The organism is Lentzea sp. NPDC059081 (genome assembly GCF_042738015.1).
GTDB lineage: Bacteria > Actinomycetota > Actinomycetes > Mycobacteriales > Pseudonocardiaceae > Lentzea.
In genome coordinates, this window is record NZ_JBHYGW010000003.1 from 67,511 (window position 1) to 237,178 (window position 169,668).

Below are 169,668 nucleotides of genomic sequence, written 5' to 3' on the forward strand. Positions count from 1 at the left end.
TCCTCCCCCCTCCACCCTTTCCCCTTCCACGCCTCCCCCGTACATCCACACCCCCTCCCTACGCCCCCAACCCCCTTCCACACGCTCCCCCCGTGAAGCCGTTCAGGCGGCTTCACGGCGACCTCGCGTCATCTCAATCCTCGACCCAGTCGAAGGTCTTGGACACCGCCTTCTTCCAGTTCTTGTACTCCGAGTCGCGACGGCCGGAGTCCATCTGCGGCTCCCACTTCTTGTCCTCGGCCCAGTTCTCCCGGATGTCGTCCTCCGACTTCCAGAACCCGACCGCGAGCCCGGCCGCGTAGGCCGCACCGAGCGCCGTGGTCTCGGACACGACCGGCCTGATCACCGGCACGCCGAGGATGTCGGCCTGGAACTGCATCAGCAGCTCGTTCACGACCATGCCGCCGTCGACCTTCAGCGCCGTCAGGTCGACGCCCGAGTCGGCGTTCATCGCGTCGAGCACCTCACGGGTCTGGAACGCCGTCGCCTCCAGCACGGCCCGTGCGAGGTGGCCCTTGTTGACGAACCGCGTGAGGCCGACGATCGCGCCGCGGGCGTCGGACCGCCAGTAGGGCGCGAACAGGCCGGAGAACGCGGGCACGAAGTACGCGCCGCCGTTGTCCTCCACCGACTTCGCGTGCTCCTCGATCTCGGCGGCCGACGAGATCATGCCGAGGTTGTCGCGCAGCCACTGCACCAGCGAGCCGGTGACCGCGATCGAGCCCTCCAGCGCGTAGACGGGCGCCGCGTCGCCGATCTTGTAGCAGATCGTGGTGAGCAGGCCGTTCTCGCTCATCACCTTCTCGGTGCCGGTGTTGAGCAGCATGAAGTTGCCGGTGCCGTAGGTGTTCTTGGCCTCGCCGGGCGAGAGGCAGGCCTGGCCGAACGTCGCCGCCTGCTGGTCGCCGAGGATGCCGGCGATCGGGATGCCGGCCAGCGCGCCGCGTTCGCGCACCTGGCCGTAGACCTCGGACGACGACCTGATCTCCGGCAGCATCGACATCGGGATGCCCATGTCCTCGGCGATCGAGGAGTCCCACTGCAGGGTGTCGAGGTCCATCAGCATGGTGCGCGAGGCGTTCGTCGGGTCGGTGACGTGCACGCCGCCGTCGGTGCCGCCCGTCATGTTCCACAGCACCCACGTGTCCATGTTGCCGAACAGCAGGTCGCCCGCCTCGGCCTTCTCCCGCGCGCCCTCGACGTTGTCGAGGATCCAGCGGACCTTGGGGCCGGAGAAGTAGGTCGCGAGCGGCAGGCCGACCCTGGCCCGGTAGCGCTCCTGCCCGCCGCCCAGGTTGCCCAGCTCGGTGACGATCTTGTCGGTGCGGGTGTCCTGCCAGACGATGGCGTTGTAGACGGGCTCGCCGGTGTTCTTGTCCCACACCACGGCGGTCTCGCGCTGGTTGGTGATGCCGACGGCGACGATGTCCGAAGTGGACAGATCGGCCTTCGCGAGCGCGCCGGCGGCGACCTGGCGGGTGTTCTGCCAGACCTCCTTCGGGTCGTGCTCGACCCAGCCGGCCTTCGGGAAGATCTGCTCGTGCTCCTTCTGGTCGACCGACACCACCCGGCCCGAGTGGTCGAAGATCATGCAACGCGTCGACGTGGTGCCCTGGTCGATCGCGGCCACGTACTGGGTCATGCGGGAAGTCCTTTCAGACCGGGAGAACCAGGTAGAGCAGCGCGGCGAGCGCGCCACCCACGAGCGGGCCCACGACCGGGACCCACGAGTAGCCCCAGTTCGCGTTGCCCTTGTTGCGGATCGGCATGAGGAAGGCGTAGGCGATGCGCGGACCGAGGTCGCGCGCCGGGTTGATGGCGTAACCGGTCGGGCCACCGAGCGACGTACCGATCACCAGGACGACGAACGCGACGGCGGCGTACCCGAGCGCCGAGTTGCCGAACGTCGGCACGCCGTCGACCGCCACCTTGGCGCCCGGCGACAGCAGGATCCACGCCACCAGCACGAACGTGCCGATGATCTCGGAGACGAGGTTCCACGGCGCGTTCGGCACCGTCGGACCGGTGGAGAAGATGCCGAGCGTGTTCTGCGGCTCGTCGTGCGTGTCGAACTGGAGCTTGTAGGTCGCCCAGCAGAGCATCGCACCGATGATCGCGCCGACCATCTGGCCGAGGATGTAGACGGGGACGTCGCTCCACGGGGTCTTGTCCGCGATCGCGAGTCCGAGGGTGACGGCGGGGTTGAGGTGCGCCCCGCTCGGGTTGGCGATGCTGGCGCCGGTGAAGACGGCGAAGGCCCAGCCGACGTTGACGAACAGGAACCCGGTGCTGTTGCCGAGTGTGTCCTTGAGCACCTGGTTCGCGACGACACCGGTGCCCAGGAGGATGAGGACGGCCGTCCCCAGCATCTCCCAGACGAAGATCGAGCCTGCACTCATTGCCGACCTCCCGTGCTTTGCGGCCTGAGGAGGGCGCGCACACCTGAGGTCAGGGCCGCGCTGCCCGCCTACAACGAGGTCGGACGCTATTACCGAGCTGATCAGTTGTCCATGCCAAGTGCCTGTGCATGGGCCGTTTTCAGGCCGTTGGGACCTGTCCGGCTCGCCCATCGGCGGACGGCCGTTGCTGCAGGTAACGTGATCCGCGAGTCGTCACAGGGAGGCGCCTGTCGTGGCCACGCGAAAGAACCCAGCAGCACCGAGCACCCCCAGCGCTCCGCCGATCACCGGCAGGCTGGGCCCCGCCGAGCGCGAGGAGTCGTGGCAACGGCTGGGGGCCGAGACGTTCGACCTCGTCGTGGTCGGCGGCGGGGTGGTCGGCGTGGGCGCCGCGCTGGACGCCGCCACGCGCGGCCTGCGGGTGGCGCTCGTCGAGGCCCGCGACCTCGCGTCCGGCACGTCGAGCCGGTCCTCGAAGCTCTTCCACGGCGGTCTGCGGTACCTGGAGCAGCTCGAGTTCGGTCTGGTCCGCGAGGCACTGCGCGAACGCGAGCTCATGCTGACGCGCATCGCCCCGCACCTGGTGAAGCCGGTGCCGTTCCTCTACCCGCTGTCGAACAGGATCTGGGAGCGCCCGTACACGGCGGCCGGCCTGTTCCTCTACGACACGATGGGCGGAGCCCGGTCCGTCCCCGGCCAGAAGCACCTGACCCGCGCGGGCGCGTTGCGGCTGGTCCCGGCGCTGAAGCGGGACGCGTTGATCGGCGGCATCCGCTACTACGACGCCCAGGCCGACGACGCCCGCCACACGATGATGGTCGGCCGCACCGCCGCCCACTACGGCGCCGTCGTGCGCACGTCGACGCAGGTCGTCGGCTTCCTGCGGGAGGCGGACCGGGTGTCCGGCGTGCGGGTGCGCGACGTCGAGGACGGCCGCGAGGTCGACGTGCGGGCGCACGCGGTGATCAACGCGACCGGCGTCTGGACCGACGAGCTGCAACGGCTCTCCGGCTCGCGCGGCCGGTTCCGCGTGCGGGCGTCGAAGGGCGTGCACATCGTCGTCCCGCGCGACCGGATCGTCGCCGAGTCCGGGATGATCCTGCGCACCGAGAAGTCCGTGCTGTTCGTGATCCCGTGGCGCAACCACTGGATCGTCGGCACCACGGACACCGACTGGAACCTCGACCTCGCGCACCCCGCCGCGACCAAGCACGACATCGACTACATCCTCGAACACGTCAACTCGGTCCTCGCGACCCCGCTGACGCACGAGGACATCGAGGGCGTCTACGCGGGCCTGCGCCCGTTGCTCGCGGGCGAGTCCGACTCGACGTCGAAGCTCTCGCGCGAACACGCCGTGGCACGGGTCGCGCCCGGCCTGGTGGCGATCGCGGGCGGCAAGTACACGACGTACCGGGTGATGGGCGCGGACGCCGTGGACGCGGCGCACGTCGACCTACCGGGCCGCATCCAGCCGTCGATCACGGACAAGGTGCCGCTCGTCGGCGCCGACGGCTACCACGCCCTGGTCAACCAGGCCGACCAGCTGGCGGCCAAGCACGGCCTGCACCCGTACCGCGTCCGGCACCTGCTTGACCGCTACGGCTCGCTGGTGCACGAGGTGCTGTCGCTGGCCGCCGACAACCCCGACCTGCTCAAGCCGATCCCGGCCTCCCCCGACTACCTCCAGGTCGAGGCGGTGTACGCGGCCTCGCACGAGGGCGCGATGCACCTGGAGGACATCCTGACCAGGCGCACCCGCATCTCCATCGAGTACGCCCACCGAGGCGTCGACTCGGCGGAAGCGGTCGCCCGGCTCGTCGCACCGGTGCTCGGCTGGGACGAGGACGCCATCAAGCGCGAGGTCGAGGTCTACAACGCCCGCGTCGAGTCCGAACGCACCTCCCAGACCAAGGCGGACGACCAAGCGGCGGACGCGGTCCGTGCCGCGGCGCCGGAAGCCCGTCCGCAGTTGACCGAGCCGGTGAGCTGACCCGGGCATGCTGACGCGGCATGCCCGGGGTGGACCGCAGGACATTCCTGATCGCGACGTCCGCCGCACTCCCAAGCGATGCCGAAGGCGAGCCGTGCAGACCTGACGCCGCTGGGCAGCGGTGCACCCAATCGCAATCGTCGCGAAGCGGCGATGAACCCCGCCGCTGCGTCCGAGGTGCATGCCCACGCTGGAACAGGCACCCGCCCGCTCAGCTGAACCACGCTGGAACTCGCACGGCGACCACGCCGGAACAGCAACGGGCCCCCGAACCCAAAGGATCCGGGGGCCCGTCCAAGCAAAATCAGGCCAAAGCGGCCAGAGCCGTGTGAACCATCACCCGAACCCCGACCAGCAACGCCCGCTCATCCAGATCGAACGTGGGCTGATGCAGATCCCGCTGCTTCTCCACCCCGTTCCACACCCCGAGCCGAGCGAACGACCCGGGAACGTGCTCCAGGTACCACCCGAAGTCCTCCCCACCGGAAGACTGCTCGGTACCGGCCAGCGCGTCGTCCCCGAGCGCGGCCTCGATCCCAGCGCGAAGGATCTGGGTCGACTCCCGCTCGTTCACCACAGGCGGCACCCCCCGCCGGTGGTGCAGGTCGAACCCGACACCGGTAGGCGCCAACAACCCGGTGACCAGGTCCTTGACCAACGGCTCCAGCTCGGCCCAGATGTCGCGGTCCCCGGTCCGCAGGGTCCCGCGCAGCAGTCCGTCCTGCGGCACCGCGTTGGGCGCCTCACCGGCGTGCACCGCGCCCCACACCAGCACCGTCCCGGAACGGGGGTCGACGCGGCGCGAGAGCATCGTCGGCAGGCCGGTGATGACCGTGCCGAGCGCGTGGACCAGGTCCGCGGTCAGGTGCGGGCGCGAGGTGTGGCCGCCCGGCGAGTTGAGCCGCAGCTCCAGCAGGTCGGAGGCCGACGTGATGGCGCCGATGCGGGTGCCGATGCGGCCGACCTGCAGGCGCGGGTCGCAGTGCAGGCCGAAGATCCGCTCCACGCCGTCGAGGCCGCCCGCCGCCAGCACGTCGAGCGCGCCGCCGGGCATGACCTCCTCCGCCGGCTGGAACACCAGGCGGACACGGCCGGGGAGCTCGGTGGCCGAGGCGAGCGCGAGGGCCGCGCCGAGCAGGACCGTCGTGTGGGCGTCGTGGCCGCACGCGTGCGACACACCGTCCACAGTGGACCCGAACGGGAGGCCCGTGTTCTCCTGCAGCGGCAAGGCGTCCATGTCGGCGCGCAGGGCCACGCAGCGCGGGCCGCTGCCGATGTCGCACACCATGCCGGTGCCGCCGGGGAGGATGCGCGGCTTGAGGCCGACCTCGCGCAGCAGCTTGGCCACCAGCTCGGTGGTGTTGTACTCGCGGCGGGACAGCTCGGGGTTGGCGTGGATGTGCCGGCGCCAGGCGACCACGTCGCCGGCGTGCACCTTCAGCCAGTCGTCGAGCCACGCGGGGCCGCGGCCGTCTCCGAGATCATCCACAGGAGACATGCTCACCCCGGTGGGGTCGACGAGCATCTCAGGGGACGTCTTCACAGTTGAGGAGCCCGAAGGCCGGGAGTCCAGGACCGTCATGCCGCACCTCCGCGGGCCAGCAGCCGTGCTCGCTGCTGGGAATCGGTGGCTGTCGCGATCGTCGTCCAAGCCATGGCAAGTGCTCCGTCGAGGAGCGCACGGTCGGCCGACGCCGAGGCACAGGCGGTCGCGAACTCTTGTTGGTGGTTCACCGCGTCTCCGCAGTCGATGGCGATGGTCGGGTGGATGGCGGGCAACACTCTTGTCACGTTGCCCATGTCGGTGCTGCCGATCTTCTCCCGCTGCTCCTGCTCCGGCGAGAGAGGGCGTCGTCCCAGCTCAGTGGCCGCGCGCCGGTAGGCGTCCGCCAGCCACGGGTCGGGAGTCAGCTCGGCGTAGATCGGCGAGACCTGCTCGACCTCATGGGTGCAGCCGGTCGCGAGCGCGCCGGCTCTGAAACAGTCCCGGATCCGGTTCTCCAGGCGCTGCAACGATTCCAGGTTCTCCGCCCTCACATCGAACATCGCCGATGCGCGGGCGGGTATTACGTTCGGCACGGTACCGCCGTTGGTCACGATGCCGCTGACCATCTGGCCGGGCTCGAAGTGCTGCCGCAGCAGGCTGATCGACATCTGGGCGATCGTCACCGCGTCCGCGGCGTTGATGCCCAGGTGCGGAGCGGCGGCCGCGTGCGACGGCTTGCCCGTGTAGTGCACCTTCAGGTCGGTGATGGCCAGTGACTTCGCGGCGCACGACTCGTACGGCGCCGGGTGCACCATCATCGAGAGCGAGACGCCGTCGAACACGCCCCGTTCCAGCATGAGCACCTTGCCGCCGCCGACCTCTTCCGCTGGAGTTCCGATCACCTTCACGGTGATACCCAGTCGGTCGGCGATGTCACGCAGAGCGAGCGCGGCACCGACGGACGCGGCCGCGATGACGTTGTGCCCGCAGGCGTGCCCGACCTCGGGCAGGGCGTCGTACTCGGCGCACAGGCCCAGCACGAGATCACCGTCCCCGAAGGTCGCGACGAAGGCGGTCTTGAGGTCAGCCACCCCTCTGTCGACCTTGAAACCCTCTTTGACCAGCAGAGACGTGATCTTCTCGACGCTGCGGTGCTCCTCGAAGGCCAGCTCTGGTTCGGCGTGGATCGAGTGCGAGAGGTCCAGCAGGGCATCCGAGTACCGCTCGACGGCCGAGCGCGTGCTGATCTTCAAGTCGGTACCCATTTGCCACCATCCTGCATCACCACCCGTGGGACGCGGCGCGCTGATGATGATCAACCGGACGGCCGGTCGCAGCGCTGCGCCGAGCGGCGAGCGAGTTTCGGTCTGACCGATCAACGATGACGCAAATGGTCGAGAGGCACGCTTAACTTTGGCTATTACGTCTCAAAGGGTGAGACGAACCATCCCACGCACGCTCAGCCCTTCTTCGCCCGCCACATCGCCCAGCGCTTCTTGTTGCGGAGGTAGACCAGCCCGAACAGCACGAGGGCGATGCCGCCCATCCACAGCTTCTTCCTGGTTTCCGCCCGCTCTTCCGGAGACTGCTCCTGCGGCGCGTTCACGCTGGGAGCAGGGTTCACGGCGGTCGTCTGCTGCGCGGCCAACGGCGCGTTCGCAGCCTCTTGCGCGGACGCCACACCGGCGATCCCGACAACGCTCATCAGCGCGAACACGCAGGCCAGCAGCAACCTCGACATGGCCTGAACTCTACCTCGAATACCACGTTCGATGGTCACCCAAACTAGTTAAGCGCCTACCGAGAGTCCGATTGGAACGCCGTCAAAATCTGCTGCGCGGCGAGGGTCGCGGTGAGCTCCCCCGACCGCACCCTGTCCTCCACAGACGGCGCCAGCGACCGCACGGCGGCGCTCTCGCGCACCTGCCGGCGCAGCTCGTCGTGGACCATCATCCAGGTCCAGTCGACCTGCTGACGGCGTCGACGCTCGTCCAGCTCACCGGCGTCCTTGAGCGTCCGCTGGTGTTCCAGCACGCGGGACCAGAGCTCGTCGAGGCCGGCCCCGGTCAGGCCGGAGCAGGTGAGCACCGGCGGGTGCCAGAGCGCGTCCGGCGGGCGCAGCAGCCGGAGCGCTCCCGCCAGCTCGCGGGCGGCCTTGCGGGCGTCCAGCTCGTGGTCGCCGTCGGCCTTGTTGACCGCGATGACGTCCGCGAGCTCGAGGATGCCCTTCTTGATGCCCTGGAGCTGGTCGCCGGTGCGCGCGAGCGTCAGGAACAGCGAGCAGTCCGTCATGTTCGCGACGGCCACCTCGGACTGCCCGACGCCGACGGTCTCGACCAGCACGACGTCGAAGCCCGCGGCCTCGACCAGCACGATCGTCTCGCGGGTGGCCTGCGCTACACCGCCGAGCGTGCCGGAGGTCGGCGAGGGCCGGATGAACGCGTCGTCGTTCACCGACAACCGCTGCATCCGCGTCTTGTCGCCCAGGATGCTGCCGCCGGTGCGGGTGGACGACGGGTCGACGGCGAGCACCGCGACCCGGTGCCCCTGCCCGGTCAGCGCGGTGCCGAGGGCGTCGATGAACGTGGACTTGCCCACGCCGGGCACGCCGGTGATGCCGACGCGGACCGCGTCACCGGACTTCGGCAGCAGCTCGACCAGCAGCTCCTGCGCCAGGGCCCGGTGGTCGGCACGGGTCGACTCGACCAGCGTGATGGCGCGGGCGAGCACGCCGCGGTTGCCGCCGAGCACGCCCTTCGCGTACTCGGCGACGTCGATGCTCCTAGGCATCGTGGCCGAGCTGTGCGGCGAGCTTGACCAGCAGGTCCTTGGCGGCGTCCGCGATCACGGTGCCGGGCGGGAAGATCGCCGAGGCACCCGCCGCGTACAGCTCGTCGAAGTCCTGCGGCGGGATCACACCACCGACGACGATCATGATGTCCTCGCGGCCGAGGTCGGTGAGCGCCTGCTTGAGCGCCGGGACCAGGGTGAGGTGCCCGGCGGCCAGCGAGGACACGCCGACGATGTGCACGTCGGCCTCGGTCGCCTGCCGGGCGACCTCCTCGGGCGTCTGGAACAACGGGCCGACGTCGACGTCGAAGCCGAGGTCCGCGAACGCCGTGGCGATGACCTTCTGGCCGCGGTCGTGCCCGTCCTGCCCCATCTTGGCGACCAGGATGCGCGGACGACGGCCTTCCTCCTCCGCGAACGTCTCGACGACCTCGCGACAGGCGTCCACGTTGGACACTTGGCCGACCTCCTGCCGGTAGACACCGGTGATGGTGCGGATCTGGGCGGAGTGGCGGCCCCAGACCTTGCCGAGCGACTCGGAGATCTCGCCGACGGTGGCCTTCGCGCGGGCGGCGTTGATCGCCAGTTCGAGCAGGTTGCCCTGCCCGCCGGCCGCGGTGGTGAGCGCCTCCAGCGCACTGTCCACAGCGGACTGGTCGCGTTCTTCCCTGAGCCGGCGGAGCTTGTCGAGCTGCTGGGCGCGCACACCGGCGTTGTCGACCTTGAGGACCTCGATCTGCTCGTCGTTGGTGACGAGGTACTTGTTCACGCCGATGACGGGCTGGCGGCCGGAGTCGATGCGCGCCTGGGTGCGGGCCGCGGCCTCCTCGATGCGCAGCTTGGGGATGCCCTCGTCGATCGCGCGGGCCATACCGCCGGCCTTCTCGACCTCGGCGATGTGCTCCCAGGCCTTCTTCGCGAGCTCGTTGGTGAGGCGCTCGACGTACGCGCTGCCGCCCCACGGGTCGATCACGCGCGTGGTGCCGGACTCCTGCTGGAGGAGGAGCTGCGTGTTGCGGGCGATGCGCGCGGAGAAGTCGGTCGGCAACGCCAGCGCCTCGTCGAGGGCGTTGGTGTGCAACGACTGCGTGTGTCCCTGCGTCGCCGCCATGGCCTCGACGCACGTGCGCGCGACGTTGTTGAACACGTCCTGCGCGGTGAGGCTCCAGCCGCTCGTCTGGCAGTGCGTGCGCAGGCTGAGCGACTTGGGCGACTTGGGCTCGAAGTCGTTGACGAGCTTCGCCCAGAGCAGGCGCGCGGCCCGCATCTTGGCGATCTCCATGAAGTAGTTCATGCCGATGGCCCAGAAGAAGCTGAGCCGCGGCGCGAACCTGTCCACGTCCAGCCCGGCCGCCTTGCCGGCGCGGATGTACTCGACCCCGTCCGCCAGCGTGTAGGCCAGCTCCAGGTCGGCGGTCGCTCCGGCCTCCTGCATGTGGTAGCCGGAGATCGAGATGGAGTTGAACTTCGGCATGTGCGTGCTGGTGTAGCTGAAGATGTCGGAGATGATCCGCATCGACGGCTGCGGCGGGTAGATGTAGGTGTTGCGGACCATGAACTCCTTGAGGATGTCGTTCTGGATGGTCCCCATGAGCTGCTCCGGCTTCACCCCCTGCTCCTCCGCCGCCACGACGAACAACGCCAGGATCGGCAGCACGGCGCCGTTCATCGTCATCGACACGGACATCTTGTCGAGCGGGATGCCGTCGAACAGCGTGCGCATGTCGTAGATCGAGTCGATCGCCACCCCGGCCATGCCGACGTCACCGGCCACACGCGGGTGGTCGGAGTCGTAGCCGCGGTGCGTGGCCAGGTCGAACGCGACGCTCAGGCCCTTCTGCCCGGCCGCGAGGTTGCGGCGGTAGAAGGCGTTCGACTCCTCGGCCGTGGAGAAACCCGCGTACTGGCGCACGGTCCACGGCTGGTTGACGTACATCGTCGGGTACGGGCCACGCAGGAACGGCGCGACGCCGGGATAGGTCTCCAGGAAGTCGAGACCGTCCACATCGGACTGCCCGTAGACCGGCCTGACCGCGATGCCCTCCGGCGTCTCCCAGCTGGGGAGGTCCGTCTCGTACTTGGCCGACGGGAGCGGGCCGAGGTCGACGTCCGCGAAGTTGGGGATCAACGCTCCACTCCCAGGTGCTGGTAGGTGCCGGTCAGGATCTCCAGCGCGGGACAGCCCGCGTAGACCCGGCCGTCGACGTCGGCGTCCGTCTTCTTGCCCGCGAGGAACACCCGGTCGGCGCCGGCCTCGCGCAGTGCCTTGACGGTGTCGACCGCCTGGTCGGCGTAGCTGCTGTCGCTGCCGCAGAGGACGGCGATCCGGGCTCCGCTGGCCTTGAACCTGTCCGCGACCTCTTGCGCGGACTTCGTCGCGCCCGCGGCAGGGGTGGCGAAGCCGCCGGCGTTGAACAGGTTGGCGGCGAAGGTGGCTCGGGCGGTGTGGGCGGCCACCGGGCCGAGGGTGGCGAGGAAGACCTGGGGTCGGGTCTCCTGGGCGTCGGCCAGGTCGCGGAGCTCTTCGAAGGCCTGTGCATAACGGACGCGCGGCAGGCCGAAACTGTCAGACCCGCTTGAGACACTTGGGATGGGGGGCGCATCCCCCCTGGGGGCCGGTGAGTCGGAATCGATTCCGGAGGCGGGGGCGGCGGTCTCCCGGGCGGACGCGGGATTGGCAGACGCGGCACTGGAGCCAGCGGGTGCCGGGTCGCGGGCAACGAGCTGCTCGCCGGATGCGGAGCCAGCGGGAGCGAGGGCGGGTTCACCAGCGGAAGCGGAGACAGAACCGGCGGACGCGTCAACAGACTCGGCACCGGCGGGCGTCTGAGCAGGCGCGGCACCGGAACCAGCGGCACCGGAGCCAGCGGGCGCCGGGTCGCGGACCACGGGCTTCTCCCCCAGGTTCGGGAACTCGCTCACCCCCGTGATCGGATCGCTCCGATCCGCCAGCCGAGCCGACCGCGCGGCCCAGGTCGACGCGATCCGCGAGCGAACCGACGAAGCAGCCGCAGGCAACCCACCGGCACGTTCCAGCTCCTGGAACCAGGCCCAGGCCGACACCGCCAACTGCTCGGTCAGCTGCTCCACGTACCAGGACCCGGCGGCGGGGTCGATCACCTCGCCGAGGTGCGACTCCTCCAGCAGCAGGTTCTGCGTGTTGCGGGCGATGCGGCGCGCGAACTCGTCCGGCAGGCCGATGGCCGCGTCGAACGGCTGCACGGTCACGGCGTCGGCGCCGCCCAGGCCGGCGGACAGGCAGGCGACGGTCGTGCGCAGCATGTTCACCCACGGGTCGCGGCGCGTCATCATCGCCGACGACGTCACGGCGTGCTGCACCTGCACGGCGTCCGCGCTGGCGACGCCGGACACCTCGGCCACGCGCGCCCACAGGCGGCGGGCGGCGCGCAGCTTGGCGATGGTCATGAACTGGTCGGCGGTCGCGGCGTAGCGGAACTCCAGCTGTGCGAAGGCATCCGAAGCCGAGAAGCCGGCGTCCGTCAGGACCCGCAGGTACGAGACGGCCAGCGCCAGGGCAGCGCCGAGCTCCTCGGTGTCCGAGCCGCCCGCGTCGTGGAACGGCAGCGCGTCGACCACGACGGTCCGCAGCGACGGGAACTCCGAACGCGCCTGCCTGATCACGTCCAGAGCTTCACCCGAAGGTGTCAGCGCCAGGTTGCCGCGCACGTCAGCGGCCAGCACCGGCGCCTGGTCGTAGATCCGCAGCAGCGCGCGGGCGGCGTCCACGGAACCGTCGAGCACGATCGGTGCGAGGTCCAGGTAGACGCCGTCGAGCAGGCGCTCCAGGGCGGGGGCGGGCACGGCGAGCCACAGCGACGTGACGCCGCCCTCCAGGTCGTTCAGCAGAGCGACCGGATCGGGCACTGAGTGGCGTTGACGAACGTCCCAGCCCTGCTTCGCGGGCACCAGCGCGTAGGGCGGCAGCGCGTCGTCGAGGGTGTAGAGCGGCTGGAGGTTGATGCCGTCGTACGTCTTGGTGACCAGCGAGTCGTAGCTCGCGCCGGTCTTGCTCAGGACGGCGTCGACCAGGTCACGCCACTGTTCCCTCGTCGCCGGGGGGAACTCGTTCGGGCGGAATTCGGCGGTCAATGCCAACTCCATCATGCGTTGCAGTTTTACCGCTCGGTACCGGCACGGGCTATGTGAGGTTCACCGCCGTTAACGATGCAGTGAAGTCCCTCCGAGTGTCTCAGGAATGATGAACCGGTGGAGAACGGTGACCAGGAGCGCTTGATCGCGGCCAGATATCGGCTGCTGCACCTGCTCGGTCAAGGCTCGATGGGCACCGTCTGGGCTGCTCACGACGAGGTGCTGCGGCGCCAGGTCGCGGTCAAGGGCATCCTGCGGCCGCCGGGCATGCCCGACGTGGCCGCCGACGAGCTGCGGGAACGGACGATGCGCGAGGCCCGTGCCGTCGCCGCTCTCTCCCACCCGAACCTCGTGACGCTCTACGACGTCGTCCAGCACGAGGGCGACCCGTACGTGGTGATGGAGCTGGTGCCGTCGCGCAGCCTCGGCGAGGTGCTGCAGGAGCAGGGCTGCCTCACCGAGAAGCAGGGCGCCGCGGTGCTGGACGCGGTCGCGGCGGCGCTGGCGTCCGCGCACCGGGTCGGCATCACGCACCGGGACGTGAAGCCCGGCAACGTGCTCATCGCGGACGACGGCCGGGTGAAGCTCACGGACTTCGGCATCGCGCGCAACGTCGCCGAGGCCACGATGACCGCGCGCGGCATCACGCTCGGCACGCCCGCCTACATCGCGCCCGAGGTCGCGCAGGGCGGTGACGTGTCGGAGGCCGCGGACCGGTGGTCGCTCGGCGCGACGATGTGGGCCGCGATGGCCGGCGAGCCGCCGTACGTGGGCAAGAACGTCATGCAGACGATCAACGCGGTGATCAACGGCGACGTGCCGGTGCCGGCGGGCGCTGGGCGGCTCACGCCGCTGATCAGCGGGCTGATGCGCAAGGACGCGGCCGAGCGGATGTCGCTGGTCGACGTGCGCAAGCAGGTCTACCCGCTGCTGCCGGAACCGGGCACGGACGCGTTCGAGGTCCGCGAGTCGGTGCGGCTGCCGGTGGTCGTGCGGCCCAAGCCGAAGATCGAGCCGGACGCGCCGCTCGCCGACGATCCCGGCCCGCTGCCGTTCCTGGTCACCGCACCGCTGCCGCCCGAGCGACGTGGACGCGTCGCGTCGACGTTCTTGCTGGTGGCGGCCATCCTGCTGTTCGTCGCGGGGTCCGGCGGCGGGTTCGCGCTGACCAGGCTGGCGGCGGGCGCGACGCTGCTGCCGCCGACCCAGCAGACCCAGCAGACGCTGCCGACCCTGCCGTCGTCGGCGCCGCTCGAACCCCGGACCGCGTCGGCGGTGAGCGCGAACGGCGAGCAGGGTGGCAGGTTCACCGTGAACGTCGACCAGAGCTGGACCACCTACACCGAGCAACGCGCCGCGGACACGCGGTTGCCGCTGTCCGCGGTGGTGCACTTCGTGTCCGGCAGCGGCGCGTACGAGGCGGCCGTGCACCGGTTCCCGGACTTCTACCCGAAGCGCGACCTCAAGGTGTACTTCTCGGGCGTGCAGGCGCGCTGGCCCGGCCGGTTCTTCGGCGGCGAGCGGGTGCCGACGCCGAACCTCGCGGGGCCGCGCTTCGAGGACAGCGTCCAGTTCATCTACCGGACGGTCGAGGGTGACGGCGCCACGGCGCTGCGGCGGTCGCACCTGTCCCGCGTGCTCCCCTACGGCAACGACCTGTGGGTGGTCGAGGTGGTCGTTCCCACGGAGCAGGAGGACGAGGCGCGCGCGAGGCTGTTCGACGCGATCGCCTCGACGTTCGCCCCGGTGTAAGCCGTGTCGTGGGGGTCACGTCCGCGATAGCCGCGCCCGAGCGGACACGACTCTCATCGAACAGACCCCCACGACACGGCTTAAGCTCTCGCGGTGACTCCAGAAGAGCTGGCCGGCAAGGCCGCGGAAGAGATCCAGAGCCGCACCGGCATCGACAAGCACGACATCGCCATCGTGCTCGGCTCCGGCTGGCGGCCCGCCGCCGACGTGATCGGCGAGCCGGTCAGCGAGGTCCCGGTCGGTGAGCTGACGGGCTTCGAGGCGCCGACCGCGCTCGGCCACGGCGGCACCATCCGCTCCGTCGAGGTGGGCGGCAAGAAGGTCCTCGTCGTCCTCGGCCGCACCCACGGCTACGAGGGCAAGGGCGTGCAGAAGGTCGTGCACGGCGTGCGCACCGTCGCCGCGGCGGGCGTGTCGACGGTCGTGCTGACCAACGCCGCCGGTGGCCTGCGCCAGGGCATGTCCGTCGGGCAGCCGGTGCTGATCTCCGACCACCTCAACCTGACCTCGCTGTCGCCGCTGGTCGGCGCGCGGTTCGTCGACCTCACGGACCTGTACTCGCCACGGCTGCGCAAGCTCGCGCAGGAGATCGACTCCTCGCTGGAGGAGGGCGTGTACGCGGGGCTGCCCGGCCCGCACTTCGAGACGCCCGCCGAGATCCGGATGCTGCGCACCATGGGCGCAGACCTGGTCGGCATGTCGACGGTGCACGAGGCGATCGCCGCACGCGCCGAGGGTGTCGAGGTGTTCGGGCTGTCGCTGGTCACGAACCTCGCGGCGGGTATCACCGGTGAGCCGCTGAACCACCAGGAGGTGCTCGACGCGGGCGCCGCCGCCGCCGAGCGCATGGGCACGTTGCTGCGCGAGCTGGTGGACCGCGCATGAGCCTGACGCCGGCACTGCGCGACGCGACGTTCCGGTGGATCGCCGACGACCCGTCCCCGGCCGCTCGTGAGGAGCTGCAAGGGGTTCTCGCGCGGGCGATGGGCGGTGACCCGGCCGCGTTGGAGGACCTCCAGGACCGCATGGCGGGACCGTTGACGTTCGGCACCGCCGGGCTGCGCGGTCCGGTGCGGGCGGGCACGAACGGCATGAACGTCGCGACCGTCGTCCGCGCGACGGCCGGTCTCGCGTCGTGGCTCGGGGCGTCGCGCGGCGTGGTCTTCGTCGGGCGCGACGCCCGGCACGGGTCGGAGGAGTTCGCGGTCGCCGCCGCCGAGGTGATGGCGGCGGCCGGCTTCGACGTGCGGGTGCTGCCGGGGCCGTTGCCGACGCCGGTGCTGGCGTTCCTGGTGCGGGCGCACGACGCGGTGGCGGGGATCCAGATCACCGCGTCGCACAACCCGCCCGCGGACAACGGCTACAAGCTCTACCTGGCCGGTGGTTCGCAGATCGTGCCGCCGTCGGACGGCGAGATCGAGAAGGCGATCGAGTCGGTGCCGGCGGCGGTGTCCGTGCCCAGGACCTCCTCGTACAGCACGGTTTCGGACGCCGAGGTCGACGCGTACCTGGAGCGGGTGGCGCAGCTGCCCACCGGCCAGGCGCGGACGTTGAAGATCGCGCTGACGCCGATGCACGGGGTCGGGGGCGCGTTCGCCGTGGAAGCGTTGCGGCGCGCGGGTTTCACCGACGTGCACGTGGTGCGGTCGCAGGCGGTGCCGGACCCGGACTTCCCGACCGTGGTGTTCCCGAACCCGGAGGAGCCGGGCGCGTCCGACGAGCTGCTTTCCCTTGCGGCGTCGGTGAACGCGGACCTGGCCATCGCGCTGGACCCGGACGCGGACCGGTGCGCGCTGGGCGTGCGGGACGGCGACACGTGGCGGATGCTGCGCGGCGACGAGACGGGCGTGCTGCTCGGCTCGCTCGTGTTGTCCACCACGGAGTCCGCGGACCCGTTGGTGGCGACGACGATCGTGTCGTCGTCGCTGTTGAAGTCGATCGCGTCGGCGCACGGAGCCCGGTACGCGGAGACGTTGACGGGCTTCAAGTGGCTGGCGCGGGCCGGTGACGGACTCGTGTTCGCCTACGAGGAAGCGCTCGGCAACTGCGTCGACCCCGTGCACGTGGCGGACAAGGACGGCATCTCGGCCGCCGTCGTCGCCGCGGACCTGGCCGCTGGCCTGAAGGCGTCCGGGCGCACGCTGCTGGACGCGCTGGACCAGCTCGCGGTGGACCACGGCCTGCACCTGACGGACCAGGTCTCGTTGCGGTACACCGACTTGAGCCTGATCGGCGCGACGATGTCCCGCCTGCGCGCGACGCCGCCGTCCGGCTTCGCGTCGGAGGACCTGCTCCCCGGCGCCGACGTGCTGCGGTGGACGGCCGACGGGGTGCGCGTGATCGTGCGCCCGTCCGGCACCGAGCCGAAGCTGAAGGCGTACCTGGAGGTGGTCGAGCCCGTCACGGACGGACTGGAGTCCGCCCGCGCGTCCGGCAAGGCTCGGCTGGCTGAACTGCGGGAACGGGTTACTGCGCTGGTCAGCTAGCTCAGCCGGCGAGTGCGATCGCCAGGCAGAGCGCAGCGAGGACGAAACCCCCGCCGGCTACGAAGTACGCCCTTCTGGTCGGCGGGGTCACCGCGTTGCGACGTCCCTCGGTGACCGCCGCGACGGCGATCCGCCCGAAGATGTACGCGATCGTGCAGAGCCCCACGCCGAGTCCGAGCAACATCGTGTTGACGTCCCACGGGCTGTGGTCGAACCCCGGCCACAGCGACGCGAACAGGGGCCCGAACCCGATCATGCCGATGCCGACGGCCAGGCCGAAGCCCCAGGTGATGCGACGCTGACGAGGACTGGTGGTCATAAGGGCGGTGGTCTTCATGGTCCCTCCTGTGTACACCCGTTAAGACGTCCTTCCGGCACCGGGGTTCCGCTTCCGGAGCAACAAGAACGCCTGCGGTCCCCCTTCTCCCGCACCTTTCTGACGTTGCAGCCGCGCCACTTCGTTGAACCCGGCTCGCGTCGCGTTGGTCACGGTCTCGTCGATGTCGTGCCAGTAGACGTCGAGGTCCACGTCGTGGCCGTACGCGTGGACGAGGTGGTTCTTCTGATTACCCAGTTTGAAGGCGTGCAGCAGGTATCCGCCAGGTTTCACCACACGGTGGAACTCCTGCCACGGCACCTCCTCGACGGGCATGTGGACCGTGGAGTACCAGACGACAGCTGCGCCAAGGCTGTCGTCTTCCAGGTCCAGCTTGGTGATGTCGCCCTGCTGGAACGTGAGGTGCGGGTAGAGCTGTTTCGCCTGGTCGAGCATGCCGTCGGAGAGGTCGATCCCGAACGCGTCGAGGCCCAGTTCGTGCAGGTGCTGCGTGATGCGGCCGGTGCCGCAGCCGAGGTCGCCGACCGGACCCTCCGCCAGCTCGGCGAACGCCCGCATGATCGCGGCGTCGAGGGGGCGGCCGTCGTGGGCGTCCGGGATGAGGCGGGCGTAACTGGCGGCGACGAGGTCGTAGGAGGCGCGGGTCATGGACGTTATGTTGCTCGGCGTGTCCAGGTTGTTGATCGTCCACCACACCCCGTCGCCCGCCCTCCAGGCGATGTTCGAGGCGGTCGTCGCGGGCGCCACCACCCCCGAGATCGAGGGCGTCGAGGTGGTCAGGCGAGCCGCGTTGTCCACAACCGCTGTGGACACCTTGGCAGCCGACGGCTACCTGCTCGGCACGCCCGCCAACCTCGGCTACATGAGCGGCGCGCTGAAGCACTTCTTCGACACCGTCTACTACCCGTGTCTCGACTCGACGAGAGGTCGCCCGTTCGGGCTTTACGTGCACGGCAACAACGACACGACCGGTGCGGTGCGCAGCGTGGAGACGGCCACGACCGGGTTGGGCTGGGAGAAGGCCGCCCAGCACGTCGTCCTCACGGGTGAGCCGACGAAGGCGGACCTGGAGGCGTGCTGGGAGCTCGGCGCGACTGTTGCGGCCCAGTTGTCCACATGAATCCCGGGTTGTCCACAGCTTCTTGCCCCCACCCTGTGGACAACCCTGGGGATGGATTCGAACGTGTGTTCTAGCGGGCTACCGCGCTCATGTCGGGGTAGCGGTCACCGGCCACCGCGGACGCCGGGACGGCGGCCTCGATCGCGGCCAGGTCGTCGGCGGACAGCTCCAGCGACGCCGCCGCGACGTTCTCCTCCAGGTACTTGATCCGCTTCGTGCCCGGGATCGGCACGACGTCGTCGCCGCGGTGCTGCACCCACGCCAGTGCGAGCTGACCGGCCGTGACGCCGCGTTCCTCGGCCAGTGCGCGCAGCTCGGCCACCATCTTCAGGTTCGCGTCGAGGTTCGAGCCCGAGAAGCGCGGGTTCGTGGCGCGGAAGTCGCCGTCGCCGAAGTCCGCTGACGACGCGAAACGGCCGGTCAGGACGCCGCGACCCAACGGGGAGTACGGCACGATGCCGACGCCCAGCTCTCGGGCCGTGGGCACGATCTCGGCCTCGAGCTCGCGCGTCCACAGCGACCACTCGCTCTGCAACGCGGTGATCGGGTGCACGGCGTGCGCACGGCGCAGCGTCTCGGCACCGGCCTCGGACAGGCCCAGGTGGCGCACCTTGCCCTCGGCCACCAGCTCGGCCATCGCGCCGACGGTCTCCTCGATCGGCGTGTCGGCCGGAACCCGGTGCAGGTAGTACAGGTCGATCACGTCCACGCCGAGCCGCGACAGCGAGCCCTCGACCGACGAGCGCACGTACGCGCGGTCGCCGCGGATGGAACGACCGCCGCCCTCCTCGCGCACGATGCCGAACTTCGTGGCCAGGACGACGGACGAGCGGCGATCCGCGATGGCGCGGCCGACCAGTTCCTCGTTCACGTGCGGGCCGTACATGTCGGCCGTGTCGATCAGCGTGACGCCGAGGTCGAGGGCGCGGTGGATGACCGCGATCGACTCCTTCTCGTCGCCGGCGCCGTAGAACTCCGACATCCCCATGCAGCCGAGGCCCTGCGGCCCGACCTCGAGCGATCCCAATGAACGGCTCACGCCGTCGCCTCCAAGTCCTGCTCGACCACCGCGTAGTGGTCGATCTTGTAGTCGAGCACCTCCAGGCACGTCTGCAGCTCCGCGATGCGGGCGCGGACGTCGGTCCGGTGGTCGACGAGGATCTGCTTGCGGCGGCCCGCCGTCAGGTCGCCGCGGTGTCTGAGCTGCGCGAACTCGCGCATCATGCGGATCGGCATGCCGGTCGTGCGCAGGCGCGTCACGAACCCCAGCCAGCCGAGGTCCTCGTCCGAGTAGCTGCGGCGCCCGCCCGAGTCCCGCGCGGGCGGGTCGACGAGCCCGATTCGTTCGTAGTAGCGCAAGGTGTCGATGGACAACCCACTGCGCTGTGCGGCTTGGGCTATCGAGTAACTCACGAGCTCGACGCTAAGACCTGGAGTGCGCTCTAGGTCAAGCGGAATCCTTCGGGAGTCCCCACGCTTCGAGGTGACCGGCCATCTCGGCGACGTCGATCTTGTCGCGGCCGAGCGAACGGACGAGGTCGAGCGCGTCGTCCTCGTCGGCGTCGATCCAGTAGCCGTTGATGTCGCACATCGTGACGGCGGCGACCCAGCCGAGGCGCCAGTTGCCCTCCACCAGCGGCCGGGTCCGGACGATCGAGTCGAGCAGGGCGGAGGACTTCATCCACAGCGTGTTGTACGCCTCCACGCCGAGGACGGTGGCGCGGGGACGGTATGCGGCCGTGTCCAGCAGACCGATGTCCCGGACGACGAGGTCGCCGCCGGTCACGGCCGTGGCCAGCACTAACAGGTCCCCGGCGTCGAGGTAGGAGATCACAGCACCCAGTTGATCAGAGAGGTACGACAGTTTCAGGAAGAACCGAGCCTATCCAAAAGACCTCGGTACTTGGGCAGGACTCTCTGAAGTACCTCGCCGAGCTGCTCTTCCTGCTGCATCCGCCGGTAACGTTCCGCGATCGCGAGCCGCACGACCTCCTGCTTGGACCGGCCCTCGGCCTGGGCCAGTTCAGCGAGCCGCAGGTTCTCCTCTTCGGTCAACCGCAAGGTCATCGCCATTCGAGCCACGGTACCAATGTGATACCACCGAGGCCAGTGCCCATTAGGATTGCCCGATGCCCAGGCCGAGGACCCACGACGACGCGCTGCGACGGCGTCTGCTCGAACGGGCGGGCGAGCTCCTCAGCACCGAGGGCCCTCATGCAGTGAGCCTCCGCAAAATCGCCACGGACGTCAACACCTCGACGACGGCGGTCTATTCCCTCTTCGGCGGGAAGCCGGCGCTGCTGGAGGCGCTCTACGACGAGGCGTTCACGAGGTTCGGGACGCACCTGGCGGCGGTGCCGATCACGGGCGACCCCACCGAGGACCTGTTCCGGATCGGGCTGGCGTACCGGCGCAGCGCGCTCGCGGACCCGCACTTCTACTCGGTGCTGTACTCGAAGGTCGTCGAGCCGACGAAGGAGATGAGCCGCGCGGCCGGCCGGACGTTCGCGCCGGTGCGCAACGCGGTGCGGCGGGCGGTCGAGACGGGCGTGTTCCGCGACGAGGACCCCGAGCAGATCGCGATGTCGATGTGGGGCATGGTCCACGGCCTGGTGAGCCTGGAGCTCAACGGCAACCTGCCACCCGGTGTGGACGCCGCCGCCACGTACGAGCTGGCGTTGCGCGCGCACGGCCGCGGATGGCTGGCCTGAGCCGGAAACCACGGAATCCGGGGAGGCGGCCGCCGCGAAACCTCCCCGGACCCGCTGAACTGTCCGATTAGGACAGCCCGTCTATTTTCCCTGTGCGGCCTTACTTCAGGGCGCCGTCGAGCGCCTTGACGAGCTCGCCGTCGGCGGTGTCGCCGTCGAGCGACCAGATCATGGCTCCGCCGAGCCGGTGGTCGTTGATGAAGCGGGCCTTGCGCTTCATCTCGGTGGCGTCGTCGTAGGTCCACCACGTCGTGCCGTCGTAGATCCACGCGAAGCCGGCGCGCTCATCGCGGTAGACCTTGTACTTCGGGTCGGCGAGCTTCGTCTTGATGACCTTGAAGTCCTCGTAGCCGGCTTCGTAGGTGGCCGGCGCGGGCGTGCCCGTGCCGAACAGGCCGTTGCGCGCACCGGGTGCGACGCCGCTCCAGCCGCGACCGTAGAACGGGACGCCGAGCACGGCCTTCGAGCGCGGGGCACCGCGGCGCAGCCACGCGTCGACCGTCACCTCGGAGCTGAACTCGAACGGCGCCGGGTCGGCCTTGGGGACCCGCAGCGCGGACTGCTGGTTGGCCTGGGCGTCCCACGCGCCGTGGTAGTCGTAGCCCTGCAGGGTGCCGAAAGTGAGGTAGCAGAACACCTTCGCGACCTCGAAGCCCGCGTCGACCTGCTTCGGGTCGGCCGGCAGGAACGCGGTCAGGTCGCGGTTCCAGCCCATCTGCCTGCGGTACTCGGCGAGCAGCTTGGTGAAGTTCTGCCTGTCCTCGGGACGCACCACGTTGGGCGGTTCCATGTTGCCGTTGGAGCCGGGCCACTCCCAGTCGAGGTCGACGCCGTCGAAGACGCCCTTCGCGGCGCCCTCCGGCAGACCCGGCAGGTTGCCCTTGATCCACATGTCGGTGCACGACTTGACGTGCGCGGCGCGCGACTCGGGGGTCAGCGCGGCGTTGGAGAAGTAGCGCGAGCCCGTCCAGCCACCCAGCGAGATGTTCACCTTCAGCTTGGGGTACTTGGCTTTGAGCTGCTTGAGCTGGTTCAGGTTGCCCATCAGCACCTGGCCGGCCTCGTCGGCCTTGCCGTTCACGGACTGCTCCGCGGTGAAGGGCATCTGCCAGTCGGCCCACGGGTCGGCGCTGACGCACTTGCCCGACTCGTCGAGGAAACCGAAGGCGTAGTTCAGGTGCGTCAGCCGCGCCGCGGCCCCGCTGTCGACGAGGTTCTTCACGCGGAAGTTCCGGCCGTACACGCCCCACTGGATGAAGTACCCGACGGTGCGGGCCTTCGAGAATCCGTGGTGCCCACTGGTCTCGACATCGGCGTTCGCCGGCGCAACGGCCAGCGACGCTGACAGGGCGCCGACCGCGAGCGCGGCGACACCCCATCTCCGTCTGGACATGTGACTCCCTAGATCAGATCGCGGCGGCGGCGATGTGGTCCACAGCACGATAGGCCTGAGGTCTAGACCACTGCTACGTCCGATCGGAGGTATGTCCTAAACCGCCCCGTACAGACGGTCACCGGCGTCGCCGAGGCCCGGCACGATGTAGCCGGAGTCGTTGAGCCGCTCGTCGACCGACGCCGTGACGAGCCGCACCGGCAGCTTCGAGTCCTCGAGGTGGTTGATGCCCTCTGGCGCCGCGAGCACGCACACGGCCGTCACGTCGGTCGCGCCGCGCTGGGTCAGCAGCCGGATCGTGTAGGCCATCGAGCCACCGGTCGCGAGCATCGGGTCGAGGACGAACACCGGCCGTCCCGCGAGGTCCTCCGGCAGCGACTCCATGTACGGCGTCGGCTGCAGCGTCTCCTCGTCGCGGGCCAGGCCCACGAACCCCATCTGGGCGTCCGGGATGAGCTTGTGCGCCTGGTCGGCCATGCCCAGACCGGCGCGCAGCACGGGCACGAGCAGCGGCGGGTTTGCCAGCCGGTAGCCGGTGGTACGTGCCACCGGGGTGTGCGTGCGGTCCTCCGCCAGCGGCGCCTCGCGCATGGCCTCGTAGACCAGCATGACGGTCAGTTCCTGCAGCGCGGCACGGAATGCGGCATTGTCCGTACGCGCGTCGCGCATGGTTGTGAGTCTCGCCTTGGCGAGTGGATGATCGACGACCAGGACGTCCATGCCCGACACCGTAACCGCTGGGAGGAGCTAGGGGTGTTCGAAGAGATCTACCGCGAGGCGCGTCAGCGCGTCATCGGTCTGACGATGGGCCTGAGCGCGGAGGAGCTCGCCCGCACCGTGCCCGCCTGTCCTGAGTGGACCGTGCACCAGGTGATCGCGCACCTGTCGGGCGAGGCGTCCGATCTCGTCAGCGGCCGCATGGAGGGCGCGCCGTCGGACGAGTGGACCGCGCGGCACGTCGCGGAGCGGGCGGACGTCCCGGCGGACGACCTGCTGGAGCAGTGGAACGTCTTCGGCGACAAGATCGCCGAGCTGATGCCGCGCCTGCCGTACCAGCTCGCGCTCGACGCGATCACGCACGAGGCCGACCTGCGGGCCGCGCTCGGCCGCGAACGCCTCCCCGACTCGGTGTGGCAGCCCACGCTGGTGTGGATGGCACCGCGGCGGCTGCCCTCGGTGACGGTGAAGACGGAGCTCGGCGCCATCGGCGACGGCCCGATCACGCTGGAGGTCGACGGCTACGAGCTGTGGCGCGCGTTCTTCGGCAGGCGCTCGCGGCGGCAGATGGAGTCGTGGGGCTGGTCGGACCCGTCGCCGATCGACGACATCCCGTTCTTCCCGTGCCGGGCCACCGATCTGGAGGAGTGAACGCCGTTAACTCGCCGGTGTAGGGTCGGCCGCGTGACAGACCACGTGCGCATCGGAGTGCTCGGCGCGGCCAGGATCGCGCCGACCGCCGTCCTCGACCCGGCCCGCTCCTCCACCGTCGCCGAGGTCGTGGCCGTCGCCGCGCGCTCGGCGGAGAAGGCCAGGGCGTTCGCGGACGAGCACGGCATCGCGCGCGTGCACGGGTCGTACGAGGAGCTGCTGGCGGACCCGGCGGTCGACGCCGTCTACAACCCGCTGCCCAACGGCCTGCACGGCAGGTGGACGCTCGCCGCGCTGGAGGCAGGCAAGCACGTGCTGTGCGAGAAGCCGTTCACCGCCAACGCGGCCGAGGCCGCCACCGTCGCGGCGGCGGCGAGCGCCTCCGGGCTCGTGGTGATGGAGGCGTTCCACTACCGCTACCACCCGCTGGCCGTGCGGGTGGACGAGATCATCCGGTCCGGCGTGCTGGGCCCGTTGCGGCACGTCGAGGCGTCCGTCTGCTTCCCGCTGCCGCTGTTCTCCGACATCCGCTACGACTACTCGCTCGCGGGCGGCGCGATGATGGACGCGGGCTGCTACGCCGTGAACATGGTGCGGCTGCTGGGCGGCGAGGAACCCGAGGTGCGGTCGGCGACGGCGTTGCTGCGCGGGCCCTCCATCGACAGGGCGATGCGCGCGACGCTGCGCTTCCCCTCCGGCCACACGGGTTCCGTGCACGCGTCGCTCTGGTCGTCCACCGTGCTCAAGCTGTCGATGAAGGCCGTCGGCGAGAACGGCAGGCTGAGCGTGTTCAACCCGCTCGGCCCGCAGATGTTCCACCGCATGTCGTTGCGGCTCAAGGACAGGACGTCGACCGAGAACTTCGGCAAGCGCGCGACCTACGCCTACCAGCTGGACGCGTTCACCGACGCGGTGCTGCACGGCAAGCCGTTCCCGACGACCGCGGACGACGCCGTGCGGAACATGACGGTGATCGACTCGATCTACCGCGCGGCGGGGCTGCCGCTGCGACAGCCGGCCGCGTGACCCGGTCCCGGCCGGCGGGGCGACCGCCCGCGATCCCGGTCAAGTCCACCCCGAGCGGGAAGTGGTGGTTCTAGACTCGGTCGGGTGAGCGACGAGCTGGTACCCGCCGACCAGAGTCACATGCGCGCCTCGGACGCCGACCGGGAACGGATCGCGCAGGTGCTGCACAAGGCGACCGCCGAAGGGCGCCTCGACATCCACGAGCTGGACGAGCGCCTGGGTGCCGTCTACGCCGCGAAGACCTACGGCGAGCTCGCGCCGATCACCGCGGACCTGGTGCTCAGCGGCATGCAGCCGCCCGCGATGGTGCCGATGTCGGCGCAGCAGCCCGTGGTGAGCGACCGCGTGGTCGGCGGCGAGCCGGGCAGCGCGGTGTCGGTGGCCTTCTGGTCGGGGGTGAACCGCAAGGGCCAGTGGGTCGTCCCGCGCATGCACAACGCCGTCGCGGTCATGGGCGGCATCGAGCTCGACCTGACCCACGCCCGGTTCGCCGAGCAGGAGGTCACGATCAGCTGCTTCGCGTTCTGGGGCGGCGTCGAGATCCGGGTGCCCGACGACATCAACGTCAACGTCGACGGGTTCGGCTTCATGGGCGCCTTCGAGGACAAGGCTCCCGGCCGGCGGCACATCCCCGGCGCGCCGACCGTGCGGATCACCGGGCTCGCCATCATGGGCGGGGTCGAGGTGAAGGGGCCGAAGAAAAAGAAGTCGTCGATCCTGCGCGAGCTGCTCGAGTGAGAGTCCCGCCGTGGGCTGGGTCACCCCTTCCGCACGTGGGGTGACCTGCGCGAACCGTCTCACTTAGGACGGGCGTCCCAATCCGCTTAGACTCGCGGACATGGCTGCTCCCACGACACCGCCGTCGGCCCTGGCGGACGCCGTGCGCGACGAATCGTCGCTGCGGCGCTTCCTCCACGGGCTCCCCGGCGTCGACCAGGTCGGCGTCGAGCAACGAGCCGCGGGCCTCGGCACGCGGAGCATCAAGAAGGCCGCCAAGCTGCACGCCATCGACCTGGCGATCAGCATGGTCGACCTCACCACCCTCGAAGGCGCCGACACCCACGGCAAGGTGCGCAGCCTGGCCGCCAAGGCCAAGCGCCCCGACCCCGAGCGGCCGGACGTGCCGCGGGTCGCGGCCGTCTGCGTCTACCCGGACATGGTCAGGACGGCGGCGGACGAGCTCCAGGGCACCGGGATCAACGTCGCCAGCGTCGCGACGGCGTTCCCCAGCGGCCGCAGCACGATGGACGTCAAGCTCGCCGACACCCGGTTCGCCGTCGAGCAGGGCGCCTCCGAGGTCGACATGGTGATCGACCGCGGCGCGTTCCTCTCCGGCCGGTACGGGCAGGTGTTCGAGGAGATCGTGAAGGTCAAGGAGGCGTGCGGGGACGCGCACCTCAAGGTCATCCTCGAGACCGGCGAGCTAGTGACCTACGACAACGTGCGCCGCGCGTCGTGGCTCGCGCTGCTGGCCGGCGGTGACTTCATCAAGACGTCGACCGGCAAGGTGCAGCCCGCCGCGACGCTGCCGGTGACGCACGTGATGCTGCAGGCCGTGCGGGACTGGAAGGACCGCACCGGTGAGCTGCGCGGGGTCAAGCCCGCCGGTGGCATCCGCGCCACCAAGGACGCGATCAAGTACCTGGTGGCCGTGCACGAGGTGGCCGGGCCGGAGTGGCTCGACCCGCACCTCTTCCGGTTCGGCGCGTCGACGTTGCTGAACGACCTGCTGATGCAGCGACGGACCCAGTTGGACGGCCACTACAGCGGCCCGGACTACGTGACGGTGGACTGAGCAGACATGTGGGAATACGCCCCCGCGCCCGAGTCGCGGGACATCGCGAACCTCAAGCCCTCGTACAAGATGTTCGTCGACGGCAAGTTCGTCGAGGGCACCGGCGAGCCGCTCAAGACGGTCAACCCCGGCACCGAGGAGGTGCTGGCGGAGGTCTCGACGGCGTCGGAGTCCGATGTGGACACCGCCGTCAAGGCCGCCCGCAAGGCCTACGACCGCGTGTGGTCGAAGATGCCGGGCAGCGAACGCGCCAAGTACATCTACCGGATCGCGCGGCAGATCCAGGAACGCGGCCGCGAGCTCGCGGTGCTGGAGTCGCTCGACAACGGCAAGCCGATCAAGGAGTCGCGCGACGTCGACATCCCGACGGCCGCCTCGCACTTCTTCTACCACGCTGGCTGGGCGGACAAGCTCGGCTACGCGGGCTACGGACCGGACCCGAAGCCGCTGGGCGTCGCGGGTCAGGTGATCCCGTGGAACTTCCCGCTGCTGATGGCCGCGTGGAAGATCGCGCCCGCGCTCGCGTGCGGCAACACCGTCGTGCTCAAACCGGCGGAGACCACGCCGCTCACCGCGCTGGTGCTGGCCGAGATCATCCAGCAGTGCGACCTGCCGCCGGGCGTCGTCAACATCATCCCCGGCGCCGGTGACGTCGGCGCGGCCCTGGTCGGGCACGAGGACGTGAACAAGGTCGCCTTCACCGGCTCGACCGACGTCGGCAAGATCATCCAGGGCCAGCTGGCGGGCACCGGCAAGAAGCTCACGCTGGAGCTGGGCGGCAAGGCCGCCAACATCGTGTTCGACGACGCGCCGCTCGACCAGGCCGTCGAGGGCATCGTCAACGGCATCTTCTTCAACCAGGGCCACGTCTGCTGCGCCGGCTCGCGCCTGCTGGTCCAGGAGTCCATCGCCGAGGAGTTCGTCGAGAAGCTGCACGCGCGCGTCAGCACGTTGCGCGTCGGCGACCCGCTGGACAAGAACACCGACGTCGGCGCGATCAACTCGCGCGAGCAGCTCACCAAGATCAAGGAGCTGACCGAGTCGGGCGAGGCCGAGGGCGCGCAGCGGTGGACGTCGTCGTGCCCGTTGCCGGACAAGGGCTTCTACTTCGCCCCGACCGTGTTCTCCAACGTGTCGCAGGCGATGCGGATCGCCCGCGAGGAGATCTTCGGCCCCGTGCTGTCAGTGCTGACGTTCCGCACGCCCGAAGAGGCCGTGGCCAAGGCGAACAACACGCCGTACGGCCTGTCCGCGGGCATCTGGACGGAGAAGGGCTCGCGCATTCTCTGGATGGCGCAACGAATGCGCGCCGGCGTGGTGTGGTCCAACACGTTCAACCGCTTCGACCCGACCGCGCCGTTCGGCGGGTACCAGGAGTCGGGCTTCGGCCGTGAGGGCGGCCGCACCGGTCTGGAGGCCTACCTCGATGTCTGATCGCGTCACGGTCGCGAAGACCTACAAGCTCTACATCGGCGGCAAGTTCCCGCGCTCCGAGTCGGGCCGCAGCTACCCGGTGGCAGACTCGAAGGGCACGTTCCTCGCCAACGCCGCGCAGGGCTCCCGCAAGGACGCCCGCGACGCCGTGTCCGCCGCCCGCAAGGCTTTCGGCAGCTGGTCAGGCGCCACCGCGTACAACCGCGGCCAGGTCCTGTACCGCGTGGCCGAGGTGCTGGAGGGCCGCCGCGAGCAGTTCATCAGCGAGGTAGCGGCGTCCGAGGGCGTGTCGGCGAAGAAGGCGGAGTCCCTGGTGGACACCGCGATCGACCGCTGGGTCTGGTACGCGGGCTGGACGGACAAGATCGCGGCCGTGCTGGGTTCGTCGAACCCCGTGGCCGGCCCGTACTTCTCGTTCTCCACACCAGAACCGACGGGCGTAGTGGCGGTCCTCGCACCACAGCAGTCGTCATTGCTGGGCCTCGTGTCCGTGATCGCGCCAGTGATCGCCAGCGGCAACACCGCCGTGGTAATCACCTCGCAGGACCGACCACTACCCGCCATCACGCTGTCCGAGGTGCTGGCCACCAGCGACGTGCCGGGCGGTGTCGTCAACATCATCACCGGCCGCACCGCCGAAATCGCGCCGTGGCTCGCGTCGCACGGCGACGTGAACGCGCTAGACCTCACCGGCGCACCGGAGTCGATCCGCGCAGACCTGGAACGGTCCGCAGCAGGAACGGTGAAGCGCGTACTGCGCAACAAGGCCAACGAGGACTTCGCGGCAACACCAGACCTGTCACGAATCCGCGCGTACCTGGAGACGAAGACGGTCTGGCACCCGATGGGCGTGTAGGACCAGCACGAGGCCGAAGGCGAGCCGAAGCAACGGCGAAGCCGAGCCGCTTTGGCTTTTGGCTTTGAGCAAGCGGGTCCGGTGGGGTGGTCCCGTCACGAGCAGTGCTGACGCGTTTAGTCGCGCCCGAAGGGGGATGTCAAACGGCCACGCTTTTCGGCCGTTTGACATCCCCCTTCGGGTGTGGCTGCCTCGAGCACTGCTCGTGACGGGACCACCCCACCCCCAACCACACGAACAACGCAACAGCAAGCCGCCCAACACAAACAGGCGTGCCATCAACCCGCTCACGGCGCTGGGGGTCTTTGATCAGTTGGCGGGGTCCGGGGCAGCGCCCCGCGCACGAAACAGGAACCCACCGCACCAAGCCGACCACCACCTACTCGGCCGCGTAAGCCTTCCCCAACGCCGCCAGTTCCTCCCCAAGAATCCGAACAGCCTTGGGCCCAACCCCGTGGATCTTCAACAGCGCCCCGGCCGACACCTCAGTCAGCGACTCGAACGTCGCATACCCATGCGCCGCCAGCTCCCGAGCAGCAACCTTCCCAATAGCCCGCGGAAACTCAGTCTCCTGAGAGGACGTCACGAGTTCACCAACCCAGCCCGCCAAGCCCAAGAAGCAATCCCAACCCGATTCCGCACATTGAGCTTCGTCTGCACAGAAGCAATGTGCGTCTTAACGGTAGACAACGACAAGAACAAGGACGAAGCGATCTCCTGGTTGGTGAGCCCCCGAGCCACCTCCCGAACCACGTCCTGCTCCCGAGCCGTCAACAGCCCGAGATCAGGCCGCTGAGCAGGCCGCGAGAAGTGCTCCAACATCCGCACGGTCACCTGCGGCGAGATCAGCGCGTTGCCCTGCGCCGCCGCCCGCACGGCCTCGACCAGCAACGCCGGCCCGGCGTCCTTCGTGAGGAACCCGGACGCACCGTTCTCCAGCGCCGTGTGCACGTACTCGTCGAGATCGAACGTGGTCACGACGACGACCTTGGTGGAGCCGGAGAGCTTCTTGGTGACCTCCAGCCCGTCGAGGCCGGGCATGCGGATGTCGAGCAGCGCCACGTCCGGGTTGTGCTCGCGGGCCGCGGACACGGCCGAGATGCCGTCCGGCACGTCCGCCACGACGGTGATGTCGGGCTGCTTCTCGAGGATCATCCGGAAGCCGACGCGGACCATCTCCTGGTCGTCGGCGATGAGGACCGAGATCACTTCTTCCCCTCCAGGGGTAGCTCGGCGAGCACCTGCCAGCCGTTCTCGCGCGGGCCCGCGGAGAACAGGCCACCGAGCAGGTCGACCCGCTCACGCATTCCAACGAGACCGTAGCCGCCCTGGTTCAGCTCGCCCGGCCGGCCGTCGTCCGCGACGACCACCCGCAGCGCGTTGCGGCCGGTCCGGGAGATCTCCACGTCGATCATGGTGGGGCTCTGGGCGTGTTTGTGCACGTTGGTCAGCGACTCCTGGACCAGGCGCAACACCGACCGGCCGAGCTCGGGCGGCACCTCGTCGGGCAGGTCGATGCGCAGCCGGGTCTCGATGCCGAGCTCACGGGTGCGTTCGACGGCCGAGATGACGTCGGCGGCCAGGTCCGTCGTGGCGGCGTCGGTCTCGCCCTGGCGCAGGGTGCCGACCAGTCGCCGCATCGCGCCCAGCGCCTCCGTGCCCGACCGGACGATGCCCGGCAGCAGCCGGTGGGCGGCCCGCGGGTCGTCGTCGGACACCTCCAGCGCGGCCTGGGCCTGCACGAGCATGCCCGTCACGTGGTGGGCGACCACGTCGTGCAGCTCACGGGCGAGTGCGATGCGTTCTTCCTTCTGCGCGTCCGTCACGGCGGCGGCGATCAGGCGGCCGCTCTCGGTGTCGCGGGCGCGGAAGTACAGGCCGGTGCCGACCGCCGCGAAGCCCAGGACCAGCGAGCCGAACATCTCGTTGTAGTTGCCGGTGAAGAGCCAGTTGTCGCGCACGATCGCGGCCACGAAGCTCACCGCCATCAGCGAGCCGACCGACCAGGTGGCCGCGCGCCGCGGCTCCTCGCGCACCACCACGGCCGTGATGACGAGGCACGCGGCGGTCTCCGCGATCGTCAGCGGGCTCAGGATGGTGGGCAGGCTGACGTCGGTGACCCGCATGACGAACGACGACGCCAGGACCGACGCCACGGCGATCGGGATCACGAAGTCGCGCGACCTGAACGACGTGACGGCGACGATGCACAACGGCACGCCGAGCAGCCACACGAGCGCCTCACCGCCGCGCGGCCCGTTCATCAAGATGAGCTCGCCCAGCATGAGCAGCGCGAGCACACCGGCGATCGGCCACTGGCCCCGATGACTGTCCACGGGAGACAACGGTAGGACCCCGCCCCCTCTCCGGCCTCGGTCATCCGGCTGATCCGGTGTGTCGTCAAGGCTGAGGTTTTCGGGGAGCGTTCCCGGCACCTTCAGTGTCATGAATTCCGTTCTGGCCGCTCGTGGCCTGGTCAAGACCTACGGCGACGTGCACGCGCTCGCCGGGGTGGACATCGACATCTCCGCGGGGGACGTGCTGGCGGTCGTGGGTCCGTCCGGTTCCGGCAAGACGACCCTGCTGCACGTGCTGTCCGGCATCCTGCGCGCCGACGGCGGGGACGTGTTCCTCGACGGCAAGGCGATCGGCGAGCTCACCGAGACGGGCCGCAGCGCGTTGCGGCGCACGGCGTTCGGGTTCGTGTTCCAGTCGGGCATGCTCGTGGCCGAGCTGACGGCGGAGGAGAACGCGGCGCTGCCGATGCTGCTCGGCGGCGGTTCGCGGGAGGAGTCGCTCGGCGCGGCGCGGTCGTGGCTCGCCCGGCTCGGCCTGGGAGGCCTGGAGAAACGGCGCCCCGGCGAGCTCTCCGGCGGGCAGGCACAACGGGTCGCGATCGCGCGGGCTCTCGCGCACCAGCCACGGGTGGTCTTCGCCGACGAACCGACCGGCGCCCTCGACACGCGCACCGGCCAGGAGATGATGACGGCCCTGCTGCAGGCCGCGGAGGAGACGAACGCCGCGGTCGTGATCGTCACGCACGACAAGGCGATCGCGGACCGGGCCCTGCGCGTCGTCGAGATCCAGGACGGGCGCATCGCGGCAGGGGTGTCGGCGTGAGGATCGCTCTGGCGGTGCTGCGCAGGGACCGGCGCAGCCAGGTCGCCACCGTGCTGGTCGCGCTCGGCGTGATGATCGCCGTGTCGCTGGTGCTGTGGCTCGTCGCCGCGCCGAACGCGCTGCAGGCGCGCTCCGACCGCACGGTGTGGCGCGAGGTGTTCGGCGGCAAGGGGGACGGCGCGATCTCCGTCGCGGTGAACCGGGACTCCTACGGCGACACGCTGATCCAGCGGTTCGACGTCGCCCGCACCCGGCCCGGCGACGTGGCGGTGGCCGCCGGCATCCCGAAGTTCCCCGAGGTCGGCGAGGTGCTCCTGTCCCCCGCCCTCGCGGACCTCGTGCGGACGACGCCGCCGGAGAAGCTCGGGAACCGATTCCCCGGCAGGCAGGTCGCCGTGCTCGGGGACGAAGCGCTGAAGTACCCGGGAGAACTGGTCGCGATCGTCGGCCACCAGGAGGTCCCGAGCGGCTACCCGGCGCTCGACCTGAAGGGCGGCACCGGCCCGTACGCCGACGACTACGAGAGCATGCTCACGCTGCTCACCCGTGTCGGTCTCGTGGTGCTGGTCGTGCCCTGCCTGGTGCTCGTCGCGTCGGCCGCCCGGCTGACGGCGGCGAAACGGGAACGGCGCCTCGCCGCGTTGCGGCTCGCCGGTGCCAGCCCGCGCCAGGTCGTGGTGATGACGGCCGTGGAGACCGCGATCGGCGCGGTGGTGGGCAGCGTGCTGGGCGTGCTGCTGGCCCAGCCGTTCAGCCACGTCACCGCCACGATCCCGTGGGAGGGCGGGACCTGGTTCCCCGGCGACTTCGTGCCCTCGCCCGCGGTCGTGGCGGCGGTGGCCGTGCTCGCGCCGGTGCTGGTCGTCGGGGCCGCGATCATGGGCCTGCGGCGGGTGGTGAACCAGCCGCTCGCGGCCGAGGGGAAGCGGACCGTGCGCCCGTGGCGGTTGCTGATGATCGCCGGTGCGATCGGCGTGTTCTTCCTCGGCATCACCTACGCGCGGGAAGCGGGCGGGGCCAACCAGTTCACGGTGGTGCTGCTCGGGCTCGGCGGGGTGGCCCTCGCGCTGGTGCTGGCGGGTCCGGTGCTCACGGCGTGGGTCGGCAGGTTCTTCGTGGGGCGGTGGCGCGGGCCGTCGACGCTGCTGGCCGGACGACGGCTCGCCGGCGACCCGGTGGCGGCGTTCCGCGGCTCGGCGGGCGTGGTGATCGCGGTGTTCACCGGGTCGATGGCGCTGACCATGCTGCCGGGCCTGGAGAGCCAGGTGCCGTTCCGCGACCGGACGTGGGTGGAGAACGCGCTGGTGGCGCAGGGCGTGCAACACGACATCACGCCGTTGCGGCTCGCGACCTCCGCGCCGATCATCACGATGCTCGACGGCACGGTCGGCAACGACCAGCGCGGCACGTACGTCGTCGTCGGGCACTGCGAGGACGTGGCGAAGGTGCTGCCGGGCCTGAACTGCCGGCCGGGACCCGCCGTGTACGCGTCGGAACCGTTGCCGGGCACCAAGTTCGAGTCCGACAAGGTCGAGGCGACGCTGCCCGACCGGTACGAGACGCGGCCGTTCGCGGGCAACGGACAGGTGGGTGTGGTCATCGACCGGGACCTGCTGCCCACGACCTCCGGCGAGGTGTCGCTGGTCGCGGTGCCGACAACGCCCGAGAACCGCGAACTCGTGCACACGGCGATGGTCGGCACCCTGCCGGGCGCACGGCTCGTGGACAGCGAACAGCTCTACGGCGACACGTTGATGGCCGACCTGGAACGCGCCACCGTCATCGGCCTTTCGATCGCGGCGGTACTCGGCGGAATCGGCGCCGCGGTGGCGGCAGCGGGTTCGGTGATCGACCGCCGGCGCACTTTCGGCGCATTGATCGCGGCCGGGACACCAATTCGTGTGCTGGGTCACGCATTGCGCCGAGAAGTGATGTTGCCGGTGTTCGCGGTCACATTGGCGGCGTGCGGCGCGGGTCTTGTCATAGGCCTCGGACTGCTCAGCCTGGCCCGCGGAATCGTAGGCCATGGCGACATGCCGATCACACCCTGGGTGCTGGCACCGGTGGGTGTCGGAGTCGTGGTCGCGCTGGTGGCGGCCCTGGCGTGCGGTCCGGTACTACGCGGCATCAGCCCTCGGGATTACGCGGCGGAGTAGCACTCAGCCGGAAGTACGAGAACGGGACTGGCCCTCAGCGCGATGTGCGCCGAGGGCCGGTTTTTTATGTTTGATCCATGACGAATGCACAGCTCGCGAGCATCCAGTGGGGCGCTTTCCTGTCCGTTGTCTTCCTCGCCCCGCAGTTGTTGTTCCGCCGGCTGACATTCCGCGGTGCCACCGTCACCGTTTACGCCAGCATGCTCTTCTCGGCGACCTTCCTGCCGATGCAGACCGTGGCACCGCGCCAGTCCGTGCAGCTCGTGCCGTTCCAGTGGGTCGCCGACACGATCCGGGACGGGCAGATCGCGTTCGACCAGATGACGCTGAACGTGCTGCTGTTCGTGCCGCTCGGGGCGATGCTGATGGCCTGGGGCCGTCGGTCGATCGGCCAAACCGCACTGATCGGGTACGGCGTCTCGCTGGTCGTCGAGGGCTCGCAGCTGCTGTGGGCCAACCGGATCTTCGACGTGGACGACCTGATCTCGAACACCACCGGCACGGCGCTCGGCTGGCTGGGCGCGCTCGCGGTGGTGAAGGTGCACGCCCGCGCGAAGGTCGCTCCTCAGCCGCGGCGCACGCTCGCCGGCGTGCGATGACTCAGCTGGTGCGCCAGTGCAGCTCTTCGGCGGAGTTGACCTCCGGGAAGCAGTGCCCGACTGCGCTGCGCGTCTCCAGGGCCGTCGCCACCTGGTCGAACATCTCGGCGAGCGAGGTGTACTCCGGCTTCACCATCTCGTTGCGCTCCTGATCCCACTCGACCACGCAGCCGCGCAGCACGCCCGGCCGCAGGTCCACGGCGAGCACGTCGCCAGTGCCGTCGAACGCGATCGGCAGCCACTCCGGGTGGAACCAGCTGGTCGGCGACCCGGCCTCGGAGGCGTCGGCGGCCCTGCTCGTGCGGCGGTCCCTCATGACGAACGCGCGGTCGGCCCCCAGCGGCGTGTAGAAGGGCGGCAGGATCTCGGCGTAGAGGTTCTCCTCGGTGCCGCCGTAGACGCTCCACCACATCTGCAGGTCGATCGGAACCCGAAGCTCCGGCAGCGCGTCGTACCTCGGACGCAGCACGGCACGGGTGGCGGGCGCGTGCTCCGCCAGCCAGGCCAGGATCCGGTTCCAGTGCTCGATCACACCCACGGACCCATGATCTTGGCGGAACGACGGGCGAGGTACCGCTCATCGGGGCAGGATCAAGGCGAACAGGTCACCACTGGGGGACGAAGAATGGTGGAACAAGGTCTCAGAGCGGACCTCGACGCCCTGACCGCGTACGCGTCGGCCGTGAGCGGCCTGGCGGGCGAGGTGGGCTCGGTCGGCACGGGCACGCTGAACGGCACGACCGCGCTGCCCGGCGACTGCTTCGGCAAGCTCGGCAACGAGGTGGGCCTGAACGCCGCGTTCCAGACGGCCGCGCAGGCCCAGCTGGACGCGCTGAAGGCCGCGGCCACCGGCCTCACCGGACTGGGCACGGCGGTCACCAAGGCGCGTGACGCCTACATCGGCCAGGAAGAAGCGCACAAGGCGTCGATCGACAAGGCGGCGCGGACGTGAGCGTCGAGGGCATGCTCAGCCAGTTCCTGGCGCCCATGAAGGAGAACCTCGCGAAGCTCGACGGCGACACCGGCGGCGCCACCCAGGCAGGCGACGCGTTCGGCCGGGCCCAGACCGCGATGACCGACCTCGCCACGCGCCACGGCTCGGCCTCGACCGCCGTCCTCAACACGTGGTCCGGCGACAAGGCCAACGCCTTCACCGGCCGCGTCTCGTCCTTCGCGACAGCCGCGAACCTGTTGTCCGCCAACGCTTCCACCATCAAGACCGTAGCCTCGACCGGCGTGACGGCGGTGACCGGCGGCCGCACGGCCATCCAGGGCCTGATCGACGAGTTCGTCGGCAAGGCCACTCCCAAGCTCGAAGCCGCCGTGGCCGCCTCGAAGTTCTCCGGCGCCGGCATCGTCCTGGAGGCGATGGCCGAGCTCGCCGGGATGGCCTCCGACTACCAGAGCAAGACCTCCACCGAACTCCAGAAGGTGCGCGACCAGCTGACCCAGCTGGTCGGCCGGCTCACCGGCCTGCAGACCCCGGACAAGGGCGCGCTGGAGAAACTAGGCGAGCCGCTGGGCGGCGACGAGGGCTCCACCATGACCGCCGGCGCCACCGACGCCCCACCCACCCCGAAGCACGACCCCGGCGCGGGCACCGGCTCCGGCGCGGGCGGCGGCAGCGGCGGTGGAAGCGGCGGCGGTTCGGGCGGCGGCGGAGGAGGCGGCTCCGGCAGCGGTGGCGGAGGCGGCGGCTCGGGCCCCCGACTCCCCGTGGCGATCCCGCCCCAGCCCGGCGACGGCGTGGGCGTGAACCTCCCCGACGGCAGCAGCGCCGAGGCCCCGAACGAGACCGCGGCCATGGCCGTCCGCAACGCGTTGTCCGCCTTGGGCACCCCGTACGTCTGGGGCGGCGCCAACCCACCCCAGGGCACCGACTGCTCAGGCCTCACCCAGTGGGCCTACGCAGGCGCGGGCTTCGACCTCCCCCGCCCAGCGTCCTCGCAGGCGATGGGCGCCTCCGTGCCACCGGGCCAACTACTTCCCGGCGACCTGGTCGTCTGGGACGGACACGTCGCCATGGTCATCGGCAACGGCCAGATGGTCGAGGCAGGCGACCCGGTGCAGGTGCAGCCGATCAGAACGTCGAACTCCGGCATGTCGTTCTACGGCTTCTACCGCCCGACGGGCTGATCCACCCGCTTCCGCAGGGCCTGGAACGCGAGCTTCCCCAGGCCCTTCAGGAAGGCCCCAGCGACATACGCGTGGTCGTAGTAATCACGCCACAACACGACCCGCCCGTCCTTGACCACGAACGTCCCGCACACCCAGAACGCCGCTTCGAACCCACCACGCCGGATGACGTCCGTGCGCTGGGTCAGCACCACCCCACCATTCGCGGCGATGTGGTGGATGCGCACCTCGACCCCGGTAACAGCCTTGTTCATCAGCCCGAGGTGCCGAGCAACCGTCTTCTTCCCACGAGCAGCGGGAAAGGGCACGTTCTGCCACGACACGTCCTCCGCCATGTGCCGAACGACCTCAGCCGCGTCCAGGGTTTCGGTGGCACGCAGCATCGCCACCACAACATCACTCGGGTCAGTCACCAGCCCAGCTTCCACCACCCGCCAGCACAACGCCGAAGGCGAGCGAAACAACCCCTGAACGCACCGCCAACGGCGAAGCCGAGGCCCCAAGCGATGCCGAAGGCGAGCCGTGCGGACCTGACGCCGATGGGTAGCGGTGCACCCAATCGCAATCGTCGCGGAGCGGCGATGAACCCCGCTGATTCGTCCGAGGTGCACGACCACGCAGGAACAGGCACCAGACCGCAATGGCGACCACGCTGGAACTCGCACGGCAACCACGCTGGAACCCGCACAGCAACCACGCTTCACCACACCCACCCCACAAGAATCCGGCACACTGTCATCCCAAGGGGAGGTGATCACATGGACGACGACGTCCACCGCGCCGCAAGAAAAATCCGCGAAGTAGAGCAGGCAGTAACCACCCACGCCGCCAACACCGGCCCGATAACCGGCCAAGCCTCCTCCCCCGACGGCGCGGTAACGGTCACCGCCACCCCAGCCGGCCCACCCCAGCAGATCACCGTGACCCCGGCCTCCCTGCGCATGGGCCCACACGCACTGGCCGCCGAAATCATGCGAATAGCCGCAAAGGCCCAACTCAACGCGAACACCCGCCTGCACCAGACCCTGAACCGCGTGGTCGACCCCGAAGAACTCACCGCGATGGGCATCGAGAACGTCCGCGATGACGACGAGTACAGGTGGCGGCCGTGAACGAAGAGCGCGTCCAAGCCACCGAACAGCTCCAGCGCGATCTCAAAACCATCGCCGCCACCGTCGAGCACCCGAGCGGGCTGTGCATGGCGACGGCGTCGCCGAAGGGCGAGATCAGGGCGCTGCACCTGCACCCCCGGCTGCTCACCCAGGGTGCCCAGGCCGTCGGGCAGGTCGTCACCGAGACCGTGCGGCTCGCGACGAACGCGGCCGTGCAGACGAGCTACAACAAGATGGCGCTGGCCCTCGGCGACGGCATGGCGATCGACGTCGAGTCCGTCGCCGGCGACTCGCCCTTCCGCTCGACGTGGAACCCCGTCGTGCCGCCCAAAGCCCCTGCTGAGCAGGGACCGCCGGAGCGCAGACCGCGCGCACCGCGGGTGGAGGACCAGGACGACGACGCTTTCTTCGAGAACCCCATGTGGTTGCGGTGATCAGCACCGTTACCCTCGTCCACGGCATCAGGCAGGCGTGACCGGGAGGTCAGGATGGCGCAGGACATCGTCCCCATCGAGCTGGGGCTGACGCAGGGTGACGTCGTCACGCTGTGGGCACCTCGCTGGCGCGAGAAGGGCGAGGAGTGGGAGGCGTTCCTCGGTGACGAGGAGGACCTGTTCGTCTTCCCCGACGCCGCGCACCTCGCCGCGTTCGTGCGCACCGCCGAGGAGCACGACCTGAGCGACCACCCGGCGTGGCCGGTCGTGCCGTCGCTGGGCGTCGCGGACCTGTCGCCCGACGACAACCACCAGTTCGACCTGGTCGGCGTGCCCGAGCTGATCGCGGAGGACCCGGACACCTGGACGATCGGCGAGCTCGCCGACGTCATCGCCATCGTGCGCTCGCTCGCGGACGTCTGCGAGCTCGAGAAGGTCCACGAGGTGCTCGACGCCGCCGAGGGCTTCTCGCTGCTGCCGCAAGGCACGCTGCCGTTCAGCGGCAGGGACGGCGCGAAGCTGTGGGACGCGATGTCCGAGGTCGTCTCCGAGAAGTGGGACGAGGTGCTCGACGCGATCGACAGCGTCGTGAACACCCCCGAGGTGCCGGAGAAGCAGCTCGCCGTCGCGCAGGAGGAGCTCGCCGCGCTCGAGGCCGAGACCGCCGCTGCCGCCGAGGTCGAGGACCCGGCCGACGACGACGCCGAGGAGAAGGAAGCCCCCACGGGCTTCTGGGCCGACGCGGGCATCGACCCCATCAAGATCATCACGTCCGCCGGCGAGTTCTACACGCTGCGCTGCTACCTCGGCGACGACCCGGTGTTCCTGGGCCGCCGCGGCAAGATCGAGGCCTTCACCTCCGCGCGCTCGCTGAGCCGCTTCGTCGCCGAGAACGACGACCACGACCTGGCCGAGGTCGAGACGTGGAACGACGTCAAGGTCAAGGCCACGGCGGGTGAGCTCGAGGTCGACGTGGACGACGAGAACGTCTACGTGCTGACCGGCATCGCCGAGGACATGGAGGAGGGCCCCGACTCCCTCGACCCGCAGCAGCTCGACCTCGCCGTCGAGCTGTTCGAGGACGCGGCGGAGTGGGCGGACGACGAGTCGGTGAAGGAGGCGCTGGCCTCGTCCGAGTCGCTCGGCTGGCTGGTGTCGTTCGTCGTCTCGCCGGACCCGACGCGTCTCGCGCCGTCGGCGCCGTACGACGCCGAGGTGGCCGCGTTCCGCACGCTGCAGGCGGCGTTCGAGGACCGGCTCAACACCAACTGATCTCCACCGCGAAAGGGCCGCTCACGCCGTGAGCGGCCCTTTCGCCGTTCACGCCGTGAGCGCGGCGTAACCCGGCTTGACCAGCTCGTTGATGATCGCGAGCCGCTCGTCGAAGCCGAGGAACGCCGACTTCATCGCGTTGATCGTGAACCACTGCAGGTCGGCCCACCCGTATCCGAACGTCTCCGCCAGCGCGGCGAACTCGCTCGACAGCGAGCAGTCGCTCATCAGGCGGTTGTCGGTGTTGACCGTGACGCGGAAGCGCAGCTTCGCGAGCAGGCCGATCGGGTGGTCGGCGAGCGTCGGCGCGGCGCCGGTCTGCAGGTTCGACGTCGGGCACATCTCCAGCGGGATGCGGCGGTCGCGCACGTACGCGGCCAGGCGACCCAGCTGCACCGTGCCATCGCCGGAGACCTTGATGTCGTCGACGATCCGCACGCCGTGGCCGAGGCGTTCGGCACCGCAGTGCTGGATGGCCTCCCAGATCGACGGCAGGCCGAACGCCTCACCGGCGTGGATCGTGAAGTGCGCGTTCTCCCGGCGCAGGTACTCGAACGTGTCGAGGCCCCTGGTGGGAGGGAACCCGGCCTCCGGGCCCGCGATGTCGAAGCCGACGACGCCGAGGTCGCGGTAGCGGACGGCGAGCTCGGCGATGCGCAGCCAGCCCTCGTTCTGGCGCATCGCGCACAGCAGGGTGCCGACGCGGATCTTGCGGCCGGTGGCGGCGACGCGCTGCTCGCCGACGCGGAAGCCCTCCTGGACGGCCTCGACGACCTCTTCCAGGGTGAGGCCCTTCTCGGTGTTGAGCTCCGGCGCGTAGCGGATCTCGGCGTAGACGACGCCGTCCGCCGCGAGGTCCTCCACGGCTTCGGCGGCCACGCGGACGAGCGAGGCCTCGTCCTGCATGACACCGCAGGTGTGGGCGAAGCCTTCGAGGTAGCGCACGAGCGAGCCGGAGTTGGCGTTGTCGCGGAACCAGCCGCCGAGGACGCCCGCGTCGGTGGTGGGCAGGCCCTGGTAGCCGGAGGCATCGGCGAGTTCGATCACCGTCTGCGGGCGGAGGCCACCGTCGAGGTGGTCGTGCAGCAGCACCTTCGGCGCGCTGCGGATGGTCTCCAAGGTAAGCGGCGTACTCATTGCTACACGTTACTCCAGACGACACGCCGCTTCAGCGCCGACCGAAACGATCATGATGACGCTATGATCATGAGCTGGTTCACCGTCGTTGCCGATCCGTGATCAGCAACTTTCTGCAACCACCAGACGGGTTGAGTCACTCCAAGGTAGGAACATCATCGGCTGCAGCCGCCCGCTTCCCGGCGGCAACTTGGCGTTCAGAGTAACGAGGTAGCCCGATCGGGTCAGTTGCCCGTCCGCGCACCGCCGTTTCTTCTCGGGGGTGGTACAGAGCCTTCCCGTGACGCGGATAGGCTCCCGTGGTCTCCCCCTCCCCTGGACGAAGGCACTCAGCCGTGACAGAGAACAACAACTCCACGATGTCCTTCGATCGGATGCGCAACATGCTCACGCGCGCCGCGGAGATCCGTGAGAGCGAGCAGCAGCAGATCTTCGACGCGCTGGACGAGATCCACGCCCGGATGTCGCCTCTGGAGTCGCTGGGTTCGGTTCGCAAGCGCCTGTCGGAGCTCCCGGACCGCACTGAGGTCAGCGTTCTCGCGGAGCGCCTGGACGAGGCCCTCGCCAAGCTGGAGGCCCAGGACAACGCCGTCGCCGGCATCGGTCGCGCGGTCGACGCCCTGGTGGACAAGCTCGCCAAGCCGTTCGCCCAGCTCGACGGCCGTCTCGACGGTGTCGCCGGTCGCTTCGAGGGTGTCGCGGGCCGCATGGACGGCCTCGAGGACAAGCTCGCCTCCATCCACAAGCGCATCGACGACCTCGACGGCCACCTGGACAAGCAGGACGGCAAGGTCGACTCGATCCCCGGCGCCGTCACGAACCCGCTGCGCGAGCGCATCGAGGCCCTCGAAGCCGCGCTGCGCGGCCGTCTCGACGAGGTCGACGAGGGCGTGCACGAGCACCTCGACGGCACCCGCGAGGCCCTGCAGAAGATCCTCGCCGACTCGTTCTCCGGCATCCACGGCCGCGCCGACGAGCAGCGCGACGCCCTCGCCGCCGCGCGCGCCGAGCTGGCCGCCGCCGTCGCCGACAGCCGCGCCGAGCTCGTGTCGGCCGTCCACGACCGCCACAACCAGCTGGCGTCGTCGCTCACGGAGACCCGCGACTCGCTGGCCGGTGCCGTGGCGGACAGCCGCGGTTCGCTGGAGGGCACGCTGGCCGAGACCCGCGGCTCGCTCGAGGGCACCCTCGCCGAGACCCGCGACTCGCTCGCGGCGTCGCTGGCCGAGACCCGCTCCGAGCTGGTGTCCGCCGTCGCCGACACCCGCGAGACGGTCCACGGCAAGCTGGACGAGGCCCGCACCGCCCTGTACGCGGCGATCGAGCAGTCCCGCGACCAGGTCGACGCCGCCGACCGCCTCGAGTCCCTGGCCCGCCGCCTGGAGCTCGTGACGTCGCAGCTCGACAACATGACCAACCGCCTGGACAAGGTCGAGGACGGCTTCGCCGCCCGGATCTCCGAGCTCGGCGGCACCGTCGACGCGAGCCTCACCAAGGTCGCCGAGACCGTGGGCGCCCGCCCCGACACCGACTCGCTGCAGTCCCTGGTCCGCAAGTCGAACCAGGAGTCCGAGCTCCGCATCGGCGGCCAGCTGGACGAGGCCATGGCCACCTTCGCCGAGCTCATCCTCGGCGGCGGCTCGCCCACGCCTCCCCCGCCGCCCACCGCCCTGCCGCGCCCGCAGCGCCGCACCCGCAAGAACGGCGGCCCGAAGCCGGCGAACGGCGGCAAGGACGTGGACGACGACGACCTGGCGGCCGAGGGCGCCTGATCGCCCCCGCTTGACCGGCCTTGCACGGCCCCGGAGCTGACCAGCTCCGGGGCCGTTGTCGTGCGCGGGGCGGCGTGCGACGACCGCCACACCGGGCGAAGCCGCTGAACCCGCACCAATCGAGACACGTGACCATGACGAGAGCGCTCACACGAAAGTGGGTAGGCTCGCCGGAATCTGGGGGCGTCCAGAAGGGATAGTCCGTGCAGCAACAGCAGCGAGTCGTCGCCAACCGCTACACACTGCTGGCCGAGCTCGGCCGCGGTGCGATGGGTGTCGTGTGGCGTGCCCAGGACCAGCTGCTCGGCCGGCCAGTGGCTCTCAAGGAGCTGCACCCGCCGCAGGGCATCAACCCGAGCGAGTTCGCCGTGCTGGAGGAGCGCATGCTCCGGGAGGCGCGAACGGCCGGCCGGCTGAACCACCCGGCGGTGGTGACGGTGCACGACGTCATCCGCGAGGACGGGCGCACGTACCTCGCCATGGAACTGGTCGACGCGTCCGACCTGGCCACCGTCGTGCAGCGGCACGGGCCGCGCGACTCGACCTGGATGGCCGGGGTCGCGCTGCAGGTGCTGGGCGCGTTGGACACGGCTCACGCCGCCGGGATCGTGCACCGCGACGTCAAGCCCAGCAACATCATGGTGCGCCCGGACGGCGCCGTGAAGCTCACCGACTTCGGCATCGCGCAGGCCACCGACGACCCGCGGCTCACCAGCAACGGCGGCATCGTCGGCTCGCCCGCCTACATGTCGCCGGACCGGCTGCACGGCTGGGAGGCCTCGCCGGCGTCGGACCTGTGGGCGCTCGGCGTCACCATCGCCCACGCGGTCGAGGGCATCAGCCCGTTCGAACGCACGTCCACGGCATCCACGCTGCACGCCGTCATGAACGAGCCGCCGGTGCTGCGCCGCGCTTCTCCCGCCCTGGCCCAGGTGATCCACGGTTTGCTGACCGTCGACCCGGCCAGGCGCATGACCGCGGCGCAGGCCCGTCAGCTGCTGGTGGCGATCGTCCAGGGCACCGCCTCGCCGGTCTCGACCCAGCAGCTGCAGCCCAAGAAGAACAACACCGCCGTGAAGGTCATCGCCATCGCGGCGGGCGTCGTCCTGCTCGCGGGCGCCGCGTTCGGCGCCTACGTCGCCTTCAAGCCGAAGGACAGCAACAACGCGCAGAGCCCCGGCAACAGCAGCAACTCCGCACCGCCGGAGAACTCCACCGAGTGGACCGACGCCGCCGCACTACCGGTAGGCGCGCCACTGCCGTCCCGCCGCATCGCCACGTACGGCCGCGGCGGCGACGTGCCGGAGTGGAACCTCTCCGGCACCCAGTGCGCCAAGGACTTCCTCACCCAGGGCTCGGGCGTCCGTTCGAACGTCCCGTGCGACGGCCCGCACGGCATCCAGCTCTTCGCCGCCGCGACCCCGTTGTGGGACAAGCCGAAGGACACCCCGTACCCCGGCGTGCAGTACTTCACCGACTTCACCAAGAACTACTGCACCGAGCAGTTCAAGGTCATCGAGCCGAAGGCGAAGGACACCCTCGGCTTCACCGGCCTGATCCCCACCCAGAAGGAGTGGGAAGCCTGGAACGACCCTTCCGCCCCAGGCCGCCAGGAGGTCCTCTGCGTGCTGTGGAAGGCCGACCGCTCACCACTGGCGGGCTCGCTGGTCGGCTAGGACGCAAGTCAGCGCGAGGCCGAAGGCGAGCCGAAGCAAAGGCGAAGCCGAGCAGCTTTTGGCTTTTGCTTTTGGCTTGAAACAGGAGGTTCCGGTGGGGTGGGTCCCGTCACGAGCCGTGCCCAGCACTCGCTGCAACCAGGCAGGGGTGTCAAACCGCCACGCTTTTCGGCGGTTTGACACCCCTGCCTGGTTGTGGCGAGAGCTGGTACGGCTTGGGACGGGACCCACCCCACCCGAACCGCACCACCACAAAACAGCAAGCCGCCCAACACAAACAGGCGTGCCATCAACCCGCTAACGGCGCTGGGGGTCTTTGATCAGTTGGCGGGGTCCGGGGCAGAGCCCCGCGCTCGAAACAGAGCAGGCACGCAACAACGCAACCACCAACGCAAGCCAGCCAACGCAAGCCAACCAACGCTAGCCGCGCACCACATCGATCACCAACGCCGACCGCCCCACCACGGAGTCAGAAACCGAGTAAGCACCTTCCAGCGCCTGCAAAGCCCCGTCAACCGCATCCGGAGTATCGGTGAAAAGCTCAAGCAACGGCTGCCCGGCTTCCACCACATCCCCAGGCTTGGCCAGACAAAGCACCCCAGCCCCGGCCTGCACCGGATCCTCCTTGCGAGCCCGCCCAGCACCAAGCCGCCAGGCAGCCACCCCAACGCCATAAGCGTCCAAAATGGACAACACCCCGGAAGCAGGCGCCTCGACGACGTGACGATGCGCGGCCACCGGAAGCGGAGCCTCCGGATCGCCACCCTGGGCCCGGATCATCCGCGCCCACACCTCGTACGCCTCACCGGACGCCAGCACGGCGGCGGGATCGGCCGAGATCCCGGCCAGCGACAGCATCTCCGACGCCAACGCGACCGTCAGCTCGACCACGTCGGCAGGACCACCGCCCCGCAGCACGTCGACGGACTCGGCCACCTCGACCGCGTTGCCGACGGCACGCCCCAGCGGCACCGACATGTCCGTCAGCAGCGCCGAGATCCTGACCCCGTGCTCGACACCGATAGCAACGAGTGCCTCCGCGAGAGCACGCGCCGAAGCCAGGTCCTTCATGAACGCGCCGGACCCGACCTTCACGTCGAGCACCAGCGACTCGGCGCCCTCCGCGATCTTCTTCGACATGATCGAGGACGCGATCAACGGGATCGCCTCGACCGTGCCGGTGACGTCGCGCAGCGCGTAGAGCTTGCGGTCGGCGGGAGCAAGTCCTTCGGTGGCAGCACAAACGACGGCGCCGACGTCGGACAGCTGCGAGAGGATCTCCGAAGTGGACAGTGCGGCCCGCCACCCCGGGATCGACTCCAGCTTGTCCAGCGTCCCGCCCGTGTGACCGAGCCCGCGGCCCGACAGCTGCGGCACGGCAGCACCGCAGGCAGCCACGAGAGGTGCCAGCGGCAACGTGATCTTGTCGCCGACGCCGCCCGTCGAGTGCTTGTCGACGGTCGGCCGCGAGACGTGCAACGACAACCGCTCGCCGGACAAGATCATCGCCTGCGTCCAGCGCGCGGTCTCGGAAGCGGTCATCCCGTTGAAGAAGATCGCCATCGCCAGCGCGGACATCTGCTCGTCCGCGACCGCGCCGCGCGTGTAGGCGTCGATCACCCAGTCGATCTGCGCGTCCGACAACGCCGACCCGTCGCGCTTGGCACGGATGACGTCGACAGCGGAAAAGCTCATGGCAGGTCCTCCGGTCCGAACGCGTCCGGCAGCACCGACGACATCGGCAGCACCCCGGACGGCGTGTCCACCAGGCAGTCGCGCCCGCCGAGCTCGTAGAGCACCTGGCGGCACCGCCCGCACGGCATCAGCAGGTCACCGGCACCGGACCGGCACGCCACCGCGACGAACCGGCCGCCGCCCGTGAGCTGCAGCTGACCGGCCATCGCGCACTCCGCGCAGAGCCCCACGCCGTACGAGGCGTTCTCGACGTTGCACCCGGTCACGATGCGGCCGTCGTCGCACAACGCCGCGGACCCGACCTGCAGCCCCGAGTACGGGCAGTGGGCGAACGACGCCGCCTCCACCGCCCGTGCCCGGAGCAGGTCCCAGTCGACCTCAGCCACGGCGGTAGACCTCGCCGTCAGCCGCGGGCATGCGCAACCGTTGGGAGGCAACGGCCAGCACGGCCAGCGTCACCATGTGCGGCGTGTACGAGACGAACTCGCCGGGGATCTCGTCGAGGCTGATGTAGAGCAGGTAGAGCAGCACGGCCACGACGATCGCGGCGGCGGCGGAGAACCACTTCCGGCGGATCAGCTGGTACACCACGATCACGCCGAGCAGGATCACCACGCCGTAGACCAGGCCCAGCACCGTCTCGCCGCCCGACCGCAGCTGCAGGCCGTCGGCGTAGCCGAACAGCGCCGCGCCGCCGAGCAGACCGCCGGGCCGCCAGTTGCCGAAGATCATCGCCGCGAGGCCGATGTAGCCGCGGCCGCCGGTCTGGCCCTCGAGGTAGGACAGCTGACCGGGGTTCAGCACCAGCGCGGCGCCACCCAGGCCGGCGAGCCCACCGGAGACGATCACGGCGACGTACTTGTGGAAGTACACCTTCACGCCCAGCGAGTCCGCGGCGTGCGGGTTCTCGCCGACCGAGCGCAGGCGCAGGCCGAAGCGGGTGCGCCAGAGCAGGTAGTACGACAGCGGCACGAGCACGATCGTCAGCATCGTCAACGGCGAGACGCCGGTGACGAGACCGCGCAGGATGCCCGCGACGTCGGAGATGATGACGCGCTGCCCCGCTTCCAGCTCACCGAGCCAGTCCGCGAAGCCCGCCGCCGAGTACGTCTCGAACGGCGCGACCGGCGGCGACTGCCGCGGGTTGTTCGACAGCGGCAGGAACACCAGCGTCGACAGGTACTTCGTCAGACCGGCGCCGAGCAGGTTGATCGCCACACCGGAGACGATGTGGTTGACGCCGAACGTGACCGTGGCGATCGCGTGCAGCAGACCGCCCAGCGCGCCGAACACGACGGACGCGACGAGCGCCGCCCACGGGCCCCACTGGTAGCCGGCCCACGCCGCGCCCCAGGTGCCCATGATCATCATGCCTTCGAGGCCGATGTTGACCACGCCCGCGCGTTCCGCCCACAGACCGCCGAGACCCGCGAGCAGGATCGGCAGCGCGAGCCGCACGGCCGTCTGCGTCGTGCCGGACGACGTGAGCTGCGGGAACCCCGTGAGGTACGAGGTGGTCGACAGCAGCAGGATCGCGCCGGCGACACCGATCATCCCGACCGCCCAGCCCGGCACCTTGCGCTTGCGCGGTGCCGCCGGGACGTGGGGCTTCTCCTCCAGCGTCGAGATCACGCGGCACCTCCAACGGTTCCGAGCTCACGGCCGACGCGACGCTGCTCGGAGGCGAGCTCGAAGCGGCGCACCACCTCGTACGCGACGACGACCGACAGGACGATCGAGCCCTGCATGATGGTGACGATCTCCCTGGGCACCCCGACGTTGTCGAGCGCGAGGCCGGCCTTGTCGAGGAACGCCCAGAGCAGCGCGCCGAACGCGATGCCACCGGGGTGGTTGCGGCCGAGCAGCGCGATCGCGATGCCGGAGAAGCCGATGCCGGCGGTGAAGTTCAGGCTGAACGTGTGGTCGCGGCCCAGCAGTTCGGGCAGCGAGATCAGGCCCGCGATGGCGCCCGAGATCAGCATGGACACCAGCACCATCTTCTTGGCGTTGACGCCACCGGCGGACGCGGCGGTCGCCGACTCGCCGGACGCGCGCAGCTCGAAGCCGAACCGGGTGCGGTTCATCATGATCCAGTAGCCGACGCCGAGGGCGATGGCCACGAAGATGAAGCCGAACATCGTGCCGCCGCCCCCGAAGGAGATGCCGGGCATCCAGCCGGACTCCGGGATCTCCGCGGTGCGGATGTTGTTGCCCCGCAGCTCGCCGAAGACGTCGCGGCGGATCAGGTAGGCGGACAGGCCGATCGCCAGGCCGTTCATCATGATCGTCGAGATGACCTCGTTGACGCCGCGGGTCACCTTGAGGATCGCGGGGATCGCGGCCCAGGCGGCACCGGCGACGGCGGCCACGATGATGATCACCAGCGTGTGGATGCCGGTGGGCAGGGCGATCGAGCCGCCGACGACGGCCGCCACGACGGCGGCGACGCGGTACTGACCCTCGACACCGATGTTGAACAGGTTCATCTGGAACCCGATCGCGACCGCGAGCGCCGCGATGTAGTAGATGCCCGTCGAGTTGATGATGTCGATGAAGGTCGTGCCCTTGCCGACCTGCGTCACCATCGCGCCGAACGCGCTCAGCGGGTTCGCGCCCGAGATGACGAGCGCCACGCCGCACAGCAGCAAGGAGAAGACGATCGCCAACGCGGGCGGCAGGAGTTTGCCGCGCAGGTGTCCCATCAGTGCTCGCCTTCCTCAACCGCAGCGGTCTCGTGCACCGCGGCGCTCGTGCTGCCCGCACCCGTCATGGCACTTCCGAGGTCCTCGGGCGTGACGGTGTTCGGGTCGGCGTCGGCCACCAGGCGGCCGCGCAGCATGACCTTGATCGTGTCGGAGAGACCGATCAGCTCGTCCAGGTCGGCGGAGATCAGCAGGACGGCGAGACCGTTGGCGCGGGCGCGCTTGATCTCGTCCCAGATCAACGCCTGCGCACCGACGTCGACACCGCGGGTGGGGTGCGACGCGATGAGCAGGACGGGGTCGCCGGACAGCTCGCGGCCGACGACGAGCTTCTGCTGGTTGCCGCCGGACAGCGCCGCCGCGGGGACGTCGATGCCGGGCGTGCGGACGTCGAAGTCCGCGACGATCCGCTCGGTGTCCTGCTTGGCGCCGTCGGTGTCGAGCCACATGCCCTTGGCGGTCGGCTTGCGGGTCTGGTAGCCGAGGATCCGGTTATACCAGAGGGGTTGCGTGAGCAGGAGGCCGTGGCGGTGGCGGTCCTCCGGCACGTAGCCGATGCCGGCCTCGCGCCGGGCGAGCGTGCCCAGCTTCGTGAGGTCGTTGTCCAGCAACGTGATCGTGCCGCTGCCCGCCTTGCGCATGCCCATGATCGTCTCGACGAGCTCGGTCTGACCGTTGCCCTCGACACCGGCGATGCCGACGACCTCGCCGGAGCGGACCACCAGGTCGACGTCGTCGAGGATCGGCCGCGAACCGTCGGGCGTGAGCAGCTTGAGGCCCTTGACGTCCAGCACGACCTTGTCGGTCACGGTGGACTCGCGGGTCTCGGGGCTCGGGAGCTCGCTGCCGACCATCATCTCGGCGAGCTGCCGCGACGACACCGTCTTCGGGTCCGCGCTGCCCACGGTCGTGCCGCGGCGGATCACCGTGACGGAGTCCGCGATCGCGCGGACCTCGTCGAGCTTGTGCGAGATGAAGAGGAACGTGTAGCCCTGCTCCTGCATGCCGCGCACGGTGTCGAAGAGCTCGTTGACCTCCTGCGGCACGAGCACGGCGGTGGGCTCGTCGAGGATGATCACCTTGGCGCCGCGGTAGAGCACCTTGAGGATCTCGACGCGCTGCCGGTCGGCGACACCGAGCTGCTCGACGAGCACGCCGGGGTCGACGTTGAGACCGGTCCGGCCGGAGAGCTCGATGATGCGCCTGCGGGCCTTCTGGCCGATGCCGTGGATCGCCTCGGCGCCCAGGACGACGTTCTCCTGGACGGTGAGGTTGTCGGCGAGCATGAAGTGCTGGTGCACCATGCCGATGCCGGCCTTGATGGCGTCGGACGGCGTGCGGAAGCGCACCTGCTCGCCGTTCACCTCGATGCTGCCCTCGTCCGGCGCCTGCATGCCGTAGAGGATCTTCATCAGGGTGGACTTGCCCGCGCCGTTCTCGCCGCAGAGCGCGTGCACCTCGCCACGGCGGACGGTCAGGTGGACGTCGCTGTTGGCGACCACACCGGGGAATCGCTTGGTGATGCCGGTGAGCACCACCGCGGGGGGACCGTCCGTCTGGACGGACGTGGAACTGCTCATCGTCGAGTTGCTCCTCCTACCACGCACCAGGCCCTGTGAGGGCTAATTCCTCACAGGGCCCGGTTGCAGCGGTTACGCGGGACTACGGCTTGTCCGCGACCTTGATCTTGCCCTCGATGATCTGGGCCTTGTAGCCCTCGAGGATTCCCTGCAGCTTCGCGTCGATCTTGCCACCCGAGGTGGCATAGCCGACACCGTCCACCTTGAGGTCGAAGACCTTCGGGAGAGACGCGAGGTCGTTCTTGGCGACGGCCCGGATGTAGTCGTAGACCGCGACGTCGACGCGCTTGAGCATGGACGACACGATGACGTCCTTGGTGTCGGCGACGGTCGCCTGGTTGTACTGGTCGGAGTCGACGCCGATCGCCAGCACGCCACCCTGCTTGGCGGCCGAGAAGATGCCCTTGCCGGACGCGCCAGCGGCCTGGTAGATGACGTCGGCGCCCTTGTCGATCTGGCCCTTCGCGGCTTCCTGGCCCTTCGGGGCGTCCTGGAAACCGGTGAAGTCACCGGCGGGGGTGATGTACTTCTTCTCGATCTCGATCTTCGGCGCGGCGGCCTTCGCACCCTGGAAGTAGCCGGCCTCGAACTTCTGGATCAGCGGGATCTCGACGCCGCCGACGAAGCCCACGTGGCACTTCTTGCTCTGGTACGCGGCGATGACGCCGGCGAGGAAGGAGCCCTCCTGCTCGGCGAACAGCAGCGGCGTGACGTTGGTCGCGCCCTCGACGGCGGAGTCGACCAGCGCGAACTTGACGTTCGGGAACTCCGCGGCGACGAGCTTCATCGACTCGGCGTAGGCGAAGCCGACACCGATGATCGGGCTGAAGCCCTCCTGCGCCAGCTGGCGGAGACGGGTCTGCTTGGCGGACTCGTCCTCGTTCGGCGCGGCGGACAGCTCGCGGGTGTTCTCCTTCTTCACCCCGAAGTCGGTGAGCGCCTTGTCGAGACCGGCGGCGGCGGAGTCGTTGAACGACGCGTCGCCACGACCACCGATGTCGTAGGCCAGACCGACCTTCAGCGCGCTCGCGTCCACCTTCTCGCCGTTGGCGGCGCTGGTGCTCGACGTGGCGGGCGCGGTGGGAGGCGTGGCGTACTCGCAAGCGGCGCCAGTGCCGGTGTTCGAGTTGTTGCTACCGCCACCCGAGTCCTTCGCGCAGGCGGCCATAGTCATCACGCTGGTCAACGCGATCGCGGCGACCGCGACACCACGCATACGACGACGCACGGCTCGTCTCCTCCCTGAGATTCCACTCCCAACGACGCAGTTGGGGTTCTAGACGGCGCACCGTACCTCTTAGTAACCAACCTCGTTGCGGCCAGCACCTACATAGACCCCTATCGGTTACGCATTCGACGCATTGGCCGCACCTGTCGTGATCACTCGTGTTCGGGGCGTGGCGAAACGTCCTCTTCAGGCGCTTCCCCGCCTTGATCGTCGTCCATTCGGCCCAGTTCCGCGCGCCAGGCCCAGCGCTCCAGGGCCGACGACAGGCCCGAGACCGGGCCACCCGGCAGTGGTTCCCTCCCCATGCGCCCCAGGATCGGGCGGGGCGCTGCCGTGCCGCTGACGCCTCGATGTCAGAGCCCTGACCTGGCGTTCGACGTTCGACGAAATTTCTTCACATCGAACTTTGAACCGAGCGCGGTGCCCCAGCCGTGTACTGGATGGCAAGTGCCCTTGCCGAAGACGGCGGCCCGGACCAGGCGGAGGTCCAGGGCCGCCGTCCTCCTTTCTCGTCCCCTTCAGGCGCGGAATGTGGCCTGCGCCGCATTTCCGAATCGATCAAGACCGCTTGGTGGATCGACAGCGTGTCTCATCGATCACAGAGCGGGTGCGCCTGCTGTGTCCGTTCCAACCGGCGGGACTACGCTTTTCCGGTCATGGTCGGAATGAACTGTTCGCCGACCACCACCACTGACGTTGGAGGCCGCGGCGCATGACCAGCGCAGGCGCACCCGAGCGGTCGGGCACCACCCGAGGGGGTGGGACGCTCTACCGCGGTGATCTGGGCATGTGGTCCTGGGTCGCCCACCGGATCACCGGTGTCCTCACGTTCTTCTTCCTCTTCACGCACGTGCTCGACACCGCACTGGTGCGGGTGTCTCCGAACGCGTACGACGCGGTGATCGAGACCTACAAGAACCCGGTCGTCAACCTCTTCGAGGTCGGCCTCGTCGGCGCGGTGCTCTACCACGCGCTCAACGGAATCCGGGTCATGCTGGTCGACTTCTGGGAGAAGGGCGCCAAGTACCAGCGGGTCATGCTCTGGACCGTGCTGGCCGTCTGGGTCGTCGTGATGATCCCCGGCTTCTACTTCATGATGGAGCGCACGATCTCCGACCTGGTGGGGGGTCACTGACCATGTCTCTCGCACTCGACAAGCCCCGCCAGCCGCGCCGCCCCGCGGCCCGTCGCGGCAACGGCGAGCTCTACAGCTGGCTGTTCATGCGCCTGTCCGGCCTGCTGCTCGTGGTCCTGGTCCTGGGCCACCTGTTCATCATGAACATCCTGGACGGCGGTGTCCACAAGATCAACTTCGGTTTCGTGGCCGGCCGCTGGGCGTCGCCGTTCTGGCAGTTCTGGGACCTCGCGATGCTCTGGCTCGCGCAGATCCACGGCGGCAACGGCGTGCGCACGGTCATCAACGACTACGCGCGCAAGGACTCCACCCGGTTCTGGTTGAAGATGCTGCTCTACGTGTCGATGGTGCTCATCGTCTCGCTCGGCACGTTCGTGATCTTCACCTTCGACCCGAACATCTCGAACTGACCCGCGCGGGGAGCCCACCACAATGCAGTTCCACAAGTACGACGTAGTCATCATCGGCGCTGGTGGTGCCGGAATGCGCGCGGCGATCGAGTCAGGCCAGCGCGCCCGCACCGCGGTGCTCACGAAGCTCTACCCCACGCGTTCGCACACCGGCGCGGCCCAGGGCGGCATGTGCGCCGCCCTCGCCAACGTCGAGGAGGACAACTGGGAGTGGCACACCTTCGACACGATCAAGGGCGGCGACTACCTGGTCGACCAGGACGCCGCCGAGATCATGGCGAAGGAGGCCATCGACGCGGTCCTCGACCTCGAGAAGATGGGCCTGCCGTTCAACCGCACGCCCGAGGGCAAGATCGACCAGCGCCGGTTCGGCGGCCACACGCGCAACCACGGTGAAGCCGCCGTGCGCCGCGCCTGCTACGCCGCGGACCGCACCGGTCACATGATCCTGCAGACGCTGTACCAGAACTGCGTCAAGCACGGCATCGAGTTCTTCAACGAGTTCTACGTCCTCGACATCTGCCTGACCGAGACGGAGAACGGCCCGGTCTGCACCGGCGCCGTCGCCTACGAGCTCGCGACCGGCGAGATCCACGTCTTCCAGGCGAAGTCCGTCGTGTTCGCGACCGGTGGTTTCGGCAAGGTCTTCAAGACCACGTCGAACGCCCACACGCTGACCGGCGACGGCATGGGCATCGTCTTCCGCAAGGGCCTGCCCCTGGAGGACATGGAGTTCTACCAGTTCCACCCGACCGGTCTGGCCGGTCTCGGCATCCTGCTGACCGAGGGCGCGCGAGGCGAGGGCGCGATCCTGCGCAACGCCTCGGGCGAGCGGTTCATGGAGCGCTACGCCCCGACCATCAAGGACCTGGCGCCGCGCGACATCGTGGCCCGCTCGATGGCCCTCGAGGTGCTGGAAGGCCGTGGCGCCGGCCCGAACAAGGACTACGTGCTGCTCGACTGCACGCACCTCGGCGCCGAGGTGCTGGAGACGAAGCTGCCGGACATCACCGAGTTCGCCCGCACCTACCTCGCGGTCGACCCGGTCGTCGAGCCCGTCCCGGTCTACCCGACCGCGCACTACGCGATGGGCGGCATCCCGACCAACATCCACGGCGAGGTGCTGCGGGACAACGACAACGTCGTTCCCGGCCTCTACGCCGCGGGTGAGTGCGCGTGCGTCTCGGTCCACGGCGCGAACCGCCTGGGCACGAACTCGTTGCTGGACATCAACGTCTTCGGCCGCCGCGCGGGCATCGCCGCCGCCGAGTACGCGCTGTCCCGCGAGTCGCACGTCGACCTGCCGGAGAACCCGGCCGCGGCCGTCGAGGCCCAGGTCGCCCTCGCGCTGTCGGAGCACGGCCAGGAGCGCGTGGCGGACATCCGCACCGAGCTGCAGGCGACGATGGACGCCAACGCGTCCGTCTACCGCACCGAGGACACGCTGAAGACGGCCCTGCACGACGTGCAGGCGCTGAAGGAGCGCTACGCCCACATCTCCGTGCAGGACAAGGGCAAGCGCTTCAACACGGACCTGCTGGAGGCCGTCGAGCTCGGCTTCCTGCTGGAGCTGGCCGAGGTGCTCGTGCACGGCGCGCTGGCGCGCAAGGAGTCCCGCGGCGGTCACGCCCGCGAGGACTACCCGAACCGCGACGACACGAACTTCATGCGCCACAGCATGTTCTACAAGCAGGGCGACGACCTCTCGGCGGACATCCGCCTCGACTACAAGCCCGTGACCTTTACCCGGTACAAGCCGATGGAGCGCAAGTACTGATGACCGCCACCGCTGAAACCACTGCTGGCTCGCGCGGCTCCCAGCCGCCGGCTCCGGACGGCGCTGTCACGGTCACCGTCAAGATCCGCCGGTTCAACCCGGAGTTCGACGACGAGCCGCGCTGGGACTCGTTCGACATCCCCGCGCTCCCGTCGGACCGCGTGCTGAACCTCCTCCACCACATCAAGTGGTACGTGGACGGCACACTGACGTTCCGCCGCTCCTGCGCCCACGGCATCTGCGGCTCTGACGCCATGCGCATCAACGGTGTGAACCGCCTGGCCTGCAAGGTGCTCCTGAAGGACCTGCTGGAAAAGGGCGACAAGCACACCACGATCACCATCGAGCCCATCAAGGGCCTGCCGGTGAACAAGGACCTGCTCGTCGACATGGAGCCCTTCTTCGAGGCCTTCCGCGCCGTCAAGCCGTACCTCGTGACCTACGGCAACGAGCCGACGCGCGAGCGCATCCAGTCCGTCGCCGACCGCGAGCGCTTCGACGACACGACGAAGTGCATCCTGTGCGCCTGCTGCACCACCTCCTGCCCGGTCTACTGGACCGAGGGCTCGTACTTCGGCCCGGCGGCGATCGTGAACGCGCACCGGTTCATCTTCGACTCGCGCGACGAGGGCGCCGAGGAGCGGCTCGACATCCTCAACGACATCGACGGCGTGTGGCGCTGCCGCACGACGTTCAACTGCACCGACGCCTGCCCGCGTGGCATCCAGGTCACCAAGGCGATCCAGGAAGTGAAGCGCGCGCTGCTGTTCAAGCGCGTCTGAGGTTTTCGGTTGGTGCGAGGCGCCGCGTTCCCGGTGGGGGCGCGGCGCTTCGCCGTTTCGTGGGCCGGGTGAGGCGGGGTGGCGCTGGGCAGGGCAGCGCAGTCAGGGTGACGTGAGCCGGGTGGTTCACGTGAGGTGGCGCGAACTGGCAGCGCGGAGTGACTTGAGGCGAGCGCTGGGCAGGGTCGCTTGAAGCGAGCGCTGGGCTGGGGCGGGACGGGCGCGTTGGGGCGAGTGGCCATGTCGCGGTGGCAGGTGCGACAAAGCCAAGGCGCGAACCTCTCGCCGCGCCCTCGTGCGCGAGCCCTCCGCCCGCCGCCACCCTCCATCCAGCCCTCCACGCTGCCGGCCCGCGGACCTCCGTCAGCCCAGCCCAGCCCAGCCCAGCCCAGCCCCACCCAGCCCAGCCCGGCGAACGCCCAGCCCACGCCACCCAGCCCACGCAACCCAGTCCCGCGTGACCTGCCCGGCGGCCGCCCAACCCCGCCCCACCCAAGCCCAACGCGACCCCGCCCCGCCGGCCGCAAGGCCCGCGGGACCCGACCCGTCGTGCCCTACCCTCTCAACCCACCTCCACGATCCGCACAGGCGGCCGAGTCCGAGCCCCCGCCGCCCGATGCGCGGCCTTCAACTCCCGCCCCACCGCCTCCGGACAGTCCCGCAACCGAGTCGGCAACGTCTGCACCACGAGAATCCCCGCCGCCGCATACCGGCTGTTCCGCGCCAAAGTCCGCTCATAATCCCGAGCCCCGTAGTGAAACGCCCGAGAGTCGATCTCCCAGGCAAGCCCCACGTCGTCGAACCACGCATCCGGCCGGCCAACGACCACACCAGCGGCGTCGGCGATCGTGACGTTCCAATACGGCGTGGTCAGCCGGATCCGACGCGACAACCGACGAGCATCCCGCTCGGCAACGGACTCAGCGCGTCCCAACTCGCGCAGAACATCACGCACCAGCTTGGTGCCGTAGCGATTGCACCGCGCCTCCTCGGCAAGAGAAGCAGGCGTGCAGCGGCCACGTTGGATCGCAGCGGCGACCAAAGCCGTGGCCTCGTCGGAAGATCGGAGCAGCCGGCACGCGTCCACCACAGCGCGAGAGGCGGACACCACCGGGAAGCCGTCCACATCGGACGACGCAGGCATCGGCACGGCGCGTTCGAGGATCAGCGAACCGCTGCCGCGCACCGAACCCGGCACCAGCACGTGGATCTCGGTACCGCGGGCGGGCAGGCCGTGGCGGCGGCAGGCTTCGGCGCCCGTGACGACGGCTCCGGGGCCTGCGCGCATCAGGGCGGCGGTCAGGTGTTGGTCGCGGGTGGGCGGGCCGTTGTGCAGCAGCACCACGCCGGGGTGCATGCGCTGCCACGGCCCACCCGGCCGGCATTTCAGCCAAGGGTTCGCCACTCCCAGTGACCGGAGGGCGCCGGCACTGATGACACCGAGATCGCTGCGCTCGCGCAGGTGTTCGATTCGCATGTCATCAGTGTGACGAGCACCACCGACAGTTTTCGGGGATCAGGCCCGGATGCGGCGCCTGCCGCGGTCGATCAGCAGCATCAGCGCGCCCGCGGCGACGAGCAGCACGCCCAGCAGCACGGTCCAGCCGGTCGAGGCGCCCGTGTTGGCGAGGCGGTTGTCCTCGTAGCGCGGCGGCGCGGCGACCGGCCGGGTCGTCGTCCACACCGGCGGCGTCGTGGTCGTCGTCTCCGGTGTGGTGGTCGACGAAGTCGAGGTCGTTGTCGGAGTGGTCGACGAGGTCGAGGTCGTCGTCTCCGTGGTGTCGGTGGTGGTGGTCGTGGTTTCGGTGGTGGTGGAGGTAGTGGGCGGAGTCGTGGTCGTCGTCTCCGTCGTCTCCGTGGTGGTGGTCGTGGCCGGAGTGGTCGTGGTGGTCTCGTCCGTCGGCTCTCCTCTTTCCTGAGGAGCACGCCATCCAGGACGTTCTTTCGGGCACCACGCAGCGGCGCACACCCGGCCATCCCCCGAGGCCTCTGCCTCGGGGGCGGCACCGTGCAGTGCGACGAGCGTCAACACCGCACCGGCGGTGAGCACACCGATATAGGCGATACGTGACATGCCACGATCGTTGGCCCACATACGGCACGTCGCGACCAATTCGCCCGCACGTCACCCGCGAGTGATCAAGAGATCGCCCGATCAGGTCCAGAAGACGGCGACGCCGATGTTCAGCACGACCAGGGACGCGGCGGTCGGCAGCAGCCAGGACGGCGCCTTGGGCTTGTTGACGTTGATCGCCACGACGACCGCGATGGCCACGACCACGGCCAGCTTGACGCCGATCTTGACGTGGTCGTACTTCACGGAGTCGACCAGCGGGTCGATGCCGACCAGCGCGAGACCGGTCAGCAGCTGCAGGGCCGCGCCGTGCAGCCAGCCCTTGTTGACCGGCGCCTCCTTCCCCGCCCTGGCCTGCAACATGATCATCGCGACGAGCATGCCCATGCCCAGCAGGTGCAGGAACACCAGCAGCAGCCGTACGAACTCCACAGCGTTTCCTATCGACGTCGAGTGGCCAGGAAGCCCCGCACGCCCAGCACGCCGATGACGGTGCCGAACACGAGCGAGGCGATCACGAGCACCAGGTGCACCGTGAAGAACGGGGTAGGTCCGTCGTTGAACGAACGGGGGTCGTTCCAGATGTTCTTCAGGAACGTGGGCCAGATCACCCACGACCACACTCCGAAAGCCACCAGGAAGAGTGACATCGGGCGCGAGAGCTTCACGCCGACCAGTATCGGACGTGGTGCGTGCAGGGCGCTAAACGGGGGTGGATAGCCTGAAGGGGTGCCTTTCACCCAACGGCTCATCGTCGCCCTGGTCCTAGCAACGGCCACTGCCGCGTTCGCCGCACCGACCGGCACCGCACAGCAGGCCGCCGGCTCGGCACAGTGCGCCAACCGCGAGACCCCGCCTCCCCCGGTGGACACCTCGGAGCAGCCCGCTCCCGGCCAGAAGGCCCCGACCGCGCTCGAGGTGCCCGAGAAGCCGATCGGCGGTGACCGGCTCGGCGAGTGCGGGCTGATCCTGCCGCCGAACTCCGCGCAGCCGCCCAGCGGCATCACCGCGGCGACGTGGATGCTCGCGGACATCGACAGCGGCGCCGTCCTCGCCGCCTACGACCCCCACGGCCGTCAGCGCCCGGCGAGCATCATGAAGGTGCTCCTCGCGATGGTCGTGGCCAAGGAGCTGCGCGGCGACCTCGTCGTCACCGCCAGCGCCGAGGACACCCAGCAGGAGTGCACCTGCGTCGGCCTCAAGGACGGCGGCCAGTACACGGTCCGCCAGCTGCTGCACGGCCTGCTGCTCACCTCGGGCAACGACGTGGCGCACACGCTCGCCCGTCAGCTCGGCGGCGTGCCGAGGGCGTTGCAGAAGATGAACGCCATGGCCAAGGAGCTCGGCGCCCTCGACACCCGCGCCGTCACCCCGTCCGGCCTGGACGGCCCCGGCACCAGCACCTCCGCCTACGACGTCGGCCTGATCTTCCGGGGCGCGATGAAGTACGAGGAGTTCGCGAACGCCATGAAGCTCAAGCAGTCGCAGTTCCCCGGCCGCAACGGCGGCACGATCATGCTGACGAACGACAACCGCCTGCTCAGCAACTACGAGGGCGCGATCGGCGGCAAGACCGGCTTCACCGACGACTCGCTGCACACCTACGTGGGTGCCGCCGAGCGCGGCGGCCGCCGTCTCGTCGTCGTCCTGCTGCGCGGCGAGCAGACCCCGACGCGCCTCGACGCGCAGGCCGCGAAGCTGCTCGACTACGGCTTCGCGATGGGCCCCGGCGGCGTCGGCAAGCTCGTCGACGGCGCTCCCCAGCCGAAGCCGAACGTCGTCCCCACGCAGAGCAGCAACAGCAGCACCTCCGACACGGCGGCCGGCTCGGACGACAACGGCCGTCAGGCGCCGACCGCGTTCGGCACCGTCGGCCTCCCCATCACGGCCGCGGCGGGCCTCGGCCTGCTGGCCGCCGTGCTGCTCTTCATCCGCAACAAGCGGGCCAAGGCGGCACGGGCACGCCGCCAGGCCGCGCAGCAGGCGGCTCAGAGCGTCTGAGAAGCACGCGAAAAGGCCCCCGGCACGCTGCCCGGGGGCCTTCGTCGTTCTCTAGCGCTTCCGCCAGCGGAGCCCGAGCACCGCGCCGACGACCGCGCCGGCACCGAGCATCAACGACGGCGACGGCCCGGACTTCACCGTCACCACGGGCTCGATCACGGCGGGCGGCGGTGGCTGGACGACCTCCGGCTCGACGTTCTCCCGCGCGGTGGCGGTCCAGGCCGTGATGAACAGGATGAACTGCGCCACCAGGTTCGCGAACACCAGCACACCGATGACGGACCCGAACGCGGCCGAGGTCGGCGACTTGGTCGTGAACGACAGGAAGATCGTGGCGGTCTGCTTCAGGATCTCGAACCCGATCGCGCCCGCGAGAGCCCCGCGCAGCGCGCTGCGCCACCCGACGGGCTTGCGCGGCAGCCGCGAGAGCACCCAGATGAACACGAGCCAGTTCGCCAGCAGCGACAGCAGGATCGAGCCGATCCGCAGCATGACGCGCGCCCAGCCCTGGTCCGCGAGGCCCATCCACTCCAGGATCTGCTCGGCGAGCCCCGACCCGACCGCCGTGATGCCGAACGACACCACGATCGCGAGCCCCAGGCCGAGCAGCGCCAGCAGGTCGCGCCAGAGCGTGCCCAGGAACGGCAGCTCGCCCTTCGCCTGACCCCACTGCGCCGTGAGGGCGTCGCGGAGGTTGCTCATCCAGCCGAGGCCGGAGTAGGCGGCGCCGAGCAGACCGATGATGCCGACGGTGCCCTTGGACTCCAGGGCGGTGTTCACGGCCTCGTTGATCTGCTTGCGCAGGTTCTCGTCCGGCACGGCCTCGGCGATGCTCTCGCGCAGCGACGCCAGCAGGTCCGGCTGCGACTGCAGCACGAAACCGGCGACGGCGAACCCGATCATCAGGATCGGGACGAGCGAGAGCACGCTGAAGTACGTCACGGCGGCGGCGTGCTGGGCGCCGTACCGCTGGTCATAGCGCTCGTACGCACGCATGATGTGGTCGAGCCACGCATACTTTCGCCGCCACTTGTCCACGACGAAGACGCTAGTGCAAGTGCACTACTCCGGCAGAACAAAGCCGATCTTGTCGTACGTACGGCGCAACGTGCCCGACGCGACCTCACGCGCGCGCTCGGCACCGGCGGCCAGGATCTTGTCCAGCGACGCCACGTCGTCGAGGTACATCTTCACGCGCTCCTGCACCGGCGTGACCCACTCCGTGAAGACCTCGCCGAGGTCCTTCTTCAGGTCGCCGTAGCCCTTGCCGTCGTAGTCGGCGACCAGCGACTCGACAGAACGGCTGGTCAGCGCCGAGTAGATCGTCAGCAGGTTCGAGACGCCCGGCTTGTTCTCGACGTCGAAGACGATCTCGCGGCCCGTGTCGGTGACGGCGGAGCGGATCTTCTTGGCCGAGCGCTTCGGGTCCTCCAGCAGCTCCACGACACCGCCGGGCACGGACTTGCTCATCTTCGCCGTCGGGTCCTGCAGGTCGAAGATCTTGGCCGTGTCCTTGACGATGTACGCCTCCGGCAGGCGGAACGTCCTGCCGTAGCGCGAGTTGAACCGCGTCGCGAGGTCGCGGGTCAGCTCCAGGTGCTGGCGCTGGTCCTCGCCGACCGGCACGTAGTGCGCCTGGTACAGCAGGATGTCCGCGGCCTGCAGGATCGGGTACGTGAACAGGCCCACGCCGACGGACTGCTCCTGGCGCGCGGACTTGTCCTTGAACTGGGTCATCCGCGACGCCTCGCCGAAGCCGGTCATGCACTGCATGACCCAGCCGAGCTGGGCGTGCTCGGGAACGTGCGACTGGACGAACAGCGTCGCGCGGTCCGGGTCGATGCCCAGCGCGAGCAGCTGGGCGGCCGAGACGCGGGTGTTCTGCCGCAGTTCCTTCGGGTTCTGCTCCACGGTGATCGCGTGCAGGTCGACGACGCAGTAGAACGCGTCGTGCGCCTCCTGCAGGGCCACCCACTGCCGCACCGCACCCAGGTAGTTGCCGAGGTGGAACGACCCGGCCGTCGGCTGGATGCCGGACAGGACGCGGGGGCGCTTGACGGGCGCGGTGGCTTCTGCGGGCGCGTTCTCCGTGGACACGCGGAAATCTTCTCAGACCGGGTGGATCAGTTCTGCGCCGTGTCCTGCTGCACCAGGTCGATGCGCTGGTTCGCGGCCGTGACGGGCGCCGGCTTGCGCCGCTTCACCAGGCCGAACACCAGACCGCCGACGCCGGCGGTGACCGCGATCAGACCCACGGGACCCGCAGCAGTACCGGTCATGCTGCTCTCAACCGCAGCGCTCAGTACCAGACTCATGCCGTGCACTTGCCGAGCCTCCCCAAGGCACAGACCCACCCCGGAAGGGTGAACCTTGCTGACTGATTGGCCGCCAAGCTACCGATGGCCGGTAGCGTCGATGCGCCGAATCAGACTATCGGTCACCCGCGATCGGTTCGCACTCGCCCATATGTCGTAGTCCGCTGACGGGCGTTACGCCCTGCGAGCGAAGCCAGGGTCTCGAGCTCACGCACAGTTCGCGCCGATCCGTGCTCCGACCCCGCCATGCGGCTGATGGTCTCCTCCATCAACGTGCCGCCGATGTCGTTCGCGCCGCCGTTGAGGATCTCCGCGGTGCCCTCGTCGCCGAGCTTGACCCAGGAGCACTGGATGTTGTCGATCCGGCCGTGCAGCGCCAGCCGTGCGAACGCGTGCACGGCGCGGTTGTCGCGGCGGCTGGGGCCGGGGCGGGCGACTCCGGCCAGGTAGATGGGGGCGTTGCGGTGCACGAACGGCAGCGCGACGAACTCGGTCAGCCCGCCAGTGCGGTCCTGCAGCTTCGCCAGCACGCGCAGGTGCGTGAGCCAGTGACCGGGGTGGTCGACGTGGCCGTACATCATCGTGCTGGACGAGCGGATGCCCAGCTCGTGGGCCGTTCCGACGACGTCGAGCCAGGTCGCGGTCGGCAGCTTGCCCTTGGTGAGCACCCACCGCACGTCGTCGTCGAGGATCTCGGCCGCGGTGCCGGGAATCGTGTCCAGGCCGGCCTCCTTGAGCTCCGTGAGCCACTCGCGCACGCTCACGCCCGCCTTCGCCGCGGCGGAGACGATCTCCATCGGGCTGAACGCGTGGACGTGCATGTCCGGCAGGCGCTTCTTGATGGCACGCACGACGTCCGCGTAGTAGGTCACCGGGAGCTTGGGGTCGATGCCGCCCTGCATGCAGACCTCGGTGGCGCCGTCGTCCCACGCTTCCTGGGCCCGCTCGGCGACCTCCTCCGCACTCAGCCGGAACGCGTCCGCGTCGCGCTCCCGTTGCGCGAAGGCGCAGAAGCGGCAACCGACGTAGCAGACGTTGGAGAAGTTGATGTTCCGGTTGACGACGTACGTGACGTCGTCGCCGACCACCTCGCGCCGCAGGTCGTCGGCGAGCCTGGTCATCTCCTCGAGCGCGTCGCCGTCGGCGGTGAGCAGCGCCATGGCGGCGTCGGTGTCGGCGAGCAACGCGGCCGGGTCGTTCGCGGCGATCTTCAGTCCACGTTGGACGTCTTCGGAGAGTCGTTGCGGCGCAACGGGAATCTTGAGCTCGTCCCAGTCGCCGTAGACCTCGTCGAAGTCGCCGCGCCGGTCGCTCGTGCGGCCCTCGGTGTCGATCGCGGTGTTGAGGTCGGCACGACCGTACGTGTCGAGCCCGCCGTCGGGCTCCTGCCACTCGCGGCCGACGACCTCCGCGTCCGGGTTCGCGAGGCCGTTTTCCTTGGCCAGCGCGGAAACGTGCGCGGTGAGCCGGGTGTCGATCCACTGCCCGGCCGCCGCGCGGACGTAGCGCGGGTAGACGTTCAGCCTCTCCTGCAACGAGAACCCGGCATCGCGCGTGATGTCCGCGAGCTTGTCGACCTGGGGCCACGGCTTCTCGGGGTTCACGTGGTCGGGCGTGATCGGCGAGACGCCGCCCCAGTCGTCGACCCCCGCGCGCAGCATGAGGCCGAACTCCTCGCCGACCAGGTTCGGCGGCGCCTGGACGCTCACGGTCGACGGCATGACGAGGCGTGCCACGGCGATCGTCGCCGCGAGCTCGGTCAGGTCGGCGTCGGGCATGCCGCGCATCGCCGTGTCCGGCTTGGCGCGGAAGTTCTGGATGATGACTTCCTGGATGTGCCCGTACTGCTTGGCGACCTGCCGCATCGCGAGCAACGACTCGGCGCGCTCGGTCAGGTTCTCGCCGATGCCGATCAGGATCCCGGTGGTGAACGGGACGTTCACCCGGCCGGCGTCGGTCAGGACCCGCAGGCGCACGGCGGGTTCCTTGTCGGGGCTGCCGTAGTGCGGCCCGCCCTTCTCGCTCCACAACCGCTCGGCCGTGGTCTCGAGCATCATGCCCATGCTGGACGCCACGGGCCGCAGCCGCGTGAGCTCCTCCCAGCTCAGCACGCCGGGGTTGAGGTGCGGCAGCAGCCCGGTCTCCTCCAGCACCGCGATGGCACTGGCCCGCACGTAGTCCAAAGTGGACTCGAACCCGCGCGCCTCCAGCCACTCCTTCGCTGCGGGCCACCGCTCCTCCGGCCGGTCGCCGAGCGTGAAGAGCGCTTCCTTGCAGCCCTGTTCGGCTCCCGCGCGGGCGATCGCCAGCACCTCGTCGCGTTCGAGGAACGCCGCCGGCAGCTTGTGCGGCACGGTCGCGAACGTGCAGTAGTGGCACCGGTCGCGGCACAACCTGGTCAGCGGGATGAACACCGACCGGCTGTACGTGACGACCCCGGGACGCCCCTCCGCGAGCAGGTGCGCGTCCCGCACCCTCCCCGCCGCCGCGAGCAGCGAGTCGAGGTCCTCCCCACGCGCGTGCAACAGCACGGCCGCCTCGGTCGCGTCGAGCACAGCGCCGTCCGCGGCCCGCCGCAAGGCACGCCGCATCGCCGCCGCGCTCGGACGGGGCTGCGGTGGGTTCAGAGAGATGTCCACTGCCACGTCAACGACCTTAAGCCGCCGAAATTCCTGATCAGGTGCGACCGGCTGTGGGACATCCCACTCAGCGGACGGAGACCAGCAGTTCCGTGTTCCGGTCGAGCGGCGTGCCCAGCGGGTCGGTGCGCGAGTGGATGTCGTTGTAGGTGAACTCCCGGCACAGGCTGGCCAGCCCCTGGTCACTCCGGTCGTCGTAGTCGACCTGATAGGGCGCATCGGCCTCAAGGAGCGTCGTGAACAGCGATAACGTGCCGTCGCCGTTGTCCGCCACCTCGATGACCCGCGCGTGCTGCGGGTAGTCGACGTGCGCGGCGGTGTTGATCTCCCAGAAGCTCCTGCTCGGCGTGCCGTGCCGATGCGGCGTGATGACGTTGCGGTGTGTGTGCCCGTTGACCCACGCCAACACGTTCGGGAACCGATGCAGCAGGTTGACCAGCGCGTCGCCGTTCATCCGCGGGTCCAACGGCCTGCGCCGGTCCGGCAGCACGTTGCCCATCGTCTTGGACGTGTGGTGGCTGAACAGCACGAACAGCTCGTCGGTGACGTTCTGCCGCTGCGGCAGCCCCAGCCAGTCGTAGTAGAGCGAACTGTTGCGCCGGAGCGTCTTCTCGATCCAGCTGAGCTGGTGCAGCCCGATAGACCCCGCGGAGAAGCCGGCGAGGTTCGTCGTGTCCATGCTGATGCCCGTGACGCCAGGCGCCATCCGGAACGTGTAGAAGACGTCCACACCGTCTGCGTTGGCCTGTGTGTACCCATGCCCGCCCGTAGGCAGATGCTTGCGCACGAACTCGCCGGTCGTGAACAGCCTGCGCCGGTCGTCGGGCGCGACGGTCCTTATCGGCGGGTTCTGGCCGAGGAGGCCCATCGCATCCGGAACGGCTCCGGGGTCGGTGAAGGCTCGCGCGAGTTTTGCGTTCTGCACGGGGTCGCCGAAGCCGAAGATCTTCTTGCTCCCGGTGTACCACCCGTCGAGCAGCCCGTCCGGCAACGCGCCGACCACGCTGTCGTCGTGGTTGCCGATCGTGGCGAACCAGGGGATGTCCAGGCCGGGGCTGGTGAACTGCTTTATCGCCGCGTCGAGCAGTCCTTTGAGCTGCGGGAAGCCCTTGGCCTTGTAGTCGTCCGCGCTTGCGAGGTCCGGCTGCCAGAACGTGCTGATGCCGGCGTTCTGCACGCCTTCGTAGCGACTGTCGCCCGTGTTCGGGGTGATCGCGCCGCCGTTGAGGATCGTGAGGAACCAGTCGAGCTCGACGTTCTCGTGGTTGTCGGTGTTGTCGCCGGTCGTCATGAGGAAGTCGAACGGCCTGCCGGTGAGCGGCCCTCGTTTGACGGCGTTGACGCGCCTTACGAGAGACGTGCTGCCTTGTGCCGTGAGTGCTTCTTGCGGCCGGTGCGCGCTGGAGCCCAGGTACGGGTGGAGGTATTCGAAGCGGAGCGGGCTTTGGGCGTCGCAGATGTGCATGTCGCTGAACTGCACGAAGCTGGCGAGCGCCTGCCTTCGGGCTGCCCGGTTCGGCTTGGCCGGGATCAGGTCGGTGCGGACGACGGTCGGCCAGCCGGGTCCTTCCGCGAGCCTGCGGTAGCCGGTGGCGCCGATCGGCGTGGCCACGGTGTCGAGCGTGGTGCCCGCGGTGGACGCAAACGCTTGGCGCTCCAGGAGTGGCACGCCGGCGGCGCCCACGCCCATCGCGAGGAGGAAGTTGCGCCGGTTGAAGCCCGTCATGGTGTGCGCTCCCGATTCATTGATGGTGAATCGTGTTCATATTCAGGGAGCTGACGGGTGGAATCGAGTGGGCTGCGGGGTGACGGGAGCGATAAAGGCTGCCCGGACTGGGTCAGTCGGAGTAGACGACCATGCGTCAATCAAGCCCTGCCAGCACCTGGCGAAGGTGCTCTTCGAGCCTCGGTCGCTTCTCAGTGAGCACCTGCCACACCAGCGCGTCGTCCACGCTGGCGTAGCCGTGGATGAGGATGTTGCGGAACGCGACGATGCGACGCAGGTCGGGGACGGCGTCGGCAAGTTCGGGAGAGACCTTCGACAGGTTGTTCAACGCTTCGCCGATGATCTCGAACTGCCGCTCGACCGCCGACCGCAGCATCGCATCGGCCAGGTAGTCCGTGAAGGACTTGCCTCCGCTGAACTGCTCAAGCAGTTCAGCGGCGCGCAGCGCATCCCACAGGTACGTGCGGGGGTCACGCTGCATACAGGTTTTCCTTGCTTTCCATGACTTGCTTTCGGAAGTACGGGTTGCGGATGCTCTCGTTGATCACCAGGTCCACCGGCCGACCCAGGATCCGCTCCAAGCCTTCCTTCAGCGCGAAGTAGCTGCCGAAGTGGTCGAAGCCGAACCCGACCTCGAAGTCGACGAGGATGTCGACATCGCTTGTCGCGACGTCGAACGAGCCGCTGACCGCCGATCCGAACACGTCCAGACGCCGAACACTCAGCTCACGGCACAGTTGTTCAATCTCCGCCAGCTTGGCTGCCACGACCTCATGCATCCTCATCACCTCCTACGGGCACGATTGTGCCTGATCCGAGGCGTCAGGTCAGTCCGAGTACGTGACCGTCACTGGCGCGTGGTCCGACCACCGCTCCGCATACGTCGCCGCACGCTCGACCACAGCTGAAGTCGCCCGACCAGCCAACCCCTCAGTGGCGACCTGGTAGTCGATCCTCCACCCGGAGTCGTTGTCGAAAGCCTTCCCCCGGTAAGACCACCACGAGTAAGGCCCAGCCACATCAGGATGCAGCGACCGGACGACATCGCTGTACCCCGAAGAGAACACCGAGGTCATCCACTCCCGCTCAGAAGGCAGGAACCCGGACTCCTTCTGGTTCGTCTTCCAGTTCTTCAGATCTGCCTGCTGATGCGCGATGTTCCAGTCCCCGCACACGACGACCTCACGCCCGGACACAGCCGCCTTCTCCCGCAACGACACGAGATAAGGCAAGAACGCCGCCATGAACCGGTCCTTCTCGTCCTGCCGAGGGGTCCCCACGTCCCCAGAGGGCAGGTACAACGAAGCCACCACCACACCGGGCAGCTCGATCTCCACGTACCGACCGCTGGCCTCGAACTCGGCCACGCCAAAGCCCACACGAACCGAAGAAGGCTCAACGCGCGAGAGCACACCAACGCCCGCACGGCCCTTCAAAGAAGAAGGCGCGTACACGCCGTGCCACCCAACAGGCGAGTGCACTTCCGCAGCCAACTCCGAAGGCTCGGCCCGGACTTCCTGCAGGCACACCACATCCGCCGAGGAAGCGGCGAGCCACGGCAGGTAGCCCTTCTTCGCGGCGGCGCGCAGGCCGTTGACGTTGACCGTGGAGATCGTGAGCACGACGGGGAAGCCTACTGGGAGGCCAGGCCCCAGGGCTTCGGGTACTCGGCACCGCAGCCCGCGCAGTGGGCGGTCAGGTCCAGGTAGCCGACGAGCGTCGCCATCTCGTCGCGGGGCAGGGCGAGCTGGCGCTGGCCCTCGATCTCCGTGTAGAGGCCCTGCCACTCGGGTTCGCAGGTGCACGGCACGAGGTTCTTGGCCCTGCCCCACCGGAACATGTTCCGCAACATGCCCCCAGTATCCCGCAACCGGAGCAATGCGGAGGAAACGGACGCTACTTGCAGGTCGAGTCGCTGGTCAGCGCCGTGAACTGCTGGCTGACCCACCGCTGGTCGCTCAGCATGCGGTAGCCGTTCTCCACGCGCGACTGGGCCGCGGTCACGGCGTCGCGGGGCATCGTCGAGACGATCGGCTGGAGGTCGCCGGGGCCGGAGCGGACGTTCAGGATGTCGGCGGTCACCGTGATCTTGCAGATCTCCGCGGCCTTGTCGCTGCCCATCGGCTTGCCGCCGTTCACGGCGTACATCACGCCGGCGACGCCCAGCACGCCGATCACGATCAAACCCCTGACCGGTACTCCGAACATGACGCCTCCCGACCCGCGAACTGCCTTCAAGCAGCAGATATAGCGGCAAAAACACACGCGAGGACGACGAAACGGGGCAACCACCCGCAAGAGGAACCGACCGGGTGACGCACAAAGGAAAAGGCCACCCCGGCGTGACCGGGGTGGCCTTCCTCAGAGCGCGGACGTCAGAACGACGCCATCTTCTTCTTGAGGTTCTCGTCGAGCGCGGCGAGGAAGTCCTCGGTGGTCAGCCACGCCTGGTCCTTGCTGATCAGCAGGGCCAGGTCCTTGGTCATCTGACCGGCCTCGACCGTCTCGATCACGACCTCCTCGAGCGCCTCGGCGAAGCGGACCACCTCGGGGGTGCCGTCCAGCTTGCCGCGGTGCATGAGGCCACGGGTCCACGCGTAGATCGACGCGATGGGGTTCGTGGAGGTCGGCTTGCCGGCCTGGTGCTGGCGGAAGTGGCGCGTCACGGTGCCGTGCGCCGCCTCGGCCTCGACCGTCTTGCCGTCCGGCGTCATCAGGACCGACGTCATCAGGCCGAGCGAGCCGAAGCCCTGCGCGACCGTGTCGGACTGGACGTCACCGTCGTAGTTCTTGCACGCCCAGACGTAGCCGCCCTCCCACTTCATCGCGGCGGCGACCATGTCGTCGATCAGGCGGTGCTCGTAGGTGAGGCCCTTGGCGTCGAACTCCGCCTTGAACTCCTCGTCGAACACGCGCTGGAAGATGTCCTTGAAGGCACCGTCGTAGGCCTTCAGGATCGTGTTCTTCGTCGACATGTAGACGGGGTAGCCCCGCTGCAGGCCGTAGGAGAACGAGGCGCGGGCGAAGTCCTCGATGGACTTGTTGTAGTTGTACATGCCCATCGCCACACCGCCCTCCGCCGGGAACTCGGTGACGACGTGCTCGATCGGGTCCGAGCCGTCCTCCGGCTGGAACGTGATCGTGAGCTTGCCGGCGCCGGGCACCTTGAAGTTGGTGGCCTTGTACTGGTCGCCGTGGGCGTGACGGCCGATGATGATCGGCTTCGTCCAGCCCGGGACCAGCCGCGGCACGTTCGAGATGATGATCGGCTCGCGGAAGACGACACCGCCAAGGATGTTGCGGATCGTGCCGTTCGGCGAGACCCACATCTTCTTGAGGCCGAACTCCTCGACGCGCGCCTCGTCCGGCGTGATCGTGGCGCACTTGACGCCGACGCCGTGCTTCTTGATGGCGTTGGCGGCGTCGATCGTGACCTGGTCGTCCGTGGCGTCCCGGTGCTCGATGCCCAGGTCGTAGTACTCCAGAGTGACGTCCAGGTACGGGTGGATCAGCTTGTCCTTGATGAACTGCCAGATGATCCGGGTCATCTCGTCGCCGTCGAGCTCGACGACGGTGCCCTGAACCTTGATCTTGCCCATAACTCCGGGCGCTCCTCTCGCGACGATGCAAGCAAGACAAGCGTACTGGTAAACCGCCCACCCGTACCTGCGACCCTGGTTACACCGATTCAGGCTCGCGGTCGGTCGACCGGCTCACGTGCTCCCACTTGTCGATTTCCGCATTCCGTGCCTGGTCTGCCAGACGCACCATATCCACCGCGTCGCTGCCCAGCAGAAGACACAGCGGCGGTGAGTCCATGGCTACCACGTCGAGCAGGACGCGGGCGGCCTTGGCCGGGTCACCAGGCATGTTGCCGTGCGCGCCGCGCATCATGCCGAGCAGTACCCCGACAGACGGAACGTAGTCCTCGCCCGGCTCGGTCACCACCAGGGACGGGCCGGTCCAGTCCGTCTGCATGCCGCCGAGCTCGACGATCGTCGCCTTCACGCCGAACGGCGCGCACTCCGCGGCCAACGACTCGTTGAACCCTCTCAGCGCGTGCTTGGACATCACGTACGGCGCGAGCCCGCCGCCCAGCGCCGTGTGGCCCGCCGTCGAACCCATCGTCAGGAAGTGGCCGGACCGCTGCTTGCGCAGCACGGGAAGCGCGGCCCTGGTGACGTTGACGACGCCCATCAGGTTGATCTCCAGCTGGTCGCGGAAGTCGGCCTCCGCGCACTCCTCGATCGAGGTCACGCGGCCCGCGCCCGCGTTGTTCACGACGACGTCGAGCCGGCCGAACTCGCGCACCGCGGTCGCGACGGCCGCCCTCGCGAGCTCGGGGTCGCGCACGTCGAGTGCAACAGATCTGACCCGGTCGCCGTGTTGAGAGACGAGGTCGTCGAGATCGCGCGGGTTGCGGGCGGTCGCGACGAGCCGGTGGCCGGCGGCGAGCACCGCCTCCGCGATCTTGCGTCCGAGGCCGCGGGAACTGCCGGTGACGAGCCACACCTGCGTCATGTCCGAACTCCATCCGTCGGGAATCAGTTGTCCGGACATATGGAGTTGCTCCCGTGACGCTTGATACCGAACGACTACTGTTCACACCGATCGGGTGATCACTGGAGAGGACGTAAGTGTCAACTGGGCCAACACATGCGATGAGCGGGCTGCTCGCCTGGAGCGCCGTCACCGCCCTCGCGTCGAGTCATCCGATCGGCCAGCTCACGCCGCAGAGCTGGGCCGTCGGCGCGGTCCTGGCCACCGGCGCGGCGCTCCTGCCGGACCTCGACCACCCCGGTTCGACCATCTCGCGCACGTTCGGGGCGCTCAGCAGCGGACTGTCCGCGGGCATCAACGCGTTGAGCAGCTTCGTCTACCGGACCACGCGCCTGAAGCGGGATTCCAAGCGGGACGGGGGACATCGCGGTCTCACGCACACACTCGTCTTCGCGTTGTTCGCGGCCGTCTTCACCACCACGGTCGTGCAGAACAGCCAGAAGTGGGCGTTGCCGGTCCTGATGTTCGTGTTCGCCGGCCTGGCGGTGCGCGGCATCATGAACGACTGGTGCCCCAAGCAGGACGCGCTGCTGATCACCGTGGTGTCGGCGGGCATCACCTGGGCGATGATCGCGTGGACCGCGCAGACGGACGCGTCGGCGGCGGCGTGCGGGATCGCGGTCGGCATCGGGTGCTTCGCGCACTACCTCGGGGACGCGATCACCGAGCAGGGCTGCCCGATCCTGTGGCCGATCCCGATCGCCGGCAAGACGTGGTTCCCCGTGGCACCGCCGAAGATCATGCGGATGAAGACCGGCGGTGTGGTCGAGATGGCGATCGTCGGGCCGATCATCACGGTCCTGTCGGTGTGGCTCGGCCTCGCGGCGTTGCAGGGCACCGGCGCGCTGCCGTTCCTGGACTGGCTGGACCTGCTGCCGATGGGTATCTGAAACGTTCCACTTCCAGCCATTCAGCGGCTACCTGAGTCTCACCCGATCGGTCTAGCCTCCACGAACCCGGTCTCGCCATGTGGAGGACAACGTTGCCAACGCCACAGGCCGAGGTCGAGCGATCCTATGAGCCGCGCTGGCACCATGCGGGGTTCGAACCGCAGGCGGACACACCCTCGTCCGCGCAAGTGGAGGTCAGGTGACCAGCACCTACGTCGGCATCGACGCCGGCCACGAAAACCGCTGGGAAGCGGAGAAGATCGCGCTGGAACTGCACGACACGGTGCTGACCACAGCCCGGACCGTCGTGGTGCACGAGGTCGACGGCCACCACGCGATGTCCTTCATGGTCCCCGTCCCCCCGTCCGACGCGGTGGTGACCTCGCTCGTCGAACAGGGCTTCGGAGTCGCGGTGCGGGGTGCCTCGTCGGCACGTCAGGTAGGCCCGGAGGCGCTTCGAGTAGGCGCCTCCACTGCTGCCGAGGCCCATCAATACCGTCGAGAGGGGCGCGCTCTGCGGTTCCAGGGCCAACGGTCGTTGCGCGGCCGTCACGGCGTCTCGGACATCATCGCGTTCACGGCGATCGAGGCCGTTCTCCCCCGTGGCACGCACACGGTCGACACGCGCGGCAACCTGACGCCGCTGTTCCGGGACGGCAAGCTGGTGCTGGTCGTCGACTAGGTTCGTCGATGTGCGTGACATCGCTGTCTTCAGTGGTTCTGCCCATCCCTCACTCGCCGCCGAGATCTGCGGGCACCTCGGCGTCGACCTGTCACCGAGCCGCCTGACCCGGTTCGCGAACGACTGCCTCGAGGTGCAGCTGCAGGCGAACTGCCGCGAGCGGGACGTGTTCCTGATCCAGCCGCTGGTGCCGCCGGTCCAGGAGCACCTCGTCGAGCTCCTGCTGATGCTCGACGCCGCCCGTGGGGCATCAGCTGCGCGCACGACCGTCGTTCTGCCGCATTACGCCTATGCGCGGTCGGACAAGAAGGACGCGCCACGGATCTCCATCGGCGGACGACTGGTCGCCGACCTGATGGTGTCCGCCGGCGCGTCACGGGTGCTCGCGATGACTTTGCACTCCCCGCAGGTGCACGGGTTCTTCTCGGTGCCCGTGGACCACCTGCACGCGTTGCGCGAACTCGCCGCGCACTTCTCGCAGTACGACCTGACGAACACCGTCGTCGTGTCACCGGACCTGGGCAACGCCAAGGAAGCCGCGCACTTCGCCCGCATCCTCGGCCTGCCCGTCGCGGCCGGCGCCAAGCAGCGGTTCGCGGACGACGAGGTGCAGATCTCCACCGTGATCGGCGACGTGGCCGGGCGCGACGTGATCGTCCTGGACGACGAGATCGCCAAGGGCTCGACGGTGATAGAGCTGCTGGACAAGCTGCGCGAGCGCGGCGCGGGGCCGATCAGGGTCGCCTGCACGCACGGGCTGTTCTCGTCCGGCGCGCTGGACCGGCTGCAGGCGTTCGACGACGTGCTGGAGATCGTCGCGACGAACACCGTGCCGATCCCCGCGGAGAAGACGGTGCCGAAGCTGAAGGTGCTGTCGATCGCGCCGGCGATGGCCGAGGCGATGCGGCGGATCAACGTCGGCGAGTCCGTCTCGACCCTGTTCGAGGCCCCCTGACCTACTCGAGGTGCGCGAGCGCCTTGATCAGGCGCTCCGCCACGTCGTCGGGACCGGGCATCTTGCGCACGACGGCCCGTTGGTGCGCAAGCCCGTGCATCCCGAGCCACAACGCGACCGCGTCCCCGTAGAGGTCGTCGCTGCCACGCGCGATCCCGGCCTCCACGCACGCGCCGAGCCGTTCCGCGAGCAACGTCAGCGGCTCGACGCCCAGTGACTCCAGGTCGTCGTCGGTGATCGAGGTGTCCTCCACCGACGGCGTCCACAGACCGCCGAACATGATCCGGTACCGCTGCGGGTGCGCCCTGGCGAAGTCCAGGTAGGCGTCGCACACGGCGAGGAGTCGCGCGCGCGGATCGGTTCCCGCGTTCTCGTCGGCTTCGCGCAGAGCCGCCGCCAGGCCGTCCATCTCCCGCCGCACCACGGCCAGCATGATCGACGGCTGGTCCGCGAAGTGCGCGTAGATCGACGGCGCCGCGATCCCCGCCTTGCGCGCCACCGAGCGCAGCGTGACCGAGCGCTCGTCGCCGCCCTCGTCGAGGATCTCGACCGCCGCGGCGATGATCTCTTCCCGCAGCTTCCCGCCCTCGCCCCTGCGGTTTCGCCTGCGCGGTTCCGTGTTCGTCACGGTCGTAACCATACACCTGAAAGTTTATGGCCGTTAGGCCTTGCGCTCGTACACTTACGGGCGTTAGCTTATGTCCGTAAGCACAAACGGACCGCAAGGAGCCAGACGATGAACGCCACCACCTCCACCACCCGCGCCACCGAGGTCGTCCTGCCGGGCGTGGTCGAGCCAGAGGGTCTTCAGGTGCGGGTCAGGGACCTGCCCGCGCCGGGTGAGGGCCAGGTCGTCCTGCGCATGGAGGCCACCGGCGTCTCCTTCGCAGAGCAGCAGATGCGCCTGGGCAAGTACTACGACCAGCCGGCGTTCCCCTTCGTGCCCGGCTACGACCTGGTCGGCACGGTCGTCGCCGTCGGGGAGGGCGTGGACCGCGGTCTGAAGCTGCACCGGTTCGCCGTCGTCACCAAGGTCGGCGCGTGGGCCAGCCACCTGGTCGTCGAGGCCGCCGACCTGGTGCCCGTGCCGGACGGGGTCGACGCCGCCGCCGCGGAGACCGTCGTGGTCAACGGCGTCACGGCGTGGCAGATGATGTACCGCACCGCGAAGGTGAAGCGCGGCGACACGATCGTCGTGCTGGGCGCGAACGGCGGCGTCGGCTCGACGCTGGTCCAGCTGGCGCGGCACGCCGGGATCAAGGTGATCGGCACGGCCTCCGCCCGCCACCACGACGCGGTCCGCGAGCTCGGCGCGACCCCCGTCGACTACCGCGACCCGCAGCTGTACGCCAAGATCCGCGAGCTCGCCCCCGAGGGCGTCGACGCCGTGTTCGACCACGTCGGCGGTGCCGGCCTGAAGGAGTCCTGGAAGCTGCTGCGTCGCGGCGGCACGCTGGTCAACTACGGCACCGCCTCGACCAAGGACGAGCCCGGCAACGCGATGCTGCCCGTACTGCTGCTGTTCGCCCGCCTGGCGCTGTGGAACTACCTGCCCAACGGCAAGGGCGCCGGCTTCTACAACTTCTGGGCTGGCAAGCGCTTCCGCCTCACCACCTTCCGCGCCCGGCTGCGCGACGACCTCACGCAGGTGCTCCGCCTGGTCGCCGCCGGCGTGCTGACCCCGCAGATCGCCGCGCGCATCCCGTTGTCGCAGGCCGCCTCCGCGCTGGCCCTGGCCGAGTCGCGCACCGTCCTCGGCAAGGTCGTCATCGTCCCGGAGCCGTGAGCAGGCCCGGCTGCCGCCCGCTGATCGTGGCGGCGGCGACCGCGCTGGTCGACGGCGACCGCGCCGTGACGCTGCGCGCGGTGTCCCGCGAGGCCGGGCTGCCGACCTCGTCGATCTACCCGCACTTCCCCGATGCCGCGGCGATCCTGCGAGCCGTGTGCGAAGGGGCGTTCCAGGAGCTCGAAGCGGCCGTCCTCGCCGCCGACGACGCCTACGCCGCGGGCGTCGCCTACCTGGACTTCGCCCTCGCGCACCCCCGCCGCTACCGCGTCATGTTCGGTGCGGCCGACCTCTCCGAACCGGCGTTGCGGCTGTTCACGACGGTTCTCACCGACTCGGTCCGCACTGATCCCGCGGCGGACGCCCTGACGTTGTGGCTGGGCCTGCACGGCCTGGCCGACCAGCGCGCGGCGTTCCGCCGCTCACCCCCTCAGTTCGCGGTGCTCGCGCCGCGCCTGATCGCGTCCCTCATCTGACTTCCCGGAGGTCCCTGCCATGAACGCCACCGCCGTCCGCGCCGCGGTCGTCCCCGCCGGCGAGGTCGACAACCGCGTCGCCTACCTCGGTTTCGCCTTCGCCTACGTCTTCGGCCACGGCAGCGCGGCGTTGTCCCGCAGCGGCGCGGTGGAGATGCCGGGCTGGCTGCCGGTCGCCCTGCTCGGCGCGGGTCTCGCCGCCGGCACCGCCTTCGCCATGACGTCCTCGCTGCGGGCCCAGCGCGGCGCCCCGGAGGCCCGCCGACGAGCGGAGAGGCTCGTCGGCACGGCCTGGGTCACCGGGTTCACCGCGCTGGCGCTGGCGATCACCGGCCTGAGCACGGCGTTCGACCAGCCCGACCTGCAGACCGTGCTCTGGCCGACGGGGTCCAGCATCGTGGTCGGCATGATCTACCTCGCCGAGGGCGTCGTCCGCCGCAACGCCCTGCACTACAACCTGGGCACGTGGCTCGCGCTGATCGCGGCGGCGGCGTTGTTCGTCCCCTCGCCAGGACTTTTCGGCGTGCTGGCCGTGCTGGGCGGCAGCGCGTACCTGCTGGCGGCGTTCCTGGAGCGCCGACGCCTGGCCGCGCTGGCTGCCTGACGTCTTACAGCTGCACTCGCACCGTGACACGACCCTTGTCGTCACGGTGCGATGTGGCATGTCCGGTCCGTTGGGTGCCATCGAGTTCCAACGTGAGAGGGGCTCCCTCGCCGTTGAAGTTGCGCCACCAGCTCTTGGAGTCCGGCATCATCACCTTGATGTCGACGACATCGCCTTTGCGTTGGTAGCCAACGGGTGTGGTGAACGTACGACCTGACTTGCGGCCCGTGTAGGACACGACGGTGATGCCCTTGCGCACGAGCTTCCCGACGAGCGGAGCGTCGCGCAGCCCGACGACGCACTTGTTGAACCGGCCGACGAGCGGTGCCTTGAAGTCCATGTCCACGAACGTAACCTCGTAAGTGGAGAACCCCATCCACTTGACGTGAAGTGAGAAGAAGTGACCACCGAACCGTCTCAGATGCGTGCCGACGCGCGAGAGAACCGCGCACGGGTGCTGACCGTCGCACGGGAACTGTTCGCCGAACGCGGGATCGACGTGCCGATGGCCGCTATCGCACGCCGTGCGGGCGTCGGCGTCGCCACGTTGTACCGCCGCTTCCCCACCAAGGAAGCGCTGGTGATGGAGGCCTTCACCGAGCAGTTCGCGGTGTGCCAGGCGGCGATCGAGGAGGCGCTCGCGGACCCCGACCCGTGGCGCGGCTTCAGCACGGTGATCGAGAAGGTGTGCCTGCTCCAGGCGTGCGACCGCGGGTTCACGGCCGCGTTCGTCGCGTCGTTCCCCGAGATGCAGTCCGAGGTGCGTGACCGGACGTGGGAGTGCTTCGCCGCGTTGGTGCAACGAGCCAAGGACAGCCGTGTGCTGCGCGCCGACTTCTCGCCGCACGACCTGACGTTGGTGCTCATGGCCAACGCCGGGCTCACGGGCGTGCCGGTGGAGATGTCGACGGCCGCGTCACGACGGCTCGTCGCCTACCTGCTGGAATCGTTCCGCAGCGGCACGGACGAGCTGCCGCCGCCCGTGCCGCTGGGCCTCGACCTCGTGCTGACCTAACCGGGATGCGCGCCGACGGTGTCGCGGATCTGGGCGCCCAGGTCGGACGAGCCCGTCCGGGCGCAGTGGGCGCAGCAGAAGAACTTGCCCTCCACCTCCACACCGTGCCCGATCACGCGGCAGTCGCAGTGCTCGCAGCGCGGCGCCAGCCGTTGGATCGCGCACTCGAAGCTGTCGAACGTGTGCACACCACCGCCGACGGTGCGCACCTCGAAGGCCATCCAGTACTCGTTGCCACAGACGTCACAGGTCGCCATGCGCGGAAGACTGCGGCAGGTCAGCCGGCCCGGCAACTCGGCCGTCGAGTTGCGCGACCGAGATTTCCGGGGCAGCCGGACCCGAGTCCACAAAGGACTGACTCGAACCGGGGACACACCTCGTCCGTAGGAGGAAGCGGGAAGGAGGAAAACCGGATGCTGAGCGGGACCGGCCGGATTCGAACCGGCGTTCTCCCTCCGTTCCGGAGGGCGCGTCGACCACTGCGCTACAGGCCCCATCGCCACCGCGCCACTCACACTAGTCGGCGAATCGCGGGCCGTATGCCCTGCGAAAGTGTTGGACCCAATAAGGTTCGTGCATCAACCTCGGACTGGACGGTGTCGTGCCAGGGATCGACTACTACGAGTTGCTCGGTGTCAGCCGGGGCGCCAGTGCCTCGGAGATCAAGTCGGCCTACCGCTCTCTCGCCAAGGTCATGCACCCCGACGCGGGTGGGACGTCTGGCGGCTTCCGCCTGCTCCAGGAGGCCTACGAGACGCTGAAGGACCCGGTCCGCCGAGCCGACTACGACCGCCCGGTGCGCGTGGCACCCACGCCCACCCGCCCGGCAGCACGCCCGCGACCTCGCCGAACAGGCCACACGGGCCGGCTGCGCGACTTCGGCGACGACCCGAACTACATGGCACCGCGCCCGCGGGTCGACCTGGGCTCGATGGACTGGTGGAACCGAATCGACCTGGGCGCCCGAGTCCGCTACGTCCCCGCCACAGGCCTCGGCCACGCCCCGGCAGCAGCCGCGATCGGTGGCTGGTTCGTCCTGTTGCTCCCGTTGGCCATGCCCCTGTCCCCGCTCCTGCTGGCCGTCTGGCTCCCCCTGGTGGCGGGCGCCGGTTACGGAGCGTTCCGACTGGTCCGCCGCTACACCGCCCTCGCCCGAGCCGAACGGGCGTTCGCCGGCGAGTACGACGGGAACACAATCTTCGGCCGTCCGGGTGAAAACAGACGCGAAAGACTGACCGCCGGCCTCCTCACCGAGTACCTCACGCAGCTACCAGGAGTGCGCATCTTCCACGGCCTGGCCTGGCCGGGCTCGGTCTTCACCGACGTGGACCACGCCCTGCTCTGCGGCCGCCGCCTGGTCCTGATCGAGTCGAAGTCGTGGCTGCCAGGCCACTACTACTGCGACGAGGACGGCGAGCTCTGGCGCAACGGCCACCCGTTCCGAGGCGGCGGCACCCAGCTGCTGGACGGCGTCGAACGCTTCGCCGAGCTCCTGCCGTGGCTGGAGATCCGCGGCGCCCTGGTCGTCTACCCCTCCCGAGCCGGCGAGGTCACCTGCGACGACGACCTCGACTTCGAGGTGCCGCCGATGACGCCGGAGCAGTTCGTGCGGGAGATCGGCGAGTGGCTGGCGGACGACCCGGCGACGGTGGACCGGGAGGCGCTGCGGGTGCTGGTGCGTCAGGTGGTGTCGGAAGTGCGGGTGGCGGGCGCCTAGCCCACACCGCTGAGCAGCGCTTCAACCCTCGTGCGAGCATTGCCGCCATGACCCGCACGGTGTGCCTCGCGCAGAACCCCGACGCGGACGCACTCCTCGCGTCGGACATGTTCGCCCTGCTGACCGGAATGCTGCTCGACCAGCAAATTCCCATGGAGAAGGCCTTCTCCGGCCCCAAGGTCCTGGCCGACCGCATGAACGGCCTGGACGTCCACCGCATCGCCGACACCGACCCCGAGGCCTTCGCAACGATCATGGCCACCCCGCCCGCCGTCCACCGCTTCCCCGGCTCCATGGCCAAGCGGGTGCAGGCGATGGCGCAGTTCGTCGTCGAGCACTACGACGGCGACGTGACCGGGATCTGGGCCGACGGCGACGGCAAGGAGGTGTTCAAGCGGCTCAAGGCCCTACCTGGGTTCGGGGACCAGAAGGCCAAGATCTTCCTCGCCCTCCTGGGCAAGCAGTTCGGCGTCGAGCCGGCCGGGTGGCGGGAGGCTGCCGGGCACTACGGCGAGGCCGGGGCCAGGCGCAGCGTGGCCGATGTGACGGACCAGAAGTCGTTGCTGGAGGTCCGGGACTTCAAGAAGGCTGCCAAAGCGGCCAAGAAGTAGCCCTGCTGTTCATCGTCTGGTCCACTGGACGCACGCCGCCGTCCCCGACGAGGTGCCATCGTGCCTCGCGGGAGAAGGGGCGTTGCGATGCGCATCAAGGCGATCGGCGTTTTCACGGTCCTCGTGCTCGGGCTCATGGCCACACCTGCGCAAGCGAGCGCGTGGCCTGGCGACTCGGCCATCAGGACGGCTGACGGTTCCAACGTGTTCGGCAAGAACCTGAGCGGGCTGTCGTTCGAGAGCGCGAACACGCTCTGGGCCGTCAAGAACAGTCCGGCCACGCTCTACCGGCTCACGCCGTCGGGCAGCGCCTGGCAGATCGCGCAGAGCAGGGCGTTGAGCTTCGCGGACGGACAGGGCGATCCGGACGCCGAAGGTGTCGTGAGCACGCCGGACGGGTTGTTCGTCGTCTCCGAGCGGGACAACGACGACGAGGACGTCAGTGCACCGACGGTGCTGAAGTACGGGACGCAGAGCACCGCGGAGCAGCAGTGGGCGTTACCGGGCATGCCGGAGACCGATCCCAACGAAGGGCCCGAGGGCATCGCGTGGGTGCCGGACACGTTCCTCACGGCGCAGAGTTTCAAGGACGACACCGGAAAGCTCTACAACCCGGCTGACTATGCGAACCACGGCAGCGGGCTGGTCGCGGTCGGGCTCGAGGCGACCGGCGAGATCTACCTGTACGCCCTTCAGAGCACGGCAAAACTGATAGCCAAGTTCGCGAGCGGGCAGAAGCAGGTCATGGAGCTCGAGTTCGACGGCACGCGGCTGTGGGCGACCTGCGACGACCACTGCGGCGGACGTGCCACCACGTTCACGATCAGCGGCGGCAAGTTCAAGCTCACCAACACCTACGACCGGCCGTCGAAGCTGCCGAACCTCAACCTCGAAGGCTTCGCGATCTCTCCGAGCTGCATCAACGGCAAGAGGACGGCGATCTGGTCGGACGACGACAACACCGACAAGCACGCTCTGCGCAGCGGCACCCTCGACTGCCCGGCCTGAAACAGGATTGTCGGGGTGCGGAACTAAGCTGCGGCGCGTGACCGCACCCCAGATCCCCGGCCTGTCCGGCCTGAAGCCGTTGGGCGCCGGTGGGTTCGCCACCGTCTACGTGGCGCACCAGGCCCAGCTGCACCGCAACGTCGCGGTCAAGATCGACAACCGGGTGCTGGTCGACGAACGGGACCGGCACCGGTTCCTGCGGGAGGCGCGGGCGGCGGCCAAGCTGTCCGGGCACCCGCACGTCGTCGCGGTGCACGACGCGAACATCACGTCCTGGGGCACGCCCTACATCGTCATGGAGCTGTGCACGGGCGGGTCGCTCGCGGACCAGCTCGACAGCAACGGGCCGTTCCACCCCGAGCAGGTGCGCGACCTCGGCATCAAGCTCGCGGACGCCCTGGCCGCCGCGCACCAGGAAGGTGTGCTGCACCGGGACATCAAGCCCGGCAACATCCTCGTCGACCGGTACGGCACGCCGAAGCTCGCGGACTTCGGGCTCGCGGCGCTGCTCGACGCGCAGGGCGGCAGCACGGTCACCAGGGACGCCCTGAGTCCCAGCTACGCGCCGCCCGAGGCGTTCGCCATGGCCGAGCCGACGCCGCAGGCCGACGTCTACTCGCTCGCCGCCACGCTCTACACGCTGCTCGCCGGCAAGCCGCCGCGGCCGGTTCCGTGGCCCATCAACAGCTTCGACCAGCTCGGCGAGATCCTGCGCCGGCCGGTGCCCGCTGTCGACGGGGTGCCGCCCGCCCTGCACGAGGCACTGGCGCGGGCGCTGCACCCGGACGCGAACCTGCGCACGGCGAGCGCCGCCCAGCTGCGCGACGAGCTGCGCGACCCGATGCGGCAGCCCACGGTGCCGGTCACTCCCCCGCCCCAGCGCAAGCGGTGGCCGGTGGTCACGGCCGCCGCGGGAGTCGTCCTGGCGATCGGCGCCGGCCTGCTCGCGTGGAACCTCCTCGGCAACGACCGGACGAACGCGCAGGGTCCCGGCCCGCAGACGACGCAGCCGCCCGGTGCCGACGACGTGCCGCCGTTCCTCAAGAAGTGCGGCGAGACGTTCTGCGTCGACCAGTCCACCTGCTTCCGCGGGATCAACAACTTCGGCGGCATGCCGGCGGCCGCGCGCAAGGTCGGCACCTGCGCCGACGAGCACTACTGGGAGGCGTTCGCGGGTGGGTGGCTCTCCGGCGAGATCCCGGCGGTCGACTCGGACGAGCTGGCGGCCTCGGCCGAGGTGAAGGGCGTCTGCACGCCGGAGGCCATGAAGGCCAACACGCGTCCGACGGTCGACACGACGGGCTGGGAGATCACCGCGGTCGGGTTCAAGGACGGCAACCGCAACTACTTCCTCTGCCTCGCCTCGCAGCCCGAGGTCGGAGAGGTCGTGACCAGCGCGTTCGGCAAGTAGGAAAATCCACTTGCGACGGTCGCTAACGTAGACCGACGTGCGTGTTCACGCCGATTTGATCATTGCTGGATTCCGAAGGTACTCGACCTACCGCCAAGCGATGCTGGCCGGAATGACCACGAACGTGGTCTTCGGCCTGCTGCGGGTCGCGATCCTCGCCGCCGCCCTCAAGGCGGCGAACGGTGAGATCGCCGACTACGACATCGCTGCCGCCAACACGTACGTCTGGATCGGGCAGGGGCTGCTCGGGTTCGTCCTGCTGTGGGGGAACAACGAGCTCGCCGAGCGAGTGCGATCCGGTGACGTGGTAGTAGACCTCTATCGGCCGTGGCACCTGCAGAGCGCCTTGCTCGCGCAGGACGTCGGCCGCGGCGGCTTCGCCTTCCTGACCAGGCTGGCGCCGCCGACGCTGTTCGGCATGCTGCTGTTCCCGTTCCAGTTCCCCGAGAACCCGCTGCGGTGGCCGCTGTTCCTCCTCAGCGCCCTGATCGCGCTGGTGATCAGCTTCGGGGTGCGGTTCCTCGTGGAGGCCAGCGCGTTCTGGCTGCTCGACAACCGCGGGGTGTTCGCGTTCTGGAACGTCACGTCCGGCCTGCTGTGCGGGCTGACCGTGCCGATCTCGTTCTTCCCCGAGTGGGCGCGCGACCTGCTGTGGATGACGCCCTTCCCGGCGTTGGTGCAGGCTCCGATCGACGTGTTCCTCGGGCACGGCAGCACCGTGGAACTCCTGCTCCGCCAAGTGTTCTGGGCCGTCGCGGTGCTCGCGATCGGCCACCTCGCGTTGCGCGGGGCCGAGCGCAAGGTGGTGGTCCAGGGTGGCTGACCTCATCTACCCCAAGCTCATCGGCGCGAGGCTGAAGAGCCAGCTGTCCTACCGCTCGTCGTTCGCGATCGACCTGGTCACGCAGGTCATCGCCCAGGGCTACGAGCTGATCGTCATCCTGGTGCTGTTCTCGCACATCACCGCGCTCGGCGGGTTCAGCCGGGAAGAAGTGCTGCTGATGTACGCGCTCGCGGGAGCGGCGTTCGGGCTCGCGGACCTCTTCGCGGGACAGCTCGACTACCTGCCGAACTACATCCGCACCGGCAACTTCGACGTGCTGCTGATGCGCCCGCTCGGCACGTTGCCGCAGATCATGTGCTCCGACATCCGGTTGCGCAGGATCGGGCGCATCTCCGGCGCACTCGCCGTGATGGCCTACGCGCTCAGCCACGTCCCGATCGACTGGACGCCGGCGAAGGTCGTGCTGGCGATCGCGACGCCGCTGGCGGGTGCCGTCATCTACGGCTCGGTCTGGGTGGTGGCCTGCTCGATCTGCTTCTGGATCGTCGAGGGTCGCGAGTTCGCCAACGCCGTCACGTACGGCAGCGGTGCCTTCACGTCGTACCCGATCAACGTCTACACACGGCCGTTGCGCTGGCTGATGGCGTTCGTCGTGCCGGGTGCGTTCGTGGCGTACTACCCGAGCCTCGCGCTGCTCGGGAAGCAGGACCCGCTCGGTCTACCGGGCTGGGTCGGATGGACATCACCGCTCGTCGCGGTCCTGGCGACGGTCGTCGCCGGCGCCGTGTGGCGGTTCGCGGTCGGGCACTACCGGGGAACGGGATCATGATCGAGGTCAGGGAGCTCCGCAGGGAGTTCAAGGTCGCCACGTCGAAGGGCTTGCGCCGCAACTACAAGACCGTCACGGCGGTCGACGGCGTCACGTTCGGCGTCGAGCGGGGCGAAGCCGTCGGGTACGTCGGGCCGAACGGCGCCGGCAAGTCCACGACGATCAAGATGCTGACCGGGATCCTGGTCCCCACCAGCGGTCATCTCCTGGTCGACGGCGTGGACCCGGCCAAGCAGCGACGTGACCTGGCGAGGCGGATCGGTGTCGTGTTCGGCCAGCGCAGCCAGCTCTGGTGGGACCTGCCGCTGCGGGACAGCTTCGACCTGCTGAAGTCGATCTACCGGGTGCCCGCGCAGGACTACCGGACCAGGCTCGACGAGTGCGTCGAGCTCCTGGGCCTGCAGGACCTCCTGGTCACGCCGGTCCGCCAGTTGTCGCTGGGGCAACGCATGCGCGGCGAGATCACGGCGGCCCTGCTGCACGCGCCGGAGCTGCTGGTGCTCGACGAACCGACGATCGGCCTCGACCTCGAGTCCAAGGAACGCCTGCGGGAGTTCTTGGCGGACATCAACACCCGCCGCGGCACCACGTTGCTGCTCACCACGCACGACCTGGACGACATCGAACGCCTCTGCCCGCGGCTGATGGTGATCGACCACGGCCGCGTGCTCGCCGACGGACCGCTCGACGAACTGCGCGCCGAGGTGACCCCCGACCGCGAGCTCGTCATCGACCTGCGGGAACCCGGACCCGCACCGGACGTCCCTGGAGTAACGGCGGTGCGCAGCGAGGCCAACGGGCTGCGGCACCACCTCACGTTCAGGAGAGCGGAGACGACGGCGGCGCAGTTGATCACTCAGGTGGTGCGGCAGGTGGAGGTCCACGACCTCGCCGTCGTGGAGCCGGAAATCGACGACGTCATCCGCAAGCTCTACCAACGCCAGGTCGACCAGCCCCGTTCGTCGGTAGAGTCGTAGCCAACAGAACCGGACACTTCGGGCAAGAGGGAGAGCGAATGCGCCTTGTTGGGACGCTGGCAGCAGCCGTCATCGCGTTGGGCAGCCTGACGGCCTGCGACACGATCCAGGACGTCAGCAACACCGCGGACAAGGTCAAGCTGTGCGCTGACGCGATCCAGCTGGTGGGGTTCTCGCCGGACCTGAGTGACCCGCAGAAGGCCCTGGAGGACACCCAGGCCAAGGCGAAGGAGCTCGAGAACCTCGCGAACTCCGCGCCCGACGAGCAGGTGAAGAAGGCCCTCGAGGAAGCGGCCAACGGCATGCAGAACGTCGGTTCGGCCGCGGACTGGGTGCAGCAGAAGGCCGACCTCGTCGCGAAGGTGTCCTCGGCCTGCGGCGGATGAGCACTTGAGGCCCTGTTGCGCACCTCCGGTGGCGGCCTAGGCTTTGACGCGTTCGTCGCGCAGGCCTCACGCCGCACACCGGAGGTGTTGCAGCACCATGCAAGCAACAGTGGGTGACAGGCTCCACGTCCACAGCCGCTCGATCGGTCTCGAAGAGCGGCTGGGCGAAATCCTCGAAGTGCGCGGGAACGACGGCCACCCGCCGTACCTCGTGCGCTTCAACGACGGGCACGAAGGTCTGGTGTTCCCCGGACCCGACTGCGTCGTCGAGTCGCGGGGCGGCATCTAGCCCTGCAGGACCGTCGCGATCAGCTCCTCGGCCAGCTGAGGAGTCGCTGCGGCCACCCCTGACCACCGGTGGGTGAGGTCGGGCTCGAACGTGAACGGCCGCCCGTGCAGGTCGACCAGCACCCCGCCCGCGGCCGGCACGGTGACCAGCGCCGTCGCGAGGTCCATGATCCGGTGCGTGTCGCTGCCGGGGTCGATGAACGCGTCGACGGTGCCCTCGGCGACCAGCATCGTCTCCAGGCACGTCGTGCAGAGCACGCGGATGCGGTCGGCGCGGTTCGCGATGCGCAGCCACGCGTCCTGGGTGCCGGTCTTGGGCCGCATCAGGCACACCGACGCGCCGTCCACTGTGGTGCGTCCGGTCGTGCGGAACGGCGTGGGCACTCCTGCGCGCGCATGCCACGCACGGCCCGTGTCGAACCACGTCGTGAGAGCTTCTTTCGCCGTGCCGTCTTCCACGAGCGCACCGGCGAAGCAGGAGAGGGGAACGCCGAACGCGGCGTTCGCCGACCCGTCGACGGGGTCGATGACCAGCGTGATCGACGAGCCGTTGTCGACGAACCCGGCTTCCTCGGAGAGCAGGTTCACGCGACTGCGGTGGATCGACTCCAGGATCGCGTCCTCGACGATGCGGTCGACGCGCATCGTCGGTGTTCCGTCGGCGCCGTCCGCGACTTCCTCGCGGAGCTCGAGGCGCGTGTGCAGAGATCGGGCGCGTCCGTACGCCGCCGACGCCGCGCGGGCGGCGTCGGCGAGCGCGGGATGCACGTCGTCGGAGAGCTGTGGCTGGGGGACGTCCCAAGGAATCAGCACGTCCCCACCCTGCCACGGAAAACTCAGATCAGGCCGAGGCCCTTGACCGCGTCGCGCTCCTCGACGAGCTCGGCGACCGAGGCGTCGATGCGGGCGCGCGAGAACTCGTCGATCTCCAGGCCCTGGATGATCTCGTAGGAACCACCCGAGGTGCGCACGGGGAACGACGAGATGATGCCCTCGGGCACGCCGTACGAGCCGTCCGACGGAACGGCCATCGAGGTCCACTCGGTGCCGTTGACCCAGTCGTAGATGTGGTCGATCGCGGCGTTCGCGGCGGAGGCGGCCGACGACGCGCCGCGGGCCTCGATGATCGCCGCACCGCGCTTCGCGACGGTCGGGATGAAGTCGTTCTCCAGCCAGGCCTGGTCGTTCACGGCCTCGGCGGCGGTCTTGCCACCGACCTCGGCGTGGAACAGGTCCGGGTACTGGGTGGCCGAGTGGTTGCCCCAGATCGTCATCTTCTCGATGTCGGTGACCGCGACGCCGAGCTTCTTCGCCAGCTGCGACAGGGCGCGGTTGTGGTCGAGACGCGTCATCGCGGTGAAGCGCTCGCGCGGGACGTCCGGCGCGTGCTGCTGGGCGATGAGGGCGTTGGTGTTGGCCGGGTTGCCGACCACGAGCACCTTCACGTCGTCCGCGGCGCCGGCGTTGATCGCCTCGCCCTGCGGCTTGAAGATGCCGCCGTTGGCCTCGAGCAGGTCGCCGCGCTCCATGCCCTTGGTGCGGGGGCGGGCGCCGACGAGCAGTGCCACGTTCACGCCGTCGAACGCGGTCTTCGCGTCGTCGGTGATCGTGATGCCCTTGAGCAGCGGGAAGGCGCAGTCGTCGAGCTCCATCGCGGTGCCCTCTGCGGCCTTGAGCGCGGGGGTGATCTCCAGCAGCCGCAGGTTGACCGGGGTGTCCGGGCCGAGCAGGTGGCCGGAAGCGATGCGGAAGAGCAGTGCGTAGCCGATCTGGCCGGCCGCACCGGTGACAGTGACGTTCACGGGCGTGCGGGTCATGAGCCTTCCCGAATGACGGTCCTCGTTGACGTCGGGCAGGTCGCCCGGCGACCCGCACGTTACCAACACGGCGACTCTGCGAGAGTGTGAGAGTGGACAACCTGGTCGAAGAGGTCGGGGAGGACTACTCCGACGCCAACCTGCCTGATCAGCAGTGGGAGAAGCGCTCCTTCACGGACTGCGACTTCACCGAAGCCGATCTCCGCTCGCTCGTCACGACGGGGTGCACGTTCACCCGCTGCGACTTCACCCGGACGGATCTGGGCGAGTCGCGCCACCACGCGACGGCGTTCCGGCAGTGCACCTTCGACCGCACGGTGCTGACCCGGTCGGCGTTCACGTCGTGCAGCCTGATGGGCTCGAACTTCGTCGACTGCGTGCTGCGGCCGATCACCTTCACCGAGGTCGACTTCACGCTGGCATCGTTCGTCCGCGCGCCGTTGCACGGCCTGAAGCTCGGCGGTCAGCGGTTCCGCGAGACGAACCTCAGCGAGGCCGACCTGCGCGACACCGACCTGAGCGCGGCGGACCTGATGGGCGCCCGGCTGCTCGACGCGAAGCTCGACGGCGCCGACCTGCGCGGGGCGAAGATCGACGCGAACGGGCTCCGGCAGGCGAAGCTCGCCGGAGCCCGGATCGACATCGACACGGCCATCGCGTTCGCGGCCGCCTACGGACTAGTTGTCGGCTGACCCAGCCGTGATCTCCACCAGCACGCCGTCCGCCACCATCTCCTCGATCGCCTTCGGCAGCAGGTAGGCCGTGCCGCCGCCGGGCTGCTCGAACCACGGCACCGCGACGCCGCTGAGCACCTCGAGCGGGCGGCGCAACCGGTACACGCGGTACGGGCGGTTGATCCACGACGGCACGAGGCTGCGTTCCGGGAACGGCGTGCCCGCCACGTAGACGAGGTTGCCGTTCTGGTCGCCGTAGCGGTCGACCTCCGTGCCCGCGGGCAGCTCGAACATCTGCTTGTGGCGGAACAACGTCAGCGGCGGCTCGCCGGCCAGCGGCGAGATCGGGAACTTCCGCTTCGACGGCTCCTCCTGCGCCACGGCGGCCGCCACCGGCGCGGGAGCCTGCTGGGCCTGGGCCGGCACCTGCTGCACCTGCGTCGGCACCTGGGCCTGCTGGACCTGCGGAGGCATCGGCGGGCGCTGCGGCGGGACGGGCCGGCGCGGCTCGTCGCGGAAGCCGTTGTTCATCGGCCGCGGCGGCATCGGCGGTTGCTGCTGCGGTGCGCGCTGGGGCGTGCGGAAGTTGCCCAGCACTAGCCTGCCGACCAGGTACGCCGACGCGTCCTCGACCTTCTCGAACCGCACGGGGTTCTTCGGGCCCTGGTCGTACCAGCACACCTCCCAGCTCTCGCCGTCGAGGCGGAGCGTCCAGGTGCGGTCGGCGGGCTCGCCGATCCGGTACACGCCGTGCGGCACGCTCAGGTCGTCGAGCGCGCGCCGGGTGCCCGCGAGGTCGCGGTCCTCCTCCGGCGTGACCTGCCGCGGCGGCTTGACCGGCTCCGGCTCCGGTTCGGGCTCGGGTTCGGGTTCCGGCTCCTGGAACAGCGCCGCGTCGAACTGGGTCGTCTCCTCGACGCGGGCGGGCGGCGGCACGACGACCGGGGCCGCCGCGACCGGTGCGGGCTCGGGCTCCGGTTCGGGTTCCTGCTCGAAGTGGGAGTCGAGCTGCGCGTCGAAGCGCTTGTCGAACTCCTCCTCGAACTGCGGCTCGAACTGGGACTCGAACGACGTCGTGGACTCGATCTCCTCCTCGGGAGCCAGGTCCGGCTCGTCGTCGGAGATCGGGACGACCGGGTGCTCCTCGGTGACCTCGGAGGGGCTCTCCAGCGGCTCGTCGAGGACCGGGCTCCAGGCCATCGTGTCCTGCATGGCGTCGCGCGGACGTTCCTCGGTCTCGGCGACCAGGTGGTCCGTGCGCTCCTCCTCGCGGTGGTGCGTGAGGAGCTCGGGCTCGTCCGGGCCGGCGGTGGGGATCTCGGGTTCCTCGGGTGCGTCCACGACGGGACGTTCGTCCTCGGCGTCCTTCTCGTTCGGGACCTCCGCGACCGGCTCCGGCTCGTCCAGGTCCTCCGGATGCGGCGCGAACAGGTCCATGCCGGCGCCATAGGTGTCGCGCAGGCGCCGGTCGTCGACGTGGTCGGGCACGCCGTCGGAGTCGAAGACCACCCGGTAGGGGGGACCGTCGCCGGGCATCGGAGGCGGCATGACCGCGAGCGTGGCGCCGAGGTCCTCCTGCTCCGGTTCGGGCTTCGAGCGTTCGGCGACGGCCGGCGGCTCGGGGATCAGCGGCCCGAAGTCGTACTCCTCTTCCTCTTCGTCGTCCTCCGCGAGCGCGGGCGCCGTGACGAACTGCGTCTCCTCGGCGGCCTTCTGCTCGGGCTCCGGTTCCGGCTTGGGCTCGGACCTCGACTCCGGCCTGGGCTCCGGCCCGGGCTCCGGCGGCGACGGCACCACGGTGCCGGGAGGGGCGGCGGGGGCACCGAGGTTCGCGGCGGCGGCGAGCCTCGACTCCTCGGAGACGTCCGGCAGCCCGAAGGCGGCGGCACGGGCGCGCTCGACGAGCTCGGGCTCGGGCGGCACGCCGTACTTGCGCAGGTAGTAGGTCAGGCCGACGGGCCAGATCCACACGCCGTCGGTCTGGAACCCGGACGGCACGACCAGCGGCGAGTCGGGGTGCAGGACGTCGGCGTCGAACCCGCGCCCGGCCACGGCGACCGGCGCGTTCGACAGGTACGCGAGCAGCGGGGCGACCTCGGCCTCCGGCACCGGCGGCCGGTTGACCGACGGACGACCGTTCGGTCCGGCGCCGTCGAACACGCGCGCGGTGCGGAACACCGGCGTCGGCGGGTTCAGCCTGCGGCGCAGCCAGTCGGGGATGTTCTCCTCGACGCGCGGGAAGTACCGCATCTCGTCGACGTAGGCCTGCTGCGGAGGAGGCGTCTGCCAGCTCGGCTCCGCGCGGTCGAAGTCGAGGTTGTAGCTCGACGGGTGGTCGAGCTGGTAGCGGGCGTTCGTCCAGCTCCCCCGGCCCTCGCGGTGCATGCCGGCGCGCAGCCGCGCGAACAGCGACGCCACGTCCTGCGGCGGCGCCCACGGCCGTTTGCTGCCGTCCTGGACGCGCAGCTCGGCCTCCAGCTCGAAGTACCGGCCTGTGGCCCGGTACTGGGCGGTCACACCGCGCCAGTCCTCTGGAGCGGCCCGCATGAGAGTCAGGCCGATCTGCTTCACCAGAGCGTCCTGCTCGGTAGGGTTCAACGGCTTCGGCTCGGACACGCCAACATCTTCCCCCGCAACTCGCCGGATCGCACACGTCCCCCGCCGCTGCGCCGAACGGTGGAGGCCCGACCATAACGTGGTGCGGGCGCCAGGTTAAAGCTGATCAAGAACGCCACCGTCCCGGCTGGAGGAGCTTTGTCACGTTCTGCGCAGGTGACCGGTGGTCTGCTGGCGGCGGCGGGCGGGGTGGCCATCGCGTTCCAGGCGCGGGTCAACTCCTCGCTCGCGGAGTCGCTGCACAACGGGCTGCTGGCGGCGTTGATCTCGTTCGCCGGCGGGTGGTGCGTGCTGCTCGTGGTCGTCCTGACGCGACAGTCCGGGCGGGACGGCCTGCTGAGGCTGCGCGACGCGCTCGTGCACCGGCGCATCCGGTGGTGGGAGTGCGTCGGCGGGATCAGCGGCGCGGTGCTCGTGGGCTCGCAGGGGCTCGCGGTCGCGACGATCGGTGTGGCGGTGTTCACGGTCGCGGTGGTGATCGGGCAGGTCGTGAGCAGCATGGTCGTGGACAACCTCGGTGTCGGGCCCGGCGGGTCGAAGCCGGTTACGAAGACACGTGTCGTCGGAGCGGCCGTCGGTGTTATCGCCGTCACGATCGCGGTGTCGCACAAGTTCTCGTCGCCCGGTGCGTTGTGGCTCGCCGTGCTGCCGTTGGTCGCGGGTCTGCTCATGGGCTGGCAGCAGGCCGTGAACGGGCTGGTGCGCGAGGCCGCGGACAACTCCGTGGCGACGATCCTGGTGAACTTCACCGTGGGCACGGTGGCGTTGGCGCTGGTCAACGCCGTGGCGTGGGGAGGTGTGCCCGGTTCGTTCCCGTCCAACGCGTGGATGTACATCGGCGGGTTGCTCGGCATTCTCGGCGTGGGCGGGGCGATCGTGTCGGTGCGGTTCATCGGCGTGTTGATGGTCGGGTTGTGCGGCGTGAGCGGGCAGCTCATCGGTGCCGTGCTGCTCGACGCGGTGAGCGGCCACCTCGCGTTGCCCACGGCCGTGGGCGTGGTGCTGACGCTGGTGTCGGTGGGCATCGCGGCGCTGCCCAGTGGGAGGATGAGGGCGTGACTGCGACGCTGCTCAACGGCAACGAAACCCGGAACGCGCTGTTCGAGGACCTCAAGGCGCGGGTCGCCGCGCTGCCCGGCTCCGTCGGTCTGGCCACCGTGCTGGTCGGCGACGACCCCGGCTCGCACTCGTACGTGAAGGGCAAGCACCGCGCGTGCGAGAAGGTCGGCATCGCCTCGATCCGCCGCGACCTGCCCGAGTCGACCACGCAGGAGGAGCTCGAGGCCGTCATCGACGAGCTGAACGCGAACCCCGAGGTCACCGCCTACATCGTCCAGCTCCCGCTGCCCAAGCACCTGAACGCGAACGCGATCCTGGAGCGCATCGACCCCGCCAAGGACGGCGACGGCCTGCACCCGGTCAACCTCGGCAAGCTGGTGCTCGGCGAGGACGCGGCGCTGCCCGCGACCCCGCGCGGCATCGTGGAGCTGCTGCGCCGCTACGACGTGCCGATCTCGGGCGCGAACGTCACCGTGGTCGGCCGCGGCGTCACCGTCGGCCGCCCGATCGGCCTGCTGCTGACCCGCCGTTCCGAGAACGCCACCGTGACGCTGTGCCACACCGGCACCAAGGACCTGGCCGCCGAGGTGCGCCGCGCGGACATCGTGATCGCGGGCGCCGGCAGCCCCGGCCTGATCACCGCGGACATGGTGAAGCCGGGCGCGGCCGTGGTCGACGTCGGCATCACCCGCACCGAGGCCGGTCTCGTCGGCGACGTGGCCCCCGAGGTCCGCGAGGTGGCGGGCTGGCTGGCCCCGATCCCCGGCGGCGCGGGCCCGATGACCGTCGCGATGCTGCTGACCAACACCGTCGAAGCCGCCGAGCGCGCGCATGCAGCGGTCTGACGCGCAGGCGCTCATGGGCGAACAGCGCTGGCGTTCCGGCCCCGGCAAGCACCTGCCGTTCGCGCTGGTGCTCGGGGTCGGCGTGCTCGGCCTGGTGCGCATCTTCCAGTACCACTGGCGGCAGGGCGCGGTCCTGCTGGGCGTGTCGCTGCTGGTGGCGGCCGTGCTGCGGATCCTCGTGACGGACGAGCAGGCGGGCCTGATCAAGATCCGCGGCCGCGGCATGGACGCGTTCCTGTACAGCACCCTGGGCATCGTGGTGATCGCCGTCGCCCTGACGATCACCGGCGGCCCGCTGAGTCGTTAGTCCGGGCCGACAGCGCGGTCGACGAGGACCTCGACGAGCTCGTCGAGGTCCATCGGCTCCACGACACCGGGCAACGTCAGCCGTTCGTAGATCAGCCCCGTCATTGCGAAGTAGAGGCTGATGACGGTCAACCGGTCGCCGGGCAGCTTCGACTCGTCGTTGAAGGCGACGTTGAACTCGAGGTTGTCCGCGATCGTCTTCGTGAGCGCGCGCTGGATCTCCGGCCTCCGCGTGGCCTCCAGCCGCAGCTCCATCATCGCGAGGTAGCAGGCCTTGTCGGCGTCCGCCCGCTTGATGATGTCGTGCATGAACTTGACCGTGAGGCTCTTGTCGCGCGGCATCGCCAGCGATTGTTCTACTGACTCGTCGGACGGCATGAGTCGCACGTGCACCCGTGCCATGACCTCCGACATCAGCTCGTCGCGGTTCGCGAAGTAGTTGGACGCCGTACCCGCCGGCGTCTGCGCTCTCGCGTCGATCGCGCGGTATGTCAGCCCCCGCGCGCCTTCTTCAGCCAGGACGTCGATCGCCGCGTCCAAGAGCGCCGTCCGCCGTGCCTCGTTCCGGACCACTGCCTGCCTCCTTGACAACCACTACATCCATAGTACTACGGTTGTCGTGGTTGAACTACTGAGGGGACTTCGGTCATGCGAAAGCTCGTGTACTACGTCGCCGTCACGCTGGACGGCTTCATCGCCGCCGAGGACGGGACCTTCGACGGCTTCGTCTTCGAGGGCGACCACATGGCCGGCATCAACGCCGTGTACCCGGACACCGTGCCCACCCAGTTCCGCGAGGCAGTAGGCCTCCAGGACGCGCCGAACCCGAACTTCGACACAGTCCTGATGGGCCGCAACACCTACCAGGTACCTGGCGGCCTGGCCTCGCCGTATGCCCACCTCCGCCAGTTCGTGGTGTCGTCCTCGGTGACCGACACCCCGCCCGACGTCGAGGTGATCAACTCCGACGTCACCGGCCGCGTGGCCGCCCTGAAGCAGGAGGACGGCCTCGACATCTGGCTGTGCGGCGGCGGCAAGCTGGCCGCCGACCTCCTGCCGCAGATCGACAAGCTGCTGCTGAAGATCCACCCGGTCGTCTTCGGCCGCGGCATCCCGTTGTTCGACGGCAAAGCCGACATCACGAAGTTCCGGCGCACCGACGCGCAACTGTTCGAGAGCGGAGTTTCGTTCCTGACTTATGAACGAGAAAATGATTGACGACCACTGTCACCTCCCGCAATACTTGTGCCACACACCAGCCCGAAGGGAAACGCCATGACGAGCCACGACCTGCGGACCCGGCACTCCAGCCGCGCTGCCGCGTGCGTGCGCCCGTCGGCCCGACCCGGCCTGCGGCGACCGTTCGTGCAGGTGAGCTCCTTGTAGTGGCTTAGCTCAGGCCATCACAAGGAGCCGCCCTCGGGAAACCGACTGGGCGGCTCCTTTTATTTGTTGCGCATTTTTACCCCTGTAGCTCAACGGAAAGAGTGCGGCGCTACGAACGCCGAGATTCAGGTTCGACTCCTGGCAGGGGTGCTGACGGGTGCGAGGGAGACGGAAACCCGCCTCATTCGGGTTGAGGAAACACCGCGTTCGACTCGCGGGCATCCGACTGTTTTTGCAGACCTCCGTGGTCCAGTGGACACGACACCGGCCTCCGAAGCCGGAGACGCAGGTTCGACTCCTGCCGGGGGTACGCGTCCTCTGAGGTGCTGCCGGCAGCACGCCCGACTGTTACGCGGGAGGACCAGGTTCGAGTCCTGGCAGGGGAACTCAACGCCGCGCGCCCGCACACGCGCTTCTTCAATGTCATTTACTGGACAACGGACTCACTCGCCTGTTCCCGGAGCAAGACTGTGGGCATGTCGGCCCACCGGAACACGCAAGTCTCGTCACCCTGACCCCGGCGAGCGGTCAGCCCGACGTCGCGATCTTCCAACCATCGAGCGTTGTGTGTCATCTGCCGTGGTGAGACAACTGGATGATCTGGTACTCGACGGACCGGTAGGTCATGTCGCGTCGTGGGAGGGGACTGGCTCGTGCCACTTGCGCCGACAGAGCACCGGACCATCGTGACCGTCGACATCGCGGACTTCACCAACGACCAGAGGATGGCCTTCCACCTGTCCGACGTGCGCGCCGGGATGTACGAGGTGCTGCGCCGGGCGTTCGACAGCGTCGGGATCGACTACGAGGGATGCGACCGAGAAGACCGCGGTGATGGCGCATTGATCCTCGTCCCCGCCACCTTTCCCAAGAGCGAGCTCGCCGACAAGCTGCCCGAGCGGCTGGTCGCAGAGCTCCGGCGGTTCAACTCGACGCGCGTTCCCGAAGCCCAGATGAAGCTGCGGGTGGCGGTGCACGCGGGTGACATCCGCAGGGACGACCACGGGTGGATCGGCGTCCCGGTCAACGTGGCGTTCCGGCTCCTGGACGCCCAAGACGCCAAACTGGCGTTGCGGCACTCCGACGGACTGCTGGCGCTGGTCGCGTCCGACCACTTCTACACCGAGGTGATCCTGCAGGACCCCGGCACCGCCCCCGAGTCGTACCGCCAGATCGACGTGATGATCAAGACCTACAAGGGTCACGCGTGGCTGTGTCTGCACGGCGAGAACTCCGCCCCTCCTCCGCCGCGCGCCGAACCCGCCGAGCAGGTCGTGCTGCCGCTCAACCCGGTGGACGAGCGCGACGAGCTGGAGAGCCACCTGTTCAAGATCGACCTGCCGCACCTGACGTCGCTCGTGAGCCAGGCGACCGGAGCGGCGGTGGCCGTGGAGTCGTTCAGCTCGGTCTGGGAGGCGTACCGCCACCTGACCGACTTCAACGCGGGCCCCGACGGGGTGCCGCCGGCCGTGAAGTTCGTCGAGATCGTGGCCCAGAAGGTCGGCGGCGATACCGGCGCGCGCCTGCAGGAGTGGGTCGACCAGAGCGCCCGCAAGCTGAGGCGCACCCCGGTCCTGGAAGAGCAGCGCGAAACCCGCCTGGCGGCGCAACCGGACCCGCAGTTGCACCTGGTGTTCGCGATAGAGCCGGACTCCATCGATTCGGACCGGTGCATCCTCTCCTCGTGGCGCCAGGACAATCCGCTCGATTGGCCCCCGCAACGCAACGGGGTTCACGAACTGAGCATCAGCGACTTGGAATATCAAGTCGACGAAGTGATCGTTCAAGCCGAAGGCGCGTGGTCCGATCAGGCGGCTTCCGTGACCCTCGAGTTTCTGACGGCCCGGCAGCTGCTTCAATTGCCGATCTACTCCTGGCGGAAAGAACACAGCTCAGGCGATCCACGTCCGCTCGTACTCGACTACACCCTGATCATGAGATCACTCGAACGTATGAACGCAAAGCACTGGCATCGTCCCTGGCGAGCACGCTGGACCTCTATGCTTGAGAACCCTGTCGCCGAGCGAATTCACTCTCCCGGAGCTTCCCGGACAGGGGAGAATCCGATCGATGCCGTGTTGAGTGATTCCAGATGGATTGGGCTGGTCATGGACGAACCGCCATCAGTTCGCCCTGAGTCGCGCACCGCGCCGGAGTCGCTGACGGCGGCGCTGAGAGCTGGCCTCCCCCTGGTCCTGTGGCATCCGAGCGCGGCTCCCGAGGACCTGCGCGCGCTCGTCGACCGCCTGGCCGGCGGGCCCGGCGGCGTGCTCGACCTGCCGGAGCAGCGCAGGGCGGCTCACCTGTCCGCGGACGCCGACGCGCTGGTCCGCGAGCTCGTGGTGCTCTGGGACGACCCGAACAGGATCTTCGATTTCGGTCAAGCGTCGTCGAACCCGGCCGGACAGTGAGTGATAGGGGCAGGACGGATGAGCGCTGACGAGCCGAGAGTGACCGCCGACCAGCCCGATTGGTGGATCTACCGGGGGACCGGGCGCCCGATGTACGACATCGACCTGGCACAGATACTCCCGCCACCACCGCCGTGGAGGAACTACGGAGGCGCCCTGCCCGCTTCTGACGGGCATCCGCCGGAGGACGACGGCGAGGCGATCCGCCGGCTCGGCTCGGAGTTCCACCTGACCGAGCAGCACATCGATCCTCACGAGCTCGACATGGTCAATGCGAGCCTGTACCTCCGGCGACCGCTTTTGCTGACAGGCAAACCGGGCGTGGGCAAGTCCGCACTCGCCTACCGCATCGCGCGCGAGCTGCGTTTGGGCCGCGTGTTGAAATGGTCAATTTCAACGCACACGACTCTCTCGTCGGGCTTGTACCGTTACGACTCCATCGGCCGACTGCAGGCCGCCGCCAGTCAGCAACAATCTGCTGAAACAGCAAGCGCGCCGATCGGCGATTTCCTCCACCTGGGCCCGTTGGGCACCGCATTCCTCCCGCGAAAACTGCCGCGAGTTCTGCTGATCGACGAGCTGGACAAGAGCGAGTCGGACCTTCCCAACAATCTTCTGAGCATCTTCGAAGACGGGGAGTTCGTGATCGACGAACTGGCACGCGTACGTCATTCTTCCCGCGAGATGACGGTGCACACCGCTGATCCGAACGAGACCGCGACCGTGACGGACGGCAGGGTCAGGTGCCACGCGTTCCCGATCGTCATCATGACGAGCAACGGCGAGCGCGAATTCCCGCCCGCTTTCCTCCGCCGCGCGCTTCAGCTGGAAATCAAAGACCCGAACGTCGAACAACTGGCCGCGATGGTCGCCAACCACCTTTTGGACCCGGACGGCCAGCACAGCGACGCCCTGGTGCGCGAGTTCGTCGAGAAAAGCCGAGCGGAAGGCGGCATTCCCGCAGACCGCCTGCTCGACGCCGTTTTCCTCGCGACGTCCGGCGCGTACAAACCGGACGGTGTCGCGTGGCCGCGACTGATCGACTCGTTGTGGCACCGACTCACGACGGGCAGATGAGATGGGCACGCCCAGCGGCGCACCCGGCAACGGCGGCAGGACTCCCACCGCCGACACCCATCCCGACAACGCCGACCTCGTGATCGACGATCTCGACTGGGCCGAGCTGGGAGACATCGTCTGGCTGGCCTCCGCCGTCCAGTCCACCCGTCCGGACCGCGCGGCACCTGAGCAGATCGAGCCCGAACCCGCAGAACCCGAAGACGCCGAACCCGAAGACGTCCAGCGACCACCGCCTGCAGATGTCATCGAACCCGATCCGGTAGAAGAACCACCCCATCGTGAGCCTCCGCCAGTCGAAGCCCCCATCCACGCACCACACGACATGCCAGCACGCGCGGAGTTCGCCCCAGTCCCCGAGTTCCTCCGCCCCGGCGGCAACGGTGAGTACGCCGGCAGTGCCCCGCTGATCGACTCACTGGCGTGTTTCCGCGCTCTGCGCCCGCTCAAGCGCGAGATGCGTTCATGGCGCGATGACGCGATGGTCCTGGACGAACAGGCGACGGCGGACCGGGTGGCGCAGACCGGTCGTTGGTGGCCGGTGACCAAGCCGCAGTCGGAACGCTGGCTGGACCTCACGCTCGTGGTCGACCACAGCCCACTGATGACGTTGTGGCAATCCCAGGTCACCGCGTTCACCGAGATGCTGGGCCAGCTCGGCGCGTTCCGCACGATCCAGATCCGCCTCCTGGAGGTCGTCCAGCATCCCGACGGCTCAGCGACCCCGGTGCTGCGAGGCGGCACCCCGGACACACCCCCGCGAGACCCCACCGAAATCGTCGACACCTCGGGCCGACGAGTCGTCCTGCTGCTGACCGACGGCGTGGGCGAGAGCTGGCGACCGGACGTCCTGCTGCCGATGCTGGCGATGTGGGGCCGCACCATGCCTGTCACCATCGTGCACCTGCTCCCCCAATGGCTCTGGGAACGCGGCCGCGTGCGAACCCACCGGGTCGAGCTCAACGCGCACGGCGCGGTGAAACCCAACAGCCGCTGGTCCTTCACCCTGCCCGACGCTTGGCTGGAACCGAACCCCGACGCGCTGACACGTCCCGACACCGTGCCGATCCCCGTGATCGAGATGCGCCCGCGGTGGCTGCGCTGGTGGAGCGGCCTGATCACGGGCCAGAACCACAGCCCGGTGACCGGCACGGTCCTGCTCGCCACTCACGACGCCTCGGCCGAGGAAACACAGTCTCTGCCAGCGCCGGAACACGTCCGCCAATTCCGAAGCCAAGCATCACCGCCTGCATTGCGGCTGGCCACTCTGCTCGCAGCGGTTCCCGCGCACTTGGACGTCGCTCAAGCTATTCGGCAACGATTCGTACCGGAAGCAACCAGTCAGCACCTCGCGGAATTACTGCTGAGCCGTCTGTTGTACCCTGCTGGTCCGGAGGACCGCGAGTTCATTCGGGACAGCAGAGCTTTTACCATCCCGGAGGCAGTTCGAGAACTACTGCTCAGCGGCGCGCGGCGGTCTGAGACTGCCGGCGTTGTTCAGGCTGCCGCCGCTGAGTTCTCGGACCGCCTTCCTGTCCTCGCACGAATCCGTGATGCCATAGCAGACCCCCACAACACCCCGGACCCGGAACCGGCCAGTACGAATCCAGCAGATGTGGAGCTGGAGCGTGCTGTCATGAGGGCTTTGTCCGGTCCTTACCTGTCCCGTGCGGATCGGCTGAAAAAGGTCGGACCACACGGGCCTTCGGGTTTGCTCGCATCTGAACCGATCAAGGGAAGCCTGACCAGGACAGCAAGCGAGGAGATACCCAAATTGGCCGAGCAGCCCAGCGATTCCGCTGCGACCTCTACAACGGACGCCCACTCACCTCGGCCAGGCGATACCGCCACCATCGAATCGCCCGTGGACTCTTCTCCTTACCATAGCTCAACCTCGCCGCGCGCGTTCCCCAAACGTCAGAAGGATGACCCGCCACCCATTTGGGGGAATGTACCGCCGCGGAATCCCAACTTCACCGGAAGGAGGGAACTTCTCGAGCAGCTGGGCAAACGTTTGTCAGCAGGGGGCACCACAGCGGTGCTGCCTTCAGCTTTGCACGGCATGGGCGGCATCGGTAAGACGCAAATGGCGACCGAGTACGTCTACCGCCATTCCCAGGACTACGACCTGATCTGGTGGATCGAAGCGGCCAGGGTTACCCAGATCCGAGCCAGCCTGACCGACTTGGCCAGGCAACTCGGTCTGCCCGGGGCGTCCGAGTCGAACACCGCTGTACCGGCGGTTCGCGAGGCGCTGCGCGTCGGCCGGCCGTTCCGGCGCTGGCTGCTCATCTTCGACGCTGCGGAGACCCCTGAAGAAGTGCTCCCCTTCATCCCCACCAACGGCCCCGGTGAAGTGCTGATCACGTCCCGCAATCCCGACTGGGCCGGCGTGGCGAGGCCACTTGAGCTTGCCGTGTTCGAGCGCGAAGAGAGCATCGAACTGCTGGGCAAGCGAGGCCCGGACATCAACATCGAAGATGCCAACAAGCTGGCCGAGAAACTAGGCGACCTTCCCCTGGCAGTAGAACAAGCGGCGGCATGGCGGGCGATGACCGGCATGCCGGTAGCCGAGTACCTGCGCCTGTTCGACGAGTCCGTGGCTGAAATCCTCGACACCTCGGCACCGCCGGCCTACGAGGTCTCAGTCGCCGCAGCCTGGAACGTCTCGTTCGACGAGTTGAAGACGCGCAACGCAGCAGCTCACCAGATCCTGCACATCTGCGCTTACTTCTCCCCGGAGCCCATCTCCCGCGACCTGTTCACCGGCATCAGCCGTGGTGTGTCGATATCTCCGGAACTGGACGCGGCACTGCGCGACCCGATCAAGCTGTCGAAAGCGATCCGAGACATCAACCGCTACGGCCTCGCGAAGATCGACCACGGCAACAACACCATTCAGCTGCACCGGTTGGTCCAGTTGGTGCTCCGCAAACGCGTGATGGCGCCGCAGTTGCAGGCGCAGATGAAGCACGGAGCGCACCAACTGCTTTCCGGCCGCGACCCGAACGATCCCGAGTCGGCTCGCCACTGGCCGCGCTACCGCGAACTACTGCCTCACGCCTATGCGGCCGACATCGTCGACTGCGAGGACGACTGGGTGCGCCAACTCGCGATCAACCTCATGCGCTACCTCTTCACATGGGCTGATCACGAGGAAGCCGCCAAGTTCGCCGAGTACGCGCACGAGCAGTTCCAGCGGCAGTTGGGCCCGACTGCCCCGCAGACCCTTGATGTCGCCCAGCGGCTCGGCTTCTACCTGTGGGTCTTGGGCCGATACTCCGAGGCTGCCAGGATCAACCAGCTCACGCTGCAGCGCCGCATTCAAGTGTCCGGCGAGGACAGCGAAGAAACACTTGCTGTGCAGACCAACATCGTGCTCGATCTACGTGCCAATGGGGACTTCGCGCAAGCGCTCAAGCTGAGCGAGGAGATCTACACGAAGTCCAACCGCTTGTTCGGTGAAGACGACCCTGAAACGTTGAACGCAGCCTTCCAACACGCGCTCAGCCTCCGCCTCGCAGGGGACTACCAAGCTGCGATCAAGCTCGACGAGAGCACATGGCAGCGGCGCAAGGAGGTCCTGGGCCCTGACCACCCGAAGGCCTTCACCACCAACGCCGCCTTGATCGTTGACCGCAGAGAAGCCGGCGAGTACATGCGGGCCCGAATCGATCAGGAAGAGCTCAGCAGCCTGTACCGGGCTCGGTTCGGTGAAGACCATATGGAGACAGTGACCTCAGGCTTCCTGTTGTCGGTCTCCAGGCGCAAGGACGGTGAGCACTCGACCGCACTGGAACTGTCGGCAGCATCCCTCGGCCGGTTCACTGTGGCGTACGGCGCCGACCACCCGACCACCATGGCTTGCTCGTTGGCGCACTCGATCGACCTTCGTCATTCGGGTGATCTCTCCGCTGCAAAGGCACTCGGCGAGGAGGCGTTCAAGCGGCATCGACGCAGCCTTGGAGAACACCATCCTCACACGCTCGCCGCGACAGTCGACCTCGCGGTCACATTGCGCTTGCGAGGTGAGGTGGCCGAAGCGCGCGCGCTGAACGAGCGCGCGCTTGAGCACTACCGCTCAGGGATCGGCCCCAACCACCCCTACGCGATCATCGCAACCATCAATCTCGCCAGCGATCTGGCCGCACTTGGTGATACCGCGGAGGCTGTCACTCTGGGCGAGGATGCGATTAGGCGTGCCGAGCAAGTGCTCGGTGTCAACCACCCCACGACACTGGCAGCCGCGATCAACCTCGGACTCGATCTGCGCGCGACGGGAGCAACCGCGAAGGCCGAGCCTTACCTCAACCCGATCCTGGACAGGTATCGCAAGGTTCTGGGTGAAGCGCACCCAGGCACCATCGCCGCCGTCAAGGGAGCACGTGCGGACTGCGACATCGACCCAATCCTGATGTAGTTCCTGCTCTAACCGGAGACCAGTTGCCCGATCCAGGCCGCCACGTCCTCCGCTACTACTGAGTCAGCTGCGGTAAACCGTAGTTCGCGGTTTACCGCGCGGACCAGTTCCGGGCGGTACAAGAGGGCGCGTGCCGCAGGCTCAGGGCCTACGGCACGCAGGGCGAGTCCGAGTCCGACAAGGGACGCAGGCCGGTCCGGATCCGTCCGCAGTTCGGCGCGGTAACCCCTAGCCGCGTCCTCGAATCGGCCGGCCGCATAGGCGAAGTCCGCTGAGGTGGCATCGGGAACCGTCGGCCAGATCGCAGCCAACTCGGCTCGGTCCGCGGCGGTCAGACTCAGCCTGACCAAGGTCGCGCGGCAGCGCGGCCACGATCCGTCTGGCACGGGCGTCGATGTCACTTCGGTTTGCACAGCCCAGATCGGCGGCATGGATCTTCCAGCTCGCCATGCCTTCACCAAGCCGGCGACCGCTGCAGGGTCCGGACGCAGGTGCCTCAACCTCCATCCAGCTTGATGATCTTCGGCTACCACTTTCGCCAATCTCGCGATGTCCTCGCGCACAGGTTCTCGCTGCCACGGACCGAGGACTTCGGCAATACCGGCGAGGAAGCGTCGACCTGCATCGGTGAGCGTCTCGTCCTCACGGAGTACCTGCAACGTGTGCCACACCTGCGCACGCCAGAACGCGAACTCGAACCGTGCCCGGTAATCGATCACGTCGGTCTCTGTCGCGGCAAGTGCTCGCCAGAAGGCAGTGACGCCGAAGAACGCGTAAACCCCCTGCAGTACGCCACTCAGCGGACGAGGATCATCCCGCCACGGAGCGTAGATCCGCTCCTGCTGATCCCTCTCGTAAAGCTTGGTCAGATGCAGAATTCCACCGAGCACGATGTGCTGAAGCTCGTGGATCAGCGTCGCGGCCAGATCTGCCCCGTCCGTCGGCCGCCCCACGACGGCACTGCCAAAAGCCTCGCCGGTCGAAGCGCTCGGGTTCTGGAAAGGCACACGAGGTTTGGGGACCAATGAGCTCAAGCCCTCGGACAGAACAGGAGCGAGGTCCGGCATGCTCGATGAGATCAGCCGCCAAGCCTCATCGAGCAGCCGGCCCCAATCTGCGACCTCGGCGGTGTCCAACCGCTGTGGAAGCACTGGTTCGTACAACCCGCGATACGGGTCGATGTCATCGAGACCGACGGCGAACGTGTGGCGGCCGGAGCTGCACCGGCGTGAGCGCACGTGCCGCCAACCGACGGCATCCGTACTGAAGGGGTGCGGCACAGACACCTCGGCAAGCTCGTTGGCCACCGAGTAGCTGGTGGGTCCGCCGCTCACCGTTGCCACCGAGAACGACGACGTGAACGGCAACTGAGCTGCGCCGAGTGATGGAAGGGAAGCATTTCCCTCCCACAACGGAACCACCATCTCGAAATTCAAGCCCGCCCTCATCGCCGAGGCGGCGGCGATCGCGTGCACGTGGCCGAGATGCATCCACAACGGACATATGCCATCGATGCCGTCGCGGAGCAGGCGGGTCGCATAACCCGCCCAGCTTCCGGTATAGGGGTGCGTCAGAAGCCGATCGAACGCAGCCGGGCTCGCGTGCTCGACACGACCGAGCAACTCCAGCACGTCGTCGATCGGAGGCATCGGCCCGTACAACTCCGGCGACTTCGCGGAGTCTTGGATCAGCGCGTACAGCAGTAGTTTGCGCCTGCTGCGTTCGGCCCGGCGGAGTCGACACACCATCGATGCATCGCTTTCGAAACGAGCGAACGCGTCGAAGTCATGCCAAGGCAGGTGGTGAAACATGGCGTCGGCCGTCATGATCAGTCGATCCGCTCACCACCGGAGGAATTGCTGCTTCGGTAGGGAGCACGAACAAGACGAGCACGTTCCACCACATGGCTCAGTGCACTGCTCAGAATTTCGTCGTCAAGATCGCGCAATTTGGTGAACGGAACCCGCTCGAGGTCGAGCAGGCCCGATTCGACGCCCGGTTCGGTCCCCGAAGAAGTCATGGTGTTGTCCCCTCACGCCGAACCAGGTAGGAGTAGGCAACACCATGATGACCCAACAGCGAGCAGTTGCGGAAGGGCTGACACCCTCGCACACCTGACTTGAACACAAGTGCGCCCGCACCTGTCGACGACGACAAATATTCGTTTTCAGGTGTGCTCAGTCGACTGTGCGCGCCCCAGGGGCTGCCACATCGTTCAGGAACGCACTCCAGCCTTGCCGAGAGATGCGGAGCTCTGGTTGATGGTCGCGTCGGTCCTTGCTGTCACGAACCAAGACACCCCGAGTGCCGAGGTTGACTTCGACACAACTGCCGGAAGCATTGGTGTAGCTACTCGTGAACCACCCGCTCCAGCGGTCGTGCGACACCGAGACCTTCTGGTCGATCAATCCAGCTCCTTGATGCGCTGACGAATCAGCTCCAATGATTTCGATACGGTCAACGTGCGCCCGAGCGCATCGTCGTATGTGGCGGCGATATCTCTCACCTGATCAGGTGCATCGATTATGCCGCGGGTGGTCACACTTTCCTGCCAGGCCACAGTCGGCAGGCGTGAATTCGCAAAGTCGATCAAGTGGGTCGTGGCCGCACCGAACAGACCGCACGCCGTCGCACTGAAAGGCACGATTCGCACCTCAACGTTCGGACACTCTTCGATGATGCGCTTGAGTTCCGCAAGTTGTGCGCGATGAACAGCCTGGCCCCCAATTTCCTGCCGAAGTGCGGCCTCGCTGATGATGGCGGTCATCCCCATGGGATTGTCGCCGAATATCCGTTTCTGCCGATGAAGACGAACTTCCACCCGATGATCGACCTCGACCCGACGTTCCGTGACGGACGGGATCATCAGCGCGCGGGCGTACTCCGCTGTCTGCAGAAGTCCTGGAATCAACAGGCTTTCGTAGTACCGGACGCTGTCGGCGCCGGCTTCAAGCCCGATCAAGCGTTGGAGGTCGCTGCTGAGCACCCCGCCATACCGCATCCACCATCCACGCTCTTTCGCCACCAGTCGGAGTGCCAGCAGCTCCCGCCGCTCCTCCTCGTCGTACTCCAGCAGGTCGATGAGCTTGATCAGACTCTCTTCAGAGAGGATCTTGCGCTCGTTCTCCACAGCGGACCAGTAGTTGCGCGTGAAGCCCAGCCGCTGAGTGATCGTCTTGACCTCGATGCCCATCTCGTCGCGACGCTGCCGAAGCCGGAGCGCGAGCTCCCATGCTGCGACGACAGGCGACGACGACACGAGCCTCTCCTCAGCCGCTTCAGAGGCCGCGCACGCTTGCAGTGCACGGTTAGACCAACCGGTTACGGTAACCAGTAAATCACAGGGTTACCGTAGCGCATGCATGGAGCGGCACCTTACCGTTGCAGGTGACTCATCAGTCAACCGCGATGGCTCCTCGGAGTGCTCTGTCTCCGCCTGTGCGAGCCGAACCGTGTGCCACGGGGTTGTCAGTCGACATACGACGCCACAACACCTTGCGGTGCCGAGGCCATAGGGGAGAGCCGATGATGAACAGTTCCGTGCCCGAGCCACGAAGTCCGGACGCACAAGGTTCACCAGAGCTGGTGCATCGCAGGGGGAATGGCGACTTTCTGCAGGTCGGGACCGACGGGCTCACTCTCACCACGGCGCACTGCACGATCGTCGCAGCCGACATTGTGGGCTTCGGGCAGCACGACCGGAACGACATCCAGGTGCGCATCCGGCACGGGATGTACGAGGCGATGCGGGCTGCCTTCGACACTGCATACATTCCATGGCAGTCATGTCAGCACGAGGACCGAGGCGACGGGGTGCTGGTCCTCGTTCCCGCGAATGTGCGCAAGAGGTTGTTGGCCGACCACCTGCCCACCGCCCTCGTCGAGGCGTTGTCGCTGCACAACCGTGCTCATCCGGCTCGGGAGCGGATACGACTTCGGCTGGCGCTGCACGCGGGTGAGGTCAACTACGACCAGCACGGTGTTGCCGGATCGGCGATCAATCACACGTTTCGGCTGCTCGACGCCGACGTGCTCCGCGGTTCGCTGAAGAACTCCCCTGCGGTCTTGGCGGTCATCGGGTCTGCTTGGTTCTTCGACGACGTCATCCGGCACGGCGAAGCCAGCCAGGCCAAGACGTACAGGCGAGTGGAGGTGTTGAACAAGGAGACCATCACCGAAGCCTGGATCCGGTTGCTGCGGCCTCCTGTCGTGCGTCGGGTTCCCGATGCGCAGAGCATGTAAGGGTCAGCGGAAGTCTCTCGACTTTGACGGGATTCGCAGGTCCAGGTGTTGCAGGCGGTCTGCCAGCACGCTGATCACGCCCTCTGCCGACTCCACGACGCCTCGCACGAGCATGGCGCCGCTGCTGCGTGCCACCTTGCGGTAGCGGGCCCACAGGCCTGGGGAGCACACGACGTTCACCATGCCCGTCTCGTCCTCGATGTTGAGGAACGTGACGCCGCCGGCGGTGGCGGGGCGTTGGCGGTGGGTTACGGCGCCGCCGATCAGGACGCGTGTGCCTGGCTTGACCGAAGGCAGTGAGGTCACTGGCAGGGCACCCATTGAGTCCAAAGTGGAGCGTACGAACTGGGTGGGGAAGCTGTCCGGGGACAAGCCCGTGGCCCAGACGTCGGCCACTGCCAGCTCCACGTCGTCCATGCCGGGCAACGCTGGTGCGTCGACCCCCAGCACCGTCCCCGGCAGGCGGTCCGGGCGGATTGCTGCCACCGCGCCGGCTGCCCAGAGGGCCTGGCGGCGTTCCAGGCCGAAGCTGGTGAAGGCGCCTGCTGTGGCCAGGGCTTCTACCTGGGCTGTGGTGAGTTGGACTCGGGTGCCGAAGTCCTCCAGGTCGCGGAACGGCGCAGCAGCGACGATTCGTGCTGCGTCTTCGTCGCCTATTCCTCGGACGGAGGACAGGCCGATGCGGACGGCTTGAGCGCCGTTCGACAGTTCCAGGCCTGCCCAGGGCAGGGAGTTGTTCACGCACGGGCCGTGGACCGTTACGCCGTGGCGGCGGGCGTCGATCACCAGGGACTGCGGGGAGTAGAAGCCCATCGGCTGGGCGCGCAGCAGGGCGGCGCAGAAGGCTGCCGGGTGGTAGAGCTTGAACCAGGCGCTCACGAAGACCAGGTGCGCGAACGACAGGGCGTGGGACTCGGGGAAGCCGAAGTTCGCGAACGCCAGGAGTTTGGCGTAGATGCGGCCGGCCAGGTCCTGGTCGATGCCGCGCACAGCGCAGCCTTCGTAGAAGCGGTCGCGCAGGCGTTCCATTCGGGCGGTTGAGCGTTTGGCGCCCATTGCTCGGCGCAGTTCGTCGGCTTCGGCTGCGGTGAAGCCGGCTACGTCGACCGCTATCTGCATCAGCTGTTCCTGGAACAGGGGGACGCCGTAGGTCTTCTTCAGGGCGTTCTCCAGCAACGGGTGGTCGTAGTCCCACTTCTCGGTCTCGTTGCGGCGCCTGATGTACGGGTGCACCGAGCCGCCCTGGATCGGGCCCGGTCTGATCAGCGCGACCTCGACGACCAGGTCGTAGAACTTGCGCGGCTTCAGGCGCGGCAGTGTTGCCATCTGGGCGCGGCTTTCGACCTGGAAAACGCCTACGGAGTCGGCTTTCTGCAGCATCTCGTAGACGCGCTGATCCCCCAGGTCGATGTTCCCCATGTACACGTCAATGCCTTCGTGGTCGCGCACGAGGTCGATGGCGTAGTGCAGGGCGGAGAGCATGCCGAGGCCCAGCAGGTCGAACTTCACCAGGCCGATGGAGGCGCAGTCGTCCTTGTCCCACTGCAGAACCGTGCGCTTGTCCATGCGTGCCTTCTCGACCGGGCACACCTCGCTGACGGCGCGGTCGCAGATCACCATGCCGCCGGAGTGGATGCCCAGGTGGCGTGGGAAGTTCCCCAGTTGTGCGGACAGCCGCAGGACGTCGCGAGGGATGTCGCAGTCGTCGGTGGTGACGCTGAGCGGGCCCCACCTGTCTATCTGCTTGCTCCACGCGTCCTGCTGGCCCGGTGAATGGCCCAGGGCGCGAGCCATGTCACGCACCGCGGAACGGGCTCGGTAGGTGATGACGTTCGCGACCTGGGCCGCGTGGCGGCGGTCGTACTTCTCGTAGACGTGCTGGATGACCTCCTCGCGCCGGTCCGACTCGATGTCGACGTCGATGTCGGGAGGGCCGTCGCGGGCGGGGGCCAGGAAGCGTTCGAAGAGCAGGTCGAAGCGGACTGCGTCGACGTTGGTGATGCCGAGTGCGAAGCACACCGCGGAGTTGGCGGCGCTGCCCCTGCCCTGGCAGAGGATGTCGTTGCGCTTGCAGAAGTCCACGATATCGTGCACGACGAGGAAGTAGCCGGGGAAGCCGAGCTGTTCGATGATCCGCAGCTCGTGCTCGATCTGCCGGAACGCCCTCTCCTCGTGCTCCAGGCCGGAGTACCGCCGGCGCGCGCCCTCGTAGGTGAGCTCGCGCAGCCAGGTGATCTCGGTGTGGCCGGGTGGTACGTCGAACGGCGGCAGCTTCGGTGCCACCAGCCGCAGGTCGAACGCCAGTTGCATGCCCAGCAGTGCGGCGTTGTGCACGGCGCCGGGGAAGCGGCGGAACCGGTGGAACATCTCCTCGCCGCTGCGCAGGAACGCGGCGGAGGACGGCGGCAGCCATCCCGCCATGTCGTCCAGGCTGCTCCGGGCGCGAACGGCGGCCATCGCGGCGGCGAGCCTGCCTCGGTTCGCTGTCGCGTAGTGCACTGCGTTCGTTGCCACGACGGGGAGTTTGAGCTGCTGCGCCATCGCGTTGAGGATGTCGTTGCGCCTGCTGTCCTCCGGCAGGCCGTGGTCGGTCAGCTCGACGTAGACGCGTCCCTTGCCGAACATGTCGGTGAGCTTGACGATCTCCTGGAACGCCGCTTCCGGACCTTCCCTGGTCAGGGCCCTGCGCACGGTTCCCTTGCGGCAGCCCGTCAGCACCACGACCTCGCCCCTGGTGTCCTCGACGATCTGGTCGACGTCGTAGACGGGTTTGCCCTTCTCCGCGCCTTCGTGGAGGTGGCCGGTGGTGAGCGTGCGGCACAACGCGTGGTAGCCCTCTTGCTTGCGGGCCAGGAGGAGCAGGTGGTCGCCCTCGGGATCAGGTTCGCCGTTGGCCGGTCTGTCCAGGCCGATGCTGAGCTCGGCGCCGAACACCGTATGCATCCCCAGTTCCTTGGCCGCCTCGGCGAACCGGACCACGCCGTACATGCCGTCGTGGTCGGTGATCGCGATGGCGTCGAGCTTGAGCCGTTGCGCTTCCTCGACCAGTTCTTCGGGGTGGCTCGCGCCGTCGAGCCAGCTGAAGTTGGAGTGGCAGTGCAGTTCCGCGTACGGCACGCGTTTGCGGGTGATGGCGCTCTCGTCGACGCGCAGCTCGAAGCCCGGCGGGGCGGTGTACCTGTCGCGGTGCCGTGACCACGCCGGGCTGTCGCCGCCGTCGGGGTTCTGCTCGACCGGTTTGCCGGAAAGGGCGCGCTCCAGCTCCTTCCAGCGGACCGGCGGGTTATTCCAGCCCATCGGCTTCCTTGCGCGGCAACGGGATCAACGTCTCCAGCAGGTCCCAGTACTCGTCTTGCATCAGTCGTACACCCCTTCCAGAAACCACTTCTCGTTCCTGCGGATCAGCAAGAACGCCTGCTCGTTCGTCTGCACCTGCACGCGCGCGGCCCGGTGCGGGTCCGGCGCCCACCACCGCTCGTCGACCGCCCACGGTCCGGCCCACGCGCGCACTTCGTGCTTCTTTCCTTTGACGGTCAGCTTTTTCGGCTGGGCGGTGAGCTCGAGGCGGCCGGTGACGCCGATGTCGCCGCCGCGCGCGTCCTGGAGCTCGGCCGGGTCGTCGGCGAGCGTCGCGGGCGCCCTGGTGAGGCGGCCCGGCCACGGGTGGTCGGGGTTCCTGCCCGGCGTTCGTTCGTCGCCCCACGGCACGAGCTTGACCTGCTCCTTCGGTCCTCGACCGCCGTCGATCACGGGCGTGAGCACGCCGTCGGGACCGAGCAGGCCCTGGACGTGCAGGAGTGCTCGCACCGCGCGTTCGTCGTCGTGGCCCCACAACCCGAGCTGCAACGCCGTGCCGTTGACGACCTCGACCGGTTCGAGCGTGAGCGTCCTGATGCCCGAGGTGAGGCGCTCGCGGGTGAGCCAGCCGTCGAGCTGCCAGCGCACGCGGTCGGCGATTCCCCGTGGTGTCAACGGTTCCGCGGCCCGCCACACGCGGTGCAGCTCCTCGTCGTTCTCGGTGCGGGCGTGGATGCCGAGGCGCGTGCAGGCCAGACTTCTGGCCGCCAGGTTCTCGTGCAGCCGCTCGGACAGGAGCTTCGCGGCGAACGCGGCCGCGTCGATGCGGTCGACCGGGTCGTCGAAGGTCTCCCGCACCGCGAGCTCGGGCGCCGGCTTGCGCTTGTCGAGCGGCCGTTCGGGCAGGCCGCGGGCGAGGCGGTGCTGCCTCGTCGCGGGGCCGCCGAACCGCGACGCGACGGCGTTCTCGGGGACGTCCGCGAACGCGCCGAGCGTTTTCAGGCCGAGCCTTCTGAGCAGGTCGACCAGCTCCGGCGCGTCGAGCTCGTGCACGCCCAGCGGCTTGAGGAACTCCGCGGTCCGGCCGGGCGGCACGATCAGGTTGCGGTGCGCGGCCTTCGTGGCGGCGAAGAGGCTGTCGGCCACGCCGACCTGGGCTTCGACGTTCGCGCGGGCGGCGATGTGGTCGACGAGGCGTTCGGCGGCCTGGTCTGCGGATCCGAAGTAGCCGACCGGACCCCGTGCCGGCACCGCGACCAGGCCGGGGTGGACGACCTCGATGCCGGGGGCGAGCTCTTCGACGGCCTCGGCGACCGGCTCGAAGAAGCGGGCGTCGCGCTGCGGGTCGTGGTCGAAGATGACCAGTTCGGGGCACATCGACTCGGCCAGGCGTTTGCGCATCGCCCCGCGGATGCCTTCGGCACGAGCGACGGCGGAGGTGGCCACGATCTCGTTGCCGTCCACGACCGCCACCGGGATGTGGTGGGAGGTGTTGGTAGCGGTGCAGGCGGCGACCACGGGCCAGTCGGGGCACCAGACCGCGAGGAGGCGGGTGTCCTTCACCGGGACGGCTCCGGGCCTTGAGGGGTGGTGGACGCGAGCACGGCCAACGGTGCACCCAGGGCTTCCGCCAGGGAGCGCGGTCCTGCGGCGTCGAAGGACCGTCTCGCTCCTGGCTGACTTGCGGTGTCCACCCGTCTGGCGGCCAGTTCGTCGACCCGCTCCGGACCGGCATCAGCCGGCTCGTCGGGGCGGGCCGGGTCGCCGGCCACCAGCGGGAGCTCGATGTCGTCTGACGGGCCGAAGGTCAGCACCACGTGCTTGCCGCGGCCTGCTGCGCCCCGGCCGCTGGTGCGCACGCTGATCTGTTGACGTCGCAGGGTTTCGGCGCCGTCGTCCAACGGGTTCCAGCGCACCGACTCCGCTGTCAGCTCCACGTCGGCCGCAGGCCAGGTGCCGAAGGCGATCAGCACCGTGCGGCGTTGGCGGGCTCTGGCGGTGAGGCGGCGGGCCAGGGCGGGTGGAAGTGGGCAGGCGACGGCCACCAGGTCGATGCCGTCCAGCAGGGCCGCGATGACCGGGCCCGGGTCGGAGCCGGGGTGTGGGACGAGTGCCAGCCGCTGCACCGAGACCCCGAGCTCGGCCGCGGCCAGCACGCCCACCTGCGGCAGGCCCACCACGGCGGCCCAGCAGCCGTCCGCGGTCGCGCCCGCGAGCAGGGCGAGCAGCAACGATGTCGATCCGCCCACCGACACCGTGCTGCCTCGCCGCAAGCCGCCCCACGGCAGCAGGCCCGCCAGTTCCCCGCGAACCGGCAGGACCCGCCCCGTGGTGTGGTCGGTGGTGGTGCTGGTCAGCTCGCTGGCCGGGTTCACCCCGAGCGCGGCCAACGACGCCGTTGCCGACCTGGACACTCCACCCACCTCCCTCGGAAGACCGTGCGCACCCCTGTGCACGGCCGCCGTGGGAAGTTCGGCGACTTGCTTATTCGAACTCTTGTTCGAACGAACGAGATGATCGTAGCGCGTGGGCACACCCCTGTGTCAACGCCAGAACGTCACCCTTTTGGTGGACATGGCCACACGAGCCCGGAAGGTCCTCTACGGTGCCCGGAGCACTACTGGGGAACTGGGGAAATCGTGAACGGACCACCACCGGGTCAGTCACCCGGATGGCCGCAGCAGCCGCACTGGCACACACCGCCAGCCTGGGAGGAACCGCCTCTGAAGAGCAGGCTCCCGCTGCTCATCGCCGTCGCCGTCGGCGTTCTGGTGCTCGGCGGCGTCATCGCGCTCGGCGCGCGCTACCTCGGCGTCAACGCCGACAGCGGTGAGGACAAACGTTCCGACAAGCTGCCCGCGTTGTGCGGCAACGTCTCCGAGGCAACGCTGGCCAAGGCGCGCACGACGAACCCGAACGGTCTCGCCTCGCGCGAGACGAAGCTGTCGAAGGGAACGCGCACCACCTGCTCGTGGAACCAGACGAAGGGCGTCGACGGCTCCGGCCTCCGCACCACCGACGTCTCCGTCACCGACGAGGGCAAGGACGCCGAGTCCGCGTTCAGCAGGTCCATCTCGATGCACATGGCGAACCTCCAGGGAACGCCGATGCGGAAGCCGGTCGACGGTCTCGGTGACGAGGCCGTGGCGATCCTGGTGGAGACGAAGTCGTCCTTCACCGAGATGACGGTCCTCGTGCGCAAGGGTGAGCTGATCGTCGAGATCGACCACTCCGGCTGGGACGCGGGCCTGCTCACCAACACCCGACCTGATCCCGCGGAACTCGAAGCCGCCGCCAAGGGGGTCGCGGAGGAGATGGTCGGGAAGCTCTGAACGACGAGGGGCCGCTCCCCCGACGGAAGCGGCCCCCCTCGTACAACGAGACTCAGTGGGCGAAGTGTCGCGTGCCCGTCAGGTACAGCGTCACACCGGCCAGCTCGGCCTTCGCGATCACCTCGGGGTCGCGCACCGAGCCACCGGGCTGCACGACCGCGCGCACGCCGGCCTCCAGCAGCACCTCGAGGCCGTCCGGGAACGGGAAGAACGCGTCCGACGCGGCCACCGCGCCCTGGGCCCGCTCACCCGCGCGCTTCACCGCGAGGTGCGACGAGTCGACCCGGTTGACCTGGCCCATGCCGACGCCGACGGTCGCGCCGTCATCCGCCAGCAGGATCGCGTTGGACTTCACCGCGCGGATGGCGCGCCACGCGAACTCCAGGTCCGCCAGCGTCTTCTCGTCCGCGGGCTTGCCGCACGCCAGGGTCCAGTTCGCCGGCGCGTCGCCGTCGGCGTCGATGGCGTCGCGCTGCTGCAGCAGCAGACCGCCGGACACCGGACGCATCTCGGCGCCACCGCGCTGAGGTGCCTCGGCGACGAGGATGCGCACGTTCTTCTTGCGCTGCAACACCTCCACCGCACCGTCCGCGTAGGACGGAGCGATGATCACCTCGGTGAAGATCTCCGAGACGAACTCGGCCATCTCCACGGTGACCTCGCGGTTGGCCGCGATGATGCCGCCGAACGCGCTGACCGGGTCGCACTCGTGCGCCTTGCGGTGCGCGTCCGCGATGCTCACGTCGGACACCGCGATGCCGCACGGGTTCGCGTGCTTGATGATCGCGACGCACGGGCGCTCGTGGTCCCACGCGGCACGCCACGCGGCGTCGCCGTCGAGGTAGTTGTTGTACGACATCTCCTTGCCGTGCAACTGCTTCGCCGACGCCAGGCCCACGCGGCCGTCACCCTGCACGTACAGGGCGGCGTGCTGGTGCGGGTTCTCGCCGTAGCGCAGCACGTTCGACCGGTTCCAGGTCGCGCCGACCCAGCCGGGGAAGCCGCTGCCCTCGTCGTCCGGCGCCAGCGCGTTGCCCATCCACGAGGCAACGGCCACGTCGTACGAAGCGGTGTGGCGGAACGCGTCCGCGGCCAGCCGCTGCCGGTCGGCCAGGGTGAAGCCGCCCTCGCGGACGTTCTCCAGCACCCAGTCGTAGCGCGCCGGGTCGACGACGACCGCCACGTTCGCGTGGTTCTTCGCCGACGCGCGGACCATCGCGGGGCCGCCGATGTCGATCTGCTCCACGCAGTCGTCCTGGGACGCGCCCGACGCGACGGTCTGCGTGAACGGGTACAGGTTCACGACCAGCAGGTCGAACGGCGCGATGTCCATCTCGCGCAGCTGCTCGACGTGCGAGTCCTTGCGCAGGTCGGCCAGCAGACCGGCGTGCACGCGCGGGTGCAGCGTCTTCACCCGGCCGTCGAGGCACTCGGGGAACCCGGTGACCTGCTCGACCGGCGTCACGGGGACGCCCGCGTCGGCGAGCACCTTCGCGGTGCCGCCGGTGGACACGATCTCGACTCCGGCCGCGTGCAGGCCGGTGGCCAGTTCCAGCAGGCCGGCCTTGTCGGAGACCCCGATCAGGGCCCGGCGGACCGGTCGCCTCTCGGCAGGAGTGGTCCCAGGAGTCGTCACGGAATGCTCACCTTTCGTCCGTTCACGGTGCAGCCCTCGCGGGCCAGCCTGCCGACCGTCTCGACGAGCAGCCGGCGTTCGACGACCTTGATGCGTTCGTGCAGGGTCTCCTCGGTGTCGCCGGGTTCGACGACCACGGCCTCCTGCGCGAGGATCGGCCCGGTGTCGACGCCCGCGTCCACGAGGTGCACGGTCGACCCGGTGACGCGCACGCCGTAGTCCAGCGCGTCGCGGACCCCGTGCGCGCCGGGGAAGGCGGGCAGCAGCGCGGGGTGGGTGTTGATCATCCGGCCGCCGAAGCGGGCGAGGAACCGCTCGCCGATGATCTTCATGAAACCGGCCGACACGACGAGGTCGGGCTCGTAGGACGCGACGGCCTCGGTCAGGGCGGCGTCCCAGGCGGCGCGGTCGGCGTGGTCGCGCAGCTTCACGGCGAAGTGCGGCACCCCGGCGCGTTCGGCGCGCTTGAAGCCCTCGATGTTCTCGCGGTCGGCGCCGACGGCGACCACCTCGATCGGGAGGTCGCGGGCGTCCAGCAACGCCTGCATGAGGGTTCCGGAACCGGAGACGAGTACGACGACGCGCGCCGGTGCGGGAAGCCGAAGTTCGGTGCTCAGCGTCTACTCCTGGGCGTGGCCTGGTCTGTGCGGCGGTGTTGCAGCAGCTCAGGGGCAGCCTATGACGTCACCGTTCGGGCTTGCCGTCCAGGTCCTCCTCGGCCTCCATGCCGAGCATCTCGTCGAACTCCGCGTCGAGGTCTTCCTCGTTGTCGGCGGGTTCCTCCGCCTCGTCCTCGAGGGGTTCTTCCTCGTCGACTTCCTCGTCGTCTTCTTCGTCCTCGACGAGGTCTTCGTCGTACTCGTACTCGTCGTAGTAGTCGTCCTCGAGGTCCTCCTCGACCTCGAACTCGTCGGCGTCGACGACCTCCAGCTGCTCGAACTCGTCGGTCAGCTCGTCGTCCTCGAACACGACGTCCGGGTCGGCGGCCTCCTCGACGAACTCGGGCTCGACGAACTCGGACTCGCCGTCCGCCACCGCGGGCTGCACGCGGTTGCCGGCCAGCCAGGCGACCAGCGCACCCGGCACCAGCACCCAGAGCGCGACGAGCAGCGCGAGCAGGCCCGCGGGCACCGTGACCGGGTCGAACGCGCCGGACGCGAGCCGCCCACCGGCCGTCGCGGCGAGCACGAGACTGCCCACGGCGGCGGTCACGGCGGCGACCAGGACCGCGCGGAACCTCGACGTCGGCCGGTCGGACACCTTCCGGCAGGTCCACCCGACCAGCACGCCGATCGCGGCACCGGCCACCAGCACGACCGGGCTCCAGACGACCTTGCTCTCGGGCATCGAGGCCAGCAGCGGCACCGGCGGCACCGGACCGCCGACGAACCGCGTCGGCGAGACCTCGACCCCGCCCAGCGAGAACCCGGCGCCCACGACGTAGGAGAACCCGGCGATGATCGCGTTCGGCAGGTAGGCGACGCACAGCAGGAACACGCCGAGGCCGACACCGACCGACGGCCCCGCCTCCGCGAAGAGCCCGCTCGTGGTGGGCCACGAGATCGCGAGCCCGGCCGCCACGGCCAGCGCACCCGCGCTGATCAGCGCGAACAACGCCATGATCCCGGCGCGCAACCCGTGCAGCGCCACCGGGTCGAGCTTGTCGAACACCACCTCGACCAGGCCGCAGCGGCGGGCGACGCCGATCGTCGCGGCCAGTGCGGACACCGCGGCGCAGCCGAAGAACGCGACGGCCGGCGTGGCGCGCACGACACCGTCACCCATGATCAACGCGATCGCGCCGCCGACCACGGCGTGCGCGCCGGCGATGCTCAGCACGACCCCGCGCGCCTGCAGCGGTTCGTACAGTCCGAGGCGGTCGGCGGCACCGGCGGCGGTGCGTCCGACCAGCAGCATCAGCAACGCGGTCGGCAGCAACGGCAGCACGCCGAGCTGGCCCGCGTCGAAGCGCAACGGCACGTGGTGCGCGGCCAGCCACGCGGGCGCGGCGGCGCTGAGCACCCCGGAGGTGGAGAACTCGGCGTACGTCGCCGTCGCGGAGACCAGCGCGAGAACGGCGGCCACCGCCGCGTACCCGACGACCACCGACCCGACCGCGGCCGCGACGAGCACTCGCACCCGCTCGGACCGCGAGAACTCCGGCGGACGCACGGTGGTGACCTCGCGGGTCACATCGCGTTGCAGCACGGGCACTTCTCCACTGTGTCAGGCCGGCTGAGCCATCCGGGTCAGGCACGCCGGGTAATGCGACAGGGGTGGTGCCGGACTCGTCCGGCACCACCCCTGAAGTGAAAAACGGTCTTACTGCTGCGGTCCGCCGAAGCCACCGGGCGGCGTGCCCGGCGAGCCGAACTGGCCGGGCTGCGGCATGAAGCTGGTCTGCTGCGGCGGCTGACCCGGCTGCTGCTGCGCGGGCTGCTGCGGCTGCTGGCCGAAGGACTGCTGCCCGAACGACTGCTGCGGGGCGGCCTGCGGCTGCGCCGGGAACGCACCGGACTGCGGGTGCTGCGCGGCCTGCTGCTGCGGGAACGCGCCGCTCTGCGGGTTCCAGCCACCGGGCTGCCCCTGCTGCTGACCCGCGTACGGGTTGGCGGGCTTCGGCTCGAACTTCACGATGCCCTCGGCGAGCAGGAACGTCAGCACGATCGCCGCCGTCTCCAGCAGCGCCACGATGAGCAGCACGATGTCGAGGCCCTGCACGGACGACACCTTGATGATGCCCTGCAGCTGCAGCAGGGTCTGCACGGCCGCGAGGACCGCGGCGACCGGCACGAAGCCCCTGGGCACGTTCGGCAGCACCGAGAGCCCGGCGAGCAGGCCAGCCGCGAGCAGGTACGTGACGTTGCCGTTGACGTCGTCCGCGAACGCGACGAGGTACGCGACGAGGCCGAGGCCCGCGGCGACCAGCGGGAGGATCAGGCTGAGGTTGATGCTGTTGGCGCCGGGGGCGCCAGGGGCCTGGTGAGGTGCCTGGTGCTGTGCCGGACCCGGCGGCTGCTGTTGGGGTGCGCCGTAAGGCACGGACATGTCGAGGTCTCCTCCTCCGACTGAGTGATTCTGAAAGACGCTAGCCGACTCGCTTGCTCAGACGGTGACCGGATCATCTTGGTTCCGCCATACGAGCGAGGGCCGGACTCCGAAAGTACTCGGATTCCGGCCCTCAGGGGTGCTCTTGGTGCGAGTTCATGTCCGCCGTCCGCGCGAGGACGGCGCCCACGCGCTGGTCAGAGACCCTTCATGATCTCGCGCATCAGCTCGGCGGTCTCGGACGGCGTCTTGCCGACCTTGACGCCGGCGGCCTCGAGGGCCTCCTTCTTCGCCTGCGCGGTGCCCGCCGAGCCGGAGACGATCGCGCCGGCGTGGCCCATCGTCTTGCCCTCGGGGGCGGTGAAGCCCGCGACGTAGCCGACGACCGGCTTGGTCACGTTCTCCTTGATGTACGCGGCCGCGCGCTCCTCGGCGTCGCCGCCGATCTCACCGATCATCACGATCGCGACGGTCTCCTCGTCGGCCTCGAAGGCCTCCAGGGCGTCGATGTGCGTGGTGCCGATGATCGGGTCGCCGCCGATGCCGATCGCGGTGGAGAAACCGAAGTCCCGCAGCTCGTGCATCATCTGGTAGGTCAGCGTGCCCGACTTCGACACGAGGCCGATCTTGCCGCTGCCCGCGATGTTCGCGGGGATGATGCCGGCGTTCGACTTGCCGGGGCTGATGATGCCGGGGCAGTTCGGGCCGATGATGCGGGTCTTGTTGCCGGTCGCGACGGCGTGCGCCCAGAAGTAGGCGGTGTCGTGCACCGGGATGCCCTCGGTGATGACGACGGCCAGCTCGATCTCGGCGTCGATCGCCTCGACCACGGCGGCCTTGGAGAAGGCCGGCGGGACGAAGATCACGGTCACGTTCGCGCCGGTGGCCTCCATGGCCTCCTTGACGGTGCCGAAGACCGGGAGGACGGTGCCGTCGAAGTCGACCTTCTCGCCCGCCTTGCGCGGGTTCACACCACCGACGATGTTCGTGCCGGACGCGAGCATGCGCTTGGTGTGCTTGGTGCCCTCGGCACCGGTCATGCCCTGGACGATGACCTTGCTGTTCTCGTTGAGGAAGATAGCCATCGTTCTCAGACCCCCGCAGCCGCGAGCTCGGCGGCCTTGGCGGCCGCGTTGTCCATCGTGTCGACAACGGTCACCAGCGGGTGGTTGGCCTCGGCGAGGATCGCGCGGCCCTCCTCCACGTTGTTGCCGTCGAGGCGGACGACGAGCGGCTTGGTGGCCGAGTCGCCGAGGATCTCCAGCGCCTTCACGATGCCGTTGGCCACGGCGTCGCACGCGGTGATGCCGCCGAAGACGTTGACGAACACCGAACGGACGGCCTCGTCGCCGAGGATGACGTCCAGGCCGTTCGCCATGACCTCGGCGGACGCGCCGCCGCCGATGTCGAGGAAGTTCGCGGGCTTCACGCCGTACTGCTCACCGGCGTACGCCACGACGTCCAGCGTGGACATCACGAGACCGGCGCCGTTGCCGATGATGCCGACCTCGCCGTCGAGCTTGACGTAGTTGAGCTCCTTCTCCTTGGCCTTGGCCTCGAGGGGGTTCTCGGCCGCCTTGTCGACCAGCTCGGCGTGGGCCGGGTGGCGGAAGTCGGCGTTCTCGTCCAGCGTGACCTTGCCGTCGAGGGCGATGATCTTGCCCTCGGGGTCGCGGACCAGCGGGTTGACCTCGACGAGCGTGGCGTCCTCGGAGACGAAGGTCTCCCAGAGCTTCACGATGGTGTCGACGACCTGGTCCTTGACCTCGGCCGGGAAGTTCGCGGCGTCGGCGATCTCGGTGGCCTTGGCGTGGTCGACGCCCTGGATGGCGTCGATGTGGATCTTCGCGAGGGCCTCGGGCTTGGTGGCCGCGACCTCCTCGATGTCCATGCCGCCCTCGACGCTCGCCATGGCGAGGAAGGTGCGGTTGGCGCGGTCGAGGAGGAAGGAGAAGTAGTACTCCTCCGCGATGTCGGAGGCGGGCGTCACCAGCACGCGGTGAACGATGTGCCCCTTGATGTCGAGGCCGAGGATGGCCTTCGCCTTCTCCTCGGTCTCCTCGGCGGTGGAAGCGAGCTTCACACCGCCGGCCTTGCCGCGGCCGCCGGTCTTGACCTGGGCCTTGACGACGACTGCCTGGCCGAACTGCGCGGCGATGGCCTTGGCGTCGGCGGGGTTGGTGGCCACATCGCCCGGCAGTACCGGGACGCCGTGGGCGGCGAAGAGGTCCTTCGCCTGGTACTCGTACAGGTCCACTCGGGTCTCCTGCGACGTCGGTGTCGGAACACCGCGCCTGGGTGGTCCTCAAGGGGCCGTGCGAACCCACTTGACGCGGCTGGGCCCAGACACTATCGACCTGCGGGTACCGCTCGCACGTCACCACCGGTGAGGTCGGTCTCAACGGCGGTGAGGTCGATCACGCGTACGCGCGTTATAGGGAGAAGCAATCTCTCGGCCCTATTAAGAATGCATTTCACCGAGTCGCGCGAGCGCCCATCAGACCGGCCGCGACCAGCAGAGCCGCGATGGCCGCCAGCGCGAGCCATGTGCCCGACGCCGCCACGGCACCCTCGACCCGGTCGCCCGTCAGCGGCAGCTCCAGCGCCCGCACGCCGACCAGGACCACCGCGCCCAGCAGCACCGCGGCTCCGCGAGCGGGCCTCGAGCGCAGTGCGACCACGAGGCTGATGATCAGCACGACGAACGAGATCAGCAGGGACCACGAGAGGGCCGGGTCGCCGTCCGGCACGACCGTCGCTCCTTCGTACTTGTCCCCGCGCAGCGTGGGCAGGACGAAGGCGCCCAGGGCGAAGAACCCGGCCAGCAACGCGGCACCCAGCTCGGTCAGCGGGATCTGCTCCCGCTCGCCCAGGTCCTCGTTCTCGCGTTCGACGGCACCGGCCAGGCTCGCGCAGACCAGCGCCAGCAGCCCGAGGGGGATCTCCGCGACCATGAGCCAGAAACCCGCTCCCGGCTGCGCGATGCCCAGCCGGCTCGCGTCCAGCACGGGATCGGTCGCGCTCGCCGCGGCGAGCTGCATCGCGAAGTACGCGCAGTACAACGTCGGCCGCACCGCGGCGGCGACCGGCGGCACGAGCAGCATCAGGCCGAGGACGCCGAACGCCGGTCCCGCCACCCACAGCAGGTTCGCGGACGAGAGGCCGGGCGCCGCGCCACCCGCTTCCAGGACGAGCTGGGGCAGCAGCGCGCCGCCGAGCATCGCGGCGGCGGCGAGAACGGAGAGGACACCGGCCGCCACGTGCATGCGGTGCACCGACGGCAGCGCGAGGTCGCGGTCGGAGTCCCTCTTTCCGGTGACCAGCCGCACCAGCCGGGCGAAGAGGGGAACGGCGGGCAGCACCAGGGCGGCGACCAGCGCCAGCACCGGACCCGCGCTGATCGTGAGACCGGAGGCGACGGTGCCGGTCGCGAGCGGCGGCAGCACGACGCCCAGCAGGGCGAGCGCGACGCCGAGCGTCCCGCCCAGGCGGGTGTCCGGGTCGGGCGAGCTGGCCGCGAGGGCGGTGGCGAGCGGCACGGCGATGGCGAGCAGCAGCCCGCCGGTCAGGCCGAGCGCCGGCAGGTCCCACGGTCCCCTGTCCAGCTGGAACGGGTCCGTCGAGACGAACGGCTTGCCCAGCAGCCCGATCGACGCCACGGCCGCGATGATCACCGGCAGGGCGACGAGGGTCGGGGGCTCCGACTCGTCCGCGGGCATGCCGGCCCGGCCGGCGGACAGCACACCGCCCGCGATGACCAGGGCGTGCCCGGCGACCAGCAGCCACACGCCGGTGGAAGACGTGACGGCGATGAGAGTGGACGGGCGGAAGAGCTCGGGCCGCGCGACCGCCATGGGCTCGAACGCGACCTGCAGGTCGCTCAGCAGCCGTCCGACTGCGAGGACACCGGCGGCGGCGAGCAGTCCCGCCGCGACGAACGGTCTGCCGCGGAACAGCAGCACACCCGCGACGACCGGCGGCAACAGCGCCAGCAGAGCGAGCAGCGGCCACGACGTGAAGGCGGGCTCCGCGCCGTCGACGACGCCGAGCAGCGGGCCCGCCGCCAGCAGGAGGGAACCCGCCGCGGCGAGGCCCCACGAGGTGCGCAGCCGCGAGGCCGCCGGGGTCTGGTTCTCGAGCTCGGTTCGAGTCATCGCGGGCGAACCTAGCAACACCCGCGCCGGATCTTGAGGGGACACCGGCGACCCATCAAGACGAAATCCGTTCGCATGTGGAAAACCGTCTGTTGGGTACTCCTAGTCGGTGAGTCCATCACTTACCGTCGCTGACATGAGCGACAACAGCCGGTCGTGGAGGACGCGTCTGACTGACGCCGTCCTCGATCGTGCGGGCTGGGGAGTGCACACAGCACGCGACGTCGCGGAAGAGGTCAAGGTGGCGCTGCGCGCCATGGCCAGCCCCGGCGGGATGCGCGGCGTCGCGATGGAGGCGGCCTGGCTGACCACCCACGCGGTGCTCTACCCGTGGGGCGCGATCACCGAGCAACTGCGGCCGGAAGGCCAGTTCCGGCACTACCGGACCGACGGCCTGCCGCCGCGCCAGCGAGGCCTGGTGGTTTCGGCGATGGACGCGGCGGGCACCCCGATCGTGTTGGTGCATGGCATCGGGGACAACCGCTCCGCCTTCGCGGTGCTGTCGGGGGCGCTGCGGAGGCGGGGCTTCGGAGTCGTCCACGCCATCAACTACAGCGTGCTGACGGCGTTGACCGGTGACGTCCGCCGGTCCGCCGCGCTGCTGGGAGCGCAGATCGAGCGGATCTGCGAGCAGACAGGGTCCGATCAGGTGCACGTGGTCGGCCATTCACTCGGCGGGCTCATCGCCAGGTACTACGTGCAGCGGCTGCACGGCGACTCACGCGTTCGCACACTCGTGACCTTGGGGACGCCCCATCGCGGCACCCTCACCGCCTATCTGCTGCCGACCTCGCTCACCAAACAGCTCCGGCCGGGCTCCGACCTCCTCGACGAGCTCGCCGAGCCGTGCCGGCCGTGCCGCACGCGCTTCGTCGTCGTCTGGTCGGAGATGGACCAGGTCATCGTCCCCCAGCGCAACGCCCGGCTGGAGCATTCGTCGTTGGTCGTCGAAGAGCACCAGATACGTGATTCAGGTCACCTTTCTTTGCTGGTTGACACGAGGACTCTTCACGTAGTTGTGACAGCCATCACCCGATCGGATGACTCTTCGACTCACCCCATTGCCGCTGGCGGCGAGGCGTGTCACCCCATCAGTACGACTGACGGTCACAGTTGACAGTTGAAACCCACTGGTGGCCGCCTGTTCGGTGGACATAACGAACTGGGGTTTGCCCTCCGAGCCTTCGCGCCGTTACTGTCCCCCGGTCCGTTGTCACGGTCTGATCACAGAAGGACACCGAGTCAGAACCCCGAAAGCTGACTCACCGGGAATCCCCCGCCCGGCGTCCACCGGTCAGGCTCCCCGAAGGCGGAAGGGCAAGCTTTGAGTCACCACCGCTCCCCCGGCGGCCATGAACGCAGTGCTGTGCTGGACGAGGCAGTCGACCGCGCCTCGACGCGCACGGTCAGCTCCCACCGGCTCCCCCCGCCGCCGTCGGCGCTTCGCGGACGCATCGTCGTCGCCGCCGTCGCAGTCGGCGCCTTCGCCGCAGCCGGCGCGGGCCAGGCCCTGCAGGCCGGCGCGGACGACAGCACGGACGTCCAGCTCGCGAACCACTCCGGTGGCGCGGCCACGTTCGACGGCGTGGGCGGCGACACCGCCTCCGCACCCCAGATCCTCGCGGTCTCCAAGACCACGTCAGAGGGCTCCGCGGAAGCCGCCAAGCTCCTGCGCAGCCAGCAGCTCACCACCGAGCGCGAGGCCGTCGAGGCCGAGAAGAAGCGCCCGAAGTTCGTCCGCCCCGCGGCCGGTGACTTCACCTCCGGCTACGGCGGCCGCTGGGGCACCATGCACCTCGGCATCGACATCGCCGGCCCGATCGGCACGCCGATCCTCGCCGCCGCGGACGGTGTCATCCTCGAGGCGGGCCCCGCGTCCGGCTTCGGCCTGTGGGTCCGCGTCCAGCACCCGGACGGCACGATCACCGTCTACGGCCACGTCGACACCTACTCGGTGCGTGAGGGCCAGCAGGTCAAGGCGGGCGAGCAGATCGCCCGCATGGGCAACCGCGGCTTCTCCACCGGCCCGCACCTGCACTTCGAGGTGTGGAACCCGGACGGCCAGAAGATCAACCCGCTCACGTGGCTCAACGCTCGCGGTGTGACCGTCTGACGTTCGTCCCCCTTGCGCGGACCTGAGTCCGGCCCTGGCATTCACTGTTCGCCGTGGTCGTTCGTCGGTTCGGCCATCCCCCTGGCCGTTCCTCATGTGGTCCCGCTGCGCGGCTGGACCGCTGTGTCGTCCGGCCGCTGTCGGTGGCTGAGGTCCGTGTCCTGGTTCGCGAGTTCCTGAACTACGGCTCAGCAGCTTTCTGGCGGCTCGGGTGGTGCTGACCCACCTCCGGGTGTGGGGTTGGAGGCTTTCGGGGCCTCACGGCGCTCTCAAACCTTCCAACTGCGGGTGGTTTCCGGTTATTCCGCGCGGGTCCAGCGGAAGTTGAGTCGGGATCCAGGCTGGATCCGTTACCGGGTCGCCTGGAGTGGTTCTCCGCCGGGCCTATGGGTGGGCGACCTGACGTTCCGGCGGGCCCATCGGGATCCCCAGGTCTTCGGCTCGGCGTTCCAGCGGGCCTCTGGTCACCCTGGGCGTGGCTCTCGCGGGCGGTCGTGGTGGAGGAAGTGGGTTGCCGCCACTCGCCAGACCGAGCACATGTGCTTGCGCCATCTCGGCCCGCACGCCTTGCAGGTCCCGCTCTCGGACTGCTCGTGATGGCGTAGCAGGGTGCGCCAGGCCGCGGTGAGCCGGTGGGTCTCCGGGGATTCCAGCTGGTTGAGGATTGCGAACACGCGTTCGTGGAGCAGGTTTGCCAGCACGTGATCCATCTCGAGCTCTCCCGCCGGGTTGACGACCTCATGCGGATGATTGTGCTCGGGGGGTCTGACAATTTTCGTCGCTCTGGGGTGGTGGCCTGCGCTTCGCTGGGCGGATGAGCGGGCAGACGAGCCTGTGAGCTGTGTGTTCGCCGATTCGGCTGTGGTTTCACCGGTGTTGGTGGTGGTTGTGCGGCCGGACCGCTCTCCCGTTCGGTCCGGCCGCACTTCGCCGCGAAGTTTTGGCCCCCGCCGTCCCTTCGCTCCCCTTGGTCGCCCGCTGCTGTCCCCTGCCTCCGGCCGCCCGAACGGTCGTTGGCTGTGCTGCTTGCGACACCCACATAGACGTACGGATCGGCTGATCGTTGCGCCGATTTTCGGAGATTTTTCTGAGTTCGTCCTTTTGGGTGAAAGGGCTGCTCAGGTGGGGTGTCCTGGTGGGGCCGGAGTCTTGTTTGGCGGGTCGCGGCGGTTTCGTAAGTCGTCTTGTTCGGGTGGCGGGTGCACGTTTGTTGTCCGTTCCCCGTGTTGGTGTTCCCGTGTTGCTGTTGCGTGCTTCCCCTGTTGCGTGCGGGTGGTGCTGTTGCGTGCTTCCCCTCAGGGGCTCTGCCCCCGAACCCCCGCCAATCTGATCGGGGGGCCGGCGCCGTCAGCGGGTTGATGGCACGCCTGTTGAGTTGGGCGGCTTGCTGTTGCGTTGGGGGTGCGGTTCGGGTGGGGTCCCGTCACGAGTCGAGCCAGGAGCTGGCCACAACGAGGTAGGGGTGTCAAATCGCCGAAAAGCGTGGCGATTTGACACCCCTACCTCGTTGCAGCGAGAGCTCGGCACGACTCGTGACGGGACCCCACCGGAACCTTCGTTTCAGGCAGCTCGGCTTCGCCGTCGCCTCGGCTCGCCTTCGGCGTTGCCTGCTTGGTGGCTGGTGTCGGGTCTGTCAGATCTTGGTCATCGGGACGCTGCCGATCAGCATCAGGCGGACTGTGCCGGAGCCGCCGAAGTCGATCGTTGCCGTGGCCCTCAGGCCCGCGCCGTCCACCGCCACCACTCGGCCCAGGCCGTACTTGTCGTGGGTCACGCGGTCGCCCACTTCCAGCTTCATGGCCGGGGCGTCCTTCCAGCCCGGCTTGCCGGGGGCCGGGCGGCTCAGGCCCCTGGAGGCTATGCCGCCCGAGGCTGAGCGGCCCCAGGTCGTGGCCGCTGCGGGGGCTGAGCGGGAGGGTTCCACCCTGCGCCAGTCGAGCAGGTCTTCTGGGATCTCGCCCAGGAAGCGGGAGGCCGGGTTGGCTGAGGGCTGGCCCCAGGCCGAGCGGACCAGGGCCCTGGAGAGGTAGAGGCGGCGTTGGGCCCTGGTGATGCCCACGTAGGCCAGGCGGCGTTCTTCTGCCAGCTCTGCCGGGTCGCCGAGGGCTCGCATGTGCGGGAAGACGCCGTCTTCCCAGCCCGTGCTGAAGACGACGGGGTATTCGAGGCCCTTGGCGGTGTGGATGGTCATCAGGGTGACCACGCCGTCGGACTCGGCGTCCGGGATCGAGTCGGCGTCGGCGACCAGGGAGACGCGTTCCAGGAAGGCCGGGAGGGAGGGGACCGGTTCTGCGCCTTCCGGGAGCTCCAGTTCGGTGAACTCGCGGGCGACCGTCACCAGTTCGTTGAGGTTCTCGATCCTCGTGTGGTCCTGGGGGTCCTCGCTGGCTTCGAGCTCGGCTCGGTAGCCGGTCTTCTCGAGGACCGCTTCGAGGATGTCGGCGACGTCGTCCTCGCGGGCGACCATCTCGCCGAGCTCGTCCATCATCTCCACGAAGCCCGCCAAGGCGTTGCGGGAGCGCGGGTTCAGCATCGGGACGCGGTCGAGGTCGCGCAGGGCCGCGGCGAAGCTGATGCGTTCGCGTTCGGCGTAGGCGCTGACGCAGGCTTCCGCGCGGTCGCCGATGCCCCGCTTGGGGACGTTCAGGATTCGGCGCAGGGAGACCGTGTCGTCCGGGTTGGCCAGGGTGCGGAGGTAGGCCAGGGCGTCGCGGACCTCGCGGCGCTCGTAGAAGCGGACGCCGCCGACTACTCGGTAAGGGAGGCCGAGGCGGATGAAGATCTCCTCGAAGACCCGCGACTGGTTGTTGGTGCGGTAGAAGACGGCGATCTCGGAGTTGTTGACCTCACCGCCGTCGACCAGGCGGTCGATCTCGTTCGCGACGAACGCGGCCTCGTCGTGCTCGTTGTCGGCGACGTAGCCGACGATCTTCTCGCCCTCGCCGAGGTCGGACCACAGGGTCTTGTCGCGGCGGTTGGGGTTGCGGGAGATGACCGCGTTGGCCGCCGTCAGGATGTTCTGCGTGGAGCGGTAGTTCTGCTCCAGCAGAATCGTGGTGGCGTCCGGGTAGTCCCGCTCGAACTCCACGATGTTGCGGATCGTGGCGCCGCGGAAGGCGTAGATCGACTGGTCGGCGTCGCCCACCACGCACAGCTCCGCCGGCGGGATCTCGCCGCCCGCCTTGCCGACGAGCTCGCGCACCAGGGTGTACTGCGCGTGGTTGGTGTCCTGGTACTCGTCGACCAGGACGTGCCGGAAGCGGCGGCGGTAGTGCTCCGCCACGTCCGGGAAGGTCTGCAGGAGCTCGACGGTCCGCATGATCAGGTCGTCGAAGTCGAGCGAGTTCGACTCGCCCAGGCGCCGCTGGTAGACCGTGTAGACCTCGGCGACGCGGCGTTCCAGGTCGTTCGTGGCCTGGGCGGTCGCGGTCTCGGGGTCGACGAGCTCGTTCTTGAGGTTCGAGATGTGCACGGCCAGGGTGCGGGCCGCGTACTTCTTCGGGTCGAGGTCGAGGTCCCTCGCGACGAGCGTGATGAGGCGGCGCGTGTCGTCGCTGTCGTAGATCGAGAAGTTCGACGACATGCCCAGGGTCTTGGCCTCGCGGCGCATGACGCGGACGCACATCGAGTGGAACGTCGACACCCACATCGAGCGGGCGCGAGCGCCCACCATGTCGGCGACGCGCTCCTTCATCTCCGCGGCGGCCTTGTTCGTGAACGTGATGGCCATGATCTCGCCGGGGTGCACGTCCCTCGCCGCGAGCAGGTAGGCGATCCGCCTGGTGAGGACGCGCGTCTTGCCGGAGCCGGCGCCCGCCACCACGAGCAGGGGCGAGCCGGAGTGCTCCACGGCACGGCGCTGCGCGGGGTTCAGGTCGTCGAGCAGGTGGCCCGCGCGGGAAACGGGGGGACTTGAGGGCAAGTCGAACAAGGCGCTCATCGTCCATCCACGGTACCGGGCGGCACCGACAATCCGGCGACGACCCGACCACGTGTTCGAGCGGAGGCCGGTCGGGACGTCCCAACCGGTGGGCTCACCCCGCGTGGGACTTGGCAGCGGACGCGGTGGTTGTGCAACACTGACTTCGTGCGCGCGACGTTCTTCGAGTTTTTCTACGGGATCCGGACTCCGGCTCCCGTGGTCGTCTAGCGCTTTCAAAGCCACCACGAAGCCCCGGAGTCCTCGGACACCGGGGCTTCGCTGCTTCCGGGCCAGGGCTCGAAGAGTCGAGAGGTCATCACCGATGGACACCACCACCGAGCCGGACATCAACGAGCTGCGCCAGGAGATCGACCACCTGGACGCCGAGATTCTGCGCCTCGTGCAACGCCGCATCGAGGTCTCCAAGATCATCGGCGCCGCGCGGATGGCCGCCGGCGGCACCAAGATCGTGCACAACCGCGAGATCGACGTCCTCAACCGCTACAAGCCGCTCGGTCCCGAGGGCAAGGACCTCGCGCTGACGCTGCTCAAGATGGGCCGCGGCCCGCTCGGCAGGTAGGACTCACCCGGCCCGGCGTCACAGCACGCCGGGCCAAAAAGGCTCCACCGCCCGGCGAACGCGCTCGAGGTCCGCGTCGACGAGCTGGACGTCGTCCGGCACGTAGGCCAGCGGGTCCTCGAGCAACGGTTCCGGCAGCCGCAGCAGGCCCTCGACCAGTGCGTGCAGGCACAGCGCCGAGTACCCGCGCAGGTATCCGCCCTCCTGGGTGAGCACCACGCGCGTTCCGAACGACGCGACCCGGCGGCCGATCTCGCGGTACCCGGCCGCCGTGAGGTTGTGGCGGCCGTTGGGGTCGAACGCCGACCCGTCGAACCCGGACGCGCACACCAGTAGATCTGGCGCGAAGTCACGTAGTAGTGGGAACGCGATCTCGTCGAGCGCGCGCATGTACGCCGTGTCGCCCGCACCGAGTGATAGCTCGATGTTCACGTTCCGCCCATTGGCACCCACCTCCGACGGTGCGCCCGTCTGCGGGTGGTTCGTGCCCCAAGCGCCGTGCCGCATGTGCACCGAGATCGTCAACACGTCCGGACGGTCGTAGAAGACCTCCTGCGTGCCGTTGCCGTGGTGCACGTCCCAGTCCAGAACGGCGACCCGTTTCCCTTGCCGCCGCGCGGTTTCCGCCACCAACGCCGCGTTGTTGACGAAGCAGTAGCCGTCGGCCATGTCGGGCTGCGCGTGGTGACCCGGCGGACGCACGAGCGCGTAGGCCAGTGGCGAACCGGACTCCAACGCGGCCAACGCCGTTCCCGCCGCCGCGCACGCCGCACGCCACGTCTCCGGCCCTACGACCGTGTTCACCTCCAGCGCCACACGCTCCGATACGCGCAACGAGTCGAGGTACCCCGCCGTGTGCACGAGCAGAAGTTCGTCAACGGACGCATGCCGCCCCTCGTGCCACCTCAGGTGAGGAGCGACCGGTCCGTGCGTCAGCGCGTGCCGGAACGTGCGCAGGCGCGCGGCGTTCTCCGGGTGCGGTTCGGCGACGTCGAGCCACGGCCAGGAGCCCGGCAGCTCCCACAGACCCTCGCCGGCGTCGTGCTCGAGGCAGTCGTCGTGCCAGAACATGTCCACCCGAATCGGATATCAGGGCGATCACGGATGGTCCACCGGAAAAATCCGCAGGCACACTGGAGGCATGGGCCTCATCGCTGCACTGATCGCCATCGCCGGCCTGCTCGCCGCCTTGGCGCACGACGCTTACCTCGGCTTGCTCGGTTCGGCCGCGAACAAGAAGGGCATCTCCGGAGCGCCCGTCTCGCAGTTCGTCCGCAACCGCTGGAAGACCGCGATCATCACGACCGCCGGTGCCGTGATCGGTCTGCTGATCACGGGCGGCGACAGCGTGCCCGCCGACGTGATCGGCGTGCTCATCGCCGGTGGCAGCGGTCTGGCCGCGCTCAACGGCGTGCAGAAGACGCGCAAGCAGCTGAACAGCGGTCAAGCGCAACTTCCGCCCCGCTACTGAATCCACACGATCGAGTGTCACTCGTCCCGAACACCCCCATTTGGTGAGTTCGGTACCTCCGGACGGACCTACTCTGGTTGCGTCGCAGAGGGGTGTCGGGATGGACGAACTGCCGGGCAAACATCGTCTCGCCGACGGTGCCGCGCTGTCGCATGAACCACGGCCACATGAACCATGGCCGCACGAACCACGGCCCGACGCGCGGCACGGCGCCGGGGGTGACCGGATCCCGCTGCCCCGCGGCCGCGAGATCGACCCGCTGCAGGACACCGACGGGCTGCGGAAGTTCAACATCGGCATGGTGCCCGCGTCGGTCACGCCGCCGCGCACCTGGAAGCGCGCGGCCTGGTTCGCCGTCGTCTCGTCGGTGCTCGTGCTGGTCGGCCTGAGCGTCGCCGCGGCCAAGCTGGTGGGCAGCAACACCGACGCCGACCCGGTCGGCCTGCCCGGCTACCCGTCGGACGTGCCGCTGATCTCGCAACTGCCCACGGGCGCCACCGCCACCCCGTCGGCCACCGGCACGCGCCCCTCGGCCGCGAGGACCGGCCAGGGCGCCCCGGTGCCGGGCACCGGCCCGAGCAGGGCACCCGGCACCAGCGGCCCCGCCTCCACGACGGGCGCGAAGCCGTCCGGCAGCGCGCCGCCCGTCATCACGACCGTCCCGGTCACGCAGGCCCCCGTCGTCGACGGCACCCAGATCGCCCAGAAGACCGAGGACTTCTACCGCGAGATGGCGACGAACGCCGACACCGCGCTCGCCCTCACCACGGACACCGTGCGCGTGAACGCCGACGCGTTGCTGGAGGGCAGGCTCGCGGACATCTCGCTGATCGAGGTGAAGGAGATCGCCGTCGACCCGAGCAAGGGCCTCACCGTCAGCCTGCTCCAGGTGACGAAGAAGGACGGCTCGGTCAGCACGGAGAAGCGCGAGCTCAGCTTCACGCTCGGCGACCTGCCGCTGATCAACGGTGAACGGTTGAAGCCCGGTGGCTGACGCGGCTCAAGGTCACGGCCGGAGCTACCGAACGTAGTAGGTAGGACCTTTGAGCGATTCCAGAGCACCGTTGACCGCCACGAACGGATGAACTCCGCCCAGGGACTGGCATCGTCGGGCAAGACCACGGTACGTCTTCAGATGACCACGGACAGTACGGAGGGCGAGACCAGTGCAGCGTCCCGCGACGACCGGCCGGCGGCACACCCGCACCGGGTCGATCAGCGTGGCTGAGCTGATCAAGCAACAGCCGATCCGCATCCCGTCCCACGACGAGGCCGCGACCGACGCCCTGGTCACCTCACTGCTCGGCCCGACCGAGAACATGACCGCCACGACGGCCGTCATCCCCGTGGTCCCCGGCCGCCGCCGTCGCGCGAAGAGCACCCGCCTCGCCAAGGCCGTGGGCCTGCTGACCGGCGCGGCCGTGCTCGTCGGGTCCATCGCGGGCGCCGCGGTCCTCGCGAGCCAGCGCCCAGCGAACTCCGGCGTCCCCTACTCCGAGCGGCCCGTCGCGCTGTCCGGGTCGAGCGCGCTGCGGCCGGACGTGCTGTCCGCCCAGCTGCCGAACGAGCGCCCGCCGCTGCCGAGGACGCACGCCGCGCCGATGCCGGAGCCGTCGACCCTCCTGCTGCAGCAGACCGCGGAACCGGCCACGCCGGAGGTGTCGGTGGGCCCGCAACCGCAGGTCGACGTGGTCAAGCGGTTCTACGAGCTGCTCACGACGAAGCCCGGCTCGGCGGCCAAGCTGCTGTCGCCGGAGCTGGTCGGTGCGAACCCGGAGGAGTTCGCCGACGCCTGGGGAATGATCAAGACGGTGAACGTCGACCAGACCTCGGTCCGGCCGGACGGCTCGGTGCTCGCGGTCGTCTCGATGCAGGAGCTCGACGGCAGCTGGCTGCGCGTCGAGCAGCTCTTCCGGCTCACCGACACGACCCAGCCGCGGATCATCGGCACCGAGGTCCTCTCGGCGCAGCGGAGTTAGGCCCGGCTGAACGGTCGCACCCCCGCGAATCGCCGTTCGCAGTCGAACGGTGACCGCTCGTCGCGAAAACCCGGTTTCGGACGTGAAAATTCCCCCGAAGGGGTTACATCTCGGGTCACGATTCGGTATCCATGTTCCCGCCAGTGCGCATACGCGAACTTGGAAGGGTGAACGAGCGGTGTCGATTGAGGACCATCGTCGGCGGTTGACCGGGTCGGCGGAGTCGACCGGGCAGCTGTCCGTCGCCGAGCTGATCGCCCGCCGCGAGGCGGAAACCGTGGAGATCCCGGTGATCACCGACGACATCACCCCCGAGGCGTTCGAGCCGACGGTCAAGTTCAAGCCCGTCAAGGCGCCGGGCGGCAAGGTGAAGAAGCAGCCCATGCGGGAGCTGCACATCACCGAGCTGCTGCGCCGCGAGGGCAGGGCCGACGACACGCAGCGCGGCGGGTTCACCGTGGGCAAGCTGGCCGTCGCGGCCAGCGGTGGCGTGGTCCTGTGCGGGTCGATGGCGTTCGCCGCCTCCTCGCTGCTGTCCTCGCCGGACGAGCGCCCGCTCGCCGAGGTGCGGTTCGACGAGCGCGCCCAGGCCCGTGCCGCGAGCGCCGGCACCGAGGGCGGTGTCGTGAAGCTGCCGTCGAACAAGACGCAGCAGGCCGACGCGACGGAGACGCAGGAGACGGAGACGTCGTCGGCGAACCCGACCACGCGCGTCGCGCCGTACGTCCAGACCCAGGCGCCGCAGCCCAAGCAGACGCAGACCCAGCAGCCGACGCAGACGCAGACCTCCGAGACGCCGCCGGCCGCGAGCACGCCGACCACGTCGACGGAGACGAGCCAGCCGTCCACGCCGCCGTCGACCGACACGCCTGCTCCGCCGACCTCGACGTCCACGTCGAACGCGGCCACCCCGCCGAGCAGCAGCACGCCCTCCACCTCGAACCCGCTCCCCACGCAGACCAACCCGGTCGACGTGAGCGTGGACCTGGGCCTCCTCGACCCGGTCCTCAACACCGTCGGCAGCACCGTCGGCGACGTCGTCGGCGGGTTCGACTTCTTCACCCCTGTGAACTGACGTACGACGGGTAGCTCAGCGGTGGCCCTCGACAGGTACCCTGTGCGGGCGATTCCGGACGACCGCTGACTACCGCACGAGGAGCACGAGCGTGGGACCTGCTGCCGAAGCCGCAGTCACGCTGTCGTGTGAGGCCGGGGTGGTCCTGTGACGACGTCCGACACCTCGGACGGCCGCCTGATCGCGGACCGCTACCGCTTCCTCGACCGCATCGGCTCAGGAGCGATGGGCATCGTCTGGCGCGCGCACGACGAGCGCCTCGGCCGTGAGGTCGCGATCAAGCAGCTGCTGCTCGCGCCCGGCCTCGACGAGGCCGAACAGGACGAGGCCATTCAGCGCGCCATGCGCGAGGGCCGCATCGCCGCCAAGCTGCACCACCCGAACGCCATCGCCGTGTACGACGTCGTCGAGGAAGACGGCGTGCCGTGCCTGGTGATGGAGTACCTGCCGTCCTACAGCCTCGCCGACGCGCTGGCCGAGGGCGGGCCGATGGACCCGGTCGAGGTCGCGCACATCGGCGCCCAGTGCGCGGCGGCGCTGGCCGCGGCGCATGCGGCGGGCATCGTGCACCGCGACGTGAAGCCCGGCAACGTGCTGATCGCCGACAACGGCATCGTCAAGATCACCGACTTCGGCATCTCGCGGGCCTCCGACGACATCACGGTCACCAAGACCGGCCTGATCGCCGGCACGCCCGCGTACCTCGCGCCGGAGATCGCGCGCGGCCAGGACCCGACGCCGGCCTCGGACGTCTACTCGCTCGGCTCGACGCTGTTCGCCGCGATGGAGGGCGAGCCGCCCTACGGAGTGAGCGAGAACACCCTGGGTGTGCTGCACGCGGTCGCGGCCGGGCGGATCAACCCGCCGACCATCGACCACCCGCTCGCCGACACGCTGCTGTACCTGCTCAACTTCGAGCCGGACGACCGGCCGACGATGTCGCAGGCGCGGGACGTCCTCAACGCCGTCGCGCACGGCCGGTCGCCGTCGTTCAGCGGCCTGCCGGTGCCCGCGGGGCCCGACCCCACGACGTTCGTGGAGCCCGAGCGGACCCGCGTGGTCCGTCCGGCGGCGGCCGCGGTGCGCACGTCACCGCCGCGGACGGCGCCCCCGATGGCACCCGCGCGCACCCAGCAGCCGGACAACCGGCCGTTGGTGATCGCCGCGGTGGTGCTGGCGTTGTTGCTGGTCATCGGTGGCCTGATGGTCGCGCTGGGCGTCTTCAACAAGGAGAACGAGACGCCGTCCGCGCCGCCGCCGAGCTCGTCGTCGGTGGTGCCGACGACCTCCCAGGTCTCGCAGCCCGAGGTGACCACCACCACGGCCGAGGCAACGACGACGCGCGAAACGACGTCTAGCACTACGACCACCACAACCACTACGACCACCACGACTACTACTACGACGACTACGACCACGACTACAACGACGACGACCACAACGAAGCCGCCGGTGAGTTCAAGCGGACCGCCGCCACCGGCTCAGGGTTAAGCGTCATTACTCCGTCGAAGTCTCGTATGGTGGGTACCCGCACTGTTGGGTGATCTGAACCCAGAGGTGTGATGAGCCGTTGAACAGAGAGCAAGTGACCGCACAGCGGGGAGCAACTGTGACCGACGATGGCCGCCTGGTCGCTGGTCGCTACCGATTGAGCCAGAGAATCGGTAGTGGCGCCATGGGCGTCGTCTGGACAGCGCACGACGAACGTCTGCACCGCACCGTCGCGGTCAAGCAGCTGCTCTTGCAGCCCGGACTCGCCGAAGCCGACACCGACGAAGCCAAGAGACGCGCCATGCGCGAGGGCCGCATCGCCGCGCGCCTGCAGCACCCGCACGCGGTGGCGGTCTACGACGTGGCCGAGGACGACGGCCAGCCGTGGCTCGTGATGGAGTACCTGCCGTCGAAGAGCCTCTCGGGCGTGCTGTCCGAGCGCGGCACCCTTCCGCCGCGCGACGTGGCGTCGATCGGCATGCAGGTCGCCTCGGCACTGGCCGCCGCGCACAACGCCGGCATCGTGCACCGCGACATCAAGCCCGGCAACGTGCTGCTCGGCGACGACGGCACGGTCAAGATCACCGACTTCGGCATCTCGCGGGCGACCGGTGACGTCACGGTCACCGCGACGGGCATGCTCGCCGGCACCCCCGCCTACCTCGCGCCCGAGGTCGCCAAGGGCTACGACCCCGGCTCGCCGTCCGACGTGTTCTCCCTCGGCTCCACGCTGTACGCGGCGATCGAGGGCGAGCCGCCGTTCGGCCTGAGCGAGAACACCATCGCGCTGCTGCACAAGGTCGCGTCCGGCAAGGTCAACCCGCCGCGCAACGCCGGTCCGCTGACCGCGCTGCTGATGCGCCTGCTGCGCGCCGAGCCGGAAGACCGCCCGACGATGGCCGAGGCCCGCGACGCGCTCGCCGCCGTCGCGAACGGCCAGGCCGCTCCCGCCTTCACGCCGGCCGTGGTCGCCCCGACGCACCCGCCGTCGTGGCGCGGCGCCCCGGTGCAGCAGCCGCAGCCGCAGCAGGCCGCCACCAGGGCCCTGCCACCCCAGCAGACCCCGCCGCCGCCCAACGCGACGCGCGTGGACCTCCACACGCCTCCGCGGGCCGTGCCGAGCCAGCAGCAGCACCAGCCGGCGCCGCAGAACCGCCGCCCGGCCGCGGCGCCCCAGTACTCGCAGCGCCCGAGGCCCGCCTCGTCGCTCGCGTCGTCGGTGAAGAACAAGAAGTCCACCGTCTACACCGCGCTCGCCATCGTGGCGGCGGCGGTGATCGGCATCATGTTCGCGAGCATGATCTCGAGCGGTGGCGACGACGACAACACGAACAACAACGCCGGTTCGAACACCTCGGTCCAGCAGACGCAGGGCGGCAACAACACCAAGCAGTCGACGCCGCCCAAGTCGTCGGGCAAGGCCGGCCAGTGGACCACGCAGCCGCAGCCGTCCGACATGCAGGACTTCCTGAAGGACTACTTCGGCACCGCTCCCGGCTCGCCGGACGACGCCTGGGCGATGGGCAACGGGAGCTTCCAGGGCTCCTACCCCGGCGGCAAGAGCGGGTTCGACACCTTCTGGAACGGCATGAAGGAAGCCAAGATCCTCAAGGCGACCGAGGTGTCGGGCTTCTACTGGGAAGTCGACGTCGAGTACACGAAGAAGGGCGGCGGCAAGACCACGGAACGGCGCGGCATCTCGTTCCAGTGGGCGAGCCCCAACCTGCTGCTGAGCAGCGACAAGTCGCTCGGCGCCGCTCAGGGTTACTGAGGGAACGCGCGGGTCAGCTGGCCCGCGCGGCCTTCTCCAGCGCCTCCGCCAGCGAGAGCACGGCGGGGTTCCACGAGGCGTCCTCGCGGTAGACGACGTGGATGTGCCGCACCGGTTCGGGATTGCGGACCTTGCGCAGGACGACACCGGGGTGCGCGTAGCCCAGCCCGAGCCGCGGGATGACGGTGACGCCGAGCCCGGCGGCCACGAACCCTTGCGCGGTCGCGTAGTCGTCGCTCTCCACCGCGACCTTCGGCGAGAACCCGGCACCCGCGCAGGCGTTCTTCACGAGGTCCGCGCACGGTCCGGAGGCACCGCAGTCCGCGTTGATCCACGGCTCGTCGGCCAGCTCTCCCAGGTCGAGCACGCGCTTGCGGGCCAACGCGTGGCCACGCGGCAGCACGGCGTAGAACGGGTCGGCGAGCAGGAGCCGCGCGACCATGCCTTCGGGAGCAGGGGCGTCGGCCTCCAGGACGGTGATCGCGACGTCCGCGCGGCCCGCGGCGAGCTCCTCGAACGGGTCGTACGGCTCGGTCAGCTTCAGGTCGAGCTCGACGCCCGACCGCTCGGCCCGGAACGTGGCCACCGCGGGTGGCACGAGAGCCGCTCCCGCCGTGGCGAAGTAGCGGACGCGCAGGGTGCCCGCACAGCCGTTGCGCAACGCCGTCAGGGCGCTCTCGGCCTCGGCGAGCTGCTCGGCGAGGCGGGCGGCGTGCTCGGTGAGCAGACGACCGGCCGCGGTGGGCCTGATGCCCCGGCCGACCCGTTCCAGCAACGGCAGCCCTGCCTGCTTCTCCAGGCCCGCGACCTGCTGCGACACCGCCGACGGGGTGTAACCGAGGTTCGTCGCGGCCGCGGTGATGGACCCGGTGCTCACGACGGCCCGGAGCACCTGCATGCGTCGCACGTCCAGCATGCCTCGACCTTACAGCGCTGCTTAAAGGTTCTGCACAACAATTAAATTGTATTCACGTGTTGCTGGGCGCATGGTGAACACGTGAACCAACGCGGAACCTTGATCAGGATGGGCGTCCTCGCCCTGTTGTGGGGATCCAGCTTCCTCTGGATGAAGCTCGCGCTCGGGAGCCTCGCTCCCCTGCAGATCTCGCTCGTGCGCACGTTCTTCGGCGCGATCGTGCTGGTCGTCGTGCTCGCCCTGGCGAAGATGACGCTGCCGCGCGACCGCCGGATCTGGGGCCACATGCTGTTCGTCGCGCTGTTCGGCAGCGCGATCCCGTTCACGCTCTTCGCGTTCGGCGGCCAGACGGTCGACTCGGGCGTCTCCGGGGTGCTCAACTCGACGACCCCGCTGTTCGCCCTGGCCATCGGCCTGCTGCTGGGCACGGAGAGGATCAGCAACCTGGTCAGGATGCTCGGCCTCGGGCTCGGCTTCGCGGGCGTGCTGCTGATCTTCGCGCCGTGGCAGGCGGCCAACAGCATCGCGAGCTGGGGCGCCGTGCTGTGCCTCATCGGCGCCGCGAGCTACGCCGTCGGCTACTCCTACGCCGGCCGTCACCTGGTCAACACCGGTGCGACCTCCACCCAGCTCGCCGCCATGCAGCTGACCACCGCGATGGGGATGCTGCTCCTCGCCACGCCGTTCGGCGGCCTGCAGCCGCTGCACCTGCACTGGGTCGGCGTCGTCGCCGTGATCGTCCTGGGCGTGTTCGGCACCGGCGTCGCGTTCATCCTCAACTACCGCGTCATCGCGGACGAGGGCGCCACCACGGCGACTACGGTCGGTTACCTCTTGCCCGTGGTCTCGGTACTCCTCGGAGCGATCTTCCTCGGGGAGCAACTCAACGCGAGGGTCGTCATCGGCATGGCCGTGGTCCTGCTGGGCGTCGCGCTGACCCGCCGGCAGCCCGTCGCGGCTGGTCAGGACGTCTCACCAAACGAGACGCGCGACCTGGTCAAACGCTGAGGGGTGAGACGCAGGTCTCCCCCAGAAGGATGGTTCCGCGTCGAATCGCGTCCTTACCGGGCCGGTTGGCCGTCTCCTCTTTGTGAGCGGACATGGAGACCGGCCTGGGAAGGACATCGACATGAGCAACGAGAACCTGAAGGTCAGCAAGCGAACGACTTTTCACCTGCTGGCCCCCGGCGCGGCGCCCGCACCGGTCGAGGCGGAGCTCGTCTACGACCCGGAGGACCCGTACGCGGTCGCCGTCGTCTTCTTCACGGGCTCCGGCCGCGTCGAGTGGATGTTCGCCCGCGACCTGCTGGCCGACGGCCTGCTGACGCCGTCCGGTGAGGGCGACATCCTGGTCCGCCCCGCGTCCGACGACCCGGAGCGCGTCCTGGTCGAGCTGAACGCGCCGACCGGGTTCGCCATCCTCAGCGCGGTCGCCGAGGACGTGGCGGAGTTCCTGGACGCCTCCTACGACGTCGTGCAGCCGGGCGAGGAGGACCTGTGGATCGACTTCGACCGGGAACTGCAGAAGCTGGTCTCGACGATCGACTAGGTCCTCGGGTGGCCCGACGGGCGCGGGACGAGGTGCGCGGCAGCTCGTCACCGGCGACCACCTGAGACGCGGTGTCCACGTCGGGGGCAACGACGAGGACATGCACCACCACCAGCGGGTTCAGCACACCAGTCCCCACCGGTGAGCCGAGCGGGAGCGATCTGCGCCACCCTCCTGCGGAGAACCCGGGATGTACTTCTCCGCGATTGATTAGTCTCGTGGTGTGACGACCATCGGGAATCGCTACACGCTGCTGGAGCGCATCGGCAGCGGAGCGATGGGGGTGGTCTGGCGGGCACACGACCAGGTGCTGGCGCGCGAGGTCGCGGTCAAGCAGCTCATCACCGGCGACCACCAGCGGGCGATGCGGGAGGCGCGCAACGCCGCGAGGTTGCACCACCCGAACGCGATCGCGGTGTTCGACGTCGTGGGCAGCGACCACGAAGAGCCGTGGATCGTCATGGAGTACCTGCCGTCACTCAGCCTCTCGGCGCTCATCGCCCAGAGGGGCCCCCTCAAGCCGGCTCACGCGGCGAGCATCGGCGCCAAGGTCGCCTCGGCGCTGGCAGCGGCGCACAACGCGGGCCTCGTGCACCGCGACATCAAGCCCGGCAACGTCCTGATCGGCCACGACGGCACCGTCAAGATCACCGACTTCGGCATCTCCAAGGCCGCTGGCGACGGGACGATGACCGAGACCGGCATGATCGCGGGAACCCCCGCCTACCTCGCTCCCGAGGTGGCGCGCGGCGACCACCCCGACGCGGCGTCCGACGTGTTCTCCCTCGGCGCCACCATCTACTCCGCCATCGAGGGCGAGTCGATCTACGGGCCCAGCGACAACAGCTTCGGCCTCCTCTACCGGGCCGCCAGCGGTCAGCTCCGCGACCCGAAGAACGCGGGCGAGCTCACGCCGTTGCTCACGCACCTGCTCTCGAACGACCCGAAGGACCGGCCGACCGCGCAGGAGGCCGCTCACCTGCTGGCCGAAGGACCCCAGCCGTCGCAACCGCTCGCGATCCCCGGACCGCGCGGGCCCCGGCGGCCGAACACCCGGATCCTGGTGATCCTCTCGGTCATCGGGGTGCTGGCGGTCGGCGGTGGCGCTGCGGCCGCGTACTGGAGCGGTACCCACGGCTCGGGGAACCCGGTCAACGAGTCCCAGTTCCCCGGTGGGTCCCAGGTCCAGTACTTCACGGCGGACGAGGCGCTCGTGTTCACGGAGGACCACTACGCCCGGTTGCCGAGCACCGACGTCGACACGGCCTGGGAGGACTTCCGCTCCGATGCGCGGGAGCCGAAGGCCGACTTCGTGAAGCGCTGGAAGAACTACGCCTCGGTCCGGTGCACCCGCTCCCAGGTCCCCGTGCGTTCGAACGGACCGGACTGGGTCGTCACCGTGAACCTCACCCTCGTCACGGACATCGGCAAGCAGCGCGACATCGTCGTCGAGGTGTCGGTCGCCGCGGTCGACGGCGCGATGAAAATCTCCAATCTCAAAGAAATAGGCTGAGCAGCCAGAAGCTGCCGCCACCCACGACCACGCCCATCGCCGTGCCCCCGAGCACCTGCCCGGTCGTGTGGTCACCCAGCTCGACCCGCGACCACGTCACGAGCGCGGCGGGCAACGCGAGCAAGAGCCACCACGGCCCGTAGACGACCGCCAGCGTCACCACGGCGGCCCACGCGACCCCGGCGTGCAGCGAGATCTTCCACTTCAGCCCGAACGTGATCGCCATGCTGACGACCAGCGACGCGAACATGCTGCCCGCGAGCGCGAGCACGTTCCCCGGAGCGTGGCCCAGCACCATGATCACGGTGCCGGCGGCCAGCGACGCGCCCGCCGTGACCAGCGGGACGAGCCTGCCCTCGCGGTTCGTGACGTGGTGGCCGTCCCACCGGCCCTTGCGAGCGCCGCGCACGATCACGGCCATGGGGATGACCGACGCCGTCAACGCGACGACGAGCCCCCACAGCACCGTCCTCCACAGATCTTCCGTCGCGGCCGCGACAGCGAACGGGAGCAACACCACCCAGACCCACGGTGCCAGCACCTCGGTGGCACCGCGGGCGATCTTCTCGATCAAAGTCCCCCCAGGACCCTTCAGACCAGTCTGCGATCCGTGGCCCAGCGGGAGAGCTCGTACCGGTTGGAGAGCTGGGTCTTCCGCAGGACGCTCGACACGTGCGTCTCCACCGTCTTCACGCTGATGAACAGCTCCGACGCGATTTCCTTGTAAGCGTAGCCACGGGCCAGCAGCCGCAGGACGTCGCGTTCCCGCGGGGTCAGCAGGTCGAGCTCGGGGTCGCTGATCGGCGCGGCGCCCGGCCGGTCGGCGAACGCGTCCAGCACGAACCCGGCGAGCCGCGGCGAGAACACCGCGTCGCCCTCCGACACCCGCACGACCGCCCTGACCAGCTCCTGGCTGGAGATCGTCTTGGTCACGTAGCCGCGGGCACCCGCGCGGATCACGTTGATGACGTCCTCGGCCGCGTCGGAGACCGACAGGGCGAGGAACGTGACCTCCGGGATCTTCGTGCGGATCTGCCGCAGCACCTCGGCACCGCCGCCGTCGGGCATGTGCACGTCGAGCAGCACCACGTCCGGCTTGTGGTGCGCGATCCCCGCGACCGCCTCGCCGACGCTGCCCGCCTCGCCGACCACGTCCACCTCGTCGGTGATGTTGTCGAGCTCCGCGCGCACTCCCGCGCGGAACAACGCGTGGTCGTCCACCAGGAACACCCTCACGCTCACGTCCTGGCCTCCGTCTTCCTCGGCATCTCGAGCTGCACCTCGGTCCCCTCACCGGGTGCGGTGCGCAGTCGCACCTGTCCGCCGTGCCGGTCCATCCTCCCCCGGATGCTGCCCGCGAGGCCATGCCGGTCCTCCGGCACGCTCTCCGGGTCGAACCCCTTGCCCCGGTCGCGCACGAAGACCGTCACCTTGTCCGGCTCGATCTCCGCGTAGACGCTGACCTCGGCCACGCCGGCGTGCTTGGCGGCGTTGACCATCGCCTCCCTCGACGCCTGCACCAACGCGAACATGCCGTCCTCCAGCTCGCAGTCCCCGACCACGACCTGCGACACGGCGATGGCGAAGCCGTCCTCCACCTCCGCGCACGACTGCGCGATGGCGCCGCTGAGGGTCGCCGGCTGGTCGCCCCCGTCCCCGACCTCGCGGCCGTAGAGCCAGCCGCGCAGCTCCCGTTCCTGGCTGCGGGCCAGGCGCTTGACCTCGCGCGGCGACTCGGACTGCTTCTGGATGAGGGCAAGCGTTTGCAGCACGGAGTCGTGCAGGTGGGCGGCGATCTCGGCGCGTTCCTCGGTGCGGATGCGCGCCCGGCGTTCCGCGTCCAGGTCCCGCACCAGCCGCATCCACAGCGGCACGGTGAGCACCGCGACACCGATCAGCGTGGCGAGGACGGCCAGCGCGACGCTCGGCAGGTTCTGGATCGAGTCGTTCGACACCAGGAACGCGGCGACCCCCGCCGCGACCAGTGCCGCCCCCGACGCCGTCCGCACCACACCCGTCTTCTTCCCCGCCCCGAGCGCGCCGTCCTTCCAGCGACGGCGTTGCGCCTCGTCCGCCTCGCGCCACACGACCGCGGCGCCGACGAGCGCGACGGCGATCGGGCCGGTCACCCAGCCGCTGGCCGCGTTGCCGAGCAGGCCCGTGAAGACCGCGACGCCGAGCCCGAGCGCGGCGAGGCCGATGGCCTGCTGCCACTCCTTGCGGTCCTTGTCGGTCTCCGGCTCCGCCACCGCGGACTGCGGGACGAACATCCAGAGCAACGCGTAGGCGATGATCCCGACCCCGCTGAACGCGGCGAACACGGCGAACACCGCGCGCACCCAGAAGACGGGCGCGCCGAGGTGGTCCGCCAGCCCGCTCGCGACGCCCGCGACCACCCGGCCGGTGCGTCGACGGCGCATCGGCTCAATCCGTGCACTCACCGGACGATCGTCACACGTCACGGCGAGTTGTTCATCAGGGATGACCCCGGTTCCGTTATTCAGGGCTGTTCCCTGATGTGGTCGCGGGGCCGACAGCGCAACCTTGTCGTCGTGAGCGGGACTGAGAAGGCATTGCAGGGCGTGGCGGACACGCTCAGAGAGTTCTGGGCCCACCGTCCGGTGCGGCCCCGTGCAGGACGCAAGCTCGGCGGCGTCGCCACCGGGATCGCCCTGCGCTACCAGATCGACCCGGTGATCGTGCGGATCGCGTTCGTCGCGCTGGCGTTGTCCGGCGGCGTCGGCCTGCCGATGTACCTCGCGGGCTGGTTGCTGCTGCCGGAGGAGGGCGACGCCGTCTCACCGCTGGAAGCGTTGGTGAACAAGGGTTCCAGCTCCATGTCCCAGGGGCAGACCGTGCTGCTGGGCGTCCTGATGTTCCCGGCGCTCGCGTTCACGTTCGGCAGCGGCGGCTTCCAGGTCGTCGTGACGATCGCCGCGTCGGTGGCGTGCATCTACCTGTTGCAGAAGAACCGGGGCCACCTGGCGCCGGCCGCCACGCTCCCCGAGACCCCCGCGTCGCCGGTGACGCCCCCGGTGCCGGGAGCGCCGGCCTGGGACCCGCTGGGCGCCGCGCCGTTCGCGTGGGACCTGCCGGAACCGGCCCCTCGCCCGCAGCCGCCGGCCCCGCGTCCGCGCAAGCCGCGGGTGGGTGCGGTGACCCTGGGCGTGACGTTGCTCGTCGTCGCCGCGTCCGCGATCGCCGGTGCGTGGGTCCCGTGGTTCACGGTGCCGCACGTCGTCGGCCTGGCCCTCGCGGTGGTGGCCGCGGGTCTGCTGGTCGGCTCGTTCGTCGGCGGCGGCCGGGCCCTGATCTGGCTGCTGATCCCGCTGTCGGTGGCCGGGTTCGGCCTGACGACGGTCGGCTTCGACGGCCCGCCGAACCTGGGCAACGTCGAGGCGACGCCCAAGACGCTCGCCGACGTGAAGGACCGCTACGAGCTCGGCGTCGGCAGCGTGACGCTCGACCTGCGCGAGCTGCCGGACTCCGGTTCGGTGAAGACCGCGCTCGAGTCGGATCTCGGCGAGCTGGTCGTGCGGGTGCCGCAGAACGCCGACGTGACGTTCGAGTGCGAGGCGTCGTCGATCGGTGAGCTCGACTGCCTCGGCAGGAAGGCCGACGGCAGCAGCGTCCGGGTCGACGGCACGGACCTCGGCAGCGACGGTGAGGGTGGCTTGAAGATCGACCTGGACGTTCATACGAGCGTCGGAAACGTGAGGGTGTTCCGTGACTGACCAGCAGCCGGTGATGCGCAGGCGGATCGACCCGCTGGGGCTCGTGTTCGGGATCGGCGGTGGGCTGATGGCGGCCTACGTGCTGAGCGGGGGGACGTTCTGGGTGGACTTCCGGTGGGCACTCGGGGGGACGGCCATCGTGGTCGGCGTGGTGCTGCTGACGAACTCGCTCAGACGTCGGTGAAAGAAGAAGGGCCCCGGTCGCTCGACCGGGGCCCTTCGCTCTTTCGGGTGGCTGTTGATCAGATCCCCCATGTGCCCTTCTCCGTGGCACCTAGGGTGCTGCCGGTCCGCCGCTGCGAGTAGGGAGCCCATGGCCGACGGAAGCGTTGACGACCAGGGTCCGGTGGCCCCGCTCGACGGAGGGTTGCCGATCACAGCGCGCCAGGAGCAGTTCAGCCTGGCGTTCGTCAGGATGATCGCTGCCGCGGCGGGTTGCTCGATCAAGTGGCACGAAACGGATTACGACGGCGTCGACATCACCATCGCGTCGTCGACGGAGTACGAGACGTACTACTGCCCGGAGTTCGAACTACAGCTCAAGTGCACCACTCAACACGACCTGCTCAGGGACACGTACTTCTCGTGGAAGATGGAGCGCGGCCCGTTTCTCAAGCTCACGCACGGCAAGCGGTACAACGAAGCGTTTCTCGGGGTGCTCGTGATTCCCCGCGACGATGAACCGCTGCTGAACCAGTGCGAACAGCACCTCCTCACCGGCAGCCGCATGTACTGGCAGCACGCCACGCTGCTGGGTGAGATCGATGACGACGCGAACAGCAAGACGGTCCATCTACCGAGAAGTAACCTCTTCGATGTAGCTAGCTTGCGGAGCATCATGCAGAGGGTCGGCGAAGGAGGTGTGTGGTGAGCAGCCCATCACTGGACGATTACCGCGAACTCGCCGACAGCCTCACCCCGCTGGCCGTCCAGCAGTACCTCGCCGCCAACGACTGGCAGCTCGAGGCGCAGGACCCCGAGGTCAGGCAGATCTGGCGGCTGCACGACGAGGCACGCGTCATGCTCCCCCTGGCCACGGACTTCGTGGACTTCGCCCAACGCTTCAGGGACACCCTGCGCGCACTCGCCACCGTCTACGACTGGGACCCGGGGCGCCTGGCGGAGAGGATCACCGCCACCCGTGCCGATCTGTTCTACGTCCGCTTCGACCAGACCATGATCGACGGAACGCTGCCGTTCAAGCAGGCCGAGAAGACGCTGGACGGCTTGTTCAAGATGATGAAGGCGGCCGCGACCTCGGCCGATGATCCGACGCACTCCCACCGCGGACGGCGGTCCAGCACGGTGACCGACTTCCTCGACGAGGACATCCGCCTCGGACACACGAAACGCGGCAGTTTCGTGTTCACCGTCGTGACGCGACTCGGAGATCCGCTGCCCGAACACGACGACGGAACCCGTGCGACCCCGTTCCCGCGACGTGTGATGGAAACGCTGGCCACCGGCTTGCACGCGGCCAAGGACCTGTCGTTGAACTGGGACCCGTCCGCGGTCGAACGTGCCGCCGAGCGCGGCCTCAGCGCCAGTCTGGTGGAGTCGCTCGAAGATCTGACCGACTCGGACTCGTTGCGCGAGCTGGACATGTCCTTCGACTGGGCCGCCAGCGAACCGCGGCCGGCCGTTCCCGCCTCGCGCATCGTGGTGAACCGCGATGCGATCGTCGGGTTGCCGCGCGTCCGAGAACGCCTGGTGCGGCACGAGGAGCCGCCGCGCACCGAAACCGTCGTGGGCCAGGTCCGATCGCTCACCCGAGAGGTCTCCAGCGGAGATGACCAGGAAGAGACGACGATCGTCCTGAGCGCCGACGTGCGCGGCCGGACCAGGAAGATCCACGTGGTCCTCGCCGGCCAGGACTACGAATGGGCGATCTTCGCCCACCGGAGCAAGCTGCCGTTCACGGTCACCGGAGACCTGACCTTCGAGCGAGGCGCCTGGCGTCTGACCGGGCCGATCACCGTCGACCCGAGCTTCCTGCAGCACCAGCAACTCTGAAACGAGAAGGGCCCCGGTCGCTCGACCGGGGCTCTTCTCACGTTCCTACTCCCACTCGATGGTGCCCGGCGGCTTCGACGTCACGTCCAGCACCACGCGGTTGACCTCCGCCACCTCGTTGGTGATCCGGGTCGAGATCCGCTCCAGCACCTCGTACGGCAGGCGCGTCCAGTCCGCCGTCATCGCGTCCTCGGACGAGACGGGGCGCAGCACGATCGGGTGCCCGTACGTGCGGCCGTCGCCCTGGACGCCGACGCTGCGGACGTCCGCGAGCAGCACTACCGGGCACTGCCAGATGGACCGGTCGAGGCCGGCGAGGGTGAGCTCCTCGCGGGCGATGGCGTCGGCCTGGCGCAGCGTGTCCAGGCGGTCCTGGGTGACCTCGCCGATGATGCGAATGCCGAGGCCGGGGCCGGGGAACGGCTGGCGCTGCACGATGGTCTCCGGCAGGCCGAGCTCGGTGCCGACGCGGCGGACCTCGTCCTTGAAGAGCGCGCGCAGGGGCTCGACCAGCTCGAACTGCAGGTCGTCCGGCAGGCCGCCGACGTTGTGGTGCGACTTGATGTTCGCGGTGCCCGCGCCGCCGCCGGACTCGACGACGTCCGGGTAGAGCGTGCCCTGCACGAGGAAGCGGTAGTCGCCCTCCGCCTTGAGGTCGCGCTCGGCCTGCTCGAAGACGCGGATGAACTCGCGGCCGATGATCTTGCGCTTCTCCTCGGGGTCGGTGACTCCGGCCAACGCCCCGAGGAAGCGCTCGCGGGCGTCGACGGTCACCAGGTTGATGCCCGTGGCGGCCACGTAGTCGCGCTCGACCTGGGCCCGTTCGCCGGAGCGCAGCAGGCCGTGGTCGACGAAGACGCACGTGAGGCGGTCGCCGATGGCGCGCTGCACCAGGGCGGCGGCCACGGCGGAGTCGACGCCGCCGGACAGGCCGCAGATCGCCTTGCCGTCACCGATCTGCTCGCGGATGCGGGTGACCTGCTCGTCCACGATCGACGACGTGGTCCACTGCGGGCGCAGGCCCGCGATGTCGTGCAGGAACCGGCGCAGGACCTCCTGGCCGTGCGGCGAGTGGTGCACCTCGGGGTGGTACTGGACGCCGGCGAAGCGGCGTTCGCGGTCCTCGAACGCGGCGACCGGGGCGCCCTCGCTGGTCGCGGTGACGGTGAAGCCCTCGGGTGCCTTCGTGACGGCGTCGCCGTGGCTCATCCACACGGGGTGCGAGCCGGGCAGCTCCTCGTGCAGCGCGCCGCCCTCGCCCGTGACGCCGAGCTCGGTGCGGCCGTACTCGCGGGTGCCGGTCTGCTCGACCGAGCCGCCGAGCGCGCGCGCCATCGCCTGGAAGCCGTAGCAGATGCCGAAGACCGGGACGCCGGTCTCGAACAGCTTCGGGTCGACCTGGGGCGCGCCCTGTTCATAAACGCTCGACGGGCCACCGGACAGAACGATGGCCAGCGGGTTCTTGTCGAGGATCTCGCTGACCGAGGCGGTGTGCGGGACCACCTCGGAGTAGACCTGGGCCTCGCGCACGCGGCGGGCGATCAGCTGCGCGTACTGGGCACCGAAGTCGACGACGAGAACAGGGCGGTTGCTGGTGTCGGACACGACGCCAAGGATGTCATGCGTGGACGGGGAGCTGCTGACCGGTGGCGGGCTGAACCAGGTGTTCAGGGTGGGTGACGCGGTGCGCAGACCGGCGGGGCCGTGGGCGCCGCGGGTGCACGAGCTGTTGCGGCACTTGGCACCGCTGGGGATCGCGCCGGTGCCGCTGGGGCTGGACGGCGAGCACGAGCTGCTGAGCTATCTGCCCGGTGACGTTGGCCACGTGCCCCTATCGGACGACACGGCGCTGGTCGAGTCCGCGCTGATGCTGCGGCGGTTGCACGACTCGACGCTCGGCCTCGTCGACCGGCGGGACGGGTGGCAGCACCCCGCGCGGGAGCCGGTGGAAGTGGTACTGCACGGCGACTTCGCGCCGTACAACATCGTGTTCACCGACGGACGTCCGACGGGTGTCTTCGACTGGGACAGCGCGCACCCCGGCCCGCGCTGGTGGGACGTCAGCTGGGCGGTCGTCCAGTTCGTGCTGGCGCTGCCGGACGACCGCGAGCGCCGGACCCGGCTCTTCTGCGAGGCGTACGGGTGCGTCCTCGAAGACGATCAAGTGATCGCCCGTCTGGAGGACATGATCCAGACGATCCGCGACCATCCGGCGTTCGTGCTCCAACGCGCGGAGGGCCATGAGGCCTACTACGTGGGACTCATCAGGTACTTGCAGGCCAAGAGGGCTTAACGTGGCCCCATGGACGCGTTCACACCGCAACCCCGGCCGTGCTGGGTCGCCGGTCGCCCAGAGCAGGGCGAGCAGGCGTTAGAGGTTCTCCACCCGTTCGACGGCACCGAGGTCGCTTCCGTCGCCGTACCGGGCAGAGACCAGGTGGAACGCGCGATAGCCGTGGCCGCGTCCGTCGCGAAGGAGTTCCGGCGGACCCCCGCGCACGTCCGCGCCGAGGCGTTGCTGCAGGTCTCGCGCACGCTGGCCGAACGCGCCGAGGAGATCGCCGAGACGATCACCGCCGAGAACGGCAAACCGCTCAAGTGGGCCGAGATCGAGGTGCAGCGGGCGGTCAACACGTTCCGGTTCGCGGCCGAGGAGGCGCGCCGGTTCACCGGTGGGCTGCAGCGCCTCGACACCGACGCGGGCGGCGAGGGCCGGATGGCGATCGTCCGGCACGTGCCGCGCGGGCCGGTGCTCGCGGTGGCGCCGTTCAACTTCCCGCTGAACCTGGTGGCGCACAAGGTCGCGCCGGCGCTCGCGGTCGGTGCGCCGGTGATCGTGAAGCCCGCGTCCGCCACGCCGCTCAGCGCGTTGCTGCTGGGCGAGGTGCTGGCCGAGACCGACCTGCCGGAGGGCGCGTTCTCGGTGCTTCCGGTGCGCGGCAAGGACATGGACGTCCTGGTGAAGGACGAACGACTGCCGGTCATCTCGTTCACCGGGTCCACGAAGGTCGGCTGGTCGTTGATGGAGGCCGCGCCGCGCAAGCACGTCGTGATGGAGCTGGGCTCCAACGCGGCCGCCATCATCTGTCCTGATTGGACAGACCTGGACCACGCGGCGCAGCGGATCGCGACGTTCGGCAACTACCAGGCCGGGCAGTCGTGCATCGCGGTGCAGCGGGTGATCGTGGACCGCTCGCAGGCCGACGAGTTCGTGCCGAAGCTCGTGGAAGCCGTGGCGGCGCTGAAGACCGGCGACCCGCACGACCCCGAGGTCGAGGTCGGCCCGTTGATCGACGAGGACAACGCCCGGCGCGTCGAGGAGTGGGTCAACATGGCCACCGATGCCGGCGCGAAGGTGCTCGTCGGCGGCAAGCGGACCGGGGCGTCGGTCGAGCCGGCGGTGCTGACCGACGTGCCGAAGACCGCCAAGGTGTGGACGGAGGAGATCTTCGGGCCGGTGCTCGTGGTGTCCGTCGCCGACGGTGTCGAGGACGCGTTCGCGCAGGCCAACGACTCCAAGTACGGACTGCAGGCCGGCGTGTTCACCCGCGACGTGCAGGTCGCGTTCGAGGCCGCGGCCGAGCTCGAGGTCGGTGGCGTGATCATCGGTGACGTGCCGTCCTACCGCGCCGACCAGATGCCCTACGGCGGCGTGAAGGGCTCGGGCACCGGACGGGAGGGCGTCCGGTCGGCGATGGAGGACTTCACCGAGGAGCGCGTGACGGTCCTGACCGGGATTCAGCTGTAGCCCAGGGCCCTGCGCAGCACGCGGTCGTCGCCGGCGGGTCCGGCGACGTGCCCGTCCGGCCGGATCAGGCGCCCGTCCGCGACCGTGAAACCCGGTCCGGCGGTGCGTGATCCGGCCGCCAGCTCACCGCCGTCCGTGGTCAGCGGTGAAGCGGCGTAGGAGAACGGCGTGAAGAGCTTCCCCGAGTCGATGCCCGCACCGGATTCGAGAGCACGTTCTCGTTTCTCCCTCTCCGCCCGAGTGCCCGGTACGAGGAACCGCATGGTGTCGCCGGTGATGCGGAGGTTCTCGTCGGCGGCGGCACCGCGCTCGGCGTCGTAGGACGCCAGCAGGCCGGGACCGGCCTCGCCCCGCCGGTCCGCCGCGATCTTCCACGCCGCGTTGTCCGCGTCGCAGATCCCCGAGTTCAGGCCGCGGGCACCGAATGGGCTCATCACGTGCGCGGCGTCCCCGGCGAGCAGGACCCGGCCCTGCCGCAGGGTTCGCGCGCGGCGCTGGTGGAAGCGGTAGGTGGACTGCCAGACCACCTCGTATGGCCTGTCCCCGACGATCGCGCGGACGTGCGCGTCGGTGAGCTCCACGTCCCCGGCGACCTGCCAGTCGATCCGCCAGACGCCGTCCGGTTGGGGATGCAGGAGCACTTGCCGACCGGGGTTCCAGGGCGGGTCGAAGTAGAACCGGCGCTCGGGCGCCGCGAAGTCCAGGTCGACGCGGACGTCGGCGATGATGAACCGGTCGTCGAACGAGAAGCCGTCGAACGGGATCCCCAGCAACCGCCGGACGGTCGAGTGCACGCCGTCCGCCGCGATGCAGTGCGTCGCCCTGGTTCCGTCCTGTGTGGACACTCCGTCGTCTTTCTGCGACAGGCTTTCCAGGGTGTGACCGTAGCGGAGCTCGACGAGCGGCTCGGCGCGGACCCGTTCCTCCAGCAGCCGTTCGACGACGGTCTGCGGGGTGTTCACGAACGGCGGGAAGCCCTCGACCCGGGGAAAGGTCAGGGTCAGCACCTCGCGGTCGCGGTGGTAGGTGCGGCCGGTGTACCAGGTGACGCCCGCGTCGGCGACGGCCTGACCGACGCCGACGCGTTCGAGGATCTCCAGCACGTCGCGCTGCACGCAGATCGAGCGGCTGCCGACATCCGCGCGGTGCTCGGCGGCTTCCAGGACGATGCTCGGCACCCCGGCCCTGGCCAGGAAGAGCGCTGCCGTGAGCCCGACCGGTCCGGCTCCGACCACCAGCACGGTCACTGCAGGGCGTCCCACACGGCACGGTCGCGGTCGGCGGTCCAGATGGCAGGCCAGTCCTTGCCGTCACACTCGTCCCAGTAGCGCTGGACGTCGAACGGCAGGCAGTGCTCGAAGATCGGCCAGCGCCCGTACCGGCCGACGAGCGCGCCGTGCGCCAGTTCGAAGGCCTGCTTGAGCGTGCCGCCCTCCGCGTGCACCCCGCCGACGGTGCGGCGCAGCTCGTTGAGGAAGTGCCTGCTCTGGTTGATCGCGGCCTCGACCTCCATGCGGTCGCGCGCGACCTTGCCCCGCCCGCCGACCAGCACCTCGGCGCCGAGGTCCTCGATCTCGTCGAGGGTGGACGTCGCCCAGTCGTCGTGGAACGCGTCCCCGGTGTAGAGCGCGGCCTGCGACTCGACCAGGTCGCCGGCGAAGAGGATGCGCTGCTGCGGCAGCCACGCCACGATGTCGCCCGCGGTGTGCCCGCGGCCGAGGTGTTGTAGCACGAGGTCGCCGCGTTCGTCGCCGAGCGGGATCGTCATGCGGTCGGAGAACGTGAGCGTCGGCCACGTCAGGCCGGGGATCTCCTCCGGTGACTCGAAGAGCCTCGGCATGCGGCCGAACTCGCTCTCCCAGTCCTGCTGCCCGCGTTCGGCGATCAGCACGCGCGTCATCTCGTGCGTGACGATCTCCTGGGCCTCGAACGCGCTGGCCCCGAGCGTGCGCACGGCGTGGTAGTGGCTGAGGACGAGGTACCGGACGGGTTTCTTGGTGTGCTTGCGGAGCTTCTCGAGCCATCTGCGCGCGGCCGCCGGGGTGGCGCGTGCCTCGAAGCAGATGAGGAAGTCCTCGGCCTCGATCGCGCCGACGTTGGGGTCGCCTTCCGCGGTCAGGGTGTAGACGCCCTCGGCGAGCTCGACGAACACCTCGTCCTTCGGAGCGAGGTCTGCGCTGGAGGCAAAGGGCTTGGTGGCCATGCCTCCACGGTGTCAGGACACTTTCACGATCGGCAACCGCAATGCGGCTGGAGCTTGATCGGGAACCGCCGGGTTGTTCGGCTTCGTCGGGTTGATCCTCCGGTACGGCGTGCCCTGGGCGGGCCGCTGGTCCTGCTCGCCCTTGTTCGGCCACAGCGAGAACGCCCGCTCGGCCTGCGCGGTGATCGTGAGACTCGGGTTCACACCGAGGTTGGCGCTGATCGCGGAACCGTCCACAACGGACAGTCCGGGGTAGTTGAAGACCCGGTGGTACGGGTCGATCACGCCCTGCTCCTCGGTGGCGGCGATCGCGCAGCCGCCGATGAAGTGCGCGGTCAGCGGGACGTTGAACAGCTCGCCCCAGGTGCCGCCCGCCATGCCGTCGATGTGCTTGGCGGCCAGCAGGTTGGCCTCGTGGCCCGCCGGGATGAACGCCGGGTTCGGGTCGCCGTGCCCCTGCTTGCTGGTGAGCTTGCCGCGCTTGAGAAACGTGGTGATGGAGTTGTCGAGGCTCTGCATGACCAGCAGGATCACCGTCCGCTCGCTCCAGCGGTGCACGCTCAGCAGCCGCAGCAGGCGGAGCGGGTGCCGGACCGCCTGCTTGACGAACTGCACCCACCGCGGCGTGCTCAACGCGCCGTCCGTCGCGAGGGTCTGGAGCATGCCCATGGCGTTGCTGCCCTTGCCGTACCGGACCGGTTCGATGTGCGTGATCTCGTCGGGGTGGATGGAACTGGTGATCGCGACGCCCTGCGTGAAGTCGTTGTCCGGGTCGACGGTGTAGCGCGCGGCCCCGATGATCGACTCGGAGTTGGTGCGGGTGAGCTCGCCGAGCTTGGCCGAGATCCTCGGCAGCGTCGTGGCCTTCGCCTGGTGCAACAGCTGCTGCGTGCCCCACGTGCCGGCCGCGACGACGACCTGGTCGGCGGTGAAGGTCTTGGCGGCCTTCCCACCGGTCATCCGGGTGTCGATGGTCCAGCGGCCGCCGTTCTCGTGCAGCCGCGTGACCGTGGTGAGCGGGAAGACCTGCGCGCCGAGCTTCTCCGCGAGGTAGAGGTAGTTCTTGACCAGCGTGTTCTTGGCGCCGACCCGGCACCCGGACATGCAGCTGCCGCACTCGGTGCAGCCCGTCCGCTCCGGCCCGGCACCCCCGAAGAACGGGTCGGCTGCCTTCTTGCCGGGTTCGCCGAAGTACACGCCGACGGGCGTCGCGTGGTAGCTGTCCTCGACGCCCATGTCCTTCGCGACCTTCTGCATGACGACGTCGCTGGGGGTCGTCGTGGGGTTCGTGACGACGCCGAGCATCCGGCTCGCCTGGTCGTAGAACGGGTCGAGCTCGTCCTGCCAGTCGGTGATGTGCGCCCACTGCCGGTCCTCGTAGAACGGCTTGAGCGGCCGGTACAGCGTGTTCGCGTACACGAGGCTGCCGCCACCGACACCGGCCCCGGCGAGCACCATGACGTTGCGCAGCGTGTGGATGCGCTGGATGCCGAAGCACTTGAGCCGCGGCGCCCACAGGTACCGCCGCAGGTCCCAGCTGGTCTTGGCGAACTCGTCGTCGGCGAACCGGCGCCCCGCCTCGAGGACGGCGACGCGGTAGCCCTTCTCGGTCAGGCGGAGCGCGGCCACGCTGCCACCGAACCCGGAGCCGACGATGACGACATCGAAGTTACCGGCGAGTTCACCCATGAACCGGAGAGTAGGCGTTACTTCCGGTAACGCCTAGTCCCCTATCGGTTCAGAAGGCCTCGGCGTGCTCACGAAGGCCGTCCACAGGTCCACCGCCTGTTCGAGGCTCAGCGCGGCGACCTGCTCCAACGGCACGCCGGCGGTGTGCACGAGCCGCTGCGCCAGCCAGTCGGGAACCGGCTCCCGCACCGGCGCTTCCTCGACAGCCACACCTCCGGACAGGCGGCCGAGACGGGCGATCACGTCGGCGAGCCGGGCCAGGGTGGAGTCCTCGTCGGCGACCGCGGCCACCCTCGCCGAGGCTTCGGCGTAGACCTCGGCATCCGAGCGCACTCCGACACACCAGACTTCGCAGACTTCGACGACACCTCGAGCGGTGACGCGGTAGACGATCCGCCAGTGGTTGCGCCCCACCACGAGCTTGCGGAATCCGGTAAGGGAGCCGCCGAGGGGATGTCCGGCTTCGGGGTCGTCGAACAAGATCTGGATCTTCTTCAGGACCTTCGGCACGACGTCGGGACCGAGCCGGCGCAGATCGTCGATGGCCGCGTCGGTGAACAGGACTTCAGCCATCGAGCGAGTCGTCGTCCTCCACCGCCGCCAGCGACTCACGGGTGTGCCCGAACGCCGCGAGCACGTCGCCGAACGACGTGCGACGACCTGTGTCCGCGGCCGACCGCGCGAGCACGAGCGCCAGATCCCGGAGATCGGCCGCCGCCTCGTCGATCTCCGCCAGGCGGCTTACCGGCACGACGGCCGCCACGGGGCGGCTGTGCCGGGTGACCACCACCGGACCACCCTGCTCCGCGTCGGCGACCAGCCCGGCGACACCACGCTTGGCGGCCTCGGTGACAGTCAGCTCGCGAGCCTCGTGCAGTGCGGTCATACACAGAACTGTACAGAAAACTGAACAGACGAGCGAGGGGTGCGCGGGCAGGCGCACCCCTCGTCGCCCCTACAGCACCAGGGCGTTGATCACCCACACCGTGAAGGCCACAGCCAGCGCGGTCACCAGCAGGCCACCGCCGATGAACAGGGCAAGCGCCTTCCAGCCGATACCGCCGACGCGCTCGTCACCGTCGTTCTCGAACTCTTCGGCTTCGGCGTCCGCGTCGACCGTGTCCACGTCGCTGTTCTTGCCGTCACCGAACAAGGCATCCAAATCCACGCTCCATGGACGCGCGGGGTGGCCGTTCGGTTGCAAGATCAGGTTTGGGCCCAAGCGGCGTCCGGCAGCGTGAGGTAAACGCCCACGTCAGCGAGGCCCGTGGCGTCGGCGATCGCGGCGCACAGGCCGTCGACGCGGGCCTGGAGGGTGTCCTCACGGCTCGCGAACCACTTCGACCTGACCTCGACGACCACGTGCATGCCGGTCGAGTCGAACGGGCCGCGCACCCGGAAGCGCAGGTCCACGTCACCGGGCTGGAGGTCGCCGTCGTAGGGCTCCTCCGGGCACTCGACGGCCACCGACACGGCGTGCGGGAGCATCGCCACCAGGGTCTCCAGCAGGGCGTGGGGGACGTGGGGCGCGTAGGTGATCTCGACGATCGGCACGAGTCCAGAAAACCAGAACGGCGCGTCCCCAAAGGAACGCGCCGTTCACAGTCAGGTGAGCTAGCCGCGGATCGTCAGGCCGACCTTCTGGAACTCCTTGAGGTCGGAGTAGCCGGTCTTCGCCATGGCCCGCTTCAGCGCGCCGAACAGGTTCGTCACGCCGCGCGGGTCCGCGGACGGGCCGAACAGCAGCTTGCGCAGGTCGAGCTCCTGGTCGACCGCCTCGGCCACCAGGCTGCGCGGCACGGACGGGTGCGCGGACGCCGCCGTCCAGTACAGGCCCTGGCCCGGTGCCTCGGTCGCGGCGGCCAGCGGCTCGCCCAGCATCACGGCGTCGGCGCCGCAGGCGATGGACTTCGCCACGTCGCCCGAGGTCGAGACGCCACCGTCCGCGATGACGTGCACGTAGCGGCCGCCGGTCTCGTCGAGGTAGTCGCGGCGCGCGGCCGCGGCGTCGGCGATCGCGGTGGCCATCGGGACGCCGATGCCCAGGACCGAGTCGGTGGTCGTCACGCCGGGCGTGTAGCCGTAGCCGACGATCACGCCCGCCGCGCCGGTGCGCATCAGGTGCATGGCGGTGCGGTAGTCGCCGACACCGCCGGCGATCACCGGGATGTCGAGGTCCGCGATGAACGACTTCAGGTTCAGCGGCTCGCCGTCGCGCGACACGTGCTCGGCCGAGATGATCGTGCCCTGCACGACCAGGATCTCGACGCCCGCGGCCAGCAGGTCGGGGGTGAGCTCCGCGGCCCGCTGGGGGCTCACGCGGACCGCGACCGTGACGCCCGACTCGCGGATCTGCTTGACCGCCTCGGCGATCAGGTCCATCCGCAACGGCGCCGCGTGCAGGTCCTGCAGCACCTTCACCGCGGCGGCCGGGTCGTCGTTGTCCTCGGTCGCCTGGACCAGGCGGAACAGCGCCTCGTCGACGTCGCCGTGGCGAGCCCAGAGGCCCTCGGCGTTGAGCACGCCGAGACCGCCCAGCTCGCCGACCGCGACCGCCGTGCCCGGCGACACGATCGCGTCGGTCGGGTGGGTGATCAGCGGGATGTCGAAGCGGTAGGCATCGATCTGCCACGTCGTGGAGACGTCCTTCGACGACCTCGTCCGACGCGACGGGATGATCTCGATGTCGTCCAGCTCGTAGGCCCGCCTCGCGGTCCGGCCCATGCCGATCTCGACCAGATCGCGCACCTGTGGTTCCTTCCTCTGTCCGGGGGGTCCCGGTGTTCAGGGTTCTTCCGGGGGTCTGGGGGCCGCCCCCAGCGATGACACTGACAGGAGCGACCTGGTCCGCGCTTTCCGCGGACACACCTATCCCAGAGCTGCTGTCACCGGGTGGTGTAGTTCGGGGCCTCGACGGTCATCGTGATGTCGTGCGGGTGCGACTCCTTGAGCCCTGCCGCCGTGATCCGCACGAGCTGCGCGTCCTGCAGCTCGGTGATCGTGCGGGAGCCCGTGTAGCCCATCGCCGCGCGCAGACCGCCGTTGAGCTGGTGCACGACCTGCGACAACGGGCCGCGGAACGGCGTGCGGCCCTCGATGCCCTCGGGGACGAGCTTGTCCTCGTTGAGGACGTCGTCCTGGAAGTAGCGGTCCTTCGAGAACGACTTGTTCTCGCCGCGCGACTGCATCGCCGCCAGCGAGCCCATGCCCCGGTAGGTCTTGAACTGCTTGCCGTTGACCAGGATCAGGTCGCCGGGCGCCTCCTGGGTGCCGGCCAGCAGCGAGCCGAGCATCACGGCGGACGCGCCGGCCGCGATGGCCTTCGCGATGTCGCCGGAGTACTGGATGCCGCCGTCGCCGATCACCGGCACACCGGCGGGGCGGCAGGCGAGCGACGCCTCGTAGATCGCGGAGATCTGCGGCACGCCGACACCCGCGACGACGCGCGTGGTGCAGATCGAGCCGGGGCCGACGCCGACCTTCACGCCGTCCGCGCCCGCGTCGATCAGGGCCTGCGCGCCGGCGCGCGTCGCGATGTTGCCGCCGACGACGTCCGTCGAGTCGCCGAGCTCCTTCTTGATGCGGGCGACCATCTCCAGCACGCCGCGCGAGTGGCCGTGCGCGGTGTCGACCATCAGCACGTCGACACCCGCCTCGGCGAGCGTCATCGCGCGCACGAACGAGTCCTCGCCCACGCCCACGGCGGCGGCGCAGAGCAGGCGGCCGTCCGGGTCCTTGGTGGCGTTGGGGTACTGCTCGGTCTTGACGAAGTCCTTGACCGTGATCAGGCCTTTGAGCTTGCCGTCGCCGTCGACGATCGGGAGCTTCTCGACCTTGTGGCGGCGCAGCAGGCCCAGCGCGGCCTCGGCCGACACGCCGACCTGCGCGGTGACCAGCGGGCCGTTGGTCATGACCTCGCTGACGCGCTTGCTGTGGTCGAGCTCGAACCGCATGTCGCGGTTGGTGATGATGCCGACCAGCTTGTTGTTCGCGTCGGTGACCGGCACACCGGAGATGCGGTAGCGGGCGCACAGCGCGTCGACCTCGGCCAGCGTCGCGTCCGGCGAGCAGGTGACCGGGTCGGTGACCATGCCGGCCTCCGAGCGCTTCACCGTCTCCGCCTGGCGGGCCTGGTCCTCGATCGAGAGGTTGCGGTGCAGCACGCCGATGCCGCCCTGACGCGCCATCGAGATCGCCATCCGGCCCTCGGTGACGGTGTCCATCGCGGCGCTCGCCAGCGGGATCTTGAGGGTGATGTTGCGCGAGATCCTGGTGCTCGTGTCGACGCCGCTCGGGACGACGTCGGACTCGGCAGGCAGCAGGAGCACGTCGTCGAAGGTCAGCCCCAGCATGGCGAACTTGCTCGGGACTCCGTCAGCGTTGAGCTCGCTGGTCATAGCGGGTGACATGCCTTCCGTCGTGCGGTCTGCGCTCCACCCGGCGGCTCAGGTTTCCGCAGGCGGAGGCGGTGCTGCCCATGGTATCTGGACGGCTGAGGGGGTACGGCGGGTACCGTGCGGGGTCGTGCCGCACGACGCGTTGCCACCAGACCCCTTCGAGGGCGACCCCGAGGACCCCGCGCTCACCCTCGGAGAGCCGGACCACGACCATCCCCCGATGGACGAGGACGACAGAGCCGAGCTGGTCAGCGACCTGAGCGACCTCGCCGTCTACCAGGCCCTGCTCGAACACCGCGGGGTGCGCGGCATCGTCGTCGACTGCGGTGAGTGCCAGGAACCGCACTACCACGACTGGGCGTTGTTGCGAGCCTCACTCGAACAGCTGCTGGCGGACGGCCGGATGCGCCCGCACGAGCCCGCCTTCGACCCGGACCCCGGCTCGTACGTGAGCTGGGAGTACTGCCGCGGGTACGCCGACGGGGTGACCGCGACCGAGTCGGCTCGCTGACCCGAGCGCTGAGGCCGAGGTCACCGAGTGATCTGGGACGCCTCCGCCTGCACATCTCGCCGGATCCGCAACCCGAGCGGTCACATTCCACCTGACGTGTGAACACCCGGACGTGTGAACGGCCCCTGACCTCGCAAGATCAGGGGCCGTTCACAGTGCGTCTCAACTGGGTCAGTTCGACCCGGTCTCCCCGGTCGTCTGCGCCGTGCCCTCGGTGTTCGCCACCGTGGAGCCGGACGCCGGCGTGTTCGGGTCGGCGGGCGGAGGAGGCGGCGGTTCCTCGCCACCGTTCGAGGTGGGCGGAGGAGGCGTCTCCGACGGGCTCGACGGGGTCGTCGTGGTCGTCACCGGCTGGCTCGACGAGCTCGACGAGGACGTGGTCGGCTGCGTCGACGGCTGCGTGGTCGTCGTCGTGTCCGGCGTCTGCGGAGCCGTGGTGCCGAGCTCCTTCTCGAGCTCCTTGTGCTTCTCCTCGAGCTGCGCCTTGCCGTCGGCCGTCGAGACGGAACCGAGGCCGGCCTGCACCTTGTCGAGCTTCTCGCGCGCCTCGGTCACCTTGCCCTCGCGCAGGGCGAGGCGGGCGGAATCGAGGGTGTCGCGGACGACGGCCGCCGCCTCGATCGACTTCGCGTGCTCGGAGTAGAGCACCCGAGTCAGACCCCAGAGCGTGTCGCCCGGCTGCGCGTCGCGCGCCACGAGGCTCACGCCGGTGAAGGCGATGGCCAGCACCGCGGCGGCGCTCGCGAGCGGGATCAGGAAGCGATGCCTGCTCACCGGCTGCGGACGGGCAGCCTGGATCGTCGCGATGGCGGTGTCGGTGTCGACGAGCTCGCCGAACGGCTCCGTCTCCACCTCGCCACGCCACGCGAGCAGCATCGCGTTCAGCTCGTCGTCGACCAACGAGCCGGCCGCACCCGGAGTCGCCGACCCCAGTGCGTCCAAGAGTTTGTCATCGGCCTGTACAGCCGAAAGGTCGTCAGCGACGGGTTCGTGCGGGGTTCTGTCGTCCTGTCCGCGCACTTCCTCGTCGTCCTTCCCGTGTTCGTCGGCCACTCAGACCACCTCCTCCGCTGCCAGCGACTTGCGGAGCCGAGCGAGCGCGCGGTGTTGCGCCACCCGGACCGCACCCGGCGTCGAACCGACCGCCTCGGCAGTTTCCTCGGCGGAGAGCCCGACCACCACCCTCAACAGCAGGATCTCCCGCTGCTTCTCCGGCAGGACCCGCAAGAGGACGGCCATCCGGTCGGAGAGTTCTCCCTGCATCGCCCGTTGCTCGGGACCAGCTTCGGTCTCCGGCGCGTCGGGGACTTCGGGTACGGGCTCGGAGCGGTTCCTGGCGGCAGACCGATGTGCATCGGCGACCTTGTGCGCCGCGATCCCGTAGACGAACGCGAGGAAGGGCCGACCCTGGTCGCGGTAGCTGGGCAATGCCGTGAGCACCGCGAGACACACCTCCTGGGCCACATCGTCCGCCGAAGCGAAGCTCCGCTCCTGCCTGCCAACTCTGGCGCGGCAGTACCGCACCACCAGAGGACGTATGGAGGCCAGCAGGCGTTCGATCGCCTGGCGGTCGCCGTCGACGGCCGCGCCCACTTCGGCGTCCAGTCCGTCCCCCAAGTTGGTCATCGCAGACAACAGCCCTGGTGTTACTTGTTGGCGTACCGACATGAAACGGCACGAGTCACTCACAGCGACCCGGTGCACCCACCTCACCGTACCGGCATTCGGCCCTTCTGTTCATCAGTGGGGTATGGACACCCCGAGTGAGCAGCGGACACGCCGAACGGACTCAGCCCGGCGACGGCGTCACCGGGCTGGGCGATTCGTGCGACCTCCAGGAGACCCCGGCGCGCACGTGAGCCGGCTCACGCATCGGCCCCGCTCTCCCACGTGCGGATCATGGGAGCGCGGGGCCGGTGCGGTGAGTGCGACCTACTGGACGAGGCCTCGCCGGAAGCCGTGCGCCACCGCCTGAGCGCGGTCGCGGACACCGAGCTTGCGGAAGAGACGACGGGCGTGCGTCTTCACCGTGTCCTCAGACAGGTAGAGCTCGCGGCCGATCTGGCCGTTGCTCTTGCCCTGGCTCATGCCCCGCAGCACCTGCAGCTCACGCTCCGTGAGCTGCACTCCGGGGTCGGAGGGCTGCCGCGGCGCGGGCACCGAGGTGCTGGCGAGCGTGTGCGCGAGGGCCGCCACAAGCTCGGGACGCGACGCGTCCCACCTCAGGTAGCCGCGCGCACCGCCGGCGATCGCCGCGGCGATGCTGCCGGCGTCGTCGGGTGCTCCGAAGACGATGACGTTTGCCTGCGGATTCGCGGAGACGAGCCGACGGGTGGCTTCCACCCCGGTCGGGACGGCGCGCTGGGTTCCCACCAGGACGACGTCGACCGGCTGCCTTGAAAAGCGAGCCAACAACTCGTCACCGTGCGCTACGCAGTCGATGCGGCTAACCCCGGGGACAGCCGACATCACGCGGGTGAGACCCTCCCGCACACTGCGCCGGTCGTCGCAAATAAGGACCGTGGTCACGGGGACTCCTTTCCTGCAGCCGAGTGACGTTCCATCTCCCCTATCGGACGCTGGAGGCCGGACCTTGACACGATCCGGTGCTTAATCCGTCAAGAAGTTCGTCCGGGGGTCTGCGTTCGGGGGTTCCCCGGAACGGAGCAGCCCGGTCGGCATCCACGCCGACTCGAGTGCGATCCGGCGACCGACGGGGTCCGTTCTCCGCAACACGCAGCTCAGAGCCTTCGCGGCCTGATTTTCGGCGCTCGCGCCCGCGGTCCGGGGAAGTCCCGCGAGGACCAGAGCGCTCGGCCAGACCAACGGATGGAGCCCCTTCTCGGAGGTGTGATTTAGCTCACACTTGATGAGTTCAGCGCCTCTCGTCAGGCCGTCGGGTGTCCCCCACACGACCAACGAGGTGCCCAGGACGAGTGCCGACTTGAGCTCGTGGCGCACCGCTGCACTGCGGGCCGCGATGCCGTGCGCCTCCTCGGCGGGACCGACGGCGGCGTGCGCCCGGTCCGACGCGAGCTCGATCTCGGCGGCCACCCACCCGCGCCGGACCCGGCTCCTCCACGACCGCGGCTCCGCCAGGGCGAGCAGGCGGCGGGCCTCGGTGAGGCGGCCGGCACCCAGCGAGTCGGCGGCGAGGCCGAGCAGGGCGTCCGTCCGGGCACCGTGCGCGTCGATCCCGTCCGGGTCGTCGTCACCGGCGGACCGGACGCGGGCGAGGGCGGCGCCGTCGAGGGCCCTGGCCAGGTGGTGCGCGCCGAGCTGGCGGTGGTGGGAGGCGCGGGTGGAGAGGGACAGGGAGGCGATCACGGGATCGGGGTCGTTCCGCAGCGCGTCCAGGACGGTCGCCGCGGCGGCGTAGTGGCCCTGACCGCCGAGCACGACGGCGGCGAGCCAGCGCACCCGCGCGTTCGAGGATCCCGTCGCGGACCAGACCGGCATATCGGGTGAGTCGCCGAAGGCGGCGCGGCGCAGCTCCTCTTCCACCGGGGAAGTCTGTCAGGTGACGGCCGCCTCGACGGCGCCCACGGCCGCTGCCAGGTCGTCGACCCGCTCGGCCGGCGCGGTGACCACGCCGCGGCGCCACCCCGGCCCGCCCACGAACACCCGCACCTGCTGCCGGGTGCGCGGCAACGCGGCGATCACCCCCGGATCGGCGTACCGCGGCAGCTGGGCCCACAGCACCACCGCGGAGGGCGCGGTGCGGCGCACGGCGGCGGCCAGCGCGTCCATCGGCAGCGCCGCGCCCAGCTGCCGGACGACGACGCCGCGGTGCGCGAGCTCGGCGGCCAGTGGATAGAGAGGGAGGTTGTGCCTCTCCTCCGGCATGCACGCCAGCAGCACGGGCCGATGGTTGCGCCCGACCGTGACGAGCGGCGTCGCGCGCACGAACGCCGCGAGCACGCACTCGTTCAACAGGTGCTCGACCTCGACGCCGGTGCCGGACAGCTGCCACTTCGCCGCCACGGCGGTGAGGACCGGCCGCACGACGTCGTCCCACGTCGCGATCACGCCGCCGGACGCGAGCGAGTCGGCGAGCATCTCCTGGACCGCGATCGAGTCCATCGCGACCGCCGCCCTGCCCAGCCCTCGGGCCAACGGAGACGCTCCGGGCATTTTCAGACCGCGTCCGCCACCACCCGATGGGCTGACGGGAACTTCGCCGTGCGTCATCGAGGATTTGGAGTCGAGGGCGAAACGAGCCGCCTCCGCGGAGGACGCGCCACGAAGAAGAGCGCGTTGCATCAATTCCAAACGAGCGACATCACGCGGCCCGTATTTCCGGTGCCGCCCAACGGTGTGGCCGCTCGGTCCGAGCCCGTAGCGCCGGTCCCAGGTGCGCAGCGTCGCGGGTGCGATGCCGAGCCGCCTGGCCACCGCGGCCACCGACAGGAGGGGCTCACCAGTGTGACCACCGGCAGATCTGTGCTCCGGTTGCGTCATCACGGAGCCATCGTCCGTTCACCTCATCCGGGCAGCAACTCCAGGCGGTGAGTGATCGAACACGCGTGCTGTCACCCATCAGTTGATAAGGGTCTTCAGCCTCTTGAACAAGTTTTGACGCGGTTCTACGGTGGATCATCGTTAAGCCGAATGGAGCAGTCGTCACGGAGGCGGTCTCGATGGCGGACACCCGAAGGCTCCCCGGTCCCAACGCAGATCTGTGGGACTGGCAGATGCGCGGTTCGTGCCGGGGCATGGACAGCGCGTTCTTCTTCCACCCCGACGGCGAACGGGGTCCGGCGAGAGCCCGGCGGGAAGCTCGCGCCAAGGCTGTCTGCCTCGCCTGCCCCGTGCTGGAGATGTGCCGGAAACACGCGTTGGCCGTGCAGGAACCGTACGGAATCTGGGGCGGGCTCTCGGAATCGGAGCGCGACCACATCATCAAGTCGAGAAAACGCCAACTGGCGATCGTTTAAAGCGAAACGGGCGGCACCGGTAGGCGCCGCCCGTTTCGTTCGTTCTCAAAAATTCACGAGCTCTCGACGAACTCGCCGTCCCGCCGGAGGCGGGACAGACAAACTCAGTGGCCGTGCCCGTGGCCGTGGCCGTGCCCAGCCGCGGCGGAAGCAGGCTCCTCAGCCTTCTTCTCCACGACAGCGGACTCGGTCGTCAGCACCATGCGCGCGATCGAGGCGGCGTTGGCGACAGCCGAACGCGTGACCTTGACCGGGTCGATGATGCCCTGCTCCAGCAGGTCGCCGTACTCGAGCGAGGCGGCGTTGATGCCGAAGCCCCAGTCGCCCTCGCGGACCTTGTTCACCACGACCGCGCCCTCGAGGCCCGAGTTCGCGGCGATCCAGAACAGCGGCGCGGACAGGGCCTTCGCGACCAGCGCGACACCCGTGGCCTCGTCACCGGTCAGGTCCAGGCCGCCGTCCAGCACCTTGGAGGCGTGGACCAGCGCGGAACCGCCGCCGGGGACGATGCCCTCCTCGACCGCGGCCTTGGTGGCGGCGACCGCGTCCTCGATGCGGTGCTTGCGCTCCTTGAGCTCGGTCTCGGTGGCGGCGCCGACCTTAATCACGGCGATGCCGCCGGAGAGCTTCGCGAGGCGCTCCTGCAGCTTCTCGCGGTCCCAGTCGGAGTCCGTGGCCTCGATCTCGCGGCGCAGCTGCTCCGCACGGCCGGCGATGTCGGCCTTGGTGCCGCCGCCGTCCACGATCGTGGTGTCGTCCTTGGTCACGACGACGCGGCGGGCGGAGCCCAGCTGGTCGAGCGTGGTCTCGGACAGCTTCAGGCCGATCTCCGAGGAGATCACCTCGCCGCCGGTGACGACCGCGAGGTCGTCCAGGAACGCCTTGCGGCGGTCGCCGAAGAACGGCGCCTTCACGGCGACGACCTTCAGGGTCTTGCGGACGGCGTTGACCACCAGCGTGGACAGGGCCTCGCCCTCGACGTCCTCGGCGACGATCAGCAGCGGCTTGCCGGACTCCGCGACCTTCTCGAGGATCGGGAGGACGTCGGCCAGAGCCGAGATCTTCTCGCGGTGCAGCAGGATGCGGACGTCCTCGTAGACGGCCTCCTGCGCCTCGAGGTCGGTCGAGAAGTGCGTCGACACGTAGCCCTTGTCGAACTGCACGCCCTCGGTGATCGCCAGCTCGGTCGCGAGCGTGGACGACTCCTCGACGGTGATGACACCGTCCTCGCCGACGCGCTCGATGGCCTCGCCGAGCAGGGCGCCGATCGACTCGTCACGCGAGGAGACGGTGCCGACCTGCGCGATGTTCTCGCGGCCCTTGACCGGGGTGGCCTTGCCCTTGAGCGAGTCCACGACGGCGTCGGCGGCGGCCTGGATGCCCCGGCCGAGCGCGGTCGGGTTGGCGCCGGCGGCGATGTTGCGCAGGCCTTCCTTGACCAGCGCCTGCGCCAGCACGGTGGCGGTGGTGGTGCCGTCACCCGCGACGTCGTTGGTCTTGGTGGCGACCGACTTGGCGAGCTGGGCGCCGAGGTTCTCGAACGCGTCGTCCAGCTCGATCTCACGGGCGATCGTCACGCCGTCGTTGGTGACCGTCGGGCCACCGAACTTCTTGTCGAGCACGACGTGGCGCCCGCGCGGGCCAAGGGTGACCTTGACCGTGTCCGCGAGCTTGTTGACGCCGCGCTCGAGCGCCCGACGAGCGTCCTCGTCGAAGCTGATCTGCTTGGGCATTTACCTCAAAGCCTCTCTGGTAGCGAAACGCCCCGGAACCCCGGATGGGGCGCCGGGGCGTCAGGCATGACAGCCGAGCGTCGACTAGTTGACGACGGCCAGCACGTCGCGAGCGGAGAGGATCAAGTACTCCTCGCCGTTGTACTTGACCTCGGTGCCGCCGTACTTCGAGTAGATGACGACGTCGCCGACAGCGACGTCCAGCGGGACGCGGTTGCCCTTGTCGTCGATGCGGCCGGGGCCCACCGCGAGGACCTTGCCCTCCTGGGGCTTCTCCTTCGCGGTGTCCGGGATCACGAGGCCGGAGGCAGTGGTCGTCTCGGCCTCCGAGGCCTGAACGACGATCTTGTCCTCGAGCGGCTTGATGTTCACGCTCACCGGGATGACCTCCACGGGTCGTTGGCAGGTTCGAATTAACGGCTCCTGCCACCCCGCCGTCGCGGGGGTCGGGGCGGTGCTGGTGCCGTGCAGTTGGCACTCTACCCACGAGAGTGCCAAGCCTTCAACGAGACCCCCGAACCGATCACGGGGTGGGAGCCGTATTCAGGGCATGTCCCCGTTGAAGCGCCGAACTCTGCTGCTCGCGGGCGTGGCCGGAGTCACAGCGTTCTCCGCCGCCGCGTCGGCCCGTCCGGCCGACCCTTTCACACTCGGTGTGGCCTCGGGCGACCCGACACCCGACGGGGTGGTCCTGTGGACCCGGCTGGCCGTCGACCCGCTCGCCGAGGACGGTCTGGGAGGCATGCCGTCCCGTCCGGTCGACGTCGAGTGGCAGGTCGCGGCGGACGAACGATTCACCCGAATCGTGCAACGGGGCTCCACCCCCGCTCGACCGGAGGAGGGCCACACCGTCCACGTCGAGCTCGCCGGCCTGGACCCCGGCCGCGAGTACTTCTACCGCTTCAAGGCCCTCAATCACCTCTCCCGGACGGGCCGCACCCGCACCACGCCACCGCCGGACGCGCTGCGGGTCCCGCTGACGATGGCCTTCGCGTCGTGCGCGCAGTACGAGCACGGCTACTTCACGGCCTACCGAAGACTCGCGGAGGACGAGCCGGACCTGGTGCTGCACCTCGGCGACTACACGTACGAGTACGCGAGCGGCATCCACGTGGCACCGAACGGCAACGTCCGGCACGTGGAAGGCCCGACCACCACGACTCTCGCCCAGTACCGCCGCCGCCAGGCCCAGTACAAGACCGACCCCGACCTGCAGGAGGCGCACGCCGTGGCGCCGTGGGCGGTCGTGTGGGACGACCACGAGATCGACAACAACTGGGCAGGCCTGCTGCCGGACAAGCCCCAGCCCGACTTCCTCGCGCGCAGGGCCGCGGCGATCAGGGCGTACTACGAGAACATGCCCCTGCGCAGGTCGTCGAGGCTGTACCGGCGGATCGGCTGGGGCTCGCTCGCGACGTTCCACATGCTCGACACCCGCCAGTACCGCACGGACCAGGCCTGCGGGGACGGGTTGCAGCTCTGCCCGGAACGGCTCGCGCCGGACCGCACGATGCTCGGCGCCGCGCAGGAGGAGTGGCTGTTCGACGCCTTCCGGTCGTCGTCGGCGAGGTGGGACGTGCTGGGCCAGCAGGTGTTCTTCTCGCAGTACGACTACATCCCCGGCGAGGTCGACAAGTTCCTGCTGGACGCCTGGGACGGCTACGCGGCCGACCGCGACCGGGTGGTGGCGGCCCTCGCCCCCGTCCGCAACCCGGTCGTGCTGACCGGCGACGTGCACGCGGCGTGGGGCGCGGAGGTCAAGGAGCGGTGGGACGACCCGTCGTCGAAGACCCTCGCCACCGAGCTCGTGACGACGTCGATCACGGCCGGCGGCGACGGGTCGGAGGAGTACCCGGAGACGCCGTCGTGGCTGGCCGAGAACCCGCACGTGAAGTACTTCAACAACCGGCGCGGGTACACGGTGAGCAGGTTCACGCCCGATGAGCTGCGCACGGACTTCCGCGGGGTCGACTACGTGTCGCGGCCGGGGTCGCCCGTGCGCACCAAGGCGTCGTTCGCGGTCGAGGACCGGGTTCCCGGCCTCCACCGCCTCTGATCAGAGGATCTGGACCTGGTTCACCGGGAGGCCCGGCACGGTCGAGATGTCCATCCGGGACGGCTTGGCGCCCGCCGCGACCAGGTGGGCGCCCAGCGCCGCGATCATCGCGCCGTTGTCCGTGCACAGCCGGGGCCGCGGCACGCGCAGCTCGATGCCCGCCTCGGCGCAGCGCTCGGCGGCCAGGCCGCTCAGGCGCGAGTTCGCCGCGACGCCGCCGGAGATGACCAGCGTGTCGACGTCCAGGTCCTTCGCGGCGCGGATGGCCTTGGCGGTCAGCACGTCGGCGACGGCCTCCTGGAACGACGCGGCGACGTCGGCCAGCGGGATCTCCTCGCCGGCGTTCTCGGCGCGTTCGACCCAGCGGGCGACCGAGGTCTTCAGGCCGGAGAACGAGAAGTCGTACTTCGCGTCGCGCGGGCCCGTGAGACCGCGCGGGAACGCGATCGCGCAGCCGTTGCCCTGCTTGGCCAGCTTGTCGATGGGCGGGCCGCCGGGGTACGGCAGGTCGAGCAGGCGCGCGACCTTGTCGTAGGCCTCGCCCGCCGCGTCGTCCACGGTGGAGCCGATCTCGGTGATCGAGTTCGCCAGGCCGCCCTCGACGAGCAGCAGCTGCGAGTGGCCGCCGGAGACCAGCAGCGCGAGGCAGCGCTGCGGCAACGGGCCGTGCTGCAGCGTGTCCGCCGCGACGTGGCCCGCGAGGTGGTTCACGCCGTAGAGCGGCTTGCCGAGCGCGGCGGCGTACGCCTTCGCGGCGGACACGCCGACCAGCAGCGCGCCGGCGAGGCCCGGTCCGGCCGTCACGGCGATGGAGTGGATCTCGGAGAGCTCGACCTTCGCGGTGTCGAGCGCGCGGCGCAGGGTCGGGACCAGCGCCTCGAGGTGCGCGCGGGACGCGACCTCCGGCACGACGCCGCCGAAGCGGGCGTGCTCCTCGACGCTGGAGGCGACCTCGTCGGCGAGCAGTTCGAGCGAGCCGTCCGGACCGAGGCGGACGATGCCGAAGCCCGTCTCGTCGCACGAGCTCTCGATGCCCAGGATCAAGCGGTCAGACACTTTGCGCAGGCCTTCCCATCGTGTACGCGTCGGCACCCGACGGCTGGTAGTAGCGGCGGCGCAGGCCGAGGTGCTCGAAGCCGTGCGCCAGGTACATCGCGATCGCGGGCTCGTTGTCCGTGCGGACCTCGAGGTAGACCGGAACGCCGATCTCGTCGACGCGGGCCAGCAGCTCGCGCAGCAGCTTCTTGCCCACGCCCCTGCCCTGCCAGTGCCGGATCACCGCGATCGTGTGAACGCTGGCCTCGTACGGGCTGGCGGCGAGCCCGGCGTAGCCGATCAGCTCACCGTCCGCGTACGCGCCGAGGTAGTAGTGGCCGTTGTCCAGCTCGCTGTGGAACGCGTTCTCGCTCCACGGGTCCTCGCCGGGGAACAGCGCCAGCTCGATCTCGTGGCACCGGGGCACATCGGCGTGCCGCAGCGGCCCGATCGTGACCGTGCCGGTGGTCATGCCCTGGTCACCCGCTTGCGCCCGGTGGGCTCCACGGCGTCGGGACGGCGCAGGTAGAGCGGGGTGAGCGCGGCAGGACGGGCCTTCGCGAGCACCTCGGCGGCCGCGGCGGCGACCAGGCCCTCCGGGCTCGGGTGCTTCGCGTGGAGGACCTCGAGCCCCAGGACGTCGGAGTAGATCTCGGCGCCCTCACCGGTCGCCTGCTGCACGCCCATCGCCGGCAGCTTCTCGGCGAGGTCCTGCGGGCGCTCGACGTGCGGACCGTCCGTGCGGCGACCGGCGGCGTCGTAGGCGGCCCAGTAGACCTCCTTGCGCCGCGCGTCGGTCGCGACGAGCAGCGGGTGGCCGGTCGCGGCGTCCCTGGCGATCGCGTCGGGCGTGGCGACCGGGTAGACCGGGCGGTTGAGCGCTTGGCCGAGCGCGGCGGCGGTGGCGAGGCCGACCCGCAGGCCGGTGAACGGACCGGGGCCCGCCCCCACGACGATCGCGTCGAGGTCGGCGAAGGTCCTGCCGGCTTCCTCGAGCGCGTCGCTGATGTGCGGGGTGAGCAGCTCGCCGTGAGCCTTGGCGTTGAGCGTCACCCTCTTCGCGAGCAGGCGCGGCGGGGAGTCGGGCGCGAGTTCGACCACACCGGCGGTGACTGCGGGGGTGGCCGTGTCGACGGCGAGCACTAGCACGGTTGTCCAGGGTAGTCCCAGCCCGTGCAGGTCAAGCGGGTGGCCCGGGTGGTTCCAGCGGGCGAAGCGCCGGAACCACCGGCCTGGCAGGACAGCCGCGGGGGGGGGCGAAGGGGGCACTTTGGCCCCCCCCCCCCCTCCCCGAAGAAACCAAACCCCCCCCCCCCCCAAAAACCCCCCCTCCCCAACCCCCCCCCCCCCCCCCTCCAGCCCTTTCTCCCTCCTTTCTCCCCCCCCCCCGCCCCACTCC

165 protein-coding genes, 4 tRNA genes and 1 pseudogene are annotated in these 169,668 nt (G+C 69.3%); 78 read left to right on the forward strand and 92 right to left on the reverse strand.

Annotation, left to right across the window (positions count from 1 at the left end; all coding sequences use genetic code 11):
• Nucleotides 1-133: 133 nt before the first annotated feature.
• Both glpK and ACFWV3_RS07820 read right to left on the reverse strand, forming a co-directional pair.
• On the reverse strand, nucleotides 134-1,642 hold the full coding sequence (glpK, locus tag ACFWV3_RS07815) for a glycerol kinase GlpK (protein WP_382409518.1): 1,509 nt from the start codon (nucleotides 1,640-1,642) through the stop codon (nucleotides 134-136).
• A 13-nt stretch (nucleotides 1,643-1,655) separates the two neighbouring features.
• Nucleotides 1,656-2,399, reverse strand: coding sequence for an MIP/aquaporin family protein (locus tag ACFWV3_RS07820; protein ID WP_382409520.1), 744 nt, complete (start codon nucleotides 2,397-2,399; stop codon nucleotides 1,656-1,658).
• Nucleotides 2,400-2,631: 232 nt separating this feature from the next.
• On the opposite strand from ACFWV3_RS07820, the gene ACFWV3_RS07825 reads away from it, so the two are divergent.
• Nucleotides 2,632-4,392 carry a glycerol-3-phosphate dehydrogenase/oxidase gene (locus ACFWV3_RS07825; protein WP_382409522.1) on the forward strand — a complete coding sequence of 587 codons (1,761 nt, stop codon included), beginning with the start codon at nucleotides 2,632-2,634 and terminating at the stop codon, nucleotides 4,390-4,392.
• Between the two features lie 304 nt (nucleotides 4,393-4,696).
• On the opposite strand, the gene ACFWV3_RS07830 is transcribed toward ACFWV3_RS07825, so the two are convergent.
• The 6 genes from ACFWV3_RS07830 to ACFWV3_RS07855 all read right to left on the reverse strand — a co-directional run bounded on the left by ACFWV3_RS07830 (nucleotide 4,697) and on the right by ACFWV3_RS07855 (nucleotide 12,778).
• Nucleotides 4,697-5,974: an amidohydrolase gene (locus ACFWV3_RS07830; protein WP_382409524.1), complete on the reverse strand. Its 1,278-nt coding sequence runs from the start codon at nucleotides 5,972-5,974 to the stop codon at nucleotides 4,697-4,699.
• Nucleotides 5,971-7,143, reverse strand: a complete 1,173-nt coding sequence (locus ACFWV3_RS07835) for a M20 family metallopeptidase (protein ID WP_382409526.1) — start codon at nucleotides 7,141-7,143, stop codon at nucleotides 5,971-5,973. The genes ACFWV3_RS07830 and ACFWV3_RS07835 overlap by 4 nt, the downstream gene beginning before the upstream one ends.
• A gap of 194 nt (nucleotides 7,144-7,337) precedes the next feature.
• Nucleotides 7,338-7,619: a hypothetical protein gene (locus tag ACFWV3_RS07840; RefSeq protein WP_382409528.1), complete on the reverse strand. Its 282-nt coding sequence runs from the start codon at nucleotides 7,617-7,619 to the stop codon at nucleotides 7,338-7,340.
• A 56-nt stretch (nucleotides 7,620-7,675) separates the two neighbouring features.
• Nucleotides 7,676-8,668, reverse strand: a complete 993-nt coding sequence (gene meaB / locus ACFWV3_RS07845) for a methylmalonyl Co-A mutase-associated GTPase MeaB (RefSeq protein ID WP_382409530.1) — start codon at nucleotides 8,666-8,668, stop codon at nucleotides 7,676-7,678.
• Nucleotides 8,661-10,796 (reverse strand): methylmalonyl-CoA mutase, encoded by a 2,136-nt coding sequence (gene scpA, locus ACFWV3_RS07850; RefSeq protein ID WP_382409532.1) that lies wholly within the window; start codon nucleotides 10,794-10,796, stop codon nucleotides 8,661-8,663. Before scpA ends, meaB begins: the two co-directional genes overlap by 8 nt.
• The gene (locus tag ACFWV3_RS07855; RefSeq protein ID WP_382409534.1) at nucleotides 10,793-12,778 is read right to left on the reverse strand and encodes a methylmalonyl-CoA mutase family protein; all 1,986 of its coding nucleotides are present in this window, start codon (nucleotides 12,776-12,778) and stop codon (nucleotides 10,793-10,795) included. Before ACFWV3_RS07855 ends, scpA begins: the two co-directional genes overlap by 4 nt.
• A 117-nt stretch (nucleotides 12,779-12,895) precedes the next feature.
• On the opposite strand from ACFWV3_RS07855, the gene ACFWV3_RS07860 reads away from it, so the two are divergent.
• The 3 genes from ACFWV3_RS07860 (at nucleotide 12,896) to ACFWV3_RS07870 (ending at nucleotide 17,016) form a co-directional block, all read left to right on the forward strand.
• A complete protein-coding gene (locus ACFWV3_RS07860) occupies nucleotides 12,896-14,530 on the forward strand; it encodes a serine/threonine-protein kinase (RefSeq protein WP_382409536.1) in 1,635 nt (544 codons plus the stop codon).
• Between the two features lie 93 nt (nucleotides 14,531-14,623).
• On the forward strand, nucleotides 14,624-15,415 hold the full coding sequence (locus ACFWV3_RS07865; RefSeq protein ID WP_382409538.1) for a purine-nucleoside phosphorylase: 792 nt from the start codon (nucleotides 14,624-14,626) through the stop codon (nucleotides 15,413-15,415).
• A complete protein-coding gene (locus ACFWV3_RS07870) occupies nucleotides 15,412-17,016 on the forward strand; it encodes a phospho-sugar mutase (RefSeq protein WP_382409540.1) in 1,605 nt (534 codons plus the stop codon). Before ACFWV3_RS07865 ends, ACFWV3_RS07870 begins: the two co-directional genes overlap by 4 nt.
• 1 nt (nucleotide 17,017) lies before the next feature.
• Here ACFWV3_RS07870 and ACFWV3_RS07875 read toward each other — a convergent pair whose 3' ends face one another.
• Together ACFWV3_RS07875 and ACFWV3_RS07880 are read right to left on the reverse strand one after the other, a co-directional pair.
• Entirely contained in the window at nucleotides 17,018-17,353 is a 336-nt protein-coding gene (locus tag ACFWV3_RS07875; protein ID WP_382409542.1) for a hypothetical protein, read from the reverse strand.
• Between the two features lie 21 nt (nucleotides 17,354-17,374).
• The gene (locus ACFWV3_RS07880; RefSeq protein WP_382409544.1) at nucleotides 17,375-18,001 is read right to left on the reverse strand and encodes a class I SAM-dependent methyltransferase; all 627 of its coding nucleotides are present in this window, start codon (nucleotides 17,999-18,001) and stop codon (nucleotides 17,375-17,377) included.
• A 19-nt stretch (nucleotides 18,002-18,020) separates the two neighbouring features.
• Between ACFWV3_RS07880 and ACFWV3_RS07885 the strand changes: the two genes are divergently transcribed.
• A complete protein-coding gene (locus tag ACFWV3_RS07885; RefSeq protein ID WP_382409546.1) occupies nucleotides 18,021-18,473 on the forward strand; it encodes a flavodoxin family protein in 453 nt (150 codons plus the stop codon).
• A 70-nt stretch (nucleotides 18,474-18,543) separates the two neighbouring features.
• On the opposite strand, the gene ACFWV3_RS07890 is transcribed toward ACFWV3_RS07885, so the two are convergent.
• From ACFWV3_RS07890 to ACFWV3_RS07905, 4 genes are read right to left on the reverse strand one after another with little or no spacing between them, the layout of a single operon-like run.
• Nucleotides 18,544-19,461, reverse strand: a complete 918-nt coding sequence (locus tag ACFWV3_RS07890) for an aldo/keto reductase (RefSeq protein WP_382410461.1) — start codon at nucleotides 19,459-19,461, stop codon at nucleotides 18,544-18,546.
• A 47-nt stretch (nucleotides 19,462-19,508) separates the two neighbouring features.
• Entirely contained in the window at nucleotides 19,509-19,886 is a 378-nt protein-coding gene (locus ACFWV3_RS07895; protein WP_382409548.1) for a MerR family transcriptional regulator, read from the reverse strand.
• A 34-nt stretch (nucleotides 19,887-19,920) separates the two neighbouring features.
• The gene (locus ACFWV3_RS07900; protein ID WP_382409550.1) at nucleotides 19,921-20,307 is read right to left on the reverse strand and encodes a type II toxin-antitoxin system death-on-curing family toxin; all 387 of its coding nucleotides are present in this window, start codon (nucleotides 20,305-20,307) and stop codon (nucleotides 19,921-19,923) included.
• Between the two features lie 32 nt (nucleotides 20,308-20,339).
• Nucleotides 20,340-20,546, reverse strand: a complete 207-nt coding sequence (locus tag ACFWV3_RS07905; RefSeq protein ID WP_330850007.1) for a type II toxin-antitoxin system VapB family antitoxin — start codon at nucleotides 20,544-20,546, stop codon at nucleotides 20,340-20,342.
• A gap of 56 nt (nucleotides 20,547-20,602) precedes the next feature.
• On the opposite strand from ACFWV3_RS07905, the gene ACFWV3_RS07910 reads away from it, so the two are divergent.
• Entirely contained in the window at nucleotides 20,603-21,184 is a 582-nt protein-coding gene (locus ACFWV3_RS07910; protein ID WP_382409553.1) for a TetR/AcrR family transcriptional regulator, read from the forward strand.
• A gap of 100 nt (nucleotides 21,185-21,284) precedes the next feature.
• Here the strand turns inward: ACFWV3_RS07910 and ACFWV3_RS07915 are convergent, their stop codons facing one another.
• Together ACFWV3_RS07915 and upp are read right to left on the reverse strand one after the other, a co-directional pair.
• On the reverse strand, nucleotides 21,285-22,577 hold the full coding sequence (locus ACFWV3_RS07915; protein ID WP_382409555.1) for a glycoside hydrolase family 18 protein: 1,293 nt from the start codon (nucleotides 22,575-22,577) through the stop codon (nucleotides 21,285-21,287).
• A 96-nt stretch (nucleotides 22,578-22,673) separates the two neighbouring features.
• The gene (upp, locus tag ACFWV3_RS07920) at nucleotides 22,674-23,297 is read right to left on the reverse strand and encodes a uracil phosphoribosyltransferase (protein WP_382409557.1); all 624 of its coding nucleotides are present in this window, start codon (nucleotides 23,295-23,297) and stop codon (nucleotides 22,674-22,676) included.
• Between the two features lie 33 nt (nucleotides 23,298-23,330).
• Between upp and ACFWV3_RS07925 the strand changes: the two genes are divergently transcribed.
• From ACFWV3_RS07925 to ACFWV3_RS07950, 6 genes are all read left to right on the forward strand, one after another.
• Entirely contained in the window at nucleotides 23,331-23,945 is a 615-nt protein-coding gene (locus ACFWV3_RS07925; protein WP_382409559.1) for a maleylpyruvate isomerase N-terminal domain-containing protein, read from the forward strand.
• A 33-nt stretch (nucleotides 23,946-23,978) separates the two neighbouring features.
• Entirely contained in the window at nucleotides 23,979-24,971 is a 993-nt protein-coding gene (locus ACFWV3_RS07930; protein ID WP_382409561.1) for a Gfo/Idh/MocA family protein, read from the forward strand.
• An 84-nt stretch (nucleotides 24,972-25,055) separates the two neighbouring features.
• Nucleotides 25,056-25,709 carry a DUF1707 domain-containing protein gene (locus ACFWV3_RS07935; RefSeq protein WP_382409563.1) on the forward strand — a complete coding sequence of 218 codons (654 nt, stop codon included), beginning with the start codon at nucleotides 25,056-25,058 and terminating at the stop codon, nucleotides 25,707-25,709.
• Nucleotides 25,710-25,809: 100 nt separating this feature from the next.
• Nucleotides 25,810-26,766 carry a deoxyribose-phosphate aldolase gene (deoC, locus tag ACFWV3_RS07940; protein WP_382409565.1) on the forward strand — a complete coding sequence of 319 codons (957 nt, stop codon included), beginning with the start codon at nucleotides 25,810-25,812 and terminating at the stop codon, nucleotides 26,764-26,766.
• 6 nt (nucleotides 26,767-26,772) lie between these two features.
• Nucleotides 26,773-28,200 carry an aldehyde dehydrogenase family protein gene (locus ACFWV3_RS07945; RefSeq protein WP_382409567.1) on the forward strand — a complete coding sequence of 476 codons (1,428 nt, stop codon included), beginning with the start codon at nucleotides 26,773-26,775 and terminating at the stop codon, nucleotides 28,198-28,200.
• Nucleotides 28,193-29,056, forward strand: coding sequence for an aldehyde dehydrogenase family protein (locus tag ACFWV3_RS07950; protein WP_382409569.1), 864 nt, complete (start codon nucleotides 28,193-28,195; stop codon nucleotides 29,054-29,056). Before ACFWV3_RS07945 ends, ACFWV3_RS07950 begins: the two co-directional genes overlap by 8 nt.
• 379 nt (nucleotides 29,057-29,435) lie before the next feature.
• Here ACFWV3_RS07950 and ACFWV3_RS07955 read toward each other — a convergent pair whose 3' ends face one another.
• Genes ACFWV3_RS07955 through ACFWV3_RS07965 form a run of 3 tightly spaced genes read right to left on the reverse strand, consistent with a single transcriptional unit; the run spans nucleotide 29,436 to nucleotide 31,392 of the window.
• The gene (locus ACFWV3_RS07955) at nucleotides 29,436-29,642 is read right to left on the reverse strand and encodes a hypothetical protein (RefSeq protein WP_382409571.1); all 207 of its coding nucleotides are present in this window, start codon (nucleotides 29,640-29,642) and stop codon (nucleotides 29,436-29,438) included.
• Nucleotides 29,639-30,265, reverse strand: a complete 627-nt coding sequence (locus ACFWV3_RS07960) for a response regulator (RefSeq protein ID WP_382409573.1) — start codon at nucleotides 30,263-30,265, stop codon at nucleotides 29,639-29,641. Before ACFWV3_RS07960 ends, ACFWV3_RS07955 begins: the two co-directional genes overlap by 4 nt.
• Nucleotides 30,262-31,392, reverse strand: coding sequence for a sensor histidine kinase (locus ACFWV3_RS07965; RefSeq protein ID WP_382409575.1), 1,131 nt, complete (start codon nucleotides 31,390-31,392; stop codon nucleotides 30,262-30,264). Before ACFWV3_RS07965 ends, ACFWV3_RS07960 begins: the two co-directional genes overlap by 4 nt.
• A gap of 109 nt (nucleotides 31,393-31,501) precedes the next feature.
• On the opposite strand from ACFWV3_RS07965, the gene ACFWV3_RS07970 reads away from it, so the two are divergent.
• The 3 genes from ACFWV3_RS07970 (at nucleotide 31,502) to ACFWV3_RS07980 (ending at nucleotide 34,931) form a co-directional block, all read left to right on the forward strand.
• Entirely contained in the window at nucleotides 31,502-32,176 is a 675-nt protein-coding gene (locus ACFWV3_RS07970) for an ABC transporter ATP-binding protein (RefSeq protein WP_382409577.1), read from the forward strand.
• A complete protein-coding gene (locus tag ACFWV3_RS07975) occupies nucleotides 32,173-34,332 on the forward strand; it encodes an FtsX-like permease family protein (protein WP_382409579.1) in 2,160 nt (719 codons plus the stop codon). The genes ACFWV3_RS07970 and ACFWV3_RS07975 overlap by 4 nt, the downstream gene beginning before the upstream one ends.
• A 77-nt stretch (nucleotides 34,333-34,409) precedes the next feature.
• Complete coding sequence (locus ACFWV3_RS07980; RefSeq protein WP_382409581.1) at nucleotides 34,410-34,931, forward strand: VanZ family protein; 522 nt, start codon at nucleotides 34,410-34,412, stop codon at nucleotides 34,929-34,931.
• 1 nt (nucleotide 34,932) lies between these two features.
• On the opposite strand, the gene ACFWV3_RS07985 is transcribed toward ACFWV3_RS07980, so the two are convergent.
• The gene (locus ACFWV3_RS07985) at nucleotides 34,933-35,469 is read right to left on the reverse strand and encodes an SMI1/KNR4 family protein (protein ID WP_382409583.1); all 537 of its coding nucleotides are present in this window, start codon (nucleotides 35,467-35,469) and stop codon (nucleotides 34,933-34,935) included.
• Between the two features lie 87 nt (nucleotides 35,470-35,556).
• On the opposite strand from ACFWV3_RS07985, the gene ACFWV3_RS07990 reads away from it, so the two are divergent.
• Together ACFWV3_RS07990 and ACFWV3_RS07995 are read left to right on the forward strand one after the other, a co-directional pair.
• Entirely contained in the window at nucleotides 35,557-35,883 is a 327-nt protein-coding gene (locus ACFWV3_RS07990) for a hypothetical protein (protein ID WP_382409585.1), read from the forward strand.
• A complete protein-coding gene (locus ACFWV3_RS07995) occupies nucleotides 35,880-37,067 on the forward strand; it encodes an NlpC/P60 family protein (RefSeq protein WP_382409587.1) in 1,188 nt (395 codons plus the stop codon). The genes ACFWV3_RS07990 and ACFWV3_RS07995 overlap by 4 nt, the downstream gene beginning before the upstream one ends.
• On the opposite strand, the gene ACFWV3_RS08000 is transcribed toward ACFWV3_RS07995, so the two are convergent.
• Nucleotides 37,049-37,480 (reverse strand): limonene-1,2-epoxide hydrolase family protein, encoded by a 432-nt coding sequence (locus ACFWV3_RS08000; protein WP_382409589.1) that lies wholly within the window; start codon nucleotides 37,478-37,480, stop codon nucleotides 37,049-37,051. The genes ACFWV3_RS07995 and ACFWV3_RS08000 overlap by 19 nt on opposite strands.
• Nucleotides 37,481-37,825: 345 nt before the next feature.
• Between ACFWV3_RS08000 and ACFWV3_RS08005 the strand changes: the two genes are divergently transcribed.
• Genes ACFWV3_RS08005 through ACFWV3_RS08015 form a run of 3 tightly spaced genes read left to right on the forward strand, consistent with a single transcriptional unit; the run spans nucleotide 37,826 to nucleotide 39,885 of the window.
• Entirely contained in the window at nucleotides 37,826-38,179 is a 354-nt protein-coding gene (locus ACFWV3_RS08005; RefSeq protein WP_382409591.1) for a hypothetical protein, read from the forward strand.
• Nucleotides 38,176-38,613, forward strand: coding sequence for a YbaB/EbfC family nucleoid-associated protein (locus tag ACFWV3_RS08010; protein WP_382409593.1), 438 nt, complete (start codon nucleotides 38,176-38,178; stop codon nucleotides 38,611-38,613). The genes ACFWV3_RS08005 and ACFWV3_RS08010 overlap by 4 nt, the downstream gene beginning before the upstream one ends.
• A 54-nt stretch (nucleotides 38,614-38,667) precedes the next feature.
• Nucleotides 38,668-39,885, forward strand: a complete 1,218-nt coding sequence (locus tag ACFWV3_RS08015) for a primosomal protein (RefSeq protein WP_382409595.1) — start codon at nucleotides 38,668-38,670, stop codon at nucleotides 39,883-39,885.
• A 48-nt stretch (nucleotides 39,886-39,933) separates the two neighbouring features.
• On the opposite strand, the gene ACFWV3_RS08020 is transcribed toward ACFWV3_RS08015, so the two are convergent.
• On the reverse strand, nucleotides 39,934-41,022 hold the full coding sequence (locus tag ACFWV3_RS08020) for an adenosine deaminase (RefSeq protein WP_382409597.1): 1,089 nt from the start codon (nucleotides 41,020-41,022) through the stop codon (nucleotides 39,934-39,936).
• A 359-nt stretch (nucleotides 41,023-41,381) separates the two neighbouring features.
• On the opposite strand from ACFWV3_RS08020, the gene ACFWV3_RS08025 reads away from it, so the two are divergent.
• On the forward strand, nucleotides 41,382-42,794 hold the full coding sequence (locus tag ACFWV3_RS08025; RefSeq protein ID WP_382409599.1) for a hypothetical protein: 1,413 nt from the start codon (nucleotides 41,382-41,384) through the stop codon (nucleotides 42,792-42,794).
• A 203-nt stretch (nucleotides 42,795-42,997) separates the two neighbouring features.
• A complete protein-coding gene (locus ACFWV3_RS08030; RefSeq protein WP_382409601.1) occupies nucleotides 42,998-44,470 on the forward strand; it encodes a serine/threonine-protein kinase in 1,473 nt (490 codons plus the stop codon).
• 420 nt (nucleotides 44,471-44,890) lie between these two features.
• On the opposite strand, the gene ACFWV3_RS08035 is transcribed toward ACFWV3_RS08030, so the two are convergent.
• The 6 genes from ACFWV3_RS08035 to ACFWV3_RS08060 all read right to left on the reverse strand — a co-directional run bounded on the left by ACFWV3_RS08035 (nucleotide 44,891) and on the right by ACFWV3_RS08060 (nucleotide 51,663).
• Entirely contained in the window at nucleotides 44,891-46,165 is a 1,275-nt protein-coding gene (locus ACFWV3_RS08035) for a thymidine phosphorylase (protein WP_382409603.1), read from the reverse strand.
• Nucleotides 46,162-46,551 (reverse strand): cytidine deaminase, encoded by a 390-nt coding sequence (locus ACFWV3_RS08040; RefSeq protein WP_382409605.1) that lies wholly within the window; start codon nucleotides 46,549-46,551, stop codon nucleotides 46,162-46,164. Before ACFWV3_RS08040 ends, ACFWV3_RS08035 begins: the two co-directional genes overlap by 4 nt.
• Entirely contained in the window at nucleotides 46,544-47,797 is a 1,254-nt protein-coding gene (locus ACFWV3_RS08045) for an ABC transporter permease (protein WP_382409607.1), read from the reverse strand. The genes ACFWV3_RS08040 and ACFWV3_RS08045 overlap by 8 nt, the downstream gene beginning before the upstream one ends.
• Nucleotides 47,794-48,867, reverse strand: a complete 1,074-nt coding sequence (locus ACFWV3_RS08050; RefSeq protein ID WP_382409609.1) for an ABC transporter permease — start codon at nucleotides 48,865-48,867, stop codon at nucleotides 47,794-47,796. Before ACFWV3_RS08050 ends, ACFWV3_RS08045 begins: the two co-directional genes overlap by 4 nt.
• Nucleotides 48,867-50,447 (reverse strand): ABC transporter ATP-binding protein, encoded by a 1,581-nt coding sequence (locus ACFWV3_RS08055; RefSeq protein WP_382409611.1) that lies wholly within the window; start codon nucleotides 50,445-50,447, stop codon nucleotides 48,867-48,869. The genes ACFWV3_RS08050 and ACFWV3_RS08055 overlap by 1 nt, the downstream gene beginning before the upstream one ends.
• 82 nt (nucleotides 50,448-50,529) lie before the next feature.
• Nucleotides 50,530-51,663: a BMP family protein gene (locus tag ACFWV3_RS08060; protein WP_382410463.1), complete on the reverse strand. Its 1,134-nt coding sequence runs from the start codon at nucleotides 51,661-51,663 to the stop codon at nucleotides 50,530-50,532.
• 724 nt (nucleotides 51,664-52,387) lie between these two features.
• Between ACFWV3_RS08060 and sdhC the strand changes: the two genes are divergently transcribed.
• From sdhC to ACFWV3_RS08080, 4 genes are read left to right on the forward strand one after another with little or no spacing between them, the layout of a single operon-like run.
• Nucleotides 52,388-52,810 (forward strand): succinate dehydrogenase, cytochrome b556 subunit, encoded by a 423-nt coding sequence (gene sdhC, locus ACFWV3_RS08065; protein ID WP_030470768.1) that lies wholly within the window; start codon nucleotides 52,388-52,390, stop codon nucleotides 52,808-52,810.
• 2 nt (nucleotides 52,811-52,812) lie between these two features.
• A complete protein-coding gene (locus ACFWV3_RS08070; RefSeq protein WP_382409614.1) occupies nucleotides 52,813-53,220 on the forward strand; it encodes a succinate dehydrogenase hydrophobic membrane anchor subunit in 408 nt (135 codons plus the stop codon).
• Nucleotides 53,221-53,242: 22 nt separating this feature from the next.
• Nucleotides 53,243-54,997, forward strand: a complete 1,755-nt coding sequence (gene sdhA, locus ACFWV3_RS08075) for a succinate dehydrogenase flavoprotein subunit (protein WP_382409616.1) — start codon at nucleotides 53,243-53,245, stop codon at nucleotides 54,995-54,997.
• Complete coding sequence (locus tag ACFWV3_RS08080) at nucleotides 54,997-55,779, forward strand: succinate dehydrogenase iron-sulfur subunit (RefSeq protein WP_382409618.1); 783 nt, start codon at nucleotides 54,997-54,999, stop codon at nucleotides 55,777-55,779. Before sdhA ends, ACFWV3_RS08080 begins: the two co-directional genes overlap by 1 nt.
• Before the next feature lie 562 nt (nucleotides 55,780-56,341).
• Here the strand turns inward: ACFWV3_RS08080 and ACFWV3_RS08085 are convergent.
• Both ACFWV3_RS08085 and ACFWV3_RS08090 read right to left on the reverse strand, forming a co-directional pair.
• Nucleotides 56,342-57,256 carry a hypothetical protein gene (locus tag ACFWV3_RS08085; RefSeq protein ID WP_382409620.1) on the reverse strand — a complete coding sequence of 305 codons (915 nt, stop codon included), beginning with the start codon at nucleotides 57,254-57,256 and terminating at the stop codon, nucleotides 56,342-56,344.
• 39 nt (nucleotides 57,257-57,295) lie between these two features.
• On the reverse strand, nucleotides 57,296-57,463 hold the full coding sequence (locus ACFWV3_RS08090; RefSeq protein WP_382409622.1) for an LPXTG cell wall anchor domain-containing protein: 168 nt from the start codon (nucleotides 57,461-57,463) through the stop codon (nucleotides 57,296-57,298).
• Between the two features lie 10 nt (nucleotides 57,464-57,473).
• Between ACFWV3_RS08090 and ACFWV3_RS08095 the strand changes: the two genes are divergently transcribed.
• Nucleotides 57,474-57,698, forward strand: coding sequence for a hypothetical protein (locus tag ACFWV3_RS08095; protein WP_382409624.1), 225 nt, complete (start codon nucleotides 57,474-57,476; stop codon nucleotides 57,696-57,698).
• A 236-nt stretch (nucleotides 57,699-57,934) separates the two neighbouring features.
• Here ACFWV3_RS08095 and ACFWV3_RS08100 read toward each other — a convergent pair whose 3' ends face one another.
• Together ACFWV3_RS08100 and ACFWV3_RS08105 are read right to left on the reverse strand one after the other, a co-directional pair.
• Nucleotides 57,935-58,285, reverse strand: coding sequence for a hypothetical protein (locus ACFWV3_RS08100; protein WP_382409625.1), 351 nt, complete (start codon nucleotides 58,283-58,285; stop codon nucleotides 57,935-57,937).
• A gap of 8 nt (nucleotides 58,286-58,293) precedes the next feature.
• The gene (locus ACFWV3_RS08105; protein ID WP_382409626.1) at nucleotides 58,294-58,521 is read right to left on the reverse strand and encodes an SCO4848 family membrane protein; all 228 of its coding nucleotides are present in this window, start codon (nucleotides 58,519-58,521) and stop codon (nucleotides 58,294-58,296) included.
• 61 nt (nucleotides 58,522-58,582) lie between these two features.
• Between ACFWV3_RS08105 and ACFWV3_RS08110 the strand changes: the two genes are divergently transcribed.
• Nucleotides 58,583-59,854, forward strand: coding sequence for a D-alanyl-D-alanine carboxypeptidase family protein (locus ACFWV3_RS08110; protein ID WP_382409628.1), 1,272 nt, complete (start codon nucleotides 58,583-58,585; stop codon nucleotides 59,852-59,854).
• A gap of 51 nt (nucleotides 59,855-59,905) precedes the next feature.
• On the opposite strand, the gene yhjD is transcribed toward ACFWV3_RS08110, so the two are convergent.
• The 12 genes from yhjD to ACFWV3_RS08170 form a co-directional block, all read right to left on the reverse strand.
• Complete coding sequence (yhjD, locus tag ACFWV3_RS08115; RefSeq protein WP_382409630.1) at nucleotides 59,906-60,892, reverse strand: inner membrane protein YhjD; 987 nt, start codon at nucleotides 60,890-60,892, stop codon at nucleotides 59,906-59,908.
• Between the two features lie 24 nt (nucleotides 60,893-60,916).
• A complete protein-coding gene (gene trpS, locus ACFWV3_RS08120) occupies nucleotides 60,917-61,951 on the reverse strand; it encodes a tryptophan--tRNA ligase (protein WP_382409632.1) in 1,035 nt (344 codons plus the stop codon).
• Between the two features lie 26 nt (nucleotides 61,952-61,977).
• The gene (locus tag ACFWV3_RS08125) at nucleotides 61,978-62,169 is read right to left on the reverse strand and encodes a hypothetical protein (RefSeq protein ID WP_382409635.1); all 192 of its coding nucleotides are present in this window, start codon (nucleotides 62,167-62,169) and stop codon (nucleotides 61,978-61,980) included.
• Nucleotides 62,170-62,291: 122 nt separating this feature from the next.
• The gene (locus tag ACFWV3_RS08130; RefSeq protein ID WP_382409637.1) at nucleotides 62,292-64,814 is read right to left on the reverse strand and encodes a bifunctional FO biosynthesis protein CofGH; all 2,523 of its coding nucleotides are present in this window, start codon (nucleotides 64,812-64,814) and stop codon (nucleotides 62,292-62,294) included.
• 61 nt (nucleotides 64,815-64,875) lie between these two features.
• Nucleotides 64,876-66,534 (reverse strand): TIGR03767 family metallophosphoesterase, encoded by a 1,659-nt coding sequence (locus ACFWV3_RS08135; RefSeq protein ID WP_382409639.1) that lies wholly within the window; start codon nucleotides 66,532-66,534, stop codon nucleotides 64,876-64,878.
• Nucleotides 66,535-66,670: 136 nt separating this feature from the next.
• Entirely contained in the window at nucleotides 66,671-67,015 is a 345-nt protein-coding gene (locus ACFWV3_RS08140; RefSeq protein ID WP_382409641.1) for a DUF86 domain-containing protein, read from the reverse strand.
• Entirely contained in the window at nucleotides 67,005-67,301 is a 297-nt protein-coding gene (locus tag ACFWV3_RS08145; protein ID WP_382409643.1) for a nucleotidyltransferase family protein, read from the reverse strand. Before ACFWV3_RS08145 ends, ACFWV3_RS08140 begins: the two co-directional genes overlap by 11 nt.
• A 60-nt stretch (nucleotides 67,302-67,361) precedes the next feature.
• Nucleotides 67,362-68,156 (reverse strand): exodeoxyribonuclease III, encoded by a 795-nt coding sequence (locus ACFWV3_RS08150; protein ID WP_382409645.1) that lies wholly within the window; start codon nucleotides 68,154-68,156, stop codon nucleotides 67,362-67,364.
• Between the two features lie 11 nt (nucleotides 68,157-68,167).
• A complete protein-coding gene (locus ACFWV3_RS08155) occupies nucleotides 68,168-68,386 on the reverse strand; it encodes a hypothetical protein (RefSeq protein WP_382409647.1) in 219 nt (72 codons plus the stop codon).
• Nucleotides 68,387-68,430: 44 nt separating this feature from the next.
• A complete protein-coding gene (locus ACFWV3_RS08160; protein ID WP_382409649.1) occupies nucleotides 68,431-68,742 on the reverse strand; it encodes an SH3 domain-containing protein in 312 nt (103 codons plus the stop codon).
• 167 nt (nucleotides 68,743-68,909) lie between these two features.
• Nucleotides 68,910-70,133, reverse strand: coding sequence for an NADP-dependent isocitrate dehydrogenase (locus ACFWV3_RS08165; RefSeq protein ID WP_382409651.1), 1,224 nt, complete (start codon nucleotides 70,131-70,133; stop codon nucleotides 68,910-68,912).
• Nucleotides 70,134-70,212: 79 nt separating this feature from the next.
• On the reverse strand, nucleotides 70,213-71,055 hold the full coding sequence (locus tag ACFWV3_RS08170; RefSeq protein ID WP_382409653.1) for an SDR family NAD(P)-dependent oxidoreductase: 843 nt from the start codon (nucleotides 71,053-71,055) through the stop codon (nucleotides 70,213-70,215).
• A 116-nt stretch (nucleotides 71,056-71,171) separates the two neighbouring features.
• Between ACFWV3_RS08170 and ACFWV3_RS08175 the strand changes: the two genes are divergently transcribed.
• From ACFWV3_RS08175 to ACFWV3_RS08185, 3 genes are all read left to right on the forward strand, one after another.
• Nucleotides 71,172-71,984: a metal-dependent hydrolase gene (locus ACFWV3_RS08175; RefSeq protein ID WP_382409655.1), complete on the forward strand. Its 813-nt coding sequence runs from the start codon at nucleotides 71,172-71,174 to the stop codon at nucleotides 71,982-71,984.
• Nucleotides 71,985-72,183: 199 nt separating this feature from the next.
• Nucleotides 72,184-72,666: a hypothetical protein gene (locus ACFWV3_RS08180; protein WP_382409657.1), complete on the forward strand. Its 483-nt coding sequence runs from the start codon at nucleotides 72,184-72,186 to the stop codon at nucleotides 72,664-72,666.
• Nucleotides 72,667-72,676: 10 nt separating this feature from the next.
• Nucleotides 72,677-73,621, forward strand: a complete 945-nt coding sequence (locus ACFWV3_RS08185; RefSeq protein WP_382409660.1) for a ribose-phosphate diphosphokinase — start codon at nucleotides 72,677-72,679, stop codon at nucleotides 73,619-73,621.
• A 1-nt stretch (nucleotide 73,622) separates the two neighbouring features.
• On the opposite strand, the gene ACFWV3_RS08190 is transcribed toward ACFWV3_RS08185, so the two are convergent.
• Nucleotides 73,623-74,249, reverse strand: a complete 627-nt coding sequence (locus ACFWV3_RS08190) for a TetR/AcrR family transcriptional regulator (RefSeq protein WP_382409662.1) — start codon at nucleotides 74,247-74,249, stop codon at nucleotides 73,623-73,625.
• Nucleotides 74,250-74,357: 108 nt separating this feature from the next.
• On the opposite strand from ACFWV3_RS08190, the gene ACFWV3_RS08195 reads away from it, so the two are divergent.
• The 3 genes from ACFWV3_RS08195 to ACFWV3_RS08205 are packed head-to-tail and all read left to right on the forward strand — an operon-like array spanning nucleotide 74,358 to nucleotide 76,487.
• The gene (locus ACFWV3_RS08195) at nucleotides 74,358-75,407 is read left to right on the forward strand and encodes a medium chain dehydrogenase/reductase family protein (protein WP_382409664.1); all 1,050 of its coding nucleotides are present in this window, start codon (nucleotides 74,358-74,360) and stop codon (nucleotides 75,405-75,407) included.
• Nucleotides 75,404-75,883: a TetR/AcrR family transcriptional regulator gene (locus ACFWV3_RS08200; RefSeq protein ID WP_382409666.1), complete on the forward strand. Its 480-nt coding sequence runs from the start codon at nucleotides 75,404-75,406 to the stop codon at nucleotides 75,881-75,883. The genes ACFWV3_RS08195 and ACFWV3_RS08200 overlap by 4 nt, the downstream gene beginning before the upstream one ends.
• A 19-nt stretch (nucleotides 75,884-75,902) precedes the next feature.
• Complete coding sequence (locus tag ACFWV3_RS08205; protein WP_382409668.1) at nucleotides 75,903-76,487, forward strand: ABC transporter permease; 585 nt, start codon at nucleotides 75,903-75,905, stop codon at nucleotides 76,485-76,487.
• Nucleotides 76,488-76,491: 4 nt separating this feature from the next.
• Here ACFWV3_RS08205 and ACFWV3_RS08210 read toward each other — a convergent pair whose 3' ends face one another.
• The gene (locus tag ACFWV3_RS08210; RefSeq protein ID WP_382409670.1) at nucleotides 76,492-76,827 is read right to left on the reverse strand and encodes a nitroreductase/quinone reductase family protein; all 336 of its coding nucleotides are present in this window, start codon (nucleotides 76,825-76,827) and stop codon (nucleotides 76,492-76,494) included.
• Nucleotides 76,828-76,887: 60 nt separating this feature from the next.
• Here ACFWV3_RS08210 and ACFWV3_RS08215 point away from each other — a divergent pair, with 60 nt between their 5' ends.
• Nucleotides 76,888-77,502, forward strand: coding sequence for a TetR/AcrR family transcriptional regulator (locus tag ACFWV3_RS08215; protein WP_382409672.1), 615 nt, complete (start codon nucleotides 76,888-76,890; stop codon nucleotides 77,500-77,502).
• Here ACFWV3_RS08215 and ACFWV3_RS08220 read toward each other — a convergent pair.
• Both ACFWV3_RS08220 and ACFWV3_RS08225 read right to left on the reverse strand, forming a co-directional pair.
• Nucleotides 77,499-77,759 carry a Prokaryotic metallothionein gene (locus ACFWV3_RS08220; RefSeq protein ID WP_382409675.1) on the reverse strand — a complete coding sequence of 87 codons (261 nt, stop codon included), beginning with the start codon at nucleotides 77,757-77,759 and terminating at the stop codon, nucleotides 77,499-77,501. The genes ACFWV3_RS08215 and ACFWV3_RS08220 overlap by 4 nt on opposite strands.
• Nucleotides 77,760-77,923: 164 nt before the next feature.
• Nucleotides 77,924-77,997, reverse strand: a tRNA-Ser gene (locus ACFWV3_RS08225).
• 106 nt (nucleotides 77,998-78,103) lie between these two features.
• Between ACFWV3_RS08225 and ACFWV3_RS08230 the strand changes: the two genes are divergently transcribed.
• The 9 genes from ACFWV3_RS08230 (at nucleotide 78,104) to ACFWV3_RS08270 (ending at nucleotide 85,514) form a co-directional block, all read left to right on the forward strand.
• Nucleotides 78,104-79,219 (forward strand): DnaJ domain-containing protein, encoded by a 1,116-nt coding sequence (locus ACFWV3_RS08230; protein ID WP_382409677.1) that lies wholly within the window; start codon nucleotides 78,104-78,106, stop codon nucleotides 79,217-79,219.
• Between the two features lie 47 nt (nucleotides 79,220-79,266).
• Nucleotides 79,267-79,830 carry an HhH-GPD-type base excision DNA repair protein gene (locus ACFWV3_RS08235; RefSeq protein ID WP_382409679.1) on the forward strand — a complete coding sequence of 188 codons (564 nt, stop codon included), beginning with the start codon at nucleotides 79,267-79,269 and terminating at the stop codon, nucleotides 79,828-79,830.
• Between the two features lie 87 nt (nucleotides 79,831-79,917).
• On the forward strand, nucleotides 79,918-80,838 hold the full coding sequence (locus ACFWV3_RS08240) for an esterase-like activity of phytase family protein (protein ID WP_382409681.1): 921 nt from the start codon (nucleotides 79,918-79,920) through the stop codon (nucleotides 80,836-80,838).
• A 37-nt stretch (nucleotides 80,839-80,875) separates the two neighbouring features.
• Complete coding sequence (locus ACFWV3_RS08245) at nucleotides 80,876-82,249, forward strand: serine/threonine-protein kinase (protein WP_382409683.1); 1,374 nt, start codon at nucleotides 80,876-80,878, stop codon at nucleotides 82,247-82,249.
• Nucleotides 82,250-82,361: 112 nt separating this feature from the next.
• The gene (locus tag ACFWV3_RS08250; protein ID WP_382409685.1) at nucleotides 82,362-83,072 is read left to right on the forward strand and encodes an ABC transporter permease; all 711 of its coding nucleotides are present in this window, start codon (nucleotides 82,362-82,364) and stop codon (nucleotides 83,070-83,072) included.
• On the forward strand, nucleotides 83,065-83,862 hold the full coding sequence (locus tag ACFWV3_RS08255; protein WP_382409687.1) for an ABC transporter permease: 798 nt from the start codon (nucleotides 83,065-83,067) through the stop codon (nucleotides 83,860-83,862). Before ACFWV3_RS08250 ends, ACFWV3_RS08255 begins: the two co-directional genes overlap by 8 nt.
• Nucleotides 83,859-84,839, forward strand: coding sequence for an ATP-binding cassette domain-containing protein (locus ACFWV3_RS08260; protein ID WP_382409689.1), 981 nt, complete (start codon nucleotides 83,859-83,861; stop codon nucleotides 84,837-84,839). Before ACFWV3_RS08255 ends, ACFWV3_RS08260 begins: the two co-directional genes overlap by 4 nt.
• 38 nt (nucleotides 84,840-84,877) lie before the next feature.
• Nucleotides 84,878-85,225 carry a hypothetical protein gene (locus ACFWV3_RS08265; protein WP_382409691.1) on the forward strand — a complete coding sequence of 116 codons (348 nt, stop codon included), beginning with the start codon at nucleotides 84,878-84,880 and terminating at the stop codon, nucleotides 85,223-85,225.
• 97 nt (nucleotides 85,226-85,322) lie between these two features.
• Nucleotides 85,323-85,514, forward strand: coding sequence for a DUF1918 domain-containing protein (locus tag ACFWV3_RS08270; RefSeq protein ID WP_382409693.1), 192 nt, complete (start codon nucleotides 85,323-85,325; stop codon nucleotides 85,512-85,514).
• Here the strand turns inward: ACFWV3_RS08270 and ACFWV3_RS08275 are convergent.
• Nucleotides 85,511-86,326, reverse strand: coding sequence for an inositol monophosphatase family protein (locus ACFWV3_RS08275; protein ID WP_382409695.1), 816 nt, complete (start codon nucleotides 86,324-86,326; stop codon nucleotides 85,511-85,513). The genes ACFWV3_RS08270 and ACFWV3_RS08275 overlap by 4 nt on opposite strands.
• A 23-nt stretch (nucleotides 86,327-86,349) precedes the next feature.
• A complete protein-coding gene (locus ACFWV3_RS08280; protein WP_382409697.1) occupies nucleotides 86,350-87,330 on the reverse strand; it encodes a malate dehydrogenase in 981 nt (326 codons plus the stop codon).
• A gap of 92 nt (nucleotides 87,331-87,422) precedes the next feature.
• Between ACFWV3_RS08280 and ACFWV3_RS08285 the strand changes: the two genes are divergently transcribed.
• Nucleotides 87,423-88,022: a pentapeptide repeat-containing protein gene (locus ACFWV3_RS08285; protein WP_382409699.1), complete on the forward strand. Its 600-nt coding sequence runs from the start codon at nucleotides 87,423-87,425 to the stop codon at nucleotides 88,020-88,022.
• Here the strand turns inward: ACFWV3_RS08285 and ACFWV3_RS08290 are convergent.
• On the reverse strand, nucleotides 88,008-90,620 hold the full coding sequence (locus ACFWV3_RS08290) for a TNT domain-containing protein (protein ID WP_382409701.1): 2,613 nt from the start codon (nucleotides 90,618-90,620) through the stop codon (nucleotides 88,008-88,010). The genes ACFWV3_RS08285 and ACFWV3_RS08290 overlap by 15 nt on opposite strands.
• A gap of 138 nt (nucleotides 90,621-90,758) precedes the next feature.
• Here ACFWV3_RS08290 and ACFWV3_RS08295 point away from each other — a divergent pair, with 138 nt between their 5' ends.
• From ACFWV3_RS08295 to ACFWV3_RS08305, 3 genes are read left to right on the forward strand one after another with little or no spacing between them, the layout of a single operon-like run.
• Complete coding sequence (locus tag ACFWV3_RS08295; protein ID WP_382409703.1) at nucleotides 90,759-91,679, forward strand: DMT family transporter; 921 nt, start codon at nucleotides 90,759-90,761, stop codon at nucleotides 91,677-91,679.
• Nucleotides 91,676-92,524, forward strand: a complete 849-nt coding sequence (locus ACFWV3_RS08300; RefSeq protein WP_382409705.1) for a bifunctional methylenetetrahydrofolate dehydrogenase/methenyltetrahydrofolate cyclohydrolase — start codon at nucleotides 91,676-91,678, stop codon at nucleotides 92,522-92,524. Before ACFWV3_RS08295 ends, ACFWV3_RS08300 begins: the two co-directional genes overlap by 4 nt.
• Entirely contained in the window at nucleotides 92,511-92,831 is a 321-nt protein-coding gene (locus tag ACFWV3_RS08305) for a DUF3017 domain-containing protein (protein WP_382409707.1), read from the forward strand. The genes ACFWV3_RS08300 and ACFWV3_RS08305 overlap by 14 nt, the downstream gene beginning before the upstream one ends.
• Here the strand turns inward: ACFWV3_RS08305 and ACFWV3_RS08310 are convergent.
• Nucleotides 92,828-93,403 (reverse strand): TetR/AcrR family transcriptional regulator, encoded by a 576-nt coding sequence (locus tag ACFWV3_RS08310; protein WP_382409709.1) that lies wholly within the window; start codon nucleotides 93,401-93,403, stop codon nucleotides 92,828-92,830. The genes ACFWV3_RS08305 and ACFWV3_RS08310 overlap by 4 nt on opposite strands.
• A 75-nt stretch (nucleotides 93,404-93,478) precedes the next feature.
• Here ACFWV3_RS08310 and ACFWV3_RS08315 point away from each other — a divergent pair, with 75 nt between their 5' ends.
• The 7 genes from ACFWV3_RS08315 (at nucleotide 93,479) to fxsT (ending at nucleotide 102,124) form a co-directional block, all read left to right on the forward strand.
• Nucleotides 93,479-94,048, forward strand: a complete 570-nt coding sequence (locus tag ACFWV3_RS08315) for a dihydrofolate reductase family protein (protein WP_382409711.1) — start codon at nucleotides 93,479-93,481, stop codon at nucleotides 94,046-94,048.
• A gap of 246 nt (nucleotides 94,049-94,294) precedes the next feature.
• Nucleotides 94,295-94,366 (forward strand) — tRNA-Arg (locus tag ACFWV3_RS08320).
• An 88-nt stretch (nucleotides 94,367-94,454) separates the two neighbouring features.
• Nucleotides 94,455-94,526, forward strand: a tRNA-Arg gene (locus tag ACFWV3_RS08325).
• A gap of 4 nt (nucleotides 94,527-94,530) precedes the next feature.
• Nucleotides 94,531-94,602: transfer RNA gene (locus ACFWV3_RS08330), tRNA-Asn, on the forward strand.
• A 300-nt stretch (nucleotides 94,603-94,902) separates the two neighbouring features.
• Nucleotides 94,903-96,627 carry a hypothetical protein gene (locus ACFWV3_RS08335; protein WP_382409713.1) on the forward strand — a complete coding sequence of 575 codons (1,725 nt, stop codon included), beginning with the start codon at nucleotides 94,903-94,905 and terminating at the stop codon, nucleotides 96,625-96,627.
• Between the two features lie 90 nt (nucleotides 96,628-96,717).
• Complete coding sequence (locus ACFWV3_RS08340; protein WP_382410465.1) at nucleotides 96,718-97,704, forward strand: AAA family ATPase; 987 nt, start codon at nucleotides 96,718-96,720, stop codon at nucleotides 97,702-97,704.
• 1 nt (nucleotide 97,705) lies between these two features.
• Nucleotides 97,706-102,124: an FxSxx-COOH system tetratricopeptide repeat protein gene (gene fxsT, locus ACFWV3_RS08345; protein WP_382409715.1), complete on the forward strand. Its 4,419-nt coding sequence runs from the start codon at nucleotides 97,706-97,708 to the stop codon at nucleotides 102,122-102,124.
• Between the two features lie 8 nt (nucleotides 102,125-102,132).
• On the opposite strand, the gene ACFWV3_RS08350 is transcribed toward fxsT, so the two are convergent.
• The 4 genes from ACFWV3_RS08350 to ACFWV3_RS08365 form a co-directional block, all read right to left on the reverse strand.
• Nucleotides 102,133-103,950, reverse strand: coding sequence for an aKG-HExxH-type peptide beta-hydroxylase (locus ACFWV3_RS08350; protein WP_382409717.1), 1,818 nt, complete (start codon nucleotides 103,948-103,950; stop codon nucleotides 102,133-102,135).
• 2 nt (nucleotides 103,951-103,952) lie between these two features.
• Nucleotides 103,953-104,144, reverse strand: a complete 192-nt coding sequence (locus ACFWV3_RS08355; RefSeq protein WP_382409719.1) for a hypothetical protein — start codon at nucleotides 104,142-104,144, stop codon at nucleotides 103,953-103,955.
• A gap of 157 nt (nucleotides 104,145-104,301) precedes the next feature.
• Entirely contained in the window at nucleotides 104,302-104,511 is a 210-nt protein-coding gene (locus ACFWV3_RS08360; RefSeq protein ID WP_382410467.1) for a DUF397 domain-containing protein, read from the reverse strand.
• 17 nt (nucleotides 104,512-104,528) lie between these two features.
• Nucleotides 104,529-105,383, reverse strand: coding sequence for a Scr1 family TA system antitoxin-like transcriptional regulator (locus ACFWV3_RS08365; RefSeq protein ID WP_382409721.1), 855 nt, complete (start codon nucleotides 105,381-105,383; stop codon nucleotides 104,529-104,531).
• 266 nt (nucleotides 105,384-105,649) lie between these two features.
• Here ACFWV3_RS08365 and ACFWV3_RS08370 point away from each other — a divergent pair, with 266 nt between their 5' ends.
• Nucleotides 105,650-106,366: a hypothetical protein gene (locus ACFWV3_RS08370; RefSeq protein ID WP_382409723.1), complete on the forward strand. Its 717-nt coding sequence runs from the start codon at nucleotides 105,650-105,652 to the stop codon at nucleotides 106,364-106,366.
• A 3-nt stretch (nucleotides 106,367-106,369) separates the two neighbouring features.
• Here the strand turns inward: ACFWV3_RS08370 and ACFWV3_RS08375 are convergent, their stop codons facing one another.
• From ACFWV3_RS08375 to ACFWV3_RS08385, 3 genes are read right to left on the reverse strand one after another with little or no spacing between them, the layout of a single operon-like run.
• Nucleotides 106,370-109,663 (reverse strand): error-prone DNA polymerase, encoded by a 3,294-nt coding sequence (locus ACFWV3_RS08375; protein ID WP_382409725.1) that lies wholly within the window; start codon nucleotides 109,661-109,663, stop codon nucleotides 106,370-106,372.
• A 60-nt stretch (nucleotides 109,664-109,723) separates the two neighbouring features.
• Nucleotides 109,724-111,226 carry a DNA polymerase Y family protein gene (locus tag ACFWV3_RS08380; protein ID WP_382409727.1) on the reverse strand — a complete coding sequence of 501 codons (1,503 nt, stop codon included), beginning with the start codon at nucleotides 111,224-111,226 and terminating at the stop codon, nucleotides 109,724-109,726.
• The gene (locus tag ACFWV3_RS08385) at nucleotides 111,223-112,077 is read right to left on the reverse strand and encodes a hypothetical protein (RefSeq protein WP_382409729.1); all 855 of its coding nucleotides are present in this window, start codon (nucleotides 112,075-112,077) and stop codon (nucleotides 111,223-111,225) included. Before ACFWV3_RS08385 ends, ACFWV3_RS08380 begins: the two co-directional genes overlap by 4 nt.
• Before the next feature lie 225 nt (nucleotides 112,078-112,302).
• On the opposite strand from ACFWV3_RS08385, the gene ACFWV3_RS08390 reads away from it, so the two are divergent.
• The gene (locus tag ACFWV3_RS08390) at nucleotides 112,303-112,995 is read left to right on the forward strand and encodes a hypothetical protein (protein WP_382409731.1); all 693 of its coding nucleotides are present in this window, start codon (nucleotides 112,303-112,305) and stop codon (nucleotides 112,993-112,995) included.
• A 52-nt stretch (nucleotides 112,996-113,047) separates the two neighbouring features.
• On the opposite strand, the gene purH is transcribed toward ACFWV3_RS08390, so the two are convergent.
• The 7 genes from purH to ACFWV3_RS08425 all read right to left on the reverse strand — a co-directional run bounded on the left by purH (nucleotide 113,048) and on the right by ACFWV3_RS08425 (nucleotide 121,833).
• Nucleotides 113,048-114,631 (reverse strand): bifunctional phosphoribosylaminoimidazolecarboxamide formyltransferase/IMP cyclohydrolase, encoded by a 1,584-nt coding sequence (gene purH / locus ACFWV3_RS08395; RefSeq protein ID WP_382409733.1) that lies wholly within the window; start codon nucleotides 114,629-114,631, stop codon nucleotides 113,048-113,050.
• Nucleotides 114,628-115,248, reverse strand: a complete 621-nt coding sequence (gene purN / locus ACFWV3_RS08400; protein WP_382410468.1) for a phosphoribosylglycinamide formyltransferase — start codon at nucleotides 115,246-115,248, stop codon at nucleotides 114,628-114,630. The genes purH and purN overlap by 4 nt, the downstream gene beginning before the upstream one ends.
• Before the next feature lie 67 nt (nucleotides 115,249-115,315).
• Nucleotides 115,316-116,839 carry a DUF6350 family protein gene (locus ACFWV3_RS08405; protein WP_382409735.1) on the reverse strand — a complete coding sequence of 508 codons (1,524 nt, stop codon included), beginning with the start codon at nucleotides 116,837-116,839 and terminating at the stop codon, nucleotides 115,316-115,318.
• 114 nt (nucleotides 116,840-116,953) lie between these two features.
• On the reverse strand, nucleotides 116,954-117,679 hold the full coding sequence (locus ACFWV3_RS08410) for a DUF5336 domain-containing protein (RefSeq protein ID WP_382409737.1): 726 nt from the start codon (nucleotides 117,677-117,679) through the stop codon (nucleotides 116,954-116,956).
• A gap of 197 nt (nucleotides 117,680-117,876) precedes the next feature.
• Nucleotides 117,877-118,764, reverse strand: a complete 888-nt coding sequence (sucD, locus tag ACFWV3_RS08415; protein WP_382409739.1) for a succinate--CoA ligase subunit alpha — start codon at nucleotides 118,762-118,764, stop codon at nucleotides 117,877-117,879.
• Nucleotides 118,765-118,769: 5 nt separating this feature from the next.
• Complete coding sequence (gene sucC, locus ACFWV3_RS08420) at nucleotides 118,770-119,936, reverse strand: ADP-forming succinate--CoA ligase subunit beta (protein WP_382409741.1); 1,167 nt, start codon at nucleotides 119,934-119,936, stop codon at nucleotides 118,770-118,772.
• 217 nt (nucleotides 119,937-120,153) lie between these two features.
• Nucleotides 120,154-121,833: a hypothetical protein gene (locus tag ACFWV3_RS08425; RefSeq protein WP_382409743.1), complete on the reverse strand. Its 1,680-nt coding sequence runs from the start codon at nucleotides 121,831-121,833 to the stop codon at nucleotides 120,154-120,156.
• A gap of 136 nt (nucleotides 121,834-121,969) precedes the next feature.
• Here ACFWV3_RS08425 and ACFWV3_RS08430 point away from each other — a divergent pair, with 136 nt between their 5' ends.
• Both ACFWV3_RS08430 and ACFWV3_RS08435 read left to right on the forward strand, forming a co-directional pair.
• A complete protein-coding gene (locus ACFWV3_RS08430) occupies nucleotides 121,970-122,950 on the forward strand; it encodes an esterase/lipase family protein (protein WP_382409745.1) in 981 nt (326 codons plus the stop codon).
• A 252-nt stretch (nucleotides 122,951-123,202) separates the two neighbouring features.
• Nucleotides 123,203-123,946 (forward strand): M23 family metallopeptidase, encoded by a 744-nt coding sequence (locus ACFWV3_RS08435; RefSeq protein WP_382410470.1) that lies wholly within the window; start codon nucleotides 123,203-123,205, stop codon nucleotides 123,944-123,946.
• Between the two features lie 1,633 nt (nucleotides 123,947-125,579).
• On the opposite strand, the gene pcrA is transcribed toward ACFWV3_RS08435, so the two are convergent.
• Complete coding sequence (gene pcrA, locus ACFWV3_RS08440) at nucleotides 125,580-127,886, reverse strand: DNA helicase PcrA (RefSeq protein WP_382409747.1); 2,307 nt, start codon at nucleotides 127,884-127,886, stop codon at nucleotides 125,580-125,582.
• Nucleotides 127,887-128,163: 277 nt separating this feature from the next.
• Here pcrA and ACFWV3_RS08445 point away from each other — a divergent pair.
• Nucleotides 128,164-128,448: pseudogene (locus ACFWV3_RS08445) on the forward strand (chorismate mutase); the annotation flags it as partial.
• A gap of 18 nt (nucleotides 128,449-128,466) precedes the next feature.
• On the opposite strand, the gene ACFWV3_RS08450 reads toward ACFWV3_RS08445, so the two are convergent.
• Entirely contained in the window at nucleotides 128,467-129,519 is a 1,053-nt protein-coding gene (locus ACFWV3_RS08450) for a histone deacetylase (protein WP_382410472.1), read from the reverse strand.
• A gap of 70 nt (nucleotides 129,520-129,589) precedes the next feature.
• Here ACFWV3_RS08450 and ACFWV3_RS08455 point away from each other — a divergent pair, with 70 nt between their 5' ends.
• The 6 genes from ACFWV3_RS08455 (at nucleotide 129,590) to ACFWV3_RS08480 (ending at nucleotide 136,235) form a co-directional block, all read left to right on the forward strand.
• Complete coding sequence (locus ACFWV3_RS08455; RefSeq protein WP_382409749.1) at nucleotides 129,590-129,919, forward strand: hypothetical protein; 330 nt, start codon at nucleotides 129,590-129,592, stop codon at nucleotides 129,917-129,919.
• A gap of 100 nt (nucleotides 129,920-130,019) precedes the next feature.
• Nucleotides 130,020-130,913 carry a hypothetical protein gene (locus tag ACFWV3_RS08460; protein ID WP_382409751.1) on the forward strand — a complete coding sequence of 298 codons (894 nt, stop codon included), beginning with the start codon at nucleotides 130,020-130,022 and terminating at the stop codon, nucleotides 130,911-130,913.
• A 172-nt stretch (nucleotides 130,914-131,085) separates the two neighbouring features.
• Complete coding sequence (locus ACFWV3_RS08465; RefSeq protein WP_382409753.1) at nucleotides 131,086-131,898, forward strand: hypothetical protein; 813 nt, start codon at nucleotides 131,086-131,088, stop codon at nucleotides 131,896-131,898.
• Nucleotides 131,899-132,103: 205 nt separating this feature from the next.
• Nucleotides 132,104-132,973: a hypothetical protein gene (locus ACFWV3_RS08470; protein ID WP_382409755.1), complete on the forward strand. Its 870-nt coding sequence runs from the start codon at nucleotides 132,104-132,106 to the stop codon at nucleotides 132,971-132,973.
• A 147-nt stretch (nucleotides 132,974-133,120) separates the two neighbouring features.
• Entirely contained in the window at nucleotides 133,121-134,464 is a 1,344-nt protein-coding gene (locus ACFWV3_RS08475; RefSeq protein ID WP_382409757.1) for a serine/threonine-protein kinase, read from the forward strand.
• 184 nt (nucleotides 134,465-134,648) lie between these two features.
• Nucleotides 134,649-136,235, forward strand: a complete 1,587-nt coding sequence (locus ACFWV3_RS08480) for a serine/threonine-protein kinase (RefSeq protein WP_382409759.1) — start codon at nucleotides 134,649-134,651, stop codon at nucleotides 136,233-136,235.
• A gap of 13 nt (nucleotides 136,236-136,248) precedes the next feature.
• Here the strand turns inward: ACFWV3_RS08480 and ACFWV3_RS08485 are convergent, their stop codons facing one another.
• The gene (locus tag ACFWV3_RS08485) at nucleotides 136,249-137,151 is read right to left on the reverse strand and encodes a LysR family transcriptional regulator (protein ID WP_382409761.1); all 903 of its coding nucleotides are present in this window, start codon (nucleotides 137,149-137,151) and stop codon (nucleotides 136,249-136,251) included.
• An 81-nt stretch (nucleotides 137,152-137,232) separates the two neighbouring features.
• Here ACFWV3_RS08485 and ACFWV3_RS08490 point away from each other — a divergent pair, with 81 nt between their 5' ends.
• From ACFWV3_RS08490 to ACFWV3_RS08500, 3 genes are all read left to right on the forward strand, one after another.
• Nucleotides 137,233-138,159 (forward strand): DMT family transporter, encoded by a 927-nt coding sequence (locus ACFWV3_RS08490; RefSeq protein ID WP_382409763.1) that lies wholly within the window; start codon nucleotides 137,233-137,235, stop codon nucleotides 138,157-138,159.
• Between the two features lie 121 nt (nucleotides 138,160-138,280).
• On the forward strand, nucleotides 138,281-138,700 hold the full coding sequence (locus tag ACFWV3_RS08495) for an SsgA family sporulation/cell division regulator (RefSeq protein ID WP_382409765.1): 420 nt from the start codon (nucleotides 138,281-138,283) through the stop codon (nucleotides 138,698-138,700).
• Between the two features lie 223 nt (nucleotides 138,701-138,923).
• Entirely contained in the window at nucleotides 138,924-140,213 is a 1,290-nt protein-coding gene (locus ACFWV3_RS08500) for a serine/threonine-protein kinase (RefSeq protein WP_382409767.1), read from the forward strand.
• Here ACFWV3_RS08500 and ACFWV3_RS08505 read toward each other — a convergent pair.
• The 3 genes from ACFWV3_RS08505 to ACFWV3_RS08515 are packed head-to-tail and all read right to left on the reverse strand — an operon-like array spanning nucleotide 140,197 to nucleotide 142,675.
• Nucleotides 140,197-140,787, reverse strand: coding sequence for a hypothetical protein (locus tag ACFWV3_RS08505; RefSeq protein ID WP_382409769.1), 591 nt, complete (start codon nucleotides 140,785-140,787; stop codon nucleotides 140,197-140,199). The genes ACFWV3_RS08500 and ACFWV3_RS08505 overlap by 17 nt on opposite strands.
• 17 nt (nucleotides 140,788-140,804) lie before the next feature.
• A complete protein-coding gene (locus ACFWV3_RS08510; RefSeq protein ID WP_382409771.1) occupies nucleotides 140,805-141,455 on the reverse strand; it encodes a response regulator in 651 nt (216 codons plus the stop codon).
• Entirely contained in the window at nucleotides 141,452-142,675 is a 1,224-nt protein-coding gene (locus ACFWV3_RS08515) for a PspC domain-containing protein (RefSeq protein WP_382409773.1), read from the reverse strand. The genes ACFWV3_RS08510 and ACFWV3_RS08515 overlap by 4 nt, the downstream gene beginning before the upstream one ends.
• 90 nt (nucleotides 142,676-142,765) lie before the next feature.
• On the opposite strand from ACFWV3_RS08515, the gene ACFWV3_RS08520 reads away from it, so the two are divergent.
• From ACFWV3_RS08520 to ACFWV3_RS08535, 4 genes are all read left to right on the forward strand, one after another.
• On the forward strand, nucleotides 142,766-143,947 hold the full coding sequence (locus ACFWV3_RS08520) for a PspC domain-containing protein (RefSeq protein ID WP_382409775.1): 1,182 nt from the start codon (nucleotides 142,766-142,768) through the stop codon (nucleotides 143,945-143,947).
• Nucleotides 143,940-144,131, forward strand: coding sequence for a hypothetical protein (locus ACFWV3_RS08525; RefSeq protein ID WP_382409777.1), 192 nt, complete (start codon nucleotides 143,940-143,942; stop codon nucleotides 144,129-144,131). The genes ACFWV3_RS08520 and ACFWV3_RS08525 overlap by 8 nt, the downstream gene beginning before the upstream one ends.
• A gap of 129 nt (nucleotides 144,132-144,260) precedes the next feature.
• On the forward strand, nucleotides 144,261-144,818 hold the full coding sequence (locus tag ACFWV3_RS08530) for a DUF4365 domain-containing protein (protein WP_382409779.1): 558 nt from the start codon (nucleotides 144,261-144,263) through the stop codon (nucleotides 144,816-144,818).
• Complete coding sequence (locus ACFWV3_RS08535; RefSeq protein ID WP_382409781.1) at nucleotides 144,815-145,960, forward strand: hypothetical protein; 1,146 nt, start codon at nucleotides 144,815-144,817, stop codon at nucleotides 145,958-145,960. Before ACFWV3_RS08530 ends, ACFWV3_RS08535 begins: the two co-directional genes overlap by 4 nt.
• Nucleotides 145,961-146,005: 45 nt before the next feature.
• On the opposite strand, the gene guaA is transcribed toward ACFWV3_RS08535, so the two are convergent.
• Nucleotides 146,006-147,565 carry a glutamine-hydrolyzing GMP synthase gene (gene guaA, locus ACFWV3_RS08540; RefSeq protein WP_382409783.1) on the reverse strand — a complete coding sequence of 520 codons (1,560 nt, stop codon included), beginning with the start codon at nucleotides 147,563-147,565 and terminating at the stop codon, nucleotides 146,006-146,008.
• Between the two features lie 19 nt (nucleotides 147,566-147,584).
• On the opposite strand from guaA, the gene ACFWV3_RS08545 reads away from it, so the two are divergent.
• Both ACFWV3_RS08545 and ACFWV3_RS08550 read left to right on the forward strand, forming a co-directional pair.
• The gene (locus tag ACFWV3_RS08545; protein ID WP_382409785.1) at nucleotides 147,585-148,253 is read left to right on the forward strand and encodes an aminoglycoside phosphotransferase family protein; all 669 of its coding nucleotides are present in this window, start codon (nucleotides 147,585-147,587) and stop codon (nucleotides 148,251-148,253) included.
• 9 nt (nucleotides 148,254-148,262) lie between these two features.
• Nucleotides 148,263-149,708 (forward strand): aldehyde dehydrogenase family protein, encoded by a 1,446-nt coding sequence (locus ACFWV3_RS08550; protein WP_382409787.1) that lies wholly within the window; start codon nucleotides 148,263-148,265, stop codon nucleotides 149,706-149,708.
• Here the strand turns inward: ACFWV3_RS08550 and ACFWV3_RS08555 are convergent.
• From ACFWV3_RS08555 to guaB, 9 genes are all read right to left on the reverse strand, one after another.
• A complete protein-coding gene (locus ACFWV3_RS08555) occupies nucleotides 149,699-150,955 on the reverse strand; it encodes an FAD-dependent monooxygenase (protein ID WP_382409789.1) in 1,257 nt (418 codons plus the stop codon). The two genes, ACFWV3_RS08550 and ACFWV3_RS08555, sit on opposite strands and share 10 nt — an antisense overlap.
• Entirely contained in the window at nucleotides 150,952-151,911 is a 960-nt protein-coding gene (locus ACFWV3_RS08560; protein WP_382409791.1) for an MBL fold metallo-hydrolase, read from the reverse strand. The genes ACFWV3_RS08555 and ACFWV3_RS08560 overlap by 4 nt, the downstream gene beginning before the upstream one ends.
• 12 nt (nucleotides 151,912-151,923) lie before the next feature.
• Entirely contained in the window at nucleotides 151,924-153,600 is a 1,677-nt protein-coding gene (locus ACFWV3_RS08565) for an FAD-dependent oxidoreductase (RefSeq protein ID WP_382409793.1), read from the reverse strand.
• 33 nt (nucleotides 153,601-153,633) lie between these two features.
• A complete protein-coding gene (locus ACFWV3_RS08570; RefSeq protein WP_382409795.1) occupies nucleotides 153,634-154,173 on the reverse strand; it encodes a type II toxin-antitoxin system RelE/ParE family toxin in 540 nt (179 codons plus the stop codon).
• Nucleotides 154,166-154,486, reverse strand: coding sequence for a type II toxin-antitoxin system Phd/YefM family antitoxin (locus ACFWV3_RS08575; RefSeq protein WP_382409797.1), 321 nt, complete (start codon nucleotides 154,484-154,486; stop codon nucleotides 154,166-154,168). The genes ACFWV3_RS08570 and ACFWV3_RS08575 overlap by 8 nt, the downstream gene beginning before the upstream one ends.
• 69 nt (nucleotides 154,487-154,555) lie before the next feature.
• Nucleotides 154,556-154,726 carry a hypothetical protein gene (locus tag ACFWV3_RS08580; protein ID WP_382409799.1) on the reverse strand — a complete coding sequence of 57 codons (171 nt, stop codon included), beginning with the start codon at nucleotides 154,724-154,726 and terminating at the stop codon, nucleotides 154,556-154,558.
• 80 nt (nucleotides 154,727-154,806) lie between these two features.
• Nucleotides 154,807-155,154 (reverse strand): hypothetical protein, encoded by a 348-nt coding sequence (locus ACFWV3_RS08585; RefSeq protein ID WP_382409801.1) that lies wholly within the window; start codon nucleotides 155,152-155,154, stop codon nucleotides 154,807-154,809.
• 60 nt (nucleotides 155,155-155,214) lie between these two features.
• On the reverse strand, nucleotides 155,215-156,348 hold the full coding sequence (locus ACFWV3_RS08590; RefSeq protein ID WP_382409803.1) for a GuaB3 family IMP dehydrogenase-related protein: 1,134 nt from the start codon (nucleotides 156,346-156,348) through the stop codon (nucleotides 155,215-155,217).
• A gap of 137 nt (nucleotides 156,349-156,485) precedes the next feature.
• Complete coding sequence (gene guaB / locus ACFWV3_RS08595) at nucleotides 156,486-157,997, reverse strand: IMP dehydrogenase (protein ID WP_382409805.1); 1,512 nt, start codon at nucleotides 157,995-157,997, stop codon at nucleotides 156,486-156,488.
• A gap of 127 nt (nucleotides 157,998-158,124) precedes the next feature.
• On the opposite strand from guaB, the gene ACFWV3_RS08600 reads away from it, so the two are divergent.
• Nucleotides 158,125-158,508, forward strand: coding sequence for a DUF5319 domain-containing protein (locus ACFWV3_RS08600; protein WP_382409807.1), 384 nt, complete (start codon nucleotides 158,125-158,127; stop codon nucleotides 158,506-158,508).
• A gap of 171 nt (nucleotides 158,509-158,679) precedes the next feature.
• On the opposite strand, the gene ACFWV3_RS08605 is transcribed toward ACFWV3_RS08600, so the two are convergent.
• The 5 genes from ACFWV3_RS08605 to ACFWV3_RS08625 all read right to left on the reverse strand — a co-directional run bounded on the left by ACFWV3_RS08605 (nucleotide 158,680) and on the right by ACFWV3_RS08625 (nucleotide 162,969).
• Complete coding sequence (locus ACFWV3_RS08605; protein ID WP_382409809.1) at nucleotides 158,680-159,450, reverse strand: anti-sigma-D factor RsdA; 771 nt, start codon at nucleotides 159,448-159,450, stop codon at nucleotides 158,680-158,682.
• A 111-nt stretch (nucleotides 159,451-159,561) separates the two neighbouring features.
• Complete coding sequence (locus ACFWV3_RS08610; RefSeq protein ID WP_030471987.1) at nucleotides 159,562-160,134, reverse strand: sigma-70 family RNA polymerase sigma factor; 573 nt, start codon at nucleotides 160,132-160,134, stop codon at nucleotides 159,562-159,564.
• A gap of 306 nt (nucleotides 160,135-160,440) precedes the next feature.
• The gene (locus tag ACFWV3_RS08615) at nucleotides 160,441-161,037 is read right to left on the reverse strand and encodes a response regulator transcription factor (protein ID WP_030471988.1); all 597 of its coding nucleotides are present in this window, start codon (nucleotides 161,035-161,037) and stop codon (nucleotides 160,441-160,443) included.
• Between the two features lie 81 nt (nucleotides 161,038-161,118).
• Nucleotides 161,119-162,012 carry a hypothetical protein gene (locus tag ACFWV3_RS08620; RefSeq protein ID WP_382409811.1) on the reverse strand — a complete coding sequence of 298 codons (894 nt, stop codon included), beginning with the start codon at nucleotides 162,010-162,012 and terminating at the stop codon, nucleotides 161,119-161,121.
• Between the two features lie 12 nt (nucleotides 162,013-162,024).
• Nucleotides 162,025-162,969 carry a MerR family transcriptional regulator gene (locus ACFWV3_RS08625; RefSeq protein WP_382410474.1) on the reverse strand — a complete coding sequence of 315 codons (945 nt, stop codon included), beginning with the start codon at nucleotides 162,967-162,969 and terminating at the stop codon, nucleotides 162,025-162,027.
• Between the two features lie 179 nt (nucleotides 162,970-163,148).
• Here ACFWV3_RS08625 and ACFWV3_RS08630 point away from each other — a divergent pair, with 179 nt between their 5' ends.
• On the forward strand, nucleotides 163,149-163,445 hold the full coding sequence (locus ACFWV3_RS08630; RefSeq protein WP_382409813.1) for a WhiB family transcriptional regulator: 297 nt from the start codon (nucleotides 163,149-163,151) through the stop codon (nucleotides 163,443-163,445).
• Between the two features lie 104 nt (nucleotides 163,446-163,549).
• Here ACFWV3_RS08630 and groL read toward each other — a convergent pair whose 3' ends face one another.
• Nucleotides 163,550-165,178 carry a chaperonin GroEL gene (groL, locus tag ACFWV3_RS08635; protein ID WP_382409815.1) on the reverse strand — a complete coding sequence of 543 codons (1,629 nt, stop codon included), beginning with the start codon at nucleotides 165,176-165,178 and terminating at the stop codon, nucleotides 163,550-163,552.
• 84 nt (nucleotides 165,179-165,262) lie between these two features.
• Nucleotides 165,263-165,556, reverse strand: coding sequence for a co-chaperone GroES (groES, locus tag ACFWV3_RS08640; protein ID WP_030478362.1), 294 nt, complete (start codon nucleotides 165,554-165,556; stop codon nucleotides 165,263-165,265).
• A 172-nt stretch (nucleotides 165,557-165,728) separates the two neighbouring features.
• Between groES and ACFWV3_RS08645 the strand changes: the two genes are divergently transcribed.
• Entirely contained in the window at nucleotides 165,729-167,234 is a 1,506-nt protein-coding gene (locus ACFWV3_RS08645; RefSeq protein WP_382409818.1) for an alkaline phosphatase D family protein, read from the forward strand.
• Here ACFWV3_RS08645 and tsaD read toward each other — a convergent pair whose 3' ends face one another.
• Genes tsaD through tsaB form a run of 3 tightly spaced genes read right to left on the reverse strand, consistent with a single transcriptional unit; the run spans nucleotide 167,235 to nucleotide 169,418 of the window.
• Nucleotides 167,235-168,290 carry a tRNA (adenosine(37)-N6)-threonylcarbamoyltransferase complex transferase subunit TsaD gene (gene tsaD, locus ACFWV3_RS08650; RefSeq protein ID WP_382409820.1) on the reverse strand — a complete coding sequence of 352 codons (1,056 nt, stop codon included), beginning with the start codon at nucleotides 168,288-168,290 and terminating at the stop codon, nucleotides 167,235-167,237. It lies immediately after the preceding gene.
• On the reverse strand, nucleotides 168,283-168,741 hold the full coding sequence (gene rimI / locus ACFWV3_RS08655) for a ribosomal protein S18-alanine N-acetyltransferase (protein ID WP_382409822.1): 459 nt from the start codon (nucleotides 168,739-168,741) through the stop codon (nucleotides 168,283-168,285). Before rimI ends, tsaD begins: the two co-directional genes overlap by 8 nt.
• Nucleotides 168,738-169,418, reverse strand: a complete 681-nt coding sequence (gene tsaB, locus ACFWV3_RS08660) for a tRNA (adenosine(37)-N6)-threonylcarbamoyltransferase complex dimerization subunit type 1 TsaB (protein WP_382409824.1) — start codon at nucleotides 169,416-169,418, stop codon at nucleotides 168,738-168,740. The genes rimI and tsaB overlap by 4 nt, the downstream gene beginning before the upstream one ends.
• Nucleotides 169,419-169,668: the final 250 nt, after the last annotated feature.

What these genes read in the sequence shown, in the direction of transcription:
- glpK (WP_382409518.1), bottom strand. Translation starts at nt 1,642, where the DNA reads ATGACCCAGTACGTGGCCGCGATCGACCAGGGCACCACGTCGACGCGT.
- ACFWV3_RS07820 (WP_382409520.1), bottom strand. Translation starts at nt 2,399, where the DNA reads ATGAGTGCAGGCTCGATCTTCGTCTGGGAGATGCTGGGGACGGCCGTC.
- ACFWV3_RS07830 (WP_382409524.1), bottom strand. Translation starts at nt 5,974, where the DNA reads ATGACGGTCCTGGACTCCCGGCCTTCGGGCTCCTCAACTGTGAAGACG.
- ACFWV3_RS07835 (WP_382409526.1), bottom strand. Translation starts at nt 7,143, where the DNA reads ATGGGTACCGACTTGAAGATCAGCACGCGCTCGGCCGTCGAGCGGTAC.
- ACFWV3_RS07840 (WP_382409528.1), bottom strand. Translation starts at nt 7,619, where the DNA reads ATGTCGAGGTTGCTGCTGGCCTGCGTGTTCGCGCTGATGAGCGTTGTC.
- meaB (WP_382409530.1), bottom strand. Translation starts at nt 8,668, where the DNA reads ATGCCTAGGAGCATCGACGTCGCCGAGTACGCGAAGGGCGTGCTCGGC.
- ACFWV3_RS07870 (WP_382409540.1), top strand. Translation starts at nt 15,412, where the DNA reads ATGAGCCTGACGCCGGCACTGCGCGACGCGACGTTCCGGTGGATCGCC.
- ACFWV3_RS07875 (WP_382409542.1), bottom strand. Translation starts at nt 17,353, where the DNA reads ATGAAGACCACCGCCCTTATGACCACCAGTCCTCGTCAGCGTCGCATC.
- ACFWV3_RS07880 (WP_382409544.1), bottom strand. Translation starts at nt 18,001, where the DNA reads ATGACCCGCGCCTCCTACGACCTCGTCGCCGCCAGTTACGCCCGCCTC.
- ACFWV3_RS07890 (WP_382410461.1), bottom strand. Translation starts at nt 19,461, where the DNA reads ATGGGGATGTCGGAGTTCTACGGCGCCGGCGACGAGAAGGAGTCGATC.
- ACFWV3_RS07905 (WP_330850007.1), bottom strand. Translation starts at nt 20,546, where the DNA reads ATGGCGATGACCTTGCGGTTGACCGAAGAGGAGAACCTGCGGCTCGCT.
- ACFWV3_RS07910 (WP_382409553.1), top strand. Translation starts at nt 20,603, where the DNA reads ATGCCCAGGCCGAGGACCCACGACGACGCGCTGCGACGGCGTCTGCTC.
- ACFWV3_RS07915 (WP_382409555.1), bottom strand. Translation starts at nt 22,577, where the DNA reads ATGTCCAGACGGAGATGGGGTGTCGCCGCGCTCGCGGTCGGCGCCCTG.
- upp (WP_382409557.1), bottom strand. Translation starts at nt 23,297, where the DNA reads ATGGACGTCCTGGTCGTCGATCATCCACTCGCCAAGGCGAGACTCACA.
- deoC (WP_382409565.1), top strand. Translation starts at nt 25,810, where the DNA reads ATGGCTGCTCCCACGACACCGCCGTCGGCCCTGGCGGACGCCGTGCGC.
- ACFWV3_RS07945 (WP_382409567.1), top strand. Translation starts at nt 26,773, where the DNA reads ATGTGGGAATACGCCCCCGCGCCCGAGTCGCGGGACATCGCGAACCTC.
- ACFWV3_RS07950 (WP_382409569.1), top strand. Translation starts at nt 28,193, where the DNA reads ATGTCTGATCGCGTCACGGTCGCGAAGACCTACAAGCTCTACATCGGC.
- ACFWV3_RS07970 (WP_382409577.1), top strand. Translation starts at nt 31,502, where the DNA reads ATGAATTCCGTTCTGGCCGCTCGTGGCCTGGTCAAGACCTACGGCGAC.
- ACFWV3_RS07980 (WP_382409581.1), top strand. Translation starts at nt 34,410, where the DNA reads ATGACGAATGCACAGCTCGCGAGCATCCAGTGGGGCGCTTTCCTGTCC.
- ACFWV3_RS07990 (WP_382409585.1), top strand. Translation starts at nt 35,557, where the DNA reads ATGGTGGAACAAGGTCTCAGAGCGGACCTCGACGCCCTGACCGCGTAC.
- ACFWV3_RS08005 (WP_382409591.1), top strand. Translation starts at nt 37,826, where the DNA reads ATGGACGACGACGTCCACCGCGCCGCAAGAAAAATCCGCGAAGTAGAG.
- ACFWV3_RS08015 (WP_382409595.1), top strand. Translation starts at nt 38,668, where the DNA reads ATGGCGCAGGACATCGTCCCCATCGAGCTGGGGCTGACGCAGGGTGAC.
- ACFWV3_RS08020 (WP_382409597.1), bottom strand. Translation starts at nt 41,022, where the DNA reads ATGAGTACGCCGCTTACCTTGGAGACCATCCGCAGCGCGCCGAAGGTG.
- ACFWV3_RS08025 (WP_382409599.1), top strand. Translation starts at nt 41,382, where the DNA reads ATGTCCTTCGATCGGATGCGCAACATGCTCACGCGCGCCGCGGAGATC.
- ACFWV3_RS08035 (WP_382409603.1), bottom strand. Translation starts at nt 46,165, where the DNA reads ATGAGCTTTTCCGCTGTCGACGTCATCCGTGCCAAGCGCGACGGGTCG.
- ACFWV3_RS08050 (WP_382409609.1), bottom strand. Translation starts at nt 48,867, where the DNA reads ATGGGACACCTGCGCGGCAAACTCCTGCCGCCCGCGTTGGCGATCGTC.
- ACFWV3_RS08055 (WP_382409611.1), bottom strand. Translation starts at nt 50,447, where the DNA reads ATGAGCAGTTCCACGTCCGTCCAGACGGACGGTCCCCCCGCGGTGGTG.
- ACFWV3_RS08060 (WP_382410463.1), bottom strand. Translation starts at nt 51,663, where the DNA reads ATGCGTGGTGTCGCGGTCGCCGCGATCGCGTTGACCAGCGTGATGACT.
- sdhC (WP_030470768.1), top strand. Translation starts at nt 52,388, where the DNA reads ATGACCAGCGCAGGCGCACCCGAGCGGTCGGGCACCACCCGAGGGGGT.
- ACFWV3_RS08070 (WP_382409614.1), top strand. Translation starts at nt 52,813, where the DNA reads ATGTCTCTCGCACTCGACAAGCCCCGCCAGCCGCGCCGCCCCGCGGCC.
- sdhA (WP_382409616.1), top strand. Translation starts at nt 53,243, where the DNA reads ATGCAGTTCCACAAGTACGACGTAGTCATCATCGGCGCTGGTGGTGCC.
- ACFWV3_RS08080 (WP_382409618.1), top strand. Translation starts at nt 54,997, where the DNA reads ATGACCGCCACCGCTGAAACCACTGCTGGCTCGCGCGGCTCCCAGCCG.
- ACFWV3_RS08085 (WP_382409620.1), bottom strand. Translation starts at nt 57,256, where the DNA reads ATGCGAATCGAACACCTGCGCGAGCGCAGCGATCTCGGTGTCATCAGT.
- ACFWV3_RS08125 (WP_382409635.1), bottom strand. Translation starts at nt 62,169, where the DNA reads ATGAGTCTGGTACTGAGCGCTGCGGTTGAGAGCAGCATGACCGGTACT.
- ACFWV3_RS08135 (WP_382409639.1), bottom strand. Translation starts at nt 66,534, where the DNA reads ATGACGGGCTTCAACCGGCGCAACTTCCTCCTCGCGATGGGCGTGGGC.
- ACFWV3_RS08140 (WP_382409641.1), bottom strand. Translation starts at nt 67,015, where the DNA reads ATGCAGCGTGACCCCCGCACGTACCTGTGGGATGCGCTGCGCGCCGCT.
- ACFWV3_RS08155 (WP_382409647.1), bottom strand. Translation starts at nt 68,386, where the DNA reads ATGTTGCGGAACATGTTCCGGTGGGGCAGGGCCAAGAACCTCGTGCCG.
- ACFWV3_RS08160 (WP_382409649.1), bottom strand. Translation starts at nt 68,742, where the DNA reads ATGTTCGGAGTACCGGTCAGGGGTTTGATCGTGATCGGCGTGCTGGGC.
- ACFWV3_RS08165 (WP_382409651.1), bottom strand. Translation starts at nt 70,133, where the DNA reads ATGGGCAAGATCAAGGTTCAGGGCACCGTCGTCGAGCTCGACGGCGAC.
- ACFWV3_RS08170 (WP_382409653.1), bottom strand. Translation starts at nt 71,055, where the DNA reads ATGACGCAGGTGTGGCTCGTCACCGGCAGTTCCCGCGGCCTCGGACGC.
- ACFWV3_RS08195 (WP_382409664.1), top strand. Translation starts at nt 74,358, where the DNA reads ATGAACGCCACCACCTCCACCACCCGCGCCACCGAGGTCGTCCTGCCG.
- ACFWV3_RS08205 (WP_382409668.1), top strand. Translation starts at nt 75,903, where the DNA reads ATGAACGCCACCGCCGTCCGCGCCGCGGTCGTCCCCGCCGGCGAGGTC.
- ACFWV3_RS08210 (WP_382409670.1), bottom strand. Translation starts at nt 76,827, where the DNA reads ATGGACTTCAAGGCACCGCTCGTCGGCCGGTTCAACAAGTGCGTCGTC.
- ACFWV3_RS08220 (WP_382409675.1), bottom strand. Translation starts at nt 77,759, where the DNA reads ATGGCGACCTGTGACGTCTGTGGCAACGAGTACTGGATGGCCTTCGAG.
- ACFWV3_RS08235 (WP_382409679.1), top strand. Translation starts at nt 79,267, where the DNA reads ATGACCCGCACGGTGTGCCTCGCGCAGAACCCCGACGCGGACGCACTC.
- ACFWV3_RS08240 (WP_382409681.1), top strand. Translation starts at nt 79,918, where the DNA reads ATGCGCATCAAGGCGATCGGCGTTTTCACGGTCCTCGTGCTCGGGCTC.
- ACFWV3_RS08250 (WP_382409685.1), top strand. Translation starts at nt 82,362, where the DNA reads ATGACCACGAACGTGGTCTTCGGCCTGCTGCGGGTCGCGATCCTCGCC.
- ACFWV3_RS08260 (WP_382409689.1), top strand. Translation starts at nt 83,859, where the DNA reads ATGATCGAGGTCAGGGAGCTCCGCAGGGAGTTCAAGGTCGCCACGTCG.
- ACFWV3_RS08265 (WP_382409691.1), top strand. Translation starts at nt 84,878, where the DNA reads ATGCGCCTTGTTGGGACGCTGGCAGCAGCCGTCATCGCGTTGGGCAGC.
- ACFWV3_RS08270 (WP_382409693.1), top strand. Translation starts at nt 85,323, where the DNA reads ATGCAAGCAACAGTGGGTGACAGGCTCCACGTCCACAGCCGCTCGATC.
- ACFWV3_RS08280 (WP_382409697.1), bottom strand. Translation starts at nt 87,330, where the DNA reads ATGACCCGCACGCCCGTGAACGTCACTGTCACCGGTGCGGCCGGCCAG.
- ACFWV3_RS08305 (WP_382409707.1), top strand. Translation starts at nt 92,511, where the DNA reads ATGCAGCGGTCTGACGCGCAGGCGCTCATGGGCGAACAGCGCTGGCGT.
- ACFWV3_RS08315 (WP_382409711.1), top strand. Translation starts at nt 93,479, where the DNA reads ATGCGAAAGCTCGTGTACTACGTCGCCGTCACGCTGGACGGCTTCATC.
- ACFWV3_RS08340 (WP_382410465.1), top strand. Translation starts at nt 96,718, where the DNA reads ATGTACGACATCGACCTGGCACAGATACTCCCGCCACCACCGCCGTGG.
- fxsT (WP_382409715.1), top strand. Translation starts at nt 97,706, where the DNA reads ATGGGCACGCCCAGCGGCGCACCCGGCAACGGCGGCAGGACTCCCACC.
- ACFWV3_RS08350 (WP_382409717.1), bottom strand. Translation starts at nt 103,950, where the DNA reads ATGACGGCCGACGCCATGTTTCACCACCTGCCTTGGCATGACTTCGAC.
- ACFWV3_RS08355 (WP_382409719.1), bottom strand. Translation starts at nt 104,144, where the DNA reads ATGACTTCTTCGGGGACCGAACCGGGCGTCGAATCGGGCCTGCTCGAC.
- ACFWV3_RS08370 (WP_382409723.1), top strand. Translation starts at nt 105,650, where the DNA reads ATGATGAACAGTTCCGTGCCCGAGCCACGAAGTCCGGACGCACAAGGT.
- ACFWV3_RS08375 (WP_382409725.1), bottom strand. Translation starts at nt 109,663, where the DNA reads ATGGGCTGGAATAACCCGCCGGTCCGCTGGAAGGAGCTGGAGCGCGCC.
- ACFWV3_RS08410 (WP_382409737.1), bottom strand. Translation starts at nt 117,679, where the DNA reads ATGTCCGTGCCTTACGGCGCACCCCAACAGCAGCCGCCGGGTCCGGCA.
- sucD (WP_382409739.1), bottom strand. Translation starts at nt 118,764, where the DNA reads ATGGCTATCTTCCTCAACGAGAACAGCAAGGTCATCGTCCAGGGCATG.
- ACFWV3_RS08425 (WP_382409743.1), bottom strand. Translation starts at nt 121,833, where the DNA reads ATGACTCGAACCGAGCTCGAGAACCAGACCCCGGCGGCCTCGCGGCTG.
- ACFWV3_RS08430 (WP_382409745.1), top strand. Translation starts at nt 121,970, where the DNA reads ATGAGCGACAACAGCCGGTCGTGGAGGACGCGTCTGACTGACGCCGTC.
- pcrA (WP_382409747.1), bottom strand. Translation starts at nt 127,886, where the DNA reads ATGAGCGCCTTGTTCGACTTGCCCTCAAGTCCCCCCGTTTCCCGCGCG.
- ACFWV3_RS08450 (WP_382410472.1), bottom strand. Translation starts at nt 129,519, where the DNA reads ATGTTCTGGCACGACGACTGCCTCGAGCACGACGCCGGCGAGGGTCTG.
- ACFWV3_RS08455 (WP_382409749.1), top strand. Translation starts at nt 129,590, where the DNA reads ATGGGCCTCATCGCTGCACTGATCGCCATCGCCGGCCTGCTCGCCGCC.
- ACFWV3_RS08460 (WP_382409751.1), top strand. Translation starts at nt 130,020, where the DNA reads ATGGACGAACTGCCGGGCAAACATCGTCTCGCCGACGGTGCCGCGCTG.
- ACFWV3_RS08480 (WP_382409759.1), top strand. Translation starts at nt 134,649, where the DNA reads ATGGGCGTCGTCTGGACAGCGCACGACGAACGTCTGCACCGCACCGTC.
- ACFWV3_RS08485 (WP_382409761.1), bottom strand. Translation starts at nt 137,151, where the DNA reads ATGCTGGACGTGCGACGCATGCAGGTGCTCCGGGCCGTCGTGAGCACC.
- ACFWV3_RS08495 (WP_382409765.1), top strand. Translation starts at nt 138,281, where the DNA reads ATGAGCAACGAGAACCTGAAGGTCAGCAAGCGAACGACTTTTCACCTG.
- ACFWV3_RS08530 (WP_382409779.1), top strand. Translation starts at nt 144,261, where the DNA reads ATGGCCGACGGAAGCGTTGACGACCAGGGTCCGGTGGCCCCGCTCGAC.
- ACFWV3_RS08550 (WP_382409787.1), top strand. Translation starts at nt 148,263, where the DNA reads ATGGACGCGTTCACACCGCAACCCCGGCCGTGCTGGGTCGCCGGTCGC.
- ACFWV3_RS08560 (WP_382409791.1), bottom strand. Translation starts at nt 151,911, where the DNA reads ATGGCCACCAAGCCCTTTGCCTCCAGCGCAGACCTCGCTCCGAAGGAC.
- ACFWV3_RS08565 (WP_382409793.1), bottom strand. Translation starts at nt 153,600, where the DNA reads ATGGGTGAACTCGCCGGTAACTTCGATGTCGTCATCGTCGGCTCCGGG.
- ACFWV3_RS08570 (WP_382409795.1), bottom strand. Translation starts at nt 154,173, where the DNA reads ATGGCTGAAGTCCTGTTCACCGACGCGGCCATCGACGATCTGCGCCGG.
- ACFWV3_RS08575 (WP_382409797.1), bottom strand. Translation starts at nt 154,486, where the DNA reads ATGACCGCACTGCACGAGGCTCGCGAGCTGACTGTCACCGAGGCCGCC.
- guaB (WP_382409805.1), bottom strand. Translation starts at nt 157,997, where the DNA reads ATGACCAGCGAGCTCAACGCTGACGGAGTCCCGAGCAAGTTCGCCATG.
- ACFWV3_RS08610 (WP_030471987.1), bottom strand. Translation starts at nt 160,134, where the DNA reads ATGACCAACTTGGGGGACGGACTGGACGCCGAAGTGGGCGCGGCCGTC.
- ACFWV3_RS08625 (WP_382410474.1), bottom strand. Translation starts at nt 162,969, where the DNA reads ATGACGCAACCGGAGCACAGATCTGCCGGTGGTCACACTGGTGAGCCC.
- ACFWV3_RS08630 (WP_382409813.1), top strand. Translation starts at nt 163,149, where the DNA reads ATGGCGGACACCCGAAGGCTCCCCGGTCCCAACGCAGATCTGTGGGAC.
- groL (WP_382409815.1), bottom strand. Translation starts at nt 165,178, where the DNA reads ATGCCCAAGCAGATCAGCTTCGACGAGGACGCTCGTCGGGCGCTCGAG.
- ACFWV3_RS08645 (WP_382409818.1), top strand. Translation starts at nt 165,729, where the DNA reads ATGTCCCCGTTGAAGCGCCGAACTCTGCTGCTCGCGGGCGTGGCCGGA.
- rimI (WP_382409822.1), bottom strand. Translation starts at nt 168,741, where the DNA reads ATGACCACCGGCACGGTCACGATCGGGCCGCTGCGGCACGCCGATGTG.